This is a genomic window from Pseudomonas sp. NPDC089395 (genome assembly GCF_044749525.1).
In the GTDB taxonomy this organism is placed as follows: Bacteria; Pseudomonadota; Gammaproteobacteria; order Pseudomonadales; family Pseudomonadaceae; genus Aquipseudomonas.
Genome location: NZ_JBIVID010000002.1, coordinates 110,736 through 339,102, shown reverse-complemented (window position 1 = coordinate 339,102; position 228,367 = coordinate 110,736). Strand labels below are relative to the sequence as shown.

The window sequence follows — 228,367 nt, the reverse complement described above, 5'->3', positions numbered from 1 at the left end:
GTTGCGCTTGCCCTTACACAATCGCAGTTGGTTGAGCGCTTTCTATCTGGCGGGGCCGGTCATGTTGCTCTGCATCGGTGGTGTAGCGCTGGTGTTGCATTACGGCCTGAGCGTGGGGTGGGGAGTATCTGTTCTGATTGGAGCTATCCTCGCACCCACAGACCCTGTGCTGGCAACCCTGGTGCAGGTGGTTGATGCCCAAGACGATGATCCCGTCCGTTTCAGCCTGTCCGGTGAGGCAGGGCTCAACGATGGAGTGGCTTTTCCCTTCGTCATCCTCGGCCTGTTCCTGCAACAGGATACCGGCCAAGCCTGGTTCTCAGACTGGTTGCTCAAGGACATGCTGTGGGCAGTCACTGCAGGTCTGCTGCTGGGTTACTGGATGGGGCGCGGCTTGGGCAAGTTCACGCTTTTCTTGCGGTTGCGCAACGATGACAGCACCGTGTCGCCCAACGACTATCTCGCCCTTGCCCTGATCGCGCTTGCTTATGTGAGCGCCGAGGCTATTCAGGCTTATGGGTTTCTCGCAGTGTTCGCTGCGGGCCTCGGTTTGCGCCAGGCGGAGGTTCAGACTTCAAATAGTCCCGAGGATCCAGCTGCAGAACATCTGGTACAGCCTGTGGTAGGACACCAGCATGTCGCGCCGGAGCTGGCTGTCAAAGGTGATGTGGAAGGGCTCGATGATTCGCAGGTGGCAGCGGGGATCATGTTGGGGGACATGTTGGCATTCGGCAGCTTGATCGAACGGGCACTGGAAGTGTTTCTCGTCACCATGCTCGGGGTAGTGCTTATTGAACATTGGGACTGGCGGGCAGTGCCGGTTGCGGGCGCTTTGTTCTTTGTCATTCGGCCCGTAAGCATTCTGCTTTTCCCGGCTCGGGAAATGCTGGATATCCGACAGCGCGGGCTTTTGGGTTGGTTTGGCATCCGAGGTATCGGCAGCTTCTACTACCTGTTCTATGCCCTCAATCATGGGCTGCTTCCCACCTTGGCCGCACAGAGCATCAGCCTGGTTTTGTCGGTGGTGGCGTTGAGCATTCTGCTACATGGATTGAGCGTTCAACCGCTGCTTGCCAAATACGAGGCATGGAAGGAGTAAGCAGTGTTCTTTGAATCAAGCTTCTACTTGCGGCGGGAGCGTTACTAATTTGTTGATCAGCAAGGCGAGATCAGAAATCTCCCAGGGTTTGGGGAGAAATGCTGTCCGAGCAGGCAGCAAACCGGTGTCGATTACGGCGTCGCCCGAAGTCAGAATCACTGGCAGGGTAGGCCACCGACGCCAAATTTCATGTGCCAGGCCCAAACCGTCCATGCTTCCAGGCATATGGACATCGGTCATCACCAAGCTAGGGACTTCTTTAGTGCAAAGGTAATGCAACGCCTCGTCAGCATTTGCGCAGCACGTCATAGCAACGGCGTAGAGTGACGAGAGGCTCTCGGCAGTTAGGTCTCTTAGGAGATCGTCGTCTTCCACAATGAGGATGGTTTTCGGCATCTAGGGTTTGCTCGCGGGTCATATGCATTAGGGCTCTGGGCCTCTACGCCGTTGCTCCGGGGCGATGAGTGGTGCGCTAGGCGCCGTCATGGATTAGCGGCTATGGTAGGAAAGCGGTAAGCGAACCGCCTTTGTACGCCCTAAAAGGATTCTGGGCGTTTCCCGTTAACCCGGAAGGGAAGAGTATGCAGCAACTACCAGTGGACGAAACAATCCGAGCGGCCTTGAAGAAAACTCATGCGCGCTTGCACCGCCAACATGAGCTCGTGGTCGAGTTTGGCGTAGAGTCCCTGAAGGCTGCGGACTTGGATCTGTTGCTGACCCGTGCATGTGAAGTAGTCGCTGAAGGGATGAGCACTCGTTTTTCCAAGGTGCTCCAGCCAGCAGAGGACGGGGAAGGGTTTGTTCTGACCCACGGCGTTGGCTGGGATGCTTCTGACATCGGGCAGGCAACCGTGGGCGGCGATGTGGCTAGTCCCGCTGGCTATGCATTGGCCACCTACAGGCCTGTACTCTCTAATCATTTGGGTATGGAAAACCGCTTCCGTACGCCGGAGCTGCTGAAAAAATATGGAATCGAACGGGCCATCAATGTCCCGATCCGGGGTGTGCTGAGTCCGTTTGGTGTACTGGAAGCCGACAGCAGCAACGGGGACGATTTTGTAGAGAGCGATCTGGTATTTCTGGAAGGCATCTCGAACGTCATTTCCATGGCTGTCGAAAGAATATCTTCAGGCGTGGATGTTCCAGTTCCCGACCCTTATTCCGAGACGATTCTGAACGCAAGCCCTGATTGGGTGGACATCCTGGCCCCGAGCGGTGAGATCGAGTTCATGAATGAAGCCGGGCTGACATTCCTGAATACCCAACTGACCAGTGTTAAAGGTCAGCGATGGTATGACTTGTGGCCTGAGGAGTCGCGATCCCTTGTTTGGGAGGCGGTAGCTAAAGTTAGCGCTGGCGAAACCATGAGGTTCGAATCGTACTGCCCAATCGCTCCCGATGAACCCAAATGGTGGGACGTGACTGTCGCACCGATCATGGGCTCAGATGGCCAGGTGGAACGGATCATAGCTGTATCGCGGGATATCACTGAGCGGCACCAGTACGAAGCTCAACTGCTTTCCCTCATCGATGCACAGAACACAAAGCAAAGCCGGAGCGACTTATATCTCGAAGAAATCCACCATCGCGTCAAAAATAGCCTTCACCTGGTAAATACACTGCTGTTACTTCAGGCCAATCTCACGCCAGATACGGCAGTGAAGTTACAGCTTGAAACTGCCGCAGGACGCGTTGTGACCATTGCCAGTGTTCACGAGCGGCTTTATCAGGCCGCCGAAGACCAAGAGGTTTGCGCTCGCGCTTACCTGAATGCTCTGTTGGGTGATCTGGGCAAGGCCTTGGCCGACCGACAAATTCAATTGGAGGCTGACGACTTCGTCCTGCCACCAGAAAGAATGGCGCCTTTGGGGTTAGTGATCTCCGAGTTAATCACCAACTCCCTTAAGTACGGTAAAGGCTCCATCGACGTGATCGTCAAGCATGTCGGCGATCATGCTCAGCTTACCGTCAGGGATGAGGGAGACGGCTTTCCTGATCATTATCCTAAGCCGACAGGAACTGGGCTTGGCATGCGATTGGTTAAAAGCTATTCCGGTTACGGCAGCGCGGCAGTAGTGGTTGATCGCCAAGATAGTAAAAGCTGCATCCATGTCCGATTTAAGCTCTAGACGCGAGAGGGGCGTGTCTACGCGCCGATGGCACTTTGCCAAATGCGTATGGTCTCGTATCAAGTCGAATTGATCTCGAGTATCAACATTGAGGAGTTGGGATGCGAACCTTGGGGTGGCTTATGACTGCTTTGGGCTGTGCTGGGCTTTTCGGAGCGTTAGCCCTGATAGTCGTTATGGCTTTAGGACTACATGATCGCTTAGGGATAAGCCTCATCCTAACGATTTTTTCATTTACGCTAATGTTTATCGGTTGGAGGCTGCGAGCGAGAGGCAAACCTTTGTTGCCCATTTTGCTGTCTCCCTGAGACAGCTCGACTCGCCCGGAATCATAGGCTCAGCGAAGTCTTTGGCTCGCCCGACCAGCGCTCAAACCTGTTCTTATTGAGAATGGGCGAGTCGTTGTTCCGGTAAAGCAGGTGGAACCCTCATTTTGGCAATGCTACTAATTCGGGAAACTATCTGTTGGCGGCAATAAATCCCTCCCGCCTGAGCAGTTCTATGTTCGTAGGTTTTATCAAAATGCGGGAGATCTCATGGGGCGCGAACCAGCGACACTCGACTATTTCGTGCGAAGGCCGGGGTATCGTAGGATCAGCTAAGGCCATCCGATACAGCCAATGCTCTTCAGATAGCAGAACGTGATGCCCCAGGAACTGAGGGTCAGTGAGTTCCAGACTGGTTTCTTCCTGTAGCTCACGACGTGCCGCGTCAAGTTGAGTTTCGCCTGGATCAATTTTGCCGCCAGGGAGAGACCACTCTGGGGCCTCCTTTCGCACAAGCAATACCTTGCCAGCCTGCAGGCAGATGACGGTGGAATGAAGCTCTCTCGATGGATTCATCACGTGTCCTCCCTTTGACGGAAGGCTCTCATGATCTGATGAAGTTCAATTGAGGCGTCGAAAGGCGTTCGACCTACGCGAGCAGGGTATTACACGATTCGGCGCCGATAACTGAACGTTGCCATCGTTATGCTGGTCATCTAACCGACACAAGGACGATCTAATCTCGGAAAGGAATCTGCCGGATCTAGGCCAGCCAATTACAAAAGGGCAGCGCATGAAGGCAATGGACACTGCTACAGCCAAACGCAAAGGCATCAAATTGCGTGCAACGGTGATCTACCGCAAAGACGGTGAGGTATTGTTTGTTCGCAAACGCAACGCCAAGTGGAACTTGCCAGGGGGACGCGTTGAGCGTGACGAGACGCCGCTCGAAGCGGCAATGCGCGAGATGGTCGAGGAAACTGGCCTCGCGTTCGATGAGCTTCGCTACCTGACGATGTACCGGGAAGACAAGGTCATCCACTACCTGTTCGAAGCTCGCAAGGCCTACGACAAGCCGCGCCCCCGAAACGAGATCGAGTCTTGCCGTTGGATCAAGGCCCGAGATGTTTCAAAGCGCCGGGTGCGGCGTCCGATCAAAACTATCCTCAAGCGCTGCGCGTGATCAGAGCAAGGTCTGCTTACCCTCGGCCAGAGAGTCGACTGGGCTGGAGTCTCCTCGTGTCACGAAATATCATTCAGCTTTTTCGTCATGGGTATCTACGTCTGGCTTCTGCATTTGCAGCGAAGCTTTGCTGCGGTTGGTGTCTTCATCGACATGCTTAGGCTCATCAAAACAACCCTGCAGGAGCAGAAGGCTGATACTCAGCAGAAGAGGGCGACCGAATGTCATGGGTGTTTCCTCCTGTCGGTCAGGCAAGGGTGCCCGATACAAGCAGAGGCAACTGACCTTAGCGCGAAGTTCATCCGAGTTCGCTTATTGGTGGCCGTGCCCAACTGGAACCTTCCCTCAAGACGCTTTCTCGAAGGGTTTAAGACCGATTCGATATCTTCCGGCTGACCTAAACCAGAGTGCTAGGTGCGACAGGAGAAACGCAATGATGTACCTCGGCTGCGCTGGCTGGAGCGTGCCACGCCCCTACGTCCAAGACTTTCCGCACCTCGGCAGCCAGTTGCAGCGTTATGCCGTCCGCTTTGGCGCGGTAGAAATCAACAGTTCATTCTATCGACCACATCGGCCTCAGACATATGCTCGCTGGGCTGCTTCGGTGCCCGAGGGGTTCAGATTTGCGGTCAAACTGCCGCAGGCCATCACACACGAATGTCGTTTGAGCGGATGTGAAGCACTGTTGGATGCGTTCCTTGAACAATGCGGCCAGCTACAAGCTCGCCTCGGTTGCCTGCTGGTGCAGTTGCCCCCATCGCTGGAATACGACGAAAAAGTCGCCCAGCATTTTTTTGTATCCCTGCGTATACGCTATCCAGGGCCTGTGGCAATTGAGCCCAGGCATTCATCTTGGCGGGCAGCACATTCCATGCTTTTGGAATTTCAAATAGCCCAGGTAGCCGCTAGCCCGTCACGTTTCGAAGTCGATGCGCTGCCGGGTGGCTGGCCAGGGCTGGTTTATTGGCGGTTGCATGGCGTGCCCCGCATTTATTACAGCGCCTATTCCGAAGAGTATCTTCAACGTCTGGCAGCACAGCTCGAGGTCAGCATCACCAAAAACGTGCCCGTCTGGTGCATATTCGACAACACCGCGTCAGGCGCTGCGCTCGAGAACGCCTTAGCTATGCAGAGCTACCTCATGCAGCGAACTCAATTTGCTCCGCATCACATTGAGGTAGGCCCTATGAGTGACTAAGACGATAAGGTGCGCCTGTTCAAAACTTAGATCTGATGGCTATAGAAGAGTGCATAGGACTCAATGCCCTCGTTTGGCTGTTTGATACCAGCGTTGGAATAGTGGATTGCCCGAATTTCCACACGCTGTCCCTCGCCGATCTTCAGGCCAACTCCAATGCGATCCTCGAAGTTGAACGATGAAAGCCGCTTAGAATAGCTGGTAGTGGAGTGCGCGGATTTACAACTGCATCTCGGCGAGCGCTCGACGTAAAGGCGCGTCTGAGACCTGAATCGGCCCATGAAAAGGAACATTCATATCAAGAACTAGGTAAACTGAGGCGGCAATGAGAAACGACGACGCCATAAACATAGTGATGACCATCGGGTTCTTAGGGGCCCGGTACCCCAGGCTGGCAAATATGAGTGTCATCCAAGCCACCAGCATTCCTATGAGAGGGCCTGGAATGGAGCCTTCAGACTGTTCCACGATCTTCCAGCGCTGTTCAATAATCCCATGATACTGTTGACGTATATCAACCATCATGGATTCGTGGAAGCGGTCAATAGGCGTAATCATATTCAGCGCCGTACCCACAGAGTCCAGGTATTTGGCAGCGGTGCTTTTTTGATGAAGCAGCGCTTGATCCCCACGATAGGGATTGGCAATGGCTTCTTCAACATATACTTGCAAACGCATACGAGACTCTTTGGCGGCCTGTCCGTATGTGCTAAGTGAGCGGTCTAGAATTATCAGGCTCGTTGCATAGGTGTGCACGTTTGCATCTATCGCTTCGAATGTGTTCTTGGCTGAATTAATCATCAGGCCGAACACAAGTGACGTCATTACCACAAAAATATTCGCTACAAGACGAACCACTGTATTTGTATCTTCATCTCGATGGCGGGCGGCCAGCTTGGGGTAGAGGTGCATCATCACTAAGGATGCTGAAAGCAAACATATGAAGATGGCAATGGCTACCCAAATAGAACCCATGCAAACTACCTTTCTTAGGTGAACGGTTAACGACTGTAATGAAGCTCACTGTGTCATGGGTAAGCTTAGCTAATATCTGCCTTCGGCGATCTCGGATGACCTGACAGACAATTCTTCCGTGCCGTCAAACGCTGACGCAGCCCTTAGGTAGGCCAGGTTTTTATTGAGGCTGAACACCACCGGTTCGGGGGAAGCTTACGCAAAATGATGTGCCACTTTCTTTTGTAGAGTCGACGGCCACATCGCCGCCATGAGCCTTAGCAATTTCTCGTACTATGAAGAGCCCGAGACCTACGCTTCTCAGATCGGTGTCCAACTCGCTCACTCTCGTCATCGGCTCGAAGAGGTTACCCAGCGAAGATTCGGGTATGGCTGTACCTTCGTTATGAACCGATAGGATGGCCATCTCTCCCTGGAGGGCAGATGTGACCGTTATGGGCTGTCCAAGATCCCCATAGGCCACACTGTTAGCCACCAGATTTCCAATGATCTGATGGATTCTGTCAGCGTCAACCTCTGCCATACCTGCGCCTACCTGGGTATGGATCATTCTTGCTTGCGGGAAGGCAATACGTAGCTCGCTTACGCTTCTCTCAATGACCAGGTGCAGGTCAGCCGTACTTCGTGAGATGCCGATTCCACGGCCTACCCTGGCCAAGGCAAAGTCCAAAAGATCTGCGATCATCCGCTGAGCACGCTCGGAGGACTGATTGATGTGGTGAAGTAGTTCTCTGTCTCTTGGTGTGCATTCGCCTCGTGCCAGCAGGTCTCCAGCCATCTTGATCGCGGTTAGAGGATTCTTGAGGTCGTGGCTTGCGATAGCTACCATTTGCTCAGCAAATAAAGCGCGCTGTTGGGATTTTTCATACGCAAGATCTAGCTCCAAATTTGCCTGCTGTAGCGCTGCTTCCGCGTTGGTTTTCTCCCATAACAGCTGTTCGGCACGCTGGCGTGCCTCCACAATCTCGCGCTCATACCTGTCCCGATCAGTAGTCCCGAACAACGCCATTTCGTAGTAAACGCCATCGGCATGAACACGCCTTACGCCATTGAGTAGCATCGTGACTGTCTGCCCACTGGCGTTTTTGAGGTCAAGTTTCACCTCCGCGACGGAGCCCTGCATGCGCATGAGGGGCGCCCAATGGGTCTGATGAAAGATCCTTCCGCCCATTGTCAGGAGATCCTGAAATCGACGCTGGGCAAGATCCCCCTGGCTGATGCCCATCCAGATGCTGAAAATCCGATTGCTGCGCAGGATCGTGCCGTCTTCGTCGGTGACAACAAGCCCACAGGGGGCACCATCGAAAAGATCTTCGAACACTGGCAGTAAAGGCTGATCAACCGACATTTTCGCCTACCCAAGGCTGAAGGAAATCGTCCATTGCTTTGGCACACGCTTGTGGAGCGCTCATGTGCGGGCAATGTCCCACATTATCAACGAGATGAAGAACACTGTAGGGCAAGGTTGCATGCATGTACCGGCCCACTTCCATCGGAGCAATCAGGTCATTGGTGGATTGCAGGATGAGCGTCGGGGTATCCAGGCCGGCGATGTCTTCGCGATTATCGGATAAGAAGGTCACGCGTGCGAATTGCTTCGCGATCTCCGGATCTGTGCGGCAGAAACTATTGGTAAGTTCATCGCCCAGTGCTGGCTGCCCTGGCGAACCCATGATTGCAGGGGCCATCGCGCTCGACCATCCCAGATAGTTGCTGTCCAAGGTGTGGAGGAGCGACTGAATGTCTTCGAGCTTGAACCCACCCACATAGCCATCAGAATCGATATAGCATGGAGAGGGCCCAACCATGATATGAGCGGCTATGCGATTTGGGAAAAGACGGTCGGCCAGTGCTCCGATCATCGCACTCACCGAATGGCCGACAACGATCACGGGGCCGTGCCCAAAGTGATCGATGACTTCATTCAGGTCTCGAGCATAACCGGTCAGTGAGCTGTACTTTCCGCTTTCATACGCATCCAGATCCGATCTGCCTGCGCCGACCAAGTCATACAACACCACGCGAAAGCGGTTGGTGAAGTGTTTGAACAGGTAATGCCACATGGTCTGATCGCAGCCGAAGCCATGAGAGAAGACCAGAGTCGAAGTGCCTTCGCCATGGACTCTGACGTTGTTCCGGCGCTGAATGTCCATGCATCACCTCTCCGTTCAGCCAAGCGGGTTTGGCTGTAGGAATGGATAGTGCCGCTGAGGCAATCGAAGGGCAAGATTTGCATTCCGATGCTGGCATTCTGCCCGGAGAGAAAGGCGCTGTAGGTGATAGCCGCTCGCCTATCCCGTTTCACCATAACTCACATTTCGTCATATTGATGAGCCATTATCCGCTCGGCGGGGCTGTTGTTTCCGCTTCGCTGCGCTATGGTAGAGGCACCCCACATATAAGACTAAAGTCGTAGGAGGGCGGCATGCGGATTCGCGGTGATGTGTTTTGGAAATGGGCTGATCCATCGCTCCACCATAGAACTCATGATGAAACTTTGGACGACGGCACAAGCATGGACATCCAGGTGCGGCTGTCGCGGACGGGCCATACGCAGTTGTTCATTGGCGTCTATGCCGGCTCAGGACTGACTCTTCACGAAGAGGCTTACGACTCTCGCCCGGGAGAGTCGATGACACGCGCGTTGGCATGGGGGGTAGGTCGCGCAAGATGCTTGGCGACCGAGCAGTGTCCTGCCGAGAAGCATGTAGCGTAGAGGCCTTGGCAACGGATTGGGGGTCTCTGGCAGAAGTCAGCGACCTCCACTGTGATGAATCCACGCTGCATACGCCGACTTCAACGCTTGGGGAAGGTCAGGCAGCTTACGCTTCAATTCTGCCTGTCCGTCAGGGCCTGGTGCCCACTCCGTTAGCCACGCGATCAGCAATGGCCGAGTAACAGGGCAGATAGCTACCTGGCGTTCGAGCTCGTCGGCGATCTGACCCAGCCACTCTAACTCTGCGTCTAGCTGAATGATCGGATCAATCATGGGATTCCCTCCGTCGACCTAGACAGTGCCTGCTTTGCTGCTTTTAGAGCCTATTTTAGCGAGTGCCCGACCTCTGCGAGCGCCCCACGCCATTGCTCGAGTTACTGTCTCACCTGGCCGCTTTGCATAGGCTTCCTCAACACGTGCTAGGCCGGATTGCTCGTAGATGCCGATAAACAATTGAGTATCGCCAGTGCGAGATAACCGAACCTGGATGCCTGGCCAAGCTGCGTCAGTTAGGGACTCCAGATGCGAATGGTGTTGAAATGCAGGATCTGCCCAAGCTTAAAATACTGCTCCTGAATGTCGCATCCTTGGCCCCTCGTCACATCTCCATACGGCAAGTCTAGCTCGTCCCTTCTGCTCCGGAGCTTTCAAACGTTTCGGGACATTCCAAAGCAGGTAGTGATTCGAACCGTCAAAATGCTGGTCGGAACTGTACTTCAATCCGTCAGGTCATCCATCGTATGGAAGGTCACATCAGCGTTCAGGATGTCGCGCGCTATCGAGGTGCGATTTGCATGAGCGTATCCAAGCATCGTCCAGTCAGAGCCAAAGCCACTATTATCTGTACCCACAACGACAAAGTTCTGCTTGTGCGCAGAAAGGGCGCCAAGTGGAAGTTTCCGAGTGGGGCACTCGCTGCAGGTGAGGAGCCAATCGTTGCAGCTGCGCGCGAGCTTTGGAGTGAGCTATCGCTGCATTGCTCCGGTCTGCACGGTACTGGCACCGTCCAGGTGGGGAAAATCCTCCACCACCTCTTTTCCACTGAGATACCTGATGGCTGCAGGGTTGTCTTAGGGAAGCGGATCGAGGCCTGCAGGTGGGTAGCATGGGCTCAGCTGAACCCAACCATTCTTCAGCCCACAGCAGCTGCGCTGCTTTCGAGGGATCTCTCGTCGCTTGCCCCATTCGATCAGCAAATCGTCGAGTAGCAGGCATGACCAGGTATTAACCCAGCGGCCCAATCCTCATAGGAACAGATTGTTGTCCTGATGGTCAGGTTTAGTAGTCCCGTAAACCTTGAGGTGAGCATGGCCACTTACAACATTCAATATCGCTTGGCTGAAGAGCCGAAAAGTTACCGACTGGAGCTGGAGCAGGACAAGCTCAGACGTCATGAGGCTGCAATGCACCTAATCGTGTTGCACTTCGGGGATAGTGAAAACAGCCTTGTACTGCCTGCAGCTGATTCATCGCCGGACGACATCCTAGCTCAAGCCGAGTTGCTTGGATTGTCTCAGATAGAGGTTTCCGCCGCGTAATGCTGATTGCTCACTTCAGTCGGGCTGGGTGCCGATGCAATTCCTGCACGAACTCTTCGACTGAACCCGGATCGCTAGAGGCAGGTCGCATGTTCACATTCACAGCAAAAAGGATGTTAGCGATGAAAGCAATGACTCGACTGTTCACCGGCCTTGCATTGGTTGGTGCTATGGGAGCTTCTTCCGCTTGGGCAGATACGCCTGGTGCTGACTGGAAGGTAAACAAGGATCAGGCTGAGGCCACCTTGAAAGGCGCAGGTTACACCCAGATCACCAAGATCGAAGCCGACGATGGTCATTGGGAAGGTGAGGGCATCAAGGCTGATGGCAAGCGGTATGAATTCCAAGTTGATCCGCACGACGGGAAGATCATCAAAGACGAACTGGATAACTGATTAGGGCTGGTGTTGCTCTCTGAGCGGCCCGTGCCTGATGCACGGGCTTTTTTCGGCTACCAGTCCACCTTCCGTCGAATCCCCGGCCATCTCGTCATTGCTTATCCAGATTGACCGGACGCTTGCAAAGCGCTTAACTGTACAAATATACAGTGCAGGCGTTTTAGGCATGGTCACCATACTCGGCCCACTCGAACCAACCGGAGCGAAGCTCCCACTCTTTTCCTTCCATGTCCCGGCAGGTTTTCCTTCGCCTGCAGCCGACCACCTCGAAAAGCGCATTTCCCTTGATGAGCTACTCGACGTCCGCGCTCCGCACATTTACCTGGTGCGTGTAGAGGGCGACTCGATGATCGGTGCCGGCATCTACCCTGGCGACCTCGTGATCGTGGATCGCTCCATCGAGGCTGAGCCAGGCCACATTGTCATCGCGGCGGTCAACTGCGAACCACTCTGCAAGCGCCTGGCTCGTGATGGCAGCCAAGTGGTGCTCAAATCGGAGAACCCACGATATCCATCAAGGTACCTGCTCGAAGGGGAAGAACTCCAAGTGTGGGGTGTCGTGACTTTCAGTGTGCGCAGTCATGATAAAGCCTGAGCGGGTATTCGCCCTCATCGACTGCAACAGTTTCTACGCCAGCTGCGAGCGGGTATTCCGCCTCGACATTCGCAACAAACCCGTCGTCGTGTTGAGCAACAACGATGGCTGTGTGATCGCTCGCTCGGCTGATGCCAAGCCTTTCGTGAAGATGGGTGAGCCGTACTTCCAGATCAAAGACAAACTTCGCAAGCACGGCATAGTGGCTTGCTCGTCGAACTACGAGCTCTATGGTGACATGTCCGAGCGAGTCATGACGGTCATTGAATCAATGGTACCGGTTGCAGAGGTATACAGCATTGACGAAGCCTTCGCTGAGCTCACTGGCATGCCGGGTGACCTGGAGCGATTAGGCCGGAAAATTCGCGCGGAGGTTTATCGGAAAACCGGCATCCCAGTCGGCGTCGGCATCGCGTCAACGAAGACCCTCGCCAAGCTAGCCAATCATGCTGCCAAAAAATGGCAGAGCCATACCGGTGGCGTCGTAGACCTGCGCGATGAGGTGAAGCGCAACTGGGTGCTCAAGAAATGCGATGCGGGGGATGTTTGGGGCATTGGTCGTCGCCTCTCCGCCCACCTAGCGGCTATCGATATTCGTACCGCATGGGAGCTGGCACACGCCGATGCTTGGTCGCTCCGAAAGCAGTTCAGCGTTGTGCTGGAAAAAACCGTGCGCGAGCTTGGCGGCACCACCTGCCTGGAGCTGGATGACCCTGATCCACCTAAGAAGGAAATTTGCTGCAGCCGCATGTTCGGTACCCGGCTCACTGAGCTGGCCCCAATCAAGGAGGCGGTGGCCACCTACACGTCCAGGGCTGCTGAGAAACTTCGAGCCCAGCAGTCACTCTGCAAACGTCTACGCGTGAGCATCCGCACCGGGATGTTCAATCCGGATGAGGCCAAGTACGCCAATGGTGTCTTGGTCGAACTTCCGTACCCGACTGACGACTCCCGTTTGCTAACAAAAGCTGCGCAGGAGGGGGTGGAGCGGGTTTATCGGGAGGGCTTCCGCTATAGCAAGGCTGAAGTACTGCTGCTCGACCTCAGCCAGCCGAACGAAATCACTGGCGACCTGTTCGCAGCTGCTCAGCCAGTGGCGAGCGAGAAGTTGATGGGTGTGCTCGATGCGGTTAATGGCAGGTGGGGTAGGGGGACGATGCGTCTGGCCAGTGTGCCTGTTGATCCAACCTGGGGAATGCGGCGGGAGATGATGAGCCAGAGCTTCACGACGCGGGTCGACGAGCTTTGGACTGTCTACTGCAAATAGGGGGGCATGGGTGCGCTCTTCATACGTGCTGAAGAGAGTTTGCGGGCAAAAGAAAGCCCGCTGGGGGCGGGCAAAGGAGCTTCTATCACACGTAGGGATAGCTAACGCTCCCATACTGCATGTGAAAAAGCCGTGAACACTATCGAGGCGAAGGGCTAGCAACCACCGTTTGGTTCGTAAAACGAGATCTGATCAAGGTGCTCATGCCTGACCACCCCCTGTATCCGGAGGCCGTGGAAGCCCTGACGCTGTACCATCAGGCCCAGGCTCAAGGGGTGGTTGGAGCTGAGCTGGAGCGCCTCAGGCTGTTGGCTGAGCATCGCTTTCAGACCGTTACCGACTATCAGATCCGAGCCCTCGGCCCCACATAGAAAGGCCATTAGCAACCGGCCTTCCGAGATCGGTCACCAACATGCAAGGTGCAAAAGTTGCGCTCTGCTACCTAAAAACTCATCACTGACACCAGCTGTTTAACCATTAGTCGAACAAGATGACTCGTGGTACTCGGGCAGCCCCAGAAAAAGTGCCGGCTCGGGCCTTTGATCACAAGATGGTTCGGCAACGCCCTGCATTTCTGAATCAGGAAACGCTTGATAGCGTTGCTCGCGAGCATCACCTTCATCTGCAGAAACTGAGTGAAGAGATTCAGCTGGAGGGCACTTTTGATTACCCAGAGCGTGCCACAGATGATCATCTGTCCACGGCTAATCATCCCTTGGCAGTGCTTGCCACGTGTTTTTCTAGAGCATTTGCAGCTCGATCACCGGTCTGAGTGTCCACACGGTGACTCAAGGTTTGACAGAGATGGCGTAGCTGCGGAGTCGTGACTCCTGTATTTGTGCTGATTCGCATGTGTGCCTGAAGCTGTGGCTCTACCCCCGCAAGCGCGGAAAGCATTCCCACTGTGGCCAGCTCACGCGTCTTCCAATCCAAGGTATCTCGTTCGAATATGTCACCAAACAGGTGAGTGCGGAGGTATTGGTTAGCTATCGGGGCAAAATCGAACAGGGGCCCCTCAACCGGTGAACCCGACAACTTTGTCTGGTTAACGGTACCTGCGGCCAGCAGGGCGTCACCTTGAGGTATTGGACGGCTAGGTTCGCGACCTGGATCGTCAAAGATGCCGCGCTGTTTGCGTGATTCCAGCACCTGCATCAGCTCCGTCAGCGCGTTCAGAGATCGGGGGAAGCCGGCATAGGCGTAGAGTTGTACAAGCACCTCACGCAGTTCGCTGACCGTTAGTTTCAAATCCAAGGCCTGATCCAGAGCAGTGTTCAAGCGGGGCAAGTCACCAATGGCAGCAAGCGCGGCTACGACGACAACCGCTTGTTGTTGCTCGCTCAGCGACTTGGAATTTGATTGGGATGAAATGGGGTGGCTCATGACATTGCCCGTTCCGAAGGGATCAGACGAGGCCATCTCCGTAGCGCCTAGTCCAATCATGATTGTGGTTGCTATCCCGGCATTGATCCACTTACTTAGCACGCGGCCCGCTGTATTGTTCATCGGTCACTTTCTCCAACCAGTGGACATTTTTGCCTTCAGCTGTCGCTGTAACAGCAAGGTGCGTCATGCTCGTTGTGGGGGCAGCTCCATGCCAATGCTTAATGCCTGGAGGGCACCACACGACATCCCCAGGACGAACCTCCTGGATAAGGCCGCCCCATTGTTGAGTCAGGCCTACCCCCGAAGTGACCACCAGCTGCTGGCCAGCAGGATGGGTATGCCATGCAGAACGTGCCCCCGGCTCGAATGTCACGAAGCTTCCCGAGGCGCTAATCCCCGAGTCCGCAGGCCACACCGGATCAATCCGCACGTCACCGGTGAAGAATTGAGAGGGGCCAACCATAGAGGCCTGTTTACCCGCTCTGGTTATTTCCTGTTGGCGGGGTGAGGCATTTTCAGCTGCTTCGCTCGATGCGAGTTGCAAAGCAGAGAGGCATATCGCAGCTGTAATGGGGTGAGCATTCATGTTGAAAACCCTCATGGTCAGAGATCTTGGGTAGCACGTGACCTCAGCTCAGCCTTTTTCCAGCGGGCCACTCAGGTAGACAACGTCAGTCACTGGCTCCAGCCAATCGACGGCCTTGCCATCCATATACTCATTGATCGCGACATGCTGCATAGCCGTAGTATCGGTCGCGCCATGCCAGTGCCGGCGTCCGCAGTTGCACCAGATCAGATCACCTGCGCGGATCTCGGTCTTCGGGCCATCTTCACATTGCGTCCAGCCGACCCCATCGGTCACTAGCAAGGCTTGGCCCAGAGGATGAGTGTGCCAGTGGGTACGAGCACCTGGCTCGAAGTTGACCACCGCAACGCCAACTCTAGCGGGGGCAGGGGCTGTGAAAGCGCGGTCGATGCGTACTCGCCCCGTGAACCATTCAGCAGGCCCCGGGATCGCATTGGCCGAGCCGGCACGGTGGATTTGCATGGCCACGCTGGAAAGGTTGTTGTCCGCCATGGTGTTTCAGCCTCTCAAAAATGTAATTGAGACAACTGTAGCGACCGCGCTTTAATTCGAGTATTAGCAAAATCAAGAATTCGGTTTGAAGCTGGGCTTAACAATGAAAGCAGACAATCTGAGTGATCTGGTGGTCTTTGTGGCTGTCGCCAGGGAAAGTAATTTCACCCGGGCAGCGGCACGATTGGGTGTGTCACCTTCAGCCGTCAGCCAGACAGTAAGGGGCCTTGAGGAGCGTCTCGGTGTTCGGCTCCTCACCCGCACCACCAGGAGCGTCACGCGGACGGAGGCAGGGGAAAAACTGCTTCATGATATCGCGCCGCTATTGGATCAAATCGATGGTCACCTTGGTGCCCTGACCGAATTTGGGCAACACCCCTCAGGGACGGTGCGGATCACAGCCGATGAATTCGCCGCCCGCCATGTTCTATGGCCGAAATTGAAGCCGGTGATCGAGTCCTACCCAGATGTCACGATTGAATTGATGACCGATTACGGCCTGACTGACATCGTTGCCGAGCGTTTCGATGCGGGTGTACGTTTGGGAGGCATCATCGATGCAGACATGGTGGCTGTGCCCATTGGGCCGCCCATGCGGATGGTTACCGTAGCCTCACCCGCCTACGTGATGCGGTATGGAGTGCCCCGCCAACCCGAGGAGTTGATGGCCCACAGGTGCATCAATCTGCGCTTGCCTACGCACGGCGGCCTTTATCCTTGGGAGTTCACCCATGATGGCAGCGAGTTCCGCGTCCGGGTGCAAGGGCCGCTGATCATGAATAGTTCGTTGCAGATACTGGATGCCTGTCTGGCAGGAGTGGGTTTGGCCCAGGTGACCGATCTACACGCTCAGGAGCATATCGACAGCGGTGCCCTTGAAGAGGTATTGGCGGAGTGGTCAGAACCCTTCCCTGGTTATCATCTTTACTACCCCACGCGCCGACAGCAAACCGCTGCTTTCAGGGTTGTTCTTGAAGCACTCCGAAGCGAATAGGCGCTTGAGGGATGTCGGATTTCCCGCCGGCTTTCAGTGCTGGGAAAATTCGACTCGGATATCGTCACTGCCAAGCATCTGCATCAGGCCGTCGAGGTTTTCAATGTTTCCGATACGGGTGTATGAGTAGGGTGTATTGAATGTCTTGTAGAAGACCACCAAGGTCTTCGATCCATACAGCATGACGTCCCCAGCCTTGATTGTTCCTGGAGCGCTCGCATCCTTGGGCAGTGGCGCCGCGAGATCGACATACTTTTCGTTACTGTTGAGGTCGGCCACTTCGAGCGTCAGCGGTGTCAACGAGGAGAAGACACGAGCGGCCTCAGTGTCAGCCAGCCTGATTTTGTATTGCCGCTCGCCTACTGACATCTGCATGTAGGGTATCTCCTGTTGTGGTTTCGCTTCGCCAGACTTCGCCGTTTGAGGGTCAGATGCGCTGGCAGAAATTGTGTGAGCTAAACCAAGTGCCATTAGCCCACTCACCCAAGCAAGGTGCTGCAGACCAGACCATCGATAAGGCGCGGCCTTTTCGGTTACTAGAAGTAAAGGCTTGTGGAGTGTGCTCCTTCTCATTGCATCTCCTTGCATCCTGGGTCGGGCGACTTCTTAAAGGCTGAAGATCAGGGTACGTTGAGCGTGGAGACAGATGGTCTTTCCGCACCTAAACGCAGCTCCGCAATATCGCGTTTTGGAGGTGTGCCGAACTGGCGCCCGTACTCACGGCTAAACTGCGATGGACTTTCGTAGCCGACCTTGAATGCGGCGGTCGCTGCATCGAGGTGTTCGTTGAGCATCAAGCGTTTTGCCTCGTTCAACCTCAACCATTTCTGGTACTGCAATGGACTCATTGCGGTGAGCTGGCGGAAATGCTGATGGAATGTCGAGAGGCCCATCTGTACCTGAGAAGCCAACTCGTCCACCCGCAGCGGCGCCGCATAGTTCACCTTCATCCAGTCGATGGCTTTGGCGATTCGATGCCCTTTGCTACCCACGGAAGCGATGTAACGGAGGAGAGGAGCCTGATCGCTCAGCAGGAGCCGATAGTGAATCTCTCGCTGAATCAGCGGCCACAGCACGGGTATTGCGTCGGGCTCTTCTAGGAGCTCAACGAGACGGGTAAAGCTTTCCAGTAGCTTCGGACTCAGCTGACCCACACCAGCGCTGGTGTGAACGGACTTACCGCTCCCCACAAGGCGCCCATCTTGTGCGATCAATTCTGCCAGCGTGCGCAGATCGAGCTTAAACACCATGCCGAGACAGGGCGCTGAATCGCTGGCCATGGTTACCGCTGAGTTGGCTGGAATGTTCAGTGAGGTGACCAAAAATCGAGTCGTGTCGTAGGGGAACACGTCGCTGCCAATAACCATTTCCTTGGCACCCTGAACCACCAAAACGATGCTTGGCTCAACGATGCAGGTAACTGGTGGTGCCGGGGCGTTACGTCGATAGACGCTGAGGTCTGCAATGCTCGTCGCAAAATCTCCAGCAGCAGGCGCGTGGGCGCCGATGACCTTGCACAGCTTGGCCATTGGGTTCGCGAGTGAGCGCGGTTGTGTATTGGGGAGCATAGGGAACTTCCGATCATCTCGTAGCAAAACACTACTCGTGCGCTGCTTCCGCTGTCCATGCCTGCTCCGGTCGGTCTGGAGATTTAGGCAAGAAAACTACCCGTTTGCTCTACTGATGTACCGGTTTACGCGGGGAAGATAGATAGCAGTAGAGGTACCAGGGATGCGTTAAGCGGCGGTACCTCGGATCACGTCCGTTTCGAGCAGACAAGGAAATGTGCATGAAGTCTTTGATCGTAGCGTTTGCCTTAATGGCCAGTTCTTTCACTGCGGGAGCCGCCGATATGTCCCATGGGGCCAACAATTTCTACAAGAGTGAGCAGGTATCACGTGAGCGTGTTTCCTTCAAAAACCAGTTCCAGCTGAACACGGTCGGAAACCTGTTTGTTCCCAAAAACCTGAACCGCAATACGCGTTATCCAGCCATTATCGTTGGCCACCCAATGGGGGCGGTCAAGGAGCAAAGCTCGAATCTTTATGCCCAGAAGCTGGCAGAGCAGGGCTTCGTGACCCTGGCCATCGACCTGTCGTTCTGGGGTGAAAGTGACGGGCGTCCGCGCAATCTGGTGTCGCCGGACATCTATGCCGAAGACTTCAGTGCGGCGGTCGACTATCTCGGTGCTCAAGGTTTCGTTGATCGGAACCGTATTGGCGTGCTGGGTATCTGTGGCAGCGGCAGCTTTGCCATCAGTGCGGCGAAAATTGATCCACGCATGAAAGCGATTGCCACGGTCAGCATGTACGACATGGGTGCCGCCAACCGCAATGGACTCAAGCATGGCGTCTCGGTCGAACAGCGCAAAAAGGCTATCGCCGAAGCAGTAGCCCAGCGTGATGTCGAGTTTGCCGGAGGCGAAATGAAGTACACCAGTGGCACGGTGGATCAGCTAACTGAGAGTTCTAATGCCATCGAGCGGGAGTTTTACGACTTTTACCGCACTCCTCGTGGCGAGTTCACTCCCAAAGGGCTGTCGCCGCTTCTGACGACGCACCCGACGCTGACCAGTAACGTCAGGTTCATGAACTTCTATCCGTTCAATGACATCGAGACGATCTCGCCTCGTCCCATGTTGTTCATCGCAGGAGAGGATGCTCATTCCCGGGAGTTCAGCGAAGAGGCGTATCGCCTTGCCGGCGAACCCAAGGAACTCGTGATTGTCCCGGGCGCTGGCCATGTGGATCTGTACGACCGCGTAGAGATGATCCCCTTCAGCAAGCTGACGACTTTCTTCCGCGACAACCTCAAGTAAATGGCTGTTGTTTCCAGGCCCAGCACCACGCAGGGCCTGGGCATCCGTGTTTTTTGAAATTGCTACAACGAGAATTGCCATGAGCAGCCCAGCAATACCCCTTCAACACTCAAACCGTCAGGTCTGGAGCGCTGTCCTGGCGATGTCGCTCTGTGCTTTTGCCTTGGTGGCTTCTGAGTTCCTGCCTGTGAGTTTGCTCACGCCGATTGCATCCGATTTGTCACTGACTGAAGGGCAGGCCGGGCAGGCCATTTCTATCTCGGGCTTCTTTGCTGTGATCACCAGCCTGTTACTGGCCACCGTAACCCAGGGGATCGACCGCAAGCCTGTCCTGCTGGCTACGACAGCGCTTATGCTAGTTTCCGGGGGCATGGTGGCCTTTGCCCCGAACTACCTGACGTTGATGGTTGGGCGAGCCGTACTGGGAGTTGCCATTGGCGGCTATTGGTCGATGTCTACCGCAGTGATGATGCGTATCGCGCCCGATGCACTCGTTCCGAAGGCTATTGCTGTGATGCAGGGCGGTACCGCGTTGGCTACAGCAATCGCAGCGCCGGTTGGGAGCTACCTGGGCGGCATCATTGGCTGGAGAGGGGCATTCTTTTGCGTGGTGCCTTTGGCTGCACTGGCGATGATCTGGCAAGCCTTCACGTTGCCGGCAATGCCTAGTGAGCGGACTCAGGTATCGGCCACCGGCTCGCTGCGCTTGCTTGGGGACAGCAAGGTTGCCCTCGGCATGGCTGCAGTAGCGTTCCTTTTCATGGGGCAGTTCACACTCTTTACGTATCTGCGGCCTTTCCTGGAGACAGTCACGCATGTCGATGTGCCCACGCTCTCGCTCCTGCTCTTGATCATCGGGGCCGCAGGATTGGTAGGCACCATGGTAGCTGGCTCTCTTGTTAGTCAAAGTCTGAACAAGGTTTTGGTAGGAATACCGTTGATCATGACTGCCATCGCATTTGCCGTAATCGTGGTTGGTAGCTGGCTTGTTCCTGTGGCCGCAGTGCTGGGGCTGTGGGGGCTGGTCGCGACCTGTGCACCGGTGGGATGGTTCACCTGGTTGGCCAAGGCACTGCCACACGATGCAGAGGCTGGTGGTGGGTTGATGGTCGCAGTAATTCAGTTGGCTATCACTGCTGGTGCAACTGCAGGCGGGATGCTGTACGACGGGATGGGTTATCAGGCTACCTTCATCGCCAGTGGCATATTCTTGCTCACTGCAACCGTACTGAGCATTCTCACAAGCCGACGATAGCCGGTGGAAGCCATCAGCAGCCGGTTTCGTTATGGCACTGAGGTCGCCTACGGTACCAATAGCGGTCTGGTAATCGTTCCTCAGCCGTCCACCACATTAGGTGCTTCGGTCAGGTACTACTTCTAATCACAATCGGGCGCAGAAAAAAGCCGGCGATAGCGCCGGCTTCTTGGTTTTTGCCTCACTAAACCCTTCATATCTACTTCTGGGTGAACGCCGCGAACCTCTTGTTGAAGCCAGCTACACGGCCTTCGGATTTGGCTTTACGTTCCTGGCCGGTGTAGACCGGGTGAGATGCGCTGGACACATCCAGGGTAACGTATGGGTAGGTCTTGCCATCGCTGTGAGTGAAGGTCTTGTCTGTATCAATCGTCGATCCGATCAGCCAAAACGCGTTTGCCGAGACGTCATGAAATAGGACGGGACGATAATCTGGATGGATGCCGGGTTTCACGTGGAGCTCCGAATGAGATGATATAAAGTAACAATATAAATGATATCGAATCTCATTTTAAGGCTGTGCAAAGGATTCCATTGCGAGCTTCAAACATCGAGCTATAGACTCAGGGCTTCGGATGCTCTGCCTAGCGCATCTCTTGCCTATGCTTAGTATCCGCACTTCGATGGCGATACCCATGAGATTGGCCGAATTCATTCTTCAAAACATGGAACCTATCCTCCAGGCATGGGAGGACTTTGCGCGCACCGTAGATACGCCTCTGCCCGATCTCGACGATGAGGGCCTGCGAAATCACGCCGAGACCATCCTGCGTACCGTGGCTCTGGATAGGGCGTCACCCCAGACTGCCATCCAGCAGTTCGATAAGTCTCGTGGCATGCTGCCCGCTAGCCCTGTCGAAACTGCCGCCCAAGTCCATGCCGTAAGCCGGCTTGATGCTGGTTTCACGCTCGATCAGGTTGTTGCTGAGTATCCATCGTCGATCTAGTGCGTCGCAGGTGCGACGTTGATGCATTATTTTGAGTAGCAAAGGGCGGACGGTCGGGTGCATGTCGAACATGTCGTCCCCGAGGAAGGCTGACACCAAGGTACTCCCGCGGTCAGGGCTGGCAAGAACGTCAGCCTCTGCCGCATGCACCAGCCGTTGCTCGAGCTCATGATGCCCGGCGATATGATCAAAATGCGTATGGCTGGCAACGGCAAGCAATGCATGTGGGCATCATCGGAGCTCACTGGATAGCCAGTTAGTGAAGGCGAGGGCTGCACTTGAAAGCGGCCGATCACGGTGCTTGACGAGATAGAAGGTTGCCTGCGAAGGGATCGTCTGCTCTAGGGGACACAGCAAAAATTCCCGTAACCGCGACCCCTGAAGCAATTCTTCGTTTAGCAAGCAAATGCCTGCGTTTTCAACCGCCATACTTGCTGCAATGGCATAACTATCGACACTAAACCGCTGCAGGTGCTCAGGTTCGCCTTGAGGATAACGATCTAGCCAATCGTTCCAGCCGTTGGGCGTCCCGAGAACATCGATCAAAGGGAGGCTCAGGACACCACCCGCATCACGTAGACGATTCGACATCGACGAGGAACAGTAGGGACGTAGCTCTTGAGAAATGAGCTGCGTGGACTCCATGCCGGCCCAATTTCCTGCACCGTAACGGATCTCGATCTCGCCACCGCCTGGCGGCGCATCAGCCTCCCAGTTCACCCCATACATGCGGATAGAGACTTGTGGGTAAAGGGTTGCGAATCGCTCCATGCGAGGTGCCAGCCATAACTGCGCGAAGGAGTTGTTTACGCTGAGCTCAAGTACCCCTTGGGCAACTGAGCTGAAGATGCTGCTCATGCCTTGCTCCATGTGCTTCAGGCCTTCCTGCACCACACCGAGGTAGGCCCGCCCCGCGACAGTCAACTGAATCGACCGCGTCTGCCTTTGGAACAGATTTTTACCGAGCTTGTGCTCCAGCAATTTGATCTGCTGGCTCACCGCCGATTGGCTCATATTCAGCTCGACCGCGGCATGGGAGAAGCTCAGGTGCCTGCCGACGACTTCGAAGGTGCGCAGCCAGTTGAGTTGCAGATTCGCGAGGGCCATGGTTCACGCATAAGTTGTTCTTATTGAATTGCCGCTTTTACATCGTTTGTGCGTGGTATTCAAGCTTATTAGCATCCATCCCCAGCAGCCAGCAGGAAGGGGCCAAGCCTAGAGAAATTGCCAGCTGCCGTGAGTCTTTTGGGCAGGATTAGCTCAGCACAGGGGATAGACCATGAAGTCGGAAACCAAAGTACTCGTCATCGGTGGTGGGATCACGGGGGTCAGCACGCTGTATCACCTGGCCAAGGCTGGCTGGACAGACGTGATGCTGGTCGAGAAGCTGGAGCTCACCTCGGGCTCGACCTGGCATGCGGCAGGTAACCTGCCTTCGTTCAGCACCAGCCTGAACATCATGAAGCTTCAAAAGCACAGTATTGAGCTCTATCAGCAGTTGGCGGAGCAAACCGGGGAGTCCGTGGGGCACCATCAGACGGGCTCAGTTCGTCTGGCGCACACCCAGGAACGCCTGGATGAGTTCAAGCGTGTCGCTGGCCTGGCGAAAATCGCCGGTATGGTGGGTGTTGAAGTCGTAGATAACGCCAGGCTGCGTGAACTTCATCCCTATCTTGATACCACTGGCCTGCTGGGCGGTTTGTGGGACCCTTATGATGGGCATATCGACCCCACCAGCGTCACCAATGCCATGGCGAAGCTAGCGCGAGGCTACGGGGCCACTATTGTTCGCTACAACCCGGTCACCGCCATCCAACAGTTGCCTGATGCCCGCTGGCAAGTCTCAACAGAGCAAGGTGTGATCACTGCCGACATCATCGTCAACGCAGCGGGCTTCCGTGCCAATGAAGTGGCAGCGATGATCGGCCACCAGTTCCCGATGTGCTCCCTCGAGCACCAGTACCTGGTGACCGATGCCATACCGGAACTAGAAAAGCGCCCAGGCCTGCTACCGCTGTTACGGGATCCGGATATCTCCTATTACCTGCGTCAGGAAGGCAAAGGTCTGATCCTCGGGCCCTACGAGCGAAATCCGGTTGCCTGGGCGGTCGATGGCGTCCCGGCACAGTTCGGCCAGGAGTTGTTGCAACCGGAACTCGGTCGGTTGGAGGACATCATCGGTGAGGCCATCGAACAGATAGGGCTGATCGGGCAGGGCGGTATCAAGACAGTCGTGAACGGGCCGATTGTCTACACCCCGGATGGCTTGCCGCTCTTGGGACCGGTACACGGCTATGACAACTACTTTGCCTGTGCAGGCTTTAGCTTCGGCATAACCCAGGGCGGAGGGGCGGGTCGCTACCTTGCCCAATGGATCATGCACGGGCAGCCCGAAGTGGACCTATGGGAGTTGGACTCCCGGCGTTTCGGTAGCTACGCCAATCTCTCGTACACCGTGAGCAAAGCGCTTGAGGTGTATGCCAATGAATACCAGCTGGGCCAGCCGAACGAATATGCGATGCGCCCGGCGTGCCGGGAGCAGAAAACCAGCCCGGTATACTCGTTGCTCAAAGTGAAGGGGGCGGTTCATGGCGCCTTCTACGGTTGGGAGCGCCCCAGCTGGTTTGCCGTGGGTGGACAGCCGACTCAGGAAGCGCACAGCTTCAGCCGAGGTAATTGGGATGCCGCGGTGCGTGCCGAATGCGAGGCAGTCGCCCAGCGCGCCGGTGTGCTGGATCTGACACCGTTCACCAAATTTGAAATTTCAGGTGAAGGTGTCAGGGCGTATCTTGACCGCATCAGCCCGAACCGACTCCCGGCCAAACCAGGCGATGTCGCACTTGCGCATGTGTTGACCGACGAGGGCAGTGTTGCTTGGGAGTTCTCTGTCACGCTGCTGCAAGACGGCCGCTTCTACCTGATGTGCCCAGCCGCAGCGGAATTGCTGATCGATGACTGGCTCCGAGTCCGCGCCAAAGGACGTAAAGATGTCCAAATTCGTAATGTCACCCGCGAGATGGGCGCGCTGATCCTGGCCGGACCGCGATCTCGCGAGGTTCTTGCGCAACTGACAGATACCGATCTGAGCAACAAAGCGTTTCCATGGTTTACCGGACAGGAAATAGAGGTCAGCGGTGTGCCGGTGCGTGCGTTACGCATGAACTTTGTCGGCGAATTGGGTTGGGAACTGCATCACCCGATCGATCGGCAGATCGAGCTGTACCTGGCACTGATGGAGGCTGGCAAGTCAGTGGGTATAGCTGACTTCGGCATGCGTGCAATGGACTCGATGCGGCTGGAAAAGGGCTACCAGATCTGGGGCCGGGAGTTGACCACTGAATACAGCGCGCTGGCTTCAGGGATGGGGTATTTCATTAAGTCCGAAAAAGGCGACTTCGAGGGGCACGCCGCGGTAATTGCCGAAAAGAATGCTCCGAGCAGCCATCGACTCGTGCTGATGGAAGTTGAGGCGGGGCGTGCAGATGCGCTGGGCAGTGAGCCGATTTTCCAGGGCGACGAAATGGTGGGGCTGACTACGTCGGGTGCCTACGGCTACCGCGTGGAAAAAAGCCTGGCGCTTGGCTTTATCAGACGTGATCTGGTTGACCCAGGAACACAGCTCAGCATCGAAATACTCGGTGAACGCTGCCCGGCAATTGTGACCCGCAACTGTGTCTATGACCCTACGGGTGCTCGCTTGAAGCACTGATTCAAACTCTATGCATGAGGAGGAAGTTGGACGATGACCGCAATTGAGGAAGCCGTGCCTTCGGCCGCTGAAGGTGCAGCGCTGATTGATGGCAAAGCCTTCGCCGAGGCACTACGTGGGCAAGTGGCTCAGGGCGCTGAGCAATTTGCCCGGTCGACCGGGCAGCCGCCCGGCTTGGCAGTAGTGCTAGTAGGTGATGATCCTGCCAGCCAAGTGTATGTGCGCACCAAGATGAAGACGGCGGCAGATACCGGCATTCGTTCGTTCCCACACCTCTTGCCGGGTTCGACGAGCCAGTCGGCTTTGCTCGAGCTGATTCGCCAGCTTAATGAAGATCCACAGGTGCACGGCATCTTGGTTCAATTGCCATTGCCTGCGCATTTGGACGAAGCGCAGGTCATAGCCGCGATCAGTCCCGCCAAGGATGTAGATGGCTTTCACCCGATCAATGTCGGACGTTTGAGCCAGGGCACCGCCACACTCATACCCTGTACGCCTCTGGGGTGTTTGTTGTTACTCAAAGATCGCTTGGGCGATCTGAGTGGCCTGAAAGCAGTGGTCGTCGGACGCTCGAACATTGTCGGTAAACCGATGGCCAGCCTGCTGCTCCAGGCCAACTGTACGGTGACCATCCTGCATTCACGCTCCCGCAATCTGGAGGACGAGTGTCGACAAGCTGACATTCTGGTCCTGGCAGTCGGTGCTCCGCGCAAATTCGGCGCGGGTTATATCAAGCCGGGAGCCACTGTGATCGACGTCGGGATCAACCGGATAGTCAGTGAGGATGGCAAATCCCTGTTGGTGGGGGACGCTGATACGGACGCAGTAAGTGCGATCGCCGGTGCCATCACGCCCGTCCCAGGAGGTGTTGGACCAATGACAGTGGCTTGCCTGCTGAAGAATACCCTCACTGCTGCGTCTGCTGCTGAAGGTCTTGCCTTCGGCTAAAACCCACAGCTCTGCGGTTTTCCTTAACAGCCGTTGCGCCTGTGTCGCACCGGCTGTCTTTTTGAGGAGCGGAGGGAACGCTATAGCCAACGTATTAGTAGGGCTTATTAATGATCGTGTTTTTCATCGTTTGTCAGGTGTAAGCAAAATTCCTACGATCAAGCCATCAACTGAGCGCAACAACAAAAACAAGCTCTCGGAGGTCGCTCGTGGCATCTACTCTGTTGGCCCCACGTGTAATACACGTTGATCGGAATGGCGCTCTTCAAGCGTCGTCTGGTAGCGCGACTCCAACCCAGCTCTTTCAACTGCTTCGTCTTCGCGAGATGTGTTCGCGGAACACGCTTAGCGGTCATTCCTCTGCCCAGGGGCTCTCAAAGGCCCGCAATCAAGACATGTTTTTGGTCGCGCTTCGACGCCTGTTCGGCCGTTACCGAATCAGCACGCGTTCGTGGCATCACCGAAAGTTTGTGTTGCGCGGGCTATAGCGATCACCCCGAAAGATCCAAAGGGTCACCAGTAACTACAGCGTTTAAATCCTGGCTGTTACAAGGCAGCCGTCCCGTTTGCATGCGTGGAGGTGGAGATGAAGGTTTTAGTGGCGGTCAAGCGAGTGGTCGATGCCAACGTCAAGGTGCGCGTCAAAACCGATGGTTCTGGCGTGGAATTGAGCAATCTGAAAATGGCGATCAACCCGTTCTGCGAGATCGCAGTGGAAGCTGCTGTACAGACGAAAGAAGCTGGCCACGCCAGCGAAGTAGTAGCCGTATCTGTAGGTAGTGATGCCTGCCAGGAACAGCTGAGAACGGCGCTGGCCATGGGGGCCGATCGGGCGGTCTTGGTTCAGGCACCGGATGGTCTGGAGCCGCTGGCCGTTGCCAAGGCCTTGAAGGCCATTGCGCGCCAAGAAGGCGCAGACCTGGTGGTGCTCGGCAAACAGTCCATCGATGGCGACAACAACCAGACTGGCCAAATGCTCGCGGCCTTGCTGGGAAGTGCCCAAGGTACCTTCGCGTCGAAACTGGAGTTTGCCGGAGAGGGTGTGAAGGTCACTCGTGAAGTGGATGGTGGCCTGGAAACCTTGCACCTCACGCTGCCCGCAGTCATCACCGCCGACCTGCGCCTCAACGAGCCCAGGTATGCCTCGCTGCCAAACATCATGAAAGCCAAGAAAAAACCTCTCGACCTGGTGGCCATCGACACGCTGGGCGTGGATGTATCGCCGCGCCTGAAGGTATTGAAGGTCACCGCCCCGGCAGAGCGCGATGCAGGTAAGCGCGTCGGGTCTGTGAGTGAGCTGGTGCAGATGCTTAAAACCGAAGCGGGGGTGATCTGATGGCCGTATTGATTATTGCCGAACATGACAAAGCCAGCCTGAAGCCGGCAACACTTTCTACCCTGAATGCTGCGTTGCAGCTTGGCCTGCCGATCGAGGTGCTGGTTGCCGGTCACGCTTGTGGCGCGGTCGCTGAGCAAGCGAAACAATTGGATGGCGTCACGAAAGTACTGAACGCCGATACTCCGGCTTATGCGGCGCAACTGGTGGAAAACGTTGCTGCGCTGGTAGTCGACCTGGTACAGGCGAAGCAGTACAGCCATGTACTGGCATCGGCCAGCGCGGCGGGGAAGAACCTCTTGCCCCGAGTTGCCGCCTTGCTGGACGTTGCGCAGATCTCCGACGTGGTGGAGGTGGTTTCGCCCGACACATTCGTTCGCCCCATCTATGCCGGCAATGCTTTGGTGACCGTGCAAAGCCAGGACTCGGTGAAGGTGGTAAGCGTGCGCAGCAGCGCCTTCGCAACTGCAACTGCAAGCGGAGGCAGCGCAACCTTGGAATCGATCAGCAATGCGACTGATCTAGGCCTGTCGCGCTTCGTCAACGCCGAGCTGCGTAGTACTGAAGGCGTCGATCTCAGCACTGCCAAAATCGTCATTTCTGGCGGTCGTGGTATGGGCAATGGTGCGAACTTCCAACTACTCGACAAGGTGGCCGACAAGCTCGGTGCTGCTGTCGGCGCCTCAAGGGCGGCGGTGGATGCCGGCTTCGTCTCGAACGATATGCAGGTGGGGCAGACCGGCAAGATCGTCGCGCCAGAACTCTACATCGCAGTCGGCATCTCCGGTGCCATTCAGCACCTGGCCGGCATGAAAGACTCGAAGATCATCGTCGCCATCAACCAAGACGAAGAAGCCCCGATTTTCCGTGTGGCCGACTATGGCCTCGTTGCCGACCTGTTCGAAGCGATGCCGGCTCTTGAAGCCGAGCTGTCCTGATTGCCGGAGCACTTAATCTTGAAACGTACTTTTTGCCTCGCTTTCGATTGCCCGGACAAAGTCGGGATTGTCACCCGGGTTTCCGGAGCCTTTAGTACCCACGGCGGCTGGATTGAGGAGGCCTCCCATCACTCGGACGAAGAAAGCCAACGCTTCTTCAGCCGCATTGTAGTGCGCGCCGACTCGCTGCCGTTCGACTACGACGTACTGCAACGCAAGCTAACGCCATTGGCCGAAGAGCTGCAAATGAACTGGCGTCTGGTAGATAGCCAGCATAAAAAGCGCGTCGTACTCATGTGCAGCAAGGGCTCGCACTGCATGACTGACCTGCTGGACCGCTGGAAGAGCGGTGACATCAGCTGCGACATTGCCTGCGTAATCTCCAATCATGAAGACCTGCGCGGACTGGTGGAGTGGTACGGCATTCCTTTCCATGTGGTGCACATCGACAAGGACGACAAGGCCAAAGGCTTCGCCCAGACCGAAGCGTTGATCGATGAGTACCGCGCCGATTGCATCGTGCTTGCCCGCTACATGCAGATCCTGCCGCAAAACCTGTGCGAGAAGTACCGGCACAAGGTGATCAACATCCACCACAGTTTCCTGCCGTCGTTCATTGGTGCCAAACCATATCACCAGGCCTCGCGCCGTGGCGTGAAGCTGATCGGCGCCACTTGCCACTACGTCACTGAAGACCTCGACGAAGGCCCGATCATCGACCAGGACGTGGTGCGCGTCAGTCACCAACAGAACGTTGATGACCTGGTACGCCTGGGCAAGGACGTAGAGAAGACCGTGCTTGCCCGCGGCCTGCGCAATCACCTGGAAGACCGTGTGCTGGTCTACGGCAACAAGACTGTCGTCTTTTAAACCCGCGAGTCACGGTGGGCGTGCCCGCCGCATTTTGGAGCTGGATCATGAGCAATTCCGTACCGGGCTCAGCCCGTGTAGTGATCGTGGGCGGTGGCGTCATCGGCTGCAGCGTCGCCTATCACCTGACCAAGCTGGGCATCAAGGATGTCGTCCTGCTGGAGCGCAAGACGCTGACCTGTGGCACCACCTGGCATGCGGCAGGCCTGGTGCCGACGCTGCGCGCCACCTACAACATGAGCATGCTGGCCAAGTACAGTGCCGGCCTGTACGAATCGCTGGAAGCCGAAACGGGGCAGGCGACGGGCTTCTTGCGTAACGGCTCGCTGAGCATTGCGACCCATGCCGAGCGCTTCACCGAACTCAAACGCGGCGCTTCGATGGCAAAGCTCTGCGGTTTCCCCTGCGAAGTGGTCAACCCCGAGCAAGCACTGGAGCTGTGGCCGCTACTGAACATCGACGATGTGGTCGGTGGTGTGTATTTGCCGCTGGACGGCATCGTCAATCCGGTGGATGTCACCCAGGCATTAGCCAAGGGCGCACGCATGGGCGGCGCGAAGATCATCGAAAACACTCGCGTGCTGGACATCAAGATCAAGGATGGCAAGGCCGCTGGCGTGGTCACCGAGTTCGGCGACATCGATGCCGAATTCGTCGTCAACTGCGCGGGCATGTGGGCGCGTAACTTCGGCAAGAAGGCTGGTGTAAACGTACCGCTGCACGCTGCCGAGCACTATTACGTGGTGACCGAGCCCATGCCCGAGCTCACCCGCGTGCTGCCTACGCTGCGCGATCTCGATCACTGCAACTACTTCAAGACAGACGCCGGTAAGCTGTTGATCGGCACCTTTGAGCCGAATGCCAAGCCCTGGGGCCACGAAGGGATTCCAGACAGCTTCAGCTTCGATGAACTGCCGCCGGACATGGAGCACTTGGAGCCTTACCTCGAACACGCCATTCGCCGAGTGCCGGCCCTGGAGCGCACCGGGTTGCAGGTATTCTTCAACGGCCCCGAGAGCTTCACCCCGGATGACCGCTACCACCTGGGCGAAGCCCCGGAACTGCGTAACTATTTTGTAGCTGCCGGGTTCAACTCGGTGGGTATTCAATCGGCGGGGGGCGCCGGCAAGGTACTGGCCGAGTGGATCGCCAAGGGCCATGCGCCGATGGATCTGTGGGACGTGGATATCCGTCGCAACATGCCATTCCAGGGTAACTCCAAGTACCTGTACGACCGCACTACAGAAGGCCTCGGCCTGCTCTATGCAATGCACTGGCCGTTCCGCCAGTTCGAGACCGCGCGCAACGTGCGCAAGAGTATCCTGCATGACCGACTGGTGAAGGCCAACGCCTGCTATGGCGAGGTGTCTGGCTGGGAGCGCGCCAACTTCTTCGCTCCGCAAGGGCAGAAGCCCGAGTACCAATACAGCTGGGGTAAACAGAACTGGTTCGCCTGGTCAGCAGCCGAACACAAGGCGGTACGTGAAAACGTAGGGCTGTTCGATCAAAGCTCGTTCGCCAAGATCATGGTGCAGGGCCGCGATGCCATGGCGGTGCTGAACCGCATTTGTAGCAACAACATCGACGTAGCAACAGGCCGTATTGTCTACACCCAATGGCTGAACGAGCGTGGCGGCATCGAAGCAGATCTAACCGTGACGCGGCTGGCTGACGATGCGTTCTTGGTGGTTACCGGCCCGACCACGCAGACCCGCGACCTGAACTGGCTGCGCCGTAACACCCCTACGGATGCTGCGGTGGTGATTACCGACGTGACCTCGTCCATGGCCGTGATCAGCGTCATGGGACCGCGGTCGCGGGAGCTGCTGCAGACGCTCACTGCAGACGACCTGTCCAACGAGGCTTTCCCGTTCGCGACCTCACGTGAGATCGAACTTGGTTACGCCATGGTTCGCGCTTCTCGGATTACTTATGTGGGAGAACTGGGCTGGGAGTTGTACATCCCGACCGAGTTCGCCCCCGATGTATTCGACCGCATCGTCGAGGCCGGCAAGCCTTTCGACCTCAAGCTTTGCGGCTACCACGCGCTGAACTCGCTGCGTATCGAGAAGGGCTACCGCCACTTCGGCCACGACGTGATGGAAGAGGACACGCCCTTGGAAGCCGGCCTGGCGTTCGCCTCGGACTTCAACAAGCCCGGCGGCTTCATCGGTAAAGAAGCGTTGCAGGAGCAGAAGAGCAGGGGTGTGACCCGGCGCATGGTGCTGTTCCGCTTCCTCGACCCCGAGGGCACCAGCTACCACGAGGAGCCGATCTACCGAAATGGCCAGATCGTCGGGCGCACCACCTCAGGCATGTATGGCCACCACATCGGCGGCAACGTGGCGATGGGGTATGTGCGTAACGACGCCGGCATCTCGCCGGAGTGGATCAAGGAAGGTGAGTACGAGATCGAAGTCGCCTGCAAGCGCTACAAGGTCGAGGCAAGCCTGCGTGCGTTCTACGACCCGGATATGCAACGCATCAAGTGCTGAAGCGCCATCCGCCGGTTCCATCACAGGTACTGGCGGGTTTCTCAGTCGCGGTAGAGAGGGTCGAACATGAACAACGCTGTTTTGCCACTCGTAATTGCTCTGTTCTCGACACCGGTCATGGCCAACAGCCTGACCGTGGTTTCTTATGGTGGGAGTCTGGCGGCTGCGCAAATCGAGGCTGCCCATAAGCCCTACAGCCAGGCCACTGGTACTCGCATCATTTCAGAGGACTATTCTGGCGGGATCGCTCAGATCAAGACCCAGGTCGATAGCCAGAAGGTCACCTGGGATGTGGTCGATGCAGAACTGCCCAATGTCCAGCGGGCCTGCAATGCCGGTTTGTTGGAACGCCTGAACCCTGCCGACCTGGCACCCGCTCCAGATGGCACCCCGGCGGCTAAGGACTTCATCCCCGGTGCACTCAGTGAATGCGGGGTGGCCAACTACGTCTGGTCCACGGTAGTGGCCTTCAACAGCAAAGCCTATTCAGGCGAGCAGCCACAGACATTGAACGATCTCTTCGACGTGCAACGCTTTCCCGGCAAGCGTGCCCTGCGCAAGGCCCCTCAGGTCAACCTCGAGTGGGCATTGATGGCGGATGGTGTACCACGTGACCAGGTGTATTCGGTGTTGGAAACTGAGGAAGGGGTAGAGCGGGCATTTGCCAAGCTCGACGCCATCAAGAAAGACATCGTCTGGTGGGAGGCCGGGGCCCAGCCGCCGCAGTTGCTGGCTGACGGCCAGGTGACCATGGCCTCAGCCTACAACGGCCGCATTGCCGTGGCACAACAGAAGGAAAAACAACCGTTCAAGATCATCTGGGATGGCCAGGTATACGACATGGATGCCTGGGTTCTGCCCAAAGGCAATCCGCGTAAAGAACAGGCCATGGCGTTTCTCAAGTTCGCTACGCAAAGCGCCGTGCTGGCCGACCAGAGTAACTACATCGCCTATGGACCGACTCGGCTTTCCGCGCAGGCGCTGGTCGACCCAAGGGTCAAAGCTGACCTGCCCACCAGCCCGGAAAACTTCGTGACAGCACTGCAACTGGATTCGGCTTGGTGGAGCGATCACGCCGATGACCTGAACGAGCGATTCAACGCGTGGCTAGCCCGCTAGCGGGCAGTGGCGAGCGCCGGAGGCGTAGTTGGCGACCTCGACGTGAATGGGGCATGGAGCCGACTAGAACAATAAAAACCAGCGGTGCCAGCCAGCAGCTGGCCAACCGATCTTCTTTGCCTGCACCCACGCAACCCGAACAAAAAAGGGGTAACCATGCAAACAGAAGCGTTTGTCAGTTTTCGCAATGTCCAAAAGAGCTACGACGGCGAGCACCTCGTAGTAAAGAACTTCAACCTGGAAATTCAGCACGGCGAATTCGTCACGATGCTCGGCCCGTCCGGCTCAGGTAAGACCACCTGCCTGATGATGCTGGCCGGTTTCGAGACCGTGACCCACGGCGAAATCTGCATCGACCGCAAGTCGGTCAATGACATCGCGCCGCAGAAGCGGGGCATCGGCATGGTGTTTCAGAACTATGCCTTGTTCCCGCACATGACCATCGAGGAAAACCTCGCGTTTCCGCTCAAGGTGCGCAATCTCTCGCGCACGGAAATCCAGGAACGGGTCCGCAAGGCCTTGGACATGGTTGCACTGGGCAAGTTAGGCAGCCGGATGCCGGCGCAACTGTCGGGTGGCCAGAAACAACGCGTCGCCCTGGCGCGAGCGCTGATCTTTGAACCGCGCCTGGTGTTGATGGATGAGCCGCTCGGCGCCTTGGATAAGCAACTGCGCGAACAGATGCAGTACGAGATCAAGCGGCTCTCCAAGCAACTGGGCATCACGGTGGTCTACGTCACGCATGATCAGAGCGAGGCGCTGACCATGTCCGACCGCATTGCGGTGTTCAACGATGGGGTCGTGCAGCAGCTCGCCAACCCGGCCGATCTTTATGAAAAACCAGAAACCGCCTTTGTCGCGAGCTTCATTGGGGAGAACAACCGCTTGCATGGCGAAGTCGTCGAGCGCGACGGCCGCTTCTGCCGGGTTCGGGTCGGCGATCACACCCTGAAAGCGCTCTCGGTCAATGTGCCAGCCAGCGGCGAGAAGACCACGCTCTCAATTCGGCCTGAGCGCGTGGCCATAGACCCCGCACCAGGCCTGTACGAGAACCGGTTGCCGGCCTGTATTCAGGAAATCATCTACCACGGTGATCACCTGCGGGCACGGTTGCGCCTGGCCGGGCATGACGAGTTCATCGTCAAGCTCGCCAATGCTGCCGGCCACGTACGCCCACAACCAGGTACCTGCATCGATGTTGGCTGGTCGGCCGAAGATTGCCGGGCGCTTGACGCCTGACTTCGTCCTACCTGAGATCCGGAGTTCGTCATGAATGTTCTACCTTCTGTGAACACGCCGTACGAAAGTGCAGGGGACGCCGCACAAGCGGGCAACCTCAAGGCGCGCCTGGCCCGCGCGGAACGTATCAACAAAACGCGCTCGCTGCTGCTGGTGCTGCCGCTGCTGGCATTTATCGCCGTATTTTTCCTGCTGCCGATCGGCGATATGTTGGTGCGAAGCGTGCAGAACGCCACGCTTTCGCAGTCGATGCCGGAAACGTCGCGCGCCCTGTCTGCCTGGAACGGCGCCGCTTTACCCGATGAGCAGGCCTACACCGCGCTAGGATCGGAGCTGTTGGCATTGCAACAATCCCGTGAACTGGAACGGGTTTCTTCCGACCTGAACCGGGTCAAGAGTGGCATGAAGAGCCTGTTGGCGCGGACCGCACGGGAACTGGCCAAGGCACCTCAGCCCGTTATTGGCTATCGCGACCTGATGATCAAGGCGGACAAACGCTGGGGTGAGTCAGGAACCTGGAACCAGCTCAAGGTATTGGCACCGGCCTATTCGGGGGTGCACTACATGGCGGCCCTCGATCTGCAATACGACGACCAGGGTAACGTGGCCCGCCAACCCGAGAGCCGGCGCATCTACGTGGATGTGTTGCTCAAAACCTTGGGCGTAGCCTTGGGTATCACACTGGCGTGCATCGTACTGGGCTACCCGTTGGCCTACATGCTGGCTACCTTGCCGCCAAAACTTAGCAACGTGCTTATGATTCTGGTGCTGCTGCCGTTCTGGACTTCATTGCTGGTTCGCACCAGCGCCTGGATAGTGATCCTGCAATCCAATGGTGTGCTCAACAGTGCTTTGTTGAACCTTGGCGTCATCTCGCAGCCCCTGGACCTGATCTACAACATGTTCGGCACGGTTACGGCAATGACCCACATCTTGCTGCCGTTCATGGTGCTGCCGATGTACAGCGTGATGCGCAGTATCGATAACACCTATATCCGCGCTGCGCACTCCATGGGCGCAAGTTCGCTGCGAACGTTCCTGCAAGTGTACTTCCCGCTTTCGCTGCCCGGGCTCAGTGCTGGCGGCATCCTGGTGTTCATCCTTGCCATCGGTTACTACATCACGCCCGCGCTGGTGGGCGGTCGTACCGGCCAGATGATCAGCAACTTCATCGCCTACCACATGCAGTCCTCCCTCAACTGGGGGCTCGCGGCCGCCATCGGCAGTATCCTGCTGCTGATCGTCCTGTTCCTCTACTGGCTGTACGACCGCATCGTCGGCATCAGCAACATGAAACTGGGGTGATCGATCATGAGCCTTCCAAGCTATACCGGCCCGGTCGGGCGCGTGTGGTTCTACAGTGTCCGCGGCTTTGCCCTGTTGGTGCTGCTGTTTCTGGTATTGCCGATCATCGTGATCACGCCACTGTCGTTCAACGTGGAACCGTACTTCAGCTTCACCAGCGGCATGCTGCATCTGGACCCTGAAGCCTTCTCGCTACGCTGGTACCGTGAGTTGCTGGAGGATCCGCTGTGGATCCTGTCGTTCAAGAACAGCTTGCTGATTGCCACATGCTCGACGGTTATCGCGACGGCGTTGGGGACTGTCGCGGCACTTGGGCTCAGTCGCTCGAACCTGCCGTTCAAACGGCTGCTGATGGGAACATTGATCTCACCGATGATCGTGCCCGTGATCATTTCGTCGGCGGGCATGTACTTCTTCTACAGCACGCTCGGCATCGCCCAGAGTCACCTCGGCATCATCCTGGCCCATGCGGTATTGGGCACGCCGTTTGTGATCATCACCGTCACGGCCACTCTGGTGGGCTACGACCATTCGCTAACCCGGGCAGCGGCCAGCCTGGGCGCATCATCGACCTACACCTTCTTTCGGGTGACGTTCCCGATCATTCGCCCGGGCATCATCTCAGGTGCGTTGTTCGCGCTGGTGACGTCGTTCGATGAGGCGGTAGTCGTGCTGTTCCTGGGGGGGGTGGAGCAGCGCACGATTCCACGTCAGATGTGGTCGGGCATGCGCGAGCAGATCAGTCCGACCATTCTCGCTGCCGCCACATTGTTGATCCTGGGCTCTGTCTTGTTGCTCGTCGCCATCGAGTTCCTGCGCAGGCGATCACTGCGCATGCGCGGGATTCGTGAATAACCGGTTTTTCTGCCAATAACCTTCAACACAAAAAGGTAAGACCGTATGAAAAGCATTCTCTTCGTAGTTTCGGCGCTGGCTTCCTGCATCGCGATGGCTAATGACAGCCTGACGGTGGTGTCCTATGGCGGCAGCTTGGCCACGGCGCAGATCGAGGCTGTGCACAAGCCTTTCGCTAAAGAGACGGGGATCAAAGTGATCTCGGAGGACTACTCCGGGGGTATCGCGCAGGTGAAGGCCCAAGTAGATACCAATAAAATTACCTGGGATGTCGTCGACATGGAGTTGCCCAATGCTGTGAGGGCGTGTAATGCCGGGCTGCTTGAGCGCATCGACCCCGATAAGGACCTGGCACCAGGCTCCAACGGTAAACCTGCCAGCCAGGACTTCATTCCCGGCGCGCTGTCTGACTGCGCTGTGGCCAGCATCGTCTGGACGACAGCCGTCGCTTTCAATACCCACGCCTTCAAGGGCGAGCAGCCGACCACGCTCAAGGATTTCTTCGACACCAAGACGTTCCCAGGTAAGCGCTCGCTGCGCAAGGCGCCCCAAGTGAACCTCGAATGGGCCTTGCTGGCAGACGGAGTGCCGCGCGATGAAGTTTACGCAACCCTGGAAACCGAAGAGGGACTGGAGCGAGCCTTCGCCAAGCTGGACACCATCAAGAGCCAGGTCATCTGGTGGGAGGCGGGTGCACAGCCGCCGCAGCTGCTCGCAGACGGTCAGGTAGTCATGGCCTCAGCCTACAACGGCCGGATCTACGACGCACAGGTGAAAGAGAAGCAGCCGTTCAAGATCATCTGGGATGGCCAGATGTATGACATGGACGTGTGGACGATTCCGAAAGGTACACCGAAGAAGCAGGAAGCCCTCAAGTATCTTCGCTTCGCGACCCAGAGTGCGGTCCTTGCTGACCAGAGCAAGTACATCGCCTATGGCCCGACCCGTGAGTCTTCCCAGCCATTGGTTGTTGCAGATGTGAAACCGCATTTGCCAACGACACCGGAAAACTTCGCGTCGGCACTGCAAGTGGACTCCACCTGGTGGGCCGATCATGCGGATGAGCTGAACGAGCGTTTCAATGCATGGCTTTCGAAGTAAGGCGCTGCTTTAGCGAGTTTTAAGCTCTGACGGGGCGGGGGTGATGCAGAACCCGCGCCCCGTCTGGATGTCGCCTGCATGTCGGGTCGGTCCTTGAGCTGATGGATCTGTTGTTCATGATTTAATGAGTGAGGTTGATCGTGGAAAGTGTGGTTGCAAGACGATGCATGACATTCGAACGGATCAGGGAGGTGGCCAGTGAATTGATGTGCGAGTTGGGCTATCGGGGCATGAGTATGCGGGCGCTTGCTGCGGCAGTCGGTGTGCAAGCCGGATCGCTATATAACTTCGTCGAGAGTAAGCAACTGCTGTTGTTCGAGCTGATCAACCAGCATGAGCACGACCTGCTGAAAGTACTGCGTGACAGAGCTCTGGGGCAAACCGACAGCGCCGTTCAAATGCATTCACTGCTTTGGGAAAAGCTGGCCGAATACAGCGCGCAGGGTGGGAGAGCAGCTCGGGTCGCGAAAGCTGAAATTCACCACCTCGATATCGAGCAGGCCGAAGCCATTGCCGAGATTCGTCAGTTGCAACGTCAAGAGCTGTTGCGCCTGATTGTTAAAACAGCAGGTGATGACATTGGCTTGAGTCCGGAAGGGCTGGAAAACCTGTGTGATGAGCTGCATGCACTACTGATCTGTCATCTCAATCTTGAGGCGGAGCCGCACGTGGATCCCACTCAAGTGATCAGGCGACAGTTACGAATTTTATCCACTCGGTTACTGCTTAATCGGGACTGACTGAATCGAGGGTGAGCGTCCGGCGCGAAAACTGACTTCGCTGGGCGCTTCCAACAAGCGCGTCTAACGGCAGCGCGTAACTCACGTAGATGCATTACCTTCTACCGTACCTAGCGTTGCTCAGATCACTGAAGCTGGCGCTGACCAAATCGTTGCTGTGGATTTCGCGATTAGCAACTGGGGGAGGGTGGAACGTAGGGTTTTAGCCTTCATCCTCGTTAGCGGAGCTGGCCCATGCAGCTCGCATCCACTTAGGCATTTTGCAGGCCATTAGCTTCTTGTGTTCCTCAGGGCTAAGCGAGTGGGCGATCTTCCTTATCGTTTGCTCAGTCAGCCCTGTTTTCCCAAGATGCCGATGAAACAGCCCGTCATCAGCAGAAATGCCACGCCTTCACGATCACTGACAGTGGCGTCGATTTTGTGTCGTTGGTAGATGCGTTGGATATCCTTCGGCTGTGCGTAGGCAGGTGCCACAGCATCATGCTTCAGGACGCGATCTGCGGTTAGCTCGCTATCTGGGATACCGAAAAGCGGGTGTTGCTCACCACAGTAAAGGCCGGACTCCTCCTCATACATGGGGAAATGATCCAAGCCCGGTGCCGGTCGTAAGCGTGGAACCATGCCAATATGGAACTGGCCGTTGAGCACGCCCTTTTCGATTTCATTGGGTGGGAGCATGCGAATATTGATAGTCACCTCAGGGGCTTGCTGCTTCAGCCGCTGTAGTGAATGGACAATGCGCATGCGGCGCATGGTTATCAGATTGTCAGTGATGCCAATGGATAATTCGCCCTTGAGTGAGGAGTGAATGGCATTCACCTGTCTGCGAAAGCTATCCAGTGATCCGAGCAGACCGAGGGTGTGCTCGTGCACTTGATGCCCGGCATCCGTAAGGGAAAAGCCGGTGCGCCCTCTGTGGCACAAGCGAAAGCCCATACGTTTTTCGAGATCGGCCATGCTTGCACTGATGGCCGAGCGGGTAACGTTCAGTTCCACCTCTGCCGCGGTGAATCCACCCGACTCGACTACTGTTTTGAAGACTCTCAACAGGCGCCGGTCGAAGTCGCTGACCTGACTGGAAAAATGCATTTTTTTAGTCGCCATGGACTATCCCATTGGGAGAAGGATTCGGGGCATTGTCCAGAGATCATTTGAGAACAGACGTGAATTTCTGTGAGGCGCCTGAGTTGTCCATCCGTCAGAGAAGTCCGGGGAGCGCCAGGCGTGGAGTGTCCTGGCCCTTGGCGTCTCTACGTCTCCGCATTGCTTCATAACAATCTATAACATTGCGGGCAAGCATGGCAAAGCAGAGCTAAGGTGCCTCTAACTAGCCGCATTCGATATCATACATTTGTACAAATTAATGCTAGCAAACCTGAACATTTAACGATTTCCAGTACCGCAAAGGCGTTTTAGTCTCCTGTTCAAGCGTTGAACAATAATAAAAGGAGACACCCCATGCCCATTCAGTCAGAGCATGATCCGCGCCTAAAACGAGCGCTGAAAACACGCCATATCAGCATGCTTGCCCTTGGCGGCGTGATTGGCGCAGGTCTGTTCGTCGGTTCCAGCGCAGTCATTGCCTCAACCGGCCCGGGTGCGTTCCTCACCTATGCCATCACCGGCATCATCGTCGCCCTGGTCATGCGTATGCTCGGTGAGATGGCCGCGGCACATCCCACCAAAGGTTCTTTTGTTGACTACGCCCGAATGGCGTTTGGCCGGCCGGCGGGGTACATGACCGGCTGGCTGTACTGGTATTTCTGGGTCATTGTCGTCGGCTTTGAAGCCGTGGTTGGCGGTCAGATCATCAATGGCTGGTTCCCGGATATTCCGGTCTGGGTCATTGCTCTTGGGCTCATGATCAGCATGACCTTGCTGAACATGATGTCGGTGCACTCCTTTGGCGAGGCCGAGTACTGGTTCGCCGGGGTTAAAGTGGCCGCTATCGTTGTGTTCCTGCTCGTGGCGGGCGCGTACGTGTTCCATCTGTGGCCGAACTCGACTGCCACGTTTGACAACCTGACCCAGCACGGCGGCTTCTTGCCCCACGGTGTTGGTGCACTGTTCACGGGTGTCGTCGTGGTCATTTTCTCGATGACAGGTGTCGAGGTCGCGACACTCGCCGCGGCAGAATCGGAAGACCCTACCCGCAACATCCGCAAGGCCGTGAACACCGTCATGCTCCGCATCCTGGTGTTCTTTGTGCTGGCCACGTTCTTCATCGTTGTCGCCCAGCCGTGGACCAGCCTGACCCCAGGCAAATCGCCTTTCGTGACCACACTGGAGCACATTGGCATTCCCGGTGCTGGCGAGATGCTTACTGCGGTCATTCTGGTTGCCGTGCTGTCGGTGCTCAACGCCGGCCTCTATACCTCTTCGCGCTTGCTGTTCGTCCTGGCGTCCAATGACGAGGCGCCTCGTTGGATTGCTGGCGTGAACAAAAAAGGCGTGCCGGTTCGTGGCGTGCTTGCCTCCACCTTGGTGGGCTATGGCTGCGTGGTTATTGCAGCGCTGTGGCCGGATACGGTGTTCCAGTTCCTGATCAATTCCTCGGGCACGGTGTTCTTGTTTGTCTACCTGATGATTTGCCTCTCGCAACTCAAGCTGCGCCGCAAGTGGGTAGAAGAGGGCAGCCTGAAGTTCGCCATGTGGGCTCACCCATGGCTGCCGCTGCTGGTCACCGCTTCGATCATCGCCGTCCTGGTCAGCATGGCATTCGACCCCTCCATGCAGATGAGCCTGCTGCAGTGCGTGATAGCCATCTTCGCTATTGCTGCTTCGTATCTGGCACTGAGCCTTTCTCGCAAGCGTCAGCGAGGTGTCAAAGGCCAGTCCGTCACCATTGCTTAGTCAATAACGCCGTATCAGTACACCCCGGACCCGGGGCCCTCAATGGGAAGCCAACAGCATGTCAGCGAAATACGAATTGTCCCAGTTGCCCAACAAACCGCTGTGGTTCGCGCCAAGCCCGTCGCGTGAGCGACTGGATGGTGCGGTCCAGGCCGATGTCGTCATCGTCGGAGCGGGTTACACAGGGCTGTGGACGGCCTACTACCTGCTCAAGAGTGATCCTTCTCTGCGCGTAGTTCTGCTGGAGAAAAACGAAGTCGGTTTTGGTGCCTCTGGGCGCAACGGCGGTTGGGCATCGGCAATTTTCCCGATCTCGCTGCACCGCGTAGAGCAGCTGTATTCGCACAATTCGGCTCTGCATCTGCAGGCTGCAATGAACGAAACAGTCGATGAGATTGGCCGGGTACTGGCTCTGGAAGGGGTAGACGCTGACTATGCCAAGCAAGGCTTCCTGTCGCTGGCACGCAGCAAACCACAGATGGAGCGGGCCCGGGCAGCGGTCGAATCCTCGGCACACTTTGGGCTCCCCGATCAGTGGCGCGTACTTGAGGCTGCTGAAGCCCAAACATGCATAGGCGCTCAAGAAACGCTGGGTGGCCTTTATACCGAACACTGTGCGCTGATTCATCCGGGCAAACTGGTGCGCGGGCTCGCTACGTTGGTAGAACGCCTGGGAGCGAAAATTTATGAGCAGTCGGCAGTCACTCAGATGGCGCCGGGGGTGGTGCACACCGCCCATGGTTCGGTGCGCGCTGAAATGACTGTGCGTGCCACTGAGGCATTCACTTCCCAACAGCCCGGACACTCGCGTTTTGTCATTCCGCTGTACTCGTTGGTCCTGGCCACCGAGCCACTGCCTGGCGATTTGCTGGCCAAGCTCAAACTCGATCACCGCATGGCCTTCAACGACATGCGCCACCTGCGCGTTTACGGTCAGGTGACGGCGGAAGGCCGGTTGGTCTTCGGTGGCCGTGGGGCGCCCTACAACTGGGGCTCGCGCATGTCTGCCGAGGACGATTTGGTGGACAACATCCACGGCAAGATCTACGACACCCTGCTCGAGTTCTTCCCGGCGCTGCGAGATGCACGCATCACTCACCGTTGGGGCGGCGCGCTAGGCGTCTCGCGCGACTGGTGCCCAACGGTGAGCATCGATCGCAATAAGCGCATGGCCTGGGCGGGTAACTATGTCGGTGACGGCGTAGCCACCAGCAACCTGGCCGGGCGTCTGCTGCGCAACTTCATTCTGGAGCGCGACGAGGAAATCAACACGTTGCCTCTGGTCAACCACCGCTCGCCATCCTGGGAGCGCGAACCCTTGCGTTGGTTCGGTATCAACAGCGGCCTCGCCGCGGCCTCGCTGAGTGATATCGAAGAACGCTTCACCCACAAACCTTCGCGTACCGCGATGCTGCTGGAAAAGCTCACCGGCGCCCATTGATAAGGAGAAAACCCTATGCCTTCGTTCACCATCATCAAGCACGCCGACATCAAGGCCCTGCCTCTTAACCCCGCCGGCCAGCGTGCAGGGGCTGACAAGGGTGACCCACAGATCGCCATCCAGACCCTTGCTCCAGAAGCAGTCGGTAATCTCGGTGTGTGGGAATGCCAACCCGGTGGCTGGCCAGTAATCGAGCGACCTGACACTGAGTTCACCTACATCATTTCCGGTAAAGCCCTGCTCACCGACAGCAGCACTGAAGAAGTCGTAGAAGTGAACGGCGGCGACCTGATCATCCTGCCGCCGGGGTGGACCGGCCGTTGGGATGTGCTCGAGACCGTACGCAAGGTCTACGCAATCTACTGAAACATGAGTACGGCGAGCAAAAAATGCTCGCCACCGTAGTTACCCTTTGATGTGAGAAAGACAATGACCCAAACCATCATGAACTGGATCTCCGGCGCTCAAGCCGAGGCCACCAGCGGCCAGCAACTGCCGGTCTACAACCCAGCCACCGGCGTGGTCACTGGTCAGGTGCAACTGTCGGCGCAGAAAGACGTGGATGCTGCCGTGGCATCGGCCAAGGCTGCCTTCCCGGCCTGGAGCAATCTGTCGCCGCTTCGCCGCTCGCGGGTGCTGAACAAGTTCCTGGCGCTGCTGAATGAGCACAAAGACGACCTGGCGCGCATGATCACCGCTGAACACGGCAAGGTCTTCACCGACGCCCAGGGCGAAGTAATGCGTGGCATTGAGATCGTCGAATTCGCCTGCGGCGCGCCGCAGTTGCTGAAAACCGATTTCACCGATCAAGTCAGCACCAACATCGACAACTGGACCCTGCGTCAGCCGCTGGGTGTGGTCACCGGCATCACCCCTTTCAACTTCCCGGTGATGGTGCCAATGTGGATGTTCCCGGTTGCTCTGGCCACCGGCAACACGTTCGTGCTCAAGCCAAGCCCGTTGGACCCGAGCCCGAGCCTGTTCATCGCCGAGCTGCTCAAGCAGGCCGGCCTGCCAGATGGCGTGTTCAACGTGGTTCAGGGTGACAAGGACGCGGTGAACGCACTGATCGAGCACCCAGATGTTCAGGCCGTGTCGTTCGTAGGTTCGACTCCGATCGCCAACCACATCTATGAAACCGGCGCTCGCCATGGCAAGCGCGTCCAGGCACTGGGCGGCGCGAAAAACCACCTGGTCGTGATGCCCGATGCAGATATCGACCAGGTGGTCGATGCCTTGATCGGTGCGGCCTATGGTTCGGCCGGTGAGCGTTGCATGGCCATTAGCGTGGCGGTGTTCGTCGGTGACGATACCGCTGAAAAAGTCATGCCCAAGCTGATCGAGCGCACCCGCGAGCTCAAAGTGCTCAATGGTACCAACCTCGAAGCCGAAATGGGCCCGATCGTTACCCGTGCTGCGCTGGACCGCATCACCGGTTACATCGAGCAAGGTGTAAAAGAGGGGGCGACCATGCTGGTCGATGGTCGTGGCTTCAATGGCCAGACCGCAGGCGACGGCTGTGGCGATGGTTTCTGGCTGGGCGGCACGCTGTTCGACAACGTCACTCCAGACATGCGGATCTATAAGGAAGAGATTTTCGGCCCGGTGCTGGCGTGCATGCGCGTAAAAGACTTCGCCGAAGCGCTCGACCTGATCAACGCGCACGAGTTCGGCAACGGCGTGAGCTTGTACACCCGCGACGGCCACATCGCCCGCGAGTTCGGCCGCCGTATCCAGGTGGGTATGGTCGGTATCAACGTACCGATTCCGGTGCCGATGGCCTGGCATGGCTTTGGCGGCTGGAAGAAGAGCTTGTTCGGTGACATGCACGCTTACGGCGAGGAAGGGGTGCGCTTCTACACCAAGCAGAAGAGCATCATGCAACGTTGGCCGCAAGCCATCGCCAAAGGCGCAGAGTTCGCGATGCCGACCAGCCATTAAGGCTATCGGCTAGCTGACGGAAAAGGCCCCGCCCACGCAGCGGGGCCTTTTACATTCCGCTGATTTCAATCGATCAGCTTTGTGTTCTTGCCCGCCTGAATGGCAATCCAGAAACGTGCGATGCCGCTGGTAGTGGTTGGCTTCAGCCCTGTAAGTTGTTCAACCAGCTTCAAACGATAGACAAGCGTTTGGCGGTGAACATTCAGGTCGAAGGCGGTTGCTTTCCAATTGCCGTCGTTTTGCAGAAAGGTAATCAATGTGGTCAGCAGTGCCGCACCCTGGGTACGATCGTGCTCAATCAATGGACCCAGATACCGACCTACCAGTGCACGTGCTTCAGGCATCGACTTGGGTGCCATGATCAACCCGGTTTCCGCCTCGCCATAAGCCAGGATTGCTTTGTCTATTTCCTGGGCTTGGATAAGCGCGAGCCGGGATTGTCGGAAGCCTTCTTGTAGGCCCGTTGCTGCTGAGATTGGCCCGCTAACGCCGATGACAGTGCCGGCACCAAGGTTGGTGCGCAATGCCTCAAAGATTGATGGCTGATTTCGACTGAGCGCCATCAACAGTCCGCTTTCGACAAACAGCAATGGTGTTAGCGCGTACAGAGAAGGGCAGTGATGAATATCGTCGATTGACCATGGACCGGCTGGCCCTGGCAGTATCGCCAAACTGACCAATGTGCCTGTGAGCCCATGACGCTCCAGCATCGGCAACGCTACAGAGAACTCGGTTGTACCGTCGAGCAAGCTGCGCAGCAGCGACTCACCTACTTCGCGTTGCTGGTCGCGTTGGATCATCAGACGCTCCAGTTCAACACCCAGCAAGCCAGCCAATGACCGCACCAATATGGAGTCATCGGCAGTACGCCTGGCGCTACTCGAGATAATGAGATTGGCACGGGCGCGACCACCAATCGGTATCCGTTCGATGTGATCGACATCTTCTGACGATACGCCCTGGGCTTCGACAATCTTGAGCCCGCTGACGGCGTCTTCTATGGTCAGACTCATACCCAATGCAGTGGCGAGGATCGATAGCCTTCCAGCCATTTCTGGTTGCTTGCGCAGTGCCTCTGCGTAAGTCTGAAACAGCCGTTCGCTGGCATTGAACCGCTCCCGCTGTGCCTGCAGAACACTTTCAATCACTTGGTGTGAAAGCTTGACGAACTCCAGTTGGAAACTCGCGCGGAGCACTGGAAAATGCAGCCTGTCGGCAGCTTCCAGCAGTGCTAGCGTCAAGTCCGGGGCATCTTGCCTGGGAGCGATGACCAAGGCGCTAGGGTTGCTCTGTACGAGTTGCTCCAACCATTCAACCTGCTCCTGCGAAGTCTGTGGAAGGCCCACGCCGGTGGTCATTACCAGATCACCCGGTGACACCCAGCGCCAAGGGTCGGGCAGGTCAACCGTATGTGCCCAGGTGATGGTCCGTCCAATACCCGCCATGCCGGCGGCAACCTGCAGTTTCAGTGGATCAATAGCAATCAGATTTTGCACCGTCAGCATTAGAAGCTCTCGTGTCACGCGGATAAAACAACGCACTCTGCACAAACAGGCGAGTATTGCCAGAATAAGCGGGATGATCTACAGGCAGCGGAGCCGAGCTCTGACTTCACAGTCAGAGCCTTGGCCATTACCGCAGTGTGCGACACGGAGGAGGGAGAGTAAATGCAATAGTCAATGCGTTGACTTAAGCTGGCGCTTGCCTATTTTTCGACTGGCCTGGCACTGGTTAGCCCGCAGTACGACCGCCATCGACAGTCAGTGCGGTACCGGTAATAAAGGAAGCGTTACTGGAGGCCAGATAAATGACCGCCTGCGCTACGTCATCCACCGTACCCAGGCGTCCGATTGGGTGGAGATTGGTCATGTACGCGATCGCCTGCTCCAACGTCATGCCCGTCTTCATCAGTTCTTCATAGGTCTGCTGGGAAAGCTCGGTTCTCACCGACCCCGGCAAGACAGCATTAACCCGTATGCTGTACTTTCGCGATGCCCAGTCCAGTGCTGCGGACTTTGTCATGGAGACCACTGCGGAACGGCTCGCTGCATAGGACAGTGCAAATGCAGCGCCGTGAAGTGCACCGATGGACGCGACATTCACTACAGCTGCTTGCGGAGTCTCGGGCGTGCGGGCCCTAAGCAGATCCACCATGTTCTTCAATGCTAGATAGGTGCCATCTGCGCTAATACTCATGACCTGCTTGTATTGCTCAAAGCTAACGTCTTCAATGCCACCGGTTCTCATGATGCCGGCGTTGTTAACCAGAATATCGAGTCGCCCGTGGTCCTCCTAGAGCCCGTTGATTGGTTGTGCGAGGTGTTCGGAGTCAGTCGCTCAAGTTACTACGCACATCGCCATAGAAGGCGAACTCCAGACGTTGAGCGACTGAGGTTGCGCAGTCGAGTGAATGAACTGTTCACGCAGGGACGAAGTGCGCCCGGCAGCCGCAGTATCAAGATGATGATGCGAGATGAGGGTGAGAAAATCGGGAGATTCAAGGTGCGCAGTCTGATGCGTGAGCTGGCGTTGGTCAGCAAGCAGCCAGGGTCGCATGCGTACAAGAAAGCCACGGTGGAGCGGCCAGACATTCCGAATATTTTGAACCGGGCGTTTGATGTCGAAGCGCCAAATCAGGTCTGGTGTGGCGACATCACTTACGTTTGGGCGCAGGGCAAATGGCACTACCTGGCAATTGTCTTGGATCTCTATGCACGCAGAGTGGTGGGCTGGGCCTTATCAGAAAAGCCGGACGCAGACCTCGTGGTCAGAGCGCTGGACGTGGCTTACGAACAACGCGGTAAGCCTCAAGGGCTACTGTTCCATTCCGACCAGGGGTCGCAGTATGGCAGCCGTCAATTCCGCCAGAGACTGTGGCGCTATCGCATGCGCCAGAGCATGAGCCGCCGAGGCAACTGCTGGGATAACGCGCCGATGGAGCGAGTCTTTCGCAGCTTGAAGTCAGAGTGGATACCGACCACGGGCTACCTGACCGGGCAGCAAGCCCAACGAGACATTAGCCAGTACCTGATGAGCCACTACAACTGGATCCGCCCCCATCAATTCAACGATGGACTGGCCCCGGCGAAAGCTGAAGAAAAACTCAAAACTGTGTCCGGAATGAGTTGACCACTACACAGCGAGGACGAAACCCTTGTGCAACTGATCCAGCCTCGCTCGAAGTACCAACCAAAAAAGGCTGCCAGCGCCAACGATCAAAAGCAAACCAGCTACATTGGGCTGGAGCAACGCAATCGAGACGGGGATAGTAGCTAGGGAGGTGAGAATTGCAATAATCACGGGCACTGAGCGGAAGAAGCGTAGGGCCTGTGAACCAGATGTGTTCGACATTAGATCGTCCTTGAGGGTTGGGTTGAGTATGGTAACAACGTGCGGAGGCCATGCGAACGTTGTGTCAGTTGATTGTTACCGCAGCAAGCGAGGTGCCCCTGGAGCGGGAGCGGTCGCTCAGCGACGTAGCATTGACTACGTCGCTGAGCATCGAGTTAGAAGTTATCGCGTTTATAGTGAATCGAGCGGAAGAGCAGTTGGCCTTCACCGTCGAAGAACGGTTCTGTCAGGGGATTCGATTCCCAACCGTCTGAAGATTCGCATGCCGATACATCAGGCGGCACAACAGGCGCTTCCTTCAGTTGCTCTGGTAGCCCGTGGACGCGCAGAATCTGCCCTTCACAGATAGCCTTCTTCAAGACCTTCAGCGATTGGCGTTGCACCAGCTTCAGCAAGGCCGGTTTGAGCTCGAGGTAAAGCGCGGGTCCGTGCTCATCGGTGTGCGTCACACGTCGGCCAATCAAATGGGCGCTTTGGAAGACGGTCTCTTCGATAAAAACCAGTGACAGGCTCAGGTCTGCGCGGACGGACTGCGTCGGCAGATCGATACGCATGCCATAGCTATCACCCAGTTCAGTGCGCTCGTAATGAATGAACTGGCCCTTGGACACACGTTCCAGCACTTCCACGGCTAGGTCCGGGTTATCGGTCTGCAAGGTGCAGAGGATTTCGTCTGGTTCGGGCTTGATCTCCACCCGCAACTCGCACTCCAGGCTGAAGTGGTTGGCGGGGGAGATGAACAGCAGGTCATCCCAGCCACTCGCGGGTGCGTTAATCCAGCCGGCGGCGGCTGCGCCTCCCAGCAGTCCATCACATAGCGTTTGGTGATAGTCGGTGTACTCCCATTCGTGTCGGTCAACAGATTTGGGAGCCGTCAGCTTTTCGACCTGCACCAGTTGACCATCGAGCAAGACCACCTGGAAGCAACTACTGTCCTCGTCTGCAAACTGGACATACTGACGGCGCAAGGGGGAGGTGATAACCGGTTCTGAGCACGGTACCCCAAACACTAGATAAGCGTGACCCTGGTACAGGAACGGAATGAACTCGTCGCCTTCGTCGTTATAGTGGCGCTCCTGCGACCACTCCTTCAGGCACTGAGCAAGCCAGCGCCGATGCTGCGACATGCGAGGGTTCTCAACGATGTGCGGTTCGACGAACTCCGGCAGATCCTCCCACTCATCGCCTCGCTGGTACTCGAGCAGGTAGTCGCGGCTGGCTTGATACCAAGGTGCGACCTCCCACATGACTTTAAGGTCATCACCAACTGGCTCAGCCGTGCGTGCCTCGACGGTGATTTCAGCATCAAAGGTAAACAGCCGTGGCCAGAAAATGCGGGTGCCTATCAACTGCAGTTCCACGCCGTTGATACTGACCCGGCTCTGGATTACCGCCAGCGGATCCGGACTGAGGTCGGTGGGCTGCCACGCAGCCGGCGTGATTGGCTGCAGCACATCGGCCAGTGTTACCGGGTTGCCCGGGACCGCGAAGACTTGTCGCAGTGCTTCGCAGAGCTCAGGCAGGTTGCGGTTAGTGAGGATCAGTTGACTGACCGAGGCGGCCAACCGGCGCAGATGCTTTGCCAGGTACGCGGCAGCAAGTGGCGATTGGGGCAGCTCGGCCAGCTGCAGGGCGTGCTGCAGTGGACGTTCTTCATTCAGGCGGGTGCATAGATCCGACCAATCGGTACAGCCATACGGCCCTCGCGCTAATACGTACTTGGCGGTGGTCAGGTCGATACTGAACAGGTCGCGCAGGCGCTTGGCCTGGACTTTGATTGATTCGTGGGGTGCGATGGGAACCATGAGTTTTCTCCGTTGCTCCAGTAGGAGCGACATCGGAGACGCCCACCCGCCATCCCCGATGCCCGGAAAGGCTCAGGTCAGAAGTTTACAGTGATGAGCATGGTTCGATCCGGTTAGCTGCGGCCAGCGAGGCCTCTAAAGGGGTGGGCAGCACGTCGACCATGTAGCGACGTCCGGCAACGCTAGCGCAAAGCGCACCAAGCTTCAAGCTACGCGGTTTGGCATTCACCGCTAGTTGAGCGCGGCAGGTCCCTGCGCAGGCCGCTGAGGCCGCCCCGTAAACGGTACCTTTCTCGACCAGAAGGGTACAAATTCCCTGCCGCAGCGAGAGGCTTAGCAGACATTCCTTAGGTGAAGCAGGGGAAGGGGGCGGTGCAGTACTGTAAACTTTGCCGATAGACAAAAATGGTATTGGAAATTGTATATGCAGGCGATAGAGCTACTGGGCGCTTGTCCTTCAGTCCGTCTCCGCTGCTGGAGCGCTCAGTTTCGTTGTTTTGTCGCGCGCCAGGATCAGGTGCGAAATCAGGCTGCTTACGTCCTGGGTAACGCCCGGCTAGCCTCGGCATGGCTGACTCGCCCGGCGCTTGGACTAGATCGACGCTGCCCCTGCAGCCTTTTGGTGGATCCCGACAGCTATCGCCAAGTTGGCCAGTACCTCACAAGGATCGAGTACGGTGTTTATTGAGCGGCCCCAGCTTAGTCGTCACGACTCTTGAACCTTTCCTCCTGACCTAAGCCTCCTATGCAGACATTACCGACGGTTTGCAGCAGAGTAGTGCCTCGTTGGGTGTCACGTGAGTGACCTTTCACCTCCAATTTCCCTATCTTTTCAGCCAACCCCCGTAGAAATTGTATGCTGTCTCTATGATGGCATGCTGGGCAGTCCAGCTGACCGCGAAAAGGATTTGGGGGGGGCGATGAGCGATTATCAGGGCATGCGTTGGTTCAAAACGGACTTTCAGGTTCAGACGCCGGAGGATAATCGCCATTGGGCTGACGACGATCTGCGTTTGCACGAACGGCGGCCACTGGTAGACGGGAAGGCTTGTGAGCTGGGTATTCAGGAGAAAGCGCGGCGCTTTCTGCGACGCTGTCATGAGCTCGAGCTCCAGATGGTCGGCATCACCGATCACAATTTCTCGGAAAAATCCGAACCCCGGGACTGGTTCCTCACCCATCTAGTCGAACAAAACAGAGCGGTGGCCAAGGACCTAGAGCGTGAACCGCTGGCTCTTTTTCCAGGTTTCGAAGTGGACATCGGCTACCACGTGCTCTGCTTGTTCCAGCCGGCCAAGAGACAGCGGGACATTCAGCGTCTCAACATGATCCTCAGCAAACTGGGGTTGGCCGAACATGAGCGCTTTCGGGCTGGGGTGCCCCTGCAGCTGCGTCGTGACGGGCGTACCCTGAGCCTGAAAGAGCTGATCGAAGTGGTCGAGCAGCATGATGGGCTTGTCATCGCGGCCCATGCCGATCAGGCCGATGGCATGTTGACCTCGCCCAATAACATTGCCGACTACCAAATTCCCCAGCTGCTTGCGGTGGAGGTCGCCACTTACCCGATGCCGGCCAATATTCGGTCCATTTTGCAGGGACGTGATCGGAATTGGTCCAGGCGTGGGCGTCAGCCCGCTTACGTCCAATCCTCTGATGCCAAGTCGTTGAAAGTGGGCGACGACGGACAGCCACTGGCGAACTCATTGGGTTATCGGTCAACCTGGGTAAAAGCCTCCAAGCCTTCGATCGCGGCGCTTCGTCAGGCCTTCCTGGACGGTGCGTCTCGGCTACGAATTCAAGATGCTCGCCCCTCGGATGAGCAGACGCATCCCCGTATCGTTTTTCTCAAGTGCCGCGGGTTGACGTTCCTCGCCGACCAGACGGTGTATTTCTCACCCAATCTGAACACGATCATTGGCGGCCGGGGCACGGGTAAATCGACCCTGATGGAGTTGCTGCGTTTCGCCTTCGCCAGGGATACCGGTGGCCAGTTCTCTGCGTTCATTCAGGCGAAGTTCGACCGCTTGCGTCAGACCTTTACTGGTGACGCCGAGATCCAGCTCGGTTGGGAGTCGGTGCCCGGTCAAGTGGATGTCATTTCGCTGCGGCCGGACGGCCCTCACCAAATTGTGCAGGGTGAAGTCTTGGATACTGCTGCTTATCTCAAGCAGATCCCCATCCAGTTCTACAGCCAGCAACAACTCAGCGATCTCACCAGTGTCGGGGGCGAGAGCAGCTTGCTGAGCATGCTAGATGAGGCCTGCAGTGCAGAGCTGCAGGCACTCAAAGCCCGTGAAAATACGCTGCGTGCTGAAATCATGCAGGTCTTTGCCGCTTCCGATCAATTGGCCGAATTGCGCAATGCCGAGAAGGACGTGGCACAACAACTGACTGAGCTCAATCGTCAGTGGCAAGCCCGTAAAGAAATTCAGGCAGAAGCGCTGCAGTTCCAGCGAGCCGAGGCCAGTCGTCAGTACTTCGAAAAAGCCAAGGCTCAATCCGTCAGCGACGCTCAGGCAATCACTGCACTCGCCGAAGCGCTTGCCCAGCCGGGGGTGCTGAACAATGGCAAGATCGAAACCTGGCCCATGGCGGGCTGGTTTAATGCCTACACCGAAGGTGCGTCGGCGCTGCGTCTGAAATACTCAGAACAACTGGTCGCGCTGGCGACGTCCATGCAACGGGAAGAGGCTGAGTTAGAGCAGCGTATGCAGGGTTGGCAGGCGGTGTCGGCTGAGCTGACGACCATTAAAGATGGATTTATGCAGGCTTGCCAGGACAGGGGACTGCTGCCTCAGGACGTCGCGCGGCTCCAGGAAATCGACAAGACGCGGCAGATCAAACAGGCAAACCTGGAACAGCTGCGCAAACAGATCGAGGGCCTCGAGCCTGCGGTGGAAAAGCTCTCCGCCCTAGTAGAAGAGCTGCACGCATTATGGGCAGAACAATTGTCTATTCGTAGTCGAACCGCCGGGGAAATTTCCGAGAAAGCCAATCGTTCGATCAACATCCTCGTGCAGCCCATGGGTGATGAAGCTCACTTTCAACAGGTTTGGGAGGGGCTGGCCCCGGACGGGCGCGCCCGCATCGGCAGGGCATGGACACTGATTGGCGAGGTATTGTTTGCAGACTTTCAGAACCATGTGGCCGCCAATCAACCAGCGACTTACTCGCCTTGGCTGCACATCAGAACCGTCCTGACCGAGCAAATCCCTGTGCCTCAACAACTGGAGGGGCTCACTGGCGATGTTCGTAAGCATCTCGCTGAACAGAAGGATAAATGGCGCGCTGCACGATTGACTCGCATCGAGGACCAGGTTGATCTTGAACTGTACCGCGCCGATGGGACCCTGGTCGGAAGCATTCAAAGTCGGGCGCTTTCAGAGGGGCAGCGGAACACGGCGGTGCTGAAGCTGTTACTGGCGCAGGGCGACGGCCCTATCGTCATCGACCAACCAGAAGACGAGCTGGATTCGAACTTTATCTACCATGAGCTCGTGCCCTTGCTGCGTAAGGTCAAGAATCGCCGGCAACTGATTTTGGCGACCCATAATGCCAATCTTCCCGTCAATGCTGACACTGACCTGGTCTTTGCACTGGATGTTAAAAACGGGCGTGGCGAGCGGTTAGCCGTAGGCGGGCTCGATCAGTCGGATACCGCCAATGCAGTGTTAAACATCATGGAAGGCTCAGCGGAGGCCTTCAAACGGCGCTTCGAAAAATACCATTTCTAAATTCATGTGATGAGGTGCACTGAGGCGGCGTGAATCAGCGTGCGGGGGACTCATGCAGGACCCGCACCCCTCATTGCCAATTTTAAGGAGTACCGACGCCTCATTGCGCGGGATTCGTACCTCAGCGTGTTAAGCATTACGTACAACGTATTTTTTATTACGATTTGCCTCGATAGGGTCGGATAACGTTCAGTTATCAGACCTAAAGGGAAAATGGCACCTCGTAGCGGTAGGCGAGCAGAAAAAGACACTGCCACATGCGTGATCAACCCTGAATTTCAGCAGGATAGAATCAGGCTTGGGCTCCAGGTGAGGCGTTGGCAAGACATGAGCGAATGCGCAAATTTGATGGTTCACGAGATTATCGAACGGACGCTTTGGTACGAAACCCAAAACGACCGGGCCTCGCTTTCTCAAGGCGAGCTGCATGAACGGACCGAACCTCTACTCATTCTCGGGGAAGCGGGAATGGGAAAGTCACATCTGCTCGAATGGCTTGCAGCCGCTCCCGGCTATGCACGTTGCACTGCTCGCCAACTGATCAATCGTCATGACCCGAGGACGCTACTCGGCGACGCCAAGACTTTGGTGATTGATGCACTTGATGAAGTAAACGCCCAAAAAGAAGGTGATGCGGTGGACTTAGTGCTACGCCAGCTCGGAAGACTTGGCTGCCCGCACTTCATTCTGTCATGTCGTGTCGCGGACTGGCGTAGCGCCACTGGCATAGAGGCTATTCGTGAGCAGTATCCACTGGAGCCGCTTGAGCTGCATTTACAGCCCTTTGATGATGATGACGTAACAACCTTTCTATGCGCCTCCCTTGGGGCCGAGATTGCTAGGACGGTGGTCGAGCATTTCAACGCGCGCGGGCTCAACGGACTACTTGGCAATCCGCAGACCCTCGAACTCATATCCAGTGTCGCCGGATCGGGAAATCTGCCGGAGACACGTAGTGAGCTCTTCAGCCGAGCAGTAGAAGTTTTGTGGGTCGAACACCGGGATGCAAAGGCCTACATCCAGCTCGCACGAGAAACAGCTCTTGACGCCGCAGGCGCTGCTTTTGCTGGTTTGATCCTTACCGGCAGCGAAGCAATCGCTCGAACATCTGCAGCGAACTCCGCTGAAGGCGAGGTGCCGCTCGCCGAAATTTCTCACCTTCCTGACGGAAAATTCATAGGGGAAATGCTTGGCACACGGTTATTCAAAGCCGATGGTGCCAATCGCTTCGGCTATGTGCATCGTCGTGTCGGCGAATATCTGGGAGCTCGATGGCTTGTAAAACAGGCTGACACTCCGCAAAAACGCAGGCGCCTGCTTTCAATGTTTCACAGCCATGGACTCGTGCCGGCAAGTCTCCGTGGTATTCATGCGTGGCTTGCTCATGAGCCTGCGCTTGCTCAAGTGGTAATTTCCACTGATCCAATGGGCGTGATCGAATATGGTGATGCAGACGATCTCACCGTCGAGCAGGCTCGCTCGCTACTTGCCGCACTAGAGGTACTGGCTACCGACAATCCCCGTTTTCGGGCTTGGCAACCCTATTCGTTACGTGGCATCGCACAACCCGAGCTCATCGGAGACATACGGCGACTGCTTACAGCGCCGGACACGCCATTTGGTCTATGCCTCCTTCTGCTCGAAGCAGTAAAAGGTCAAAAGATTGCTTCACAGTTAACAGTTTATTTGCGAAGGATAATTCTCGACCCACAGATGATTTTCGCGATCCGGAGAGCCGCAGGTGATGCTCTTTCCGAAATAGATGGTGAGGATGATTGGTCGACTATCCTGCACGCGCTACACGGCTATGAAGATGAACTTTCGACTCGACTAGCCATCGAGCTGATTGATGAGATTGGCTACGAGCGAGTAGACGACAGACTTATCGTCGACCTGGTGGTCGCTCATGCCCTAAATGACAGCGGTACGATTGGAGTACTGTTAGGCCTAAAAATGCGGCTTCCTGACTCTAGGATTGAAGGGATACTTGACCGCTTAGCCGTAGCAGCCGAAACACTTGGCAAGCGGTACGACCGTCCCGGAAATGACGCCTTAACTGATTTCGCATATCACCTGACCGCACGTCGCGTAGAAACCGGTGGCGTCACCGCCGAAAAGCTCTGGTCTTGGCTAGAACCATTTGATGCTAGCACCGGATATCACCGCGAATCTCGCCAGCAGCTCGAGATCCTCATACGCCGCGAAGATCGTTTACGCCAGGCCGTACAGCGATATGTACTACTCGAACGACCCAGTCATCACAATCTTTGGCAATTAGCCTGGCGGTTGAGAGAGCGGTCATCCGCTTTTGCGCCGACCGCCGCTGATGTGATTGCGTTACTCGAGACGCTTGATCACTCGGATCACAGCGATGAACGTTGGCGCCATTTGGTTCAGCTCACTCCGCATGACGAACAAAACGGCTCTGAGGTTCGTGCAGTCGCAAGACGCTTCGCTGCGCACTCCACTGAGTTAATGGAGTGGGTCGAAAATCTTGTTGCGCCGGTTTTGTCAGAGTGGCAGATCAAGCAAGATGAAAGGGAGCGCGCTCGCCGAGCAAAGCAAACAGCTGCACACGCACGACAGCGAAACGATTATGCGCTTCATCTCGATGAAATGCGCTCAGGCGATTACGGCACTGTCATCGCCCCTGCTAAAGCCTATCTCAAGCTGTTTAATGACATTGGAGACGATGTGCCAGCTCACAAGCGCGTCGCTCAATGGCTTGGAGACGATATCGGGGAGGTGGCGCATGTAGGGTTCGAAGCCTTCATGGTACTCGAACCAGCCAATCCCACGGCGCACGACATTGCGGAAAGCCTTGCAAAAGGTCGGTACTATGAAGCTGCCTACATTATCGTCGCCGCACTCGCCGAACGTTTTCGGAACGGTATAGGGTTCGACGACCTTTCTGATGAGCGTCTTATGGCAGGACTGTTCGAACTGCGTCGCTCCCACATCGACGATCAAGCTGGGATTGTTGGCTTAAGGGATGCGATAGAGACCGCTGTCCAGGTTCGCGGCATTTGGGGCAATGCAATGCGGCTTTACCATGAGCCTCAACTTCAAGCTAGATGTACATCAGTAGATGGCCTCTATTCACTTGTGCGAGACGAGCGCCATGCTGAGCTTGCAGCCGAGCTTGCTACGGAATGGTTAGAACGCTTTCCAGATATGCCGATCGGACCAGAAGCAGAATTGATCGATCGGCTTGTTCGCTCAGGACGATTCGAGTCATTACGCCGTGCAGCGGCAGGTCACTTAGGTCTGACCGACCCTGAGAGAAGGCGAAACTGGGATGCGATTGGCCTTATTGTTGATTATGAGCCGACTGTAGCCCGGCTCAATGCTTCTTCGATTGAGCCCGAGCTGCTCTGGCATTTGCGGAGTCGCACAGCTGGCCACTTCGGCGAAGCTGTCATTGATCTTAGTCCTATACAGCTTGAATGGATCATCGCTACGTTACGCCCTCGCTGGCCGAAGGTAGACCGTCCAATGGGGACCACCTCTGGCGATACAAATCCTTGGGACGCGAGCAACTATTTGACCCAGCTCATCCACCGCCTAGGGAATGACACCTGCGAAGATGCGGTCGCTGCGTTGGCGCGCTTGAAGAGTGCTCCAACAGACGGTTACACGGAGACGGTGAAGATTGTTATAGCTGAGCAATCACGCATTCGCGTCGAAGCGGTTTATGTTCCTCCTACGCTCGAGGCGATAAATGCGATTGCGCGCAATCTTCTCCCTGTGTCCGCAGCCGATCTGCAGGCGTTGGTGCTCGAAGAGCTCTCGACCGCCCAGGCGAAGGTCAAGAGTGACGACGCAGAATCGTGGCGCGGTTTCTATGACGACGATGGTGTCGCTTTTGCAGAGGAGCGCTGTCGTGATCATTTGCTGGGGCTACTTCGCCAGGGATCGAAAGTGATCACTTTTGATCCAGAGGCACACGTTGCTGCGGACAAAGAAGTCGATATCGCGTGTTCAGCGGGTAAACTTCGAGTTCCTATCGAAGTGAAGGGGCAGTGGCACTCAGAACTCTGGCGGGGTGCCGACAAGCAGTTAGAGGCGCTCTACACGCGAGATTGGCGTGCAGAAGACCACGGCATCTATCTCGTCCTCTGGTTTGGCGATCAACAACCACCGAATAAGCGCCTTAGAAATCCAGGGAAAGGCATGCCGATACCTCAAACGGCTCATGAGCTTCGGGAGTTGCTTGTTACCGAAAGTAAGTCAGCACGAGAAGGACGTGTCATTGTGTTCGTGCTTGATCTAGTGAGGCATTAGCCAAAACAGAATGCTTTTCGACGCCGTAGCCTTTGTCGACAAGCAGCCATTTGCAGCGCTTGCGTGGATGACCTCGTAGGCTTGATGGAATGCTGAGGTCCAGCAGTGGCCGGGCGTAGCTGATGTCACTGGCTTGTCAGCGTCCGGCGAACTCACCTTCCGGGAGATGGTGTCCGCGTGTTTTCTAGCGGACGCGTTCATCCTTATCGCCAAGATTTTCAGACGCCAACGAAGCTCTTGTGCGCCTTCACCTAGGATTGCGACGGGATAGAAATAGTGCATGACGGGCGCCGTGAACCGCGTCTTTGGCGCCGGTTCGTGTGGCTCAGTCGAGCTGAGCTCACACCTTCATGAGCCATCGGCGGTCACCTCAAGCGCCGACTCCTAACTTCAGGGAATTCATTCGTGGGTTGCCGGGCTACGCATGTTCAGCAGCAAGTGGTACACCGTGATGGACGCACCACCTCTGGTGCGATACTCGCGGGTCACCCACAGGTTACTATTCGGTTGTGGCACCACGCTGGGCGTGGAATCAACACCGTGCTGGAAGCCAAAATACGCCAAGCTGCCTATCAACTCGGCATAACTATGAGTCAGTGCAGCAAAGTCGCTGACGTCGCAATAGGCTAAGATGAACACCGGGCTTAGGCATTCCTGATCATAACGGGCAACTTTGTTCAGGTGATCACGGATGACCGTCAAATCTAGGCTAAACAGGCGAAATGCCTCCACGATGGCCAATCGACGGTTTTTGGCATCGGTAATCACCCCATCCGCTTCGCCAGGAGACATTCCTGACGCTGACTCCCCCGCGCGCTTTTGATCTCTTATGCCTACGCGTGCTTCCGCCATGCGCTTGTCAAACAGCGAGGTGAACCAATCGTTGATCAGGTCTTCATGGGTGATTCGACGATTAGCCAGTCTGGAGGAGGGCGGCGCCTGCCACTGCAGATTTTTTTTGCGAAGCAGCAGTTCGCCGGCAACTTCAAACACACATTGTGCTAGAAACGTCTCGGTGCTGAGCCCGTTGCCTACCACTTCAACGTACTGATGGAAATCCAACGCCAGCAGTTGTTGGTAATCTGCCACGAGCTGAGCCACGGACCTGCGTGAGTCGTGGGTCATCAATTGTACCATTTGACTCAGCGTAATCTGGGGTGGCGCTGCATTGGCCAACTCATCCATGAGCTGGGTGAAGCTACCCGATTGAAGCGCCAGCGGGTTGAGTTCGCGGAAGCGGGTCGCCAGGTGCTGTGCGACCAATACCTCGCCACGCTGAATGAGTGCTCGGCAATAGGGTCGAAGGATTTCCAATTGTGTCTGTTGGTGTCCTGAGAGCTGAGTCCAGAACGCATCAAGTTTAGGTGTATCGCCAAGCAGCGCGTAGGCTTCCAGTACGGCCGTTGCCCAGGCAGCACTCATGTCCGGTGGAGTCAGATGCGCAATGCTGGCAAGACAGCTGTGCAGGGTCTGAGTCAGTATTACGCGATCGCTATCTTGACGGTAGATGTCGATCCGGCTTTGCAGCAGGAGCAAACCGTGTGAGGGGTCTTGGGTTCTGCTGAAAAGTTCAGCCATGCTTCGCGCGCACCGGCCAACATCACTGTCGCGATACGCAGCCGCGATGATGTATTGACGGAAGTTTTGGCAGTCCTGGTGCAGTTTTCGCTCCGTTTCAGCCTCAGATACAGCTCTTAGATCGTGCGGAATCTCCAGCGCCGTAGCCTTCTCAGCATAGGCATCAGGCGCATGACGCCATCGCTCCATGAGAGTAAGTAACTGCCATTTGAATTGGTAATTGGCCCAAGCCTTTCGGCTTTGAACGATCAACGGGTTGCGCGTCTGGACAAATCGTTCGGCGCCGATGAAATCCATCGCCGCCTGAATCAAGGTGCCGCCCAGTGCGAGTTCGCCCGAGTTCACCGCTGAGATAAAAGATTCCTCCAGTGCCGTCAGCCCCATCTCTTCGGTTCGCGTGCCGTGTCGTTGTGCGATGGCCTGTTTCAACTGTTGTTGACGATGGAGCAGGGCGCAGTTTTCCATCAAGGTGAACAGCAAATCCAAGGGGACATGAGGTAAACAGCGTTCCTGGAAGTCCGCAAAAAGACTATCGGGAAAATGCCCGACATAGCGGCTAAACTGATGCCATACGCGGTCTCGTTCACTCTGCAGTCCGGGGTGAAACAGCCAGAGTGTTTCTTCGCCTTGACCAAAGCCGAGTTCAATAACGATGCTGGCCACGCGATGCATGACCCGTTGATGGTCTTGCTCGTTGAGTTGGGGTGGCTGCATGCTCATTAGTACCTGCAAGTACTGGCGTATCGCCCGGCTTACAGCAAAGCTATTGGCATTGGCAGAGCTCAGGTGCGCTAGCCAGGAGTGGTGGTCATGAGACAGGCTGAGCCAGCGCGTCAGCCCCCCGTGTTCCGCGGTGCTAACCCAAGGCAGGACCGCATAGCACTCCTCGGGTTCCAGTGTGCGGCTGGCTGTAGCTATGCTGTTTGAAAATTCGTTGGCATACGCTTCCAGTATCGCCGACAGTAACGCCGACCTCGACGTGAGGGCGGCACTCAGAGTAATCTGCTCCAAACGTTCCAGCAGCCAGAAGGCGATTAGGTACTTTTGCGGTTCAGCGGTTCTGTGGGAAGTACAAGTTGCACTGGTGAGCAGTGAGCCGGTGAACGCGTGGCTGAGTTGCACAACCTGGCGTTCACTCAAGCCTTGAAGAAATGTGATCAGGAGTCGATATTCTGGCCGACGGGCAAAGGCGCTGATGGACCAATTGCATCTGCAGGCGAGATATTCAACCATCATGCACAGACGTTCGCCGGCTTCGAGCTCCTGTGCGATGGTGCGGCAGTACTCGCCACAGAGGATTTGGTGGTAGCCGCTGTCAAGGCTGTGCGCAACAGCACCCTCCATTGCCTGTCGTTCGTAGTGCGAATGATTGACCAGGAAATACAGTGCCGCATCGCACGTCTCCGGCTTGGACAAAAGCAGCAACAGATAGGTCTTGCTCCTGCTGAACTGCGGTAAGGCCATCAATGCTAGATATTTGAGAATTGGACGTGAGTGCGCCAGCTCCAGCAAACGCTCCGCGAAGCCAGTGGAGATCAAGGCCGCTCCCTCCACCCGGACCGTTTCATCAATGACCGTCAGCAGCAGGCCGAGGTGAAAAAGCGGCATCCCGTATCTGACGTGGCGGAGACGCTCACACGCTACTACGAATTGCAGCGGTGAAGCATCGCAGGCCAACGCGGTTGGGTACTCTGCGGCTAGTGAGCTAAAGGTGGTGGCTACTTGAGGGACCTCGCGGCGCGAGGTAGTGCGCACGCCTTCGGCGTCAATATGGATATCAACACGCTCCTGGACCGGTCTAAGCAGCTGAGAGAGGCGATCTGCATTACACGCTTGACGTTGCAAGGTGGCCAGCGGTTTTGCCAGTGCGCGATCGGTAGCCAGGTGCGCGGTCAGTTGCTCGATGAAGACCTGCCGTTCATCAACCGGCAGGTAGGCAAAGTCGATCGATTGAACCCAATCCCGGCCAACGCACTGGCATTCCAGCCAGAGTTTGAACGCTTGTGGCGGGTCCAACCGACTACGTAGCGTCAACCATAGCTGAGTAATTGCCTCCACTGGTAATCGACTGTCGCGGCTAGGCCACCTACAGCCATCCGCATGATGTTCGAGGCTTTCGAGCCATGCGGTGGCAGTTCGTTCTCCAAACGTAGGCACTAGCAATTGCAGGGCTTGATCGAATGGCAGGCTGTATTGCGGTGGCGCAAATCCGGCATTGCCAGCGCGGATGTCACGTAACACTCGGAGCGCTTCGAGCATGGGTTGCAGTGAGAGGTCGAGCGCCTGTGCATCGTTGATCGAGTCGCTATGGACGGTACACCAATCACCGTAGAAAGCGATCACCCCCAACTCTTCCAGCTGATCAACCGAAACGTCCACGCGGACCCAGCGGCAGGTTCCATCTTGCAGGGGCCAGGCTTGCTCCCCTGTAAAGAGCGCTTTTACGCCGTCGCGACCGAGATTCGGGGTCGTGAGCTTGGCATGAGCGAGGAAACAGCCGAGCATTTGCGCATTAGCGTGCTCACTGTAGTCACGCGCAACCGCGCTCTGATGGGTTGCAGCGACTTTCGCCGTAAGAGTGGTGAGCAACCGCCAATTGTCCGAGTAGTTTTGCATCTTCGCTATGGTAGCTCGCAGCAATGAAGTGAATGACACGTCCGCGACGGAGGGGACTGAGTGCGCCGCGAAGAGCTGGAGGATGTCGACTAGCCAGCCGCCACTGCGTATTGCTGCAGAACGCGCGAGACGTGAAGGTCGGCCAACCGGTAAATTTCCACCAGTTCAAGGTTGTAGGCCTGGCTCACGTCTTCGAACGATGGCGACGTGTTGGCATCAACCGTCGAGCGGCGCAGGCGACTTTTGACCCGGTCATAAATTTTGCTCAACACGCGATCAGCGTCGATGTAGTTCATCAAACCCGTCAGCTTCTGGGGATCGGAGAACGCTCCCGCCACCTCGATCATCGAGCGGTATTTAGACATGTCCACAGTGAAAGCAGGTTCGGTATAGAAATACCGGATGCATACCTCCCGAACGCGTTCATGCTGCGCGTAGGACTGATCTTGAGCGAACATACGTTCATGCTCAGCCTCATTCTGCATCGCAAGCACCCGCTCTACTTGCATTTCCACCTTGGAGGCCAACGCTAAAAGCTCCAGGTCATCGTGCTCGAACGCAACATGTTTGATGAACGACGCTACGCCCAGCAACTTGTAATCGAGGAATAAGTCGTCATCGTCCAGGTCTGATTCAGGGTCGGATTGACGTTCGAACTGACGGGTCCATGCTTGCATCTGGGTCATGATGGTGGTGCGCATCTGGTTGTCCTTAACAGTAAGTCGATTGGCTGGCGGACCTGCAGAAGGCGGGAGCTTGATACCGAGCGCGCCGCATGCAGCTATCTATGATAGCTTTTGGCCATGCATGATCGGAAGACTCAAGTCCGCATGCTCCGCTGTTCCGACCGTTGCGGAGGCTTCGAAGCGAGCAGGGTGATGCCGGGAGGGCGCGGGGAAAGAGGGCACGTGGTACCGCCGGCATCCGTGCGCCTTCCGGCCACCTAGCTGATCAATTGCTGAAGACGGAGCAGAAAACCCGAGGTGATTGCCGCCAGAGTGGCGCACCAAATCGAAGATTGGCAGGGTTATCCAGGGGATCGCGCTACTGGCATTTGCCGACAGTGCCGCGCATGAGCTAAGGAATCTGCTGATCGCTGTCCAGCAGGGTGCGCCTGTGGCCACCCGCACTAGGCGTCAACGAGAGGCAGCTCTTCCTCAATTATCTCGATGTGCTTATTACCCATCGACTTACCGGGTATACCGGCAAGGATGGCAATTACCGGCTGCGGTTAGTAGAAATTGAAAGCCTCCGAGCGTGTCACGCTTTAACGGCTTAGCTTTGAACTAGCTACTCGATAACCGAAATGCTCGTGGGGGACAAACTACCAGAGAGAGGGGAACAGAAAATCTATCGAGCGCCGCGAAAGCTTCAGGGATACCGACTGACGGCGGTCCAAAGTGATCAGCCCCTCTAAACACATCTGACTTAGTAGGCTGTGCGTGGTAGTCTCATCGAGACCCTGGCGCGCACGGATATCGTTGCGTTGCAGGTCACCCAAGTAGAGAAGCGTTTTGTAGATATCACGGCACTTAATCTGCAGTTCAGGCAGTTGCTCGCCTTTACTGCCTGACAGTGCGCGGCGGCTCCGCATCTCAAAATAGCCGTCGATCCGATCATTTAGCCTTTCCGGTTCCAGCAGCTTACTGAAGTACTGCAACTGTTCCAGTGCTGTCTCAGTGAAGAATCTAGTCCAGCGCAACAAACCGCTATCCGATAGTTCGCCACGGCCGTCTAATCCGCCTTGGCGCGGAGCATCCGCAGCGCACAGCATCTCGTAATAGGCGGCGATATTGCAAGCGAACCCACGGCTCATGGACCACAAGCCAGACCCACTCAAGCCAGCAGCCTTGAGGTACTGATCTGTGAATAGGCGGCCCGTACGTCCATTGCCGTCCATGAATGGGTGGATCCACATCAGGCGGTGATGCGAGGCAGCAGCGGCTAAGAGCCGCGATTGCCCATGGATCCAGTCTAGACGGTACACGCGCTCAAAGTCGTTGAGGTGCAACAGCATCTGTTGCGAAGTAGGGGGGATGTGTCGGCCAACGCGGACCTCACATTTACGAAATTCACCAGGGACCATGCGCGCTGAAATCGCTGGCTCGAATGATTGCATTTCCAGCATCCGTTCAGGCACTCCGACATAGAGTTCGCGATGTAGGCGTGCGATTGTGACCTTCGCACACACGGTGACTTTGTTGATTGGCTCATTGACGAGCCGGCGCTGGGCGTCAATGTGGCGTTTAACCTCTTGCAGGCCTTGGTCGCCTTCGATCTCATAAGGACTCTCCTCGGCCCTCAGAATGTCGATCGGTGCGCTTGAATTCCCCTCGATCTTGTTGCTGTAGTACGAATTTACAAGCTGTACCAGATTCATCATAGGCACGCGTAATGGGGCTGGAATCCCTGTGTGGAGGGCCTCGTCGAGCCTCATGATCTGGATGATTTGTTCCAGCAGCTCCTCCGTGGCCTTGTCTTGGGTGATGTACGGGGTGAATGCCATTGCCACCTAGTCCTTTGCACTGCTAGTTATAACGGCTTAGAACGTTTCAAAGCTTTCTCCTTGCTGGGTAGTGGATGGTCATTTCAACGCCAGAGCAATCAGCTGTGGCAGTATTTTCTCAGCAGGGCCTATCAGCATGATCTCGCTCGGCCCATTCATGGATACATCTACGTTATTGACGTGTATGACCACTGCACCAGACGCTAACGCGATATCAGGTAAGTCAGCAGCAGGCCTGACCACACCGGAAGTCCCGAATGAAAGCAAGATGTCACACTGTCGTGCTGCTTGGCTGGCGGCTTTCCATACACCTGGCGGGAGGTCCTCACCAAACCACACTATAGCTGGACGCAAGCGGCCGTTGCACCGGCGGCAGCGGGGCGGTTCTATCAATGCGCCTTCCGCTGGGATGATCGGAAACACCAGCGGTTCCACGAAAAATCGATGACAGGCGAAACACTTGGGGCGCATCAGGCTGCCATGGAGATGAAGGACGTCCTGATCACCTGCCCGCTCGTGCAAATCATCAATATTCTGAGTGACCACGGTGACACTCCGGCCGCTGCCAGATAACCGATGGATCGCCTGATGTGCCGCATTGGGCTTGGCTTGCATTACCTGCTGGCGCCGCCATAGGTACCAGCCCCAAACCAGCGCCGGATTTTCGCGGAATGCCTGCGCCGTTTCTAAACGCTGCGGGTCTTGGCGCTCCCACAACCCGGTCAGTTCGTCGCGGAAAGTCGGGATTCCGCTGCCGGCGGAAACGCCAGCGCCGGTAAACACCATGATATGTTGCGCGGACCGCAGTGCCTCAGCGGCTTTTGCTAGGTTGTCCATGGGTATTCATCAGCCTAACGAGGGGCAGGGAGATCTGTCAGGATAACGGCCGCCAGCGGCATCGGAATTGACGTTATTAACTGCACAGCCATTACGAGCGCCTCGTGCCGAAATAGCCAGGCTCACAGTCGCAGAACCCAAACCGCATTCCCGTCGGGTTTTAATGGGCAATGACGGTGTGCGCTTCTGCATCAAAAGTGTGCGTACAACTGCGGTTCGTCAGCAGGTTTAGGTGGAAGGGCCACGCTGGTGGTTCGCGCTTCCAGGCTTCGCGCCGAGTACAACGCATGTGATCGTTTCCGCAGGCGTAAATCGAGATCTCCTAATTTGTAGGTGGCCACCGCGGTCTCGTAAATCACCGCGCTTTGCGAGCACTCAAGCCCACGGTGAATCACTATCTTACGAAGCTCTTCCAGGCTCCAGTGCGGACGTCCGCTGATGGATGGAGGGCATAGCATTTGTACCTGTGCGATCTCAACGCCCTTGGCCTGGGTGAGGAAAACGTTGAGTTCGTAGGCATCTTCCACAACAGCTGCTCGCTCGCTCTCACCGTTGAAAAGCGACCGCAAGGTTACCCAAAAGCACATCCCCTCAATTTCACAATAAGAACCTGTACGGACAGTACGGGTGTGAGATTCGGACAAATAGATCAAAACGGGCTCCACTGAGCGCTGCATACCCCTTGGCGAACGGTCACCAGGGCTGGAAACCTCAAATTATCCCACAATGAACACTATAGATTGTAGCCCTATCGTGTTCGATAGCGCTTCATCATTCCTTTTCAGAGGAATGATGATGGAAATCCGTGAATCCCTGGGTGAGGCACTGCGGCGCATGCGCATTCTTCACGACCTGACCCAGGAAGATTTCGCCGTGGTCAGTAGCCGAACCTACGTGAGCTCCCTCGAACGCGGACTCAAGTCGCCGACTATTCAAAAAATTGAAGAGCTGGCCGGCCGCATGGGTATCCACCCACTCAGCCTCATCGTATCTGCATACCTTATCCAGAACCCGGATATGGGCTTCGACGGGCTGATCAAACAGGTGAAAAAAGAGGCGCTCAAGCCTTGACCCTCGATCCAGCGCCGAAAATGAGCGCTATAGTGTTCATGCCGCCGTGAATCGACTACCATCGCTGCTAACTGGAACCCGCTTCGGGGAGCAGCGTAGTCATGCGTAGATCATTCCATTGCTAAGGTGGCCCCTTCTACATCCAAATGCCTATGGCCACCGCCGCTGCTCCCCATTTTCAATTGGCCTGTACGGGAAACCGTATCGAGAATCGTGGAGCATTCCTAACTAACACTGCCGAAGACTGCAGGCAGCGAGCCTGGATGGAGGAGGGCGTAGTTAAATAATGCGGTTTTGTCTCTCGGGTATAGCGAGCGAGGCGCGAGGATGGGCCTAGCCACGAGCAGCGCTAGCCATGCGAGGCCCCATCTATCTCCTCCTGTGCGGCTTGAACAACCGCGTCGGGGTCGGAGGATATGATGTCTTTCGGCAGCTTACCCGCCAAATACGAATTCGATGATTCGAACCACAAAGCCATGCCCCAGCCATTCATCCTGGTGGCCAGCACAGCGATGACGCGCTGCATTCCCGGGGACCCTATGGCCAGGCTGAGTGATTCGACGGCGTAACGCGGGAAGTACTCCACACCCTCGTAGTGAACAGAGAACATCGCACCGTCTGTGTACCGGCCAGGAGCGCCGTCGCTGCGTCCCTCAGCCACCGCCGGCAACAGTGCATTCAGCTCTGACCAGGTGAGCCAATCTCCACTGGCTATGACCCTGGCCTGTGCCTTGGACTGAAAAATGGCCTCTCGGCGGGAAAGGTTCCTCGCCTTTGGAATTGCCCGCATTCTGCAAGACGCTCCTTAAGCATTAAGGGGAGAGGGCACAACAAGCCAGTGCCGAGCTGCCCGCCAAGAGATAGATCAACATTAATTCAGATTTTTCAATGCTGGTCCTGGTCGACCGTTTGCCCAAGGTAAATGCCACTCGCGGAAGCCCGCTCATTAGGGCGAGGCCACTGGCTGGTCGATGTCGATAATCGACTCATCAACGGCGGCCCGTGTCCTGGAAGTAATCGTCCTGGGCAACCAGGCCCAAATCATCAGTCACAGCAGACGGCTCATCACTGAACAGCTGTTGAACGCGTCGCTCTTGCTTTATGTACGCCAAAGTCTGAAAAAAGCAGTGCTCACAGAGGTGAACCTCGAATCGCTGACCGTCGTGCTCGCTGCCATACCCCCAGTGGGCTTGTAGGGTTCCATACTGATAACCGCCCGCGGCCCTGCGCGTAGAACAACCGCAGACGTCACAAGTCACGTCAGTGACGGCCTCAACCTCGACCAGCCCGGTAATTTTCACTGTGAACTCCTAGAAAAATGGCTTCCATCCATGTGGGACGGCAAGCTGGCAATCGACGAGTGGGCAATCCAAGCTTAACCGCGGTCGCGCATGCCGATGCGCTTCACCGAATGCGCGCGTTCTTGGTCATGCGCGTGATAGTAGGTGTTCTGGGTCGTGCTGAGGTTGCTGTGACGCAGGTCTTCCTGCAGGTCCTTAGGATTGCGCAGCGGAGCGTCAAACGTGGCGGAGGTGTGACGCAGCCAGTGCGCAGAGGCACAGCGCAGGCTTTCCATCTCATGATGAGCGCGACCTTCGCTGCGCATCTTGTCCACGGCTTTATCAAAAACAGCTTGGAGGAGGGCGCGGATCTGTCGGTCAGACAAGCCTGCTCGACCCTTGAGTGTTTTGATCAGCGGCGTACTTTCTCCTGGATGAGGTAATTCGGGGAGCCCCAGGAATCGCCGATAGCGTTTTAAATATCGCTCTACGTAGATATCCCGCACGGCAATCTTGGCCGCCTTGTTGCCTTTACCCACCGCGAAGTACCACCAGTTGCCTTCATCATCTAAGCGAAAGTCACCCATGGTGGGTTTCCAATTCTTTCGGCCGGCGAGATCTGAAACACGCAGGTACATGGCGAACAAGGTGGCAACAATAAACAAGGTTCGTTCATGCCGCTCCGGCTCAGCGTTTGCCATTTCCTCAACGGTATCCAGGACAAAGTCCCATTGCAGGGGCGTAAGTGCCCGCGAAGAAGCAACTTCAGTTTCTTGCGTAGAAAATCGGTTGCCTTTCTTGAGGAGGCGAAACGGATTCGTTTGGGCGAAACCGTCTTCGATTAGAAATTCATAGAACCGGCTGCAGACGGTAAACACTTGGTTTAACGTGCCATTCGCCGCTTGATAGTGCTGGGCGCTGGGCGATTCTGTGGCCGCCGCCTTGCGAGACTTAATGTTAAAAGGATGCCATTTCGGATTAGGTATCCAGCCATCACGAGCATCCATCGCTGCTGGGTTATTCAGGAAGCGGCTGCGGGTCACCGGACCCACCCAGTCAGCCGGCGGGTTTCGACAGAAATCCAGATAATCTTGCGCATCCTGGCGCTTGAGCTGGTTCAGCGGTTTCCCTTGGACCAGCAGCGCCCACAGCAACAAGCGCTCCGTATGACTGCGGTACGAGTTGAACGTCTGCGCGTTGTCGGAAAACGCGCGCAGGAATGCACGCACCGCAGCGTAGCCACGATCAGGATCCAAAGCCGCTTGACACTCATCCAAAAAGGAAGCGACGCAGGCGAGCGAGGAACCCTGCAAACTGAAGTCTTGCTCGATGAAGTTATCGTAGGTTTCGAACAAGGGTTGGGGTGCGCGCGCCATGGAATACCAGCCAGAGTTTTGAAGACAATAGACTTCCAGTTATGACAGTAATCGGAAGTTTCAACCTTTTTCGAAGAAAAAGCGTCGATTCACTGATGGTAACGACAAGCCTAGCTAGGCGCAACATGAGAGTGCTGTGACTGGATCAATGACAGATGTCTTGCCGCGCTCCTTCAGGTTTAGGCAAATACGCTCATCAAACGCTCTTAAATTTGGAGACTTTCCTATACTCCCTAACTGATATAAACCTGCACAAACATCCTTAAAGCCATATTTTTAACGCAGCAGCGGTGCTGCTGGAAAGTAGCCTTATTACTTCCAAGGCGTGGGAAAGTCGCCTTATTGATTCCAAAACCTGGGGAAGTCGCCTCAATCTGTTGCACGAGTGCGGGAAAGTCGCCTCAATCTTGCAATCTGAAGGGAGGATTTTTCGTCGATTCACGACGTTTACTCCGAAGAGTGGGAAAAACTCCTCATTAATTGCTAACGCTAAAGGGTTTAGGAATCGTGTCTGACTCAAAAAATAGGGCACTTTGACTTCAGATGATGAGGCTGAGCTGCACAGATGTCGCTTTAATTCGCAGGGCATTGCCTTGATTGTCAATTTTATTTAATCAGATCAATGGGTTAAGCATGACTACTGGTGAGTCGCCTCATTTAGCGACAGCCTCATAAGAGTTTGGGTTCAGAAGCGGTGCTAAGCGGCTGAGAGCGAAAGGGTTCGGTGAATGCTGACAACGATGCCGGTGATTGCTGAAAAGGTCTACTGACGTGTCGCCGTCCAATTACGAGATTTAACATAATATGCATTATGCGCATCTGTGTATTTTGGTGGTGGCCCGTGGGTGGCCAGATTTGAAGCCAGGCCCTAGTCCTCGGAAGTAATTCTTAGGTCGTTTTCGGAACTAATCCCTGAACAGTACACGGAAGCCTTTCTGACCCCAATCGCGGAAGTAAATCGGCCTAAGCCCATTTTCAACCACATTCTGATCCCATTTGCTGATCAGATTGGGTGCGCACCTGGTAGACCGGTTTCTAAGTTCTGTCCAGTGATGCCATGGGTGCAATCTTGCTTCTCGGCTACATCTTCCTCGCATCTAGAAGGTTTTGTACGTTTCCACTGCGCACATGCAACCTCAATCGTGCTTAGCAGAGCCTCAGCCGCACCAGTCGACTTGCGTTGGTAAACCACGATCAATTATCGATGAAATCACAGCACCGTTGAGAGCTGCACTTTTTCTGACCAATGGCCGAGATCTTTGATAAGAAGCAATTTTTACCTTAATGCCTCAAGAAGAAATTTAGGCGCTACGGCACCTGTGTATGACAGGCAGCTAGCAACGAGGCCTGTGGCTCACTATGCAAATGCAGGTAATCAACGCCAGTTGACGCTGAGGCGTCCACGCCAGATTGCTGATAGGATGTCTAGCCACTTCAACCGCCAGGCTGCTAGTTAGCCCACGCTGTGAACCATCGAGAACAGAGGCCGGAGCTCTAAAGCTTAGGAATACTTCCTAGATTCGTTGCATTCATAAGCAATAAACGCCAGACTCCCCTTCTTTTTTATGCGTGCTCGATTCCAACTCAACTAAATGAATATTTAGTCGAGTTATTTCAACATTCTTGATGCTCGGCGCCCTTCGGATGTTTACCCTTCCGCTGAAAATGATCAGGATCTAGCAAAGCTATGACCTGTTGAGGTGAGACAGAATGCTGTTTCGCTAGGCTATCTAACTCAGCCAAGAAGCGCACCATGCTTGCTACCCTGGGTACCTCTAGTTCTGCGCATGCCTCTGCGTATTTTTGACCGATGACACTGTTAATTTCGAAGAGGCGCGCGACACTCTCGACATCGAAAAAGCCCTCTTTGACAAGCCCATCCAGTGCTCTGTTGCGCTTACTCGACATCGACATTGACCCAGCCTCTCACCCGAAAAGGTTTTTCAGAACTGTGTGATGCTTGGACGTCTTTGAGCCCCAGGATGTACCGAAGCTTCAACACGGTCTCAAGGCTCACGGATTTTTGATCCACATCACCTCTGACAAGCAAGAGCGCTATCACCTCATCTGCGCTGAGCCGGTATTTCCTCATCAGCTTGCTGAGCTTCTGTGAGAAATCGGCATCTGGCGTCTCCTCCCCTTCCTGAAGGACGCTAATCTCCTGCTCCAGCTCACATATGCGCTGTTGAGCGAGGCGTATGGCCTCGTGGCGGTTTGGGGCGTTCATAAGGGGCTTGGCTCCACGGTCTCCTTCTCGAATTGTAGCGTACAGAGCGGGCAACCCGTGCCGCCTGTCTGATCTGGCGCCGTCACGATAGGTAAGATTAATCATGTGGGTAGGCAAGGAAATCACCTGGCATTGAGTCGGCTGTCATCATCTCAGAATCGGTAACAGTCCGCATAAAATCGTTTATTGACGGGCATCGAGCCGCCGTTCCGGCGGGAAGGTGACATTTTAGGCTTATTGATGAGCTGCATCCTAATCGATAAGAATCGAGTTTCTGGCATCACTAGCTATTTGTTGACAGAAAATATCCCTAGGATTTTTTTTTTGCGGCACACGCGTCAATTAATAGCGTTTGTTGATACGAAGTCATCCTCAGCAAGAGCGCGGCGCCCTAGATTGATGCATCCATAGCACTGGCCTTCGCCATGCTTATCCTGACGCTGGCAATTTATGTTTAATCTCTTCTTCGAGATTACGGCGTTTGCCCGCGTCTGCGTGGCTCGCACAGGCCGGTGGCCTATTGGTGAGGTGGTGAAAGCACAAGAGGCAGGCTCACAGTCTGTGTGTGGAAGCGAAATCACTTAAGGCCGAGGTTTTGATCGCAACCAGGATGGGCGCCCGGCTTGGTGCTCCAGACCTATGCGACCACTTCTTCTCAGTGCCCTTCGCTATGAGCCGGTCTCTTCGAGCCCGAATTTCCGATAGATTCGAGATCTCGGCGCCCTTCCCTCATGACCGGCTAAGCTGCTGACTTGCAACATGGCTCCCACACAGGTAGCTGCGTATGACCGCGTTGCACTTAGAACGCTGTACAGGTGTAACCCGCCTACACCGGCCGACGTGGCGTGTGCTTGCAGCTTATTTGGAAAAGCTGCACAAATTGCTCTTCCGTCACCGTTTCAATATCGGAAAGAGAACTCACTCTAAGTAGGCTCGGCGGGTTCTTCGCTGTGGGCATATAAATACTGCGCATGATGGCTTCTGCTCGTCCCCTCCACTGAATGCGATTATTGCGGTCAATGATTTCAATCCCAGCTAACTGGGCCGTTTCTTTCACCCTCGCAGAAGCATAGGAGTGATCGATCTCGAGCTTGGTAATGCGGTAAACTTTGCTTCCATTTCCTTCTTCATTATCACCAGGCGCAGTCGAATTAATTGCGTTGGTCAAATCGTTGACCCCTAGCAGAGCTAGATCATCGGTCAATGAAACAGCGCTTCCCAAGACAGTATCGGAGTAGGTATCGAGGACGATAGCGACCCAAGGTCGAACAAGTGAAGCGTCATCCCTTTGAACCGACAGATCCACTCGCATGAACCCAATCGTCGCGGTGGTATCCACTACTGGCTTAACCCCCTTCAAGATCAAGCCAGAGCGGCCCGCTTTCGCATATAGCAGTACTACATCGATTTTCAGAGGCTCCGCTACAGGAGCGATGCTCTGCAATGAGACATGGGCATGCACGTGCCATAAATGACGCGATTCCCAGACAGGCTGCTGAACTGAGAAACGTAGGCCAGTACTCGGCTTAACGCTCGAGCTCCAATCTGCCCCAAGGTGCAATCCCTGCGTCGAGAGGTTTGTCAAAGCTGCGACTGCTGCCGCCGTTCCATGACGCTCAAGGTAAGCGTCCGTGTTTGGGAGAACCCGAACTGCCAGGCATTCCTCCAGCGCCGCGATGCACCTGGGTACCACCTCACCCGGAAGCTCGGAGACGTCAGCAGCACGGCATACGCCTAACTCTTGATGGAGAATGACGAACTCTGCATCGGACAGATGATGCTCGAGCTCTTGATCATCCTCTTCCTGTTTCAGTGCACTGTAGGTGTGGTAGCCAAGGAGCGCAGCCAGGACTTCCTGAATTTTCGCATGCCCCAGTTCAATGCCTGCAGCAAGGAGTGCCGCTTTAGCATGACGAGCAGCGTGGGTGAGAATGTTGGCCATCTCATGATCCTCAAGCCCTGTTTTGCTGCTGGTCGTTTTATCTGTCGCAAGACAGGTGAGTCATAAGATGCTGGGAGGATGTGTTTGGCGGATAACCTCTTCAAGTCGACCAGAGCTTAGGCGAGGCAGCCTCTTGTTAATGTAGTCCAAGATCTCAGCTCGGCAAGAGGAGTTCCAATATGGTTGCACTGTATGCTACGAGCACTCCTAGCACAGCTTCGCACCGGAGGCGCAAGCCGCGCCAAGAAACGGGCTGATCCCCTGATTCGACTGCGAATCCCATTCCGACAATAGCGGCATGATGGTAAATTGCCATCTACGTGGAAGCTGGTAGCTCAAGGAGTTCGATGTGAGAAATGATCTGGTGGTGGCCTGCTTGGTACTCTCTCTTACCGGATGTGGGGATGGGGGCGAAGCCTATAAAAAGCAGGCGGAGAGTCTTCGTGGAGACGTCAAATCTCTTCAGACACAGATCGCAGCTGCGAACAGTAGGATCAGCCAGCTTGAACAGGAAAATAAGGTTCTCAAAGAGACACCGCCAGTGTCCTTGGCGCAGGTGAGAAAAGCGGTCGATACCGGGAACGAAACAGCAGCAAAAGCCGCTTTGGAAGCGTTAACCTCCCGCTACCCAGGCTCACCCGAAGCCGCGACCGGGAGTGTCCTCTTGCAAAAGATGGTCAAGGATCGTGAAGCTAAGGAACAGGAAGATCGCCGCCTGGCAGCTCTTGGAATGAAAGCGATCCCAGTCAAAAGCTCGTTTACTGCGGACGACAGCGCTGTCTCCCTTCAGTCTGCTCAAGTATCCAGGAGTGATTTGCCACGTGGGCCTCAAGCTCAGGCTGGGGCATCAAAACGCTCATGGAGTACGTGGGGTGGAGCGACATGAAATCAGCCATTCGCAATGTGGAGACGGCAAAGACAGGTTCGGGTTAATCCACAGATTCATCGCCAGAGTTTCGCGCGTATTTCTCGCGGGTCAGCGGGTGGAAACGCAACACCTCAAGCGAAAACAAGCAATCAATGCGCTTGGCCACAGCCTGGTAGGGCGGAGACTTAATGCCCGCCTCCCGGCACTTAGCCCTTACGTTTTCCCACACGGCCCGCTTACTGATGCTTTGGTCGAGACAGCCCGAGCGGAAAGCCCATTCTACGATCATCTCAGCCTCCGGATGAAGCATTGATGGCTCATGGGCGACGTCTATGATTCCGCGCAGTGAGCCGGCATCAATGGACTGCAGGTCGAATGAAATTTTGTGCGGCCAAGGACTAGCAGATGTGGACTGGCAAGCATCCGCTGGCTCGCACAATGCCATAGGCGCAAGTTCGACCTTCGCCGGATTGCGAAACAAAGGCATGCTTAACTTGGAGCCTGTCTTGATGAGCCTTAGCTTGGGTCGGTTATCATTGGACATGCATAGCCTCTGCTATTATTTTTTGCTAGTAGTTTGAGGTTTAGCACGCAAATCTAGCTAGTCAATCTTTGACTGAATCGTCCGTGATTTCCTACCCACCTCCAAGCCACATTCGTAAGGCTCGTTATACAAACTCATTAAGAAAACCTCGCAACGATTCAGCCGGCCTCTTCGAGCCCGAAGTGTCGATGACTATACCAACCCTCGCCTCAGATGAGAGGGAAGCCGTGATTAAAGGTCTACCGCCAATCTCACCAAGACACGTTATTCATGAAAGAGCTATGGACATCCGCTGAAGTCCTTGAGCGCTTAAGCCACAACCAGGACGCACTGCGTGCCGCGGTCGAAGAGCTAGCGAGATTGGTTGGTGATCGTGGTGCGAGCGCAGTGGTCGGGCCGATTAGGGGGCGAATAATTATTTGAAATTATGGTTAAGCAATAATTATCTCCTAGCAATAATCTCTCTGGACAGCAGATTCCGTTTCGCTGTCGGGGGAGATCGTCACTAAGGAATTGCGTCCACGGCTGCGCAGACGCAATCTTCTCCGCTGACGGGCGCCTTGAACTCGATGAAGAAAGGTAGATGGCGCTTCGTCAGGTGCCATCTTAGTGTCTGTGTGCCATGACGCCATAAATCAACTCCGAGCATATGATCGCTATGGCTCGGACAGTGAGCGGTACCATTCAGCGTAGGGCGTGTTGATCGCCTTGTGGCGGTTGTAGTCCGGGCTACCGTCATCCCACCACACCGGGCCCCTCTCCCCTAGTGCCACTTTCGCCAAGTCCACCGCTGCTCGAGCGGCATGTAGCTTGTCGCCATCACCCAGTGCTTTGGCTTCCTTCACGGCTCGCCGGGCTTCCATCAAGTCGTGCACCAGGTGCTGACGCTCCTCATCAGGCAACGCGGGGTTGCTGCAGCGCCAGAGCTGACCATTGACTACGAGGTAGCGACCGTCCGGCGTTGTTGGATGCATAGGGGCAGATCTCGTGTGTGGTTACATGACCGACATTCAAAACGCTTCGAAGACTGCAGCTAGATGGCGAGTACATTTGTACTCCTCACGGCCATGCACCGCCCGGGCAGCCGCTCGATGGGGGATCTGAGGCTTCTCGTGTTAACCTGATCTGTTCTGCAGTTCAGAGCAAGCACGCGAACCTGCGTGCTTCATCAACGCTGACCTTTTATGAGCAGAAGCCGACGCAAAAACACCATACAGAAAACTACAACGACACGCCATTAGGCACGCTGACTGCTCGGGAAGTCTGCCAGGTGCTGCGAGAGGTCGTGCTTGGACGCCGGACAATGGCCAAGGTCGGTAACGAGTCCTGGGAACAGCTATACGCCTGCCATTTCGAGGTCGATGTAGAGGGATGGCGAATCACGATCTACAACGACTGTGATGAGCTGGACTACTGCGAGAGATGTGTGAGTCCCGATGGGCAGCGCTGGGAATTCGACCCAGGTGATCGAACAGATCCGGTTGCTTTGCTGTCGACTTGGGAGCATCAGACATTGGAGCGGATGTTGAAAGACCTGTAGAGCGATGAGGGCGTGCCCTGCCAGGGCCGGCTGTCGTGAATCAAGCCGTCGTCGACGACGTCTCGACCCTTCGGGCTTCCATCCGTCACGCCGGCGCGCTCCGCTTGCGCCCACAGCTTATTGATATCGGTCAGAGGATGACCTGGCCGTTTACAGCCATGACCGACCTGAACGCAACGCCGTAAGCCTCAAACCCCAGATTCGGCCAATCCAACCTGTAATCCAGACAGTCGTGATGATGGCCATGAACGACCATTTTAACCCCCATGGCGTGGGCAAGCTCATTGATCTCCGAGTGTCCGTATGGATGACAGCTAGGGGCCTCATGACAGACCAAGATATCCGCCTTCTCCATTGCGAGCGAGAAGTAATCATCCGGGTAAATTGCTGACAGCGCGTGCTGCCTTTTCGTCGCGAGTATGTCTGCCTGCTGTGGCCTGAGCGCTAGGTGCTGAAGGAAGTCCCCGTAATTTTGGATGCCGGTATCGGGGCTACCTGGTAACCAAATTTGCGACTCGAAGGTGCCACCCAGGCCTGCTATACGATGGCCAGCAATCTCCACTACCCGGCGATGCAGGCTGCGATCAGAGAGGCCGCAGCCATGGAGGTTATGCCAGTAGGCCGGACGATCCGTGTCATGGTTGCCGTGAATGAACCAGATTTCTGTCAGCTCCAAGATCGGGCGCAGGATCATGTCCAAGGGCAAACTGCATTCGAGGTCACCCAGGAATACCACTGCCTCAGGACGATCACGCTTCACCAACCTGATGACATGATCAAAGCGTCCGTGTACGTCACCCAGAAACCAAATCACTCGCTTCCCCCACGCATTCCTACATCACCATGGTGTCATCGACTTGATAATTTCGGTGATTTGCCTCCAGTAGTGAAGCAGCAAATACCCGCTGATGATGACGGCCTGTGGAAACGCAATGTAAGCCACAATGGGGCTCACAAACCTGTCATCGATGCCGAGCACGAGCAGCACTCCGAGGCACAGGATCACACACGGTATAAGGATGAGCGCGAGTACAGTCAAAGCCACGCTCACCACGAAGATCAAATCCATGAACGTCCTGAACACAGGTGTTGCTCCTTAAAATGCTTCATGTGCCGGCGACAAAGACGATCCGAACGTCAGCTCGGAGGATTCTACTACGACAGGTAGCCGCGAGGGCGTGGGCGTGTCCTTTCGGAGCCGGCTGTCGTGAACCGAGCGATCGTCGTACGCGACGTCTCGTCGCTTCGGGCGTCCATCCGTCACGCCGGCGCGCTCCGCTTGTTGTCTCTCATCTGGTGATATCTACGAGACTGATCGAGACCGCCTAGACGGCTTGCCCTTCCCATCCGTGCCGCTCGGCTAAGCTGAATATCTTCAGCGATGGCGGATGGAAAATCGCTCTGCAGGCGTACATTGCCGAACTGAGCCGTTCGGTGGTGCGGCGATCCCGCCGACTACTGCTTGTAAAGGACAGATCTCACTTCGAGGGTGCAAAGGATATGCGCAAAAATGGTCAGTCATGGTTTCTGATGCTGCTGGTTCTCTTCGTGGTGGGCTGGGCTGTTGGCAAGAAGGACACGCCCAAAACTGAGCCGTCAGTCAGCCAGGCACCGGTAAGCACTTTGGCATCAACCTCATCACCAGCACCACAACCGACACAAGCGTCAGCACCTGAGCATTTCGTCAACGCGGATAAGCTGAATCTGCGCGCTCAACCAGGAGGTAAAGTGATATCCAGCCTGAAGCGTGGGGAAAAGGTGCAGGTCTATGAGCAGAAAGAGGAATGGGCGCGCATCAGTCTCGATGGCCAACCGCAACGATGGATTTCTTCCAGAAACCTCTGCAGCGGTTCCAACTGCTTTGCCACCCCGCGGCCTAAAAGTGACCGCCCGGCTCCCCAACCAGCGCGCATCAACACGCCCGAAATTGGCTCATCGTGTCCCTGCTCCTCTGGTCGAATCTGTATAGGCCCAAGAGGGGGTCGCTACTGCATCACCTCTGGAGGGAACAAGCGGTACGGCGTGTAGCAGGAGCTTCTAGTGCTCAGCTCTGCTGGCCCACCGAGCGCGTGCAGTTGGTAGTCGGTGACTGCTTGAAACTGGTGCTCCGCCATGAGACGAAGGCGCTCAAGCTCAGTCCCCGTAACACCGTCGGCTTGAGCCTGGTGGTAGCGTTTCAAAGCATCCACTGCATCGGTGTACATCGGATGGTCGGGTAGCAAAACCTTACTGAGATCCTTCTTCCTCGTGATCACTCCGGTGAACTGTGTTCAGCACTGATAGCGCCGGGTCGTATTTTGGCAGCGCTACTATCAGCGCACCAACGTTCAAAATACGCTCCTTGAGTGGAGGAAGCGTAGGCACCATTGTGGCGTCCCAGATCTAGGTCTACGCGTCGTTTGTCCTAGTTACCAATCATGGTAGGCTCTGAAACCATAGATAGCCTGCTATCGAAAGCGCCTTCCAGGTGGCCGCCTCTTCATTGAACGGAGCAAAAGGAAATGCACATTTACGCCCGAGCCGATGAGCAAGCGTCATGACTCTAAAGACCTCCTTCGCCAGCGTACTCCGCGCGCTCCGCAACAAGCGCAACATCAGTCAGCGTGACTTCGCCGACACAACAAGCCGTACGTACCTTTCGAAACTCGAGCTAGGCAAATCCAGCATCACCCTGGATAAGCTCGGACAGATCAGTAACCGGCTAGAACTCAGCCCGTTGACGCTCCTTACCCTGACACTCAGTGAAGACACAGGTCGAACGCCAGTAGACCTGATGTCAAAGCTAACGGAAGAGCTTTCAGAGCTGCAGCGCGATGGTGGGCTTCCAGGCCTTCGTATCAAAGTGGAAGGACTCGACGCTGCTCGCCGCCCTCGCATGAACGCTCCTAAGACGACTCACTTAGGCATGAGGGAGTCTAGGCAGGCGGAACTAGCATTCGCGGACTAAAAGATCGGCCTCGCTCAACCCCTTGCATACCGTCACGCTTGCTCAGTGGGGAGCCGGGGAACCAACTGGATGTCGTCACGGATTTGGCGAATTGTCACACTTTTCGCCTCAATCAATGAACTGACTCACCCAGTGTGCCGGCGCTGTGCAATTGGTAGTCGATAACTGTCTGGTAGAGATGATGAGCCTCCAGTCGGAGGCGTTCGATTTCTTCTGCTGGCAGCCCATGAGCGAGAGCGTCGTTCTGAGCTCGGATAGCGTCAAGCGCTTGCCTGAGCAGCGGCTCGCCGGCTTCAGCCATTCCCAGCAGCGTTCTCTTCACTTGTTCACCCTCAACGGTGTGGCATCCTGCATCTGAGGGCTTAGTGTACTCTCGCATCCGCCAGATCGACCACGGAGATACGGATGGCAATCACAACAGTGATCTTCGACGCATTCGGCACAACCCTGCGAATCGGTACGCACACAAATCCATTTCGCCAGTTGCTGCGTGAAGGTGCCAAGCATGGCCGTCGCCCCTGCTCAGTGGATTTCCACAGACTGATGACCCTCAACGCCCGGATTCGAGATGCTGCTGACCTGCTCGGCATCCAGGTTGCACCGTCCCGCATGGCTGCAATTGAGTCAGCTCTTGAGCGCGAGATCGACTCGATTGAGGTCTTCCAGGATGCACATGATGCGATCGCCCTGCTGCATGAGCACGGCATCGCTACTGCCATATGCAGCAATCTTGCTGCACCCTACGGGCCGGCGGTGAAGCGGCTACTGCCAGATCTCAACGCCTACGCGTTCAGCTACGAGCTCGGGGTCATCAAGCCTGACCCAACAATCTACCGCTCCGTGTGCCACGATCTCGGGGTAGTTCCTGGCCACTTGTTCGAAGATGCGGCTCAGGTAGCAATGATCGGAGATTCACCAAGGTGCGATCGCGATGGGCCTCGAGCTATTGGCATCAAAGGCTTCTATCTAAATCGATCCGGAACTGAAGCAATCCGAGACCTAATGCAATTCGCGAAACTGGTTGTCGAGCAATCCTAGCAACGGCCAGCGCGCTTGGTAGGTTCGAACGACATTAGATTTGAAAGCCGCCACGCTAAAGCTTTGGATTGATGAACAACTCTTCAGTATCGGACTCAGACAGCCGCGGCTGGGGAATCAAAAATAATATAGGCATGAACACGATGCCTACAGTCGAGGGCGTCTAGCACCCACATGCGCCCCAGGCTCTGATAGGCGCCAGCACTATCCTTGCAAACACATTGGGAAACCAAGTTTGAGTAATCAGAGGTCATCATGCGATCTCGGTGCAAAACGGCTACGCACCGCACGCGCTGACCGTTAAAATACGCCCGAACCTCAGGATTGCGAACCAGGTATGGCCAAGGCTCCAAGGAAAAAGCCCGCAAGGGTAGCTCCAGCCCCTAATGATGCGGCTGCTAAAGGCGGCCGAAAAAATGTTGCGAGTCCGGTATCCACCGGCGATCGTGGCGGGTCATTCGAGCGCCGTGTCCAAGCAGTCCGCCTGCTTGCTCTGTGTCTTGGTTCGCAATGCCCAGGTGCACGGGATGGCTATGTCATCACCCGGCTACTTTTCCAAGGGCGACTTTTCGATCATGACACAGATGATCTGATCATCGATTTGTTGCATCCCCTCACTGGCCAGACCGCAAAACAGCGTCTGCAAATGAAGCGTTCGCTGAAACCCACCGACAACAAGATCTTCAACGAGGCGGTTGGACTCGCCTGGACAGACTTCAGAAAGCCAGGGTTTCAGCGCAACCTAGATGAGCTGCTCATCGTGTATCACGCTTCAAGCAGCTCCTCAATGCAAGGTGCTGTAGAGGTTGTGCGCTACGCGATGGTGTCTGCCTCAGCTGATGACTGGTATGTGCGTGTCCATGCTCAGAGATTTAGTAACGAAAGCAACCGTAAAGCGTACGCTGCGATCAAGCGGGCAGTGGAGCTCCAGACTGGCTCTGAGATGGACAAGGCCGACCTATACCCATTCGTTCTTCATCTCAAGTTCATGCCGCATGACTTGGACTCCGACAGCTCAATAGAAGTCGATAACCAAAAGCAGCTCATTAGCCAGCGGATTTTCTCGCGCCAGAGCAGTGATGTGTGGGCCTCGCTTCAGGCTGCATGCGCAGAACTCAATAGCTCTGCAGGCGAAATCTCGGAGGCAACAGCACAGCGTCATCTGGGCGCCCTGGCCCTGGAGTTCCAACACACTCGTTCAATTTGGAAGGGTTTCCACGCAGAGAATGGCCTGAGGCTCACTGGTGGCGGCGGCAAGCTGGCAGCTGCCCTCACCTTGACTCCAGATACTGATGGCCACCTAGGTGAACTGCGTTCCGTTTCTGCAACTGCTCAAGGCTTGATCATGTCAGACGATCTGCCTTCGGCCCTTGCATCATCAGCGGACACATTCATATCGCGACAATTGGATCGGATTACTGAAGGGCAGAGAGAGCACCTATACCAAGACAGCTTGAAGCAATTAGAGCTTTTAGAGAGCGACCTGAAGGACTTCGACGATCACCAGAAGGCCAGATGGTATTTACTGCGTGGACTCTCCCTCTGGCACCTAGGCACTGACGAAGCCGCAGCGACGGATTTCGATACCGCCGCTAGCCTTTGTGACTCAGATGATCGAATAGCCGCTGCTATGGTTCGCGCACGAATGTTGCGAGAGGAGTACCAAGCAGCGGTAGATATCGGTCGCGTATTGCTAGATCGGTTCCCTGAGTCCTTTCATATCTGGGCTGTGACGACCAACGCTCGGCTACTTGCCGGAGAGCGGTTGACGAGCGAGGACGAAATTCCAAGCATCTTTGCTGACAAGGCATCGGCATGGCAGCTTCTGGCATCGTCTCTCAGTGGTATGGATGACGATGAAGGCGCCGTTCGCTTCATTCGTATAGCGATGGAAAAGCAGGACTGCACGTTTTTCATCTTTGAGTCCTACCTGCGCTTCGCCATCCGCCTCGCAACGCAAGATGAGGCGCGAGTGAACCTGAGGTCGTTATCTGCTCATCAGGTAGCAGTCTTGTCGGACGCTATGGCTTGCTTTGATGATCGAGACAATACGATCTGGGCTTCGCAAAGCGCTAAGACAGTGAGCGAGGTTATCGCTAATCTAGCCTACGCGATGGTGTTACTGCAGCGTCCCGCGGAAGCGCTCGAGCTTGTTCAGCAAGCCAAAACAAAGGGCGCCAGCATAACGACCGCTGTGACTCGGGTTGAAGTCGAGGCTATGTGCGACCTCCAACGCTGGAGGGAGGTAACCGATCAATTCTCTGCTGTGATCGATACTTTGCCTGATGAGTCCCTGCTCCGCTTTGGTCATGCCTGCATGGCCCAGTCCCGTCATGAACTTCTACAGGTAGCGCGTAATGAGGCGGCAAGGCGGACTCCGTCTGACATTGTGACTCGTGTATCGGCCATGCTTCGGCGGCTCAGTTGGGAGATGCTGTTGCAGTCAGCAGATACGGCAACCGTCCGCAAGGAGCTTGCCGAGCGTGATTTCTCTCCGGCCAGTACCTCCGTCATTGACCTGTGCTTCGCCAGTCGAGCATACGAAGACGATGACGCACTTCGGAATCAGTATGTAGATCGAATCGCAGAGCTAGCGCCAGCGTGCACAGAGCCTCAAGAGCTAGCAATGGCAGCTCGAGCAATGCTTCGTGCTCACCGATATGAAGATGCAATTTTTCTGTTCGAAAAGCTGCTCCCAGCCGAGTCATTTACGCCGCTGCACGTTGATTTGCTGCACTGCTACATCCTGGTGGGTCGCCATGCGCAGGCGAGAAATCTACTCGACTCTATGCCAACTGCCTGGCGGCAGTCGCCTGAAGCCCGGGAACAGGCTTTGTTTCTGTTCAACAGTGCCGGTGACTGGGCTCGCATGCGCGAGATTGCGGAGTTAACAGTTTCTGAGCACCGCCAAGATGTTAACCCCTGGCTCACGTTGATCCGGGTTGCCGCATGCGAAGGGGTTGTCGACCTGAACGCACTCATTTCAGAGATTCCGTCGGAACTTGCAGGTTCACCGACAGACCTGCTGTTGTTGGCCAACATCGAGATGCGCCATGGCCAAGCAGAAAAAGGACTCGCTCGTATTGCCCACACCATGCGAAATAACCTTGAAGACGTTGAGTTGGCAGCGACCCACGTCAAGGTGATGCTGACGCTGACTGAAGAAGCGGACTCGATCATGGGCATGGTTAAGCAGACGCTAGCTGTAGTTGAGCCCGGAGCATCTGTAGAGCTGGCTGACGAGCATGGGGAAATCCGGCATGTCAGTATCGATGGTAGAGACACGCACTATCCATCCGTAGGTGAGTTTATCGCACCGGATTCGGAGTTTGCGTTAGGCCTGATCGGCCTAGGCGTATCGGAGAAGGTGACGTTCAGTTACCTAATGGGCACGCAGGTTTTAGAGGTGAGGCGCATCATGACGATTCACCAGCGGCTAATGGAGCTTTCTCATAATCGGGTTCGGGACTCCGTCGTTCCGAGCAAGACCTTGGTTTCGATGAGAATCCCGACCGATGCCAATGGTGAGATGGATTTCAATGTCTTCCTACAGCATCTCGATCAGCATCAATCCCAAGGTGAGAGCATACTCAAGCTCTATGAGCAAAATCCGCTTACCCTAGGTCTGGTTGCGAATCGCTTGGGGCGAGACATCATTGATCTCGTGCGGGGTTGGCCTCTGGATGGCCCGTCCTTGCAAGTCTCTACTGTCGTGGGGACAGGTCACGACGTCCTGCCCTGCTCTCTCAATGGCTCCACCTGGGTAGTTGATCTGTCGATGCTGACCCAGCTGGCGATGCTGGGGCTTTTGGATGTGCTCGGTCACCTGGCGACAGTCTATGTCAGCACCGCAACTAGACGATCGCTCGACATGAAGATCGAAATGTCGTCGGCCTTCCGCAAGCGCGGCACGATGTTCACCCATGAGGGGCAGCTGGGATTCCATGAGGAAACCGAAGATGATCACGCTCGCGAGCAAGCTTTCCTAAGCAGTATCGATATTGCGATTTCCAGTTTTTGCACCGTGGTGCCTTGCTATGGCCCACTCCATCCGACGCCTGAGCTAGATCGGCTACGGGACGTACTTGATGTGGAGGAGCATGCGTCCCTGATGTTGTGCAAAGAGTACGACGCTGGTCTGCTCTCTCTGGATGCGCGGATGCTTCAACTGGCCTTGGCACTTGGTGTGCACTCGGCATCGACTCAAATGCTGCTCAAAGGGATGCAGGATATTGGTGTGCTTAGGCGCGTTGAATACTCCTGCGCACTGATCAAGCTGATTGCAGCAGGCCGCAGCTTCGTCTCAGTAGACATTCCGAGTCTGATCGCGATGATGGATCAAGGTCTAGCCTTCGCGAATATGGGCATCAGAAGCTTGCGGCTTTACCTCGCGGCACCTGCTGTAGATTTTGACTCTGCAGCATTCATGGTAATCGGATTTATCAGCCAGTTGTTCGTAACCGGCAGGTGTAATTTTCCAATGATGCTTGAGCTGATTTCGCATCTTCTGGAGCCTCTATTCCGGCATCCACATTGCCCCACAGAATTTCTAGAACGTAGCCTGAAAGGGTTCGCCTATCTCGAGGATTATGGGTTTACACCCACCTACTTCGCGCTCATCAGGCGTATGCTGATTAGTACCAAGCAGGCCGCTCAGCGACCGGAACAACCTAGGAAACTGAACGCTCAGATTGTTTTCCTGCGCATCGCTCCTCTTTACACCTTGGATGACCACAGCGCGCTTCTGGCTCAAGTGTTACCCCCTGACGACCCACAGAGTGAAACGGAGGCTTCTGAGCGGGCACCTGACGAGTTAGAACTGCAGGCTAAGAATGCCATCCGGGAGCAGGCCTCGGTTGATACGCTCGGGCAAGCGGAAGCGCGGGTCAGGACTGGCGATACAGAGGTATGAAAAATCTCATTTATTGAAGCACGATGCCTGGGATGAGCTCTTTATCGCTTGAGAAAAGGTGCTCGGTAAGCTGGTCAAAGAGGAGCTAGCGAAATACCTATGACGATTCACGGCATTATTTTCGACTGCGACGGCACCCTGGTAGACAGCGAACGCCTTGCAGCGCAGCTGTTGAGTGAGTTGCTGGGAGAGCAGGATGTTGCGATGTCACCTGCTGAGGTACTCATCCGATTTCGGGGTGCCCAATTCCAGTTCTTCGTAGATGGTCTGCGTGACCTCTACCCTACGCTTTCTTCCGAGGCTCTCACGGTTGGATTTCGCACGCGGAGCATCCCTCTCTTTGAAAGGAGCTTGGAGCCCATGCCGGGCGCAATCGAGTTTGTAAAGGCGCTCAAAATTCCTGCATGTGTGGCTTCCAATGGGCCTCGCATCAAGATCGAAACCTGCCTCAAAGCTGTTGGCCTTTATCCTGCCTTCGAGAAGGCCATCATCAGCGCATATGAGGTGCAAGCCTGGAAGCCTGACCCTAAAATCATGCTTCATGCGGCGGAGCGTTTGGCTCTTCCAGCCGAAAAGTGCCTGGTTGTAGAGGACAGCCTATCTGGTGTTAAGGCAGGACTGCTCGCGGGCTGCCATGTAGCGGGCTATGGAGATACTGACTTTTCCAGGTTTGTCGGTGATGCGAATTTCCACCTTTGCCCCGACTACCGTGCGCTGACTCAGTTGTTAGGCTGAGTGATTGCATAGAAAGCGGCTGGAATTTCACAGTCAGGCGGATACGACCCGCCGTGCATCCCTTCGCACGGCTTGAGGCGGTACACCAAATCCGCGGATAAACACTTCTCGCAGGTGCCGGCGATCTCTGAAGCCTGTCTCCCGGGCTACTACATCCAGGCTGTGCCGACTCTGCTCAATCATCAATCTGGCAGCTTCGAGGCGCAGGCTTTCCACGGCCTTCGCCGGTGATTGCCCCGTCTCGGCGGTGAATACGCGCGTGAATTGCCTGGGGCTCAGATGAACGACCTCAGCAAGTTCGTCCACGCTGATTGGACGGGTAAGGTGCTTACGGGCGTAATCCAGAGCCATCTGAATACGGTCAGACTTTGGTGAAAGCGACAGCAGCTCGGAGTGCTGTGATTGACCACCGGAGCGGCGCTGATGCATGACCAGCTTACGCGCCACCGACCGAGCCATCTCGGTGCCCAGATCCTTCTCGACCATGGCCAGCGCCATGTCCAGAGCGGCAGTCATACCTGCAGACGTCCATATTGGCCCATCCACGATGAAGATACGGTCTTCCTCGACTTCAATCCTCGGGTGCATCTCACGAAGCTTATTCGCATAGGCCCAATGCGTCGTTGCCCTCCGGTTATCGAGTACGCCTGCCTGCGCCAGCACGAAGCAGCCCGTGCATAGGCCTGCCGTGCGTCTCGCTCCATCCACAAAGCCACGCACGCTCGCCAACACGTCTTCACTTGGCGGTGTCAGAGGGGTCAATGTCCCCGTAATCATCCAAGTGTCGGCCAGGCCTGGAGCCCCCAGGGGAAGCGTATCCATATACATCCCGAGAGACGACCGCACGGTACCGCCCTCAATGGAAAAGTTCTGGATCTTGTAAGCCGTTTCACCGGCAACGATATTCGCGAACTCGAATACAGCTTGTGTCGCCAGTGACATGACCTGGAAACCTTCAGTGATGAGGTAGCCGACCCGGTGCATGGTTTGAAGCTCCAGTATGCGATGTCCTAAAAAAGTAGCATAAGCGTCGTTTAAGACAAGAGAACGTTCCCACATCATGACTCCACACCTAACCGCTGGAGCATGACCATGACGCAGGAATTCAAAGGCACCGCGCTCATCACGGGCGCTTCCACCGGGATCGGTTCGATCTATGCAGAGCAGCTTGCACGTCGCGGCTACGACCTGGTGCTGGTTGCACGCAACCGTGAGCGACTCAACGCCTTAGCCGGTCGGCTCACTACCGAGACCCAGCAGGCTGTGGAGGTATTCGCAGCAGACTTGGCTGATGCCGAGGGCCTGCGCCAGATGGAGCGTAAGCTGCAGGAAGACGCCAGCATCTCAATGCTGGTCAACAACGCAGGTGTTGGTACACATACCAGCTTGCTGGATAGCGATGTGGAGCGCATGGCTGAGATGATCAATCTCAACGTCACCGCCCTCACCCGCCTTACCTACGCTGCCATCCCAGGGTTCGTTGCTCGCCAGCATGGCGCGGTCATCAACATTTCGTCCGTCGTGAGCCTCGCGCCAGAGATGCTCAATGGCGTTTACGGCGCCAGCAAGGCGTATGTCACCGCCTTTACCCACTCTCTGCATAAAGAACTTGCGGACAAGGGCATCAAAATCCAGGCGGTACTGCCGGGCGCCACTGCAACCGACCTCTGGAAGATTGGCGGCTTACCCCTCGAGCACCTTGACCCCGGCATCGTGATGTCGGCCCAGGATCTGGTGACTGGCGCCTTGCAGGACTTCGACCGGGACGTATTGATCTCCCTACCGTCGTTACATGACCTGCAAGCTTTTCAGCGTTACGAAGCCAGCCGACAAGCCCTGTTCGGCCAGCTTTCCACGAGCCAACTCGCCCCGCGTTACAGCGCCAACTGACTACCCTCGAAGGACACCAATCATGAAACTGACCGCCAACACCATCTTTATCACGGGTGGTACCTCAGGCATTGGCCGTGCCCTTGCCGAAGCCTTTCATCAGCGTGGCAATAAGGTGATCGTAGCAGGCCGCCGGCAGGCACTGCTGGACGAGATCGCTCATGCGAACCCTGGCATCGACACGGTAAGACTGGATATCAACGATCCTCAGCAAATTGCACGGGTGGCCCAGGAGGTTATCCAGCGCCACCCCTCGCTGAATGTGATCATCAACAACGCCGGCATCATGCCGTTCGACAATCCAGCATCCGGTGATTATGACGATGCCCAGGCGATAAGCCTGCTGGAGACTAACCTACTCGGCCCAGTACGAGTCAGTGCTGCCTTCGTTGAGCATCTCAAGCGCCAGCCGGACGCCTACATCATCAATAACAGCTCGGTACTGGCCTATCTACCACTGGCAGCCACCGCACTTTATTCGGCGACCAAGGCAGCTATTCACTCCTACTCCCTGTCGCAGCGCTTCACCCTACGTGACACGAGCGTCAAAGTACTGGAAATCGCACCGCCATGGGTCGATACCGATTTGATCCACAAAAGCGGTGACGACCGTGCAATGCCGTTGGATGACTTCATCCAAGAAACGCTGGCCAAGCTCGAAACTGCTACGACCGAAGTCTTGGTAGACCGCGTGCTGCCGCTGCGTGCGAATCAAGGGGCTAACGAGCATGAGCTGATCAACCAGTTCAATCAGTCCGTGGTCGAGAACCCGATCCCGGTTGCTTGACCTGACACCGGTACAAATTTTTTTGAAGGAGTCCAGTCATGACGCGTATCAATGCTTTGCCTTTGGAACAGGCGCCCGCGGCAGCCCAGGCGGCCCTGCGAGGTGTAGAGAAAGGTTTGGGCTTTATCCCGAGTGCGTTCGCCACCCTCGCCCACTCGCCTGCAGCATTGGGCGGATACCTCGCGTTGTCCCAAGCGCTGAACAAGAACAGCCTCAGCCCCGCCGAGCGTGAAGTGGCGGCGCTGGCTGCATCTGAAGTAAATGGATGTGACTACTGCATCGCTGCGCACAGCTTTTTTGGGGGCAAAGTAGGGCTGGATGCCGATGCGCTGCTGGCGGCACGGGCAGGCACGCTCGATGGCGTTGCTGCATTCGCCAGGGCGGTGACAATTAGTCGAGGACAGGTCAGCGATGCCCAGCTAGCAGCTGCACGGGAAGCAGGGCTGGATGACGCGAAAATCGTCGATGTGATTGCTCAGGTTTCCCTGCTGACGCTAACCAACTACCTCAACAACGTGGCGATGACGGATATCGACTTCCCACCTGCCGGTAAGTGATGGACTGTGGGGCGCTTGGTCTAGTCATCAGCGCCTCTCGCTATTTTCATTGCAAGCGAGAAAGTCTTACTGCTTTTAGGCTGTTTTTAGAGTCAATCGAAGCGAATAGCCTATCCCCACTTTTGAATCTCATAGAGGTAGCGCCATGAAGGCTGTCGTTTACGCACAACCCGGATTACCTATTCAGGACGCTCAGTCTCTATATGACGCGGAGCTCCCCGAGCCAAAAATCGGCGCTCGTGACCTGCTTGTCGAAGTCCGGGCAATTGCCGTCAACCCGGTCGATACCAAAGTTCGGGCTAGCCGTGGTGGTGAGCACCCACAAGTTCTCGGCTGGGATGCTGTCGGTGTCGTCCGTGAAACTGGCCCAGAGGTAACCCTGTTCAGGCCAGGGGATGAAGTGTTCTACGCCGGTGCCATTGATCGACCAGGCAGCTATAGCGAGCTCCACGTGGTGGATGAGCGAATCGTCGGCCACAAGCCTAAGAGCGTGGACAACGCCAGTGCCTCCGCCCTGCCCCTCACGTCCATCACTGCCTGGGAGTTGCTGTTCGACCGTTTAGCCATAGAAGAAGATGGCGGCAAAGGTCAGAGCCTGCTGGTGGTCGGGGCTGCGGGCGGAGTGGGCTCGATCCTGGTACAGCTGGCAAGGAAGCTGACGCAGCTTACAGTCATAGGCACGGCCTCAAGGCCTGAGACTCAAGCTTGGGTGAAAGAGCTGGGAGCTCATCATGTAATCGATCACTCTGAGTCGATTCCGCTTCAGCTGCAAGAGCTCAAGTTGAACCCGATTGATTACGTGGTCAGCCTGACCCACACCGACACCTACCTTCCTCAATTGGTGGAGGTGCTTCGCCCGCAAGGTAAGCTCGCACTGATCGATGATCCGGCGCAACTGGATGTCATGCCGCTCAAGCGCAAATCGCTGTCACTGCACTGGGAGCTAATGTTCACCCGCTCGTTGTACAAAACCGAGGACATGATCAAGCAGCACCAGCTCCTCGAACGTGTTTCGCAGCTGGTCGATGAGGGGATTGTGAAAACAACTGTTGGGGAGCACTTCGGGAGCATTTGTGCCGGCAATCTCAAGCGTGCCCACGCCTTGATCGAAAGCGGCAAGGCCCGAGGCAAGATTGTCCTGGAAGGTTTCTGATCACGGCTCAAACAAAAGCCCGCGCGATAGCGCGGGCTTTTCCCCATGAGGGATGATCAGTTATCCAATTCGTCTTTGATGATCTTGCCATCGTGTGGGTCGACTTGGAATTCATACAGCTTGCCGTCAGATTTCATGCCTTCCCCTTCCCAATGTCCGTCATCGGCCTCGATCTTGGTGATTTGGGTGTATCCGGCGCCCTTCAAAGTGGCTTCAGCCTGATCTTTGGTAACCTTCCAATCAGCGCCAGGCTGGTCAGCCAATGCTGCAGAGCTTGCCAGTGCGCCAACCATGGCGAGGCCAGTGAACACTCGAGTCATCGCTTTCATCGCTAACGTCCTTTTCCGTGACAGTTAACGGTCTGACCAGCACCCTGATCTCACCGTTCAGTTTGTGTCGTGGCCAACACTGTGTCCGCATATACCCGTTCCCAGTTCGCAGGAGGTAGCGAGGGATGATATTGATTGCTGGGCCACCGACAGGAACCAGTTATCTCGTTAGAATTACCTAGCCGAGACCGGGCTCTTCGCCAAATCCACTTTGCCTCCTCAGACTGGATCAGAGAATGCTATGACTGATGAAAAGAACGATGATCGCCCTGTTCACCAAGCAGCCTGCCACTGCGGGGCGGTGCGCTTCACCTTGCGATTGACCGATGGCTTGCGTACCGCGCGTAGGTGCAATTGCTCGCTCTGCCGCATGCGTGGTGCCGTGGCGGTATCGGCCAACCTGAGTGACATCACTGTCACTCAGGGGGAAGAGGCGCTCACCCTCTATCAGTTCAACACACGCGAAGCTAAACACTACTTCTGCTCCAAATGTGGCATCTACACCTTTCACCAGCGCCGCTCTAAGCCAGACCAGTACGGAGTCAACGTGGCCTGCGTCGAAGGCATGAGCCCCTTTGACTTCCCCGAGCTGCCTGTTTATGAAGGCCGGACTCACCCTAAAGACCGCGTAGGCGGAGGCTTAGAGGTTGCGGGATGGCTGCGATACGACAGCTCGGATGATACGGCTGACCTCGAGTAAGTAGATGACCCCGCACACTGTAGTGACGGTCTTCGGCTTGGAATGTCCTGAAATGATTAGCTCCCGTGCCGCAAGCGAAACGGTCTAGGCTGTCCTGATGGAGATGTAATAAGGAGGCAAGGATGCGACATCGCGGAACAGTTTTTTGGGCTTGGGCAGACCCCACCTTGAAGCACCATTCTCACCAAGAGCAACTGGCAGATGGAGCACGGCTTGATGTCCAGGTCAGACTTTCCCGCACCGGCGATACGCAGCTTTTCATAGGGATTTACGAACGGTCAGGCCTGGCCCGAATTGAGGAGGCTTATGCCAAGCGGCCCGGTGAGACGACTACCCGGGCAATGGCGTGGGGAGTCGGCAGAGGACGCGCACTTGCTGAAATGGGAGCGGGAGAAGCGGAGAAGCAAGTGCTTGTCCGCACTTGAAGAGGCTGAACACCATGGCAAATCAAATTGCCGAGCTGGACGCGTACCTCGAACTACTCGACCACATAGCCGACGAGCTTGAAAAGCAGGTTGGGACTTGCCCCACTACTCGATCCATGATGATCGCGTGGCTGACGGAGTGGATTCGAAGCCCCGATGCTCTGGGCGAAATCAGGCGTGAACTGCCTCGCCTGCCCCAGATATTGAAATCGGCATACCGCGAGTGGGCTCACCTAGGTGTCGGCCAGTAGTCTGCCGCCACCATACTGCTGGCGTAGGCCCTCTTACGCTACTCGCCGCTCGACAGGCATTTGATTGGTGGCAAGGCACCTTGCGCGCCCTACCCCCCAAGCCAATGCCCTGGTCATCGACTCGCCAGGCCGCGAGTCAAATGCCTCTTCATAAAGTGCCATCCCCGTCCCGGCATATACACCGATGAACAATTGGGTAGCGCCGGTGCGCGACAGTCGCACCTGGATGTCCATGGTCGTGCCGTCGTCCAGTGTCTCGTCGTGAGACCTGTGGTGGAGCGTTGGATCTGCCCATTTCCAAAACACATCACCGCGAATCCGCATGCCGACCTCCTACGACTTTAGTCTTATTTGTGGGGTGCTCTCACCTTAGCGCAGTGAAGCGGTAACGCAATCACTGGCGGGCGGATTATGGCTATTGATTATGACGAGATGTGTGCCTTGTGAGGCCGAGAACATCCGGCCTGCGACTGAACTTACGCAGGCTGAAATGGCCATTCCTTCATATGGGAGGAAAAATGATGAGCCAGATCCGAGAACGGCATTCCCCCGTCATTTGTCTGCAGGATGGAAAGGTCTTGATGGTGCGCAAGGAAGCGCCCAAGTGGTCGTTACCTGGCGGGAAAATAGACCCTGGCGAAGATCACCTCGAGGCAGCCCAACGAGAGCTTAGGGAGGAGACCACCCTGCCCTTCACGAACGCTGAATTCGTCCAGCACTACGTTTTCGAGACGGAAGAGCACTACCTGTATCAGATGCCAGTTCCAGATTCAGTGGTGCCGCACGCAGCCAGTGAAATTGTGGAATGTCGATGGTTCAGCCCACAGGAAATACTCAAGGTCGACGTCAAGCTCACCAATATCGCGTTGCTAAAGAATGTCGGACTGATCTCGGACGATTGATCGCATGGCTGGGGAGCAGGCTCGTCTTCGGCGCGAAACGCGGTTTGGTTGCCGATCCCCATGAGACAGGATCGAGCTTGTTAAAAAAGTAATGCTGGAGGGCAGTCGGTGGAGATGTGGATCAATCTTTTGGAGTGGCCAGCCATGGCTGTGACGGTAGTGGCTGCCCTGGTGTATAGGCTCTCGCCGGCCCGGAGCCCGAAAGAAGGAAGCTTGGCTTCTGCTGCTATATAGCCAGTAACCTGTTGTGGTCAGCGTGGGGGTGGCACGCAGGGGCCTGGGGCCTGATCGTACTGCAGGTAATCCTCTGTCTCATGAACCTGAGGGGCTGCAAAAAAGAACACAGCGCTTGAGGTCAACTCCTGACCCCGTGGTCGTTTAGAGCCGACCTAGCAGGAACTGGCTTTCAGAGCTTCGGTAGCCGCTGGGGGAACAAGAAAGCGGCCTCCCGCATAAAAATCTCTACAGTCTTTGGGCCTATGCCTTCGAACCCCAGAAGCCACTGCTCGACTGCGGAGGCGTCCACAATACCCGCCCTCAAGATCGTAAGTTGTCGAGGCAGCTCTTCGGAGAGCCTCATCCCAAGAACGTGCAGGCGCCTGGCGGTAGATTCGTCGTACCGCGCATAGCCCGCCTGACCCAGATACCTGACCAGGTCATGATGGGAGCAGCTAGCCAGCTTTTCTGGCGTATCCAGGCCGTACCGATCAACCAGGTTCCGATACGCCTCCACTGCGACTGAGGATCGAATCCTCTTCCCGATCAAAAAGCTCGCGAGCAACCACTTGTACAACCCGTGACCGCTCTCATCCCCGACCTCAATTCCAAGGTCAACAGCGGTGATAGGTGTCACCCTTTGGAACGCCTTGGGGCAGCAGAACGCGGGTAGGTACGTTCTTCTTCAATGGTGCCATCGGCCTTGTGAATCTTCACAGATGCGGTTTTGCCATCAAATAAGTCGGCCAGCGAGCTCACCAATTCATGCTTCGTCGCGTCCAGTTTCGAGGCGCTCTCCGCGCCGGCTTTTTTGAGTTTCCAGCCATCAGCGGTTTGGCTCAGGTGGTAGCTATCCATTGCCTTTCTCCTCTTGCCTAAATGGCTTCACCGTCGTCCTCGATGTCTTCCTCGGCCTCCGCTGAGTCCGTGGCATCGGCGTCATTCAAAGGCGGCGAGGTAGGTTTTTCAGGGTCGTTGATGTAGGGCACGCCGCTAGGGCCCTGCTCTTCAAGTCCTTCGGATTTTGGCTGCATGATGGATCCTCCTAACGACATGTAGGTTAGAGTTCATCTCGGTGACCATGTTACCTTTTGGAGTGCTCGTTACGCTGAAACAGAATCTGGTGCGGCAAGACTTGCCTTCGAGACGCTCCTTTGCCACCCGGAGTCATTTTGACCATGAACTGTATCAATCAGCCTCACCCAAGCGCCTGCGGAGCAACTCATTGACGCTCATCGTCAATGCCTCAAGTGCGAAAGGTTTAGTCAGGACTGCCGTGTTGGGCTCCAGCTGGGCGTTATCCAAAACATTCGGCTGCGCGTACCCAGTCATGAACAAGACCGGAAGACCAGGCCTGGTGCCCCGGCCGGCATCGGCCATTTGCCTCCCGTCGATCCCTCCTGGAAGACCGATATCTGTCACAAGTAGATCAATGGGAGTATCCGACCGGAGTAATTGAAGGCCAGCAAGGCTATCGGCTGCCTCAATGACGATGTACCCGCAATTACCTAGCGCCTCGCTCACGAACATACGGACTGTAGGTTCGTCATCGACGACCAGCACGGTCTCGCCTGACGAGATCACTGCCAATTCAGGGAGTGGCTCGGCTCGAGCTCCAGCTTCGACCTCATTCGACTGGGTGGGCAGTTGAAGGAACACCCGGGCGCCACACCCCTCTTCTGACTCGATCCTAACCTGGCCTCCCGATTGTTTGGCGAAGCCATAGATCATGGAAAGACCGAGCCCAGTGCCCGCTCCGACAGGTTTTGTCGTGAAGAAAGGTTCAAATGCTCGTGCAAGCGTCTCAGTGCTCATGCCGACTCCGTCATCGGCGACACAGATTGTGAAGTACGTTCCAGGCGCCAGCTCAGGATCCAGTTCCGAGCCCTGCTCCAGAATTTGGTTGTACGTCTTAATGGAGATCGACCCCTCGCGTTCCAATGCGTCGCGAGCGTTGATACAAAGGTTGAGCAGTGAATTCTCCACCTGGGCTGGGTCAACCAGGCAGGTACTCAATGTCGCATTCAGCTCTACTCTGAGCTGGATTGTCGGCCCTACTGTTCGACTAATCAGCTCCTCCATATCGCTGATGAGATTGTTCACATTGGTATGAACAGGCATCAGCGTTTGGCGACGAGAGAAGGCCAAGAGTCGGTGAGTGAGGGATGCCGCTCGTTGGGCGGCCCCGTGAGCTACCGTCAGGTAGCGTTCTACGTCAGCAATGCGCCCCTGCTTCATACGAAGCTTGATCAAATCCAAGCTTCCTGTGATCCCAGCCAGCAGGTTGTTGAAGTCGTGGGCGATGCCTCCAGTCAGTTGCCCAACCGCCTCCATCTTCTGCGATTGGCGGAGCGCTGCTTGCACAGCTTCCCGTTCGGCAACGGCTTCCTCAATTCGTGCTTCCAACGTACGATTGAGCTCCAAAAGCTCTGACTCAGCATTTTTTCGCGCGGTCACATCAATAGACGAGCCGATCAACCCCATTACTTGGCCGGAGTCGTCGCAAAGAGGCGCTTTGAGCGAAAGCCAGTAAGTGGCGCTGCCATCCGGCATGTCGACGCGTTCTTCAATCTGAACAGCCTTTCCGCTCTGCATGATGCGCTGATCGGTTTCCATGATCTGACGGGCCTGGGCCTTGTCTTCCAGAACTTCCAGGTCGGTCTTGCCAAGGTAAAACTCAGGTGGCTTACCAATTAGCTGCGTGGCTCCATGGTTCGCGACCAGCAGTCTTCCTTCCAGGTCTTTGGCATAGACAACGCCAGGTACTGCCGCGGCAAAAGTGCGGAGTAAGGCTGACATTCTGTCACGCTCGGCCTCGGCAGTGCGCCGTGACTCGATGTCCATGAGCACTCCAGGAAAGCGCACAGCAAGGCCTTCCGAATTGAGCTCGGCACGGCCATTGGCCTCGACCCACCTGTAGTCGCCGTTGTGTTGCCGCACCCGGTACTCACACCGATAAGCGCCACCACGACGCATGGCCTCCTGGATGTCAGCAGAGACTCGATCACGGTCATCAGGGTGTATGGAGGAGAACGCTTCTTCGATAGGAATGCCAGTCATGCATTTATCCGCCGGCAAACCGAAAGATCTCGAGAATCGCTCATCAGCGGTCACACGGTTATCTGGAATATCCCACACCCACGTGCCGATGATAGCGCCAGCGTCGAGCGCCAATTGCAGTCGCTCAGAAGCGGTCGTCGGAAACACCTGCTCCTGATTGGGTGATGCCAGAGCATCAAAGGTGCCTGGGTTGCCAGGGCCTTCGCGATCCATAAATTGCCTCTTGCATCCGGCTGATTGAGCGCTGCGGCGAAACTGCGAGGGGAACAAATTCCACGTCGCCAGCTTAGGTGTCAGCTTGCTTAGTGACCGCTTATGCAGTCTGGGGAACTGCTCAGATCCTTGAGCAGACTGTTGAGGATGTCTTGCTCGCGCGGCCCAGAGTGCGAATCAAGAAAAACCAGATCCTGGCAACTCCCGTGATCACTGGAAACCCCAAATACGAACTCACAGCCTGTGCTTACAGCAAGCTCCTGCGCAAAGCGTATCAGGCGGTTAGCCTGCCCGATGCCATAGCCTTCCAAGGGTAGGTTCAGCCCTATGTCCCAACCGGGCAGATCACTCTCCGATTGGCCCTCGTCACGTCCGTGTTTTTGGTTGACAAGGAACGCGCCCTGTTCAGACCACTCGCTGGCGAGACCAAGGAACGCAGTTACGAGCTCGGCCTCCACGGCATCGTTATCGCTGCCATCTACGTACAGGTAAAACATTTGGTGAGTCATCCGAGTGCAATCAGTACATCGATGATAGCGCCAGCAGTTTCACATGGTAAGCAAAGCCTCTTCGCCAGCGCAGATCGGAAACTGAACCGATGGTGCTGCAGGCAGGGATGCAAGGGAATGACTGCATCATTGCAGAGGGCGCCGGCTTCTTCCTCGACACGCGTCTCTCCGGGGTTGGTACATCCGGTTGCCTGGCCCGGTTCATCTATGGAAGAAAATCGTAGTTGATCATCCCTTCGGAGCAGCGCAGATAAAGTCGTTTGCTTGAAAATACGGCAGGAGTACATTTGTACTCTTTTGCTACATCTCGACTTCGGGCTTACCGGCTTTTGCCTGATCATTGGTTTCAATTGCGGCGCGGAGTGCTTCTAGCTCTGCGTCAGACTGTGCGAGTTGGGCCTTCAGTTCCTCTGCCCTTTGCTGTGCTGCTGTCCCAGCCTGCTGGGCCTCAGTAGCCTCTTTGCTCTTGGTCTCGAGCTGTTGTGCGAGCAACTCTTTGGCACCTTCTGCTCGCGCAGTCGCCGCGTTGGCAATGCCCAGGTCACCCCTCAGATGCTCAATCGCATCACGGTGTTGGTTGGTCTCCTTGGCGTGCTGGCGGTTCTCAGCGATTAAGCGCTCGTTGTCCCGGATCATTCGGGTGGCCTCCTCCTGCTTAACCATCAGCGTCTGCTGGAGCAGGGTCAACTCTTGCTGCATCTGGTAGATCTGAGTCTCGTGACGGTTTAGATCCTGGTCGCGCTGTTCTTTCACTGCTATCCGGTAGTGCTCGAGTGCTTCTCTGGCATGCGTGTGCTTCTCCTCCAGAGATTCGATCTGAGCGTCCTTCTCTTGCACGCGAATCTCAAGGTCGCTGCAGTTCTGACTGATCCGAGCGTTTCGAGTGATCTCAGTTTGAAGGCTGGACTGAACGATTTTGAATTCTTCGTTCTGAGCCTGCAGGGCTGACTGCAGCTTGGCGATCTCCAACTGCGATTGCTCAAGCTTGTTTTGAAGTGTACTGCTCTCAGCTTTCATCGCTTTGCGATCAAGCTCAAATGCGGCTCGTTCATGCGCCAACGCTTCGTTCCCCTCCTCCATCAAGCGTTCAAGCATCTTGCCCACCATCTCCGTGAGCTCATCACTTAGTCGTGAAGGCGAAGCCGATGGTCGGGGGTCGTACGACTCAATTTCCTTCAAATAGCGCTGAATTGTTGTCTTTGAGCCGGTATTTCCGAGCTCGATGCGTATAGCGTCAATGCTAGGGTTTTGCCCTCTGGACAGCAGTGCATCTCGCGCCTTGCGCACCAATGCCAGGTTAATGCCGCCTCTAGCCATGTCAGCTCCTACGATTTCGTACTGTTTTACGTTTCATGTAATTACGTGCCACATTATCACAATTTATAGGTATGAACCCCTTCATTCTTCGCAAGACATAATTGAGGATTATCGCTTGTCAAGGCCATGGTCGTGGGTAAAATGAGCCGAAAGCCGATACAAACGGCAAAACAGAGCCACCGAGTGCTGGAATTGGAGGATTACGTGGTTGAGCGGGCCAGCAAGGCAGATAAGTACTTGGAGGCGAGCGTTCGAGAGAACACCTCGAAGAGCTATGCAGCTGCTCTCTCCCACTTTGAGGTGACATGGGGCGGCTATCTGCCCACCACCACCGAGTCAGTTGTGAGGTACATCGCTGAATACGCTGACCAGCTGGCGCTCAGTACCCTTAAGCAGCGTCTGGCTGCTCTCGCCAGCTGGCATCAGAGCAACGGGTTCCCAGATCCGACCAAGGCACCGAAGGTCAGGCAGTTGCTCAAAGGCATCAGGGCGCTTCACCCCGTTCAGCAAAAGCAAGCCGCCCCGCTAGCGTTGCTACATCTTGAGAAGGCAGTCGCGCATCTTGAGGATGAGGCTGCTCAGGCAAGAGCCACCGGCAACATGGCCGCTCTCCTCAGGGCGAGCCGCGACACAGCCCTGCTTACCGTCGGGTTCTGGAGAGGTTTCCGCGGGGATGAACTTGCCAGGCTAACGATCGAAAACACGCATGTTGAGCGCTACGTCGGGATTAGATTTTACCTGGGGTCTAGCAAGGGAGATCGGCAGAACATCGGGCGCGAGTACAAAACCCCATCGCTGAGCAAGCTTTGCCCGGTCGAGGCTTATCTGAACTGGATCGAGGCTGCTGGCCTTACCCGCGGAAGTGTGTTCAGAGGTATTGATCGCTGGGGCAACATCAGCGAGAGACCGCTTGCAGCCCATAGCCTGATACCTCTGCTTCGCGACACACTTGAGCGCTGTGGCCTACCCTCCCAGATCTACAGTGCTCACTCGATCCGACGCGGGTTTGCTACGTGGGCAGCAAGCTCAGGATGGGACATCAAGACGCTCATGGAGTACGTGGGATGGAGCGACATGAAATCAGCACTTCGCTATGTGGAGCCGGCTCAGCAGTTTGGTGGACTCATCAGGAAGCTGGAGGGATGAGCAGTAAAGCTCGCCATACCGTGAAGTGCTGCCCATACCTTGACCGTTCCAGCGCTGCTCCGCTTCTCATAAATCCCATGCTGTACGGATGAGGTTGGACTTCCATCAGGCCTGTTTCGCTTGCCGCTGACGCTGCCGAAACCGCTTGATGAAATCAGCATCCACCAGCTCGTCCACAGCCAAATCAAGTCCACAGTTCACAAGCGACGCCAGGCTGCTGTCAGAGAGCGCGAAGCTGTTAGGTATAAACCCACACTCCCGCACCCGGTTGTCATCGATACGAGCCAGAAAAGCTCTCACAAAATCTGAGCGGCCCGACTTCCTGCTCGCTGTGGCGGCTTCGGTAGCCGGATCGTTGGCAGTCACCTCTGCCACATCTGCATCGCTACCAATAGCACTGATCACATCGCACAAAGGTGGCCAGTATTTGAAATCGTACTGGTAATGAATGCGCTCCAGGTCTTCCTTCACATAGCTCTCGTAGAGGTAATTGTGCACCGACGCTTCGTGCACGATATCCAAGATATGGTGATGAGTGTTGGAGCCGAAGCCTGAGTAGTTATGAAGCTCATCACGCCGCTCCAGCAGCGTAGCCAGTTGATCGGCGAGCTCACTGATCCGCGCATTGACTCCTATCAGTTCTTCACGCGCCTGCCGGGCTGCACGATTCTTCGCAGGATTCCAGCCGTCAGCGGCATGGACGAAAGCATCCCAGAAGACATAAAGCGCTCGTGGCTTTGTGGCCAGCGAGGTAAACACCTCTTCATACACCTCAACCAGCTCGATACGACGCTTGAGCATGCTATGGATGATGGTCTGGACATTAGGCCAAATGCTTTTGGCCTGGAGGTCTTCCATCATCCCGCGAAGAAGGGTTTCGCAGTGTTCGACAGCCTCAGTGGATGTGTAGGACATTCGGGTTCACCTGTTTGTAGAAAGTGCACCTAGGCTATCGATTCCAGCGAAAGCGCTCGGTACCTATTGGAAATTCTTTCAATCACCAATAGGTACGTGCCCAGTGAATACCAGTTCGACTGGTTATTTTGAGATATCTTTAGTCCATGAGCCGCCAGTGTCGGTAGCGCTCCAGCGTGATGAGGCGCTCCGCTCCAGGCTGTGGCGTAAGGCATCAGGGCCCAAAAGAAGCAAGGTCTTGTGTTGATTCTCAGCGCTGGGTTTCTGACCTTGCGTCCAATATGACCAGCAATTGAAGTAAGGCTTTTCTCTATCCTCGACGATATCAGGTCGCAAGCGCACGATATCCGAAGGGGTGGGATGGGCCCTTTCCGTGGCTCGGGTGGGAATGGCATCGTTCAGTTGGGCCAGAAACTCCTTGGGAATCAGACGCTGGCCGCTACCACCGTCCTCCTTGAGAACCTCTAAGAGATCGCCGTACATATCACCTAGATAATCTCGAATCCGATAGCCTGCAAGGACATCGAAACGGAAGAAGCCCCGGGCCTTCCCTCTGGCGGTAAGCGTAAGCACGAAGGGCGTGTCCCGCGTCGAGAACAGGCAATCGAAACTCGCTGCTCCTGTTTTCACCAGAAACTGCTGCATATCACTGCCGATCGAGATCATGCTGCGGTGAAGCAGTTTAAGTGATGTCATTTCCATGTGATGAGCTCCTTGATCAAGAGCCCATGATGATGGAGAGGCGTGACGAGATGGACAAGTAGTTGCAGGCATTCTCGCTCGACATGTCCTCACCTCTGGATGACGGTTGCCGGTCAGAAATCGGTCTCCAAGATGAAGGACGGCTTCCCTTCCGGCAAAGGCTCATCATCCACCTGGTATCTGACCTCACGAATCGCGTGATACACCAAAGTGTTGCGGACATATTCGATGCCGGGCTCCTCTACTCCTTTGATGCCGTAGCTCTCCTGTAATCGTCCCCAGGAAGCCGTAGGGGCGCAGGCTACATGCGAGAACAGGACGATGTTACTTCCCGCACTCTGTTGCACCGACTTGAAGATCACTCCATCAATTCTTGGCTTGCAGCAGGTTGCCAAGTATTCAGCTATCACCTGGGTGACAAGATAATCACGTTCAGCGCCAGGCAGCACCGGCACAGTGATCTCATTGTGCAGATACTTAAGGAACTCCCGGCGTCCGGTCTTGGCGTGATGCTTCGGATCAAAGAAGCTCGGGACTGGGCCAAGATCTGCCTTCTCGAAGCGTCCGAAATCCAGCACCCTCACCATCCTCTTCAGCCTGAATTCACCGCTGACAACAGTTCCGCCAACAGGGGGGCGCAATTCAGCGATGCACGTTTTACGTTCAAATGCCCCGTAGAATGCCGGAACGCCAGCTGGGTTCATCCTCCCGTCTCCGGCTCTCTCTTTCGGAGGAACCCCTAGATTTCGCGCAGGATTGGCTGTGATCCCACCAACCTCCTCAGACGTCATACAGGTGCGAGCACGGTAGATGGTTGGTGACTCTTGAGGTGTAAGCAACCGCACCACAGCATGTTCGTCGGAAGAGGCTGAGTACTTGTCCAGACCTTTGAAAATCCAATCTAAGAACGTCTTGGCGCGATCGTTGAAGAATCGTTGCCCATGCTTCATCCCCTCCTGGAACTCGAACCACTGGAGTCCGATGTCATCCAGTCTATAAGCTCGCTTGGAGTAGTTGGTGTCCATATGGTAGCCGTCTAGACCATTACATACGGCTTCCACGATCGGCTCAACATTGTCGCAGCCAAAGATCGCGCTAACCCAAGTGTCAAGGCTGTCACCCTCCTGACTATCGCCCCAATCAGCCCATCTACGATGATACTCGCCCTCTATGACGTAGCTATCAAGGATGCCCTCGACGAGGGAAACGACGGTGGACAACGGTATGCATTTTCGAGTGCCGCTGCAGAGGTGGCAGACGGCGGGCTTCCCGGTACGCTTGATCTTGCCGGCTAGATAGGCATCCTGAACACACTTGTAGCAGACCTGTTCCCCATAAGTATTCGACGCCACGCGGTTCCTCTCTTGTCCATATGCCCCGTCGCGACAACGGGATGCCAGCCTCTTCAGATGCTGGCCATGATCGCCGAAAAAGCGCTCGGTACCAAACCTGGGGAAGCTGATGCCGCAGCTTTTGGGCATGGTGCCGAGGGGGGCTTGAGGTGGACAACCGTGCGCGGAGACGCCACGTCTTCCCATCGTCCCCCTAAGCCCCCTTTGGGGATAGGCGATGTAGCGGCATCCCATGTACCCTGCAAGCCGGGAAAGATCACAAGATTGCTCATTTTGTAGACAGAGAAATATGGAAAGGACATGGGCAATCATGAATCAGGTGAATGTGAATGGTCGAGGCGAGCATGAGTCATGAGTGAACTACCTAAAGAAGCAGCTCCGCATGACCTGCCCTTGTGCCCGAATCGCCTGATTGTCGCTGTTGATGCAGTACGGGGTTCGGGCTTTGCCCTAGAGTTGCTGCGCGAGCACCTGCGCCTCCGTGCATCAGCTAAGCTGATCTTCTCCGAGCACGCCGACTGCTATTTTCTGCAGCTAGACGACATCGATCGCTATCAAAACTCGAGAGTTGGAATGCTCGATGCGATGTCGACAATGCCTTTTCGCTCGAGCGAAATTCTCAGGAAAGAGATATCCACATGGGCACCTTCGGATATCGCCAGGGTTGTAGAGACTGAAGGACTGAGGGCGCTGACTGAGCTCGGCTTAGTCTCTCCAGCAGCCTAAGTGCCGCTCTCGGAAAAGGCGCAGCCTCTGAGAATGATTAGCCCTGATGCAGACCCCATCGGTTCATCGCGCACCTAGTGGGGATTGTCAGCGTAAGGCGTATTGGTTGGCTGTGGCGGTTGTAGCCCGGGTAACCATCGCTCCACCATACCGGGCGCCTCTCCACTAAAGCCACTTCAACTGCACCTACTTGCAATCGAGCAGCTTGAAGCTGCTTGCATCATCCGAGGCCTTCGCGCTCTTCACGGCTCGCCGTGCCTCTTTGAGGTGATGTACCAGGCGCTGCCCACCGTGTAGCGGCAGATTGAGAGCAAAAGGTTTCAAAGGTTGAGCGATGACAGTGGTTGCATTGGTAGATCACGGTGTACCGTCCCTGTGTCGTTACGCTTCACACGCCTTTGGTCACGAACTAGCTTTGCGCAGCCATGCGCTCTGATTGCTGGATCACCGGCTTGGGCAATGCCATGCGCAAGCTTTCGCGATACTGCTCCGCCGGCGCCTCATGCATGACCTCGACGACAGCATCGTAATTTTCTCGAATGACCTTCTCGATCTCAGCAATCTCGGCTCGGAAGAACTCTTTCCGCCCATTGACCTTGTTGAGCCGACCAGCTGCAAAATGCTCGTGGAGCTTCGCTTCCAATGCAGGAGCGTTGTTCGAGAACACCATCGCATGCACGTCGAACCAGAACGGTACCGAGGCGTCGCCGAGCTCATCAACTCGATCCATAGGCTCAAGGCGGCGAGTCATGCCAATCTTGTAGATGCCCTCTCCGAAAGCCCCCAGGTTAGAGATCACGTAGACGTACCCGGCTTTGGCATTCTGCTCACGGTAATCAATGAGCTTCTCTTCGCTCTCAAGCTCGGCGCGACCTGCCTCAACCTCGGCCAGTTTCACCAGCAGCGCTGAACGCTCCTCATCAGATTGCACTTGCTCAAGGCGGGCCTGGAGATCACGCATAGCGGTGGTGAAGTGCTTCCGCTCCTTCGCGATTTTCTCCCGGGCCGCGCGAATTTCCTGCTCGAGCTTCTGCTGCTCTCGAAGCTCTTCACGGGCGCGTTTGGCCTCTTCCTTTTCCTCTTGCTTCTTGATCTGGAACTCATGGGCAAGGTGCAGCTCATCGAGCTTAAGGTCGAGATAGATCCCAGAAATCTCCACGCTCATGATCTTGCCTAGTCGATTACATGCCTCATACGACTTGAGGATTCGCTTCTCGCCGAGCTCAACGTTGTCGAATTTCACATTGGCCACGCAGGCATCAGCTTCGTTGTTGAACGAGCGAATCACCAGCTTGATCATGTCGTTGACCAGCTTTCGACCTTGGGCTTGGCTGTTGTTCACCGTCCAGTTCATGTTGCCGGTGGCCGCCTGCCCATTCTTGATCAGGACTTTCTGACGATCACGGACGTGATCCAGTCGCTCCTTGTACTCCTGGCTGGAAGTCAGCTTGAACTTGGGCTCATACAGGGCAAAGCTTTCCAAGAGCAACGTTTCTTCCCAGACGAGTATCTGCCCCTGCAGGTCAGTGGAGCGCTGTGCGAGTGCAGCCAACTCCCTCTCTGAGCGTCGGGTCTCTTCGCGTACACCTGCCAGCTTCGCCTGCTCTTGCTCAATCAGCTTCTGGATATTCACTACGTCCATGGCGCCGATTTTCGTAACGAGCTCTTGCAGCTGCGAATGCTGTACCTGGAGCTCGGCAAGCTGTGCCTCGAGAACTTCCGCACGCTGTCGGTGAGCTGGGCCTTTCAGATAGTCGCTAAATGACATGGGTTCCTTCCTCGTTTTGAGTCGAATGCATAGACCAGAGAAGCACGAGGTAGGTATCGGAACGCCCTACGATGATTTGCCGTGCAAAGCCCACACGGCACTAGCTCAATGCACCTCTTCCCTGCTGAGAATGAGCGTAACCGGAGTGGAATCATAAAGCCATCATGAAGACAGCTAGGGTGCCGAGGGTTATGAGTGACCAGTGGTGCTCATATCAAGCTGCTGCCTTGCCTCACTCAACTCCACCTCCGCTTGCAGTAGCTCATTCTTGATGCCCGTCCACATCAGAACCAAGGTGGCAATTTTTTCGCGGGAGGCACTTAACTCCTCGCCCATCACAAGCAGCTCACTCTCAAGCAGAAGGCACTGCTGCTCGAGCAGCTCCTCTCGCGAGAAAAACGCGAAGCAGTCGTCCTGGGTCTCGTGTGGATTCTTCATGGCGCTCGTCACCGCGTGGAGTACAAATGTTCTCCTTCTGAGTTTAGCGAGATACACTGTATGCATCAACAGTACTTCGACGGAGGGGAATGCTCGTCACGCCTCCTTCCTGTCCTGAACAGAGGGACATTCAGACTGAGCCAGGCCGTGACCTCACGTGGAGCAACTGAGGACGAGAACATATGGAGGAATTGCACATGTCACTGAAGTCATCATTCGCCATCGTCCTTCGGACGCTTCGCACCAGGCGAAAAATCTCGCAGCGCGACTTCGGAGATACTAGCCGGACTTTCCTTTCCAAATTGGAAGGCGCCCGATCAAGCCTAACGCTGGACAAGCTCGAGCAGGTGAGCCACCGGCTTGAACTGAGTTCATTGACGTTGCTGACTCTTACCCTGAGCCAGGAGTCTGGTAAATCTGCAGCGGAACTCATCGGCGACCTCCGCTCAGAAATTGAGAGATTGGAACGCGATGGAGATATGCCGGGCTTGGAACAGGCTGCCCGTGAATCGCGCATACCGCTGGCTTCGTAGGCACGGCTAACACAGATGTGCTCACCAGAATCCTGAATCACAGGAAGCATTTTGTGCGTGTCGCCCAGGGAGTGGCATGACCTCAATAGAGCCAGGGCCCGGGTTTCGCTAGCGATGAGATCGTCGAGTCAGCTCAAAAAAATTTGGGGTAGCTCAAATTTTGAGTACAAAAGAGAAGCTAGCCGTCCTAACGGCCGAAGGAAGCGACACTTACTAATATGCCCCGAACCGTTGAATCAGATGACAAAAAGCAGGGCAAGCTCCCTGCTGAATATGTAGCTAGAAAAATCTAGGCTGCAACAGGAATCGCAACGACAGAAATGGCAGGAGCAGCGTCTGCTAGGGCATGGGAATTCTAGGAGAGTGGCGCTTTTCTTTGATTACAAAATATATACTCCGTCGCGCAAAAAAAATTTCAAGGGGGGTGGTTGAAATTTTTTTCATTCGAAGCTTTCGACGGACGTTGAGCTAACGAGTTGGCAAAGGTAGCTGCCCTCCTCGTCCTCGCCTCAATCTGTTGAGCCGGAGACTCAGGGATCAACGAAACCGTGAGATTCGATGATCCTCTGATTTGAAGGCCATCAAGCAGTGGGCTAGGCGCGCTTGGGCCAAACCACCTCCAGCTTGCTACGCGAGATGCGCCAGCGGCCGTCGATACGCTGATACTGATCCGTATACAGGCCAAGCAGGAATAGTGGGTTAGGATCAGGCTTGGACGCAGTTTCGAAATCGATGAGATAGCAGCGCCCTTCTGCGGTATCTGGCCCCGTCAGGATAATCGAGTGGTTGACGATGGCATGCATGAACGGATAGCGGCCTGTTTGGTCTCTATCAAATTTCTTGAACGCGTTCTCCAGGCCGACTCGTATTGACTCAATCCCTTCCATTTTTCCAACGGTCACCTCCACCACCGCATCAGCCGCGAAAACCTGGTCGAGCGCTTGGATGTTATTGCTGTCCAGGTGGTGAGCGTACAAGGTACGGAGATTACGGATCTCTTCACGATCAACGACGTCTTGAATGCTACTGCTCATTGGTATTCCTCTGTAACACTGAGCCAATACGGGCGCGAGACACGACAGATGTCGTCATTTCGTCGGATCGAAGCTAATGCCACGCATCCCTCACCCTAGAGCTGCTTACTTTAGTGAGGAAAAATCAAATGATAACCGGCATTGGATTCCAGTCACTTAGGAACCACAGGCTGAAATCGAGGCGGTTCGCGACTGGAAGGCTAAGCGCCCTGGCAATGGTCGCATGACGTAACAGCTTCGGCCGTCACCCGAAAAGAAGTCATTACACACTGGGCACATGTACCTGCGGCACCTCGTTGGGCACCATCCACGATTTTGCGATACGTCGTCTCGTTGGGTCAGCGCCAGTGCTGTACCAAACGCCTGGCAGTGACTGATCTAAAAGAGTCACTCACTGCCTGGCGAACGACGAAACGCCTAATCAATCGTTAAAAATTGCCCCAGTATCCAGGATCCGTAGTGAATCGCCGCCAACCCCAGAATCTGGGTCTTGATTTGGCCCAATTGCTGCCACGTAAACGCTTCTACGGCAAGACCAGAGATGATCACGATAGCTACAAAAGCCGGCCAGGCCTTGAGAAAAAGCCGTAGTAGCCCACCATTTGTGATTGACGCCCTGATGCGCGGGAAGGCCCGGCGGTAGTCTGTCCCCACATAGGCGAGGTAAAGACCAGCACATACTCCGGTACCCAAAAGCACCGAGGTGCTTACGTTGACTGTCGCCAGCAGCCAGCACAGCGCCAATAGATTGCTACCCACCCAACTCAGCTGCTTGATGTATTTCTCGGCAGTTTTCATTTCAGGGATGGGAAATCGGGGATCGTATAATGAGCCGAACATGCGTATTCCTTACGTTCAGGCGAGCCCTATGCTCGCACTCTACCGATCGTAACGGCATAAGGCTCGCTCGCCTAACCGAAACATGACCTCTAAATTCGAGTGTGACATCGCTGAGCTATGGCCACAGTGCCGCTCTTCTACAATATTCGTCGCGCAGACGGGGTTTTCAATTTCCCCCCCTGAAACATGGAATGCGACGTTCCGTAACCACAGCGCAGGGACGGCTGCCCACCTCAAGCTCATGCCATTGGTAACTGATTAGCCGATTTTGTGGGCCTTAGGTTTGAGGGGTTGTGACGGAGGAAGCCCATGTGCTGACGCGCCACACGGCCGCTTTCAATCAAGCACCTCTGCCGTGATGACATCTCTCCAACGTCCGACACTAATCGTGTCTACTTCCCATACACCTCAGCAAGCAATGACATCCCTTGAAATTGATAAGACATGATATCATTAGGCCGCCATCGATCTACATAATGGGCGTGCAAGAAACATGGACAAGCAATCTGGGAAGGAAACCCAACATGTCAACGACCTTAATATTCTAATTACCAAGGTAGTTCCGCAGGCGCCTTCCGTGTCAAGACCTTTAGAAACGGAAGCCGCAAAGGACGCCCCTCTCTTTCGTGGTTTTCATCCAATCGCATCGAGTACAATAATATGTTACGGATCCAACGGCCAGCAAAGGTGCCGAATTTTCTCAATACCTCGACTGTAATGGAAGAGCGAAGACGAATTTTAGATTTTCTTCGAAGAGATGAAGGTGACCGCAGGCAGCGTCGTGATGGGGTCAATGAGGATATGTTTTTTGACAGAGACTTTGTTAGAGCCCTAGCTCACACGTTCAAGGATAAGTGTGCATTCTGCGAGGTTGAGTTAATTGAGTCCGGACGCACCTTGCATATGCGCCCGCTACGCTATGTCGAAGGATTCAGCAAAGAATACCGGGAGTATTATCTCTGGTTGGCGTTTGAGTGGAGAAATTTGTTTTACTCCTGCGATGAATGCGCCCTCAGGAAAGGTAATAAGTTCCCAATTGAAGGCAGTCCTGCAAATTTTTTGTCAAGCTATCAAGATACTGTAAAGCATGAGCGTGCGCTGCTCATAGATCCTACAACTGACGACCCAGAAAAACATCTATTTTTTAGGCTCAACGGAGATGTTCACCCGCTGACTCACAAAGGCTACGAGACCATACAGACGTTTGGGCTCGATCGTTCTCAATTGGTCTACGCTAGGCTTAAAACAGTTCAAGATTTTTTTAGAGCGCTACAATACAGGGCTGACATGGACTTTCAGTCCATGCTTCATGCATATGCTCCACATTCAGGCTTCCTGCGAAGTATCCTTCGCAGATTAGTTGGGGCATGGAGACCGTTAGGGCGCTCATCTCTTGGCCGCGGTGACGCATTCATCCGACGTTTTGTAGAAGCATACGAAGCGGCTAGTAATGATGAGCATAGAAGATTAAAAGCGTCGATTGAAGAAATCGAGCGTGAAGAAAATCTACCTGAATTCTATTGGGAGGGTTCTCTTCCTTCAATTGACCATATACCTGGACGAGAATGGCATTACACCGCTGGAGAAATTTCAAATATAACCATCTCCAATTTCAAAGCCATTGAAAATCTATCGTTTACTCTGCCTAAGCGCAGGTCTCATAGATCTGGTACTCCGGCGCTCATGATCTTGGGGGAGAATTCAACTGGAAAGTCCAGCATTCTTACGGCAATTGCATTGGCGGCAATTGGAGCGAATGAAGCCAAAAAACTAAAAAAACATCTACCTGCACTGGTGCACAGTACGGCACTGAGCCGTTTCGATCAGTTAGATGATCGAGAAGTTTCAGCGGATATAAGTTTTCATCTGAGTGATCGCAGTGCTGCTTTTGTCTACAATCGTTCGCTAGAAGCTCCAGAAGGCTCGCCATATCCTGCTCTTAAAGTGCTTGCCTATGGGCCTCGCCGTTTTTTTGATACGGACAAGCGAAATCGGGGGTACGGGGCGGCTGCTCGTGTTGTAACTCTGTTCAACCCATTAGCAACAATTCCGTATCCGGGTGATTGGTTGCGAGCCCAAACAGGCTATAGATTTGACAGCATTGCGTCAGCCTTGAGAGTTGTCCTTGCGCTAGGTGACGATGACGAGCTGATTGTAGAACCAGATTATCTCGCAGTCAGAGCTAACGGGCGAGTGACCCCAATTGACGCGCTCAGTGAAGGTTATCGATCTGTGTTTGTCATGACGGTCGATATTATCCGCGAACTGATTGATGACTTTGAGAACCTAGAGGAGGCGCAAGCCTTAGTCCTCATTGATGAGTTGGAAACTCATCTGCATCCTCGATGGAAAATGCAGGTTATGACCTCACTCAGGAACGTATTTCCTAAAGTACAGTTTATTGTCACCACTCACGACCCGCTCTGTTTACGTGGGATGGACGACGGTGAAGTGATGGTGCTTCAAAGAGATCGAGCGGGACGCATCCACTCTCTAGCTGGTCTGCCAAGTGTTCAAGGTATGACTGCAGAGCAATTGCTAACCTCGGACTATTTTGGGCTGGCAAGCACAACTGACCCTTCAACCGAAATCCGCTTGGCCAACTTAGCGGGCGATGTAGCTAGAACAACTGGGCGAGGAGACTCGACATTCGCTCCTGCATTGGCTACGACCGAGCTTGTGAGCCGCTTGGCTATCGGTGACTCGCCAACAGAACAAATTGTTCAAGAGGCCTTGACTCAATATCTCGAGCACCGAGAATCTCAACGGGGAATGCTAAGACCGCAATTGCGCGCTGAAGCGGTAGAGGCTGTCTTAAAAGCCCTGAGTGAGGGTGATAACTGACTATGAGGTACGTGGATCGCAGTTCGGTCGCCGCACCGCCTTCATTGACAACACCCAGTGCATCTGTCAGAGACGAGAAGCTGGGCGCTGCGGCGTACTATCGAACTTTCAACGCAGCTGCGGAGCCTCGTCCAGCCGCGTATACATTTAACCACTACAAAGGATTTGATGTCACCGCCGCCCTTCGCATTCTATTTCACGACAAATGCGCATACTGTGAAGACGAGGTTGGAGATGATATGGATGTTGAGCATTTCAGACCTAAGGGCGGTGTCACAGGTGACCCTGGGCATCCTGGTTATTGGTGGTTAGCCCACACCTGGGAAAATTTGCTCCCTTCTTGCACTCCTTGCAACCAAAGTAGACGCCAGCATTTAGTCACAGAGTTTATGACTGAGGAGCAATTTTTAGCCCTACGATCCACGCAGGCCAAATTGTCATATGGAAAGGCGAACCAATTTCCGATCGACGGTGTTCGGGCTACGTATGGTTTCCCCCTAACGACCGAACGGCCGCATTTGATTGATCCAACCGCCGAAGATCCAGAACCTTTTTTTAAATGGTCTGATGTAGGGTCATACAGCGTCGTTCTAGCTAATACCGATGATCCTTGGGTTTGTACTCGAGCTCTTGCTAGCATCAGTGTGTTTGCGTTGAACCGTCTGAAACTGGTTCAAAGTCGCACAAGGATCCTCAACGAATTAAGGTACCAAGCCAGCAGAACGATAGAAGAGCTTGAAGAGGACATGGCGTTAGGTGGATCACCGAAATCTTTGGAGCGAGCGCTCAAACGAGTTCGTGAAATGCGCAGGATGCAAGCGCCTAACATGCCCTACTCAAGCATGGTTAAGGCGTACGTAGACTCATTTGAGGTACACCTGAAATCATTGTTGGTGCCGGAGGCAGTTTGATTGTCTTCACACCAGGAATCAAAGCCTCGCCCCTCTCGCTTCAGAGCTCATATGCATCGGGCTCTGACTCGAGAGGATAGATCAGTCGACCAACGTGGAGTCGGTCGACTGCCTATTTCATGATTAAGGGTCAGCGAGCTGCACGAGATCCCATAAGGCGATCATTTTGATTGTCCACAGGCTCATTCCCCTTAGCGGTAGCGGCTATCAAATGGGGAGCGGTTTCTCGTGCTGCCGCTACCGCCACGAAGGTCATAACGCCTCCCAGGATTACATAGACCGCCAGAGGCCACGATGCTCCTGCCCATGCGACTAAGGCTGCAGCCAGGAATGGAACAGGCCCGCTATGGATCATGCTGCCGCTGTGGTAACCGAGGGCGGAACCCGAGTATCGAAGATGTGTGTCGAATTGCTCAGTTACGAAGCTGGCGAGTGGGCCGTATGTGGCAGCGTGCAGCAGCGGCAGGCAGAGCATCAGCGCAAAATAGACGTTAAGCGTCTCTGCAGAATCCACGAGCCAGAAGATCGGGTAGGCCAATAAAATCATCATCGCGCAGCCCGTCATCAAAATTGGGCGACGACCGTAGCGATCCGCCAAGATAGCGAAGACCGGAATGGTGAAAATCTGAACAAAAGATGCCAGGCACACTGCGCCCAGAACCGTCGAGCGGGAAAGCCCAACGGTGGTCGACCCGTACTTCAGGATGAACACCGTCGCGATGTAGAAAATGATGTTCGGCGCCGCCATTGAAAACATCGTGATGAGTACAGACCGCCAGGCTTTCGACAACACCTGGGCCACCGGGAAGCGCACCTCCCGACCTTCCCGCTTCACAGCGGCGAACTCGGGGGTTTCGGAGATCTTCAGCCGGATGTAAAGGCCAAGTGCTACGAGCAGTGCACTTGCGATGAATGGGATGCGCCAGCCCCAGCTCATCATCTCAGCTTCGGGAAGGAGCTGCACGAAGTAGAATGATGCGGTGGCTAGCACCAGGCCTGCCGGGATACCACATTGAGGCCAGCTGCCGTAAAACGCGCGCTGGCGTGGCGGCGAATGTTCAACAGCCATAAGAACCGCCCCGCTCCACTCTCCACCAATCGCAACACCTTGAACCAGTCGAGCCAGCAATAGCAGTACGGGCGCCCAGAGGCCAACTTGTTCATAGGTTGGCATCAATCCCACGGACAGGGTGGAGAGTCCCATCATGAGCAAGCTCAGTACAAGCATCGTCTTACGTCCTAAGCGGTCGCCGAAATGACCGAAGATTATCCCGCCCACTGGTCGAGCTATAAAGGCAGCACCGAAAGCGCCGAACGCTGCCAGCGTGCCCAGCAAAGGATCGAGAGTCGGGAAAAATACCTTGTTGAAGATCAGCGCCGCGGCGGTACCGAACAGGAAGAAGTCGAAGTATTCAATCAGCGTCCCGATGAAGCTGGCGGTTGCCACTTTCACGATTGGGGAGCGGTGCGGTTTGTCACTTGGGCGACTCATGGGCGCATCTCCAGTGGAGGTTTTTTATTGTGTTTGTGAACCGTCCTGGCCTTCCAGCAGTGCTGGATCAGGCCCAAGGAGTTTTGCAAGAGGCGTACCATCCTTGTGGCGCTGTGTAACTCCATGTTTACCAACGATTTTTCAAAGGATCAGCCAACTCGGCTGTTAATTTTGTATTTTCGGAAGACACTTCAATCCATGAGCACAGACACAAAAAAGGCGGCCTCGTGGCCGCCATCTTGAGAGGGTACGAAACTAAAGGGCGACGCCCTGACCGCCGTCAAGGTAGATGGTCTCACCGGTGAAGTAGTCCATCTGTTCCCGGAAGAGCATTGTGATGAGAGCCGCTACGTCTTTGGCTTTTCCAGGCCCACCGACGGGAATGCGAGAAGCTAGGAAATTCTTCACCTTTTCCGACTGAAGAAATTCCTTATTCAGGTCGGTCTCTATGTAACCCGGCGCCACCGTTATCACACGTATTCCCTTAGCCGCCCACTCGACCGCAAGGCAGCGTCCCATAGCTGCGATCGCTGCCTTTGATGCAGAGTAAGCCGCATTGCGACGAACACCCATCTTGTCAAAGAAGGAACCCACGTTAATGATGAGGCCGCCGTGACCCTCTAGGTACGGGTAGGCCTGCTGGCAGGCGGAGAACGTTCCGATCACGTTGGTCTGTACGACTTCGCTAAACTCGCTCAGTGCCTGTCGCGCAGATGGTGCTTCGAGCTGGATACCAGCGTTGTTAATCAGCCCGTGGATCGACCCTACCTTGGCGCTGAAGCTTTCCAGGGCTGCCGCAATTGAGGATGGATCTGTCACGTCACCTTTCAAGAAGACCAAACGATCTCTTAAATCGTTGGGAATCGCGACGGACTCCGGGCCCATACCTTTACGTGAAAAACACCCTACCGTGTTGCCAGAACTAGCGAGTTCCAGAGCCAGCACAGCCCCGATTCCGCGGCTCGCTCCCGTCAGGAAAATATTCTTCCCATTCATCTCAGAAATCCTTGAATTGTGGTGGGCGTTTTTCTACGAATGCAGCCATTCCTTCGTTGGCATCCGAGGTTTGGAATGTCAGCGTGGCGAGGTCTGCCTCGACTCGCAGTCCGTCCTGAAGCGTGGAACTCAGGGCGCGTTGGACTGCCTCCCGCGCGAATGATGTTGCCGCTTTGCTGTAACCACTGAACAGGTCAGCAAATGCCGTTGCTGCCTGCACAACGTCCTCCTCAACAACTCGATTCACGAGACCAATCGCTAGTGCCTCGCTCGCCTCCACGGTTCGTCCGGTAATGATGAGCTCCATCGCTCTAGCCTCACCTACAAGCCTGGGGAGACGCTGTGTCCCGCCGTACCCAGGGATGAGACCCAGTTTTACTTCTGGTAAGCCCAGTCGAGCTTTGATTGACGCAATCCTGAACGTGCAGGCTAGGGCCAGCTCAAGCCCGCCTCCGAATGTGTAGCCATTAATCGCGGCAATCGAAGGCACGGGAAATTTATCCAGGCGTGCGAAGACGCTTTGTCCCAACTCGAGACCTTTACGTTGGTCTCCAAGCGTACGGCCTTGAAGCTCTTTGATGTCCGCGCCGGCGCAAAATGCTTTGTCACCAGCGCCCGTAATGATCAGGGCTCGAATGTCCCACGTGGCGGCCTCATCCAATGCCTCGCCGATTTGGGCAAGGATTGAAAAGCTAAGGGCATTTAATGCTTCAGGACGGTCTAGAGTCAGGCGGGCGTACAGTCCTTCTCGAGTGAGTGCTAGAGTCATCGATGTCTCTCGTACTGATTTTGTTGAAGCCCCCTCCAGTGGAAGGCCTATGCGTATTGCTCTAGCCTGTTGAAGGTCAGACAGGCTCGTATGTCATCGCAAGCGTCGTGCCATCCTCTCATGAACCCGTCCTGCCTCGTCTGCACCGTCCCCGTTCCAAGTTTCACGTCTGCTTCGTGTCCGCGCTGACTACACGTAGCACTAACCTGCTGTAGCCTCAGGGGACAATGGAGCGACTTCCCTTGGCCTTGATATGCCCAGCATCGACAGATTTCGTAGCCCCAGCCAGCTTGGCACATGACTTGCGGTTGCAGGCTAAACGGGTCTGGGGGAAAACCATGATTGATACTTCCGTTACGCACCATCAGGGTGACCGAGCTCGGCGAATAATGACGGTGGCGGCTCAGCTGTTTCACGCACAGGGATATGAAGCGGTGTCGTTGAGGCAGATCGCGCAACTTTCCGGAATCAGCTCGGGATCCCTGTACTACCACATTGAGAGCAAGCAGTCCCTCTTGGCTGATATCACAGATGAGGCGCTGTCACGCCTAGTCCATGCGAGTTCAACCGCAGACATGACCCAGCGGACTCCAGACCAACGACTTGCCGTTCTGGTGCGTATTTTCATGTCGCACGTGCAGCAAGATCGCCTTGCTCTAGGCCTCGCCTTCCGTGAAGTGGGTCGCCTGACAGATCTTCAACGTGCAGAGATCGAGCAACTACACCAGCGATACCGAGTGCTGCTTGGCTTAGCCATCAGCGCGCGGTGCGGGATGGAGGTAAACCATCCCAGGCTCAACCAGATCACCGGCAGTATCCTTGCTGTTCTTAAGAGTCATCTTTACGACGAGGCGTGGCTGGTGGAAGAAGAGGCAGGAGCATTGCTCTGTGGAGTTGTCGATGCTCTCGTGCAAGGCCTTGATTGCCGCACTCCTTGCATGGTTGGTGGGCAGCAGATGGCTCGTATCGACTGAACAAGGAGCATAACAATTGAAGCCAACCATGAGCCCGTGGCTCTAGGATCATGTCAAAGTGCTTCATCGTGCCCAAGTAGCAGTTAGGCTATTGAAGGGCTCACTTCTACAGCGGGACGGGCATGCTGAGATTCCCAATCGCCTTCCTGTCACTTCAAAATGGAGTCAGTCCTGAGAAGCCGAGCAGCGGCATCCCTGCCGCAGCCGTTAGAAGATAGATATCGGGTAGTCTACAATCACGCGAACTTCGTTGTTGTCGGCATATCGATAGCCGGTCGAACCTCGATGAGTAGCCTGTCTGACCCGAATGGACAAATCTTTGGCTGGGCCAGATTGCACGACGTACCGAGCCTCAATATCACGTTCCCAATGGCGTACGTCATCCCCTTCAGGATACACGTACCGACGGGTATAGAACGTGTTGTCACTCCCATGATTGCTGACATCATCCCCTCTCGCATAGCGCGTCATGAATGAAAGCCCTGGAACTCCAAAAGCTGCCATATCTATGTCATAGCGAAGCTGGAAAGATCGCTCGTTCGGCTCAGTAAAGGTCGAGAACTGGATCGCATTTGCGAGTGAAACTACACCAGGTGCCGTACCAAAACCAAGCCAATCCATAGGCTCATCGCTGTCAACTTTCTGATATGCCAACGTGAACGTGTGTGCTTTGTACTTATAGGCCATCGACAGGGAATAGGTAGTGTTATCAATTACGCTTGCGAGCTTTTTACCTGTATCAACTGTGCGGTATACGTTTGCATCAAAAGTAATGGACTGGCCGGCATCAATGGCATGGGTGTAATTACCGTTGGCATAGTACTGCTTCCATGTGTCCTTTGCCTCAGACGCGTAGATGGATGCCTTCAATGCATTTCCAAAACTGTATTTTGCGCCAACATAGCTAACGGACTTGATCGCAATTGGTAAGCCGTAGTCAGTCGTGAAATCGTCGTCATTATTCGACGAGTCCACGCCACCTTGGCCATTGAAATGCGCGGCATCGAGATGCAATTTATCGATGTCCCATCCGAGCATACCACCAGTTGCAGAGCTCGGGAAAAGCCTCACTGTGTTCACCGACAATACGGGTACGCTTGGGAATAGGTTGCCATATTGCAACAGCCCGCCGCCGTACCGCAATTTTACAGCGCCGCCTGACTTGCTAAAGTGATCTCGTGGCTCACCATCACTATCAAGTTGTGTCAGGCGAACACCCGCTCTGCCGCCACCACTGTCGAGTTTTATGCCCAAGAAGCTATACGCATCGAAACCTAAGCCTACAGTGCCAGGCGTAAACCCAGACGAAAAATTGGCCATGAAGCCTTGCGCCCATTCTTCAGCGTAGCCGTTGCGATCCCCTACGCTCTTGGAGGCATTAGTTCCTCCGCCATTGCTCATTCCGTGACGAAAGTCTCGATTGAAGTAAAAGTTACGAGACGTGATGGTTAGCTTGCTATCATCAATAAATGATGGTGAATGGCTTTCGTCAGCTTGGGCCTCACAAAAAAGGACAGAAAGCAATGCAACGCAAGTTACTTTTTTGGTGGTCATCTTTTTCTTCCAGCTATTGTTTTTGTAGTAAGGAGAGCAAGGTGTTGAGCGGGAATTAAGTATCAGGAAATAGAACTAACCTTGTATTGGCTGCTGCAACAAGTAACGACAACCAGCATTGAAATCTCAATGTTCGATCGTGATCAGCAATTGCATGTTGTTGATATGCTATGCGAAAGAAACCGACAGGTAGCTCTATCGAGATCATTTCCCAGACTAATTTTCCGTGTGCCGCGCAATAGGGTCGCTAGCTATTTCCATACTGCAGCATGCCCGCAGCGCTGGTAGCAACCGCGGGGCTTCCGAGCGCCGACTCAAGCCGTCACTGATGATGTGCCATCTAGTTCTTTGAGGTCTTAGGCACTTGATAGCCTAAAGCTTCCTCAGAATTATCTGATGGCACTGCATTGGGGTGTGCAATATTTATAGCGAAAATACCCGAAAGAACTGCGGGAATTGCCGCAAGGAACATGATGCCGACGAAGGGAATGTGGATGGCTATCAGCGTCGCTCCGACGAGGGGGCCTGCGATAGCGCCCAACCGACCCACGCCCAGCGCCCAACCCACTCCGGTAGCACGAATGTGTGGAGGATAGAAGTTACTGATAACACCATTCAGTGTGAGCGATCCGCCGATCAGGCAGAACCCGGCCACCATTACGGCAAGAACAGTGAAAGTAGCGTTCCCATGCTCCAGGCCTACGGAAGCCGTAGCTATACCGCAAACCACCATGACTTTACCCACTAACCAGACTTTACTCTTAACCTTATCTGCTAGGTACGAAAGCGTGACAGCTCCGAGAGTCCCTGATGCCAGGAAGGCAGAGGTGGTAAGGCTTGCGGCGCTGGATGAGAACCCTGTATCTCTCAGGAGAGTCGGCAACCAACTGACGGTAAAGTAGAGAACAGTGAAGCTAGCAATGCAGGAACCCCAGATGAAAATAGTGGGCTTCAGGTAGCCATAACGGAAAAGATCAACAATCGTGACTTTCTGTGGCTTGCCGTCCTCCGAGATAGGAGCTGGCGGAGTCCATTGGGGCAGATATTTATGCAGCATGGCGGCCAGTGCAGCGCTCATGTGTTTAGCGCGGAACAGCCTGGACAAGGATTCAGGCAGCCACAGATAAAGCAGAGGCATCAAAAGCAAGGGAGCGACACCACCAACGATGAAGATGCTGTGCCAGCCGTAGACTTGCATGATGCTTGCAGCGATAAAGCCCCCCACAGCCCCGCCAAATGCGAAACCTGCGGCAGCCATTGTCACGAAGAACGTTTTCATTCTGGGAGGCGAATAGTCCGCCATCAAGGCCATAGCGCTTGGCATAGCACCACCCATTCCTATCCCGCAAAGAAAACGGATGGCCGCAAGAGTGTAGATGTCGTTAGCCCATGCGGACAGAAGCGTTAGCCCAGAGAACAGGAGTACGCAGCTGAGCAGTGTTTTCCTGATGCCGAAGCGATCTGCTAAAGGGGTTAGCAATAGCGAGCCGACGGTAAGTCCAAGTAGGTTGCAAGTAAATACAACACCGAATGCAGCTTTTGGTGTTTCCCACTCTTGCGCGAGGGTCGGGACAACAAATCCCAAAAGCTGAGCGTCGTATCCATCACAGATAAGCAATAGAACCAAAAGCACGAGGGTTTGAATCTGATATCGCGTAAGCGGTCGTTGATCTAAAGCAGCACGAAAGGCTTCAATTTGGTTATTCATCATGGCATTCCGATTATTTTTGTGAGGCCACGTAAGAATTAGTCGTTATTTTCACGACAGTTGGGTATTAGCCTGCATCGTAGGCAGCACAAGCTGAAATGCAGGGTGCTCGGTCGGCTGCTGCTCAATCCATAGATTTCCTCGAGAACGCACTACTCAGACCGAGACTGGGTCGCAGAGCTGTGTACATCAGCAGGCATTGAAAACCATGAGCCAAATCGGGCTCCTTGCCTAAGACCCATCTATTGCCGAACCGCTCCGAATCCGCAGGCGTTCCACACCTGGATTCATGAGTGGTGAAATTCCTCCTTATACCTTGGATACAAGCTCGAGGATCTTCTCGCTACGCCGATAGGATGCTCATCGCGTTGGGTGGCAATTAGATACTAATGAGCGCGATTAATTAAATATATAGGGTCTCTATCGCAAGTAAGTTGACTGGCAGTCGTCAATCCGCGCGTTGCGCTGCACCCTTCAGAAATACGCTATGCCGACGTGATGTGCCCTTCGCTAGGGCGCATGACGGCGATCGTGGCCCATCCAATCTTCACGCGCGCTTTGCCTCACTTGTCGCTCCCCAACAGATCGCTGCTGGCTTCAGATGACCGTCTTTCACCTGCTCAGTGAGCTCTCTTTTAAGAATCTTGCCGCTAGCCGTCATAGGAAAAGCCTCCAAGCAGAGGAAATACTCGGGCATGTCATAGCGCGATAGGCCGACCTCGTTCAAATGGAGAAGGATCTCATCGCTGCTCGGGGTAGCGCCTGGTACAGGGATGATGGCCAGGCACACCTTTTCTCCTAGTCGCTGATCTGCGACGGGAAATGCTGCCACTTTTGCAATGCCAGGATGACGTAGGGCTAGGTTCTCGATTTCCGCCGGATAGATGTTATGCCCGCCTCGGATGATGAGGTCTTTCGAGCGACCAACAATCTCGAGGTTACCTTCGGCATCGATCCTTCCCAGGTCTCCGCTCATGAACCAGCCCTCACGGTTGAATGACGCTTGAGTGGAGGCATGATTACCAAAATAACCGAGCATCAGCGTCGCGCCACGACCACCGATTTCACCAACCTCCCCTTGAGCGGCCTCAGTATCGCGATCTTCGGCCTTCCAAATTTTGACCTCATAGGCGGGGTTTTTTCGGCCCACCGGCTTGCCTACTGTGCGGGTAAGCGTCTCGATACTGTCGCTTGGAATCGTGGAGTTGTGAGAGCCGTTCTCACTCATCCCGTAGATGTTCTGAGGCACGATCCCCAGTGCTACCAGGCGCCTTGCTACCTCTTCAGGAATGGCGGCGCCCGCCATGTAGAACATTTTGACGCGCCCTAACCTTTCCAAACCACGCTGACGAAGCTCCTGAAGGAGATCGATCGCATGGGTGGGTACACCCATAATGTAATCGGCACTGGTTTCCAAAATCCGGTCGATGGGCGAAGCACCTTTAGGCTGATCGTTGACGACCATTTCGCACCCAGTCACAAAACACTGCTCGAATCCTACCGTGGCGATGTGGTGACTCAAGGGGCCAAGGCAATAGATGACATTCTCGCGTGTCATGCACCAATCGGCGACGAGTGCTCGGCCATTAGCCAGCAACGTGTTATCGCTATGCATCAAAGCTTTAGGATGGCCGGTCGTGCCGGAAGTAAGCGCAATGTAGACAATCTTGTCTGGATTCTCGTCTGCGGGTGGCAGCGATTTGACTACCTTGGCCCTTGGAAACACCTCGGCACCTTCAGGCAGCTGGAACTGGGAGATGTCAGGAGGGGCCACTGCATACGCACGACAGAAGCCATTCAGATCCTGAAGCCGAGCAAAAATATCCTTGGTGCCGGCATCAGCTCCATATCCTGGCTGACCAACGAAAGCACACGCCCCACAGCGCTCTAGCAGCGTGTAAATTTCGTCAACGGTGTGATTTTGATGAAGTGACTGCATGGACACGTAACCGTTACGCGAGCAGGCTAGTAGTAACACCACGCACTCAACACGGCTTGGCATCCACCCTGCAACGCGGTCACCACTTCGTAAACCAGCTTCATGGAGCCCCGCTGCTACGCTATCAGCCCAATCAACCAGCTGCTCCCAGGTCAGACGATGCTGACGATCTCGGAATGCAAACCGTGCTGGGTGTGAGGCAGCGTGACGACGCGCCAACGTGTACAACGTGGCGTCTTGCCATAAGCCGCGGGCATAGAAATCTTTAGCAATTGCCGGGTCGTGTAGGGTCATCAAAGTCGAGCGCATACTGCCTCCAATCTTATTTTTTTATCATGAGGTCTGTACTGGACAGGTTCTGAGATTTCAGTGGAATCCGCGCCCACCAGTAGCCAGGCGACCCATAAGGGCTGAGGGACGATAACGATCCTCCTGATAGTGCTGCTGGAGGTTGCTGAGCACCTGATGGAGAAAGCTCACACCCAACCGATCAGCCCATTCCAACGGGCCTAGTGGATAGTTCACGCCGTAACGCATGGCAGCGTCGATGTCTTCGGCACTCGCTACTGATTGCATCGCGGCATCTGCTGCTTCGTTTGCCAACATCGCAACCGTGCGAAGCACGACTAATCCTGGGCTGTCATCGACCACGCTGACACGCCAGCCCAACGCCTGCAGCAAACCCGTCGCGATTTTCAAAGCCTCGTCGGATGTTTGGTCTGCTTTGGCAATAGCCAATCGCCCAGGCTGTTGGTAATTCAAAGCAAGATCGAACAGCACCAGGTCGGGATAGCTGTCCTGACTACTCCGAACAGTCGCAGAGCGACCGTCACTCATGGCGAGCGTGCAGCCTTCCATTCGTAAAACCCCGCTGCCCGGGCGGCGCTGCACAGCTATCCCCTCGGCCGCGGTTTCCATCAAGGCATGCGCCGGGCCAAGATCCCCTTCGATTATCACGATTGATGGAGAAGCTTGATGACCTTGCTCTGCTGCGGCGGGCGGCTCTGATGCTGGGCCATACTGGTAAAAGCCTCGTCCAGCTTTTCGGCCCAGGTGGCCAGCGAGCACCAATTCTTGCTGTGTCAATGAGGGCTTGAACCGTGGGTCTTGGAAGTAAGCATTGAACACCGAGCAAGTCACAGCGTAATTCACGTCATGACCGATCAGATCCATCAGCTCAAAAGGCCCCATTGGGAAGCCTCCGCCCTCGCGAATCAATGCATCAAGGGTAGGTGCGGTGGCAACTCCCTCCTCGAGCAAGCGCAACCCCTCAGCATAGAAAGGGCGTGCGACACGATTAACGATGAACCCCGGGGTAGAACGGGTGTACACGGGTTTCTTGCCCCACGCGCTAGCGGTTTGATAAAGCGTTTGAGCTACCTGCTCGGCAGTTGCCAAACCAGATACGATTTCCACCAGCGCCATCAGCGGCGCCGGATTGAAGAAATGCAGCCCCGCCAGACGCTCTGGACGAGACAAATGAGCGGCGATGGCTGTGACAGACACAGAAGAAGTATTTGTAGCCAATATGGCGGTTGGCGCTACTACCTCTTCGAGTTGGGCAAAAAGCTGTTGTTTAGCCTTGAGATCTTCAACGATCGCTTCAACCACCAGCCCTGCTTCAGCGATATCTGTCAGTGAGCTCGCCACACGCAATGAGTCACCAGCTGCGATGGCTCGCTCAGGACTCATGCGCCCTTTTTCAACCAGCCTGGAGAACACGGCCCTTATCTGGTCGCGACTCTTGGCGGCTGCTCCCTCTCGGGCATCAAATAGCCAGACAATATGCCCCGCCATTGCTGCAACCTGGGCGATGCCGCTGCCCATTGCACCTACTCCGATTACCGCAACGGGAACCGATTGAGACAATGCGTTCATATCACGCTCCTCGTTCCATAGAGACTACCGCCTTACCATGAACCTGCCCGGCCTTGACCATAGCGAGGGCTTCACTGGCTGACTCAAAGTTGAACAAACGCATGATGCGAGGCTTCACCGCCCCCTCTCGCCAGAGCTGAAACAGCGCCGCCTGAGCCGCCTCCACTTTTTCCGGCGTCCGATTGCGGTAGTCGCTCCATTGCAGTCCGCAGACGCCGATATTCTTCAGAAGCAGGTAATTCACTTTAAGCGTAGGAATTTCTCCAGCCGCAAAGCCAATAACGACGATGCGCCCACACCACGCTGTTGCACGTAGGGCGCCAGCAAAGAATTGGCCGCCCAGTGGGTCAATGACGACATCAGCGCCTTGGCCATCTGTTACCGAGTAAACCTGCTCGCGAATCCGCTCTCTGAGATCTCCTCCGGACAGGTCGATGATGTGATCTGCCCCCGACTCTAAAGCGACCCGTGCTTCCACATCGCTACGCACACCTGCAAGCACAGTAGCGCCAAGGCCTTTTGCGATCTGAACTGAGGCAAGGCCGATTCCGCCCGCAGCACCGCCCACCAGGACGACATCGCCAGCGTTAACTCGCCCACGCTCAACCAGTGCAAAGTGGGCTGTCTGGTAGACCAATCCCATTGCTGCAGCTTCCGCATACTCTAGGCCATCCGGCATATGGAAGCTCTGAGCCGGAGTAGTAATCGCTTGCTCGGCCAGTGCTCCCCATTCGATCTGGGACATGATCCGGTCACCTATCGCATACCCTTCGACACCGGCACCGACTGCACTGACAACCCCAGCAAAATCTTTCCCAGGCGTAAAAGGGCGAGGCGGCAACAGCTGGTATTCGCCGGATATCACCAGCACATCTGGGAAATTGATCCCAGCGGCTTTCACATCCACAACTATCTCGCCTGCGCCTGGCTGCAGCGGAGGAAGCTCATCTATTTGGAGAGTGTGAGGCTCGCCATGTTCGTGCACTCGATAACTACGCATGGGATCATCTCCAATCAGATCAGCAATAGGGGATCTTGGGTTTCGTTGAGCCGAGGAGCGTTGGCGCAGACCTGGGCCGAGCGAAACAGCGGTGCAACGGGGCTTGGCAACGCAGGCACTTTGCGTCCGCCGGCGTCGACCTGACGGTCGAACAAGCGACGGGCTGCAACTTGCGCATCACGCACACCTTCTTCCAACGTTGCGACAATCGAGCAGCAGACATCTTGGCCCTCGAAGACTGCTCGCCAATGCAGAGAGGTATGGCGCTCCACCCTCTCACCGATTGCTGCCTTGACTTCCTCGGCGGGCGCTTGCTCCGAGCGCATTGCTTGAGGTAGGTCAATCAGGTCGCAGAAGAGCTCCCAAAATTTGGGCTCCAATGGCGCAGCCGCCAAGAAACGACCATCCGCAGTGGGGTAGATTTGATACCGAGGTGACCCGCCAGTTACTACTTCGTCGCTCATTCCAGGCCAGCGGTCTGATGCAAAGCCATTTCCAAGCCCCCAATACATAAACGTGTAGAGGTTGTCTGCCATTGCTACGTCAAGGTAGCAACCAAGGCCCGTGCGGTCTCGCTGAGTCAAAGCGAACATGATGTTCATGACCGCGGGATAGGCGCCCCCACCGATGTCAGCCGCCAAGACTTGGGGTAGAACTGGCTTGCCACCAGCCCCTGTCAGACCCAGGAGTCCGGTCTCCGCCATGTAGTTGAGGTCATGTCCTGCACTCTTGGCTTTGGGGCCCGTTTGGCCCCAGCCGGTGATTGAGCAATACACCAATTTTGGATTGATACGCCGTACCGACTCATAGCCCAGTCCGAGCCTCTCCATGACGCCTGGACGGAATTGTTCGATGAGGACATCCGCGCGCTCAATCAGCGGTTTGAGCCTTTGCACAGCGTCAGGTGCTTTCAAGTCGATAGCGATCGACTGTTTCCCACGGTTGAGCAGCGCAAAGTTCACGCTGTCTTCGCCGAGCTTTGGCTCATAGGAACGCATCTCGTCGCCACGTTCCGGCTTCTCAAGTTTGACAACTCGTGCGCCGGCATCCGCCAAGATCAGGCTAGCCATTGGCCCCGGCAGCAATGTGCTGAAATCCAGAACCAAAAGGCCTTCCAAAGGTTGCATAGGGTTCACCTCTTATTGGAGTTTTCGGTGAAGCAGCCAGGATTATTTTTTAGATCTCGCCAACGCCACCTGAGCTCGGCGTGCTGGCGCATAAGCCGGGTCGCCCAACGCTCGGTACAACGACTCGGTGGTGACGCAATGCTCCGCGAGGCCGGTTCGCTCCAGCAGCTCGATCGGGCCCTCTGGGTACCCCAACCCCAGACGAAGAGTGAGGTCGAGATCGTTCGCCGTCGCTAACCCCGCATCCAGCTTGGCTAGAGCAGCGTTGTAGTAAGGTCGAACCAACCGGTTGACGATGCGACCAGGGAAGTCCGCGCAGACGGCTGTCTTGAGACCATGCGACTGGAACAGATTTTCAGCCAGCGCAACCGCCTCAGCCGCGCTGTTGGGTTGGCGCACAATTTCAACTAATGGGGTGGGATCTGCGTGCCCCAAGCGGAACCTCGCGAAGCCCAAGACATTGCTTCCTTCGGTGCCGCGCTGCTCACCTGTGTGCACACCTAAGCACTCGTCCTCGAGTTCAATGAGGATCAGCTTGAATCGCTGGATATCGGTGAGCTCGGCGAATGCGCGGCCCGAATCTTTGCCGATGATCATGAGCAAGTTGGAGTTAGGATCATGCGCTTCGATCAACGAATGCGAAGTCGGAAATGAGCGGCTGGCGCCAGCAGTCAGAATCATGCAGTTCATCGATCAGCTCCCGTAAATTTTGTTGGAGTCATACTCAAGGAAGCCGCGTTGGGTTTTACGCCCTAAGCGCTTGGCTGCCACCATCCTACGGAGCAAGGGTGGACAGGCCGCCCGAGGTTCATGGGTCACGCCATGTAACGCCTCACAGAGCAGTACCTGGGTATTAAGCCCTACCAGATCCAGCAGCTCCATCGGCCCCATCGCATATCCCAAGGCACCTTTGATGGCCTTGTCGATTTCTGCCGGTTCTGCCACACCCTGCTCTACCAGACGGATCGCGTCGTTGTTGAATGGCACCAGGAAGCAATTAAGGATGAAGCCTGGTTGATCTAGCGTTTTAACCGGCTGTTGTCCTAACCCTTCACAGATCGACCAAGCGCGATCAAAGGTCTCATCGGTGGTCTCCAGCCCAGGGGACATTTCGACCAACTTCATTAGCTGCGCTGGGAGGCAGAAATGCATGCCCACAAAGCGATCTGGGCGTCCGCTGACCGCTGCAATTTCGGTGATCGACAAAGTCGAGGTGTTGGACGCGAACAGAGTTGATGGGGAGCAATGTTCGTTCAACCGTTGGAACAGGGCGCCCTTCACCTTCAGGTCTTCAAAAACGGCCTCTATGACAAGATCACAGTCACTAACCTCGGCGGGATCAGTTGCCAAGCTAACTCGCCCCATGATCTCTTCGACCTGCTCAGGGGCTAGCTTGCCGCGCGCTACCGACTTCTCGAAGAAGTTCGCCATTTGCTGGCGTGCCGCTTCAAGGCGATCCCGCGCGACGTCAAAAAGCACAGTGTTGGCACCCCCGCGAGCGGCAACGATTGCTATGCCGGTACCCATGGTTCCACAGCCTGCCACGCAGATGGATAACTTGGACATTGGTCTTTTCCTTTGCTGTGAGCAGTTAACGTTCGACGAAACTGCGGCCGATGATTTGCCGGTGAATCTGGTTGGTGCCTTCCCAGATCTGCTCGATCTTCGCATCCCTGAATAGGCGTTCGACTCGGTACTCTTTGCAGTAGCCGTAGCCACCGTGCAACTGAATAGCCTCGGTAGCCATCCGCATGGCCAGGTCAGAAGCCCTGAGCTTCAAAATGGAAGCCTCAACACCGATGTCCGTTTCACCACTGTCGACCAGGCGAGCCACATTGAGCAGCCACCCTTCGCAGAGCGCCAGCTCGGAGGCCAGATCCGCAAGTAGGAACTGGATTCCCTGAAACTCAATGATGCGCCGAGAAGATTGGCGCCGACCGTTGATATACGCGACCGCGTCGTTGAAGGCGGCTCGGGCTATGCCCAACGAATGAGCGCCGATGCTCGGACGAGACTTATTTAAGGAGCCAATGAGCATTCGCAAGCCCTCACCAGGGCCGCGTATCAGATTCCGACGAGGTATGCGGCATTGGTCGAAATTCAACGTGGCGGTGCTGGAGGCACGATGACCAAGCTTGTCCTCCAGTCGAGCTACGCTCAGGCCTGGAGTGCCTTTTTCTATGACAACACATGAAATCGCCTCCTTGGCGTCCTCCACTCCGGCCCATTTCCCGAACACCAAGTACAAATCCGCGACATCGCCGTTGGTAATGAACGTCTTGCTGCCGCTGACGACAATATGGTCACCGTCCTCCCGGAAACTGGTTCTCATCCCGGTCGCATCCGACCCAGCATCGGGTTCGGTGATGACCAGTGCACCGAGACCGCCATTGGCAATTACGGGCAGTAGCCGTTCTTTTTGCTCATCGGTTCCGAACTCGATGATGGGCTTAATCGCGTGATAATTGGTTGCCCAGATGATGCCTGTGCTGGCGCATGCCGAGCTGATTTCGCGAACGCATGCCAGGTAAACCAGATACGACAGGCCTGCTCCCCCGTATTGCTCGGGAATGAACATCGCATTCAGACCCAGACGGTTGATTGCTTCAACGTTTGCCCAAGGGAATTCCTTGGTCTCATCATAATGAGCGGCACGGGGAGCAATTTCATTCTTGGCCAGCGCTCTGACAGACTCCAGGAGCATGGCCTCTTCAGGGTTGAGACCCAATTGACTATCAAGCCGCTCGATCACATTCATGGGTGTCTCCGGTGGTGCTTGAAATGGGATCAATGACCGAATTTATTGGCATCAGGCTTGCGGCGCTCTGCGAAAGCATCCTTAAGCTCGTGCGCTTCTTGGGAATCCAGGTAGGGTCGAAGAAGCAGGTCATGCGAAACGCGCGCGAGTCCAGCTACGCCGTTGTGACGTGCGGTAAACGCCGCCTTCAAGGAAGCCAACGCGAACGCACCCCGTTCAGCTACAGCCAATGCCATTTCACGAGTCGCGGACTCCAGTTCGTCGTCCGGAACCACCTTGTTGATAAGCCCATATTCCAAAGCTTGCTGAGCGCTGAGCTTGTCGTTCAGGAACCACATTTCTTTCGCCCGACGCTTGCCTACAAGATCTTCCAGGTACCATGTGCCGTAACCAGCGTCGAAGCTCCCCACCATAGGGCCCACCTGACGGAACACCGCGCTTTCTTTGGCGATCGACAGATCACACACGACTTGCAGCACATTGCCCCCACCCACGGCGTACCCATTGATACTTGCAATCACGGGTTTCTGAAGACGCTCGATGGCGTCATACATTTCGAGCGTTGGCAGCACGCCTGCGTACAGCAAAGAATCCTCCATTCCATCCTTGCGTCCCCCTGTGCAGAAGAAGCGATCTCCGGCACCGGTGATCACCAGCACACGGGTGCGGGTCTCGGTACGAATAGACTCGATGCAGTCGCGAATCTCGAGGCACATGGTCTTGGTAAACATGTTGCCGTCTTCAGGACGGTTCAGCGTCAAGGTGCCAACCGGGCCGTCTTCTTTGTACAAGATGGTTTCGTAATGCATGGCAGTTATCCTTAGGTGAATTGGCAGTCAGATGACTTCTTCATTTCGCAGCAGCTCAATCTGCTCGGATGTATAACCCAGCAGATCGCCCAGAACTTGTTGAGTATGCTCGCCCAGTCGAGGTGGGGCACTACGGTAGCCCGCAGCTTTCCCATCGAGGTGAATCCCCAGGCTAACCTGGGGCAATGCCTCTCCGTTTCGAGGAATTTGGAAAAACAGGCCACGGTCGTGGAAGTGCGCATCCTCCGTGACCTCGTCGACCCGGTAAATGGGGCCGGCGGGCACGCCGGCTGCCGCAAACAGCTCCAGCCACTCAGCTCGGGGCTTGTGCAGCAGGATGTCTTGAATCCCCGCGACAATTTCCTCTCTTCGCACTCGTCGCTGGGCATTGCTGGCGAGAGACGGATCAACTCCGATTTCTGGTCGTTCAACCAGATTCCAGAAGCGCTGCCAGATCCGGTCGGTTCCCAAGCTGAGTGTGAGCGGCTCGTCGGCTGTCTCGAATGTCTGATACACAGCGATGACACTGTCGCGGCCGCCGGTTCTGCGTGACACTTCGCCAGACCCAAGGTAAGGGATGATTCGCGGCGAAGTGAAACGCACCATACTTTCAGTCAAAGCGATATCGACTGTGGCACCCTGCCCTGTTTGCTGCCGGCGGTAGAGGGCCGCTAAAACCGCCATGGCAGTATCGCTTCCTGCAAGCATGTCAGCTGCGGGAGCGCCAACCTTTTGAGGAGAGGCTTCTGAGGGGCCGGTCAGATCCATGATCCCGCTGTAGCCTTCAGCGATGAGGTCGTAGCAAGGTTTGCTTGCATTGCGGCCGGTCAGCCCGAACCCAGTGATGCTGGCGACAATCAGCCCCTCCCGACCCGCTCGCAGTTGCTCCGGCGACATCCCAAGCTTTGCCTGTACGTCTCGTGTCTGATTGGTCACCACCACATCAGCCTTATCCAGCAGAGCGTCGAGTACGGTGCGGCCGCAGGGCTTGCTGAAGTCGAGTCGAATGCTTTGTTTGTTCCTGTTTACGCTGAGGAACCAAAGCGATTCGCCATCCAGGAAGGGTGGCCCCCAGAAGCGAGCATCATCACCGGTGGGCCGCTCGACTTTGATGACATCAGCCCCGAAATCCGACAACAGCATTGTTGCATAAGGCCCGGCGATCGACGTGGTCAGGTCTACCACGCACACCCCTTTGAGAATCGAGAAGGTGGTTTCCGAGTGACCTGTAGGAAGGCTGGTGGCTAACATTGGTTTCACCTTTTGCTTTTTGTAGTCTGGAGTGCAACCGGTGTGCCACTTGTCGAGGACTGCTGAAACATCAATGATTTACGGATGCTGCGCGATTATTTTTGATTGACAGATGCAGCAGAACTGACCGAGTTTGTATTTACGGAATACACCCAAGCTGAAGGCAGTGTCTCTCGGGGACACAGTGCTGACCTACAAGAATATGAGGTGCGAGTGATGCAACCCGGCTTTGAAGTGATCGCGTTTGATAGCGAATTTGCCGTGCTTTTTTGTACCGCTGGGATAGCAAACCCCTCCCATCAAACCGAGCTCGCTCAGCTCGTGAGGAACACACCGGGTCACAAGCAGATGGTGTCATTGGGTGCGGAAGATAGCCGTATCGGGCTCGTCCTCAGGCGCGCAGATCAGACTGTGGTGATCATTCACGAGCAGAACGCTGATCATGCATTGCTCGACTTCATCAGTACGGTCGATATCGCATTCGACATCCTCAAACACTTCATCACCAACCCCTATGAAGGGATTACGGTTGTCGATAAGGACGCGATATTGAGGTACATCAGTCCTGTCCATGAGCGGTTCTTTGGCTTTATACCAGGCGGTGCAGTCGGCCAGCCGGTACAGGAAGTCATCGAGAACACGCGCTTGCAGGAGGTCGTGCGTACCGGAAAAGCGGAGATTGGCCAGGTTCAGCAAATGCGAAACACATCTCGTGTCGTGAACCGCATCCCGATAACCCGGGGGGATGAGGTGGTCGGGGCGATTGGTCGGGTGATGTTCCGCGCCCCTGAAGAAGTCCATGAGTTGAGCCGGCAGATTTCATCCCTTCGGGCAGAGGTCAACTACTACGAGACGGAACTCACCCGATTACGGCACCGTACCTACGGCTTAGAGGAAATTGTCGGTGAGAGTGATGCCATCCAGCGGCTGAAAGCCCAGATTCGCAAGGTCGCTCCCCTCGATGTTCCTGTCTTCATCGCAGGAGAAAGCGGTACTGGCAAGGAGCTCGTAGCACACGCAATTCACAACTTGAGCCGGCGAAGCGAAAAACCGATGGTGGTTGTGAACTGTGGCGCACTGCCTGACACGCTGGTCGAGAGCGAGTTATTTGGCTACGACCAGGGAGCATTCACCGGAGCAAAGCGTGAGGGACGCTTAGGTAAGTTCGAGCTGGCTGACCGTAGCAGCTTGTTCCTGGACGAAATCGGCGATCTGCCGCTGGAGGCACAGGTGAAGCTGTTGCGTGTGCTTGAGGGCAGCAGCTTTGAGCGGGTTGGCAGCAATAAAGCACGAACCGTAGACTTCCGATTGATCAGTGCCACCAACAGGGATCTAAAAGGTGCCATCGAAAGCCAAGACTATCGGGCAGATCTCTTTTACCGAATCAATGGGGTGACCCTCACTATCCCACCTCTGCGCGAACGTCGTGAAGACATTCCATTAATCACCCGTCATTTCATCACGCATATCTCGCAACGAGTAGGTTCCAGTGTACGGAGCATCAGTCCTGAGGCTTTGGCTTTACTGCAGCGTCATTCGTGGCCCGGGAATGTTCGACAGCTGTACCATGAGATTCAGCAGGCTATCATCTTCGCCAGCCACCACGAGCTAGAGCCACGGGACTTCAGCCACCTGGCATTGCCTGACGAAAATCATGACCATAGAGCTCCGCTCGAACCCGCGCCTGTGACGATGAAGGACACAATGGACAACGTCGAGCTGAACCTGATTCGCGACGCTCTGAAAAAGTATGATGGCAATAAAAAGCGGGTCGCTGAGGAGCTTGGGATCTCCAGGTCATACCTGTACAAGCGATTGGCGGATCTGGATCACGAATGAGCCCAAGGTCGGAGCACTAGGGTCAGCTCACGGCCGCGCTACGATCAGCCCGGCCGGCTTGTGCTCTCCCTCAATCCGGTCGGAAAACCTTGGCATCACGCTGGGCTAATGCAAGCAGCTCATCCACGATCATCCTGACCTTAGGTTGAATGTACCGGGTACGTGGCCACATGACGTGGATAGGCATTTCAGCGCCAGAATATTCCTCGAGGACAGGAACAAGCGTGCCTTGCTCTATGTAGTCCTGGACTAGCCAGGTCGGCAACTGGGCTAGCCCTCCTCCCGCTAGCGCCATCTGAAGCAACATTTCACCGTCGCCCATTTCGTGCTTGACCCGAATCTCCTGCTCAATAGCGACCCCATCGCTATCCAGAAGCATCCAAGTCTTTCGGATGCCGTTCTTCCAACCCACGATGCAGTCATGGGCCAGGAGATCCTCCCGCTTGTGAGGAGTACCACGGAGCGTCAAATACTCTGGTGTGGCACAGATGAGTAAGCTTTGTGAACCGAGCTTTCTTGCAACGATTTCACTGTCGTCCTTGAGCGTCCCTATCCTCACGACAAGATCGATTCCCTCATTGATTATGTCGATAATTCGCTCGCTAAAGCTCACAGATAGGTCAAGCTTTTCATGACGAACTGTGAGGTTGATCAGCGTTGGAAGGATGTGGCGACGTCCAAATGCCGCAGGAAGGTCGATACGCAAACGTCCGACGGGCTCCTGATGCCCTGTGGTTAGAAAGTTCTCTGACTCAAGGAGCTCTTCCATAGCACGCAGGCAGCTCGACAGATACGCCTCTCCCTCATTCGTCAGGATCAATCGCCTCGTCGTCCGGTGGAGCAGCTTGACACCAAGACGCGCTTCAAGACGGGTGACGCTTTTGCCGACCGCGGAGCTCGTTACTCCTAGCTCATGAGCCGCAGCGGTGAAGCTCAAGGTTTGGGCCGCCGCGACGAACTCCCTTACCCCGTCGAAGGTGATCATCGACATTTTAGAATTCCAGGCAGCAATGTAGAGAATTTGAACGGGTTAATTCACAAATTCTACAGGAATACACTCAAGCTCTTGATGAAATGGAGAGCAATGATGAACTCAGTCGCAGCACCAGCGGAGTTAGATCTACCAGCTCCACGCCTGGATGGCCACCCAGGTTATCGTCGTCTTTTTGAAGAAAGAAAGCTCACAATCGGCTTGATTATGCCGCTCGAGACCCATCCTGGTAGACCCGCTCCAACGATGGCTGATCACGGCGAAATGGCCCAGCGTGCAGACACTCTAGGATTCGGTGCGCTCTGGCTCAGGGATGTTCCATTCTACGACCCGCACTACGGTGATGTAGCGCAGATTTTCGATCCTGTTCCTTACCTTGGCTACCTTGCAGCAATCACCAAACGAATCGCCTTAGGTACGACCGGCTTCGTGCTGCCCTTCCGAGAGCCGCTGATTTTCTCAAAGCAAATGACCTCTTTGGATCACCTTTCCAACGGTCGCCTGATGATGGGCATATCTTCAGGGGACAGGCCCGCTGAATATCCGTTGTTTGGTATTGATTTTGAAACACGCGGAAGCCGATTCCGAGAAAGCTATGAGGTTTTACGATCACTCACAGAGGAAAGCTTTCCTGCCTTTGAGTCACCTCTATTTGGACGGTCTAACGGAGAATTCGAGCTTGTGCCCAAGCCTGTTATTGGTCGTACACCAGCCTTGGCGGTAGGAAGATCACAGCAATCGCTTGCGTGGATTGCTGAGCATATGGATGGTCTGATTCGCTCTGCCCCGGAACCGTATCAACTGAAAGCCGCAGCGATGGAGTGGCGAAGCGCTCTAGTTGAGTTTGATAGCTCAGTCTTCAAGCCCCTAGGTATAGGCGCATTTGTAGACCTTTTCGAAAATGCCGATGCACCGCTGCGCCGTAGCTTCGGGGGCATTCGGACAGGTAGGAACATGCTAAAAGAGTACTTGCATGAAGCCCAAGAAGCAGGCATTAACCATTTCGCATTGAATCTGAAAGTCAGTCACCGGCCTTATCGTGAAATACTCCAGGAGCTGGCGGAAGAGATCCTCCCTCACTTCCGGTCACATGGATGAGCATGCCGGATTTAATCAGGTGGTGAGTTGAATCACCACCTGATGCCACTTCAATCTCAAGCTTTAGCTGGAGCAGCCCGGTACCGACCACGGCCAGAAGAATATGTTACTTCGACTTCGCTCAAGTTGTGCGACGCCAGCTCATCCCGCACCTGCTCAATGCTCAGGGGGCAAAGAGGGCCAATCAGAACTTCTTTAATAGCACTAATCCCTCTGTATGAAGTCAACAATTTATGATAGTTCGCTTGCTCATTGTAGACATTTTTCCTAACTCCTAGCTCATAATCGTCATCGATACGAGCATCAATTTCAATCATCGCCCTGACCTCCCGCTCGTCTCTGAAAAACTGGTCTTTATAGATAGCCGCATAACGTCGAAGCCCTATATCCAACATTATATCCTTAATCTTAGGGTTGTTATGCTCCAAGGTATCTACTAAGTCCTCCACCTTTCTGATAAACGCCGCTTGGTCATATTCTACTGATCGAAGCGCTACGTGTGACTTTATAGGCTGAAATCCTGCCGCTGTGGAGCGATTGAAAAGATTGTTTCTTGAAATACAAGCTTCATCAAAACCGATGCATAAACCCCTTCCGTCATCAGCATACAGACGCCACTGGCTTCCCAGGTCACCCTCCTGCGAGAAGCATCCAACTAATATCTGACAGCTGGTGCAGGAGATCTGCTCCGAGGCTGAGTCTCGGAGAAGTTTTTTCTTAATCCCTCGCGCCGACAAAACCTCCGAAATCAAGTCGAAACCCGTTACGTACTCGGTCTCATCATTAAGCTTAGTGATATCGGTGAGCCAGACCTCCTGAGTGGAGATAATGCTTGAAAAAACATTAGCGGTGCAGTAGTGATAAATCATTTTTCATCCATTACAAACGACTTACAGGTTATTTGATAGCATGCGGCCACGGCTTGCTGTCCTTGTTCAAGACAGGTGAGGCCCTGTTGCGTATGCCCCACTTATCAATCTCGACAGTCATGGATTGACACTGCTACTGCGCTACGTTCGGCCCGCTGCAGTGCTCGAATCCCACCCTCCTCCCAAGGCTTTATACAACTGAACCTGGGCCGTAAGCTGAGCCAGGTGATCAGTGAGCAGCTTCTGTCGGGCTGAAAGCAGCTGCCGTTGAGCGTCAAGCAAGGTGAGGTAGTTATCAACGCCTTCATCGTACCGTTGTTGAGCCATCTGAGTGTACTCTTCGGTCGCTTGCACCAGATCGTGTTGGCTACTGAGCTCTTCGTCCCACGTACCCAGAGCTGCCAATCCATCAGCCACCTCTCGGAAAGCCGTCTGGATTGACTGCTCGTAGTTCACCACTTCGATTTCCTTTGCAATCTTGGCGTAGTCCAAACTCGCTTCGAGTCGCCCACCTGTGAAGATCGGGATGTGAATCTGTGGGACAAAGCTCCAGCTCTCCGAACCGTTATCAAAAAGTCCACTGAGACGACTGCTGGCCGTACCTGCTCCGCCTGTCAGAGTGATGCTTGGGAAGAAGGCTGCTCGGGCGGCACCGATGTTGGCATTAGCTGCCAAGAGTCGGTGCTCCGCAGCTAGGATGTCAGGCCGCTGTCGAAGCAATGCGCTTGGCAAACCCTCAGGTATCTGAACGAGAATCTGGGTGTCCAGATCAGCGGAAGTTTGCTCTGCCGGTACCGTCGAGCCGAGCAAAAGCTGTAGCGCGTTCTTATCTTGGGCAACCTGTCGTACATAGGACTGCACCTGCCCTCTCGCGCTATCTACCAACGTTCTCGCTTGACGAACATCAAGATCAGACGCAGTTCCTGCTTGGCTGCCTGCAGTAGTCAATTCCAGGCTGTGCTGGTAGTTCTTCAGCGTTGAGCGAGTGATATCAAGCAACTGGCGATCTGTCTGCCAGGTAAGGTATGCCACTGCTACGTCAGCCACCAATCCAATATGCACGCTACGCCGGGCCTCCTCTGTCGCCAGGTAGTTTTCGAGCGCATTGCGATCCAGGCTACGAACACGCCCCCAGAGATCCATCTCATAGCTAGCTAATCCGACCTGCAGACTGTTGCTGCCTGCCGTAAGCTGTTTTCCGGTTTCAGACAGATACCCAGGAGTACGAGAGCGTCCGGTCGCCCCCTCAATTCCGATTTCAGGTGATAGAGCTGCACCTTGAATTCTGTATTTGGCGCGATAGGCAGCCACATTCAATGTGGCTTTTCGCAGATCCCGATTGTTGGTAAGCGCCAGATCAATCAATTGTCGAAGGTATGGATCCTGGAAAAACATTTTCCACTGAATGTGTGAGGCGTCTCCTAACGCATGCTGAGAATACGCAAGACCCGTTGGGTAGCGCTCCGGGGTAGTCGTATCAGGCCGACGATATTCAGGAATCATGCTGCAGCCGGCCAAGGTCAAGGTGAGCGCCGCAATCAAAGTCATTCGGTTCATTGCTGGACTCCGATATCGGCCAGGCTGCGCTCTCCGCATGCTTTCCTGGAAGAAATGAGTTTCATCACCACGACGTAGAACAGTGGCACGAAGAAGATGGCGAGGAATGTTGCGGCCAGCGTGCCGCCCACGACTGCTGTACCGATGGAGTGTTGGCTACCGCTGCCCGGGCCGTGAGCGCGAGCCAGTGGCAAGGTACCCATGACGAAGGCAATCGATGTCATGATGATCGGACGCAGGCGCAGGCGAGCTGCCTCAGTAGCAGCCTGAACCAAGGTACGACCCTGCTTTTCATATAGCTCTTTAGCGAACTCAACGATGAGGATGGCGTTCTTGGCCGCCAAGCCCATGGTGGTGAGCATCCCTACCTGGAAGAAAACATCATTCGACAATCCTCGCCCTAACGTCGCAGCCACCGCACCCAGTACGCCCAGCGGTACTACCATCATCACTGAAACAGGAACCGTCCAGCTCTCATACATCGCTGCCAAGCAGAGGAATACGATGAGCAGAGAAAGCACGTAGAGCATCGTGGATTGTGAACCGGCAGCGCGCTCTTCATAGGACAGACCAGTCCATGCCACATCGAAGCCACTGGGTAACTGAGACGCTATCCGCTCGATTGCGGCCATGGCATCACCGGTACTGTAGCCTTCAGCAGGTGTTCCGAGGAGCTCTACCGATGGAACGCCGGCGTACCGTTCTAGCTTTGGAGAGCCATACACCCATGTACCACTGGCGAACGCCGAAAATGGCACCATCTGTCCTAGCGCATTTCGGACGTACCACTTATCAAAGTCTTCAGGAGAGATGCGAGCATCCATTTCACCTTGCACGTAAACCCGTTTCACCCTGCCCTTGTCGATAAAGTCATTCACATAGCTCGAGCCCCAAGCCACCGACATGGTGTCGTTGATCGACTCAATCGTGACCTGCAACGCCCTCGCCTTTTCGTCATCAATCGTGACTTGATACTGGGCTTCATCATTCAACCCGTTCGGGCGGATGATGGAGAGCGCTGGTTCTTTGGCCACGAGCTTCATTAGCTGATCGCGCGCGGCCATAAGGGCGCTATGCCCTCGGGCGCCATTGTCCTGCAGGTAAAGATCAAACCCGGTCGCGTTCCCCATCTCCATGATGGCAGGGGGCACGATCGAAACAATGCTGGCTTCTGATATCGTTCGTGCAAACTGCGTCACGCGTTGTCCGATAGCGAATGCAGAATTCTCCTTCGCCCCTCTTTCCTCAAATGGCTTGAGGCGCACCCAGACAACGGCAGAGTTTTGCCCACGACCTGCAAAGTTGTAACCGCTGATCGTGAATGCCGAGAGCACACCAGCTTGCTCCTTCTCAAGCAGATAATGCCGCACCTTCTTCAGTACCGACTCGGTGCGTTCAGCGCTGCTGTTGGGCGGTGTCTGGATCTGCACGACCAAGAGTCCCTGATCTTCGTCCGGCAAAAAAGCAGATGGCAGATTCCGGAACATCAGAGCGACGCCGACAAGCAACATGGCATACACAACAAAAGTCCGTTTGCGGTTGCTCAAAATCCGGGTAATCGAGCGTTCGTAACGGGTGGTGTTCCGCTCGAACATGCGATTGAACCAAGCGAAAAAGCCCGTTGCTTTCTTGGCCTCATGAGGCTTGAGTATCGTCGCGCACAGTGCCGGTGTGAAAATCAGGGCGATGAGGACTGACAATCCCATCGCCGTGATGATGGTGATGGCGAATTGACGGTAGATGATGCCGGCGGAGCCGCCGAAAAAGGCCATGGGCATAAACACTGCAGTGATGACCAATGCGATGCCAATCAAGGCTCCGGATATCTGCTGCATGGACTTGTAGGTAGCTTCTTTCGGGGACAGATGCTCCTCCTGCATCAACCGCTCAACGTTCTCAACCACGACGATGGCGTCGTCGACGAGCAAGCCAATTGCTAGCACCATTGCGAACATCGTCATCACGTTGATGGTGAAGCCGCAGGCGTAGAGGACACCAAAGGTACCAAGCAGAACGACAGGGACTGCCAGAGTGGGGATCAATGTCGCTCTCACGTTCTGCAAGAACAGGAACATGACCAGGAATACCAGAACGATGGCTTCGAATAGCGTATGAACCACCGACTCAATCGACGCCTTCACTGATGGACTGGTGTCATAGGGATAAACCACTTCCACACCTGGCGGTAAATTTGCCTTCAGCTTATCGACTGTCTGTTTCACCCGCTCCACTGTCTGAAGCATGTTAGCCCCGCTCGCGAGGCGCAATGCGATACCCGCAGCAGGTTTGCCGTTGTAGTTGACGTCGTAGGAGTAGGTCTCGCTTCCCAATACGACCTCGCCCAAGTCCTTTAGGCGAATCTGCGAACCATCTGGCCGAACCTTTACCAAAATCTCCTTGAATTCATCCGCGCTGCGCAGGCGTGTTTTTCCGATGACATTGGCGCTCAGCTCAACACCTTGGCGAGTAGGAAGGCCCCCAATTGAGCCGGAGGAGATCTGAACGTTCTGAGATGCGATCGCCGCGCTTACGTCACTAGGCATCAGCTGATAGCTATTTAGTTTTGCCGGATCCAGCCAGATACGCATTGCATTTTGAAAGCCGAATACGAAGAAGTCGCCCACTCCTTGGGTTCGAGACAGCGGATCCTTGAAGCTCGATACGATGATGTTACCTAGATCGCCATAGCTCAGCTTTCCGTCGGTGGAGTAGATACTCACCAAGAGCATGAAATTCGCTTGGAATTTGACTACGCGAATGCCTTGGCGCTGAACCTCCTCCGGGAGGTTCGGCGTTGCAAGCTGGAGCTTATTTTGCACCTGTACCTGGGCGATATCTGGATTGACGCCTTGGTCGAAAGTGACAGTGATCTCGACGCTGCCATCACTGTTTGCGTTAGAGCTGATGTATCGCAGTCCATCGAGGCCATTGAGTTGCTGCTCAATGACTTGGATCACCGTGTCCTGAACGGTTTGAGCGGAAGCACCTGGATAAGTAACGGAAATCTGGACTGCAGGTGCGGCGATGTTGGGATATTGGTTAACGGGAAGGCTGTGAATCGCCAGCACTCCAGCGAGCATGATTGCCAGCGCGATGACCCAGGCAAAGATGGGCCGGTCTATGAAAAATCGTGACATCGTTGCCCCCTTAATTCGCGCTCAGAGCTGTTTTCAGCTGAACGTTGTTTGCAGGATGGGCGTCGACGATGGAGTCAGACTGGACGAACTGAAGTCCTTCGGTAATGACCTTATCGCCAGGCTCAAGACCGGCGTCGACCAACCATGCATTGCCTACAGTTCGAACCGTCGTGAGGTCTCGCAGCTGAACGTGGTTGTCATCACCAATGACCCACGCGGTTGCAATGCCGCGGCTGTCATGGATGATTGCTTGCTCGGGCACCAAGATGGCGTTCTGCCTGACTCCTTCTTTCACCCCGGCGTGAACGAACATGCCTGGCAAAAGCGCACGGTCAGGGTTCGGAAACACTGCCCTAAGCGTGACTGAACCGGTTCCCTGATCAACGCTGACTTCCGAAAATTTAAGCGTGCCCGGGATTGGGTAAATGCTTCCATCATCGAGTCTCAGGGTGACTTCAGCCCGATCGTCACCGGCAGACTTGAGATCACCTGATTTGAGTGCTCGCTTGAGTGCCAGGATACGTGTGATGGACTGAGTGACGTCGACATAGATCGGATCAAGCTGATTCACCTCGGCCAACGCGGAGGTTTGGCCGTCTGTGACAAGTGACCCCTCTGTCATCGACGAACGACCAATCCGGCCTGAAATAGGCGCAAGTACCTTGGTGTACTGCACCTTGATCTGTGCAACCTTTGCATCAGCTTGTGCCTGCTGCCAAGCAGCCACAGCGTCGTCGTATTGCTGCTGACTTACCGCTCGAGTTTTGAGCAAGCGTTCGTATCGCTCCGCGAGGTTTCGTGCAGACTTGAGATTGGCTTCGGCTCGGATCTGTTGAGCAAGGTAGGTACGCGGATCAATTTGATACAACGGCTGCCCCTGTTTGACCTCGCTGCCTTCTGTAAACAGTCGCTGTTGGAGAATGCCTGAAACCTGTGGCCGCACCTCCGCCATACGGTACGCGGAGGTACGACCAGGCAGGTCTGTAGTGAGCGTGATCGGCGCTTCGGTTACCTCGTAGTAACCGACTTTGAGTGCGTGAGCAGCCTCCGAATGGGTATCTGCCGGTTTGCATCCCGCCAGCAACAGCGCGCCGACAGGAAGCGCGCAGATAAGCCCAATCAAAATGGGTTTCTTCATTTGATCTCCAATGATTCATCAGCCCACAGCAATACAGCCGCATCCTTTTCAGGGCGCGACTGAGCCTGACGCTGTAGCGCTAGACAGAATGTTTAAGGTGGTTTTATTAGAGGTGTGGCTAGAAGACTCGATTGAGCAGTAGCTCGAGGCAGGGCCTTGGAAAGCCCCAGCTGTCGGCTTGCCTCAAATGCACCCGCGCCTGCGGGTTAAACGGGTCGGGTTGGAAGCTCTAGCTCGCTGACTTGGCGCTGATTCTACGGGCACTAGCTAAAACGATTAATCGCAAGAAATTCCATTCATTTCATCCTTGAATTCCAAAATATAGGGAAATAGCCCTGCTTCTGAACGAAATCGATGCCGTAGCTGCCTTTTCAGCTCAACCTGTAGGTAGGTGGGCTCGAAAGCTTGCAAAAGCTGAGGGCACACGCAACCATTGATAGCTATATGACAGCATCTCTAGACGGCAATTTTGCTGTCTGCGGCTGTTCCATTTACGCGCACAAGACTTTGCCGGGAGTGGCTCCATTTCCAAGTCATCTGGGCAAATTCTGCCGCTGCTTTTCTCTGGATGGATGTTACCGAATGGATTTACTGCTGCTCCCTCAGAGCTCGAAAACAGAGCTTGCGGACATCTACCGCCGCGCCTTCCGCAACTCAACCCATCTGTACATAGTCAGCGCCTACCTCACCCACTGGGACATCGAGGAAGATTTAGGCAAGCAGTGCGAGACCTTTACTTTTATCGTCGGCAAAGACTTTGGAATCACTCGGATAGCGGCTTGCAAGCAGGTGCTCAAGTGGCTTCCTGAGAAATGGCACGAGGAGTTCCTCGTTGCAGAAGGTATCGTGGGCTTTCACCCGAAGGCGGTTTTTTGGCGGGAGGTGAATGGATCATGCCACGCACTCGTAGGCTCATCCAATCTCTCCAAAGCAGCGTTTTCATCCAATCACGAGGCCAATGGGTACTCGCGTATTTCGAAGACAACGTTCCGAGCGGCCGAGAAGTGGATTGAGAATCTCGCGAACAATTGCGCGACACTCGATTCGAACTGGCTTGCGGGCTACCAGGAGGCAAAGCAGCCGAGTAAACCTAAGCGACAGGGGCGGCAGGATGGGGATGACGAAGGGGCGGTTTTCGAGCTAGAGCTACCCAATCCGAAATCCCTTTCAAGGCTCGATCAGGTGCTAGCTCGACGTCGAGGGCAAATGCGTCAGTTCGCTAGGTTCCGCTCGGAGCTGGAGACTGCTTTCCGGGCAGCAGCGGATAAAAAAACCTGGAGGGCCGGCGACGATGCGAGATTCTACGACCAGCTCAACAGTCTCTGGTGCCATGGCCATCGCAATCGCTTCCAGGGTGCGGGCTGGGAGCGTCAGGGACGGAGCAGTAATTTCCAGGAACTGGCTATCAGCGTAGTACGCGTGCTCAATGCCAAAGAGATATCGCGGGATAGGGTTGTCAGGCTTGAGATTGATCGTCTTGCCAGCGCTGGGGTCAACACACGTGGAGCTCTATTCTCTGAGATGCTCTGCCAATTTTTCCCCAAACGATACTTTGTACTAAATTCCCCGATCCGCGATTGGCTGCTAGGAACAGGCGCTGACAGGGTGAGAGGTGCAAGCCAGGGAGCCAACTACATCCGATCGGCGCGATTGCTCCGCATCGCGCTGAGTCGGGCCAAAACCTATCCCGCTAAAAATCTGGCTGAACTCGATGCCGTTATCTGGAGGGAGCGCAACCCTTACGCCGCAGTGTGAATAGGACATGTAGAAAATGCTTCCGCGAGCGGTAGACCCTTCAGACACACGAATCCATAGCATGGCGCTGATGCGGATTCAGAGTGACGATGCGTCTATCCGCCCAGCCACTGCTTCGGGACGGAGATAGAACCACTGGAGTATGCGCGCCTATCGCGTAGCCATTGATTTGATCCTGATCCATCCATAACACAGTGCTGCTCCCATCCCCGCGCCCGCGATGACTAGGCACATCGGCCGCGGCGAGCCGTCAGCCAAGGCACCGACCAGCGCACTGAACGCTGCTCCCATTGCGAACTGCATCGACACCGCCAACCCGGCGGCGGCTCCTGCATTGGCTGGGAATAACTTCAAAAGACTGGCAACGCAATTCGCCCCCATAAGACCGGTGACACTGACGTACAGCACGACCAGTAGGACAATGCCCTCCAAGCTCCGAACTCCTGCGCTCCCCAAAAAGCCCAATCCCAATGCCGCCACCGTGATGATTGCCGCGCCGACACCGAGCATTGCCAAAGGGCCATACCGGCCGACCAGTCGGGCGTTCAGCAAGGTAACCACAATTACTCCCGCGATGTTGAGGGCAAATAGCAATCCGTAGTCGCGAGGCGAAACGTCGAAGTAGACGATGTAGACATAGGGCGAAGCGGTAATGAACGCAAACATTCCACCGAACGACAAACCCATGCACAGGATTAACGCCAAGGCTCGAGAGTTGCGTGCAATCTGCCAATAAGCAGCCACCGCCGCTCGGAACGTTCCCGCTCGTCTTTCGACAGGATGTGTTTCGGGAATGAACAGCAGGCTTGCGCTTAGGCAAATAGCGGCGAAACAGAAAAGCCCCGCAAAAATTGCTCGCCAGCCGTCTAGCAACATCAGGAAGCTCCCAGCGAGTGGAGCGACGAGAGTGGCGAGCATGGTCACCAGATGCATCAGCGAAAGGATCCTGGCCGACTCGTTGAGCGGAAAGATGTCACGCACGATAGTTCGCGCCAGTACCGAGGCGGCAGCTCCGCCCACTCCCTGAAGGAAACGCCAGGCGATCAGTTGCTCCACGCTTCCCGCCGCCATGCAGCCGATAGTTGCGGCTAAGTACAGCACCATCCCCCATAAAAGGACTGGCCGGCGTCCATAACGGTCGGCACAAGGGCCATGGAAGAGCATTCCGATACACAGCCCGGCGAGGAAAACGCCGATCGTCATCTGCACGCGACCCGTGTCGGCAGTTAGGTCTTGAGCGAGGCTGGGTAGGCTTGGCAGATAGGTATCGATGGACAACGGGGCAAACGCCACTAACGCAGCCAGTAACACGATCAGACGACTAGGATGGGTCAAGCGAACGCTCCGCAGGTCAAATTCGATAATATCTTAACATTCTAGGTGCTCCAGCCCGAATTTGTTAATATATTAATTAGAAATCCACGTGGAATTTTTGACCTTGTTCCTTACCGTGATCGACCAAACCCCTGTGCACGAGCACTACACCTCAGGTACCGCACCTGCGGCCTCTCTGGAGCTGGCCCAGGCCTGTGATCGTTTGGGCTTCCACCGATACTGGTTGGCCGAGCATCACAACAGCATCCAGTTCGCTGGAGCCGCTCCAGAAATCCTACTAACCCGTATCGCTAGTGCCACTCAGCGCATGCGCGTGGGCAGCGGCGGCGTAATGCTCAGCCATTACAGTGCCTACAAGGTCGCGGAAACTTTCGCCTTACTCGGCAGCCTGTTCCCCGGGCGCATTGACCTTGGCATCGGTCGTGCTCCAGGCGGCAGCCACCTGAGCAGTATCGCGCTGGCGGCGCCAGGCGAACTCCTCGGGCACGATCACTTCCCGCAGCAGGCGGCCGAACTTTGCGCGTTCCTGCGTGGCAAGTTCCCCGCTGATCACCCATATGCTTCCCTAACTTGCCAACCGGAGGCAGGGACGCTGCCTTCGCTGTGGATGCTCGGCTCTGGTGGTGGCAGCTCAAATCTTGCAGGTCAGCTGGGTATGGGTCTGGCCCTGGCGCAATTCATTGCACCCAACACCTGCTCTCCAGGCATCTTCGAGCATCACGTTCGGGCATGGCGCCAGGCCGGCAATGACGAAACGCCGCCGCGCCTGTTGGCTTTAGCAGTTGTTTGCGCAGATTCGGACGAAGAGGCGCGCTTTCTCGCTGGCACGGCGGTGTATCGCAAGATGAGTGCAAGGCACGGCGCGCGTGAGCCATTGCTTAGCCCGGAACAGGTACAGCAGCGATATTCGCGCATGAGTTTGGAGGTGCGCTGCGAGTATGCGCAGACACTCGACGCAATGGTCGTCGGGTCAGCGCACACCTGCCGCAGCAGAATCGAAGCTTTCGCTCGGGATTATGACTGCAAGGAGATCGGAATCGTTACGGTTACCCACCGCTTCGAAGACCGTAAGCGCAGCTATGAGTTGATCGCGTGCCGTTAAGGGGCGATGCGCTTGAGGTCGTTCAATAGCCCTAACAATTGCTGCAGCTTGTCTTCTCCAAGCTGCGCCTGGATCTTGCGGTAGTTGGCCTCCATACCTTCACGCATCGCACTGAAGCATGCCTGGCCACTGTCAGTCAGGGTCACGAGTACTCGCCGCTGATCCTCAGCGGCCTTGCGCCGGCTGACCATCCCATCACGCTCCAAGCGCCCAAGAACTCCCGTCATACTCGGTTTTAGGATGCATGCTAAATGCGCGAGCTGATGGCTTTCCAATTCGCCTTCCTGATGCAAGATGCGAATCACCCGCCATTGTTGCTCAGTCAGGTCGTGATCGTTAAGAAGAGGCCTGAAAAATGCCATGGCTGCCTCTCTCGCTTGGAGCAGGCTTAACGTCAACGAGGGTTGTGTCTTGATCATCGTTGGGCTCTGTGCTGATAGAGACTGCTATGGAGATAGGCGCCGCGCGGCACGATAGCAACCTACCTCCACCCTGTGGAAAGTGCAATCTGATCTACGGAAAACCCATTCAAGCCTTGTCGGCAAGCTGCGAGCATCAGTGACAAACAACTACAACGCCCCGCAGGTGTGCCCACGTGGTCAATTCACTGCAACTCCGATTGCCGCTGCCGGTACTCACCAGGCGAGATCTGGGCATAGCGATTGAAAAAACGGCTGAAGTAGGCGGGATCCTTGAAGCCAAGCTGGTAGCAGATTTCATTCACCGAGCTTGCGGAAAACAACAGCAATCGTCGAGCCTCCTGCATCAGTCGCTCCAGCACCAAGCGCTTGGATGGCAGGTCAGCGATCCGTCGACAAACATCATTGAGACGCGCCTCAGTGACCCCGATCTGCTGGGCGTAGCGCGCCAGGGGCCAATGCTCCAAGTAATGCACTTCGATCAGTGCGTTGAAACGGTGAAAAATCTTCAGGTCTTCATGACGGGCTGTCGTGGACTCCTGCGAGTTAGGGCACAACCGCAGCAGGCTGATCATAACCAGCCGGGTCAGCGACTGGAGCGCTGCATCTCGGCCGGGATGAGAGCTTGCGAACTCATCACTAAGCGCCTCCAGCCAGCGCTCCAGGCGTCTGGCCTCAGCTTGATCGGATGCCGGTACCTTCGCCAGTGCCACGCAGGCAGGTCGCGCCTGAACGCCGGCAGGCAGAAGGCTGGCATCGGCCTCGATCAACTGCCAAACCAGTTGCTGACGCACCGTCAACACATGCCCGTCGCTATCCGATTCGGTGACGAAAGAATGCGGCACAGTCGGCGGTGTGAGGAAAAACATCGGCCCCGACTCGATGAACTGCTGGTCATCCAGATACACCCGTACCGTGCCCGATTTCACGTAATGCACTTGGAAGAACCGGTCATGCCGGTGGACGGGCATGTTGCGGCCAAAAAAACCCGCCAGGTTACCGAGCCGGTCGTAGTGCACCTCGCTGTCACTGTATCGCTGGTCGTAAACCTGACCGATGTTGATGTTCGGGATGGGGTGCCGATCGCTCATCACTGCTTACTCGCTAGCCGTTTGACCGAGTTAACCATGACCCATAGTGCACCCGCTGGGAAGCGGACACTACAGGATGGAACCTTGACGTTCGTTAACATCTTAATTATAACGTTAACACATTAACAATCTAGCTGGGGAGGATCTGCTCCCCATCACTGCCAGGAGAGAAGCATGAGCCATGCGTTGCATGACGTTGCGAACGGCACCGTGTTCGGCGTAGCGCTGAACTACAACGGTCTGCTGCAGCAGCGTCTGGCTGAGTTCGAACAGCCCCCTTACAAACAGGCCCCGGTCAAGCCGGTGCTGTTCATCAAGACGCCGAACACCCGTAACGCCCATGGTGCCAACGTGATTCACCCCGCCGGCGAGCGTCTGCAACCGGGCCCGGCGCTGGGCGTGGTGATTGGCAAAGACGCCAGCCGGGTTAGCGCCGCCGACGCCTTGGGCCATGTGGCCGGCTACACCATCGTCAATGAATACAGCCTGCCGGAAGACAGCTACTACCGCCCTGCGGTCAAGGCCAAGTGCCGCGATGGCTTCTGCGCGATCGGCCCAGATCTGGTGCCGGTGGCGCAAGTCGCCGATCCGCATCAGCTGACCTTGAAGCTCTACGTGAACGGCGCTGTGGTGCAGGAAAACACCACCGCTAACCTGGTGCGCAGCATCCCGCAACTGATCGCCGAACTGAGCGAGTTCATGACCCTGCATGCAGGCGATGTGCTGATCACCGGCACCCCGGAGGGGCGCGTGGACGTGCTCCCGGGAGACCACGTGGAAGTCGAGATCACAGGCCTGGGTCGCCTGGCCAACACCATCGTTGCCGAGTCGGGGGAGCCTGCATGAAACACGCGCGTATCCGTTATGAGGGCAGCGTCCACGCTGTCACCGTCGAAGCCGACAACGCCGTGCGCCTGGCCGATGGCCGGGTGCTCGACGAAAGCCAGGTCGAATGGCTGCCACCGGCCGACGGCAGCATGTTCGCCCTGGGCCTGAACTACGCCGACCATGCCCGCGAACTGGCGTTCGCCCCGCCCACCGAGCCGCTGGCCTTCATCAAGTCGCCGGGCACCTACACCGGCCACAACCAGGTGACCTGGCGCCCGGACAATGTCGAGTACATGCACTACGAGTGCGAGCTGGTCGCGGTCATCGGCAAAGCGGCGAAAAACGTCAGGCGCGAGGATGCCCTGGACTACGTGGCCGGCTACACCTTGTGCAACGACTACGCCATCCGCGACTACCTCGAGAACTACTACCGCCCCAACCTGCGGGTGAAAAACCGCGACGCCACCACCCCGGTCGGCCCGTGGATCGTCGATGCCGCCGATGTACCCGACGTCAGCAACCTGAAGCTGCGCACCTGGATCAACGGTGAGCTGAAACAGGAAGGCACCACCGCCGACATGATCTTCGACATCCCCCACCTGATCGAATACTTCTCCAGCTTCATGACCCTGCAGCCGGGCGACATGATCGCCACCGGCACGCCGGAAGGCCTGGCCGACGTGGTGCCGGGCGACGAAGTGGTGGTGGAAGTGGAAGGCGTCGGCCGCCTGGTCAACCGCATCGTCAGCGAAGCTGACTTCTTCAAGAACAACAAGGCATGAGCAGCATGATCAAGCACTGGATCAATGGCCGTGAGGTCGAAAGCAAAGACACCTTCGTCAACTACAACCCGGCTACCGGCGACGCCATCTGCGAAGTCGCCAGCGGCGGCGCCGAGGAAGTCGCCCAGGCCGTGGCCGCGGCGAAAGAAGCCTTCCCGAAATGGGCCAATACCCCGGCCAAAGAGCGCGCACGACTGATGCGCAAGCTGGGTGAGCTGATCGACCAGAACGTGCCGAAACTGGCCGAGCTGGAAACCCTCGACACCGGCCTGCCGATCCACCAGACCAGGAACGTGCTGATCCCGCGCGCCTCGCACAACTTCGACTTCTTCGCCGAAGTGTGCACGCGCATGGACGGCCACACCTACCCGGTCGACGACCAGATGCTCAACTACACGATGTACCAGCCGGTCGGCGTGTGTGGCCTGGTGTCGCCGTGGAACGTGCCGTTCATGACCGCCACCTGGAAGACCGCGCCGTGCCTGGCGCTGGGCAACACTGCGGTACTGAAGATGAGCGAGCTGTCACCGCTGACCGCCAACGAGCTGGGCCGCCTGGCCGTCGAGGCGGGCATCCCCAATGGCGTGCTCAACGTGATCCAGGGCTACGGCGCCACGGCTGGCGACGCCCTGGTGCGCCATCCGGATGTACGCGCGATCTCCTTCACCGGCGGCACTGCCACCGGCCGCAAGATCATGCAGACCGCTGGCTTGAAAAAGTATTCGATGGAGCTGGGGGGCAAATCCCCGGTGCTGATCTTCGAGGACGCCGACCTCGAGCGCGCCCTGGACGCTGCACTGTTCACCATCTTCTCGCTGAACGGCGAACGCTGCACCGCCGGCAGCCGCATCTTCATCCAGGAAAGCGTGTACCCGCAGTTCGTTGCCGAGTTCGCTGCACGCGCCAAGCGCCTGATCGTCGGTGATCCGACCGACCCGAAAACCCAGGTCGGCTCGATGATTACCCAGCAGCACTACGACAAGGTCACTGGCTACATCCGCATCGGTATCGAAGAAGGCGCTCGCCTGGTCGCCGGTGGCCTGGAGCGCCCGGCTAACCTGCCTGCGCACCTGGCCAAAGGTCAGTTCATCCAGCCCACCGTGTTCGCCGACGTGAACAACAAGATGCGCATCGCCCAGGAAGAGATCTTCGGCCCGGTAGTCTGCCTGATCCCGTTCAAGGACGAAGCCGAGGCGCTGCAACTGGCCAACGACACCGAGTACGGCCTGGCCTCGTACATCTGGACTCAGGACATCGGCAAGGCTCACCGCCTGGCCCGTGGTATCGAAGCAGGCATGGTGTTCATCAACAGCCAGAACGTGCGCGACCTGCGTCAGCCGTTCGGTGGTGTGAAAGGCTCCGGTACCGGCCGCGAGGGTGGGCAGTACAGCTTCGAAGTGTTTGCCGAAATCAAGAACGTCTGCATTTCCATGGGTAGCCACCACATCCCGCGCTGGGGCGTGTGACCGTTTTCCCTGAGTACCGGGCGGGCTTCTGTTCTGACGACTGCGACCTCGCTTGGTGCTCTGGGATCTATAAGAATAAGGAGTCTGATCATGGGTAAAGTGGCGCTCGCAGCCAAAATCACTCACGTGCCCAGCATGTATTTGTCCGAACTGCCTGGGCCCCGCCAAGGCTTTCGCCAGGCCGCTATCGATGGACATCACGAAATCAGTCGCCGTTGCCGTGAGCTGGGCGTCGATACGATCGTTGTGTTCGATACCCATTGGCTGGTCAATGCCAATTATCACATTCTCTGCGGAGAGCGATTTGAAGGGGTCTATACCTCCAACGAGCTGCCGCATTTTATCAGCAACATGCCCTACGCATTCCCTGGTAACAAAGAGCTTGGGCTGATCCTCTCCGATGCCTGCAATGCTTTTGGTGTTGAAACCATGGCCCACCATGCCACCACGCTGGGCCCTGAGTACGGCACCCTGGTACCAATGCGCTACATGAACCAAGACCAGCACTTCAAGGTGATCTCGGTCTCGGCTCTGTGCACGTCGCATTATCTGGCTGACAGCGCCCGCCTTGGTTGGGCCATGCGCAAAGCCGTGGAAGACCACTACGACGGCACCGTTGCGTTCCTTGCCAGTGGCTCGCTGTCGCACCGTTTCGCCCAGAACGGCCAGGCCCCGGACTTCGCCACCAAGGTGTGGAGCCCGTTCCTGGAAACCCTCGATCACCGGGTGGTGAAAATGTGGGAAAGCGCCGAATGGGCAGACTTCTGCGCAATGCTCCCCGAGTACGCCTCCAAAGGTCATGGCGAAGGTTTCATGCATGACACGGCGATGCTGCTCGGAACCCTCGGCTGGTCGAACTATGACGGCGAGGCTGAGGTAGTGACCCCGTACTTCGGCTCTTCGGGAACTGGCCAGATCAATGCCATCTTCCCGGTCACCCCCCAGGACGGTTCGGCGATTCCGCAACCGCAGGCGGCTAATCCGGCCAACGTTGCTTCCACCAGTCGCCTGTAACCCACCCGTTCGCAACTGGCCGTCCCCGCGATGGCCAGGTGCTTCTCGCTGAGGATGCCTTCATGCCACACCTGGTTCTGCTCTACACCCCTGACCTGGAAGCCGATGCCGATATACCCGGGCTGTGCCGCGCCCTGGCCGACTGCATGCTCGAACAGCACGACGAAACCGGCAAGGCCGTGTTCCCCACCGGCGGCACCCGCGTGCTGGCCTACCCCGCCACCCATTGCGCGGTGGCTGACGGCAAGGGCGAGTACGGCTTCCTGTACGCCAACCTGCGCATGGGCAGCGGCCGCAGCCGCGAGGTGCACAAGGCGGTCGGCGACAACCTGCAACAGGTACTCAAACAACGCCTGGACGGGCTGCTGCAACAACGCCCGGTCGGCATCACCCTGCAGATCGATGAAAGTGCCCAGCAGGTCTACGACGCCAAACAAAGCACCTTGCACCCGCTGTTCAACCGCCCGGCCTGAACCCAGGCCGCCCGTTGCCTCATCACACAACAAGTACAAAAACCATGAGCACACTCGAACATGCCTCGCCGGCGCCAACCCAGGCTGAACTGGCCGACGCCACCCACCGCACGATTACCTGGCGGCTGATGCCTCTGCTGCTGGTCTGCTACCTGTTCGCCCACCTCGACCGCATCAATATCGGCTTCGCCAAGATGCAGATGAGCCAAGACCTGCAGCTGTCCGATACGGTCTACGGCCTTGGCGCCGGCCTGTTCTTCATTGCCTATGCGCTGTTCGGCGTGCCCAGCAACCTGATGCTGGAACGCGTCGGCCCGCGTCGTTGGATCGCCACGCTGATGGTGGTGTGGGGATTGCTGTCCACCAGCATGCTGATGATTGAAAGCAGCAGTACCTTCTACCTGCTGCGCTTTGCCTTGGGCGCGGCCGAGGCCGGCTTCTTCCCGGGCATCCTGGTCTACCTCAATCGCTGGTACCCCGCCGGGCGCCGGGCCCAGGTCACCGCCCTGTTCGCCATCGCCGTGCCGCTGGCCGGCGTGGTGGGTGGGCCACTGTCCGGGGCGATCCTCGCCTTCATGCACGACAGCGCCGGGCTGCGAGGCTGGCAGTGGATGTTCCTGCTCGAAGGTGCGCCGGTGGTGGTGCTGGGCCTGGTGGTGCTTGCGGCACTGCCGGAACGCTTCGAGCAGGTGCACTGGCTCGACGACCGGCAGAAGGCGGCGCTGCGAGCCCAGTTCGGCTGTGAAGAGCAGCGCAAGACGGTCACCTCCCTGGGCGGCATCCTCATCAGCCCGTCCATCTGGCTGCTGGTGGCTGTGTATTGCGCGGTGATGCTGGCGGTCAACACCCTGGCCTTCTGGATGCCCAGCCTCATTCATGGTGCCGGCATCGGCAGCGACGCCAGCGTCGGCCTGCTCAGCGCCCTTCCCTACCTGGCCGGCTGCGTGTTCATGCTCGCCTGCGGGCGCTCCAGCGACCGCCAGCGCGAACGCCGCTGGCACCTGTGCGTACCGCTACTGATGGCCGCCTCCGGCATCGCCATCACCGGCCTGGCACCGCTGCAACCCTGGCCGGTTTTGGCCGGGCTGATTCTGGCGGGCATGGGCGCCAGCGCTGCGCTGCCGATGTTCTGGCAGTTACCACCGGCTTTTCTCAATGCCCGCACCCAGGCCGCCGGCATCGCCCTGATCAGTTCGCTGGGCAGCATCGCCTCGTTCGCGGCGCCCTACTTCATCGGCTGGGTGCGTGACACCACACAAAGCGCCAGTCTTGCGCTGTACGCCCTGGCCGTCTTCATAACCCTCGGTGGCCTGCTGGTGCTGCGCACCCGGGCCGCCATCGTCAACCCTTGAATCCAGAGATCCCCACCATGCTTGATAACGCATTCATCCAGCAGGCTGCCGAGCGCCTCGACCAGGCCGAACGCTCGCGCGAGCAAGTTCGCCAATTCTCCCTAGAGCAACCAACTATCACCATCGAAGATGCATACGCCATCCAGCGTGCCTGGGTCGCGAAGAAGATCGCGTCTGGTCGCAAGCTGGTCGGCCACAAGATCGGCCTGACCTCGCGCGCCATGCAGGTGTCGTCGAACATCACCGAGCCCGACTACGGCGCGCTGCTCGACGACATGCTGTTCGACGAAGGCAGCGAGATTCCATTCGAGCGCTTCATCGTGCCGCGAGTCGAAGTCGAACTGGCATTCATCCTCGGCAAGCCGCTCAAAGGCCCCAACGTGACCGTGTTCGACGTCCTGGACGCCACCGAATGGGTGATCCCGGCATTGGAAATCATCGATGCCCGCATCCAGCAGGTCGACCCGCAGACCCAGGCCACGCGCAAGGTCTTCGACACCATTTCCGACAACGCCGCCAATGCCGGCGTGGTCATGGGCGGGCGGGCCGTGCGCCCCACCGAGATCGACCTGCGCAAGGTGCCGGCGGTGCTCTACCGCAATGGCGTGATCGAGGAGTCGGGGGTCAGCGCCGCCGTGCTCAACCACCCGGCAAAAGGCGTTGCCTGGCTGGCCAACAAGCTGGCCGCTTACGACATCACCCTGGAGCCTGGCCAGATCATCCTCGGCGGCTCGTTCACCCGCCCGGTGGCTGCGCGCCCCGGCGACACCTTCCACGTCGACTACGACCTTCTCGGCTCGATTGCCTGCCGGTTCATCTGAGGAGCTCGCCATGGACATGCCCATCAACACCTTCAAGCAACGTCTGCGCAGCGGCCAGGCGCAGATCGGCCTGTGGCTAGGCCTCGCCGATGCCTACTGCGCAGAACTTGCCGCCAATGCCGGCTTCGACTGGCTGCTGATCGACGGCGAACACGCGCCCAACGACCTGCGCGGCATGCTCGCGCAGTTGCAGGCGGTAGCGCCGTACCCGAGCCAGCCGGTGATCCGCCCGGTCATCGGCGATACCGCGCTGATCAAGCAGGTGCTGGATATCGGTGCGCAGACACTGCTGGTACCCATGGTCGAGAGCGCCGAACAGGCACGCCAGCTGGTCAAGGCCGTACACTACCCGCCTAAGGGTGTGCGTGGCGTGGGCAGCGCCCTGGCGCGGGCCTCGCGCTGGAATAGCATCCCGGGATACCTCGACCAGGCTGACGCGCAGATGTGCCTGCTGGTGCAGATCGAGAACATGGAAGGCCTGGCCAACCTGGACGAGATCGTCGAGGTCGACGGCGTCGATGGCGTGTTCATCGGCCCTGCCGACCTCAGCGCGGCCATGGGCCACCGCGGCAACCCCGGGCACCCGGACGTGCAAGTGGCGATCGAGGACGCCATCGTGCGCATCGGCAAGGCGGGCAAGGCGGCGGGGATTCTCAGCGCCGACGAGAAGCTGGCGCGGCGCTATATCGAGCTGGGTGCGGCCTTCGTTGCGGTCGGGGTCGATACCACCGTGCTGATGCGTGGATTGCAAACGCTCGCCGGCAAATTCAAGGATACGCTGGTGTTCAGCAGTGCTGGTGGTGGTGTTTACTGACACCACATCGCGCGCACAGACAGAGTGCGATGAACAAGACGAAAACGGCGCCCAATGGGCGCCGTTTTTTTGCAGTGTTCAGAAGAATTACAGCTGAATGATCGCCTTCAGCACAGTCTTGAAGTTCTCGATTTGCTCAGGATTGAATCGGTCGAAAACTTTCTCTTGTTGCTGTTGGGCAATACTCCAGAGAGCTTCGGTCTCATCAATACCCTTGATCGACAAGCGTACCCGGCCTTCATCGTCGGCGATCAAACCCTTACGCTTTAGGTTCGCCACCGCCTCGTCGATTTCACGCGCAGGCATCGCCACCTCGCGTTGCAGGTCATTCAGGCTCAGACCTGCATCGTTCTCCAGAACCATCAACATGCGCGCTTCGCTGGTACGCAATCCGGTGGACAGTTGACGTGGCTGATAGTCGGCCTGGTAAGCGCGCAGTGCCTGTGTCATCAAGTAATACAGGTTATACTGCAAGCGGCCTTGAAAACTGCTGCTCGGTGCAAGCCCTTCGGTACGCTGAGTCATACGAGTGTGTGGGAGTACCATGGAATAGGCACCTTGGTGGTACAGCAGCGGCGAGCGTCCAAAGTCGTCAAAAGCTACTACCTTGCCCACCAAGATCCAGTGATCCCCGCCGTCGAGTTGCTGGTGCTTTTCGCATTGGAAACGCGCTGAGCAATCGACAAGCAGAGGCGCGCCACCGGCCCCCTGCTCGTAATCAACGCCTGCAAAGCGGTCATCCTTGGGGCGTGCGAAGTTATTGGACAGATCGATCTGATCAGCCGCGAGGATGTTCACGGCAAAGTGCGAAGCCTCCTCGAATACCTCATGGCTAGTGGAGCGTTTGTCGATGCTCCAGAGGATCAGCGCCGGCTCTAGTGATACCGAATTGAAGCTGTTCGCAGTAACACCGACCTTCCGGCCGCTAGGCCCAGCAGCGGTAATCACTGTTACGCCAGTCGCGAAATTACCCAGCGCTCGGCGGAAGGCACGGGTGTCGAAATCAGCAGGGTTTACAGTTTCATTAGACATGCAAGACTCCCAGGCAGGCCAGACGGCCTACCCTGTTCATTATTGTGGTTGTGTGGGGATATCAGCCTGAAGCGGCTTAGACCATCGCTGGGTCGGGTTCCAGCCCCATCAGCTCACGCCCCAGAATTTGTGCGCATACGTCGTAGTCGGTATAGGCGTGGGCGCCAGTCAAGTGCGAATCACGGAAGAGTCGTTGCAGCTCGTTCGTTTCGAACCAAGCACCGCCACCGGCAGCTTCCATCAGCCGATCGACCGCTTGGATGCACAGCTTCACTGCATATCCTTGGTTGGTGCGCCAGAATGCAAGCGTGCCGCGCGATGGGTATTCGTGGCGCTCGCTGTGTTCGGCAATCTCATCCCAGCTTTTTTCCAAGAGTGCGCGAGCAGCCGCGACCTGATGGGTGGATTCGGCGAGGCGCATCAGCGCTGGCGTTGCGGCGCCGACCGCGGCCCCCGTATAGGCGCGTACGCGATTACGGGTCTTCTCGCGGAAGACCTCGAGCATGCGCTCGGCGACGCCGAGGCTGACTGTCGAGAATCCACTGGCGAAGTATGGACGGTAAGGGGTGAAGAAGATCTTGCTGTCCGGGTACAGTCCGAAACCTGCCGACTTGCCTTCCATCATATCCTTGGCTTTCTGGATACGGTGCTCAGGCACAAATGCATCCTTAACGATTAGTGTCTTGCTACCGCTGCCGCGCATACCGACCGCGTACCAGTCATCACGAATCTCATAGTCACTGCGCGGCAGTAGCGCGAAACAGTAATCCTGGGAGCCTTCGGCGTTAGGCCTGCGGAATCCAAGAATGGCCCACTCGGCGTGATCACAGCCGGAGCTCCAGCCCATCTCGCCGCTGAAGCTCACACCACCTTCTACTTCTTCGGTACGACCGAAGGGTGCGATGCTGCTGCTGGCGGTGGCATCAGGGTTGCTGCCCCATACCTCTTCCTGCAGCTTTGATGAGAACATCGCCATCTGATGGCTGTGGGTGCACAGCAAGCTCATCGCCCATGCAGTGCTGGCACAGGCACCGGCCAGCAGTGCAATGCACTGAGCAAACTGTGGTAGGGATATCTCCATCCCACCATACTGCTTGGGCAGGAACGCACGGTGCAGGCCAATGCTCTTGAGCAAGGCGATGTTCTCTGCGGGGACGCTGCGATCCTGCTCCGCCCGAAAGGCGTTGGAGGCAATGGACGGCAGAACAGCTTTGAGGTCTTCCAGCAGGGGGTTTGGCTTTTTCATGAACTGTCTCTTTATTATTGGATAGTCAGCGCGCATGCCCAATGCAGAATTGGGCAGCCGAGAAATCTCGATGACAGTTTCAGTATGTGTCGCTGGACGTGGTCGAGAAATGCACGTTCCGAGGGGAAAATTGCACTTTCCATGAGACGCTTGCCTGGAATAACCAAGGCGCGACGCTCTCGAATTTCAGGAATGGTAAAGCGTGATGCAAAGTCATCACATGCTCTTGGTGTAGCGATCGCACAAGCGCCAACTCTTAACGTGGCACGTGCTATGGCCCTTGATTAGGCGACCGACGATGTCAGGCAGGCAGAGTTGTGATAGCCAAGACTTTGCCTCCAAGAACAGCTTTCAGTGTAGACATTGGTAAGCCAGAAATCGCAGGCTGAACCCTGCCAAGTGCATCGGTACCTGGCTAAGCTACGGGCGCTTCACGGCTTTACCTTCTTCATCTCCTCGAGCAACTGCATCAGATGCTGGAGCTTCTGCTCGCCGAATTGACTTAGAATTTTCTCGTAATTTCGACCCATTTCCTCACTCATCGCCAGGAATGCCTGATGCCCCTTTTCGGTCAGGCTTATGAACACGCGACGCTGGTCTTCAGCTGATTTGCGCCGGCCCACGATGCCATCGCGCTCAAGACGCTTGAGTACGCCCGTCATGCTGGGTTTGAGAATGCACGCTGCCTCAGCCAACTGGTGGCTTTCCAGTTCTCCCTGCTGACGCAAGATGCGAATGACGCGCCATTGCTGTTCAGTGAGGTCATGGGCATTGAGCGCGGGGCGGAAGAACGCCATCGTGGCTTCGCGCGCCTGCAGTAAGGTGAGCGTCAGGGAGGGTCTTGGTGTGCTCATGCGTACCTAGGCATAAGTGATGAAATGTGCAAAGCATTATGCCACTGCAGGCTCATTAATACATTAACAATTTTTGGGGTTCAGCTTTCACGATAATGCGGATTGCTTCCACTGGGCCTCATGGCCTTACCGTAGCACGCGAGAAGCCTTAAGCAAGACAGGCAAAGCAATCTCGGCAATACAGAAGATCCAACTAATCGATAGCAAGAACGCAACATTTGACGAAGCATCAAGTAGTGCTAAATGCTCTTTATTACCTACCACTGAGCTCTTTCAGAATATTTATTTTAAAGTTCAGCTTCTTTTACAGAGACCAACCGAAACCTGGTCACACTCCCTAACTTTCGCTTAGATGTTTCAGCCCTGGCAACCACCATCCCCTTAAGCCACGGAAAACCGATCTGACGTGCCCTCTGTGCTCATCCACACTGAAAGACAGCGAGACTCAAAAGCGCAGCCAGTTTAGTTAATCAATTGTAGGACGCATTTAGTAAGTGAGTTGACTGAAAGTCGTCAATGAGTGATCAGAACTCAATTTCATAGGATTGATTGAACGGTCAACCAATTTTGAGCGTTCATGCTAGTTAGTTAGAAATCAACGACCCGGAACACACACACTGAACCCTGAAGCCTAGAGAATACGGGGCATTCAGCATAGGCACCTCACATACCTGCTAGGCTCGGGCGGCATACTTCATATGGGTCACAAGGGTAGGCGGCTGAAGTCAGCGTGATTGACTGGCACTTTTCGCACCCCAAAGTGATTACCTGTGCCACCTCAAATCAAGTCCTAGTGCTGTCGTGAGAAATGTAACTTCTTGCTTCCCCTGCGTTTTTGCACGTACATTTTTTTCGCGCGTCGCGTTAACACCATCTCTCAAGCCAGATGATCCTTCTGCTCAGCAAGGAATTGGCTCTATGAAGGTAATAAAAATGAGCGAAGTATCCCCTGCAACAAAACGAACTTGGCCCGCCTTGTTCGGCTTTATTCTGCTACTGTGCGGTTTAGCTCTGTTAATTGGCGGAGTCCAACTTCTTAAATTAGGCGGCTCTGGGTATTATGCATTCGCCGGAATCGTGTGCCTTGTCAGCGGCTATCTCCATGTGAAAGCAAGGCGCTCCGGATTCTGGGCATTTTGCGTACTGTTTATCGGTACCCTCCTATGGGCCCTTACAGAGGTCGGGCTACAGTTCTGGCCACTTGTGCCACGTCTGTCTGGTGTATTGGTACTGGCAGTTCCAGCACTGCTAATCGCCCCTCATCTCTCCGGCCCAACCTCACCCACCCGCCCTTGGTACAGTGCGGCAGCAGTTATGGCGGTCGCCGTCATTGCAGGGTTCGCTGCGATGTTCGTGCCCCATGGGGTGATCAGCGATCCGCAGGAAGTGACAGTCAATCCATCCGCTGAAACCTCTGCCGCCAGCGACTGGGCCGCCTATGGCCGAACCGCTGCAGGCACACGTTTCGTTCCAGCTGATCAGATCAACAAAACTAACGTAAGCAAGCTAAAGGTTGCCTGGACTTTTAGAACTGGTGAGCTGCCAGTTAACGGCTCTGAGTATCAAAATACTCCTCTACAGGTTGGAGATACTTTATATGTGTGCACTCCGCTCAACCGTGTGATCGCACTGAACGCTGATACGGGGGAGGAGCGCTGGCATTTTGATCCGAAGGTGCAGAGCAACGGTAAATGGCAGCGTTGCCGCGGTGTGAGTTACTTCGACGTCAGCATCTCGCCCGCTGGAGCGAGCGTGAACGCTTCGGTAGATCAATCATCCCAAGCTTGCAGCAAACGGATTATTACCAGCACCGTGGATGCACGGCTGATCGCGCTGGATGCCGCCACTGGCAAACCATGCGAGGAGTTTGGCGATAAAGGCAGCGTCGATTTGAAGCGCGGCTTGGGCCAAATAAAAAATGCTTTCTACGTTCCGACTTCGGCGCCGACCGTGGCAAAAGGGCTGATCCTTGTCGGTGGTTGGGTGTACGACAATCAGGAAGTGAGCGAACCATCGGGCGCCTTCCGTGCCTTCGATGCCCGCACCGGCAAGATCGCCTGGGCATGGGATGTAGGTAATCCGAATCTGCAGATGCCCCCGGCAGAAGATTATCAATACACCCGCGGCACTCCTAACGTCTGGAGCACGCCAGCTTTCGACGAAAAATTGGGCCTGGTTTACCTCCCGACTGGCAACGCGACTCCGGATTACTACGGAGGCAAACGGCGTGATTTCGATGAGGAGAATTCATCCTCTATCGTGGCTCTCGACATTGCCACCGGCAAGATCGCATGGCGTTTCCAGACAGTTCACCATGATCTCTGGGACTATGACGTTCCCGCGCAACCAGCGCTGTACGACATTCCTGCACAGGATGGGAGCAAGACACCGGCCTTGGTGCAAGTAACTAAGCGGGGCCAGATTTTCGTGCTTGACCGTCGCAACGGAAATCCAATCCGAAAGGTTGAAGAGAAGCCTGTACCGCAAGGCGCAGCGCCAGGTGATCACCTGGCGCCTACACAACCGTACTCAGTGGAGATGCCAGTCATCGGCGTCAAGCGTCTCCAAGAGGTAGACATGTGGGGAGCGACGATCTTTGATCAGATGCTGTGCCGGATAACGTTCAAGAGCGTCCGGTACGAGGGTGACTTTACTCCTCCTCGGCCCGAGTCCACAGGGCTGCAGTTCCCCGGCAACTATGGCGGTATGAATTGGGGCAGCGCATCGATCAATGAAGATACCGGCACACTTATCGTCAATGACATTCGTCTTCCGCTGCTTACGACTCTGGTCGAGCCGCGCGCAATCGGCGATGCACAAAGCACCGGCGTTCATGACGGCAAAAACCTCTATTCGCCACAAGCAGGACTTCCGTATGCAGTGGTGACCTCTCCGTTCATGTCCCCACTCGGCATTCCGTGTATCGCTCCGCCGTTCGGGACGGTGTCAGCGGTTGATCTCAATACCGGAAAACTACAATGGCAGCGGCCAGCAGGTACAGTGCGTGATATCCGCATGGCGAACGTTCGCGTCAGCCTCCCAGTACCACTAGGCATGCCTACATTGGGCGGGTCATTCACCACGCGCTCTGGTCTGGTTTTCCATTCCGGCACACAGGACTACTACCTGAGGGCTTATGACCAGACGTCTGGTGATGAGCTCTGGAAAGCAGAACTGCCGGTTGGCTCCCAAGCAACACCGATGAGCTACGTTTCGCCTCAAACCGGTAAGCAGTATGTCGTGGTAGTCGCTGGCGGAACGCGCCAGTCCCCTGACCGCGGTGATTACGTGATTGCCTATTCTTTGCCTGATCAGTAAGCGCTCGGTAGAGGGTGCATTGGTTGACCAATTGCACCCTCCTGCCCCTAGGCATCAGGTTTGCGTGATTGCTGCGAATTCGAGTGGCAGTCAGTCAAGCACGGCCTGGAATTCCGTTTAAAGCAATTCTGTTTTGCAGCTATCTGCCATTGAAGTAGCCCTCGATTCTGTCGGAGGCTCTTCTTCAAGACGGTTGGGATTCCCACCCTACACGTTCCTCACCTTAATGGGGCATTGGCTAACGGCCCCAGTGCCTCCTCCACCTAAAAGAGCAGCTTATGACTAACCTTTTTTGTCCCTTTGATCTATCAGGAATCGAGCTTTCTAACCGGATCGTTATGGCTCCCATGACTCGTGTCAGGGCGCCTGATGACATCGCTAATGCTGGGATTGCCCTGCACTACACTCAGCGTGCAACAGCAGGGCTGATCGTTACGGAGGGCACGCCAATATCGCGTGAGGGTCAGGGGTATATCTTTAACCCTGGTATTTATACACCCGCACAGATCGAAGGATGGAAGCTGACCACTGATTCAGTCCACTCGGTCGGGGGCGAATCTATGCGCAGATCTGGCATGTTGGGCGGCTGTCGCATCCGTCTATCCAAGACAATGGTACATCTCCAGTCAGTGCTACATCCAAACAAGCTAGGGCGTCGCAAGCCTTTGGTTATGACGCACAGGGTAAGCCTGCGAGGTTGCATTCCCCTGCCCCTCGCCGTTTGAGTACTGAGGAGGTAGAGCGAGTTATCCGTGATTTCGCCGATGCCGCAAACAACGCAGTGAAGGCTGGATTCGATGGCGTGGAAATCCATGGCGCGAACGGTTATCTGCATGAGCAGTTTTTAAACCCGCATGTCAACGATCGCAGCGACCGGTACTCTGCAGAAACGCTTGAGAACCGTATCCGCTTCACTTTGGATGTTATCGATGCCTGTATAGAGCGCATTGGTTCTGAGCGAGTAGGCATTCGATTGTCACCATACGGTGAACTTTTCGATATGCCTCTCTATGACGAGATTGATCAGACCTATGAGCAATTAGCGATTGAGGCAGGTGAAAGAAATCTTTCCTATGTTCATATCATGAACCAGAGAGGGGCAGAACGCTTCTACTTTGTCGAGCGCACGAACCAAGACGATGACTTCTTTGTACTCCTAAAAAAGATGAAGGCTCACCTGCCACGCACAGCTTTAATCCTGGCCGGTGGCTTGACCCCAGTTCGGGCAGAGCGCTTGATTACTCAAGGTTATATTGACCTAGCAGCTTTCGGTAAGAACTTCATCAGTAATCCAGACCTGGTTGCTCGGTTTAAGAATGGCTGGCCTTTGGCTCCCGTAAACACTGATCGTATTTACGCTGGTGACTTCACCGGTTATATCGACTACCCGCCCTTTCATGCCAACACCTCTGTAAAATAGTCGTCGCGACCTATCGATCGCACCCTCCGCTGCTTCGCTGGGAGGATGCGGTCGTTTTTCGTGCCGTAACCGACGTCCGAGAGCTAAGTCCCACATAATGATCCAATCAAATAGGCCATTTTCAGTCCATTTGTGTCGAGCTTAAGGAGTCAGTTGAATGGGAGTCGACTACCCGGAATCAATCGATTTAGAACAGCCGCACGATCGAGCAAAATCCTCATAAGCTGCATTGAAGATTCGGACAAAGCCTCAAATTTCGAGTACACAAAGCTGATATCGAACTCAATGGGCTCTACCAACCGAACTACGGCTAAGCCGCTATCTTGTGCCACGAACTCATCGACCAACGCAATACCTAAACCTTGTTTCACCAAGGCAACGCCCTCAACTGCCGTGGTGAAATTGAGAATTGGAGAATAAGCAAGCGCCTGATCCTCAAACGCTTTCGCCAAAATTCCACCAAAGGGTATGTCGCGCCTGAATAACAGCAGTTCAAAGTCGGCCAACTGCTTTAGGGTTGCAACCTCCTGGCTCGCAAGAACATGGTCTGGCGGCACAGCGCACACCATGCTGCCGCGCATAAATGGAAAACAGTTAAGGTGCTCATGCTCCACAGGAAGGGCTGCAACAGCAAGATCTATCTGTTTTCCGAGTAGCTGAGCAGGCATGTCTCTTATGAGTGCAGTTTGCCAGTGGATGTCAAGCCCCGGGACTTCACGCTTCAACTTCGCTAACGCGTAAGGGATAAGCACTGTCGAAAGTGTAGTACTACAGCATATTCGCAACTGCCGAGCCGGCTGCCCTGCCAACGCCATCGCACACTCATTGACCGCTTGGGCGGCGAGGTAAACTCGCTCTACTTCTCGATAAAGAGTGTGAGCTTCTGCAGTAGGTACCAGCCTGTTGTTAACCCTCTCGAATAGCCTGTAGCCCAGACGAGCCTCCACATACTGGATGAGCTTGCTGACCGCCGGTTGGGTGACATACATCATCTTTGCAGCCGCGCTGACCGACCCCGTGAGCATCACGGCTCGGAACATTTCCATGTGGCGCATCTTGAATACCCACTGGGCGGAGTCTGACATGGACATGAACATCATTACCTTGGCTAATGGTTTAGGCGATCTCGTCATGAGCGTCGCCGGCTGAGTCGTCGTAATGTGGTTACGAGCCACAATAACAGTGGGCCTTGCCTTCTTCGAAAGGTCAAGCCGCTGACCGAAGCCTACCGGTTGAATTGTGGCCCTTTTGCTGATGCTTGCTCGTGTGTGGGACGTGGCTCAGAAAGGACTCTGAGCTCGCGTCCTTTTTTGCCACGCCCGCCGAGCCTGCGCGCTACCAACCAATAATGATAAGAGGCACCCCAAATGGCGATCGATACTCCCGTGCTAGATACGCCCGCGACTCAAGCGCGGCGTACGCGGACACGCTTCATGATCCTGGCCTTGATCTCCGGCGGCACAATGATCAATTACCTTGACCGCACGGTCATGGGTATTGCAGCCCCAGCCATCAGCCAAGACCTGGGCCTGTCAGCAGTGATGATGGGCTTAATCTTCTCTGCGTTCTCTTGGACTTACGCTGCTGCTCAAATCCCGGGCGGCATCCTCATTGACCGGCTCGGCACGAAGCTGACCTACTGGCTAGCACTGACACTGTGGTCAGTGTTCACTGCGCTACAGGGCCTAGCACAAGGCTTTGCGTCGCTTCTGGGCCTCCGAATGCTAGTCGGCGCTTCCGAGGCTCCATGCTTTCCGACCAACAGCCGCGTTGTCGCCACATGGTTCCCGCAAAGCGAGCGCGCTCGAGCAACGGGTATTTACACCTTCGCTGAGTATGTAGGTCTCGCCTTCCTCTCCCCTGCGCTGTTCTGGGTTCTGCATGCCTACGGATGGCGAGTGCTGTTACTGAGTGTTGGCGCTGTAGGTGTGCTCTATGGCTTGGTTTGGTGGCGGAAATACCATGAACCACACGAGTCGCGCACCGCAAACAAGGCCGAGCTCGATTACATCCGCGAAGGTGGCGGTGTGGTCGACGGTGGTCAAAAAGCTACTCGCTTTGAATGGCGTCAGATCCCTGCTCTGCTCAAGCATCGCAACATGCTGGGCATTTGCCTTGGTCAATTTGCGTGTAACTCCACGAACGTCTTCTTCCTGACATGGTTCCCGACTTACTTGGTTACAGAGCGCCATATGCCCTGGCTGAAGGTAGGTTGGGTCGCCGTGTTGCCCTTCATTGCTGCATCGCTGGGAACCTTGGTGGGTGGCTGGCTCTCGGACGCGCTGCTGCGCCGCGGTTATTCCTTGAACGTGGCACGCAAGCTGCCAGTCATCGCAGGCCTACTCACTGCATCCGTGATCGTACTCGCAAACTACGTCGATTCTGACGCCTTGGTGATCGCGATCCTGTGTGTCGCTTACTTCGCACAGGGCATGTCTGCACTCGCATGGATGATCGTTTCTGATATCGCCCCCAAAGGCATGCTTGGTCTCTCTGGCGGTGTGTTCAACCTGTTTGCTAACGCAGCCGGCATCGTGACTCCACTGACGATCGGCGTGATCGTTTCCACAACAGGTTCCTTCGTCTGGGCACTTGCGTTCGTGTCGTCTATCACCGTGCTCGGTGCCCTTTGCTACCTCTTCATCGTGCGTGATCTCACCCGTTTGCCTGCCATTGAGCAGCCTGAGCAAGGACTTACCAAATGAAACAGTATCTCGAAGGCCAAACGGCGATTGTGACTGGCGGCATGCGGGGGATAGGACTGGGCATCGCAAAGCGCCTCCACACCTCAGGCGCGAGAGTTGTGATCTGGGATCTGAATGTCGACAACTGGGATGCAGAGGCTAATGGTTTTGAGCCGGCGCTTCGGCAGGCCGTCAATGTCGCCTCCCTCGCATCCGTGGAAGAGGCTTTTGCTGTAGCTGCAGCCGAGTTCGGTCGCATCGACATCCTGGTAAACAACGCCGGAATCAATGGCCCCGTTACACCCTCTTGGGAATATCCGATCGAAGCGTGGGATCAGGTCATCGCCGTAGACCTGAACGGAGTGTTCTATTGCTGCAGAACCGCCATCCCCCACATGCGTGCCAATGGCTATGGACGGATTGTTAACGTTGCATCCATGGCGGGTAAAGACGGGGTGCAATACATCTCCGCCTACTCAGCTGCCAAGGCCGGTGTGATCGCTTTCACTAAGGCTGCTGCTAAAGAGCTCGCCCAAGACGGCGTAATTCTGAACTGCATCGCTCCCGCAATGGCCGAAACCGCGCTCATGAACGAAATGACGCCAGAGCACATCGCCGCCAGCAAAGCGAAGATTCCGATGGGCAGGTTCCTGCAGATTGAAGAGATCGCCAATATGGTCAACTGGATTGCTGGGCCAGAGTGCAGCTTCACCACAGGGTTCGTCTTCGACTTGAGCGGCGGGAGGGCGACATATTGAAACGCTTGAGTGTTGCTCATCTCACGGCCCTCGACTTGGCACCAGTTGCCTTAGCTAAGGAAGCTGCCCAGGCTGGATTCACACATGTCGGACTTCGCCTGCATCCAGCCATGAAGGGCGGTCTGGCTTATCCAGTGCGCTCAGGCACCCCAGCAATGGCCGAACTCCTTAGCGTGCTCAAGAGCGAAGACATTAGGGTCAATGATGTTGAATTCGTTGAACTGACGCCTGAAATCGACGTGAAGAGTGTGGAATGGCTTTTGGAGGCCGCAGCGGAGCTTGGCGCTGATTCCCTGACGGTTTCCGGTGATGATCCAGACTTTCCTCGGCTCAGCACAAACTTCAGCAGTCTTTGCGACCTGGCCGCGCCTTATGGGATCCGCATCAACATTGAATTCATGCGCTGGCGTGATGTGGCCAACCTCAAGCAGGCCGCTGCGCTTGTTGAAGCGGCTGGTAAACAGAACAGCGGAATCCTCTTGGATGCGCTGCATCTGTTCAGGGCGGGGAATACGCTGGCTGATCTTCAGCAGGTTGATCCCGGGTGGTTGGCAGATGTCCAACTATGCGACGCCCCTCTTGCTCCCCCCTCCCCTGAACTCATCATTCAGGAAGCCCGGGAGGGGCGCTTAATGCCTGGGAGCGGATTGCTGCCCCTTGCTGAGCTGATTGAGGTGCTGCCGCGAGATGTTCGTTACGGCGTGGAGGTGCCGGTTAAAGGCCTATCAGCAAGTGAACGCATGAAGCGAGGTGCTGACAGCATCTTCACATCGACGCTTTCCGGGCTGCTCTACCCATCTTAATCAACTCGAGGCCTGAGCAAGCACAGTTAAAACAGACCTCGCGCGACAGCCTCCCGCCGTCGCGCTTATAGCCCAATATTCAAAGCCACCGGATTGGTAGGTGATCGATGGAACCCTCCCATATCGATCCTCTACCGGTGGATGGAACACAGTTTTCTCCTCGTAGGACTCACGCAATATGACTACTCCCCAACCCCCCAACACTAGCCGCTGGCCTATCTGGCTCGCCGTGTTAGGCATGCTGATCTTCGCCCTGCCCTTCATCGGTTTAGGCGCCTACCTGGCAGGCCTTGGAGGATCATGGTACTTCCTGCTCGCTGGCGTAGGTTTCCTAGTATCAGCAGTGCTCACAGCACGTAGACGGCTAGAAGGGTTTTGGTTGTTCGCCCTCGTCATCATCTGTTCGGTTATCTGGGCACTGGTAGATGTTGGCCTGCAGTTCTGGCCATTGATCTCAAGGCTCTTCGCCCTTGGCGTCCTCAGCTTGGTCGTGGCACTGGTTTATCCAACGGCGTTGAGAGCGCACGGTAAAGCGCATATCGCCGGATCCTACAGTGTGGCAGGCGTTTTGTTCTTGGCATTGATCGGTGGATTCTGGGGTATGTTCCAGCCTCATAATCCGGTGAACGGCCAAGGGCCAGGTTTGACAAGCGTTGATCCTGCCCTCGCGCAGAAGAATTGGCAGTCCTATGGTAATGATGCAGGGGGTAGCCGGTTTGCTGCACTGGATCAGATCAACCGCAGCAACGTCAGTAAACTCGTGCCGGCGTGGACGTACCACACCGGTGACGTTGCGCTCAGCGATGGTAACGGAGCTGAAGATCAACTGACGCCATTGCAAATCGGCAACAAAGTCTTCATCTGCACCCCTCACAACAACGTGATTGCACTGGATGCGGACACCGGTAAAGAGCTGTGGAGACACGACACCAACGCTAAAACTAAATTGTGGCAACGGTGCCGCGGCATGGCGTACTTCGATGCCTCTACGCCGCTCATTCAGCCCTCGGACGGAAGCACTCCCGTACCCGCTGTTGCCGTAGCTGCAGGCGCCAATTGCCAGCGTCGCCTATTCACCAACACTATCGACTCTCGACTGATCGCTGTGGATGCCGACACGGGTGCCCTCTGCCAAGGCTTCGGAGTGAACGGTGAGGTAAATCTGAAAGACGGTATGGGCGACATGCCAGATTCCTACTATTCACTGTCATCTCCGCCTCAAGTTGCGGGTACCACGGTGGTAGTAGGCGGGCGAATCGCTGACAACGTACAAACTGACATGCCAGGCGGCGTGATTCGGGGCTTCGATGTTGTCACTGGTGCCATGCGCTGGGCATTTGACCCAGGCAATCCCACTGACCGGGCCGCACCTGATTCTGGAAAGACGTACGTGCGGAGCACCCCAAACAACTGGGCTCCGATGACCTATGACCCATCCTCGAATACCATCTTCCTGCCTATGGGCAGCTCCTCCACCGATATTTACGGTGTCGAGCGTACTGCTCTCAACCACAAGTATGGCGCTTCCGTACTTGCTCTCAACGCCACCACTGGTGAGGAGAAATGGGTCTATCAGACGGTTCACAACGATCTCTGGGACTTTGACCTGCCCATGCAGCCAAGCCTGGTCGATTTCCCTGTTGATGGAAAATCTGTGCCTGCTGTAGTCATTGGTACCAAAGCGGGTCAGATCTTCGTTCTCGACCGAGCTACTGGTAAGCCTCTGACTCATGTGGAGGAGGTACCGGTTAAAGCGGCCGACATTCCTAACGAGCAGTATTCACTTACCCAGCCGAAGTCGTTGGGCATGCCACAAATTGGCGCTCCTACTCTTACTGAATCAGATATGTGGGGCGCGACACCGTTTGACCAAATGCTGTGCCGGATCTCCTTCAAGCAGATGCGATACGAGGGTCTATTCACCGCCCCTGGAACTGATCTGTCGCTGAGTTTCCCAGGCTCCTTGGGCGGAATGAATTGGGGTGGGCTGTCGTTTGATCCCGTTCATGGCTACATCTTCGCCAATGACATGCGGCTCGGCTTGTGGGTGAAGATGACTCCTCAAGAGAAGAATGCGCCCACTGCGTCTGGCGGCGAAGCGCTGAATACCGGGATGGGAGCAGTCCCGCTCAAAGGTACTCCTTACTCAGTCAATAAAAACCGTTTCCTGTCGATCGCTGGCATTCCTTGCCAAGCGCCACCGTTCGGAACACTGACTGCGATTGACATGAAAACCCGTCAAATCGCATGGCAGGTACCAGTCGGTACCGTCCAGGACACTGGGCCACTCGGTGTCAAAATGCACCTGCCGCTTCCGATCGGCATGCCAACCTTGGGAGGTACACTGTCGACCCAAGGTGGCTTGGTATTCATTGCGGGTACGCAAGACTACTACCTTCGCGCTTACAACACCGCCGATGGCAGCGAAATCTGGAAGGCCAGGCTGCCAGTTGGCAGTCAAGGCGGGCCAATGACCTACGTGTCTCCGAAAACAGGGAAACAGTATGTCGTCATCACCGCCGGTGGAGCCAGACAATCGCCTGACCGCGGCGACTACGTGATCGCCTACGCTCTTCCTTAAGTGCGATTCTAAGCGGGAGCGAGGGTCAAACTTCAAACCCGCAAGCAGTGGTATGCGCGGCTGAAACAGAATTTATTTCAGCCGCGTACCTGTGTAAGTCCGCTCGGGATCTCTAGAAAATAGAGATGGGATAGTCGATGATAATCCTTACCTCATCATCATCTACGTAGCGGTATCCAGTCGAGGAGCGATGGGTAGCTTGTCGGACACGGACAGAGAGATCTCTAGCTGCGCCAGTCTGTACGACATACCGCGCCTCTATGTCCCTCTCCCAGTGGCGAACATCAGCGCCCTCGGGATAGACATAGCGTCGAGTATAAAAAGTGTTATGACTATCTCGGTTATCGATCTGATCGCCTCTGACGTAGCGTGTCATAAACGATAGTCCAGGCACCCCGAACGGTGCCATGTCTAAGTCATAACGCAACTGGAAAGATCGCTCATTGGGCTCAGTAAAGGTCGCGAACTGTACCGCGTTGGCTAAAGAAACTGATCCACCCATGGTGGTAAATGCAGCCCAATCCATCGGCTCATCGCTTTCTACTTTTTGAGCAGCGAATGTGAACGTATGCGCCAGATACTTATAGGCAACCGACATCGACCAGGTTGTGTTATTGATCACGCTGGCCAGTTGACGCCCAGTATCCAACGTTCTGTAAATGTTGCCGTCGAATGTGACCGACTGAGATGGATCAATCTGGTAGCGGTAATTGACGTTGCCGTAGTACTGACGCCAAGTGTCTTCGAGTTCGGAGCCGTACACCGAAAGCTTTAGGTTATCAATAACCGAATATTTAGCACCTACATAGCTCACTGAGTCAATAGCAATGGGTAGGCCGTAGTCCGTAGTGATTGGGTCATCGTTATTAGAAGAGGCAACCCCTCCCTGCCCATAGAAGTGACCTGCATCCAAATGCAGCTTTTCCACGTCCCAACCAAACATCCAGCCGGTCGCAGAGCTTGGAAACAGGCGAACGGTGTTGACCGAGAAAACCGGGACTGCTGGAAATAGATTCCCATACTGGAAAAGCGCTCCATCGTAGCGCAATTTTACTGAAGCACCCGCCTTGTTGAAGTTATCTTGCGGCTTACCATCATCCTGTATAGGCATCAGCCGCAAACCCGTGCGCCCTCCGCCGCTATCGAGTTTGATTCCCAAGAAACTGTAAGCATCTACGCCGACACCAATTTCTCCTGGCGTAAACCCAGATGTGAAATTGGCCATGAAGCCTTGCGCCCACTCTTCTGCATACCCATTGCGGTCACCAGCTGGCTTGAATGCGTTTGTGCCGGTACCACTACTTGCACCATTACGATAGTCACGGTTGAAATAAAAATTTCTAGCCGTCACCGTCAGCTTACTATCACCAATGAAATCGGCATTCTGTTCAGCGTTTGCCCTCCCCTCAAAAAAGACAAAGGGGATGATAGCCAAGCACGCAACTCGGTTCGCAGTCATAGGGTGCACCATCTATTATTTTTGTATTTAGATACAACGAAAGAATGTGACTTTCTGGCCCAGTAGCTTCAATCTTTACAGCTTTCTGATCAACCCTTCCTGAGCCACACTGGCAACCATTGCGCCGTGTGCGTTATAAATATTCCCTCTCGACAGGCCTCTTCCTGTATCAGACCAGGGACTGTCCATCACATACAGAAGCCAATCATCAGCCTTGATATCTTGATGAACCCAAAGAGCATGATCGAGGCTGGCGACCTGCATATTCTCCTGAAGATCTGAAACACCATGAGGCAATAGTGATGTGATGAGCAACCCGATGTCAGAGGCGTAAGCCAGGATTGACCTATGCAGCGTTTGATCTTCGGGTAAGTCACCTGCTGCCTTGAACCAAAAGCGCTTCAAGGGCTGTTGCGCTATTGGCTTGCTGGGATCAATCAAGTCGACAGGACGAATTTGGATCGCTTGGGCCGCGGAAAAACGCAGTCTGACTTGCTCTGCCAATGCCTCATTCCCTTCCATTAAATCAATCTCTAGCGGAAGGGTTTCCGGCCCCGGCACACATGGCATCTTCGTCTGATAACTCAAGCCAGGCTCGAAAATGTGGAACGAAGCCGAAGCAGTGAATATCGGCTTTCCATCCTGACTTGCAGTGATCTGGCGTGTACTAAAGCTTCTGCCATCGTGCAGTGAGTCGACTTGATACAGCACTGGTTTGGCGGCCCTTCCTTTTCGGATGAAATATCCATGAATAGAGTGCAGCACTTTCTCGCTTCCGACGGTCATGCTAGATGCAGCAACGGCCTGGCCCAGCGCCTGGCCTCCGAAAAGTTGCGGTAAATACAGTTCCTGACTAGCGCCACGAAAAATGCCTTGCTCAATGCGTTCAAGCGAGAAAATGTTCACCAGTTCAGCGAGCGAGGTGGTCATGGGTGAGCCTATTGCTGATTCACAAATGGATAATCGGTGTAGCCCTTGGCGTCGCCACCGTAGTAGGTCGAGGAGTCAGGTTTCGTGAGCGGTAACCCCAGTCGAAAACGGTTGGGAAGGTCGGGATTCGCGATAAACGGACGTCCGAATGCCACTGCGTCTGCCAGATTCTGGTTAAGCAAGTGCTGAGCGCTCTGAGCATCGTAGTGACCGCAGTAGATCAAGACGCCCGGAAACTCTTGCCTCAGAGCACGGCGAAAGTCCTCAGTGAGTTTGACTTCCCCTCCCCGCCAATCAGGCTCGTTGATATGCACATACGCCACCTCACGGCGAGACAAATGCTGGGCCAGGTACAGTGCCATCTCTTCTGAATCGTCATCTGTGATATCAAAAATGTCAGTCAAAGGAGAAAGGCGGACACCCACCCGGTCGTAACCGATGGCGATACCTACCGCGTCGACAATCTCAAGCACAATCCTTGCTCTGTTTTGGATCGTGCTGCCGTATTGATCCTTTCGCTTATTCGTACCAGTGGCAGTGAACTGATGGAGGAGATATCCGTTCGCGGCATGGATCTCCACCATGTCACATCCCGCACGAGTGGCGCGAACTGCTGCCCTGCGGTAATCATCCACGATGCCGCCAATTTCATCGGTACTCAGTTCTCGCGGCGTACTGGCGGGCGTCGGCCCAGAGGAGCCATCAGCAAACTCCACGAAGGCCTTGGTAGTCTCACCTCGGATTGCAGTCGGCGCCACAGGCTGAGCTCCTCTTGGCTGAACCAGCTCGTGCGATACGCGCCCTACATGCCAGAGTTGCATCGCCAAGCGGCCCCCTGCAGCATGTACTGCGCGGGCAACACCACCCCAGCCCTTTTCCTGATCGTCGGTGTAGATCCCTGCCGTGTACACGTAGCCAACTGCTGTCGGAGAAATGTTCGTGGCTTCTGAGATAACCAGCCCAGCACTCGCGCGCTGACTGTAGTAGAGCTCTTGAAGCGGCCCAGGTACTGTGTCCGGTGTGCGCGCTCGGGTGAGGGGCGCCATGAGAATCCGGTTGGGAAAAACACAAGCGCCGCATTTCAAAGGTGTGAAGATATCCATGCGATTAACCCTCAGATGCCCTTGTAGACGGGAGTTCGCTTTTCAGTAAACGCAGCGATCCCCTCTTTAAAGTCTTCACTGAGGAGAACACGGCGGAATGCAGTGCGCTCGAGCTCAAGTGCAGCATCAAGGCCGCAGTCTGCACCGCGGCGAACCACTTGCAACGAAGACCTGACAGCCAATGGGCCGTTTCGCACAATCAGCTCCGCGATTTCCATTGCACGAGGCAGGAGTTGGTCAGGCTCAACCAGCTCACTAACCAAACCCTCAGCCAACGCTCTATCTGCCGTTATCGGTTCACCGGTCAAAATCATTTGAGTCGCCAATGAAGTAGGCACCGCCCGCGCAAGACGGGTTACGCCCCCCGCCCCAGCGATAACACCCCATTTGGGTTCAGGAAGAGCGAATCGAGCATGAACTACAGAGATTCTGATGTCGCATGCCAAAGCGATCTCAAGGCCACCCGCGTAAGCCAGGCCGTTGATGGCAGCAATGATGGGCTTCGTCGTGGGCGGCTTTCGATTGATACCGCAAAAATCACCATCATCCACTTCGCGCTGGGCACGCTCGCGCAGGTATGGAAGGAACGTACCGATGTCAGCACCTGAGCAGAACGCTTTACCGCCGGCTCCAGTAATGACAACAACGTGCACTTGGTCATCAGCGTTCACCTTCCCCCAGACCTGCTGGAACGCGAGATGCGATTCGAGGTCAATGGCATTCATGGCCTGGGGCCGATTGATCGTAACGAGGCCTACATGGCCGACTTTTTCAAACATGATGGACATGGCGGACTCACTCAATTGGCTGGCTGGAAACGCTGACGCAGGTCGCGCTTAAGAATTTTGCCGTTGTGATTGAACGGCATTTCCTCGTAGGCGATGTACTCAATGCGCTTCGGTACCTGGTAGCTAGCCAGCAGCTCCTTGGCGTGATTCAGCAGAGACTCGGGATCCGGCAGACTGTCGACTTTCAAAACAACGATGGCAGTGACCTCTTCCCCCCATCGTTCGTTACTCAGGCCGACTACGGCGACCTCTCGGACGTCAGGGTGTTTGGCCAGGACGGCTTCCACTTCTTGCGAGTACACATTGAGCCCGCCCGTTTTGATCATGTCCTTGAGGCGGTCATAAAAATAGACGTAGCCGTTGCTATCCATGTGGGCCAAGTCACCGGTGTGCAGCCATCCGTTAGAGTCGAGGACTTCAGCTGTGGCGTCCGGGCGGTTGTGGTACCCCAGCATGACGGTCGGCCCACGCAATACGATCTCGCCGACTTCTCCAGGTACTGCCACTTGGCCATTAGCGTCGTGGATCTCAACTTCCATGTTGATGAACGCCCTGCCAATCGAGTCAGGAGCCTTCTGATAATCCTCCTCCTTGAGCACGGTGGCGATCGGGCCAGCCTCGGTGAGCCCGTACTGATAGAAGATTTCTACCCCAGGAATACATTCCTTCATCGCCTGGCGGTCAGAAGCTGTAAGGATGCCACTCCCCACGTACCAACGCTTGAAGCTCGAAAGGTCAAGGGATTTGGACAGCGGATGAAGGATGAACTCTCGAGTCAACGACGGTGGCATGAATGTGTTAGTAACGCGCTCTTGCGCAATCACCCGTAGCACATCCTCGGTGGAATATTTTTCGAGGATGGTCGCAGTGGCGCCGAGGTAAAGATGGGGTAGCAGCCAGCAGTTCAGTGCGGCGGAATGATGCAAGGGCGTTGCGATGAGCGTGTTGTCGCTCTCAATCATCCGGGTATCGATGATTTCGTCCATGCTGTTCCAATACAGATTTGCATGGCTCAACAACACCCCTTTCGACCGGCCCGTCGTCCCGCCGGTATAAAGGATCACTGCAGGATCGTTCGGATCGATTGCTGGCGAGGTGTGCCATTCGCCTGCAGCATTCTTCACAAACTCCGGCAAGGCCTCCAAAGCAACAACAGGAATTGCGAGGTTACCCAGCAGCTGCGCGAACGAATCCTGATGGTGATGAGACACGAAGAGCAGCTTGGCTTCAGAGTCATCCAGTAGCGCGGCGAGTTGCTCGCCTGTCTCACGATAATTTAAGGGTACGGCAACCGCCCCGGCTTTCACGATGCCGAAGAACGCTTCAATCCAGTTGCGACTGGCTGAAGCAATGAATGCCACCTTGTCGCCGTAGCCAATCCCAGCAGCACCTAAGGCATTTGCGACCTGGTTCGCGCCGCGCTCAAGCTCTGCGTATGTAGAACGTCCATATTTATCAATCAGAGCCACTTTGTCCGGGTATCGACGGGCATTGTGGGTGATGTGACCACCAAGCAGCATACGACTCGACATGAGATCTCCTTTTGTAATTGTTATCACGCTGGCGTCGCCCGCACGCAGGGATGCCTTTCAATCTCTCCACCGCAAGAATACCTAACGCTTGTTCGTTTTCAACCCTGAAAAAGTAAAAACTGTGACGAATTGCAGGGCTGAAGGCCTCTTCCGCACCTCAATGCCAGGTCGCCAAGCCTGATTTTGCTTGAAAAATTCCAAGATACCGCTAAAAATAACGGTCGTTAGTTTCCTAAACAAAAACAACAGAGGTGTGCTAATGATCCCGATGACTTTCGATTTTTCGAACCAGGTAGTTCTGATCACCGGCGCTGGTCGCGGCAATGGCGCTATCATCGCCCAAGGATTTGCCCTCGCGAAGGCTACGGTATTGGTAGTCGATATTGATTTCGAAACGGCAGCCAGTACCGCGGCCGAAATCAAAAAAACGGGCGGGGATGCTTTTGGTCTAGCGCTGGATGTCACGGACGACGCTGCGTGCAGGGGCATGGCAGCAGAAATTGAACAGCGCTATGGCGCCGTCAGCGTCCTCATAAATAACGCAGGCCTCCTTTTTCGTGGGCGGTTTGAAGAGCCAGAAACCTTGAAGCACTGGCAGCGGACGGTTGATGTAAACGTGACCGGAATGATCAACGTCACCCATGCCCTGCTCCCACAACTGAAGCGCTCGAAGGGGTCAATCTTGAACATAGCTTCGATTTGCTCATATTCCCCTGGTTCAGAGCTGTCTACCTACAGCACATCCAAAGGCGCAGTGATGCAGCTGACGAGAGCTATGGCAGCTGAGTTCGCTGAGTTCGATGTGAGGGTAAATGGACTAGCCCCAGGGTCATTTCCGACAGCAATGTCGGCTGCTACGCTGGCCGACCCGGAAAAACTCCAGGCCTATATCAGTCACACACCCATGGGGCGAACCGGCCAAGCTCATGAGCTTGTAGGGCCATCTCTGTTCCTGTCCTCCCCGCTTGCGAGCTATATTACTGGCGCAATACTGCCGGTCGATGGTGGATACCTGACTCGCTAAGCCACCCACCCCTTCAATTTGAGACACGAGACCTAATGCGACCAGTTGGTGCGAAACGAGAAGTAACAGAACAGGCAATCCACACAGCCGGCGTTGATCTGATAAGCACCTACGGCTATGAGGCCATGACCCTGCGCATGCTCGCTGAGAAGGTGGGCATGAAGGCTGGATCGCTTTACAACTACTTCAACACCAAGCAGGAATTCTTGGCAATCGTGCTGAAAGCGGTCATGCGCGATCTGCTCCTAGAGTTTACTGAGCGGGTGGATTTCCAGCCTACAACCCTGGCGCGTTTTGAGGCGATGATTATCGTGCACATCGATTTTCACACTCGTCGCCGCAAAGAGGTTTTCATCGGCAACATGGAGCTTCGCAGCCTTGACCAGGAAAATTATCGGATGGTTGTGAGGCTCCGAGCTGAGTATGAACGTCGCGTCCGTCAACTGATCGAGGAAGGTGTCGCAGAAGGCATCTTCCATGTGACGGACAGCAACCTGACTACTAAGGCGCTGATCTCCATGCTCACCGGAATCTGCTCCTGGTATGACCCAGAGGGTCGGTTAACCATCGAAGATCTTGAGGGGCAGCACATAGAGCTGGCCTTGCGAATGGTGAGTTACAAATCATCGTGAGAAAAAGAACCCCACTAACGTGGGGTTCTCCTTTTCTAGGCCTTGTATTTTGTGAGGCTGCCTCCTCGCATGACCTTACCAGGCAGCTGTCTTCCGAAAACTGACTCGGCCAAATGAGCGACCTCGATCAGCTTTTCCAGATCTACGCCAGTCTCGATGCCCATTTCTTCACACATGAAGACCAAGTCCTCTGTGCAGATATTTCCAGCAGCGCCTTTGTGACCCGCGAACGGGCAGCCACCCAATCCGGCACACGAACTATCGAATTTAGCCACACCAAGCTTGAGCGCGGCATATACGTTGGCAAGCCCTGTGCCGCGGGTGTCGTGCAGGTGCAAGGCGAGAGGCAACTCTGGCCAGCGCTCTCTAACGGCACCAATGGTACGTTCCATGAGCAGAGGATTAGCCCAGCCCACGGTGTCAGCAAGGTACAAGCCTCTAAGCGCGACATCCGCGTCGCGAGCGAGCTCAAGTACCTCGCCGACCATACGCACCACCTGCGGGATAGGCATGTAGCCCTCATAATTGCAACCGAAGGCGGTCATGACGTAGCCCCACTCAACCTGAACATCATGCTCAGCGTAGGACTTCAACCACGCCCGCTGCTCGTCGAGTGTTTGCTCAATATTTTTATTGGTGTTCTTGATCGAGAAGGTTTCAGAAGCGGTCACCCGGATCGAGCCAATCACATCTAAGGGGGACTGATAGGCTCTCTCCAGCCCTTGCTGGTTCAGCCACAAGCCTGTGTAGCGTACGCCTGGTTTTTTTCGAATCGCCTCAGCCAGCTCATCGGCATCTGCCATTCCTGGAACACGCTTCGGGTTCACGAATGACACACAGTCGATCTGCTTCAGCCCCGTATCCGCCAACGCATGAATGAGTTCTGCTTTACGCTCGACCGGGATTGGATTGGGCTCGATTTGGAAACCTTCGCGCGGCCCCTCTTCGTTGATAGCAATTCGTTTAGGCAAGTCGGTCATGTCAATTACTCCAGATTTTGCCCGGCAAATTCGCCTTCAAGGAACTTGTTGGGACGCAGGAAGAACGAGATCACAAGTGCGCCATTCGGCGACCATGCAAGATGTCGATTGCCCCGTGGACGCCAGACGAAGTTTCCCGCGGTGACCTCACCCTCGTCGTCAACGATGCTGCCTTCAAGCACATAGGTTTGCTCGATTTCAACGTGCTCGTGCAGTGGCAGACGTGTCCCGGGAGCCCAGCGGAAAAGAGCCGTAAGCAATCCGGTCTCTTGATCCTGGAGCAGAATCTTCATATCGATCCCGGGCGTAGGCGTCGGTTTCCAGGGCAAGAGCTCCAGGCTCACGTAACGAGAGGCTAGCGCTGGGAGCAAATCCAGCTCGGCAAGGTTAGGTGTTGTAGCCGCCATGACTGTCTCCTTTAGGCTGGCTGCGCAGCTGGAAAAAGCGATTCGCTGTGCGCATCAATGAATCGGGTATGAACCGCGGTGTCCCGATAAGCGGGGTGGCTGAGCACTCTCAACAAGAATTCGCGATTGGTACGCAGACCGGTGATGATTAAGCCGCTCAGCGCTTCTTGTAGCCGCTCCACCGCTTGGGCACGGTCGTCGCCATGAGCAATGATCTTCATGACCATTGGGTCGTAGAACGGAGTGATCCGATCACCGGCAACGAAGCCCGTGTCAATGCGCACGCCGTTAACAGATGGAAGCACCAGAGTTTCAATCAGACCTGGCGCAGGCAGGAATTTCTTCTCAGGCGTCTCAGCGTATATGCGCGCCTCAATCGCATGACCGGTGGCGCGAATTGCGTTTTGAGCGAGCTCCTGCTGCAGGTCTTCACCTAACGCATGTCGGATTTGAGCGGCGACTAGATCAACCCCGGTGATGGCCTCGCTAACGGGATGTTCGACCTGAATGCGAGTATTCATTTCCAGGAAAGCGTATGACTGGGAGTCGTCGTCGTAGAGAAACTCCACAGTACCTGCCCCGTCGTACCGGCAAGCGCTGGCCAATCGCACGGCGGCCTCAGCCATGTGTTCGATCACATTCCGGGGCACGCGTGGTGCCGGCGACTCCTCCAATACTTTCTGATAGCGCCGTTGAATTGAGCAGTCACGCTCAAAAAGATGCACGGCTTTCCCGTTACCAAAGCCGAAGATCTGAACCTCAATGTGCCGGGCACTGAGAATCAGTTTTTCGAGAAACACGGTTCCATCACCAAAAGCACGTTCGGCCATCCTTTGCGTGCTTGCAACGGCATCGATTAGCTCCGCCTCAGAATGAACAGGTTTCAACCCGATGCCACCGCCACCAGCCGAGGCTTTAACCAGCAGCGGGTACCCGACCGCTGCAGCTGCCACTCGCAGGGCTTCAGGGTCATCGGCTGTGACATTTTCCGCCGCTGGTTGAACGGGAACGCCCGCCTCGATCGCAAGATGACGGGATCGTTGCTTGTCGCCCATCGCCTTGATGACTGCTGCTGTAGGGCCGATGAATTTGATTCCGGCTGTATGGCAAGCATCCGAAAAGTCGGTGTTTTCAGACATAAACCCGTAGCCAGGGTGCACCAGCGTCGCGCCGCTTTTCTTCGCTGCCTCTAGCACCTTTCCAGCGTCAAGATAACTCTCCGAAGCTTTGGCCGGGCCCAAATGGAATGCCTCATCCGCCATCTTAACGTGCTGAGCCTGCGCGTCGGCGTCCGAGTAAACCGCCACCGTAGGAATGCCAAGCAGCCGTGCTGAACGAATTACGCGGCAGGCGATCTCGCCTCGGTTCGCGACCAGTAGTTTTTGTTGTGTCACGCCAACCTCCTAGAAACAAACGGTTGTAAGTATTCCATTAACCAGAAAACCCTTCCCCTACTAGCTAGAAAATCGGGCTATCCAGCCAGTTTAGGAAAATTTACGTGAAGGGTTGTGCTGCCAGATGAGCGTAGCTATATTCTAGAAAACTAACAACCGTTAGATAAAACAAGAAAGGAGACCGCAGTGACCTCCACCGACCTTCTCATCAGTCGCCAAGGCGCGCGTGCAACCATAACGATTTCAAACCCCGCCAAACGCAATGCGATCGCCACCGCTACTGCCTCGCAGCTGGTAGATGCACTCAAGCAACTGGATCTGGAGCCCGATGTCCGGGTGATCGTGATCACGGGCCAAGGGGAATGCTTCTCTTCCGGGGGTGACCTGGATGAGTTCCTCGCGACGGTCGACGCGGGCGCCACTCAGCTCTGGGAAACGGGTGATGCATGGCAGGCGCTCTTTGGGTTGATCCCCACGCTCAGCAAGCCAGTTATCGCTCGCGTTGTAGGCCCTGCTATGGCGGGTGCTTGCGGGCTAGTGGCGGCCTGCGACTTTGCCTATGCGAGCCAAGAAGCGACTTTTGGCTCACCGGAAATCAAGATTGGGTTGTTCCCCCTGTTCATCCTCCCTGCTCTGCTTAACCGCATGGGTCAACGCCATGCCCTTGACCTAGTGATGACTGGACGAACCATCGGTTCTGCTGACGCGGTTCGCATGGGCTTGATCAATGCGGCTGTGGAACCTAGTCAGCTCGATGATTTGATCGAGACCCAGGTGGCTGCTTTCGCCCGACTTGAACCTGCCACGGTGAGGCGTGGTAAGCACGCTTTCCACAAAATATCGTCCGTTGGCTTCGAGGAAGGCCTTGAACTCGCGCGTGGATTGCGTCCCGCCTTTATGTGTTCGGAAGAGCTCCGTCGGGGTATCGAAAAATTCTTCACTAAGAAAGGAGCTCAAGCATGAGCGGCATCGAGAACGTAAAAGAACTGCAGCGCCGAGTCGAAATTGCCATGGCTGGCGGCTCCGATAAGGCGAAGGAAAAGCACAAAGCGCAGGGTAAAATGCTGGTGCGTGAACGCTTGGAGTTCATCTTCGACAACGGTGAGTATCTCGAAGACGGATTACTGGTTGGGGCATCTCGAGGGATGCCCGGCGACGCCGTTGTTACCGCAATTGGCAAGATTGATGGGCGGGAAGTTGCAGTCATTGCCAACGACATGACTGTGAAAGCCGGTACCTGGGGCTACCACACCTTCCGCAAGATCGTACGGATGCAAGAGATTGCTGTCGCCAGCAAGATGCCCATTATCTATTTGGTGGACAGCGCCGGCGCCCGAATCGATAGCCAGTTCGACTGCTATCTCGGCCGAATCGCTTGGGGGAATATTTTTTACACCCAAGTGCAGATTTCAGGCGTGGTACCGCAGATTTGTGTCCTGTTTGGCCCTTCGCCTGCAGGCTCCGCTTATGTGCCAGCCCTCTGCGACCTGATCATTATGGTCGATAAGCAAGCCACGGCCTACCTGGGCTCACCGCGCCTTGCAGAAATGGCGATCGGTGAAAAAGTGACTGAAGAGCAGATGGGCGGTGCGCGCATGCACTGCGCCGTTAGCGGCCTGGGGGACTACCTCGCTCAAACCGAAGACGAGGCTCTCAAAGCTGCTGTCGACTACCTGCGATTCTTCCCATCGCACAATAGCGACCTGCCGCCGCTGCGCGAGAGCCAGAAGCCTTCGTCCTCGCGCAAGATCAGCGAAATCGTTCCGCCCGATCAGAACCGCCCCTTCGACGTGAAGGAGCTTATCGAGTCGCTGGTAGACGCGGACAGTCTCTTTGAAGTCAAAGCACTTTTCGCCAAGGAAATGTTCACTGGACTCGCCTACCTCGGCGGGCGCCCGGTAGGGATCGTGGCCAACAATTCGAAGAACAAAGGTGGAGTTTTGTTCAACGACAGCGCAGATAAAGCAACCCGGTTTATCTGGGCCTGCAACGCATTCAATGTCCCCCTTCTGTTCCTGCAGGACATCAGCGGCTACATGATTGGTAGCGCGGTTGAGAAGGCAGGAATCATCCGCCACGGCGCTAAATTGCTCCATGCAGTTTGTGAGGCAAAAGTCCCACGAATCTCGGTGATGATCCGGAAAGGCTATGGCGGCGGCTACCTTGCGATGTCCGGAGGGCCGACTCAGCCTGATGCTCAACTCGCCCTCCCCGGCGCTATGCCGGCACTGATGGGGCCAGAAGCAGCGATCAACGCGATCCACTTCAATGAGATCCAGGCAATGGAAGGCGAAGAGCGTGAACGCTTTATTGCTGAGAAACGCCAGGAGTACGCCAAAGACATCAACGCGTTCGATCCCGCCGACCAGTTCTCTTTCGAAGCGGTGGTGGATCCTGATGCGCTGCGCGAAGACCTCATCAAGCGCTTCACCCTCTACAGCCGTCGGGCAATCCCGCGCATAGACCGTCGCAACGGCATTTACCCAGTTTAACCGTAGCCATACCGGAGATATTCAATGAGTCAGATCAAAGCGCAGATGGCCGGCAACGTCTGGAAAATCAATATTCAGCCAGGCCAGGCCATCGACTTTGGCGATGAGGTCATCATTATGGAATCCATGAAAATGGAGATCCCCGTTGAGGCCGATGAAGCCGGAACAGTCAAGGAGATCCGGGTAGCTGAGGGGGATACGGTAGACGAAGGCGATGTGTTGATCATCCTCGAATGAGCCAAGGAGGCATTTATGAAACTGGCAAGCTTTATCCATAACGGCCGCGCCTCCTATGGTGTAGTCGAGCACGAGCACATCACGGATGCAGGGCAGTCGCTCGCGGTCAAATACCCTGATCTCAAATCTGTACTCGCATGTCCTGAGGGGCTGGATCTTATCGGGAGTCTCAATGATGCTCCGCGGATCCCTGTGGACGCAGTTCAGTGGCTTCCCCCCGTACCAAACCCAGACAAAGTTCTGTGCGTTGGTTTGAACTACAGCAAGCACATTGAGGAGACCGGGCGAGAGGTTCCGAAGCACCCCACTCTCTTCACACGCTTCTCAAGCGCACAGGTTGGACATGATCAGCCGCTGATACTGCCGGCCGCGTCCAAGGCTTTCGACTTTGAGGGTGAATTGGCTGTTGTAATCGCCAAGGGTGGTCGTCATATCAAGGCCGAGGATGCCTTGGAGCACGTCGCTGGCTACAGCGTTTTCAATGACGGCTCGATCCGAGACTGGCAACGGCACACCCTGCAGTTCACCGCCGGAAAGAATTTCGTAGCCTCCGGCAGCTTCGGGCCATGGATAGTAACCAGAGATGAGGTCGCCGATCTGAACAAGCTGGTGCTCACGACCCGGCTCAACGGAGAAGTGGTGCAACATTCCGGAATCGACGATCTGCTGTTCAAGGTGCCTGACCTCATCGCCTACATCTCAACATTCACAGAGCTCCTGCCGGGGGATGTCATCGCTACAGGTACTCCAGGTGGTGTCGGCGCGTTTCGGGAACCACCGCTGTGGATGAAAGCTGGCGACGTGGTTGAGGTCGAAGTCAGCAGTATAGGCACTCTTCGAAATCGCGTAATCGACGAGCAGTAAGTCACCAATTCAGCGCGGGGCCGTTCGGCCCCCGTTTGCAGTCCACGACAAAAACAATACAGGACACTGAAATGGAACCCACCACTGACAGCGGTCAGTGGGTGCATGCTGACGCCTGCACTCTCTCATCGCAGAAGGCACTGTTCAGAAAAATCACCTGGCGCGTAATGCCACTCGTGTTCATCGCCTACGTATTCGCGTTCCTCGACAGGGTGAACATCGGCTACGCCAAACTGCAAATGGCTCCTGAGCTCGGTCTTTCTGAGAGCCAATATGGTCTCGCGGCTGGGATTTTTTTCATTGGCTACGCGCTTTTTGAGATCCCCAGCAACATCCTGCTCGACAAGATCGGGGCGCGAAGGACGATGACACGGATCATGATTCTGTGGGGGGTGACCTCCGCCATGACCATGTTCGTCACCACGTCTCAGCAGCTTTACATCTTGCGCTTTTTCCTTGGTGTATTTGAAGCAGGTTTCTTCCCAGGTGTGATCCTCTATCTCAGCTATTGGTACCCAAGCTACATGCGTGGCCGTGCGACAGCCACGATCATGATTGCAACCCTGGTCGCCCCCATACTCGGCGGGCCGATATCAGCGTTGATCATGCAACACTTCCACGGCGTTGGCGGCTGGTCGGGTTGGCAATGGCTGTTTCTCCTGGAGGCTTTGCCGATTATCGTGATCGGGGTCGTCTGCTTCTTTGTGCTCTGCGACAGACCTTCGGAGGCGCGCTGGCTGTCAGCGGATGAGCAAGTGCTACATCGACAGGTGATGCAAAAAGATCAGAAAGGCGCTGACGATCAGCAAGGGTCTCACCAGCACAAGGACGCACTGCTCGCTGCCTTTCTGGATCCGAAGGTTTACGTGCTCGCATTCCTATATTTCAGCAGCGCGCTCGGCACCTACACCTTCAATTTCTGGTTGCCGACAACCATTCAAAAAATGGGTGTGACTGATCTCACGCATATCGCGCTTTACGCGATGTTCCCCTTCACATGTGCTGCCTTAGGGATGCTGTTGATCGGGCGGAGCTCGGATCTGCGACGAGAAAGACGCTGGCATTACACCGCAAGCATACTGTTTGGTGCATTGATGCTCTCGCTGTCGACGCTATCAAATGACTCTCTGTTGCTCTCGCTACTGATCCTGGGAGCCGCCGCGTTTGGGTTCAGTGGAGCGATCATCGTTTGCTGGGCAATCCCCTCGACGTATCTGAAAGGCAAGGCAGCCCCAGCGGGGATCGCATTGGTGAGCAGCCTCGGTGTTACCTGTGGTTTCGTCGGGCCTGCGCTGATCGGGTTCGTTAGAGACATTACAGGGAAAGACCATGCAGGACTCTATGTCATCAGCTTCATCATGGTGCTCGCGGCGTTTGCGATGATTTTCCTAACGCCTAAGCGAGCGCTTCACGTGGGCAGCTCCGAAGCATAATCTTGGCAAACCTAAGAAAGCGGCACGCTAAGCGTGCCGTTTTGCATTCAAGATCGCGGTGGGAATAGGTTCAATGACGAGATCCAGATGACGATGCTTTGTATCTGCTGCTTAGCTCCGCAAGCTCCTGAGCAGTCATCACTCCTGCGCCGTTTCCACCCCCAGCCACCCAGTCAAAGATCACATGTATGACTTCATCGGTATCAGGGATTTCAACAGACAGGTTTCGACAAAACGCAGACCTGATGCGCTGACCCTTCTTGACCTGGCGTACCACTATTTCCAGGCGATGATCATCTGGAATATTGAGCTGCTGATACTCGGGTGGAAGGGTTTCAAACTCTCCTGGGTAGATCTGCCGCATCCTGTGGGTGCGATTCTTGTTCCGATCAAACCAGGCGGCGTCGTCCGATTTCCAAGGTGTTTCCGTCAGAGAAATACCGGTGGGCTTAGAAGTGAGACCGCCCTTTGCCATCATTTCTTGGGTCAACCGATCAATTGAGTTGACGCCTGAGCGCATGCGCTCAGCCGCCGCAATGACGTCAGTGGCGGGGCCCTGCCCTTGCGGCATCTGTCTGAGGACACTGCGGATAGCGTCGGTATTTTGATTCACATACACCCCAGACCCCATCAGGGTGTGCAGTAAGTGACGGCAGCACTCGGAGGTCAAAGTCGTCGTGCCGTCAGCGGTGAATCCCCCGAAAGTCTGACAGTTATGCTCCAGAGGCTTTCGACAGATCCCACATCTATCACCGTCCTTCCTCAAAATCTTTTTAAATTCTTTGTCGTAGCGACGTCGTGACGATCGGCTCATTCGCGGTACTCAAAAGGTTTGGGTAAAGGCCCATAGCAAGGCTTCCCATCCACTCTAGACCACCTCTTTTTCCCGCGCCCGATCCACCCCAGACCAGTAAACCCCTCCCGCAATTCCAGCCAGGCGTGGAGCAGATTTCCAGGATTACGGTCGATAGGCCGGGTAATCGACGTAGCCTTTCGCATCACCACCGTAGAACGTTTCTCTGTCAGCTGGAGTCAATGGCCATCCATGTTCGAGTCGAGCGACCAGATCGGGATTGCTGATGAACGTGTGTCCAAAGGCAGCCAAGTCGATTTGCCCCTCTGATACCAGTTCTTCCGCCAGCGACCGGTTCAGACCGCCAGCTAAGATCAGTGCGGTGTCCTGCAGCTCAGCTTTAATCTGTTTTAACAGGGCAAAGAATCCGCCAACTGCCTCTCCTTGGACACCTCGATCAATGCGTTCAAAGCTGTCCTGGTTCATGACATGTACGTAAGCGAGCTCGCGTCTTGCGATCTCTCGAGCTAGCGCGACGTAGGTTGCATCGATCTCGTCATACAGGGGCATGTCGAACAGCTGCCCGTACGGCGAGATTCTGATACCCACCCGGTTGGCGCCGATCCGGGCTATCACTGCATCGATCACCTCAAGCGTGAAGCGCAACCTGTTGTCCATCTGATCAGCTGAGTATTTATCGGTGCGATCGTTCACCTTTGGGTTCAGGAACTGCTCATGCAGGTAGCCATTGGCACCGTGAATCTCCACTCCATCAAAACCGGCTTCCATAGCGTTTGCCGCCGCTTGCGCGAAATCAAGAACGGTTCGCTCCACCTCTGCAGTTGTTAAAGGACGCGGTGCTGGAGGAGTTACCTGATCTGGCTCACCTCGTTCGTTGTACCCGTACGCCGTCGCCCCCTTCGCTTGCAATGAGCTAGGACTCACCGGTAGTCCGCCGCCGTCTTGGATGGAAGGGTGAGAGATACGTCCTACGTGCCACAGCTGGGCGAATATGCGTCCACCCACGGAATGCACCGAATCCGTAACCAATTTCCAGCCGGCGATCTGCTCTGCGGTATGGATGGCGGGATTGAAGAGGTAACCGCGCCCTTCATTGGAAATCGACGTGCCCTCACTGATGATTAAGCCTGCAGTCGCTCGCTGCGTGTAGTACAGAGCCGTCAACTCATCGGCCACATCATTGATAGCTCGGGAGCGTGTCATCGGAGCCATGACAACGCGGTTACGTAGCCTAAGCCCTGCAAGGTCGAACGGTTTGAAGAGGTCTTTCATGAGTAGGGACTCCAAGAAGCTGGTGCATAACGCACGTGGATATCCAATGGTAGGTACCCTGCATTGCTGCAACAACAGCTATAATTGGCAAAATTAAATTGCGATTACTGCAATCACCAAGCTTCTCATCGAACAAGATAGGCAGCCATGCAGATCAAAGCTCTACGCTACTTCCTGATGGTGGCCACGACCGGCAGCTTTCTAGCGACAGCCCGGCACTATGAAGTGCCCGCTTCGTCGGTCTCGAGATTCATTGCAGCTTTGGAGAAGGAGCTAGGTCGTCAGCTTTTTTACCGCAGCACCCGGGCCGTGAAACTGACCGAGGAGGGAGAAAGGTTCTACCTACAAGTACAAGAAGCCATAGGCCTGCTGGACGCTGCTGCGGAGGAAATGGTTCAGGGAGATACGGGAATCAAGGGGCTGGTCAGGATCAATGCGCCCGTAGCGCTAGGACGACTGCATGTCGCTCCGCTGCTCGCCAGCATGCAAGCTAAGTATCCCGATCTGACAGTAGAGCTGACGCTCACGGACGCTATTATCGACCCCGTTCAGGAAGGTGCAGACGTTACCGTACGGGTGGGCAAGGTCGTCGACTCAGGGCTGATAGGCCGGGTCGTCAGCGGTCAGCGGTATGTCCTGGCTGCAAGTCCAGACTATTTGGCTGTCCACGACATCCCACGCACGCCTGAAGATCTGCTTCAACACAGTTGCCTCCTCTACAAAGGCGATCAGGGTGCGCAGCGCTGGTTCTTCAAGCGCCCAGGAGATCAAAAATTCAACTCCCTCACGGTGAGCGGCCCTCTCAGAAGCAACAATGCAGAGGTGTTAGTAGCAGCAGCCATCGCGGGCCAAGGTATCGTCCTTTTCCCCAGCTGGCTATTCAACCTAGGGAGCTTCAAAGACGGACACCTCGTCAGGTTGCTCAGCGATTGGGACGTTTCCGCATCAGCCGAGGAAATGCAGGTTCAGCTCCTTTCGCCAGAAAACAAGCTTCGGTCACGCAAAGTACGGGAAGTCTCCGCATTTCTCATTGAGCAGATCGGCTCCCCGCCCTATTGGGATCGCTTTTGATGACCTTTAGCCTCGAACCTCCCAAGGCTGTTCCGGGACGAACCGCTCCGCCAACAGATCAACCACATGCCGAACCTTTGGAGAGAGCAACTGATTTCGCTGCCAAACAGCGTGAATTGGGAAGCCGACCGTCTTCACTTCGGGCAACACGACCGCTAATCGTCCGGCAGCCAGATGCTCATTAACCAGCCAGTCTGCAATCAAAGCGATGCCGAACCCTGCAAGAGTGGCCACCAGAATCGCACCGCTGTCGTTCAGGCCGACACGGCCGCGGATGGCCATGGAGTGGCTGTGCCCATTCTCGTCCAGGAAATACCATGACCTGGCCTGGCCACCACTACCGAATGTGATGCAGGCGTGAGAGTGAAGATCCTCCAACGATGATGGATACCCATTCTCCTCTAGGTATTCGGGTGCGGCACATAGCACCGCGCGCTGAACGCCCAGCGGCTTCGCTATCAATGTAGCGCTGTCATGCAACGGCCCGATGCGGATCGCTAGGTCGACACCCTCCTCCACGAGATCTACAAGCCTGTCCGTGAGGTTGATGTCCAGCTCGAGCGCAGGATGCTGTTTGGCGATTTCCAGCAACTCGGGCAGCACCCACCGCTTGCCTAACACCATAGGAAGTGTGATGCGAAGACGCCCACTCAGCTCCTGCTGCTGAGCGAGCAACTGTGTCTGGGCCTGCTTGAGCTCATTGAGCGATCGACGACAGCCTTCACTAAAGCGTGTGCCTTCGTCTGTCAGCGTGAGGCTGCGCGTGGTGCGATGAAAGAGCCGCGTTCCAAGCGTGGTCTCCAGCCGCGAGATGCTTTTAGCAACCCCCGACTTGCTCATATCCAGGCGTTCGGCTGCATCTGTAAAGCTCCCGGCATCGACTACTTCGAGAAAAATTGAGATGCCACGGAAAGGATCTGCTGTGTTCATTTACCTAAACATCCGATTGACGACCAATAGTCAACTCTATTGCGATCACAGCATGGTATATCTCAAGCAAATTCGTCAATAGCATATGCACAACAAGGTTCCCTGCGTCAGGGGGCCGTCGTAACACGAGATACGAAGCAACATGAACGCTGTAACCCCCTCAAAGCTGCCCCTGAACGTCGAGCTGTTCTTGCTCGCGGTCTGCTCAGGCCTCGGTGTGGCGAACGTTTACTATCTCCAACCCAGTCTTCAATTGGTGAAGTCCGATCTGGGCGCCACCGTTGAGCAAATCGGCTGGGTTCCCACCCTCACCCAGATCAGCTATGCACTGGGCATGCTTCTTTTGGCTCCCCTCGGAGATGTGATCTCGAGGCGCAAGCTGATCATCATCAAATCCCTGATCCTGGTTCTGGCCCTCATTGCTACCGCCACCGCACCAAGCCTGAATATCCTGCTTGTGTCTTGTATGGTCGTGGGCCTGCTTGGCAGCGTAGGCCAAGATTTCATTCCCGTTGCGGCTCATGTCGCACCAGAGAAGTCGCGTGGCCATGCTGTGGGGATGGTCACCACCGGGCTGCTTACTGGCATCCTTCTCTCTCGCACCCTTGGTGGGTTTGTTGCGGACAGCTTTGGCTGGCGAGAGATGCAATTCTTAGCTGCCGGGCTGATGTTGGTGGTTATCCTGATCACATTCCTGACGCTGGCTCCTACCCCTGCTCCTCTGCGCACGCCTTACACAAAATTGCTCGCGAGTCTGTGGACGCTTTGGGTAGAACACCGGGCTTTGAAATTGGCGATGATTGTCCAAGGTCTGCTGGCTGCTACCTTGGGTGCTTTCTGGTCTTGCCTTGCCCTGGTGCTTGCTGCGGAACCATTCCACTTGGGGGCTGGTGTAGCAGGTTCGTTCGGTATTGCCGGCGCAGCCGGTGCTCTAGCAGCGCCCCTGTTCGGTCGCTTGGCAGATCGACGTGGGCCTCTAATCGCAATCAGAGCAGGGTGCGCTCTGGTGATCGTCTCCTTCGTAGCCATGGCAGCTCTTCCGCCCAGCCTTGCGCTGCTAGCTGTGGGTGCCGTGCTCTTCGACCTGGGTGTACAAGCTGGATTGGTGTCACATCAGAGCATCATCAACAGCCTTGACCCTCAAGCACGAAGCCGCTTGAACGGACTTATGATGGCTGGAGCCATGGCCGGTATGGCCGTAGGCGCGGCAATCGGCACGTTCGCATTCACGAATTTCGGCGCCCGAGGCATGTTCATCTTTGCTGCAGTCTCAGGAATTGCCGCCCTGGCCGTCACCTATCTTCACCATGTACCGAAACGGGAACAGCGTTATGCCTAACACCACACACGATCGCCTGCTACGCACTCCATACATCGAGCCCAAGTTGGCCGAGCGGGCACCGTTGACTGTATTGTTCTCACTCCTTTCCCGGTCAGATAACACGCCGCTGAATGAGCGCAGCCGTGCGCAGGGCTTCGGCCTTGATAATGATGGCAACGTCATCGAGGATCCTGCGGCCGATCCTTCTAAAAACGCGCTTGAGGGCGATCCGAATCTCAGCTTCGAGCATTGGGGTGAATACTGGCGCAAGGTTCACGGCCCACGATTCGTGCACGTTGAAGAATCGGATGACAAGTCTCTTGAGCGTCTGCTGCGGTACGACCAGCTTCACCGATTCGCTCCGGGCCCCACCAGCTTCAATGCGCCCCCCTATCAGTTCCCAGTTGATGAACACGGAAAGCTGTGGCCTACGATCGTTGGGCACGTGCCGCCGTATCACCGCCCATCATGGGACGGAGTGGCGTACCTACACTTCGCCCGACTGGAAGATATGGCAGTTGTGTTCGGAAATGAGCGGGTGCGAAACAAGATCGCTCCTGAAGACCACGCGATGTTCCGAAACATTGCGCCAATCCCCGCGAAGCAGTACATCGTCTTGCCAAGCACCTCGGACAACGAGCCTATCACCTTGGTCAAGCTACACGTCCGGAAGGTCGGAACCACCCGCGCTCAATTTCAACACTGGTGGTTGCATGAACATGCTCCGACCTTCATGCAGCATACCGGTGGCCTGGTGCGACGCTATGTTCAGTTACACAGCATTGGCCCAACAGAACCCGGTGAGGCTTTCTACCACCCTGAAGCGAGCAAATTCGACGGGGTCAGTTTGCTCAGCTTCGCAAGCCTAAACGACCTGGAGGATTTCCTCCGTAGCGAAGACTATCAAGCGATTGCTAAAGACGAGGGTTTGATGATCGACACCAGTGCTGGTGAATGGTGGACGTCAGTCAGCATGACAATTGTCAATCGGCTCATCTTCGAGAAAACAACCGCGATTGAAGAGCAACCTACTCCCTTCAGCGTGTTCGATTCGCTGTGATTCCCATACGGTGAAGGTGCCGCCTTCACTTATCGAGTTCATGCTCTCGACCTGAGCCACTTACCACGCATTTGTGGCATCAGATCGAGAGCGTGGCATTTAGATCCAAGACAACCGTTAATGCACTCACCCAGCCTGCACACGAGCTCTACACCCGCTTCCGCTCCGTCATGAGCGCATCTACTCCTCACGATACCCGAGCTCTGCACTCAATTGCCTGGCAGCCTGATCCAGTAATTGGGCTTGAGAGCTGTTCAGCTCAGCAGCAAAGCTTGATACCGACCCGACTATTGTAAGCACACCCTTGATGTTCCCGAACGCGTCGAAGACTGGTGCCGATAGAGCATTGATTCCAGGCATAAACAGCCCGCGGATCGAGCACATACGCTTGTCGCGCACGCCGGCGAGTTGCGCCTCGATATCTTCCCTGCGCAATGCGTCTGACGATTTGTGCTGGGCGGTGTCTTTGTCGAGCCAATGCTGGAAATCAAGGTGGTGCAGATAGGCGCCAAAAACGAGTCCCGTCGAAGACCGAAAGATCGGTAAGACCGATCCAATCTGCGTGACGACAGTCACAGACCTGGGGGCTGGCTCGACCTGGATGACCGTTGCTCCCTCGCTGCCCCAAACTGCTAAGAAGCATGTCTCTTCAATGGCATCGCGCAATTCCACGAGGGCTCTGCCGCCACTTCGGTAGATATCTACACTGCTGAGCGCCGCTAACCCTACATACAGAGCCTCACGGCCAAGCCTGTAATGGCTGCTTTGCTCATCTTGCTCGGCGAACCCGCTTGTAATCAGCGCTTGTAGATACCGGTGTATTTTGGCCGCCGGCATGTCGATGAATTTGGCCAACGCACTGAGAGAGGTGGACGGTGAGAGCTGGGCAAGCGCGCGCAGAATCTCAGTCCCAACCTCCGCAGATCTCACCGTCTGTTTATTTGCGGCAGCTGGAGCTGGCACATTTTCCATAGCCCGGACTCTTATCGTGTAAACCGGCTTTATAGCGCGTTGGTCGAACGAGCTGCAAATTATCATTTGCGTAATTTGATTACGCATAACAAAATTCCTATGGCCGCCTGGCTATCCCGCTGGCGAAGCACTGCCCCACTCGCTGGCGCTTCTGAACCACTCCTCAAGGTAGAAGCTGAATGATTTATGCGAAGCCCCACTCGCCCTCCGCTAGCATGAACCTAGCACCGGTAATCGCGAGAGTATTTCTTTGCGCTCTGTTTTTGATATTCGCTGTAATCAAGGTGATGCACCTGGATCAGACAATCGCATCGATGGCCAAAGTAGGAGCCCCCTTCCCCACGCTGTTCGCTGTCGTAGCCATTGCGATCGAGGGGCCCCTCGCCCTCCTGTTACTGCTGGGGGTGTGCTTCCGACCTCTAGCGCTATTTTTCGCCGCCTATACCCTCGTAACGGGCTTCATCGGTCATGCGTATTGGTCGGTACCTCCGGAGCAATACATGGCCATGTTTACTCATTTCTATAAGAACGTAGCCATCGCAGGTGGTTTCTTGGCTCTATACGCTGTCGGCCCTGGGCAGCTAGGGGTATTCCGACTGTCAAAATGACTTAGCTATCGGTATCAGACCCCATCCTGTACAGGGTCTGATACTGGCTAGAGATAAAGAGAGTCATCTACAAAATCTCTCAGGTCTCGAACCAGGATGCTACATGGCCGAACGAGATAGCGGGGGTGACGAAATGCACGCGCGCCGTGGTTCAGACCTTTGCCTGACAATATGGAGCGTGACCTTGGCAAGCATCAGAGTTCAGTGTCTGCGGGGAAATGGAGCTTGCTTCTTGATCAAACGTCAGACGGAAGCTATTTCTCGCAACGGAACTTGGGCTCAGTTAGGTCGATTGGCTCGGGCAAAAGGTGTGAGGTGAACCCAGACGGGTGTGTGAAAGTCATCCGTAGGATTTTTCGCTGCCTGTGAAGCCGATGCTCATCAAATTGTTCACGGTGGATTTGGATGGGATGGGAGATAATTTACATCCAAAAAAACAGAGCGGCCTAGGCCGCTCTGTGGGGACAAAACACGATGTTCATAGCCGTCAAAACTTCAAGCTGTCCCTAAACAAAGGAGTTGGAAACTAGGCGTGAGCCTTAGCCCTGCAGCAGAGCCCACACTTCGCGATCGCGTTCAGCAGTCCACACGCGTGGCCACTCAACGCCTTCGTACTCGTCCCAGACCCGCTGAACGTCGAACGGCAGGCAGTGTTCGAAGATCGGCCATTGGCCATATTGCGGCTCAAGGGCCTTGTGAGTTGCTTCGAACGCATCTTTGACAGTGCCACCGTTGCGGTGAGCGTTGCCAACATGCTCCAGCATCCCGTTGATGAACGAGCGGGTTTGTTCAATGGCGGCATCCGAAGCTTCGAGGCCTTTGGCAACTGCGCCTCGACCACCGACAACGTTCTCGGCGCGGAAGGCTTTGACGCCATCCAGGGTCTTACCCGCCCAGTCGAAGTGGAAGGCATCACCGGTGTAAAGTGCAGCTTCTGCTTCAACCAGGTCGCCGGCGAAGAGAGTCTTGCTCTTGCTGTGCCAAGCGACCAGGTCACCCGCAGTATGGCCACGACCCAGGAATTTAACTTCCAGAGTACCGCGATCCCCGCCCAGCTCGATGGTGTAATCGTCGCTGACAATGTTGGGGATAGTCAGTCCTGGGATTTCTTCTGGGTTCTTGAACAGGCGCGGCATACGACCGAACTCGCTATCCCAGTCCTCCTGACCGCGCTCCTCGATCAATTTCGCGGTGGCAGTGCTGGCCAAAATGTTCTCAGCCTCGAAAGCACTGGCGCCCAGCACGCGCACGGCGTGGTAGTGGCTCAGGATCAGGTACTTCACAGGCTTGTCGGTGTGTTCGCGGAGCTGCTTGAGCCAAGTGTAAGCCGAAGCCGGAGTAGCGCGTGCGTCGAAGCAAACCAGGAAATCTTCACCTTCGATGGCGCCAACGTTTGGATCACCTTCGGCGGTCAAGGCATATACACCGTCAGCAATCACTTCCAGCGTTTCAATTTTGTCGACGGTGTCAGTCGAAGAGGCAAAGGCTTTGGCCATGGATATTCTCCTTAGAATTAGATGTAGAACATATCGGCCGCTTCAATGTCATTTGATGCTCGGCGCCTTATTCAGGCCAACTAAGCGCCCAGCTGACGATAGGTTTGAGCGACTGTCCTGAGTTCATCCTAATCCGCTACACAGAGTTTATATATACAGCAGCCTTCGCAAGAGTGTTGACTCAGAGTCGCCTATGATTCGCCAAACGGCTGAAAAAAGCTTTCAGCCGCTGGCTCCTTTGAATGGTTGTCTTCAATGCCTACCTCCGCCTCCTTGGAGGTGTTCAGGTTGGAAACTCCTCAGATCGTTAGGAAGCTTGGCAAACAATCATACAATAGACACTGTAGACGTACGGTGGGCATTCTGCAGCGAAACCTCTTGATCTTTTTAAACGAAAAAAACCCCGCCGCATCAGAGACGCGACAGGGCGAGGTTAATCTAGCAGTTGTCTACAACTTTCCGCAGACCTGATTATTTGGAAGCTAAAGATGTCGGGCGGAGGCTATCAACCTCTTGTATCTTTTTTTCGCAAGCTGTGTCCGGATGAGAGATGTTCACGATAAGGCACGCCGCTACTATTGCCGGAATCGCGGCGATGAGCATCACGGTACTGAGCGGTAGTTGCATTGAGATGAGCATGGCACCGATCAATGGCCCAGAGATCGAACCTAAACGGCCGATACCTAATCCCCAACCTACACCGGTCGCACGGATGTGAGGGGGGTAAAAATTGCTGATCAGTGCGTTCAACGTCAACTGACCACCGATCAGGCAGAAGCCAGCGATCATCACGGCTAAGACAGTCAGCGTAGGTATCCCATGGTTGTAGCCGATCGCAGCGGTTGCAATACCGCAGACCGCCATGATTTTACCGAGTAGCCAGACTTTTTTCTTGACCTTATCCGCCAGGTACGAGAACGCGATAGCGCCGACCGTTCCTGATGCAAGGAAGGAGGATGTTGCAAGGCTCGCCGCGCTAGTAGAGAAACCGCCCTCCGATAGCAACGTAGGCAACCAACTGATAGTGAAATAGAGCAGGATGAAGGTAGATACACACGTGCACCAGATGAAGATGGTTGGCTTCAAATAACCGTAGCGGAACAGATCCGCGATAGTCACCTTCTGTGCTTTGCCGTGCTCAAGAACAGGCGCCGGTGGAGTCCACTGAGGTACCAGAGTGGCAAGCATCCTCTTAAGCGATTGGCCAAGATGCTTGGCACTAAACAGCCGCGCCAAGGACTCTGGCAACCATAGGTAAAGGAATGGCAGCAGAACCAATGGCGCTACCCCGCCGACGATGAATACACTTTGCCAGCCGTGATGCTCCATCATACTCGCGGCGACAAAGCCACCAGCGGCTCCACCGAACGAAAAGCCACACGCCGCCAAAGTCACAAAGAATGTCTTCATGCGAGGCGGTGCGTAGTCAGCCATCAGCGCCATCGCACTCGGCATAGCGCCACCCATGCCGACTCCACACAGGAAGCGAATCACCGCTAGGGTTTCGATGTTGTGTGCCCAAGCGGACAGGAGCGTAAGCCCAGCAAACAACAACACGCAGGACAGTAAGGTTTTTCTGATCCCGAATCGATCTGCGAGTGGTGTAAGGAACAGTGAACCCAGGGTAAGGCCAATCAGATTGCATGTGAACACAATGCCGAACGCCGCTTTCGGGGTAGCCCATTCCTGCGCCAAGTTAGGGACTACGAAGCCCAGAAGCTGGGCATCGTAACCATCACAGACGAGCAGGAGGATCAGTAAAACAAGTGTACGGAACTGGTACCGAGAAAACGGTCGTTGATCCAATGCCGCACGGAAGGCTTCAATCTGGTTATTCATCATGGCAATCCGATTATTCTTGTGAGGCCACGTAAGAATTGCTCTTTTTACGTCGGAGGCGGTGTGTCGACCTGGTTCGCAGGATGTGCACGCTGGAACCCTGGATGATCCGCGGCCAGTGCTTCAACCCTCGAAATTCGGGGGAATTCAGTCAGATCCAAGCCGAATCGACGGGCCGCGTAAATTTGCGGTAAAAGGTACACGTCAGCGAGACCAGGCTTTTCACCGAGTGCCCAACCGTTTTCGCCAATCAGGGCCTCCACTGCCTGGAAGCCGCTATAGATCCAGTCCTGAATCCACTGATTGACGAAGGCCTCATCGTGTCCAGCCGCTCGTAGCTTGTTCAGCACAGACACGTTGTGTAGAGGATGGATATCGCAACCAATGATGCCTGCAATCGAGCGCGCCAACGCTCGATCTGCTGGGCTACCAGTTAGCAACGGCTTGTCAGCGTATGCCTCTTCCAGGTATTCGATAATCGCCGGTGATTGAATAACCCGAACCGACTCATCTACCAAGGCAGGCACGCGGCCTTGGGGGTTGATCTCCAGATAGCTAGCGGAGTGGTGTTCTCCGCCGTCCTTGATCAGATTGATGGGGCAAACGTCATACGACAGCCCCTTCAGTTCCAGAGCAATCCTTACCCGGTACGAAGACGTCGACCGGTAATAGGAGTAAAGGATCATCAACGGATCTCCCGGGCAGGGAGAACCACCGCACGGCACTCACCGAAGCCGATCGACCCAATGCCATCTTGAGCGCAGCGAGCTCTCAGAATGATCTCGTCACCGTCCTCGAGGAACGTCCGGCTTTCACCGTTTGGAAGCGTTATAGGGTGCTTGCCGCCTTGCGTCATCTCTAGCAGAGAGCCCATCGACTCGGTGGTGGGCCCAGACAGCGTGCCGGTACCGAACAGGTCACCCGGGTTAAGCTGGCAACCATTCACAGTGTGATGAGTCACCATCTGCGCGAACGTCCAATACATGTTAAGCGTAGTGCTTGCGCTGAGCGGGTATGGTGCGGCACCCTCCTCTCGCATGCTTGCGGTTAGGAGCAGAACTTCGAGACGAATATCAAAAGCACCCGTGCTCTGATCTTCCTCATCCAGCAGATAAGGAAGCGGAGCTGGGTCACCGGACGGCCGAGCAGGCTGGGCCGTGCGGAAAGGTTCAAGTGCTTCGGCAGTCACGACCCATGGTGAAATGGTCGACGCGAAACTCTTGGAAAGGAATGGGCCCAGCGGCTGATATTCCCAGGCCTGAATATCGCGGGCCGACCAGTCATTCAACAGGCAGAATCCAGCAATATGTTCGCGTGCATCGCGGATGTCGATCGGCTCGCCCAGACCGTTAGGACGGCCAATCCAAAGACCCAGTTCGAGCTCATAATCCAGGCGGCGGGAAGGTGCATGGATTGGAACATCACTATCAGGAAGCTTGATTTGCCCTGAAGGACGTACAAAAGGCTGGCCGGACGGAACGATGGTTGATGCACGGCCGTGGTAGCCGATTGGCACATATTTGTAGTTGGGCAGCAGCGGATTGTCCGGGCGGAAGAGTTTGCCCACGTTTTCGGCGTGATGGATGCCAACGTAAAAGTCTGTGTAGTCCTGGATGCGAGCAGGCACATGCAGATTGCAGCGAGAAGCCTCGATCAGCAATCGATCACCGAATTGGCGCTGAATTTCGACCTCAGCCCCGTTCTCGCCGAGCAGCTCAATCAAACGCTCACGCAAGGCCTTGCGGTCTTGGCGTGGCAGGGCGAAGAAACTGTTGAGTGATCCGCCTACCGCAGCCTCCGCCGCTGCCTCAGCTGCGCCGGTCAGCAGGCCAGCTTCGAGGGCGACTTTAAGGTCATAGATGAAGTCACCGATAGCAACGCCAGTGCGGCGCTCGCCGCCTTGAACGCTGAAAACACCGAATGGCAGGTTGGCCAGCGAAAAATCAGGATGGCCATTGGCCGAAGTTACCCAGCTGTTCATCACTACTCTCTCAATTAGGAATTTGTGCTTTCAAATTTTCCAGCGATGCCTTCCCAGCATGCGTCGTAATTGCCCTGCAACGCGGGGCTAGCCAGCGCAAATTTCGTAGGGCGGAGTACCTGGTGTGTCTCAAACATGAAGGCCATGGTGCCATCAAGCTTCTGAGGTTCCAGGTTGGCTGCCATGGCGCGTTCGGAGGTTTGGGCGTCTGGGCCGTGAGCGCTCATGCAGCTATGCAGGGAGGAGCCACCGGGGGTAAAGCCATCAGCCTTGGCGTCGTATTCACCCTCGATCAACCCCATGTACTCGTTCATCAGGTTGCGGTGGAACCATGGCGGACGGAAGGTGTTTTCCGCGACCAACCAGCGAGGAGGGAAAATCACGAAATCAAGGTTCGCGAGTCCAGGAACGCTCGTGGGGGAAGTCAACACAGTGAAAATGGATGGATCTGGATGGTCGAAGCTTATGGAACCGATGGTGTTGAAGTGTCGCAGGTCGTATTTGTACGGAGCGTTGTTGCCATGCCAAGCGACCACGTCGAACGGCGAGTGATCCAGTTCAGCTTCCCAGAAGCTCCCTTGGAATTTTTGCACCAATCGAGTTGGCGATTGCTCGGACTCAAACCAAGCATTTGGAGTGAGGAAGTCGCGAGGATTGGCCAGGCCGTTGCTTCCGATTGGCCCCAGGTCGGGTAGTCGCAACGGAGCACCATGGTTCTCGGCAATATAACCGCGGGCCGATGCGCCGAGCAGCTCCACCTTGAATTTCATGCCACGAGGGATGACAGCAATCTCCAGCGGCTGCAGCTCAATACGTCCCAGCTCAGTCACGAGCAAAAGCTTACCCAACTGAGGCACGATCAAGAGCTCGCCGTCGGCGCTGTAAAACGCTCGCTCCATCGAACGATTTGCTACGTAATGGAAGATTGTGATTCCACTGGGATGATCCAGGCTGGAGTTCGCAACCATTGCGCGGAGGCCGTCCACGAAGTCAGTAGGCTCTGCCGGCACTTCAAGCGCATCCCAACGCATACGGTTGGGGTTGGCTGGTGCCAAATTACCCTCTGGGATAGGTGAAGGAATCGCTTTGAAAGTCGGGTGGGATGCAGATGGACGGATTCGATACATCCAAGTACGACGGCTTTCATGGCGAGGCATCGTAAAGGCAGTGCCAGAGAACAGCTCCGCATAGAGACCATGAGCTACCCGCTGGGGGGAGTTCTGGCCAATCGGCAGCGTGCCCGCGATTGCTTCACTGGAAAATTGGTTGCCGAATCCTGACTGATACCCGATGCCGCTGTCGTTGGTGCTCATCGTTCCTCCTGCGTCGCTGTGTGCGTTTTATTTTTCGTAACTCGATTACGCAAATCGTAAATCCGTAATGAGGTGCGGTCAAGCGTCGCAGGTGAGATCGCGTCTGACAGTCCAACGCAGTCGGATCTTTCTCAACATTTGAGGGACTCAGGATGAGGGCTGGCAGACACTTCAGACCCCCGCCTTGGGCGGGAGAGAGCTCTGTACTACCCCCAAGGCTGTCAGCGATGGTCATATGGGTATGCGCTCGGGAGGCGTATGGGACGACCAGGAAGCTGAGTGCGATTCGCCAGCATCATCGGCTGGCGATCGCTGATTGCGCATGTAGATGATCAGCATTGCGCTGACCTATCGTCCCACTGAGTGCAATCGCCAGCTGGGTGTCAATGACTCAAAGTGAGGTGCGGAGGGGGAATCCAAACGGCTCAAAACACGTTGATAGGCATCTCAACAATGAATCGATATTCATCTACGTCAAGGTATCGGTAACCCGTGGTGGCGCGATGAGTCGCTTGCCGTAACCGCAGCGATAGGTCTTTTGCGGGCCCGCTTTGAATGACATATTTGATCTCGATATCGCGCTCCCAGTGTTTGTTGTCCTTGTCATCATCGTAGATGTGCCTGGCCGTGTACCGGGTGTTGGAACTCCCATCGTTGTCCATTCCATCTCCACGGACATAGCGCGTCATGAACGCCAACCCAGGTACCCCGTAAGCCGCCAGATTAAGGTCGTAGCGGATCTGCCAAGATTTTTCGTTGGCTTCAGTGAAAGTCGCGTACTGAACCGCGTTACCCATGAGAACGTTTCCTCCCATCGTTCCAAAGCCCACCCAATCAAGTGGCTCGTCGCCATACAAGGCTTGATAACCTACGCTAAAGGTGTGACCCGATTGGCTATAACCTGACATCAGCGACCAAGCGAAATTATTAATTTCCCCACCATTTTCCGCACCGTAGCTGGTAGTTCTATATGAGTTAAAGTTGAAAGACACAGACCGATCAGGAGAAAGGACGATCCTATATTTTCCACCGAAATAATATTGACGCCATACATCTCGAAGTTCTGAGCCGTAAATGCTGGCAGAAAACTCACCCTCTTTGTAGTTTAACCCCAGATAGTCAATTCGCTTGGAGTGAATTCCTACCGCATAGTCCGTAGTCAGGTCATCATCACTATTAGTGGAATCCACGCCACTAATGGATGTAAAGCGACCAGCGTCAATATTTAGATTGTCTATTTCATTAATATTCAACGACCACCCAGTTGCAATCGCCGGAAGTAGTCTGACAGTGCTCACCGCGAAAACTGGCGTGGCCGGCATCTGTGAGCCGTAGCGAAGCACGCTTTTAGATGCGCGGACTTTTAGTGACCCTCCGATTTCAGCGTAGCTGTCACTAGGATGCCCCTCGCTGTTGACGTTGAGAAGATTCAAGCCCGCTCGCCCTCCTCCGCTGTCTAGTTTGAAGGCCGCAAGTAAATGACCATCAGCTCCGACCCCCACCAAGCCAGGAGTGAAACCCGATACAAAATTTGTTATGAAGCCCTGCGCCCATTCTTCACGATAACCATTACGTTCATCGGCCGGCTTGAATGCATTTCGACCCAAATTGTTAGATAAGCCGTTACGAAGATCTCGATTGAAGTAGAAATTTCTTGCCAGTACATCCAGATGGCTATCACCGATCAGCCCGTTACTTTCAGCAGCTGTCGCGAGTACCGTATGTGCCATTGCAATTGCAATGGCCATCAGTGGCACAAGGCCGTTGTTAATTTTTGCCATGATTAATCTTCTTGTTTTTATAATACACACGACGAACGCCATCACCACCGAGCGAGGTGGCTGACATGAGTGTTCTCAGTTCGGATTAGGTGCGACGTATGTTGCTCGACTTGGGATGATGAAAATCATGGCAAGCGCTGAAAGCAGCATCATACCGCTAATGCTGACTAGCCCTGCACTACTACTACCGGTCAAGTCACGTGCGACACCAATTAGCCATGGGGCAACAAAGCCGCTGAGCGTTGCCAGTGAACTGACCAGCGCGATGCCTGCCGCAGCCGCTCTTCCTTTTAGGTACGTCGCAGGCAGCGCCCATGCAACAGTGACACCGCCGCTGAAGCCAAAACCTGCCAAGCCCAGGAGCAGTAGTGAAACGACGAGGGAGTGCTGCCAAATACTGGCTGCTGCCAACATCACTGCCGCAAAAATCATACTCAAAGCATAGTGCCAGCGACGCTCCCGCCTCAGATCAGAACTCCGCCCTATCACCAGCATCCCTAGAGCCGCCATCGAGAAAGGAACTACGGCATAAAGCGCGATGGTTGAAACATCTTTTATGCCCATCTGCTGGATCATGGTAGGAAGCCAAAAGTTAAATGCATATGAGCCGCAATATGCACTAAACGCCAGGAATGCCAAAAGATAGACTCGAGGATCTGTCAGCGCCGAGAAAATCGCTTCCTTACCATGACCACCGGCACTCACATTAGCGGCGCTATCACGAACCATAATTTCTTGATGAATGGCTTTTTCTTCTGCAGTCAGCCAAGTGGCGTGGGACGGTTTATCACTGAGATAGAAGAAGCAGCATATCCCAATGAAAATGATGGGTAGTGCTTCAAGCAAAAACATCCACTGCCAACCTGCCCAGCCGTAAATACCTTCCATGTTTTGCATGATGAGACCAGAAATCGGCCCGCCGACGATTGGTGCTGCCAGTGTCGCTAAAAGTAAGAGGGATGTTACCCGTCCACGCATGTAGCTGGGGAACCAATAGCTGAGATAGAGAATTACACCTGGAAAGAACCCTGCCTCAAATACACCCAAGAAGAATCTGAGAATGTAGAGGTGCAGTGAGGTTGATACAAACATAGTCAACGCTGAGGTGATACCCCACAGCACCATGATGCGGGTCAGCGTGGCTCTCGCGCCGGTTTTCTCCATCAGCAGATTGCTTGGAATCTCAAAGAAAGCGTATCCCAGAAAGAATATGCCCGCAGCCAGTCCATACTGGGAATCAGTAAAACCCAGTAGCGGCTGCATCTGAAGCTTGGCATAACCAATGTTTACTCGATCTAGGAAAGAAAAAAAGTAGGCAAGGAATAAGAATGGCAGCAACCGCCGTAAAACCTTACGAAAAAGCAGCGCCTCACCGGATGCCGACACTCCCTGACCCACAGGCGTGCCTATAGATTGCGTATTCATCATCGTGACTCTCTTATTTTTATCTCAACGACCTTTGAAGGCGTCTCGGGGCATCCTGCCGGAGTCGTGCCTCCGCTGTGCCGAATCCGGCGTAAGCCGGAACCGCGGGGCTGAATTTGCCAATAGCAAATCATATTGTCAATTGCAAATTCCATAAGTCCGACCCCCATTCAGGCGCGCCCCCGCGGCCTTAATCGGCTTGGTTCACTTCGTTTGATGGCCCTTCAGAACGGCTCAAAGACGCTCCCCAAAGCGCTTGAGATAGACAGGCTGACAGTCCAGTGGGGTGACCTACGTCTTACAAGGCGAAGGGAGGCCGATCGACTAAATTGGCCTAAGACGGCGTGTTTTTCCGTCGTTTTGGACAAGCGCAGACCAAAACAACGCTGTAAAAGCGTTGCACTTTTCATGGCATTTGCTGTGGATTCAGACCCGTAGCGCTTAAGAATATTGTTACTTCGCTGCTAGCAAACGTCACTCAGCCCCACTTCTGGGCTGAGCATGCTTAGCGCCGGGCTACCTGGAAAGGGGCAAAGGTTTGGATGTCCAGGTACGGTTACAGAGGCCGAAGCTCAAGGGGTCGAATAATGACCCAATTGCCTGGAAAGCTTCTGAGTACTTCTCTGAAGCGTAAGCGAAGTTTCGCCATCCACCGAAAGGTTCATGGCATTCGTGTCGTCAAATACAGTAAGGGTAAATACGATTTCTCCGTTGAGCCCGAACACAGGTGCGCTCAGCGAGCTCAACCCTGGCATCGGGCGATCTCGTTGGACATCCACGCCGCGTTCGCGAATCAAGGAGAGTTGCTCAAGGTAGCTAGGGAGATCGAGGCGCGCAGTACTAGAGCCCGCATCACGGATCTCTTCAAGCAACAGGTTTTTCTGCAAGGCCGATTGGGGCAGCCAGGCCGAGAATGTACGACCGATCGAAGAATTTGTCAGCGACATCACCGAGCCAAGTCGGATCTCAGAGTAAAGACTGAAGCGAGCCTCCTCCATTCGTACCACAGTAGGGCCAAGAGATCCCCAAACGCTGAGTACAACTGCGTGGCCCGTGGCTGCAGCGAGCTCTTTGACGACCGGCTCCGCCTCATGGGTGGGACTGAGGAAGTGCAACCCCAGCACTCCTAGATCTCGTGCGACCAATCCAGGCTCGTAGAGACCTGTCTCTTCATCTTTGAAAACCAGGCCGGAGCGTACCAAGCTGACCAAATAGGGAAACGCACGCGCAGAACTCATGCCTACAGCTGAGGCAAACTCCTTCAAAGATACAGGTTTTTGAAGAAGCGTTAGCGCCTCTAACAGCTCAGCCGCCACCTCAACAGATTGGATGCCGCGAGGGCTTTTCTCGTCATGCTCGCTCATGGCTTGCCTTCCGCATATCCATTAATGAGACGCTCAGATGCCGCGCGCATCTCATTGGTTACCTCAGCAATCCGTGCCAAATCGAAGCTGGCGGCTGCGGAAAATGCTGTCATTGTGAGCAAGAGACACCCTGCATCGTTAAAGACGGGAATGGATATGGTAGATACCGAAGGGGTTGGGTAGCCTTGTGCGACAGATCTTCCGGCACTCCGAATTTCATCCAAGACTTCTTTGAATTCTTCGGACTGGAATGTCTCGAGGCTGTCTCTGGTGAAGGTCTGATTTTCGATTACAGACGCCGACAGTTCCTGAGGCTGGTAGGCAGCGAACAGTCGGCCTGTTGCAGTCCTGGTTAAAGAAAGAACCGTACCAAGACGAAAGCCGATACTCAGCACCGTACCGTGTTCCGCATAGTGCACTACGATCGGGCCGTGTCGACTCCAGACAGCCACAAATACGTTGACTTCCAGGCGGCGTCCAATCTCATTGACGATTGGAATCGCTTCGCTGACTTTCGGAAGCCGATAAAGAGCCGAAACGCCGAGCCGGAACGAAAGCTGCCCCGGCTCAAACGCTTGGGTGTAGTCATTGCGCTTGAGAAGACCTACACGCGTCAAGCTAACGAGGTAGGTATAGACCTGTGACGGAGGGGTTTCGACAAGGTCTGCGATTTCCTTGAGGCTGAGAGGACGGGACTGCTCCACAATCGTGCGCAGGATCAGCCCCGCCATCTCAACGCTTTGCACTCCCCGCTGAGACGACTTCATCGAATGTCTCCATCAGCAAGCAGTGTCCCTTCCTGAATACCTGCTCTGTTCTGCATGCGATAACTGGTCAATGCGTTAAAAGCGGCACTGTATCGCCTCCAACCGTCTACCGCAATCAACAGACACAGTTACATTGTGCCGTTCCTAAAGGCTTCTCTGCAGGTGAAATGCCGGGATCAATGGACGAGGTAGCCCCCATCTACAGGCAGAACGACACCTGTAACGTAGCTAGCCGCGGCGGAAGCAAGAAACGTAATAGGCCCAACGAGCTCATCGGGATCAGCTGCACGTCTCATCGGAACATGCTGCAAGAAGGTGCTGAGGGCGTTTTCGTTTCCGCGTGTACTTGCAGACATGGCGGTAGCGAACATGCCAGGCGCAACCGCATTTACTCGGATTTCAAATTCCGCCAGTTCCGCTGCCAGGGTTCGGGTCATCTGAGCCACTGCGCCCTTTGAAATCGCATAGGTAGGCGACGTAGTGGCTGCGACGAAGGACTGAATCGACGCGACATTGATCACGTTGCCTTTGGTTCTCTTCAGGGAAGGAAGAAAGGCCTTTGTGACATTGAAAGGCCCCGTCACGTTCACCGCCAGCGTGTCAGCTAAAGCCTGCGAAACAGCTGGTGATTCAAATACTACTCGCTTCAAAATCCCAGCGTTATTGATCAGCACATCGATGTCACCGATCTCACCCACAATCACCGCGGCCAGACGCTCACAAGCCTCCTGATCACTAACGTCCAGCCCAAAGCCCCACGCCTGATTGCCTACGCCGCAGATCGCTTCGGCTGTTTTCGTAGCACCTTCGCCATCAATGTCGACAATGACGACTTTGGCGCCTTGCTCGGCGAGACCGTGCGCGACAGCCTTGCCATTTCCTTGAGCCGCACCAGTAATCAAGACCAGCTTTCCGGCAACAGACAGGCGAGTTTCACTCAGTTTTTTCATGGTAAACCTTTGTTGTTATTTGATCGTTCATTGCGGGTGACGTACGACTCGATTCAATGTCGCCCTTATCAACCGGTTTTTCTCACCAAGCTGGCGTCATCCACTCGTGCAGCATTGCTTAAGTGAATCCCTACGGCGTAACCAAAGGTCAGCGCAGGGCCCAAGGTGATACCCGCTCCCGGATAGTTGCCTCCCATGATGCTTGCAGAGTCATTACCCACAGCGAATAGCCCTTGGATCGGCCGGTCATCCGCTCCGAGTACCTGGCAGTTGCGATCCACTGCGATGCCGGCGTAGGTACCAATGTCTCCTGGGACGATCTTCACTGCATAGAAAGGCCCGCGCTCGATAGGTGCGACGCAAGGGTTTGGCGCACGGTAGGCATCTCCTTGATAGCGGTTGTACGCTTTTGAGCCTTTGCCGAACTCAAGGTCATGGCCCGCTGACGCGGAGACATTGAATTGGGTGACGGTTTCTACCAGCTGCTGCTCGTTAATCCCTGCTGCTTTCGCCAACGCACCCAATGTTTTGCCCTTGATCAGGTAGCCAGTTTTCAGGTGCCTGCCTATTGGCAGTGGGAATGGGGCTACACACCCCAATCCATAACGTCGAAGCGTGTAGTGGTCACAAATGAGCCAGGAGCATACTTCGGGCTCTTGGCTGCAGGCTTTGATCATGGCTTGGACATAGTCGTGATACGAGTCGGCTTCATTGGTGAATCGTTTGCCGCTCCGAGTAACCGCGATCACACCTGGCTTTGCACGATCAATGAAGTGCGGCATGACACCCTGAGTTCCATCCTTACGCGTGGTCAGAGACACTGGTGTCCATGCCGCAGGATTAGGGAGATTCGTGTTGAGCTTGCCTCCCATTTTTTCGACCATTTTCAGGCTATCGCCGGTGTTGGTTTTAGGAGTAGGCGTCCAATGTTCGTTGCCGGTTTTAGTGTGCGAGTAGAGAGCTTTGCGGCGCTCAATGTCATGAGGGAACCCCCCGGCAGCCAATACGACCCCCCTCGCCGCCCGAACGACTACCTCTTCACCATTTCTCCGCACGCGAGCCCCTACAACCGCGCCGCCTTCGATAATCAGCTCAGTAACTGGGGATTGCAGCCAGATTGGTATTTCCATATCAAACGCTGACTTGGCCAGCCGACCAATCAGAGCATTCCCGTTAGTGAGCGTCATCCCACGGCCATATTTAATGGTCTGCCAAATGTGCTTGGAGAGTCGCTTCGTAGCGTAAATCGCTGACTCCAGCGACCTGGTTGCACGCATGAAGTGCTTAATGTCCGGGCCTGAGCCGATCATCATCCCTAAAACCGTCTGTTCAGGAAGCGGTGGCTCAAGTTGCTCCATGCGCTTACCAAGCTCCCGAGCATCGAACGGTCTTGCAACCATCGAACGGCCGCCCTGCATGGCGCCAGGCGCTTCAGCATGGTAGTCCGGGAACACCAGTGGCATATCGAATCTGACGGCAGTGTGTTTGAGGAAGAAATCTACTGCCGGGCTTCCATGCCGCAGGAAAGCGTCCACGCGTTCTTCGTTGTAGGCATTCCCTCCTTCATGCTTCAGGTACGTCTTCACCGCGTCGTGAGAGTCGCTATGCCCCCATGCTTGAGCAAGCGAGGTGCACGGAATCCATAACCATCCACCAGACCGAGCAGAAGTACCGCCAAAGGTCGAACCCTTCTCGACCATCACTACGTTCAAACCATGATGCTTAGCCGTAATGGCGGCAGACATGCCCGAAGCTCCTGATCCAACCACCAGGACATCGCATTCATAAATTTCTTGTTTTTTCATGCTGGTTCTCCAAACCGTGGACTACCGGTAACGACGCCCGACAGGGGCGCCACCTAGCAGGTGAGCAAAAATTAGCATTCAGTTATCCTATGTGTAAACGGTTTGTCATATGGTAATTTTGCTTGCCGATTGCCCTACGGGCAGGTCAGCCAGGTGAGGAACAGCTCTAGAACGGTTGTTTCGGGCAAGCAAGCTACCCGCCGACGAGACCCATCGCGGGTTCTTAACTCATAAAAATTTGGACGTGACGCATCTTCTTCCAATGCTGAAAGGAGGCTTCGCCAGCTGCACGGAGGACATCCTGGTACTGCGAGAGGGCAAATTGAGTTATCAAAATCCTGCCGCGGTTAGATTCTCTTCAGGTGTTCTGGAAGACGGGCGATCCGAGACAAGCGCGTGCGGAATTTCTGTATTGGCGGCAGGGTGCCAGCAGGCAATTGAGCAATCCTGGCGTGACTTTCCTTTCTGATCTATGAGTAGGAGCTGCGCCGGCAAACCGAAGGAGGAAAGGTATGGAGCTTGTTACTGTCGCATGCATTGCGTTGAACCGGATTGGCTCTGCAAATGCCGCAGGATTCGGCTACGCAAGACACCGCAGGCAGCAGTTTTTCACCGAAGTGGCTGACGGCGATGTGGACACGCTCCGCCAGAAGGTCATTGAAGTCGCTGAGGCTAACGGGGAACAGGAGGGGACACTTCACAACCTTGAACACGCTCAAAACCTGGGGTTCCCGCCAGGCCAAATAGTGTTCGACGTTCAAGGATTAACGACTCAATACAGTGAGCCCTACGCTGCATGTGTGGTCTTCCCCGCACTGAAAGCGGCTGGGAGGTTTTTCAAGCTCGAGGAGGTAGCGGAACGCGGGATGGCACTGTACGTTTCACCCAGCTAGGCGCTTTGAGCTCAACTGCGCCTGGCATACCAGTGCCAGGCGCAAAAGCAGCTTAAGACGAAAGCTTACGCTTGAACTTGAACATCACGTCATCTAGCCATCGTCCATAAGCCGCAGAGGTCGCCGGGATGAGTAGCCGGCGCTCCTGCAGCTCTTGCTCTGAGCGTTGCGACATAGTGAAACTCCCTGTCGCAACGGCAGGCGGTTCTGCAAAAACCTTGTATGACACGCCGTGGAGAGACAACTGAAACCACCCTCCTCGGCCTTGGCAAAGGATGTCATATGCAGCTTCCGCCAAGCGCCTCACTTGGGTCGGCGATACGTAATACCCGTCGAAGTGGTTGGACGGACGCGTTGGGTTTGCGAGAGTCATCGACAACCAAGACAGACCACTGTCGTGATGCCGCCAGACCAGGCCGGGAGCATCAATTCCTGTGAGTTCGTCCCTGTCGAAATCCTCATAGCCGGCTTTGACGTGCATAGTCCAGCATGGCAAAACTTCAAGAAATAGGATTCGTGTTCAGAGTGGATGGAGCGCAAGCTACCCGGGTTAGCCGGCTGAGGCAGGAAAGCCAGCTCGAGTCGGGTTTCGTGATCTCTGCCGCCCCACCGGCTATTAGAGTTTCGAATCTCCAGCCGCTGCGCGAATTCTGCCTCACTAACGGCACTACGGCTCGTATTTAGCTGACTCAGAGCCCGGATGACACCATCAGACAGCTCGTGCTCATTGGCAAATGTGGCGCGGAAGAGCCCGTCCACGTAATCAGATACTTCCCATCGAAATTCTTGCTGCGGCCCTTCCACCGCGACGTCATGCAGGAATGCCAGGATAGGTTTGCCAGTGGCTCGAGCGCGTCGGAACTCCTGCTGCGTCACCGACTCCCCAGATTCAGTTTTGAACCCGAAGTCAGCACCCAGGACAAGCACCACCACATCCGCCTGCTCTACTTCAGTCATGCAGGCTTCCTGAGAGGAATACGGCCGAGCACCAAATTCCTCACACATCACTGGCACATGCCCGAGCAGTAAGACAGCCTTCTTGGCTGCCGCACGATAGCTCTCAAAATTACGCACGACAGAGCTGATGAACACGTTCATAAAACCCCCAATCACCCCAAGATTCGGCAAGCCCATATGCGCTTGAGCAGACGTAGCGCGCCCCAATTTGGCACGACAACTGAACACACTGACCCGTAACGTCAGAGGTTGACATTCTCAAAATTATGCACAAAAATATCGGTTGACACTACAGATTATTTGCACGCTTTTTCGGAGAAATGCATGCCTGAACATCAGCATCCAAGTGAGCTTGAGCCGAAGCTCAGCCGCGCCCATCTTGATGTCGTCTGCAACAACCTTTTGGATGCTGCTTACAAAGCGCTTGAGGCCACATCCACTGAAGATGACACCAACTGGACGAAAGGGATTTTTCCTTACGGTCGCATCCATGGTCGGTTTAGGCGCCTACATCGCCAGGGTGACCTCCCTTGGTTCAAGCTCGTCAACAACACGTTGGATTACACGATCAGCATTGATGGGGTTTTGATGCAGGTGGTTACGGATGACCCGGACACACGCAAGAAGGGTTATCGCGTGGAGAAAAACGTCGTTGAGCTTTACCACGACAGTTTGCTGGGGCCGGCCACTGACGGGAACGTTACCTGGCGGTTGTATGTCGACAGCGATAGAAATCCAGACGGCCCAACGCTGACCGTCTCTGTCTTGGGCTTCGACACCAACCGCAATGTCATCAGCAAGTGGACGCACAATTACGAACCTCTGCTTTCTGTCCGCACCACTGAGCTCTCCCCTGTTGTTGAAATTGATGATTCTCTGCCAGTTCGTCGCGACAAGGACGCTGGGCAGAAAGAAACGAAAGACGCTGAATTGAAAGATGAATGACACAACAGGCCTCCTGCCTCTGGGTGACGAGTTTTCACCCGACAAGCTACGCCTCGCGAGGTGCGCCTCGGGGCGCTCCCTTGCCGAAATCGGCGAGCTCCTTGGCGTGACTAGGCAATACGCGCATAAGCTTGAGATCAACTCAATTCCTAACCCGGGACAGTTGAAGCAGCTCTGCGAAATCCTGAACGTCAAGGAAAGATTCTTTTATGTCCCCCGTAGGAGTGGTGTTGAGCTTGAGCAATGTCACTTCCGCAGTGTGCGCACCTCAACCCAGACGTTGAAGAAAACGATTGCCGCCCAGGTTGAGATGTTTGAGCTGCTCGTTGATGAGTTGGACAAGGAGGTAGCGTTCCCCGCGGTTGATTTTCATGTGATCGAGGAGCCGGTTACCGGTGCCGGGAAAATTGAACAGGTTGCTGAGCGTTTTAGAAGAGAGCAAGGCATTGGCCTAGGCCCGCTCTCGAGCGTTACCAAGCTGGCGGAAAAAATAGGTGTGCTCGTCGTTAACCTGGCTGACGCAGACGATCGCATTGACGCATTCTCGTTATTCAACAAACGTCCACTGATCGTCCGCAACACCTCAAAAGTGAATCCAGGACGGCAGCGGTTCGATCTGGCTCACGAGCTCGGTCATCTGGTTATGCACCAAGGTATAGAAACCGGTTGCCGCGAAACAGAAGAGCAAGCCAACCAATTTGCGAGTGCCCTGCTTATGCCGAGGGCGAGCTTCGCCGCGGAGTTTCCGGCAATGCGGGGCAAGTACCTGAACTGGCCAGCATTGAAAGAGCTGAAGCTTCGCTGGAAGGTCAGCTTCAAGGCGCTGATTTATCGCGCTCGGGCGCTGGATCTCCTTACCGCCGATCAAGCCAAGAGCGGATTTACCTACCTCGCACGGAAAGGGTTCACCAAGCATGAAGAGTTCGATGAGCTCATTCCGATGGAATCTCCCCTGCTTGTTCAGCGAGCAATCGATCTCCTGGATTTCTCAACCTGGAGCCGAGTTCTTGCAGGAGCTGGGCTGACCAGTCAGATGGTCGAGACCCAATTCATGCTTAAGGTACCAAAGTCCCCGTTAAGGCTGATAAAAACTGGCGAGTCACAGGGGTAACTCGGAACCATCTCCACCAAAGCGCAAATTTACTTGGTCATCTGGCGGCGAGCCTAGAATTGACCTCTTACCGGTACAGCCCCATGAACGACCAGCAATCTACGCCTCACAATGCATACTTTAATGACTCTGAGGCGTCAGTCGCCTATCAGAGTGATCTGCAACAGCTTTTGGAAAAACTGACGCCGTTCCTTTCTACCAAAGAACTCAGGAACCTTCGTGATTCCAAGTTGAGACCAAACCCACAGTCATTCTCAGAGAAGCATTACTTGCAGACGGCGTGTGAGCTTACAATTTGTGGGCACTTTGCTGCTGCATACCCCGCCACCTTCAAATATGAGCCAAAGCTAAATCCCCCAAAGGATGTGGACTGCTCCTTCTCGGTAGATGGTGTAACTTACAATATCGAGGTCAAATGCGCGGACTACACCAAGACCGAAGAAATTGATAGCCAGGATGCGTTCAAGCTTAATTTCTTGGGGCGCCATCCAGATTTCCTTACGCTCCCAGAGGAGCTTACCCAGTTTTTCAATCCTGAATCGTCAAAACCACTCGTGGTTCAGCCGAACCTGGACAACAAGCTCAAGGATTTCTTGGAAAGCGCCCACCAGAAATTCAGCCCGAGCCCAAGCGAAAGCGAGCTCAATATCCTCGCTGTTTGCTGTGACACGCCCCAAGACATGCAAAAGTGGCTGCACTACCTCATCGGCCACAACGGCCTGTTTAGCGATGCACCCTTCGCAAATCCAGAAGGTTATTCACGCGTTGACGCCGTCTATTTTACAAACCTCTACCATCGCCACAAAAACTACACCGCCAAGCGCAAGCTTTCTCGCCACTGGAGCCTAGAAGATAGTTTTGGATTCATCATCAGTAATCGATATAGGCTGCTTGACAAAAAAGATCTCATTGAAAACGTGCTCTCTCTAATCCCAAACTACTCGAGAGAGCTTGAGGCATATGAAATGGATGGGACATTTGAGACGGAAGAAGATCTGCCGCCAATTGTGAAGCAGGGCCTTTTCATTCAAAGTTTTGTGGCGAAACACCTCCTATCTCAAGGTAATATGACATTCGATCTGTCATAAAAATTGAAATGAACACTGTTTAGGGATATGTCGCATGGGCTGTAGACATTGTGACTATCCCTGCACCACCTACGCGAGAATCATGATCTATGAGCACTTCGTCACCTTGGAACCCGTATGCGTCGGAGTGCCCATCACGCTTTATACTCCAGCGTGTTGCGGACAAGTGGGCCATGTTGATTTTAGGTCTTTTGCACGACAGAACTTGGCGGTTCAACGAATTGCTCCGGCAAATTGAAGGTGTCTCTCAAAAAGTTTTGTCACAAACTCTTAAGCGACTTGAACGAGACGGGTTAATTCGTAGAATACCCATCGATACCGTTCCTATTTCTGTTGAGTATTCTCTCACCCACCTGGGTGCGACTCTGGCTGATGCAGTTGCGGTGACGATTTCATGGGCAGAGAAAAATGCAGAGGCAGTGCTTCAGGCTCAGAGCAATTATGATCTCAACCTTGGTGGAAACGTAGAGCCACTACATCGGTAGATAATTTTCAACCAAATACAATCATTATGAAGATTTGTTCATAATGAGTAGGTTTCCCTGAGGTAACTATCTTCACACCTACGCGCTCAGGCCCTATAGTCATCCGCGAATCCTAATGAGCTGGTTACCAATCCCGCTCAATAATCCTCAACTCGTTAAGGAAATCGCTATGACTACAGTTGCAGTTGTCTACTTCAGCGGATATGGCCACACGGCCAAGCAAGCAGAAGCCGTTCATGCAGGGGCCGCTTCCCTTGCGAGTGCTAAGCTCTTCGCAATCGATCCAGAGGGCAACCTGCCTGAGGCAGCTTGGGAGGAAATCAACGAAGCGGACGCGATTATCTACGGCAGCCCGACCTACATGGGCGGGCCAGCATGGCAGTTTAAGAAGTTCGCCGATGCTTCCTCCAAGCCTTGGTTCGGCCAAGCATGGAAGAATAAGGTTGCAGCTGGCTTCACGAACTCCGCGTCTGTGAATGGCGATAAATTCTCGACTATCGAGTACTTCTGGACGCTTTCCCAGCAGCATGGACAAATCTGGGTAGGTACTGGGCTAATGCCTGCGAACACCAAGGCTCATGGCCCTTCAGACATCAACTGGACTGCTGGTTTTGCGGGCGCCCTGGCGGTCTCCCCATCTGATGCGTCTCCTGATGAAGCCCCACGTTCCGGCGATTTGGAGACAGCGAAGCTGCTAGGTAAGCGCGTAGCTGAGATCGCTGCGAAGCTGTCCTGATCATCATCGGCTTGGTTTGTGCTTTATGGCGGGCCAAGCCGGCTTATTTCGGCTAGCGTTGACGAGTGCCCGCATCTCAGCGGAAGGGTTGACGAAAAAGCATGGGGTCTCATGATGCGTAAGAGAATTTTTGCCGTAATCCCACTCACCCTCGCCTGCTATTTTCTGGCTGGTGCAGCTGCTCAGGCCTCCCCCTCCGACGATGCAGAGCAAAATCGTCGGCTTGTTGTAGATTTTTACAATGACTTCTTTAACAAACACCAGGTAGCAGAAGCGTCCAAAGTAGTAGATTCGTCATACAAGCAGCACAACCCTCAGGTGCCTGACGGCAAGGCCCCCTTCGTGAGCTTCTTTACAGACTATTTCAAGAAAAATCCAGGCGCGACTTCGCAGATCGTACGTTCAGCAGTCGATGGTGACCTAGTCTGGTTGCACAATCACTCAAAAAGCGGGCCCTCTGACAGAGGTCGTGCGATCGTGAATATTTTCCGCGTCAGAGACGGGAAAATTGTCGAGCACTGGGACGTTATCCAGGCGGTACCAGAGCAGGCAGCAAACGGGAATTCCATGTTCTGATTTGGGATTCATGTCAGCGCTTGATAGCCAGGTAAGAAAGGGGCTACAGAACGCCGGCGTTCGAGGGTTCGGTAGCCCTCGCTACCTGCTCCCCAGCGACACCCTCAAAGCCGCCGGCCAAAAGCTCTGCAGTCTGCCCTTCGCGCTAGGCCAATGTTGGGAGAAAAACAAGGAACTCTTGACTGGCGCCGTTTTAAGGAGCGATTACCCTGCCCTTCAAGCCGAGCCAGGACGAGTTTTCGATATCCTGCTCTTCATGGAGCAAGATCCGAGCAGGAAGCTCATCTCACTCTGAAGCGGGTGTTCCTTCACGCCGGAGCGCGCAGGATTTGTGAGGAAGGCAGATCTCGCCGCTTATCTCTTCTGCGTTGTAGCGAAGACATGGACTTTGACTGCACAGTTCTCATGGCCTAGTAGTCGATAGCGTCCGCGGGATGGACACCTCAACTCACGCACCGAAAAAGCCTCCCGAAGGAGGCTCTTGGTATCAGGCTTCTTACTGAAGCCAGCTTTCCACAGTGTCCGAGCCGTACTGGCTTTTCCAAGCTTTCAACACTGAGTGGTTCCCGCCCTTGGTTTGAACGAGCTCGCCGTTATGCGGGTTTTTGTAGGTTTTCGTCTCCCGCGGTTTGCGGGTACCGGTGGTGCTTGCAGCAGCGTTCACCTGACGCAGGCCAGCCTGCGGATCCAGGATGTTGATGACCTCTCTCAAACTGTAGCCATACTCTCCGAGAAGGCCGCGCAGTTTGGTTTCAAACTCCATTTCTTGCTTAAGCCCATTGTCATCTTTCATGGCTTCCAGTTCAGCAAGCTGAGCTGCGAGCTGCTGTTCAAGACGACGGTATTCGGCGAGGCGAGACATGTGTGAATCCTTTGATGTACAGGTACGACAAGACTACATGTGGGACGAGAAAAATGCGAATTTCGACAGCACGCCGAGGTTGCGTAGCGGTATCTGCAACCTAATCCCGAACCGAGGCTTGACCGATAGCGAAATAGACAAGTGAATGTCACCCAATGGTCGTGGACAGAGCCAGCTGACGAGATCGTGATCTCAGGTTACAGTTGTGTGTAGGCAGTGAGTAGCACTGTGCCGAGAGCTCCTGTGGCTCTAAGGTGCATTAGAATCCACAGGAGCAGTAACAAGCGGACTTATTTGTTGCCACGGTACCATGCTGCGGTTTGATCCAACGCACGAGCGAAACGACTGATCAGCTGATCGATCTCGGTTTCTGAAATGATCAGCGGCGGACAAAATGCGATGGAATCGCCGATAGCTCTCAACACGAGTCCATTTTCCTGCGCTCGAGCTACAAGATAACGACCAAGGGTTCCAGGCTCACCGAACGGAGCCTTTGTGTCTTTGTCAGCAACCAGTTCGACCGCCCCGATGAGTCCTACACCACGCACGTTCCCTACGAGTTCATGACTCTCAAAACCACGCAAGGCTTTTTGTAGCAGTTGACCCATCTTATCAGCACGCTCAACCAGACCCTCCTCCTCTATGACGGCGATATTCTCCAGCGCAACGGCCGCAGCAACGGGGTGACCGCCACCGGTAAATCCATGCGCGAACGTGCCGATGACACTACTTTGATCAGCAATGCCTTCGTACACACGTTGGTTAATTAAAACGGCGGAAAGAGGTTGATAAGAAGATGTGATCTGCTTAGAGAGAACCAGGATATCTGGCTTGATGCCATACGTCTCGCAGCCGAACATAGAACCCGTACGACCGAAACCGGTGATTACCTCATCTGCGACGATAAGAATGTCATACTTGCGGCATATGCTTTGGATCTTTTGCCAATAGGTTGCAGGTGGAATATGCACACCACCTGCTGCCATGACAGGCTCACCAAAAAATGCTGCAATTGTTTCAGGCCCCTCTCTCAGGATTACTTGCTCAAGCTCATCCGCTAGCCGATCAGCATAGGACTCCTCTGATTCACCGACTCTCATGTCCCGATATAGAAGAGGGCCATTGACATGAATAAAGCCCGGTAGCGGCAAGTCAAATGCTTTGTGAGTTGTAGGCAGTCCAGTGAGGCTCGCGGCAGCAACCGTAATTCCGTGGTACCCGTTTTTTCGTGAAATAATTTTCTTTTTTTGCGCTTGGCCCTTTGAGTTATTGAAATACCAAACAAGCTTTACCGCAGTGTCGTTGGCTTCGGAGCCAGAATTGGCAAGAAAAACCTTGCTCATTGGTATTGGAGCAATCTGCAGCAATTTCTCAGAAAGCTGAATGCAAGGATATAGCGTTTTGTTGATGAACTGATGGTAGTACGGAAGTTTATCTAGCTGTTTCGTTGCAGCCTCAACCAGTCGCTTATTGTTAAATCCAACAGCGACACTCCACAAACCTGACATTCCTTCTATGTAACGTTTGCCATCAGAATCAATCACGTAAATTCCATCTCCGCGCTCAATCATCAGAGCACCTTGTTCGGCATGAACTCGAGCGTCCGTGAATGGATGAAGCTGAGTCTGCATGTCTATCAAGTGCAGATCTGACATCTGATCCAAAGACGAGTTAACCCCTACTTTACTCGCAAGCATATTAGTCACCTGACTGATGGGAAAATTATGGCTGAGTGATATCACTGGCACCAACCATGCTACTCATGCAGCATATCAGTGATGCCGTGTTAATTATTTATAACTATTTGATGAAAAATTAAATATCCATTTTGCGAACACTGTGGCGGCCAACCCAGTGTTACAGTGTGATTCTGCGCCACAGCTTAATCGTCGCAACGGGCACGATGTAATGTCTGTCGAGGAGTCTCATAAAAGATTGAGCGATATTCGACGGAGAATCGGCCTAAATGGGTAAAAGCATAGGCTAAGGCGCATTGAGTAATCCCGGTTGGACGATGACATATCAGATCGCTGTGTACGGCATTTAGCCTCGCGATCCTAAGCCACTTCAAAGGAGTTACACCAAGCACTTCGCGAAAGGCGTACTGAAGGATACGAAGGCTCACTCGGGCACCTTGGCACATGGTTTGAAGGGTGGCTGTGCTTAAACCCTCCTCTTCTGCTGCATCACAAGCATCATTGACTATGCCGAAGCGATCAGTTCGCCAAGTCCGCGCGCTCTCGTTCTGGGAGCTTTCACATAGAGGCGACGCTAGCGAATCGAGCAACCGTGCTGACGATTCCGAGCAGAAATCGTCCGATAGCTCGAACTGCGATTGATCGAGCATATCCAGGGCCATTGCTTGAAATCCCTCCGGCAGACTGAGCGTCCGAATTTTTGAGACAACCACACCTAGGCCAAGCCTATCTAGGTGCTCCGCCAGCGTATCAGCAGCAACGACGAGTACCAAAACATCAGAAAACTCCGAAGACATCACCCGATACCGGCCAGACGAGTTCATCAGGCCAGAGCCGTCTTTGAGATCTCTCCGCCAATCCAGATGATGTAAGCCGTGTGGATTGATCGGGTGCGAGACTGCATAACTCCTAGCCGGAAGGCTGCCGGCTTGTTGAACCGCAGTGTTCATGCGCTCCCGTGCAAGCGTCAAACCGTCCAACCTGAGCTCAGTCACCGAACCTTCAAACCGCCCAGGAGAAAGCTGGGTGTACTTCTGATCCCAATTCCCAAGCAACCTAGCCTGATGAACCACGTCGTAGGATCGGTACTCGACTAATGATGGCATGCTGAGCACCTCTTACTGTTTTGAGCAACCACTCATCCAATTACCCCAGAATCGTGTGCCTCGGCAAGCCCCACGGAGAACCGTGGGTATCTGGCAATTCAAAACTGATACGGCCGACGAGCAGCGTCCATATCGGCCCATTCGTTGATGCCTGGCGGCTAGCAGGTGATTCCGCACGCTACCGTAGCAGCGCCTTCGCTTGAGTTTCACTTGCACCGGTAGCGGTGTTCTTTGGGCTGCGTGTCTGTCGGATTATTCCGACCGCCATGATGCACAGCGTCAAGCCGCCTGTTGAGAAAATAACTGATTGGTAATCTGGGCTTAGCATCATCATCACCAAGCAAATACTGATGAAGCTGATCACCGCCCAAGTGAGCCACGGATACATCCACATTTTCATGGGTATCAGGGTGCCCTGCTCCTGCAATTTACGTCGCATCCGTAATTGCGAAAATGCGATCACCAAATACACCAGTAAGGCGGTCGAGCCGGTAACGTTCATCAGCGTGTCTAGAACGTCCTTGGGGCGCAACGCCTCGCTAAAATTCATCAGAGCCAACACAACCGGCACTGCACATGACGCCAAGATTGCCCATATTGGTGCGCCGTTCGCGTGACGAGTGCGCTTGAGTACCGAGGGAGCATCACCTCGGACAGCCAGTGAAAACAACATCCGAGAGGCTGTGTAATGAGCCGACACAAGACAGCTACTTACGGAAGTCAACACCACAAAATTCATTAGGTATTCGGCACCCGGTACCCCCAGCAGCTCAAGCGTACGACGATATGCACCGTAGCCTGACTCGCCCAGGAACGGATCATTCCAAGGCACCAAGCATACGATCAGAAAAATGGAGCCTACGTAGAACAATCCTACTCGCCAGATGACCGATTTGGTGGTTTTGGCGATTTGTTCTTGAGGATTTTTAGACTCAGAGGCCGCAATGGTCGCGATCTCAGCGCCTAAAAATGCAAACATTACCCCAAGCATTGCACCAACAACTGCTCCAACACCGTTCGGCACGAATCCATGTGCGGTCAAATTGGCAACTCCGATTACCTCACCACCCCGCCAGACGTGCATAGCCGCCAGGGTGCAGATAGCAAGAAAACTGCAAATTGCCACCACCTTTATGAGAGCGAACCAAAACTCCATCTCGCCAAAATGCCGGACATTGAAGAAGTTCACACTCATTAGAAGGAGAGTAATTCCCAGCACAAATGCGTTCATGCTAATCGCTGGAAACCAGCCGTGGAGGATTTTGCCGGCAACATAAGCTTCCCATGCCATTATGCACACCCAACTAAGCCAGTAGAGCCATCCAATCGTGAACCCTGCCCAACTTCCGATAGCTCTATCGGCATATGTTGAAAACGAACCAGTGTCGGGTGAGGTTGTAGCCATCTCGCCTAGCATCCTCATAATCAGCATCATGAGAATGCCCCCGGCAAGGTAAGCTAGAACGGCAGCTGGCCCGGCATTATGGATTACGCTTCCAGAGCTAACGAACAATGAACCACCAATTACCCCTGCGATTGACATCATCGTCAGGTGGCGCGGCTTGAACCCTATTCCAAGTTGGCGACCAGCTTTTGCAGTCCCCTGGCTACTCGATTGTAGATCTGCTTCTGACCAGCTCATATTTTCCACCATATAGAAAATTATCGGATACAGGAGCTAGTCGTCCTTGATGAGCACCCGAAATAGTCAAAATCAGCACCAAACATCTTTAAAGACTGAATGGGGCGATGGCAGATTCATAAGCTTAACTGGCAGCAGAAATTATTGTTTTAATGTGCTTATTCTTATTCGCTTGCGGTGACGCGCTCAACAGCGTCTGCAGCTCGTACATGATGGTCGCTGGGCGCTCAGAAAAACTATCCAGATTGCGAATGCAGGCAGCCCTGGAGGCGTGTTCGGGATGACCGAGACGAGGGCTAAAAGTGGGAGGAAACTTGGACGGACAAGGGCGCATTGCTCAATCAACAATCTGCTCGCTGCCCAGCTTCACCGAGCGGCGCCTATCGCGGTAGCAAGCCAGGACGCTCCGGAATTACGAGTAACACATGATCAATGAAACCGGGGGTGGAGTACCCAACAGCTTGGTGCTCTCTTCTACCACCCAGGCACCCACCGGCCACACGACCTGAAGCACTAACAGAATTGTGAAGGTCAGGAAGGCACGAAGCAGGTACTCATGAGTCATCTTGATGCCGGTTACCTTCTCGTTGACCAGTGCGTAGTTGTGCAGGACGGCGCGAGCGAGCTGCTTGGCTAACCCCGCTCTGGGCGAGCTTTCTTTCCAAGTGGAGGCTAACTCTCCTGGGCCCAGCTGGGCGAACCCTGCAACTTTCAGCGTTCTGAACGCCCAGGCCCCCGCACTCAGCAAGAAGGCGACTGCAAACGCGAACAGCATAAGCCCCATGCAGCCTAGCCATTTGCTCGACTTGTCACTCCACAGCGTCGGCAGCAGCGAGACCAACACGGGTATCAGCGCCGTGATGGCCGCGAGGTAAATTCCTGCCTTAGCGTCAGCACCCTTGCGGCGGTCAACCTCTGCATCGAAGAGTCGCCTAGATTCCTCCAGCACCACTTCGCTATCGGTCGTCCAATCTCCATCGCGCACTGATGCAGCAATCTGCTGCTTCCACTCTGCATCTGCGGCCTGTTCAATAGGGGACAGAGGGATGACTGTCGGCCACAGCCAGCGGAGCCGTTCTTTAAGTTTGAGCAATGCTGTTCACCGTCAGCTCGTCTACGATCGCTGAAGCAATTGGGTAGCCAGTTAGATTCTCGATCCAGGCCCACTGCCCGTTCGGGTTGATCTCCAAGAACCACAATTTCCCCGCTCGATCACAAATCAAATCGATGGCCCCGTATCGGAGGCCGAGGCGCTTAACAAGCTTCACGCATTGACGCTGAACACGAGTCTCAAGAACGATCTTTTCGTGGCGAAGGTCAGGCCGACTACCCTTGCGCCAGTCAGTTTCTGTTTCCTCGTTATCTTGCGACCAGATCGCCGTTGCGAAAACCCGCTCTCCCACGACAGTCACTCGGATATCGTATTGCTTGAGGATTTCTGATTGCACAATGAATGGAGTCAGCCTGATTGAGTCCGCCTGATCATCCTCAATCTCAGCGAGTCGGGATGTGAAGATGACGCGCTCCGTCTCGCCTTCAAGCACCGCTTGGCGCAGGGGCTTGCCAACGGCATTGCCGAGCACAGAAATGGCCCTAGCACATGAGATGTCGTTCGTGATGAATGCTTGTGGTACGTGGAAGCCCATCTCCTGCGCGAGGAGGAGCTGCATCGGCTTGTCTTCAGCCATGAAGATCTTCGTAGGTGAATTCAGCCACAGCCCCTCCAAGCGGGAGTAGAGGCTTTTGAGAAAGCTGCTCCACTCTGCTTCGGCGTAGGCCCGCTCGCCAGGATCTGTGACCGTGTCGGATACAACCGGAGCTCCAGGCCTACGGAAATAGGCCCCAGTTATCTGCGACCCACGAACAACCACCCCATCCAGTGAAATAGACCAAGCGTCCCGAGGAAATCCCGCCATCGAGCACAACGCTTGGGGCAATTGCTCGGTATTGAGGCGGACAAAAGGCTGATCGCGCCGGCGAAGTTCAGCAACCACGTAGTCCATCGTGATATCCCGGCGATTTGTCACCAACAGCAGCATGATGCGCTTCCAGGTCAGTCTGAGTAGTAACGGGTGTCTAAGCCGAACGTAGGATCACCATTGTCATCGCGCTCCAGCTCGACGTTGGTCTTCGTGATCAGCTCGAGGATGTGGTTGGCATTGCACCGATCATCTCTCTCAGTGATCGCATCAGTTTTAGTCACGAGCTGCAGCAGATGGTTACTCGAATCGAATTGGTGCAGGTGGTTGGAGTCATCCGATTGACCTCGATAAGGACTGGGATCGTCATCATCGCTTTCGACCTTCTGATAGGTTTTGGTCAGTAACTCAATCTGCCAGCACGCCTCATCATCTTGCTCGGCGTTGACCTTCGTCTTGGTCATCAGCTCGTTCAGGGCACCGTTGGCGATGATCGGGACTTCACCTTCCGGAGCCTGAACCGCCCACATTTGGAGTTCAGAGGAATAGAAACCAGGTATGGTGTCCTCCCCTGTTCTTGGCGTCGCAAATCGAGATAGGAATGGCGAATTCTGTAGAGCTCCCAAGCTGGCGTCTCCTTTGCCGGGCAAGTCGCGATAGACGAGAATCAGCCGACAATACCATTTGGCCAGCATAGGGGTAAATGGAAGGTAAGGACTCGCACACGAGCATGTAGCTTCGACTTAGCGCGCATCGTGCTCAAGAAATCCTCAAGCTTTCACCTGACATGATTCACAACGCAGCTGCCGGGCTAGACCGATGGCGATTGTCCGCAACACGCAAGGAGCCCTTGATCATTGAGCTCGAGGTGTAATTGCTTGAGCATCGCCGGCACCTATACAGTTTTTTGGAGATTGTGCCGCAGTTAATTGACAGTGATACGATTTGGCCTTGCTCAAACGCTACAAGGAAGCAATTCAATGGCCTTACTGGACGAGATTTGGCATGAGATCCTCACCAAAGAAGATGCTGAGGAATCCATGTTTGTTTGTGTGGCCTGCATTGGTGACACTTGGCTCAAGAAACAGGCCTCCAAACGTTCGGAGGAACAGTCCTGCACCTGCTGCGGCTCCTCAGTGCTCAAGGCGCTCACCTCTAAGAAAATCGCAGACACGATCAAAAAGCACCTTTCCGAACATTTTGCCATCGACCATGGACTTCACCCAGGTTACGAGATGGGGCTCAGTCGCATAATTGGTATTGCCATCCGGTGCGAATCGGAAGCCGTATGTAATGCGGTGGCCGAACGGCTCATTGATCCTGATGCTGATGAGGAAGATTTTTACTTCAACGGACAGGAGTATTGCCGGGTATCAAGCCCGTTTGAGTCTGAGGAGCACGAGCGATGGTGGGTCGAAGGTGATTGGACGCGTATAGCTGCTGAACTGGTGCATGGTCGCAGGTTTTTTAATACCAATGCCAGCATGTTTTTCGAGTCCCTGATTTTTGAAGCGATGCGAGCAAGTAGCCGCGAAAACCCTGATGTTGCTGCTGTCGTCAAGGTTGCCCCAGAAGCCACTCGCTTTTATCGAGCTCGAATTGCCTCCACGCATGGTCAGCTCCTTGCATTTCAAAATGATCCTGCTAAGGAGCTAGGAGCGCCCCCAAAGGATCGCGCTGCCAATAACCGGATGAGCCCTTCAGGCGTACCACTGCTTTATGTCGCGGCCGACGCACAGACGGGGATTGCGGAGGTACGGCCCTCGATTGGGGATAAAGTGGTGGTGGCAGAATTCGTCTCCACCCGACCGCTGGAGTTCTTTGATTTCACCGCGCTCACAGCGCTTGAGCACCAATCAATGAGCTGGTTTCAGCCTGGTTATCAGAAGCGAACTGATCGTCGGCTATTGCTTGAGTATCTTCACGACTTAATCGCCCGGCCTGTGCGCGCTAATGACACGGATTATGTTGTGACGCAAGCGCTTGCTGAATTTATTCGGTACTATGACAAACAGAGGTTTGATGGCATCTCGTTTCGCTCAGTTCAGCGAGAGGGTGGTGTTAACTATGTGTTTTTTGACCGAAGTCCTCTTGACGCACTGCAGACACCTGATTGGGTACCTCAGTTTGATCTCGTCCCCTCAAAAAAGGGTGTGTCGGTATTTGAGATCTCCCGTGTCGAGTATCACACGACCGAGCTCAGCAGTTGAGCTTCTCCTCACACGCTATTCCAGGCTCAAAGCAAGGCGACAGAAAGTGAGCAAAATCGACACCATGGGTGCTCAAGGCCTCTTTCTGAATTTCACATCCGCCCATGCCACATCATCCTTATCTAGATCTAGCCGAACTGAACGGTTCAAGCTTGGGTTCGGGATCCCAGCCACGAGGAGCCAGCCCCTGCCGGGGCAGTAACGGCGATTGAGTGTACGCATCATAACCTTGACCTTTGACAGATAGGTCACACTCCCCCGTGCAAGGCTGGGATCATTTCAAGGATCACTTCGTGGCCCAGTTCAGGTACGCCGCTGACGAGCTGAAACCTCTGCACTAGCCAGCCAGAAGCTCTGGCCGGCTAGACCTGCATACGCTCTCACCACCTTCCCTGCCCGACCTTCATGAATCTTCCTCCAGCCCCGGTCGACTGGCCAATCCAGAAAGCCTGTCTGAGAGCTCTCCGTGGTTGGGCCGACTTGCCAGCCTTGAAGAGAACGAGCAACACGCTGCCCATTGATAGCTCAAAACGGCTACGCTGCATCCAAAGAAATAGGTCGCTGGCATAGAACGTCCAATTAAACGATCAGGGTCTGGCCATTCCTGTAAAGCTGGTTCGCTGCCACCGCATTTAGCATGAAGGAATTATCATGGAAGAGCATTTCATGTACGCACGTTTCTGGCGCTGCGCCCTGCAGGTTAATCCCTTCTCGTACCATGCCGCCTATCGGGGCGCCGATCTGGCCATAGACGAAGCCGCCTACAACCAAGCATTGCTTGAGCAGTGCCAGGAAACTGGTGTGAACGTGATTGGCGTGGCAGACCATGGAAGCGTGGCAGCGGTCGATGCATTGCGTCAGGCACTGACGCCCCATGGAATCGTGGTGTTTCCGGGCTTTGAAATCGCGGCCAGCGACAAGACCCATTTCGTCTGTTTGTTTGACGAAAACACATCAGTGCAGTCGCTAGAGCGCTACCTGGGCAACCTAGATCTTCTTGATCCTGAAGAACGAATTTTGCCCTCTCGTTTAGGCTCCATTCAGCTAATCAACAAGATCGAGGAGCTTGGGGGCTTCATCTATGCTGCGCACTGCACGCAAGACAGCGGCTTGCTGAAACATCGGCTGCAACACGTCTGGAAGCATCCTGCTCTCAGAGCGGCTCAAATCCCGCATTCGGTGGAAGCTCTTGAAGGTGAAGATGGCGATTTCTATCGTCGCGTACTTCTCGGTAGGGACGCAGCCTACCGACGGGAAAGACCAATGGCGCTCATCAATGCCAAAGACGTCGCGAAGCCTGAAGACCTCGGTAAAGCCAATGCAACCTGCTTAATCAAGATGACCCGCCCTACCTTCTCAGCTTTCAAGGTGGCCTTCCTGGATCCGGAGTCACGCATAAGGCTGAATTCGACTCAGGTAAAAAGCCCGATTGGTCGCCTGCTCAGCTTAACTGTGACGGGTGGGTATCTTGATGGGGTGAAGATCAACTTCTCAGACCACTTAAACACGGTCATCGGCGGTCGAGGTACGGGAAAATCAACACTGCTGGAGTGTGTGCGCTATGTCCTTGACTGTGCCCCGAAGGGTATTCAAGCCCGGAAGCTGCACACAGAAATCATCAAGGAGAATCTCAGCCGTGAAGGAGGACGAATCGAGCTGAGCTTGGTTTCCTCCTCGCAAAACGGTCGGGGCTATACCGTGAGCCGTCGCTACGGTGAGCCTCCCGTGGTTCGTGACGAACATGGCGACGTGTCCACCATGTCACCTGCTGACCTGATGCCAGCCATCGACATCTTTGGGCAAAACGAGATTTATGAGCTTGCCCAAGATCCATCCAGCCGCATTCAGTTGCTCGAACGGTTCCTACCCCAGGAGGGCGAATACAGACACAAGCTGTCTAATGTGCAGGGCCGACTAAAAGCCAACCAACAGAAGGTCTCAAAGGCACTAGCGGACATCGACGATCTCTCTTCTCAGGTTGATCGCCTGCCCAACCTAGAAGAGCAGCTACGGGGCTTCGAGGATCTCGGCGTCAAAGACAAACTGGCCAAAACCTCTCTGCTCGCCCGAGAGCGAGAGATGGCCAAAAGCGCCAAGCAGGCATTGAAACAGGTCGAGACTGCGATTCCCACCTTCGTTAGTCACTTCCCGGAGCTTTCGTTTATCAATGATGAGGCCCTCAAAGGCGTACCGGACATTGATGTGCTACTGACCATGCGAGCGTCACTGGAGAAGCTCACTGAGGACTGTGCGGTGCATCTGAAGGCCATGCAGAGCCTTGTAGACGAAGCAGTCCAGTCATTCGATGCTGCGCATCGCAACTGGGAACAGTTAGTCAAAGGGCATGACACCGAGCTTGAAAAAGAGCTTCGCGCCCTGCCTGACATGGCCGGCAAAAGCGGTCAGGAAATCGGTGCGGCGTATCAGCGTCTGCAGCAAGACATTGAAGGCATTAAACCCTTGAAGACGAAGCTGCCTACACATCAGGGGCAGCTGGATGATCTTCGGCAGGAGCGCCGCAACCTTCTAGCAGAGTTGTCCGACCTCAGAGCAGAGCACATTGGCGCGCTGATCGGAGCTGCTAAACAAATGAGCCGGCGGCTCAAAAAGAAGCTGAAGATAGAAATCGTCCCGGATGCTGATCGGACGCCAATTCGTGACTTTCTACTTGCCTGCAAACTTGAAAACGTCGGCGAAAGGCGGCTGGCCTGGATCGAAGAAGCAACAGGCCTATCTCCTTCCGCACTCGTGAAATCCATCGCTGCAGGGCCTGGCGTTGTTTGCCTCGAATGGGGAGCCACGCCCCTGGTTGCTGAGGCGCTTACCAAACTGCAGCCCTCACAGATCATGGAGATGGAAGCGCTGGATCTGGAGCACCGTGTAGATATTTCCCTCAACGTCGCTCACGACGATGTAGAACCGGTATTTAAACCCCTGACCAAGCTCTCGACTGGTCAGCAGTGCACGGCCATTCTTCACATGCTCCTCCTAGATAACCCTGACCCATTATTGATGGATCAACCGGAGGACAACCTGGACAACGCCTTCATTGCGGACAGGATCGTGGCGGAATTACGCGACGCTAAGACATCCAGACAGTTCTTGTTCGCCACTCACAACGCCAACATTCCAGTCTTTGGTGACGCGGAATGGATTGGCGTCTTTACGGCAGAAGAGAATCGCGGCTCCTTGACCATGGAGGCTCAGGGTTCCATTGATGTACCCGTCATCCGTGACCAGGTAGCGAAAATACTAGAGGGTGGTCGGGCGGCGTTCATTCAGCGCAAGGAGAAATATGAGTTTTAGGGGTTGCGAACAGGGGCATCGGTGCGCTCAGGGACTTGCAGCTTCATACATTTCGCCACTGCCCTAGGTAGCATCGGCCGTGAGTGTTCATTTTCTTGCTGCGTGGAGACCGGGACTGGCGTCCTGACCATCTCATATCCTAATGACTCGGAACGTCTGGTCACATGAACGCTTATCGATCCGCGACACCGTCGGAGTCAGGCATCTGCCCAACCCTTCCATATGCCTGGTTGCGCATTATCGAGTCGCCTTCGTCCTCGAACATCACGCTCCCCCATCGAACGCGCTTCATATGTGCTAGCTGAGCGAAGAAGCAGTTTTCGCAAAGGTGCACTTTATAGTTTTCCCCGCAGTGCGCTGAGCCCTTGCCCCATGACGCATGCATCGTTCCAAACTGCAGATCGCCGGCTGGAACGCGTGTTGATTCTCCACACATGTCACAGAAAACGTCTGTGACCTTACCTGGGTCGGTCTCGCCTGTGATCCTCACCTGCTTTTCCTCACGCCGCTGTCATGTACTGAATCACTCGAACGTGAGCTCATCTGCCATCTTCAGTGTTGGGCCTTCGAACCCCCTCTCGCACCATCTGCCGCCCAGTCGCAGACAACGTATGTGCTGTTGCGGGTGCGCGCGACTACGTATCCCTGGAGATCTTCGCAACTCACGATGTTGGAGGTGCGAATCGGATCGCCATCATCAAAACGCCGCTGGCGGTCACCGAAGACGACCCCTCTCAGGAAAAGCTCATGCGGCCCGTACTCAACCGAAGATAGGTACGCCGTGACCTCTAAATCGAATTCGAACTGCATCGCCTTGGCTACCGTACTGGGCATGGCTGATGGCGAGACATCGACAATCTTGGACGTGGAAAGCGGCGCTCGCCGTTTAACCATGTTTTACCTCCTATGCTGTGACGCCCGCGGAAGCTTACACACGAGGTGCCAACCTATGGGCTGACCAGCAACAAGCGATTAGATGTGCGCATGCTAGCCTTGCAGCAAGTTAAATTTGAGGAACGCTGCAATTGAGCAATCCACCTGTTGCTGGCTACTACGAAATTCTTCTCACTGCTCCCGACTTCTCCGACGACCCGATTGGTGCTCGCCAGAGTCAGCGCTGGCAACTGATCGTTGATGACATTCGCTGCAGCGCATCTGAAGGTGAACTGCGCGAAGCCCGGGGCAAAGCCGAAGGCTACATTCGTGGTCTGGTTGATGCCGGTCATCTCTCCAACAACCGCATTCGTGATTACAAAATCCTGAGTAGTATCCACCGACGCCGAACCCTGCTGTTGGAAGCTTGATCGCAGCATCGTTCATCCAGCGCACGGAAGCGTCTGGTTATGGTGTTGGAATCATTTCCCCTATGAGCGCTCGTAAGCTCGCCCTTCCCAATCCCCGCTTGAAGGACGTCAGCACAAACTCTCCCTCAGTCGTCGTGATCACCCAGTAACGCCCTACCTTCTTCAGATGCTCGATGCTAGACGTCTGCAGGATGTGCCCATCCGCCCGTTGGTCAAACTGCCCCGGATCGGTGTGGCAAAAAACGATGCCTACAGCGCGCTCGGACGCGATGAAAACATCGCTCAGGTAGCCTGTAAAGGGTGACGGGTACCTGAGAGACATCGCCCGTAAGATCCTCTTGAGCTGAAAATCCGAGAGCTCTTTGACGTGGTATTCAATGACGACTTCATCTGACATTCGTTGTTCCTGCTCCTACTTCTAATCCTGGTGCTCTACCGAGAGGACTGTCCCACGGCAGATTAAATCTCGATGGTGAAATCCGGCGAGAAACCGGTGCGCTCGCCCGGATACCCTCTTGGGTTCGATACGAGTCGGCAGCCGGAAATGACCGTGTCGACCGCGTGATGCGTGTGACCAAAAAACCAGACATCAGCCTGAGCGACCAGGTCATGCCACTCGTTGAAATACGCAGCACCAAGATGGCCCACGTGTCCATCACCAGCCACTTCCTGTATCGGGCAGTGGTGAGTGATCACAACCGTCTTTCCCTCAAAGTCCTTAGCGAGCTCGGTGGCAAGAAAATCGCGAGCGGTAATGTTGCGAGCGATGAGATCTACAGGTCGAAGCTTCCTAAAACCCTCCCCGCTCCGGATAACCTTAAAGTCATTCATGCACTCCCAACAATCGTATATCGCCGCTTTGTAGTCGCCGGTTGAGGTGAAGTCTGTCCAGGCGGTGGTAACCAGAAAGCGGGTATCTCTAATGACCAGAGATTCATTTTCGAGGACATGCACATGCTCCTCCGCAGCCTCCTTCATCTTTATGAGCGTACGATCCAGGTGTCCGCCTTTGTAGTATTCGTGGTTCCCGGGGACGTAGATGACCGGGCAAGCGAAGGTCTGGTTCGCCCAGGTCACGCCCTGACCGCGCACTGAAATGTCTCCAGCGAGCACCACCAAATCGGCGTCGACCTGGGGCGGCTCGAAACCCCGAAATTCCAAATGCAAATCTGAATACACCAAAACCTTCATCAGCTCTCTCACGCTCCGAGCG

Annotated in this window: 201 protein-coding genes and 6 pseudogenes (1 of these 207 running past the window's edge); 95 read left to right on the top strand and 112 right to left on the bottom strand. The window is 55.2% G+C overall.

The window, feature by feature from the left end; genetic code table 11:
- On the top strand, positions 1-1,099 hold the 3' portion of the coding sequence (locus ACIPZG_RS06545; RefSeq protein ID WP_400711306.1) for a cation:proton antiporter. Its footprint begins 236 nt before the window's first position; the window shows 1,099 of its 1,335 coding nt (coding positions 237-1,335); the start codon falls outside the window, past its left edge; it ends in the stop codon at positions 1,097-1,099.
- 15 nt (positions 1,100-1,114) lie between these two features.
- On the opposite strand, the gene ACIPZG_RS06540 is transcribed toward ACIPZG_RS06545, so the two are convergent.
- Positions 1,115-1,495 carry a response regulator gene (locus ACIPZG_RS06540; RefSeq protein ID WP_400711303.1) on the bottom strand — a complete coding sequence of 127 codons (381 nt, stop codon included), beginning with the start codon at positions 1,493-1,495 and terminating at the stop codon, positions 1,115-1,117.
- Positions 1,496-1,680: 185 nt separating this feature from the next.
- Here ACIPZG_RS06540 and ACIPZG_RS06535 point away from each other — a divergent pair, with 185 nt between their 5' ends.
- Positions 1,681-3,228, top strand: a complete 1,548-nt coding sequence (locus tag ACIPZG_RS06535; RefSeq protein WP_400711300.1) for a histidine kinase dimerization/phosphoacceptor domain -containing protein — start codon at positions 1,681-1,683, stop codon at positions 3,226-3,228.
- A gap of 458 nt (positions 3,229-3,686) precedes the next feature.
- Here the strand turns inward: ACIPZG_RS06535 and ACIPZG_RS06530 are convergent, their stop codons facing one another.
- Positions 3,687-4,070 carry an NUDIX domain-containing protein gene (locus tag ACIPZG_RS06530; protein WP_400711298.1) on the bottom strand — a complete coding sequence of 128 codons (384 nt, stop codon included), beginning with the start codon at positions 4,068-4,070 and terminating at the stop codon, positions 3,687-3,689.
- A 217-nt stretch (positions 4,071-4,287) separates the two neighbouring features.
- On the opposite strand from ACIPZG_RS06530, the gene ACIPZG_RS06525 reads away from it, so the two are divergent.
- On the top strand, positions 4,288-4,677 hold the full coding sequence (locus tag ACIPZG_RS06525; RefSeq protein ID WP_400711295.1) for an NUDIX hydrolase: 390 nt from the start codon (positions 4,288-4,290) through the stop codon (positions 4,675-4,677).
- 69 nt (positions 4,678-4,746) lie between these two features.
- Here the strand turns inward: ACIPZG_RS06525 and ACIPZG_RS06520 are convergent, their stop codons facing one another.
- Positions 4,747-4,905, bottom strand: a complete 159-nt coding sequence (locus tag ACIPZG_RS06520) for a hypothetical protein (RefSeq protein ID WP_400711292.1) — start codon at positions 4,903-4,905, stop codon at positions 4,747-4,749.
- A 205-nt stretch (positions 4,906-5,110) separates the two neighbouring features.
- Between ACIPZG_RS06520 and ACIPZG_RS06515 the strand changes: the two genes are divergently transcribed.
- Complete coding sequence (locus tag ACIPZG_RS06515) at positions 5,111-5,875, top strand: DUF72 domain-containing protein (RefSeq protein WP_400711289.1); 765 nt, start codon at positions 5,111-5,113, stop codon at positions 5,873-5,875.
- Positions 5,876-5,901: 26 nt separating this feature from the next.
- Here the strand turns inward: ACIPZG_RS06515 and ACIPZG_RS06510 are convergent, their stop codons facing one another.
- The 4 genes from ACIPZG_RS06510 to ACIPZG_RS06495 all read right to left on the bottom strand — a co-directional run bounded on the left by ACIPZG_RS06510 (position 5,902) and on the right by ACIPZG_RS06495 (position 9,003).
- Positions 5,902-6,156 carry an acyloxyacyl hydrolase gene (locus tag ACIPZG_RS06510; protein ID WP_400711286.1) on the bottom strand — a complete coding sequence of 85 codons (255 nt, stop codon included), beginning with the start codon at positions 6,154-6,156 and terminating at the stop codon, positions 5,902-5,904.
- Positions 6,095-6,850: a hypothetical protein gene (locus ACIPZG_RS06505; protein ID WP_400711283.1), complete on the bottom strand. Its 756-nt coding sequence runs from the start codon at positions 6,848-6,850 to the stop codon at positions 6,095-6,097. The genes ACIPZG_RS06510 and ACIPZG_RS06505 overlap by 62 nt, the downstream gene beginning before the upstream one ends.
- A gap of 160 nt (positions 6,851-7,010) precedes the next feature.
- Positions 7,011-8,198 carry an ATP-binding protein gene (locus ACIPZG_RS06500; RefSeq protein ID WP_400711281.1) on the bottom strand — a complete coding sequence of 396 codons (1,188 nt, stop codon included), beginning with the start codon at positions 8,196-8,198 and terminating at the stop codon, positions 7,011-7,013.
- Positions 8,188-9,003 carry an alpha/beta fold hydrolase gene (locus ACIPZG_RS06495; RefSeq protein ID WP_400711278.1) on the bottom strand — a complete coding sequence of 272 codons (816 nt, stop codon included), beginning with the start codon at positions 9,001-9,003 and terminating at the stop codon, positions 8,188-8,190. The genes ACIPZG_RS06500 and ACIPZG_RS06495 overlap by 11 nt, the downstream gene beginning before the upstream one ends.
- A gap of 272 nt (positions 9,004-9,275) precedes the next feature.
- Between ACIPZG_RS06495 and ACIPZG_RS06490 the strand changes: the two genes are divergently transcribed.
- A complete protein-coding gene (locus tag ACIPZG_RS06490) occupies positions 9,276-9,566 on the top strand; it encodes a hypothetical protein (RefSeq protein ID WP_400711275.1) in 291 nt (96 codons plus the stop codon).
- 36 nt (positions 9,567-9,602) lie between these two features.
- Here the strand turns inward: ACIPZG_RS06490 and ACIPZG_RS06485 are convergent, their stop codons facing one another.
- Complete coding sequence (locus ACIPZG_RS06485) at positions 9,603-9,839, bottom strand: hypothetical protein (RefSeq protein ID WP_400711272.1); 237 nt, start codon at positions 9,837-9,839, stop codon at positions 9,603-9,605.
- 467 nt (positions 9,840-10,306) lie between these two features.
- Here ACIPZG_RS06485 and ACIPZG_RS06480 point away from each other — a divergent pair, with 467 nt between their 5' ends.
- From ACIPZG_RS06480 to ACIPZG_RS06455, 6 genes are all read left to right on the top strand, one after another.
- The gene (locus ACIPZG_RS06480) at positions 10,307-10,774 is read left to right on the top strand and encodes an NUDIX hydrolase (protein WP_400711269.1); all 468 of its coding nucleotides are present in this window, start codon (positions 10,307-10,309) and stop codon (positions 10,772-10,774) included.
- Between the two features lie 99 nt (positions 10,775-10,873).
- Positions 10,874-11,104: a hypothetical protein gene (locus ACIPZG_RS06475; RefSeq protein ID WP_400711266.1), complete on the top strand. Its 231-nt coding sequence runs from the start codon at positions 10,874-10,876 to the stop codon at positions 11,102-11,104.
- Positions 11,105-11,226: 122 nt separating this feature from the next.
- A complete protein-coding gene (locus tag ACIPZG_RS06470; RefSeq protein WP_317658342.1) occupies positions 11,227-11,499 on the top strand; it encodes a PepSY domain-containing protein in 273 nt (90 codons plus the stop codon).
- A gap of 169 nt (positions 11,500-11,668) precedes the next feature.
- The gene (locus tag ACIPZG_RS06465; RefSeq protein ID WP_317658341.1) at positions 11,669-12,097 is read left to right on the top strand and encodes a LexA family transcriptional regulator; all 429 of its coding nucleotides are present in this window, start codon (positions 11,669-11,671) and stop codon (positions 12,095-12,097) included.
- Positions 12,084-13,364: a translesion error-prone DNA polymerase V subunit UmuC gene (gene umuC / locus ACIPZG_RS06460; protein ID WP_400711262.1), complete on the top strand. Its 1,281-nt coding sequence runs from the start codon at positions 12,084-12,086 to the stop codon at positions 13,362-13,364. Before ACIPZG_RS06465 ends, umuC begins: the two co-directional genes overlap by 14 nt.
- A 203-nt stretch (positions 13,365-13,567) precedes the next feature.
- A complete protein-coding gene (locus tag ACIPZG_RS06455; protein WP_400711259.1) occupies positions 13,568-13,735 on the top strand; it encodes a hypothetical protein in 168 nt (55 codons plus the stop codon).
- Positions 13,736-14,072: 337 nt separating this feature from the next.
- Here the strand turns inward: ACIPZG_RS06455 and ACIPZG_RS06450 are convergent, their stop codons facing one another.
- From ACIPZG_RS06450 to ACIPZG_RS06440, 3 genes are all read right to left on the bottom strand, one after another.
- Positions 14,073-14,870: a carboxymuconolactone decarboxylase family protein gene (locus ACIPZG_RS06450; RefSeq protein ID WP_176511275.1), complete on the bottom strand. Its 798-nt coding sequence runs from the start codon at positions 14,868-14,870 to the stop codon at positions 14,073-14,075.
- A complete protein-coding gene (locus ACIPZG_RS06445; protein WP_236193401.1) occupies positions 14,839-15,213 on the bottom strand; it encodes a cupin domain-containing protein in 375 nt (124 codons plus the stop codon). The genes ACIPZG_RS06450 and ACIPZG_RS06445 overlap by 32 nt, the downstream gene beginning before the upstream one ends.
- 171 nt (positions 15,214-15,384) lie before the next feature.
- A complete protein-coding gene (locus ACIPZG_RS06440) occupies positions 15,385-15,828 on the bottom strand; it encodes a cupin domain-containing protein (RefSeq protein WP_176511273.1) in 444 nt (147 codons plus the stop codon).
- 103 nt (positions 15,829-15,931) lie between these two features.
- Here ACIPZG_RS06440 and ACIPZG_RS06435 point away from each other — a divergent pair, with 103 nt between their 5' ends.
- Positions 15,932-16,822, top strand: coding sequence for a LysR family transcriptional regulator (locus tag ACIPZG_RS06435; protein ID WP_400712198.1), 891 nt, complete (start codon positions 15,932-15,934; stop codon positions 16,820-16,822).
- Between the two features lie 33 nt (positions 16,823-16,855).
- On the opposite strand, the gene ACIPZG_RS06430 is transcribed toward ACIPZG_RS06435, so the two are convergent.
- Together ACIPZG_RS06430 and ACIPZG_RS06425 are read right to left on the bottom strand one after the other, a co-directional pair.
- Complete coding sequence (locus ACIPZG_RS06430) at positions 16,856-17,197, bottom strand: cyclophilin-like fold protein (protein ID WP_400711255.1); 342 nt, start codon at positions 17,195-17,197, stop codon at positions 16,856-16,858.
- Between the two features lie 245 nt (positions 17,198-17,442).
- The gene (locus ACIPZG_RS06425) at positions 17,443-18,390 is read right to left on the bottom strand and encodes an AraC family transcriptional regulator N-terminal domain-containing protein (RefSeq protein ID WP_400711252.1); all 948 of its coding nucleotides are present in this window, start codon (positions 18,388-18,390) and stop codon (positions 17,443-17,445) included.
- Positions 18,391-18,611: 221 nt separating this feature from the next.
- Between ACIPZG_RS06425 and ACIPZG_RS06420 the strand changes: the two genes are divergently transcribed.
- Both ACIPZG_RS06420 and ACIPZG_RS06415 read left to right on the top strand, forming a co-directional pair.
- Positions 18,612-19,640 (top strand): alpha/beta hydrolase, encoded by a 1,029-nt coding sequence (locus tag ACIPZG_RS06420; protein ID WP_400711249.1) that lies wholly within the window; start codon positions 18,612-18,614, stop codon positions 19,638-19,640.
- Positions 19,641-19,719: 79 nt separating this feature from the next.
- Positions 19,720-20,895: an MFS transporter gene (locus ACIPZG_RS06415; RefSeq protein WP_400711246.1), complete on the top strand. Its 1,176-nt coding sequence runs from the start codon at positions 19,720-19,722 to the stop codon at positions 20,893-20,895.
- Between the two features lie 199 nt (positions 20,896-21,094).
- Here the strand turns inward: ACIPZG_RS06415 and ACIPZG_RS06410 are convergent, their stop codons facing one another.
- From ACIPZG_RS06410 to ACIPZG_RS06400, 3 genes and pseudogenes are all read right to left on the bottom strand, one after another.
- Positions 21,095-21,349 (bottom strand): type B 50S ribosomal protein L31, encoded by a 255-nt coding sequence (locus tag ACIPZG_RS06410; protein ID WP_400711243.1) that lies wholly within the window; start codon positions 21,347-21,349, stop codon positions 21,095-21,097.
- Positions 21,350-21,896: 547 nt separating this feature from the next.
- Positions 21,897-22,061: pseudogene (locus ACIPZG_RS06405) on the bottom strand (MBL fold metallo-hydrolase); the annotation flags it as partial.
- 12 nt (positions 22,062-22,073) lie between these two features.
- Positions 22,074-22,949 (bottom strand): LysR family transcriptional regulator, encoded by an 876-nt coding sequence (locus ACIPZG_RS06400; protein WP_400711240.1) that lies wholly within the window; start codon positions 22,947-22,949, stop codon positions 22,074-22,076.
- A 172-nt stretch (positions 22,950-23,121) separates the two neighbouring features.
- On the opposite strand from ACIPZG_RS06400, the gene ACIPZG_RS06395 reads away from it, so the two are divergent.
- From ACIPZG_RS06395 to ACIPZG_RS06340, 12 genes are all read left to right on the top strand, one after another.
- A complete protein-coding gene (locus tag ACIPZG_RS06395) occupies positions 23,122-25,551 on the top strand; it encodes an FAD-dependent oxidoreductase (protein ID WP_400711237.1) in 2,430 nt (809 codons plus the stop codon).
- 33 nt (positions 25,552-25,584) lie between these two features.
- Positions 25,585-26,499, top strand: a complete 915-nt coding sequence (folD, locus tag ACIPZG_RS06390; RefSeq protein WP_400711234.1) for a bifunctional methylenetetrahydrofolate dehydrogenase/methenyltetrahydrofolate cyclohydrolase FolD — start codon at positions 25,585-25,587, stop codon at positions 26,497-26,499.
- 586 nt (positions 26,500-27,085) lie between these two features.
- Positions 27,086-27,835, top strand: coding sequence for an electron transfer flavoprotein subunit beta/FixA family protein (locus ACIPZG_RS06385; RefSeq protein WP_286113707.1), 750 nt, complete (start codon positions 27,086-27,088; stop codon positions 27,833-27,835).
- Positions 27,835-28,773, top strand: a complete 939-nt coding sequence (locus ACIPZG_RS06380) for an electron transfer flavoprotein subunit alpha/FixB family protein (RefSeq protein WP_400711231.1) — start codon at positions 27,835-27,837, stop codon at positions 28,771-28,773. The genes ACIPZG_RS06385 and ACIPZG_RS06380 overlap by 1 nt, the downstream gene beginning before the upstream one ends.
- Positions 28,774-28,791: 18 nt before the next feature.
- The gene (gene purU, locus ACIPZG_RS06375) at positions 28,792-29,643 is read left to right on the top strand and encodes a formyltetrahydrofolate deformylase (protein WP_286113709.1); all 852 of its coding nucleotides are present in this window, start codon (positions 28,792-28,794) and stop codon (positions 29,641-29,643) included.
- A 47-nt stretch (positions 29,644-29,690) separates the two neighbouring features.
- On the top strand, positions 29,691-32,138 hold the full coding sequence (locus ACIPZG_RS06370; protein ID WP_400711228.1) for an FAD-dependent oxidoreductase: 2,448 nt from the start codon (positions 29,691-29,693) through the stop codon (positions 32,136-32,138).
- Between the two features lie 66 nt (positions 32,139-32,204).
- Positions 32,205-33,257 (top strand): ABC transporter substrate-binding protein, encoded by a 1,053-nt coding sequence (locus ACIPZG_RS06365; RefSeq protein WP_400711225.1) that lies wholly within the window; start codon positions 32,205-32,207, stop codon positions 33,255-33,257.
- Positions 33,258-33,413: 156 nt separating this feature from the next.
- Positions 33,414-34,496 carry an ABC transporter ATP-binding protein gene (locus ACIPZG_RS06360; protein ID WP_400711222.1) on the top strand — a complete coding sequence of 361 codons (1,083 nt, stop codon included), beginning with the start codon at positions 33,414-33,416 and terminating at the stop codon, positions 34,494-34,496.
- Positions 34,497-34,526: 30 nt separating this feature from the next.
- Positions 34,527-35,801 (top strand): ABC transporter permease, encoded by a 1,275-nt coding sequence (locus ACIPZG_RS06355; protein WP_400711219.1) that lies wholly within the window; start codon positions 34,527-34,529, stop codon positions 35,799-35,801.
- 6 nt (positions 35,802-35,807) lie between these two features.
- Complete coding sequence (locus ACIPZG_RS06350) at positions 35,808-36,656, top strand: ABC transporter permease (RefSeq protein WP_400711216.1); 849 nt, start codon at positions 35,808-35,810, stop codon at positions 36,654-36,656.
- Positions 36,657-36,701: 45 nt separating this feature from the next.
- On the top strand, positions 36,702-37,757 hold the full coding sequence (locus ACIPZG_RS06345) for an ABC transporter substrate-binding protein (RefSeq protein WP_400711213.1): 1,056 nt from the start codon (positions 36,702-36,704) through the stop codon (positions 37,755-37,757).
- Positions 37,758-37,924: 167 nt separating this feature from the next.
- Positions 37,925-38,497 carry a TetR/AcrR family transcriptional regulator gene (locus ACIPZG_RS06340; protein WP_400711210.1) on the top strand — a complete coding sequence of 191 codons (573 nt, stop codon included), beginning with the start codon at positions 37,925-37,927 and terminating at the stop codon, positions 38,495-38,497.
- Between the two features lie 330 nt (positions 38,498-38,827).
- On the opposite strand, the gene ACIPZG_RS06335 is transcribed toward ACIPZG_RS06340, so the two are convergent.
- A complete protein-coding gene (locus tag ACIPZG_RS06335) occupies positions 38,828-39,601 on the bottom strand; it encodes a LysR family transcriptional regulator (protein ID WP_400711207.1) in 774 nt (257 codons plus the stop codon).
- A 354-nt stretch (positions 39,602-39,955) separates the two neighbouring features.
- On the opposite strand from ACIPZG_RS06335, the gene ACIPZG_RS06330 reads away from it, so the two are divergent.
- The 4 genes from ACIPZG_RS06330 to ACIPZG_RS06315 all read left to right on the top strand — a co-directional run bounded on the left by ACIPZG_RS06330 (position 39,956) and on the right by ACIPZG_RS06315 (position 44,732).
- Positions 39,956-41,350: an amino acid permease gene (locus ACIPZG_RS06330; protein ID WP_400711204.1), complete on the top strand. Its 1,395-nt coding sequence runs from the start codon at positions 39,956-39,958 to the stop codon at positions 41,348-41,350.
- 58 nt (positions 41,351-41,408) lie between these two features.
- Complete coding sequence (locus ACIPZG_RS06325) at positions 41,409-42,791, top strand: NAD(P)/FAD-dependent oxidoreductase (RefSeq protein WP_400711201.1); 1,383 nt, start codon at positions 41,409-41,411, stop codon at positions 42,789-42,791.
- Positions 42,792-42,806: 15 nt separating this feature from the next.
- Positions 42,807-43,157 (top strand): cupin domain-containing protein, encoded by a 351-nt coding sequence (locus tag ACIPZG_RS06320; RefSeq protein WP_012314472.1) that lies wholly within the window; start codon positions 42,807-42,809, stop codon positions 43,155-43,157.
- A gap of 63 nt (positions 43,158-43,220) precedes the next feature.
- Positions 43,221-44,732, top strand: coding sequence for a CoA-acylating methylmalonate-semialdehyde dehydrogenase (locus tag ACIPZG_RS06315; RefSeq protein WP_400711198.1), 1,512 nt, complete (start codon positions 43,221-43,223; stop codon positions 44,730-44,732).
- A 65-nt stretch (positions 44,733-44,797) separates the two neighbouring features.
- Here the strand turns inward: ACIPZG_RS06315 and ACIPZG_RS06310 are convergent, their stop codons facing one another.
- Both ACIPZG_RS06310 and ACIPZG_RS06305 read right to left on the bottom strand, forming a co-directional pair.
- Positions 44,798-46,237 carry a PucR family transcriptional regulator gene (locus ACIPZG_RS06310; protein WP_400711195.1) on the bottom strand — a complete coding sequence of 480 codons (1,440 nt, stop codon included), beginning with the start codon at positions 46,235-46,237 and terminating at the stop codon, positions 44,798-44,800.
- 226 nt (positions 46,238-46,463) lie between these two features.
- Positions 46,464-47,012, bottom strand: a pseudogene (locus ACIPZG_RS06305) (SDR family NAD(P)-dependent oxidoreductase); the annotation flags it as partial.
- 18 nt (positions 47,013-47,030) lie between these two features.
- On the opposite strand from ACIPZG_RS06305, the pseudogene ACIPZG_RS06300 reads away from it, so the two are divergent.
- Positions 47,031-47,861: pseudogene (locus tag ACIPZG_RS06300) on the top strand (IS3 family transposase); the annotation flags it as partial.
- Positions 47,862-48,238: 377 nt separating this feature from the next.
- Here the strand turns inward: ACIPZG_RS06300 and ACIPZG_RS06295 are convergent.
- Entirely contained in the window at positions 48,239-49,888 is a 1,650-nt protein-coding gene (locus ACIPZG_RS06295; RefSeq protein ID WP_400711192.1) for a hypothetical protein, read from the bottom strand.
- A 424-nt stretch (positions 49,889-50,312) separates the two neighbouring features.
- Between ACIPZG_RS06295 and ACIPZG_RS06290 the strand changes: the two genes are divergently transcribed.
- The 3 genes from ACIPZG_RS06290 to ACIPZG_RS06280 all read left to right on the top strand — a co-directional run bounded on the left by ACIPZG_RS06290 (position 50,313) and on the right by ACIPZG_RS06280 (position 57,906).
- Positions 50,313-50,576 (top strand): antitoxin Xre/MbcA/ParS toxin-binding domain-containing protein, encoded by a 264-nt coding sequence (locus tag ACIPZG_RS06290; protein ID WP_400711189.1) that lies wholly within the window; start codon positions 50,313-50,315, stop codon positions 50,574-50,576.
- Between the two features lie 232 nt (positions 50,577-50,808).
- Entirely contained in the window at positions 50,809-53,622 is a 2,814-nt protein-coding gene (locus ACIPZG_RS06285; protein ID WP_400711186.1) for a TrlF family AAA-like ATPase, read from the top strand.
- Between the two features lie 327 nt (positions 53,623-53,949).
- Entirely contained in the window at positions 53,950-57,906 is a 3,957-nt protein-coding gene (locus tag ACIPZG_RS06280) for an NACHT domain-containing protein (RefSeq protein ID WP_400711183.1), read from the top strand.
- 16 nt (positions 57,907-57,922) lie between these two features.
- Here ACIPZG_RS06280 and ACIPZG_RS06275 read toward each other — a convergent pair.
- The 6 genes and pseudogenes from ACIPZG_RS06275 to ACIPZG_RS06250 form a co-directional block, all read right to left on the bottom strand.
- A pseudogene (locus ACIPZG_RS06275) lies at positions 57,923-58,039 on the bottom strand (IS5/IS1182 family transposase); the annotation flags it as partial.
- 266 nt (positions 58,040-58,305) lie between these two features.
- On the bottom strand, positions 58,306-62,100 hold the full coding sequence (locus ACIPZG_RS06270) for a hypothetical protein (RefSeq protein WP_400711180.1): 3,795 nt from the start codon (positions 62,098-62,100) through the stop codon (positions 58,306-58,308).
- 89 nt (positions 62,101-62,189) lie between these two features.
- Entirely contained in the window at positions 62,190-62,801 is a 612-nt protein-coding gene (locus tag ACIPZG_RS06265) for a hypothetical protein (RefSeq protein WP_400711177.1), read from the bottom strand.
- A gap of 623 nt (positions 62,802-63,424) precedes the next feature.
- The gene (locus tag ACIPZG_RS06260; RefSeq protein ID WP_400711174.1) at positions 63,425-64,606 is read right to left on the bottom strand and encodes a Fic family protein; all 1,182 of its coding nucleotides are present in this window, start codon (positions 64,604-64,606) and stop codon (positions 63,425-63,427) included.
- 78 nt (positions 64,607-64,684) lie between these two features.
- Complete coding sequence (locus ACIPZG_RS06255; protein ID WP_400711171.1) at positions 64,685-65,443, bottom strand: SIR2 family NAD-dependent protein deacylase; 759 nt, start codon at positions 65,441-65,443, stop codon at positions 64,685-64,687.
- 191 nt (positions 65,444-65,634) lie between these two features.
- Complete coding sequence (locus ACIPZG_RS06250; protein WP_400711168.1) at positions 65,635-66,096, bottom strand: hypothetical protein; 462 nt, start codon at positions 66,094-66,096, stop codon at positions 65,635-65,637.
- Positions 66,097-66,238: 142 nt separating this feature from the next.
- Here ACIPZG_RS06250 and ACIPZG_RS06245 point away from each other — a divergent pair, with 142 nt between their 5' ends.
- Positions 66,239-66,514 carry a helix-turn-helix domain-containing protein gene (locus ACIPZG_RS06245; RefSeq protein ID WP_254465760.1) on the top strand — a complete coding sequence of 92 codons (276 nt, stop codon included), beginning with the start codon at positions 66,239-66,241 and terminating at the stop codon, positions 66,512-66,514.
- Positions 66,515-66,863: 349 nt separating this feature from the next.
- On the opposite strand, the gene ACIPZG_RS06240 is transcribed toward ACIPZG_RS06245, so the two are convergent.
- From ACIPZG_RS06240 to ACIPZG_RS06225, 4 genes are all read right to left on the bottom strand, one after another.
- Positions 66,864-67,304 (bottom strand): hypothetical protein, encoded by a 441-nt coding sequence (locus tag ACIPZG_RS06240; protein ID WP_400711165.1) that lies wholly within the window; start codon positions 67,302-67,304, stop codon positions 66,864-66,866.
- 585 nt (positions 67,305-67,889) lie between these two features.
- Entirely contained in the window at positions 67,890-69,170 is a 1,281-nt protein-coding gene (locus tag ACIPZG_RS06235; RefSeq protein WP_400711162.1) for a tyrosine-type recombinase/integrase, read from the bottom strand.
- A 1,897-nt stretch (positions 69,171-71,067) separates the two neighbouring features.
- Positions 71,068-71,397 (bottom strand): hypothetical protein, encoded by a 330-nt coding sequence (locus ACIPZG_RS06230; RefSeq protein WP_400639466.1) that lies wholly within the window; start codon positions 71,395-71,397, stop codon positions 71,068-71,070.
- 826 nt (positions 71,398-72,223) lie between these two features.
- Positions 72,224-73,339, bottom strand: a complete 1,116-nt coding sequence (locus tag ACIPZG_RS06225; protein ID WP_400639467.1) for a hypothetical protein — start codon at positions 73,337-73,339, stop codon at positions 72,224-72,226.
- Positions 73,340-73,688: 349 nt separating this feature from the next.
- On the opposite strand from ACIPZG_RS06225, the gene ACIPZG_RS06220 reads away from it, so the two are divergent.
- The gene (locus ACIPZG_RS06220) at positions 73,689-74,225 is read left to right on the top strand and encodes a hypothetical protein (RefSeq protein WP_400639468.1); all 537 of its coding nucleotides are present in this window, start codon (positions 73,689-73,691) and stop codon (positions 74,223-74,225) included.
- A 43-nt stretch (positions 74,226-74,268) separates the two neighbouring features.
- Here the strand turns inward: ACIPZG_RS06220 and ACIPZG_RS06215 are convergent, their stop codons facing one another.
- Together ACIPZG_RS06215 and ACIPZG_RS06210 are read right to left on the bottom strand one after the other, a co-directional pair.
- Positions 74,269-74,751: a hypothetical protein gene (locus ACIPZG_RS06215; protein WP_400639469.1), complete on the bottom strand. Its 483-nt coding sequence runs from the start codon at positions 74,749-74,751 to the stop codon at positions 74,269-74,271.
- Positions 74,752-75,407: 656 nt separating this feature from the next.
- The gene (locus ACIPZG_RS06210) at positions 75,408-75,725 is read right to left on the bottom strand and encodes a hypothetical protein (RefSeq protein ID WP_400639470.1); all 318 of its coding nucleotides are present in this window, start codon (positions 75,723-75,725) and stop codon (positions 75,408-75,410) included.
- A 329-nt stretch (positions 75,726-76,054) separates the two neighbouring features.
- Here ACIPZG_RS06210 and ACIPZG_RS06205 point away from each other — a divergent pair, with 329 nt between their 5' ends.
- Positions 76,055-76,291 (top strand): hypothetical protein, encoded by a 237-nt coding sequence (locus ACIPZG_RS06205; RefSeq protein WP_400639471.1) that lies wholly within the window; start codon positions 76,055-76,057, stop codon positions 76,289-76,291.
- A gap of 130 nt (positions 76,292-76,421) precedes the next feature.
- Here the strand turns inward: ACIPZG_RS06205 and ACIPZG_RS06200 are convergent, their stop codons facing one another.
- The gene (locus tag ACIPZG_RS06200; RefSeq protein ID WP_400639472.1) at positions 76,422-77,105 is read right to left on the bottom strand and encodes a metallophosphoesterase; all 684 of its coding nucleotides are present in this window, start codon (positions 77,103-77,105) and stop codon (positions 76,422-76,424) included.
- A gap of 24 nt (positions 77,106-77,129) precedes the next feature.
- Complete coding sequence (locus tag ACIPZG_RS06195; protein WP_400639473.1) at positions 77,130-77,360, bottom strand: hypothetical protein; 231 nt, start codon at positions 77,358-77,360, stop codon at positions 77,130-77,132.
- A gap of 431 nt (positions 77,361-77,791) precedes the next feature.
- Between ACIPZG_RS06195 and ACIPZG_RS06190 the strand changes: the two genes are divergently transcribed.
- Positions 77,792-78,319 (top strand): SH3 domain-containing protein, encoded by a 528-nt coding sequence (locus ACIPZG_RS06190; RefSeq protein WP_400711159.1) that lies wholly within the window; start codon positions 77,792-77,794, stop codon positions 78,317-78,319.
- Here the strand turns inward: ACIPZG_RS06190 and ACIPZG_RS06185 are convergent.
- Complete coding sequence (locus ACIPZG_RS06185; RefSeq protein ID WP_400639475.1) at positions 78,277-78,495, bottom strand: hypothetical protein; 219 nt, start codon at positions 78,493-78,495, stop codon at positions 78,277-78,279. The two genes, ACIPZG_RS06190 and ACIPZG_RS06185, sit on opposite strands and share 43 nt — an antisense overlap.
- 332 nt (positions 78,496-78,827) lie before the next feature.
- Between ACIPZG_RS06185 and ACIPZG_RS06180 the strand changes: the two genes are divergently transcribed.
- Positions 78,828-79,238 carry a helix-turn-helix domain-containing protein gene (locus tag ACIPZG_RS06180; RefSeq protein ID WP_400639476.1) on the top strand — a complete coding sequence of 137 codons (411 nt, stop codon included), beginning with the start codon at positions 78,828-78,830 and terminating at the stop codon, positions 79,236-79,238.
- A gap of 112 nt (positions 79,239-79,350) precedes the next feature.
- Here ACIPZG_RS06180 and ACIPZG_RS06175 read toward each other — a convergent pair whose 3' ends face one another.
- Positions 79,351-79,539 carry a hypothetical protein gene (locus ACIPZG_RS06175; protein ID WP_400639763.1) on the bottom strand — a complete coding sequence of 63 codons (189 nt, stop codon included), beginning with the start codon at positions 79,537-79,539 and terminating at the stop codon, positions 79,351-79,353.
- A 104-nt stretch (positions 79,540-79,643) separates the two neighbouring features.
- Here ACIPZG_RS06175 and ACIPZG_RS06170 point away from each other — a divergent pair, with 104 nt between their 5' ends.
- The 3 genes from ACIPZG_RS06170 to ACIPZG_RS06160 all read left to right on the top strand — a co-directional run bounded on the left by ACIPZG_RS06170 (position 79,644) and on the right by ACIPZG_RS06160 (position 85,923).
- Complete coding sequence (locus ACIPZG_RS06170; protein ID WP_400639478.1) at positions 79,644-80,276, top strand: HAD family hydrolase; 633 nt, start codon at positions 79,644-79,646, stop codon at positions 80,274-80,276.
- A 646-nt stretch (positions 80,277-80,922) separates the two neighbouring features.
- Positions 80,923-85,188: a hypothetical protein gene (locus tag ACIPZG_RS06165; RefSeq protein ID WP_400639479.1), complete on the top strand. Its 4,266-nt coding sequence runs from the start codon at positions 80,923-80,925 to the stop codon at positions 85,186-85,188.
- Between the two features lie 99 nt (positions 85,189-85,287).
- Positions 85,288-85,923: an HAD-IA family hydrolase gene (locus ACIPZG_RS06160; protein ID WP_336089556.1), complete on the top strand. Its 636-nt coding sequence runs from the start codon at positions 85,288-85,290 to the stop codon at positions 85,921-85,923.
- Between the two features lie 33 nt (positions 85,924-85,956).
- Here the strand turns inward: ACIPZG_RS06160 and ACIPZG_RS06155 are convergent, their stop codons facing one another.
- Positions 85,957-86,907: a GlxA family transcriptional regulator gene (locus ACIPZG_RS06155; protein WP_336089582.1), complete on the bottom strand. Its 951-nt coding sequence runs from the start codon at positions 86,905-86,907 to the stop codon at positions 85,957-85,959.
- A 108-nt stretch (positions 86,908-87,015) separates the two neighbouring features.
- Between ACIPZG_RS06155 and ACIPZG_RS06150 the strand changes: the two genes are divergently transcribed.
- The 4 genes from ACIPZG_RS06150 to ACIPZG_RS06135 all read left to right on the top strand — a co-directional run bounded on the left by ACIPZG_RS06150 (position 87,016) and on the right by ACIPZG_RS06135 (position 90,310).
- Positions 87,016-87,813 (top strand): SDR family oxidoreductase, encoded by a 798-nt coding sequence (locus tag ACIPZG_RS06150; RefSeq protein WP_336089555.1) that lies wholly within the window; start codon positions 87,016-87,018, stop codon positions 87,811-87,813.
- A gap of 22 nt (positions 87,814-87,835) precedes the next feature.
- Positions 87,836-88,600 (top strand): SDR family NAD(P)-dependent oxidoreductase, encoded by a 765-nt coding sequence (locus ACIPZG_RS06145; RefSeq protein ID WP_336089554.1) that lies wholly within the window; start codon positions 87,836-87,838, stop codon positions 88,598-88,600.
- Between the two features lie 38 nt (positions 88,601-88,638).
- Positions 88,639-89,157, top strand: coding sequence for a carboxymuconolactone decarboxylase family protein (locus tag ACIPZG_RS06140; protein WP_336089553.1), 519 nt, complete (start codon positions 88,639-88,641; stop codon positions 89,155-89,157).
- A gap of 145 nt (positions 89,158-89,302) precedes the next feature.
- On the top strand, positions 89,303-90,310 hold the full coding sequence (locus ACIPZG_RS06135) for a zinc-binding alcohol dehydrogenase family protein (protein WP_336089552.1): 1,008 nt from the start codon (positions 89,303-89,305) through the stop codon (positions 90,308-90,310).
- A 56-nt stretch (positions 90,311-90,366) separates the two neighbouring features.
- On the opposite strand, the gene ACIPZG_RS06130 is transcribed toward ACIPZG_RS06135, so the two are convergent.
- Positions 90,367-90,639, bottom strand: coding sequence for a PepSY domain-containing protein (locus tag ACIPZG_RS06130; protein WP_336089551.1), 273 nt, complete (start codon positions 90,637-90,639; stop codon positions 90,367-90,369).
- Between the two features lie 241 nt (positions 90,640-90,880).
- Here ACIPZG_RS06130 and ACIPZG_RS06125 point away from each other — a divergent pair, with 241 nt between their 5' ends.
- Both ACIPZG_RS06125 and ACIPZG_RS06120 read left to right on the top strand, forming a co-directional pair.
- Entirely contained in the window at positions 90,881-91,339 is a 459-nt protein-coding gene (locus tag ACIPZG_RS06125; RefSeq protein ID WP_336089550.1) for a GFA family protein, read from the top strand.
- A 122-nt stretch (positions 91,340-91,461) separates the two neighbouring features.
- Positions 91,462-91,764 (top strand): hypothetical protein, encoded by a 303-nt coding sequence (locus tag ACIPZG_RS06120; RefSeq protein ID WP_400639480.1) that lies wholly within the window; start codon positions 91,462-91,464, stop codon positions 91,762-91,764.
- 284 nt (positions 91,765-92,048) lie between these two features.
- Here the strand turns inward: ACIPZG_RS06120 and ACIPZG_RS06115 are convergent, their stop codons facing one another.
- Positions 92,049-92,339 (bottom strand): hypothetical protein, encoded by a 291-nt coding sequence (locus ACIPZG_RS06115; RefSeq protein WP_400639481.1) that lies wholly within the window; start codon positions 92,337-92,339, stop codon positions 92,049-92,051.
- Positions 92,340-92,536: 197 nt separating this feature from the next.
- Here ACIPZG_RS06115 and ACIPZG_RS06110 point away from each other — a divergent pair, with 197 nt between their 5' ends.
- Both ACIPZG_RS06110 and ACIPZG_RS06105 read left to right on the top strand, forming a co-directional pair.
- Positions 92,537-92,917 (top strand): NUDIX domain-containing protein, encoded by a 381-nt coding sequence (locus ACIPZG_RS06110; protein WP_400639482.1) that lies wholly within the window; start codon positions 92,537-92,539, stop codon positions 92,915-92,917.
- 114 nt (positions 92,918-93,031) lie between these two features.
- A pseudogene (locus ACIPZG_RS06105) lies at positions 93,032-93,270 on the top strand (hypothetical protein).
- Positions 93,271-93,323: 53 nt separating this feature from the next.
- On the opposite strand, the gene ACIPZG_RS06100 reads toward ACIPZG_RS06105, so the two are convergent.
- The 6 genes from ACIPZG_RS06100 to ACIPZG_RS06075 form a co-directional block, all read right to left on the bottom strand.
- Complete coding sequence (locus ACIPZG_RS06100) at positions 93,324-93,770, bottom strand: DNA methylase (RefSeq protein ID WP_400639483.1); 447 nt, start codon at positions 93,768-93,770, stop codon at positions 93,324-93,326.
- On the bottom strand, positions 93,767-93,991 hold the full coding sequence (locus ACIPZG_RS06095) for a DUF2188 domain-containing protein (protein ID WP_336089545.1): 225 nt from the start codon (positions 93,989-93,991) through the stop codon (positions 93,767-93,769). The genes ACIPZG_RS06100 and ACIPZG_RS06095 overlap by 4 nt, the downstream gene beginning before the upstream one ends.
- Before the next feature lie 17 nt (positions 93,992-94,008).
- Entirely contained in the window at positions 94,009-94,167 is a 159-nt protein-coding gene (locus tag ACIPZG_RS06090; RefSeq protein ID WP_336089544.1) for a hypothetical protein, read from the bottom strand.
- A gap of 154 nt (positions 94,168-94,321) precedes the next feature.
- Complete coding sequence (locus tag ACIPZG_RS06085; RefSeq protein WP_400639484.1) at positions 94,322-96,406, bottom strand: PAS domain-containing protein; 2,085 nt, start codon at positions 96,404-96,406, stop codon at positions 94,322-94,324.
- An 89-nt stretch (positions 96,407-96,495) separates the two neighbouring features.
- Positions 96,496-96,903, bottom strand: coding sequence for a hypothetical protein (locus tag ACIPZG_RS06080; protein ID WP_336089542.1), 408 nt, complete (start codon positions 96,901-96,903; stop codon positions 96,496-96,498).
- A gap of 312 nt (positions 96,904-97,215) precedes the next feature.
- Positions 97,216-98,232: a DNA-binding protein gene (locus ACIPZG_RS06075; RefSeq protein WP_400639485.1), complete on the bottom strand. Its 1,017-nt coding sequence runs from the start codon at positions 98,230-98,232 to the stop codon at positions 97,216-97,218.
- Between the two features lie 183 nt (positions 98,233-98,415).
- On the opposite strand from ACIPZG_RS06075, the gene ACIPZG_RS06070 reads away from it, so the two are divergent.
- Positions 98,416-99,378 carry a tyrosine-type recombinase/integrase gene (locus tag ACIPZG_RS06070; protein ID WP_336089540.1) on the top strand — a complete coding sequence of 321 codons (963 nt, stop codon included), beginning with the start codon at positions 98,416-98,418 and terminating at the stop codon, positions 99,376-99,378.
- Between the two features lie 105 nt (positions 99,379-99,483).
- On the opposite strand, the gene ACIPZG_RS06065 is transcribed toward ACIPZG_RS06070, so the two are convergent.
- The 3 genes from ACIPZG_RS06065 to ACIPZG_RS06055 all read right to left on the bottom strand — a co-directional run bounded on the left by ACIPZG_RS06065 (position 99,484) and on the right by ACIPZG_RS06055 (position 102,347).
- A complete protein-coding gene (locus ACIPZG_RS06065; RefSeq protein WP_336089539.1) occupies positions 99,484-100,293 on the bottom strand; it encodes a hypothetical protein in 810 nt (269 codons plus the stop codon).
- 123 nt (positions 100,294-100,416) lie between these two features.
- A complete protein-coding gene (locus tag ACIPZG_RS06060) occupies positions 100,417-100,995 on the bottom strand; it encodes a DUF6037 family protein (protein ID WP_336089538.1) in 579 nt (192 codons plus the stop codon).
- 113 nt (positions 100,996-101,108) lie between these two features.
- Positions 101,109-102,347 carry an RES family NAD+ phosphorylase gene (locus ACIPZG_RS06055; protein WP_400639486.1) on the bottom strand — a complete coding sequence of 413 codons (1,239 nt, stop codon included), beginning with the start codon at positions 102,345-102,347 and terminating at the stop codon, positions 101,109-101,111.
- A gap of 351 nt (positions 102,348-102,698) precedes the next feature.
- Here ACIPZG_RS06055 and ACIPZG_RS06050 point away from each other — a divergent pair, with 351 nt between their 5' ends.
- Positions 102,699-103,073, top strand: coding sequence for a hypothetical protein (locus ACIPZG_RS06050; RefSeq protein ID WP_336089536.1), 375 nt, complete (start codon positions 102,699-102,701; stop codon positions 103,071-103,073).
- 409 nt (positions 103,074-103,482) lie between these two features.
- Here the strand turns inward: ACIPZG_RS06050 and ACIPZG_RS06045 are convergent, their stop codons facing one another.
- Both ACIPZG_RS06045 and ACIPZG_RS06040 read right to left on the bottom strand, forming a co-directional pair.
- Positions 103,483-104,841: a DUF4041 domain-containing protein gene (locus ACIPZG_RS06045; protein ID WP_336085063.1), complete on the bottom strand. Its 1,359-nt coding sequence runs from the start codon at positions 104,839-104,841 to the stop codon at positions 103,483-103,485.
- Between the two features lie 189 nt (positions 104,842-105,030).
- Entirely contained in the window at positions 105,031-105,279 is a 249-nt protein-coding gene (locus ACIPZG_RS06040) for a hypothetical protein (RefSeq protein ID WP_336085061.1), read from the bottom strand.
- Positions 105,280-105,476: 197 nt separating this feature from the next.
- On the opposite strand from ACIPZG_RS06040, the gene ACIPZG_RS06035 reads away from it, so the two are divergent.
- Positions 105,477-105,812, top strand: a complete 336-nt coding sequence (locus ACIPZG_RS06035) for an XRE family transcriptional regulator (protein WP_336085059.1) — start codon at positions 105,477-105,479, stop codon at positions 105,810-105,812.
- 593 nt (positions 105,813-106,405) lie between these two features.
- Here ACIPZG_RS06035 and ACIPZG_RS06030 read toward each other — a convergent pair.
- A complete protein-coding gene (locus ACIPZG_RS06030; RefSeq protein ID WP_400639487.1) occupies positions 106,406-106,846 on the bottom strand; it encodes a nuclear transport factor 2 family protein in 441 nt (146 codons plus the stop codon).
- Positions 106,847-107,263: 417 nt separating this feature from the next.
- Positions 107,264-107,686 carry a hypothetical protein gene (locus tag ACIPZG_RS06025; RefSeq protein ID WP_400639488.1) on the bottom strand — a complete coding sequence of 141 codons (423 nt, stop codon included), beginning with the start codon at positions 107,684-107,686 and terminating at the stop codon, positions 107,264-107,266.
- Between the two features lie 660 nt (positions 107,687-108,346).
- Here ACIPZG_RS06025 and ACIPZG_RS06020 point away from each other — a divergent pair.
- Positions 108,347-110,530, top strand: coding sequence for an AAA family ATPase (locus ACIPZG_RS06020; RefSeq protein WP_400639489.1), 2,184 nt, complete (start codon positions 108,347-108,349; stop codon positions 110,528-110,530).
- An 11-nt stretch (positions 110,531-110,541) separates the two neighbouring features.
- Entirely contained in the window at positions 110,542-111,441 is a 900-nt protein-coding gene (locus tag ACIPZG_RS06015) for a hypothetical protein (RefSeq protein WP_400639490.1), read from the top strand.
- Between the two features lie 130 nt (positions 111,442-111,571).
- On the opposite strand, the gene ACIPZG_RS06010 is transcribed toward ACIPZG_RS06015, so the two are convergent.
- From ACIPZG_RS06010 to ACIPZG_RS06000, 3 genes are all read right to left on the bottom strand, one after another.
- Complete coding sequence (locus ACIPZG_RS06010; protein ID WP_400639491.1) at positions 111,572-112,933, bottom strand: MFS transporter; 1,362 nt, start codon at positions 112,931-112,933, stop codon at positions 111,572-111,574.
- Between the two features lie 255 nt (positions 112,934-113,188).
- Positions 113,189-113,929, bottom strand: a complete 741-nt coding sequence (locus ACIPZG_RS06005) for an SDR family oxidoreductase (RefSeq protein WP_336085048.1) — start codon at positions 113,927-113,929, stop codon at positions 113,189-113,191.
- 1 nt (position 113,930) lies between these two features.
- On the bottom strand, positions 113,931-114,698 hold the full coding sequence (locus ACIPZG_RS06000) for an enoyl-CoA hydratase/isomerase family protein (RefSeq protein ID WP_400639493.1): 768 nt from the start codon (positions 114,696-114,698) through the stop codon (positions 113,931-113,933).
- 338 nt (positions 114,699-115,036) lie between these two features.
- On the opposite strand from ACIPZG_RS06000, the gene ACIPZG_RS05995 reads away from it, so the two are divergent.
- Entirely contained in the window at positions 115,037-115,672 is a 636-nt protein-coding gene (locus tag ACIPZG_RS05995) for a TetR/AcrR family transcriptional regulator (RefSeq protein ID WP_400639494.1), read from the top strand.
- A gap of 207 nt (positions 115,673-115,879) precedes the next feature.
- On the opposite strand, the gene ACIPZG_RS05990 is transcribed toward ACIPZG_RS05995, so the two are convergent.
- From ACIPZG_RS05990 to ACIPZG_RS05940, 11 genes are all read right to left on the bottom strand, one after another.
- Positions 115,880-117,226: an OprD family porin gene (locus tag ACIPZG_RS05990; protein WP_336085043.1), complete on the bottom strand. Its 1,347-nt coding sequence runs from the start codon at positions 117,224-117,226 to the stop codon at positions 115,880-115,882.
- A 340-nt stretch (positions 117,227-117,566) separates the two neighbouring features.
- Complete coding sequence (locus ACIPZG_RS05985; RefSeq protein ID WP_336085040.1) at positions 117,567-118,934, bottom strand: aromatic acid/H+ symport family MFS transporter; 1,368 nt, start codon at positions 118,932-118,934, stop codon at positions 117,567-117,569.
- A 547-nt stretch (positions 118,935-119,481) separates the two neighbouring features.
- On the bottom strand, positions 119,482-121,182 hold the full coding sequence (locus ACIPZG_RS05980) for a class I adenylate-forming enzyme family protein (RefSeq protein WP_400639496.1): 1,701 nt from the start codon (positions 121,180-121,182) through the stop codon (positions 119,482-119,484).
- 57 nt (positions 121,183-121,239) lie between these two features.
- On the bottom strand, positions 121,240-122,751 hold the full coding sequence (gene paaH / locus ACIPZG_RS05975) for a 3-hydroxyacyl-CoA dehydrogenase PaaH (protein WP_400639497.1): 1,512 nt from the start codon (positions 122,749-122,751) through the stop codon (positions 121,240-121,242).
- Position 122,752: 1 nt separating this feature from the next.
- The gene (locus ACIPZG_RS05970) at positions 122,753-123,751 is read right to left on the bottom strand and encodes an NADPH:quinone oxidoreductase family protein (protein ID WP_400639498.1); all 999 of its coding nucleotides are present in this window, start codon (positions 123,749-123,751) and stop codon (positions 122,753-122,755) included.
- Between the two features lie 14 nt (positions 123,752-123,765).
- Entirely contained in the window at positions 123,766-124,878 is a 1,113-nt protein-coding gene (locus tag ACIPZG_RS05965; protein ID WP_400639499.1) for a CaiB/BaiF CoA transferase family protein, read from the bottom strand.
- Positions 124,879-124,920: 42 nt separating this feature from the next.
- Entirely contained in the window at positions 124,921-125,568 is a 648-nt protein-coding gene (locus ACIPZG_RS05960) for a 3-hydroxyacyl-CoA dehydrogenase family protein (protein WP_400639500.1), read from the bottom strand.
- 3 nt (positions 125,569-125,571) lie between these two features.
- A complete protein-coding gene (locus ACIPZG_RS05955) occupies positions 125,572-126,444 on the bottom strand; it encodes a 3-hydroxyacyl-CoA dehydrogenase family protein (RefSeq protein ID WP_400639501.1) in 873 nt (290 codons plus the stop codon).
- 25 nt (positions 126,445-126,469) lie between these two features.
- Complete coding sequence (locus ACIPZG_RS05950; RefSeq protein WP_400639502.1) at positions 126,470-127,636, bottom strand: acyl-CoA dehydrogenase family protein; 1,167 nt, start codon at positions 127,634-127,636, stop codon at positions 126,470-126,472.
- A 29-nt stretch (positions 127,637-127,665) separates the two neighbouring features.
- On the bottom strand, positions 127,666-128,445 hold the full coding sequence (locus tag ACIPZG_RS05945; protein WP_336085023.1) for an enoyl-CoA hydratase-related protein: 780 nt from the start codon (positions 128,443-128,445) through the stop codon (positions 127,666-127,668).
- Positions 128,446-128,472: 27 nt separating this feature from the next.
- Entirely contained in the window at positions 128,473-129,696 is a 1,224-nt protein-coding gene (locus tag ACIPZG_RS05940) for a CoA transferase (RefSeq protein WP_336085022.1), read from the bottom strand.
- 105 nt (positions 129,697-129,801) lie between these two features.
- Here ACIPZG_RS05940 and ACIPZG_RS05935 point away from each other — a divergent pair, with 105 nt between their 5' ends.
- Positions 129,802-131,535, top strand: a complete 1,734-nt coding sequence (locus ACIPZG_RS05935; protein ID WP_400639503.1) for a sigma-54 interaction domain-containing protein — start codon at positions 129,802-129,804, stop codon at positions 131,533-131,535.
- Between the two features lie 70 nt (positions 131,536-131,605).
- Here the strand turns inward: ACIPZG_RS05935 and ACIPZG_RS05930 are convergent, their stop codons facing one another.
- Complete coding sequence (locus ACIPZG_RS05930) at positions 131,606-132,526, bottom strand: LysR family transcriptional regulator (RefSeq protein WP_400639504.1); 921 nt, start codon at positions 132,524-132,526, stop codon at positions 131,606-131,608.
- 96 nt (positions 132,527-132,622) lie between these two features.
- Between ACIPZG_RS05930 and ACIPZG_RS05925 the strand changes: the two genes are divergently transcribed.
- Positions 132,623-133,624 carry an LLM class oxidoreductase gene (locus ACIPZG_RS05925; RefSeq protein WP_336085015.1) on the top strand — a complete coding sequence of 334 codons (1,002 nt, stop codon included), beginning with the start codon at positions 132,623-132,625 and terminating at the stop codon, positions 133,622-133,624.
- Between the two features lie 56 nt (positions 133,625-133,680).
- Here ACIPZG_RS05925 and ACIPZG_RS05920 read toward each other — a convergent pair whose 3' ends face one another.
- From ACIPZG_RS05920 to ACIPZG_RS05905, 4 genes are all read right to left on the bottom strand, one after another.
- Entirely contained in the window at positions 133,681-134,493 is an 813-nt protein-coding gene (locus ACIPZG_RS05920; RefSeq protein WP_336085013.1) for a DUF2971 domain-containing protein, read from the bottom strand.
- Between the two features lie 141 nt (positions 134,494-134,634).
- Positions 134,635-136,050: an efflux transporter outer membrane subunit gene (locus ACIPZG_RS05915; protein WP_336085011.1), complete on the bottom strand. Its 1,416-nt coding sequence runs from the start codon at positions 136,048-136,050 to the stop codon at positions 134,635-134,637.
- Complete coding sequence (locus tag ACIPZG_RS05910) at positions 136,047-139,187, bottom strand: efflux RND transporter permease subunit (protein ID WP_336085009.1); 3,141 nt, start codon at positions 139,185-139,187, stop codon at positions 136,047-136,049. The genes ACIPZG_RS05915 and ACIPZG_RS05910 overlap by 4 nt, the downstream gene beginning before the upstream one ends.
- A gap of 10 nt (positions 139,188-139,197) precedes the next feature.
- The gene (locus tag ACIPZG_RS05905) at positions 139,198-140,325 is read right to left on the bottom strand and encodes an efflux RND transporter periplasmic adaptor subunit (protein WP_336085007.1); all 1,128 of its coding nucleotides are present in this window, start codon (positions 140,323-140,325) and stop codon (positions 139,198-139,200) included.
- Between the two features lie 582 nt (positions 140,326-140,907).
- Here ACIPZG_RS05905 and ACIPZG_RS05900 point away from each other — a divergent pair.
- Positions 140,908-142,080, top strand: coding sequence for a phospholipase D family protein (locus ACIPZG_RS05900; protein ID WP_336085005.1), 1,173 nt, complete (start codon positions 140,908-140,910; stop codon positions 142,078-142,080).
- A gap of 150 nt (positions 142,081-142,230) precedes the next feature.
- On the opposite strand, the gene ACIPZG_RS05895 is transcribed toward ACIPZG_RS05900, so the two are convergent.
- On the bottom strand, positions 142,231-143,415 hold the full coding sequence (locus tag ACIPZG_RS05895; protein WP_400639506.1) for a Bcr/CflA family multidrug efflux MFS transporter: 1,185 nt from the start codon (positions 143,413-143,415) through the stop codon (positions 142,231-142,233).
- An 88-nt stretch (positions 143,416-143,503) separates the two neighbouring features.
- Here ACIPZG_RS05895 and ACIPZG_RS05890 point away from each other — a divergent pair, with 88 nt between their 5' ends.
- Positions 143,504-144,517 (top strand): MsnO8 family LLM class oxidoreductase, encoded by a 1,014-nt coding sequence (locus ACIPZG_RS05890; RefSeq protein WP_336085001.1) that lies wholly within the window; start codon positions 143,504-143,506, stop codon positions 144,515-144,517.
- Here the strand turns inward: ACIPZG_RS05890 and hpaR (ACIPZG_RS05885) are convergent.
- The gene (gene hpaR, locus ACIPZG_RS05885; RefSeq protein ID WP_336084999.1) at positions 144,514-144,936 is read right to left on the bottom strand and encodes a homoprotocatechuate degradation operon regulator HpaR; all 423 of its coding nucleotides are present in this window, start codon (positions 144,934-144,936) and stop codon (positions 144,514-144,516) included. The two genes, ACIPZG_RS05890 and hpaR (ACIPZG_RS05885), sit on opposite strands and share 4 nt — an antisense overlap.
- A gap of 185 nt (positions 144,937-145,121) precedes the next feature.
- Positions 145,122-146,027 carry a 4-hydroxyphenylacetate catabolism regulatory protein HpaA gene (gene hpaA, locus ACIPZG_RS05880; protein WP_336084997.1) on the bottom strand — a complete coding sequence of 302 codons (906 nt, stop codon included), beginning with the start codon at positions 146,025-146,027 and terminating at the stop codon, positions 145,122-145,124.
- A gap of 174 nt (positions 146,028-146,201) precedes the next feature.
- On the opposite strand from hpaA, the gene ACIPZG_RS05875 reads away from it, so the two are divergent.
- The 8 genes from ACIPZG_RS05875 (at position 146,202) to hpaI (ending at position 153,577) form a co-directional block, all read left to right on the top strand.
- The gene (locus ACIPZG_RS05875; protein WP_336084995.1) at positions 146,202-146,873 is read left to right on the top strand and encodes a fumarylacetoacetate hydrolase family protein; all 672 of its coding nucleotides are present in this window, start codon (positions 146,202-146,204) and stop codon (positions 146,871-146,873) included.
- Positions 146,870-147,637, top strand: coding sequence for a fumarylacetoacetate hydrolase family protein (locus tag ACIPZG_RS05870; RefSeq protein WP_336084993.1), 768 nt, complete (start codon positions 146,870-146,872; stop codon positions 147,635-147,637). The genes ACIPZG_RS05875 and ACIPZG_RS05870 overlap by 4 nt, the downstream gene beginning before the upstream one ends.
- Positions 147,638-147,642: 5 nt before the next feature.
- Positions 147,643-149,103, top strand: a complete 1,461-nt coding sequence (hpaE, locus tag ACIPZG_RS05865; protein ID WP_336085082.1) for a 5-carboxymethyl-2-hydroxymuconate semialdehyde dehydrogenase — start codon at positions 147,643-147,645, stop codon at positions 149,101-149,103.
- Positions 149,104-149,193: 90 nt separating this feature from the next.
- Complete coding sequence (hpaD, locus tag ACIPZG_RS05860; RefSeq protein WP_336084991.1) at positions 149,194-150,117, top strand: 3,4-dihydroxyphenylacetate 2,3-dioxygenase; 924 nt, start codon at positions 149,194-149,196, stop codon at positions 150,115-150,117.
- Between the two features lie 62 nt (positions 150,118-150,179).
- The gene (locus ACIPZG_RS05855) at positions 150,180-150,590 is read left to right on the top strand and encodes a 5-carboxymethyl-2-hydroxymuconate isomerase (protein ID WP_336084989.1); all 411 of its coding nucleotides are present in this window, start codon (positions 150,180-150,182) and stop codon (positions 150,588-150,590) included.
- Positions 150,591-150,634: 44 nt separating this feature from the next.
- On the top strand, positions 150,635-151,942 hold the full coding sequence (locus ACIPZG_RS05850; RefSeq protein WP_336084987.1) for an MFS transporter: 1,308 nt from the start codon (positions 150,635-150,637) through the stop codon (positions 151,940-151,942).
- 17 nt (positions 151,943-151,959) lie between these two features.
- Positions 151,960-152,763, top strand: coding sequence for a 2-oxo-hept-4-ene-1,7-dioate hydratase (gene hpaH / locus ACIPZG_RS05845; protein ID WP_336084985.1), 804 nt, complete (start codon positions 151,960-151,962; stop codon positions 152,761-152,763).
- A gap of 10 nt (positions 152,764-152,773) precedes the next feature.
- Positions 152,774-153,577: a 4-hydroxy-2-oxoheptanedioate aldolase gene (gene hpaI, locus ACIPZG_RS05840; protein ID WP_336084983.1), complete on the top strand. Its 804-nt coding sequence runs from the start codon at positions 152,774-152,776 to the stop codon at positions 153,575-153,577.
- A gap of 87 nt (positions 153,578-153,664) precedes the next feature.
- Here hpaI and ACIPZG_RS05835 read toward each other — a convergent pair whose 3' ends face one another.
- From ACIPZG_RS05835 to hpaR (ACIPZG_RS05825), 3 genes are all read right to left on the bottom strand, one after another.
- Positions 153,665-154,609 (bottom strand): p-hydroxyphenylacetate 3-hydroxylase reductase component, encoded by a 945-nt coding sequence (locus tag ACIPZG_RS05835; RefSeq protein WP_336084982.1) that lies wholly within the window; start codon positions 154,607-154,609, stop codon positions 153,665-153,667.
- A gap of 76 nt (positions 154,610-154,685) precedes the next feature.
- On the bottom strand, positions 154,686-155,855 hold the full coding sequence (locus ACIPZG_RS05830; RefSeq protein WP_400639509.1) for a p-hydroxyphenylacetate 3-hydroxylase oxygenase component: 1,170 nt from the start codon (positions 155,853-155,855) through the stop codon (positions 154,686-154,688).
- A 431-nt stretch (positions 155,856-156,286) separates the two neighbouring features.
- Complete coding sequence (hpaR, locus tag ACIPZG_RS05825) at positions 156,287-156,709, bottom strand: homoprotocatechuate degradation operon regulator HpaR (RefSeq protein ID WP_336084980.1); 423 nt, start codon at positions 156,707-156,709, stop codon at positions 156,287-156,289.
- 933 nt (positions 156,710-157,642) lie between these two features.
- Here hpaR (ACIPZG_RS05825) and ACIPZG_RS05820 point away from each other — a divergent pair.
- Both ACIPZG_RS05820 and ACIPZG_RS05815 read left to right on the top strand, forming a co-directional pair.
- A complete protein-coding gene (locus ACIPZG_RS05820) occupies positions 157,643-160,027 on the top strand; it encodes a membrane-bound PQQ-dependent dehydrogenase, glucose/quinate/shikimate family (RefSeq protein WP_336084978.1) in 2,385 nt (794 codons plus the stop codon).
- A 278-nt stretch (positions 160,028-160,305) separates the two neighbouring features.
- Positions 160,306-161,447: pseudogene (locus tag ACIPZG_RS05815) on the top strand (alkene reductase).
- Positions 161,448-161,596: 149 nt separating this feature from the next.
- Here ACIPZG_RS05815 and ACIPZG_RS05810 read toward each other — a convergent pair.
- Complete coding sequence (locus ACIPZG_RS05810; RefSeq protein ID WP_336084974.1) at positions 161,597-162,538, bottom strand: LysR family transcriptional regulator; 942 nt, start codon at positions 162,536-162,538, stop codon at positions 161,597-161,599.
- A 276-nt stretch (positions 162,539-162,814) separates the two neighbouring features.
- On the opposite strand from ACIPZG_RS05810, the gene ACIPZG_RS05805 reads away from it, so the two are divergent.
- The 4 genes from ACIPZG_RS05805 to ACIPZG_RS05790 all read left to right on the top strand — a co-directional run bounded on the left by ACIPZG_RS05805 (position 162,815) and on the right by ACIPZG_RS05790 (position 168,273).
- Positions 162,815-164,152, top strand: coding sequence for an MFS transporter (locus tag ACIPZG_RS05805; RefSeq protein WP_400639510.1), 1,338 nt, complete (start codon positions 162,815-162,817; stop codon positions 164,150-164,152).
- The gene (locus ACIPZG_RS05800; protein ID WP_336084970.1) at positions 164,149-164,889 is read left to right on the top strand and encodes an SDR family NAD(P)-dependent oxidoreductase; all 741 of its coding nucleotides are present in this window, start codon (positions 164,149-164,151) and stop codon (positions 164,887-164,889) included. Before ACIPZG_RS05805 ends, ACIPZG_RS05800 begins: the two co-directional genes overlap by 4 nt.
- The gene (locus tag ACIPZG_RS05795) at positions 164,886-165,692 is read left to right on the top strand and encodes a sugar phosphate isomerase/epimerase family protein (protein WP_400639511.1); all 807 of its coding nucleotides are present in this window, start codon (positions 164,886-164,888) and stop codon (positions 165,690-165,692) included. The genes ACIPZG_RS05800 and ACIPZG_RS05795 overlap by 4 nt, the downstream gene beginning before the upstream one ends.
- A 178-nt stretch (positions 165,693-165,870) precedes the next feature.
- The gene (locus tag ACIPZG_RS05790) at positions 165,871-168,273 is read left to right on the top strand and encodes a glucose/quinate/shikimate family membrane-bound PQQ-dependent dehydrogenase (RefSeq protein WP_400639512.1); all 2,403 of its coding nucleotides are present in this window, start codon (positions 165,871-165,873) and stop codon (positions 168,271-168,273) included.
- Positions 168,274-168,385: 112 nt separating this feature from the next.
- On the opposite strand, the gene ACIPZG_RS05785 is transcribed toward ACIPZG_RS05790, so the two are convergent.
- From ACIPZG_RS05785 to ACIPZG_RS05765, 5 genes are all read right to left on the bottom strand, one after another.
- Positions 168,386-169,708 carry an OprD family porin gene (locus ACIPZG_RS05785; RefSeq protein WP_400639513.1) on the bottom strand — a complete coding sequence of 441 codons (1,323 nt, stop codon included), beginning with the start codon at positions 169,706-169,708 and terminating at the stop codon, positions 168,386-168,388.
- Between the two features lie 99 nt (positions 169,709-169,807).
- Positions 169,808-170,662: an acyl-CoA thioesterase II gene (locus ACIPZG_RS05780; protein ID WP_336084963.1), complete on the bottom strand. Its 855-nt coding sequence runs from the start codon at positions 170,660-170,662 to the stop codon at positions 169,808-169,810.
- Positions 170,663-170,670: 8 nt separating this feature from the next.
- The gene (locus ACIPZG_RS05775; RefSeq protein WP_336084962.1) at positions 170,671-171,765 is read right to left on the bottom strand and encodes an alkene reductase; all 1,095 of its coding nucleotides are present in this window, start codon (positions 171,763-171,765) and stop codon (positions 170,671-170,673) included.
- Positions 171,766-171,776: 11 nt separating this feature from the next.
- Complete coding sequence (locus ACIPZG_RS05770) at positions 171,777-172,553, bottom strand: enoyl-CoA hydratase-related protein (RefSeq protein ID WP_336084960.1); 777 nt, start codon at positions 172,551-172,553, stop codon at positions 171,777-171,779.
- 11 nt (positions 172,554-172,564) lie between these two features.
- A complete protein-coding gene (locus ACIPZG_RS05765; RefSeq protein WP_336084957.1) occupies positions 172,565-174,085 on the bottom strand; it encodes an AMP-binding protein in 1,521 nt (506 codons plus the stop codon).
- A 259-nt stretch (positions 174,086-174,344) separates the two neighbouring features.
- Between ACIPZG_RS05765 and ACIPZG_RS05760 the strand changes: the two genes are divergently transcribed.
- On the top strand, positions 174,345-175,109 hold the full coding sequence (locus tag ACIPZG_RS05760) for an SDR family NAD(P)-dependent oxidoreductase (protein WP_400639514.1): 765 nt from the start codon (positions 174,345-174,347) through the stop codon (positions 175,107-175,109).
- A 35-nt stretch (positions 175,110-175,144) separates the two neighbouring features.
- A complete protein-coding gene (locus ACIPZG_RS05755; protein ID WP_336084953.1) occupies positions 175,145-175,741 on the top strand; it encodes a TetR/AcrR family transcriptional regulator in 597 nt (198 codons plus the stop codon).
- 35 nt (positions 175,742-175,776) lie between these two features.
- Here the strand turns inward: ACIPZG_RS05755 and ACIPZG_RS05750 are convergent, their stop codons facing one another.
- The 3 genes from ACIPZG_RS05750 to ACIPZG_RS05740 are packed head-to-tail and all read right to left on the bottom strand — an operon-like array spanning position 175,777 to position 178,522.
- Entirely contained in the window at positions 175,777-176,721 is a 945-nt protein-coding gene (locus tag ACIPZG_RS05750; RefSeq protein ID WP_336084951.1) for a hydroxymethylglutaryl-CoA lyase, read from the bottom strand.
- A 5-nt stretch (positions 176,722-176,726) separates the two neighbouring features.
- On the bottom strand, positions 176,727-177,128 hold the full coding sequence (locus ACIPZG_RS05745) for a cupin domain-containing protein (RefSeq protein ID WP_336084949.1): 402 nt from the start codon (positions 177,126-177,128) through the stop codon (positions 176,727-176,729).
- A gap of 11 nt (positions 177,129-177,139) precedes the next feature.
- Complete coding sequence (locus tag ACIPZG_RS05740; protein WP_336084947.1) at positions 177,140-178,522, bottom strand: biotin carboxylase N-terminal domain-containing protein; 1,383 nt, start codon at positions 178,520-178,522, stop codon at positions 177,140-177,142.
- A 186-nt stretch (positions 178,523-178,708) separates the two neighbouring features.
- On the opposite strand from ACIPZG_RS05740, the gene ACIPZG_RS05735 reads away from it, so the two are divergent.
- From ACIPZG_RS05735 to ACIPZG_RS05715, 5 genes are all read left to right on the top strand, one after another.
- Positions 178,709-179,485, top strand: a complete 777-nt coding sequence (locus tag ACIPZG_RS05735) for an enoyl-CoA hydratase/isomerase family protein (protein ID WP_400639515.1) — start codon at positions 178,709-178,711, stop codon at positions 179,483-179,485.
- Complete coding sequence (locus ACIPZG_RS05730) at positions 179,482-181,014, top strand: acyl-CoA carboxylase subunit beta (RefSeq protein ID WP_336084943.1); 1,533 nt, start codon at positions 179,482-179,484, stop codon at positions 181,012-181,014. Before ACIPZG_RS05735 ends, ACIPZG_RS05730 begins: the two co-directional genes overlap by 4 nt.
- A 24-nt stretch (positions 181,015-181,038) precedes the next feature.
- Positions 181,039-181,251, top strand: a complete 213-nt coding sequence (locus ACIPZG_RS05725; protein WP_336084941.1) for an acetyl-CoA carboxylase biotin carboxyl carrier protein subunit — start codon at positions 181,039-181,041, stop codon at positions 181,249-181,251.
- A gap of 15 nt (positions 181,252-181,266) precedes the next feature.
- Positions 181,267-182,115, top strand: a complete 849-nt coding sequence (locus ACIPZG_RS05720) for a fumarylacetoacetate hydrolase family protein (protein WP_336084939.1) — start codon at positions 181,267-181,269, stop codon at positions 182,113-182,115.
- 71 nt (positions 182,116-182,186) lie between these two features.
- A complete protein-coding gene (locus ACIPZG_RS05715; RefSeq protein WP_336084937.1) occupies positions 182,187-183,548 on the top strand; it encodes an MFS transporter in 1,362 nt (453 codons plus the stop codon).
- 70 nt (positions 183,549-183,618) lie between these two features.
- Here ACIPZG_RS05715 and ACIPZG_RS05710 read toward each other — a convergent pair whose 3' ends face one another.
- Together ACIPZG_RS05710 and ACIPZG_RS05705 are read right to left on the bottom strand one after the other, a co-directional pair.
- Positions 183,619-184,362 carry a hypothetical protein gene (locus tag ACIPZG_RS05710; RefSeq protein WP_336084935.1) on the bottom strand — a complete coding sequence of 248 codons (744 nt, stop codon included), beginning with the start codon at positions 184,360-184,362 and terminating at the stop codon, positions 183,619-183,621.
- 144 nt (positions 184,363-184,506) lie between these two features.
- Positions 184,507-185,634: an alkene reductase gene (locus tag ACIPZG_RS05705; protein WP_400639518.1), complete on the bottom strand. Its 1,128-nt coding sequence runs from the start codon at positions 185,632-185,634 to the stop codon at positions 184,507-184,509.
- A gap of 147 nt (positions 185,635-185,781) precedes the next feature.
- On the opposite strand from ACIPZG_RS05705, the gene ACIPZG_RS05700 reads away from it, so the two are divergent.
- The gene (locus tag ACIPZG_RS05700) at positions 185,782-186,705 is read left to right on the top strand and encodes a LysR family transcriptional regulator (RefSeq protein ID WP_336084931.1); all 924 of its coding nucleotides are present in this window, start codon (positions 185,782-185,784) and stop codon (positions 186,703-186,705) included.
- 6 nt (positions 186,706-186,711) lie between these two features.
- Here ACIPZG_RS05700 and ACIPZG_RS05695 read toward each other — a convergent pair whose 3' ends face one another.
- A complete protein-coding gene (locus ACIPZG_RS05695) occupies positions 186,712-187,635 on the bottom strand; it encodes a LysR family transcriptional regulator (protein WP_336084929.1) in 924 nt (307 codons plus the stop codon).
- Positions 187,636-187,777: 142 nt separating this feature from the next.
- Here ACIPZG_RS05695 and ACIPZG_RS05690 point away from each other — a divergent pair, with 142 nt between their 5' ends.
- Both ACIPZG_RS05690 and ACIPZG_RS05685 read left to right on the top strand, forming a co-directional pair.
- Positions 187,778-188,974, top strand: coding sequence for an MFS transporter (locus ACIPZG_RS05690; RefSeq protein ID WP_400639519.1), 1,197 nt, complete (start codon positions 187,778-187,780; stop codon positions 188,972-188,974).
- On the top strand, positions 188,967-190,016 hold the full coding sequence (locus tag ACIPZG_RS05685) for an EthD domain-containing protein (RefSeq protein WP_336084925.1): 1,050 nt from the start codon (positions 188,967-188,969) through the stop codon (positions 190,014-190,016). Before ACIPZG_RS05690 ends, ACIPZG_RS05685 begins: the two co-directional genes overlap by 8 nt.
- Before the next feature lie 180 nt (positions 190,017-190,196).
- Here ACIPZG_RS05685 and ACIPZG_RS05680 read toward each other — a convergent pair whose 3' ends face one another.
- Positions 190,197-190,988, bottom strand: a complete 792-nt coding sequence (locus ACIPZG_RS05680) for an IclR family transcriptional regulator (protein ID WP_336085080.1) — start codon at positions 190,986-190,988, stop codon at positions 190,197-190,199.
- A gap of 179 nt (positions 190,989-191,167) precedes the next feature.
- Between ACIPZG_RS05680 and ACIPZG_RS05675 the strand changes: the two genes are divergently transcribed.
- The gene (locus ACIPZG_RS05675; RefSeq protein WP_400711155.1) at positions 191,168-191,596 is read left to right on the top strand and encodes a DoxX family protein; all 429 of its coding nucleotides are present in this window, start codon (positions 191,168-191,170) and stop codon (positions 191,594-191,596) included.
- Positions 191,597-192,135: 539 nt separating this feature from the next.
- Here ACIPZG_RS05675 and ACIPZG_RS05670 read toward each other — a convergent pair.
- The 11 genes from ACIPZG_RS05670 to ACIPZG_RS05620 all read right to left on the bottom strand — a co-directional run bounded on the left by ACIPZG_RS05670 (position 192,136) and on the right by ACIPZG_RS05620 (position 206,317).
- A complete protein-coding gene (locus ACIPZG_RS05670; protein ID WP_336084923.1) occupies positions 192,136-193,092 on the bottom strand; it encodes an MBL fold metallo-hydrolase in 957 nt (318 codons plus the stop codon).
- 471 nt (positions 193,093-193,563) lie between these two features.
- Positions 193,564-194,931, bottom strand: a complete 1,368-nt coding sequence (locus ACIPZG_RS05665; RefSeq protein ID WP_400639520.1) for an MFS transporter — start codon at positions 194,929-194,931, stop codon at positions 193,564-193,566.
- Between the two features lie 47 nt (positions 194,932-194,978).
- A complete protein-coding gene (gene maiA / locus ACIPZG_RS05660; RefSeq protein ID WP_336084919.1) occupies positions 194,979-195,617 on the bottom strand; it encodes a maleylacetoacetate isomerase in 639 nt (212 codons plus the stop codon).
- Complete coding sequence (fahA, locus tag ACIPZG_RS05655) at positions 195,617-196,912, bottom strand: fumarylacetoacetase (protein ID WP_336084917.1); 1,296 nt, start codon at positions 196,910-196,912, stop codon at positions 195,617-195,619. The genes maiA and fahA overlap by 1 nt, the downstream gene beginning before the upstream one ends.
- A gap of 14 nt (positions 196,913-196,926) precedes the next feature.
- Positions 196,927-198,225 carry a homogentisate 1,2-dioxygenase gene (gene hmgA / locus ACIPZG_RS05650; RefSeq protein ID WP_336084915.1) on the bottom strand — a complete coding sequence of 433 codons (1,299 nt, stop codon included), beginning with the start codon at positions 198,223-198,225 and terminating at the stop codon, positions 196,927-196,929.
- 425 nt (positions 198,226-198,650) lie between these two features.
- On the bottom strand, positions 198,651-200,006 hold the full coding sequence (locus tag ACIPZG_RS05645; protein WP_400639521.1) for an OprD family porin: 1,356 nt from the start codon (positions 200,004-200,006) through the stop codon (positions 198,651-198,653).
- A gap of 75 nt (positions 200,007-200,081) precedes the next feature.
- Positions 200,082-201,434 carry an MFS transporter gene (locus ACIPZG_RS05640; RefSeq protein WP_400639522.1) on the bottom strand — a complete coding sequence of 451 codons (1,353 nt, stop codon included), beginning with the start codon at positions 201,432-201,434 and terminating at the stop codon, positions 200,082-200,084.
- 569 nt (positions 201,435-202,003) lie between these two features.
- Positions 202,004-202,795, bottom strand: coding sequence for an IclR family transcriptional regulator (locus ACIPZG_RS05635; RefSeq protein ID WP_336084909.1), 792 nt, complete (start codon positions 202,793-202,795; stop codon positions 202,004-202,006).
- Positions 202,792-203,562, bottom strand: coding sequence for an IclR family transcriptional regulator (locus tag ACIPZG_RS05630; protein WP_336084907.1), 771 nt, complete (start codon positions 203,560-203,562; stop codon positions 202,792-202,794). The genes ACIPZG_RS05635 and ACIPZG_RS05630 overlap by 4 nt, the downstream gene beginning before the upstream one ends.
- Positions 203,563-203,738: 176 nt before the next feature.
- A complete protein-coding gene (locus tag ACIPZG_RS05625; protein WP_336084905.1) occupies positions 203,739-204,512 on the bottom strand; it encodes an SDR family oxidoreductase in 774 nt (257 codons plus the stop codon).
- Positions 204,513-204,580: 68 nt separating this feature from the next.
- On the bottom strand, positions 204,581-206,317 hold the full coding sequence (locus tag ACIPZG_RS05620; RefSeq protein ID WP_400639524.1) for an FAD-dependent oxidoreductase: 1,737 nt from the start codon (positions 206,315-206,317) through the stop codon (positions 204,581-204,583).
- A gap of 512 nt (positions 206,318-206,829) precedes the next feature.
- Here ACIPZG_RS05620 and ACIPZG_RS05615 point away from each other — a divergent pair.
- Entirely contained in the window at positions 206,830-207,210 is a 381-nt protein-coding gene (locus ACIPZG_RS05615; protein WP_400639525.1) for a hypothetical protein, read from the top strand.
- Positions 207,211-207,579: 369 nt separating this feature from the next.
- On the opposite strand, the gene ACIPZG_RS05610 is transcribed toward ACIPZG_RS05615, so the two are convergent.
- On the bottom strand, positions 207,580-208,308 hold the full coding sequence (locus tag ACIPZG_RS05610) for a DUF4062 domain-containing protein (protein WP_400639526.1): 729 nt from the start codon (positions 208,306-208,308) through the stop codon (positions 207,580-207,582).
- A gap of 183 nt (positions 208,309-208,491) precedes the next feature.
- Between ACIPZG_RS05610 and ACIPZG_RS05605 the strand changes: the two genes are divergently transcribed.
- The 6 genes from ACIPZG_RS05605 to ACIPZG_RS05580 all read left to right on the top strand — a co-directional run bounded on the left by ACIPZG_RS05605 (position 208,492) and on the right by ACIPZG_RS05580 (position 213,108).
- Complete coding sequence (locus tag ACIPZG_RS05605; RefSeq protein ID WP_400639527.1) at positions 208,492-209,112, top strand: hypothetical protein; 621 nt, start codon at positions 208,492-208,494, stop codon at positions 209,110-209,112.
- Positions 209,105-210,223, top strand: a complete 1,119-nt coding sequence (locus ACIPZG_RS05600; protein ID WP_400639528.1) for an XRE family transcriptional regulator — start codon at positions 209,105-209,107, stop codon at positions 210,221-210,223. Before ACIPZG_RS05605 ends, ACIPZG_RS05600 begins: the two co-directional genes overlap by 8 nt.
- Positions 210,224-210,306: 83 nt before the next feature.
- Entirely contained in the window at positions 210,307-211,311 is a 1,005-nt protein-coding gene (locus ACIPZG_RS05595) for a hypothetical protein (RefSeq protein ID WP_400639529.1), read from the top strand.
- 89 nt (positions 211,312-211,400) lie between these two features.
- Positions 211,401-211,796: a winged helix-turn-helix transcriptional regulator gene (locus ACIPZG_RS05590; RefSeq protein ID WP_400639530.1), complete on the top strand. Its 396-nt coding sequence runs from the start codon at positions 211,401-211,403 to the stop codon at positions 211,794-211,796.
- Between the two features lie 169 nt (positions 211,797-211,965).
- Positions 211,966-212,532: a flavodoxin family protein gene (locus ACIPZG_RS05585; RefSeq protein ID WP_400639531.1), complete on the top strand. Its 567-nt coding sequence runs from the start codon at positions 211,966-211,968 to the stop codon at positions 212,530-212,532.
- Between the two features lie 114 nt (positions 212,533-212,646).
- On the top strand, positions 212,647-213,108 hold the full coding sequence (locus ACIPZG_RS05580; protein ID WP_400639532.1) for an ester cyclase: 462 nt from the start codon (positions 212,647-212,649) through the stop codon (positions 213,106-213,108).
- 496 nt (positions 213,109-213,604) lie between these two features.
- Here ACIPZG_RS05580 and ACIPZG_RS05575 read toward each other — a convergent pair whose 3' ends face one another.
- From ACIPZG_RS05575 to ACIPZG_RS05545, 7 genes are all read right to left on the bottom strand, one after another.
- Entirely contained in the window at positions 213,605-213,970 is a 366-nt protein-coding gene (locus ACIPZG_RS05575; protein ID WP_400639534.1) for a histone-like nucleoid-structuring protein, MvaT/MvaU family, read from the bottom strand.
- Positions 213,971-214,260: 290 nt separating this feature from the next.
- Positions 214,261-215,667: an aspartate aminotransferase family protein gene (locus ACIPZG_RS05570; RefSeq protein ID WP_400639535.1), complete on the bottom strand. Its 1,407-nt coding sequence runs from the start codon at positions 215,665-215,667 to the stop codon at positions 214,261-214,263.
- 185 nt (positions 215,668-215,852) lie between these two features.
- A complete protein-coding gene (locus tag ACIPZG_RS05565) occupies positions 215,853-216,773 on the bottom strand; it encodes a helix-turn-helix domain-containing protein (protein ID WP_400639536.1) in 921 nt (306 codons plus the stop codon).
- 178 nt (positions 216,774-216,951) lie between these two features.
- Positions 216,952-218,415 carry an amino acid permease gene (locus tag ACIPZG_RS05560; protein ID WP_400639537.1) on the bottom strand — a complete coding sequence of 488 codons (1,464 nt, stop codon included), beginning with the start codon at positions 218,413-218,415 and terminating at the stop codon, positions 216,952-216,954.
- Positions 218,416-218,827: 412 nt separating this feature from the next.
- Positions 218,828-219,508, bottom strand: coding sequence for a hypothetical protein (locus ACIPZG_RS05555; RefSeq protein WP_400639538.1), 681 nt, complete (start codon positions 219,506-219,508; stop codon positions 218,828-218,830).
- The gene (locus ACIPZG_RS05550; RefSeq protein WP_400639539.1) at positions 219,495-220,454 is read right to left on the bottom strand and encodes a hypothetical protein; all 960 of its coding nucleotides are present in this window, start codon (positions 220,452-220,454) and stop codon (positions 219,495-219,497) included. Before ACIPZG_RS05550 ends, ACIPZG_RS05555 begins: the two co-directional genes overlap by 14 nt.
- A gap of 14 nt (positions 220,455-220,468) precedes the next feature.
- Positions 220,469-220,960, bottom strand: a complete 492-nt coding sequence (locus ACIPZG_RS05545; RefSeq protein ID WP_400639541.1) for a hypothetical protein — start codon at positions 220,958-220,960, stop codon at positions 220,469-220,471.
- Positions 220,961-221,314: 354 nt separating this feature from the next.
- Between ACIPZG_RS05545 and ACIPZG_RS05540 the strand changes: the two genes are divergently transcribed.
- Positions 221,315-222,544, top strand: a complete 1,230-nt coding sequence (locus tag ACIPZG_RS05540; RefSeq protein ID WP_400639543.1) for an RES family NAD+ phosphorylase — start codon at positions 221,315-221,317, stop codon at positions 222,542-222,544.
- A 651-nt stretch (positions 222,545-223,195) separates the two neighbouring features.
- Positions 223,196-225,850: a TrlF family AAA-like ATPase gene (locus tag ACIPZG_RS05535; protein ID WP_400639544.1), complete on the top strand. Its 2,655-nt coding sequence runs from the start codon at positions 223,196-223,198 to the stop codon at positions 225,848-225,850.
- 552 nt (positions 225,851-226,402) lie between these two features.
- On the opposite strand, the gene ACIPZG_RS05530 is transcribed toward ACIPZG_RS05535, so the two are convergent.
- Positions 226,403-226,744 carry a hypothetical protein gene (locus tag ACIPZG_RS05530; protein WP_336084875.1) on the bottom strand — a complete coding sequence of 114 codons (342 nt, stop codon included), beginning with the start codon at positions 226,742-226,744 and terminating at the stop codon, positions 226,403-226,405.
- A gap of 131 nt (positions 226,745-226,875) precedes the next feature.
- Here ACIPZG_RS05530 and ACIPZG_RS05525 point away from each other — a divergent pair, with 131 nt between their 5' ends.
- Positions 226,876-227,154, top strand: coding sequence for a hypothetical protein (locus tag ACIPZG_RS05525; RefSeq protein WP_336084873.1), 279 nt, complete (start codon positions 226,876-226,878; stop codon positions 227,152-227,154).
- Between the two features lie 37 nt (positions 227,155-227,191).
- Here the strand turns inward: ACIPZG_RS05525 and ACIPZG_RS05520 are convergent, their stop codons facing one another.
- Positions 227,192-227,551, bottom strand: coding sequence for a hypothetical protein (locus tag ACIPZG_RS05520; protein WP_336084871.1), 360 nt, complete (start codon positions 227,549-227,551; stop codon positions 227,192-227,194).
- Positions 227,552-227,613: 62 nt separating this feature from the next.
- On the bottom strand, positions 227,614-228,345 hold the full coding sequence (locus tag ACIPZG_RS05515) for a metallophosphoesterase (protein WP_336084869.1): 732 nt from the start codon (positions 228,343-228,345) through the stop codon (positions 227,614-227,616).
- Between the last annotated feature and the right edge of the window lie 22 nt (positions 228,346-228,367).

Excerpts from the sequence above, each read along its gene's own strand:
- folD (WP_400711234.1), top strand. The coding sequence starts at position 25,585 with ATGACCGCAATTGAGGAAGCCGTGCCTTCGGCCGCTGAAGGTGCAGCG.
- ACIPZG_RS06130 (WP_336089551.1), bottom strand. The coding sequence starts at position 90,639 with ATGAAAGCGATGACTCGAGTGTTCACTGGCCTCGCCATGGTTGGCGCA.
- ACIPZG_RS06120 (WP_400639480.1), top strand. The coding sequence starts at position 91,462 with ATGCGACATCGCGGAACAGTTTTTTGGGCTTGGGCAGACCCCACCTTG.
- ACIPZG_RS05700 (WP_336084931.1), top strand. The coding sequence starts at position 185,782 with ATGCAGATCAAAGCTCTACGCTACTTCCTGATGGTGGCCACGACCGGC.
- ACIPZG_RS06485 (WP_400711272.1), bottom strand. The coding sequence starts at position 9,839 with ATGATTGATCCGATCATTCAGCTAGACGCAGAGTTAGAGTGGCTGGGT.
- ACIPZG_RS05705 (WP_400639518.1), bottom strand. The coding sequence starts at position 185,634 with ATGAAAGACCTCTTCAAACCGTTCGACCTTGCAGGGCTTAGGCTACGT.
- ACIPZG_RS06230 (WP_400639466.1), bottom strand. The coding sequence starts at position 71,397 with ATGAACGCCCCAAACCGCCACGAGGCCATACGCCTCGCTCAACAGCGC.
- ACIPZG_RS06480 (WP_400711269.1), top strand. The coding sequence starts at position 10,307 with ATGGAAGGTCACATCAGCGTTCAGGATGTCGCGCGCTATCGAGGTGCG.
- ACIPZG_RS06080 (WP_336089542.1), bottom strand. The coding sequence starts at position 96,903 with ATGTTTTACCTGTACGTAGATGGCAGCGATAACGATGCCGTGGAGGCC.
- hpaH (WP_336084985.1), top strand. The coding sequence starts at position 151,960 with ATGCTTGATAACGCATTCATCCAGCAGGCTGCCGAGCGCCTCGACCAG.
- ACIPZG_RS06110 (WP_400639482.1), top strand. The coding sequence starts at position 92,537 with ATGAGCCAGATCCGAGAACGGCATTCCCCCGTCATTTGTCTGCAGGAT.
- ACIPZG_RS05930 (WP_400639504.1), bottom strand. The coding sequence starts at position 132,526 with ATGTCGATGATCACCTTCGACGGGGTAAGGGAGTTCGTCGCGGCGGCC.
- ACIPZG_RS06030 (WP_400639487.1), bottom strand. The coding sequence starts at position 106,846 with ATGAGCAGTAGCATTCAAGACGTCGTTGATCGTGAAGAGATCCGTAAT.
- ACIPZG_RS05965 (WP_400639499.1), bottom strand. The coding sequence starts at position 124,878 with ATGCAACCTTTGGAAGGCCTTTTGGTTCTGGATTTCAGCACATTGCTG.
- ACIPZG_RS06210 (WP_400639470.1), bottom strand. The coding sequence starts at position 75,725 with ATGCATCCAACAACGCCGGACGGTCGCTACCTCGTAGTCAATGGTCAG.
- ACIPZG_RS06045 (WP_336085063.1), bottom strand. The coding sequence starts at position 104,841 with ATGTCATTTAGCGACTATCTGAAAGGCCCAGCTCACCGACAGCGTGCG.
- ACIPZG_RS06350 (WP_400711216.1), top strand. The coding sequence starts at position 35,808 with ATGAGCCTTCCAAGCTATACCGGCCCGGTCGGGCGCGTGTGGTTCTAC.
- ACIPZG_RS05820 (WP_336084978.1), top strand. The coding sequence starts at position 157,643 with ATGAGCGAAGTATCCCCTGCAACAAAACGAACTTGGCCCGCCTTGTTC.
- ACIPZG_RS06125 (WP_336089550.1), top strand. The coding sequence starts at position 90,881 with ATGACTGATGAAAAGAACGATGATCGCCCTGTTCACCAAGCAGCCTGC.
- ACIPZG_RS06395 (WP_400711237.1), top strand. The coding sequence starts at position 23,122 with ATGAAGTCGGAAACCAAAGTACTCGTCATCGGTGGTGGGATCACGGGG.
- ACIPZG_RS05800 (WP_336084970.1), top strand. The coding sequence starts at position 164,149 with ATGAAACAGTATCTCGAAGGCCAAACGGCGATTGTGACTGGCGGCATG.
- ACIPZG_RS05790 (WP_400639512.1), top strand. The coding sequence starts at position 165,871 with ATGACTACTCCCCAACCCCCCAACACTAGCCGCTGGCCTATCTGGCTC.
- ACIPZG_RS05950 (WP_400639502.1), bottom strand. The coding sequence starts at position 127,636 with ATGAATGTGATCGAGCGGCTTGATAGTCAATTGGGTCTCAACCCTGAA.
- ACIPZG_RS06425 (WP_400711252.1), bottom strand. The coding sequence starts at position 18,390 with ATGCTCCCCAATACACAACCGCGCTCACTCGCGAACCCAATGGCCAAG.
- ACIPZG_RS06270 (WP_400711180.1), bottom strand. The coding sequence starts at position 62,100 with ATGCAAAACTACTCGGACAATTGGCGGTTGCTCACCACTCTTACGGCG.
- ACIPZG_RS06025 (WP_400639488.1), bottom strand. The coding sequence starts at position 107,686 with ATGTTCGGCTCATTATACGATCCCCGATTTCCCATCCCTGAAATGAAA.
- ACIPZG_RS05630 (WP_336084907.1), bottom strand. The coding sequence starts at position 203,562 with ATGAAGTCGTCTCAGCGGGGAGTGCAAAGCGTTGAGATGGCGGGGCTG.
- ACIPZG_RS06445 (WP_236193401.1), bottom strand. The coding sequence starts at position 15,213 with ATGGTTGGCCCCTCTCAATTCTTCACCGGTGACGTGCGGATTGATCCG.
- ACIPZG_RS05945 (WP_336085023.1), bottom strand. The coding sequence starts at position 128,445 with ATGCATTACGAAACCATCTTGTACAAAGAAGACGGCCCGGTTGGCACC.
- ACIPZG_RS05970 (WP_400639498.1), bottom strand. The coding sequence starts at position 123,751 with ATGCGTAGTTATCGAGTGCACGAACATGGCGAGCCTCACACTCTCCAA.
- ACIPZG_RS06365 (WP_400711225.1), top strand. The coding sequence starts at position 32,205 with ATGAACAACGCTGTTTTGCCACTCGTAATTGCTCTGTTCTCGACACCG.
- ACIPZG_RS06185 (WP_400639475.1), bottom strand. The coding sequence starts at position 78,495 with ATGTACACCGATGCAGTGGATGCTTTGAAACGCTACCACCAGGCTCAA.
- ACIPZG_RS06205 (WP_400639471.1), top strand. The coding sequence starts at position 76,055 with ATGGCCAAGGTCGGTAACGAGTCCTGGGAACAGCTATACGCCTGCCAT.
- ACIPZG_RS05670 (WP_336084923.1), bottom strand. The coding sequence starts at position 193,092 with ATGGCCAAAGCCTTTGCCTCTTCGACTGACACCGTCGACAAAATTGAA.
- ACIPZG_RS06290 (WP_400711189.1), top strand. The coding sequence starts at position 50,313 with ATGCAGGCGATAGAGCTACTGGGCGCTTGTCCTTCAGTCCGTCTCCGC.
- ACIPZG_RS06170 (WP_400639478.1), top strand. The coding sequence starts at position 79,644 with ATGGCAATCACAACAGTGATCTTCGACGCATTCGGCACAACCCTGCGA.
- ACIPZG_RS06135 (WP_336089552.1), top strand. The coding sequence starts at position 89,303 with ATGAAGGCTGTCGTTTACGCACAACCCGGATTACCTATTCAGGACGCT.
- ACIPZG_RS06165 (WP_400639479.1), top strand. The coding sequence starts at position 80,923 with ATGAAGCGTTCGCTGAAACCCACCGACAACAAGATCTTCAACGAGGCG.
- ACIPZG_RS05715 (WP_336084937.1), top strand. The coding sequence starts at position 182,187 with ATGGAACCCACCACTGACAGCGGTCAGTGGGTGCATGCTGACGCCTGC.
- umuC (WP_400711262.1), top strand. The coding sequence starts at position 12,084 with ATGATAAAGCCTGAGCGGGTATTCGCCCTCATCGACTGCAACAGTTTC.
- ACIPZG_RS05540 (WP_400639543.1), top strand. The coding sequence starts at position 221,315 with ATGGCCTTACTGGACGAGATTTGGCATGAGATCCTCACCAAAGAAGAT.
- ACIPZG_RS05900 (WP_336085005.1), top strand. The coding sequence starts at position 140,908 with ATGGATTTACTGCTGCTCCCTCAGAGCTCGAAAACAGAGCTTGCGGAC.
- ACIPZG_RS05750 (WP_336084951.1), bottom strand. The coding sequence starts at position 176,721 with ATGACCGACTTGCCTAAACGAATTGCTATCAACGAAGAGGGGCCGCGC.
- ACIPZG_RS06225 (WP_400639467.1), bottom strand. The coding sequence starts at position 73,339 with ATGGCCAACATTCTCACCCACGCTGCTCGTCATGCTAAAGCGGCACTC.
- ACIPZG_RS05955 (WP_400639501.1), bottom strand. The coding sequence starts at position 126,444 with ATGTCCAAGTTATCCATCTGCGTGGCAGGCTGTGGAACCATGGGTACC.
- ACIPZG_RS05910 (WP_336085009.1), bottom strand. The coding sequence starts at position 139,187 with ATGTCACGATTTTTCATAGACCGGCCCATCTTTGCCTGGGTCATCGCG.
- ACIPZG_RS05610 (WP_400639526.1), bottom strand. The coding sequence starts at position 208,308 with ATGAACGTGTTCATCAGCTCTGTCGTGCGTAATTTTGAGAGCTATCGT.
- ACIPZG_RS05590 (WP_400639530.1), top strand. The coding sequence starts at position 211,401 with ATGAGCACTTCGTCACCTTGGAACCCGTATGCGTCGGAGTGCCCATCA.
- ACIPZG_RS05645 (WP_400639521.1), bottom strand. The coding sequence starts at position 200,006 with ATGGCAAAAATTAACAACGGCCTTGTGCCACTGATGGCCATTGCAATT.
- ACIPZG_RS05765 (WP_336084957.1), bottom strand. The coding sequence starts at position 174,085 with ATGTCGAGTCGTATGCTGCTTGGTGGTCACATCACCCACAATGCCCGT.
- ACIPZG_RS05515 (WP_336084869.1), bottom strand. The coding sequence starts at position 228,345 with ATGAAGGTTTTGGTGTATTCAGATTTGCATTTGGAATTTCGGGGTTTC.
- maiA (WP_336084919.1), bottom strand. The coding sequence starts at position 195,617 with ATGATCCTTTACTCCTATTACCGGTCGACGTCTTCGTACCGGGTAAGG.
- ACIPZG_RS05990 (WP_336085043.1), bottom strand. The coding sequence starts at position 117,226 with ATGACCACCAAAAAAGTAACTTGCGTTGCATTGCTTTCTGTCCTTTTT.
- ACIPZG_RS06255 (WP_400711171.1), bottom strand. The coding sequence starts at position 65,443 with ATGGACAACCTAGCAAAAGCCGCTGAGGCACTGCGGTCCGCGCAACAT.
- ACIPZG_RS06360 (WP_400711222.1), top strand. The coding sequence starts at position 33,414 with ATGCAAACAGAAGCGTTTGTCAGTTTTCGCAATGTCCAAAAGAGCTAC.
- ACIPZG_RS05685 (WP_336084925.1), top strand. The coding sequence starts at position 188,967 with ATGCCTAACACCACACACGATCGCCTGCTACGCACTCCATACATCGAG.
- ACIPZG_RS05915 (WP_336085011.1), bottom strand. The coding sequence starts at position 136,050 with ATGAACCGAATGACTTTGATTGCGGCGCTCACCTTGACCTTGGCCGGC.
- ACIPZG_RS06215 (WP_400639469.1), bottom strand. The coding sequence starts at position 74,751 with ATGTCCAATGATAACCGACCCAAGCTAAGGCTCATCAAGACAGGCTCC.
- ACIPZG_RS05600 (WP_400639528.1), top strand. The coding sequence starts at position 209,105 with ATGAATGACACAACAGGCCTCCTGCCTCTGGGTGACGAGTTTTCACCC.
- ACIPZG_RS05520 (WP_336084871.1), bottom strand. The coding sequence starts at position 227,551 with ATGTCAGATGAAGTCGTCATTGAATACCACGTCAAAGAGCTCTCGGAT.
- ACIPZG_RS05960 (WP_400639500.1), bottom strand. The coding sequence starts at position 125,568 with ATGAACTGCATGATTCTGACTGCTGGCGCCAGCCGCTCATTTCCGACT.
- ACIPZG_RS06160 (WP_336089556.1), top strand. The coding sequence starts at position 85,288 with ATGACGATTCACGGCATTATTTTCGACTGCGACGGCACCCTGGTAGAC.
- ACIPZG_RS06060 (WP_336089538.1), bottom strand. The coding sequence starts at position 100,995 with ATGGAAATGACATCACTTAAACTGCTTCACCGCAGCATGATCTCGATC.
- fahA (WP_336084917.1), bottom strand. The coding sequence starts at position 196,912 with ATGAACAGCTGGGTAACTTCGGCCAATGGCCATCCTGATTTTTCGCTG.
- ACIPZG_RS05625 (WP_336084905.1), bottom strand. The coding sequence starts at position 204,512 with ATGAAAAAACTGAGTGAAACTCGCCTGTCTGTTGCCGGAAAGCTGGTC.
- ACIPZG_RS05920 (WP_336085013.1), bottom strand. The coding sequence starts at position 134,493 with ATGATTTATCACTACTGCACCGCTAATGTTTTTTCAAGCATTATCTCC.
- ACIPZG_RS05875 (WP_336084995.1), top strand. The coding sequence starts at position 146,202 with ATGAGCCATGCGTTGCATGACGTTGCGAACGGCACCGTGTTCGGCGTA.
- ACIPZG_RS06475 (WP_400711266.1), top strand. The coding sequence starts at position 10,874 with ATGGCCACTTACAACATTCAATATCGCTTGGCTGAAGAGCCGAAAAGT.
- ACIPZG_RS05575 (WP_400639534.1), bottom strand. The coding sequence starts at position 213,970 with ATGTCTCGCCTCGCCGAATACCGTCGTCTTGAACAGCAGCTCGCAGCT.
- ACIPZG_RS05730 (WP_336084943.1), top strand. The coding sequence starts at position 179,482 with ATGAGCGGCATCGAGAACGTAAAAGAACTGCAGCGCCGAGTCGAAATT.
- ACIPZG_RS05720 (WP_336084939.1), top strand. The coding sequence starts at position 181,267 with ATGAAACTGGCAAGCTTTATCCATAACGGCCGCGCCTCCTATGGTGTA.
- ACIPZG_RS06455 (WP_400711259.1), top strand. The coding sequence starts at position 13,568 with ATGCCTGACCACCCCCTGTATCCGGAGGCCGTGGAAGCCCTGACGCTG.
- ACIPZG_RS05995 (WP_400639494.1), top strand. The coding sequence starts at position 115,037 with ATGATTGATACTTCCGTTACGCACCATCAGGGTGACCGAGCTCGGCGA.
- ACIPZG_RS06355 (WP_400711219.1), top strand. The coding sequence starts at position 34,527 with ATGAATGTTCTACCTTCTGTGAACACGCCGTACGAAAGTGCAGGGGAC.
- ACIPZG_RS05835 (WP_336084982.1), bottom strand. The coding sequence starts at position 154,609 with ATGTCTAATGAAACTGTAAACCCTGCTGATTTCGACACCCGTGCCTTC.
- ACIPZG_RS05620 (WP_400639524.1), bottom strand. The coding sequence starts at position 206,317 with ATGAAAAAACAAGAAATTTATGAATGCGATGTCCTGGTGGTTGGATCA.
- ACIPZG_RS06430 (WP_400711255.1), bottom strand. The coding sequence starts at position 17,197 with ATGCAGATGTCAGTAGGCGAGCGGCAATACAAAATCAGGCTGGCTGAC.
- ACIPZG_RS05725 (WP_336084941.1), top strand. The coding sequence starts at position 181,039 with ATGAGTCAGATCAAAGCGCAGATGGCCGGCAACGTCTGGAAAATCAAT.
- ACIPZG_RS05605 (WP_400639527.1), top strand. The coding sequence starts at position 208,492 with ATGCCTGAACATCAGCATCCAAGTGAGCTTGAGCCGAAGCTCAGCCGC.
- ACIPZG_RS06525 (WP_400711295.1), top strand. The coding sequence starts at position 4,288 with ATGAAGGCAATGGACACTGCTACAGCCAAACGCAAAGGCATCAAATTG.
- hmgA (WP_336084915.1), bottom strand. The coding sequence starts at position 198,225 with ATGAGCACCAACGACAGCGGCATCGGGTATCAGTCAGGATTCGGCAAC.
- ACIPZG_RS06465 (WP_317658341.1), top strand. The coding sequence starts at position 11,669 with ATGGTCACCATACTCGGCCCACTCGAACCAACCGGAGCGAAGCTCCCA.
- ACIPZG_RS06490 (WP_400711275.1), top strand. The coding sequence starts at position 9,276 with ATGCGGATTCGCGGTGATGTGTTTTGGAAATGGGCTGATCCATCGCTC.
- hpaD (WP_336084991.1), top strand. The coding sequence starts at position 149,194 with ATGGGTAAAGTGGCGCTCGCAGCCAAAATCACTCACGTGCCCAGCATG.
- paaH (WP_400639497.1), bottom strand. The coding sequence starts at position 122,751 with ATGAACGCATTGTCTCAATCGGTTCCCGTTGCGGTAATCGGAGTAGGT.
- ACIPZG_RS05530 (WP_336084875.1), bottom strand. The coding sequence starts at position 226,744 with ATGGTTAAACGGCGAGCGCCGCTTTCCACGTCCAAGATTGTCGATGTC.
- ACIPZG_RS05810 (WP_336084974.1), bottom strand. The coding sequence starts at position 162,538 with ATGTCCATGTCAGACTCCGCCCAGTGGGTATTCAAGATGCGCCACATG.
- ACIPZG_RS05770 (WP_336084960.1), bottom strand. The coding sequence starts at position 172,553 with ATGTCCATCATGTTTGAAAAAGTCGGCCATGTAGGCCTCGTTACGATC.
- ACIPZG_RS06260 (WP_400711174.1), bottom strand. The coding sequence starts at position 64,606 with ATGGCATTCACCCCGTACATCACCCAAGACAAGGCCACGGAGGAGCTG.
- ACIPZG_RS06075 (WP_400639485.1), bottom strand. The coding sequence starts at position 98,232 with ATGGCTAGAGGCGGCATTAACCTGGCATTGGTGCGCAAGGCGCGAGAT.
- ACIPZG_RS05855 (WP_336084989.1), top strand. The coding sequence starts at position 150,180 with ATGCCACACCTGGTTCTGCTCTACACCCCTGACCTGGAAGCCGATGCC.
- ACIPZG_RS05690 (WP_400639519.1), top strand. The coding sequence starts at position 187,778 with ATGAACGCTGTAACCCCCTCAAAGCTGCCCCTGAACGTCGAGCTGTTC.
- ACIPZG_RS05560 (WP_400639537.1), bottom strand. The coding sequence starts at position 218,415 with ATGAGCTGGTCAGAAGCAGATCTACAATCGAGTAGCCAGGGGACTGCA.
- ACIPZG_RS06235 (WP_400711162.1), bottom strand. The coding sequence starts at position 69,170 with ATGGCGCGCGCACCCCAACCCTTGTTCGAAACCTACGATAACTTCATC.
- ACIPZG_RS06285 (WP_400711186.1), top strand. The coding sequence starts at position 50,809 with ATGAGCGATTATCAGGGCATGCGTTGGTTCAAAACGGACTTTCAGGTT.
- ACIPZG_RS06010 (WP_400639491.1), bottom strand. The coding sequence starts at position 112,933 with ATGAGTCGCCCAAGTGACAAACCGCACCGCTCCCCAATCGTGAAAGTG.
- ACIPZG_RS06325 (WP_400711201.1), top strand. The coding sequence starts at position 41,409 with ATGTCAGCGAAATACGAATTGTCCCAGTTGCCCAACAAACCGCTGTGG.
- ACIPZG_RS06035 (WP_336085059.1), top strand. The coding sequence starts at position 105,477 with ATGTCACTGAAGTCATCATTCGCCATCGTCCTTCGGACGCTTCGCACC.
- ACIPZG_RS06090 (WP_336089544.1), bottom strand. The coding sequence starts at position 94,167 with ATGCAGCCAAAATCCGAAGGACTTGAAGAGCAGGGCCCTAGCGGCGTG.
- ACIPZG_RS06315 (WP_400711198.1), top strand. The coding sequence starts at position 43,221 with ATGACCCAAACCATCATGAACTGGATCTCCGGCGCTCAAGCCGAGGCC.
- ACIPZG_RS06415 (WP_400711246.1), top strand. The coding sequence starts at position 19,720 with ATGAGCAGCCCAGCAATACCCCTTCAACACTCAAACCGTCAGGTCTGG.
- ACIPZG_RS05805 (WP_400639510.1), top strand. The coding sequence starts at position 162,815 with ATGGCGATCGATACTCCCGTGCTAGATACGCCCGCGACTCAAGCGCGG.
- ACIPZG_RS05925 (WP_336085015.1), top strand. The coding sequence starts at position 132,623 with ATGAACTCAGTCGCAGCACCAGCGGAGTTAGATCTACCAGCTCCACGC.
- ACIPZG_RS06540 (WP_400711303.1), bottom strand. The coding sequence starts at position 1,495 with ATGCCGAAAACCATCCTCATTGTGGAAGACGACGATCTCCTAAGAGAC.
- ACIPZG_RS06240 (WP_400711165.1), bottom strand. The coding sequence starts at position 67,304 with ATGCGGGCAATTCCAAAGGCGAGGAACCTTTCCCGCCGAGAGGCCATT.
- ACIPZG_RS06320 (WP_012314472.1), top strand. The coding sequence starts at position 42,807 with ATGCCTTCGTTCACCATCATCAAGCACGCCGACATCAAGGCCCTGCCT.
- ACIPZG_RS06535 (WP_400711300.1), top strand. The coding sequence starts at position 1,681 with ATGCAGCAACTACCAGTGGACGAAACAATCCGAGCGGCCTTGAAGAAA.
- hpaR (WP_336084999.1), bottom strand. The coding sequence starts at position 144,936 with ATGATCAAGACACAACCCTCGTTGACGTTAAGCCTGCTCCAAGCGAGA.
- ACIPZG_RS05695 (WP_336084929.1), bottom strand. The coding sequence starts at position 187,635 with ATGAACACAGCAGATCCTTTCCGTGGCATCTCAATTTTTCTCGAAGTA.
- hpaR (WP_336084980.1), bottom strand. The coding sequence starts at position 156,709 with ATGAGCACACCAAGACCCTCCCTGACGCTCACCTTACTGCAGGCGCGC.
- hpaI (WP_336084983.1), top strand. The coding sequence starts at position 152,774 with ATGGACATGCCCATCAACACCTTCAAGCAACGTCTGCGCAGCGGCCAG.
- ACIPZG_RS05905 (WP_336085007.1), bottom strand. The coding sequence starts at position 140,325 with ATGAAGAAACCCATTTTGATTGGGCTTATCTGCGCGCTTCCTGTCGGC.
- ACIPZG_RS06190 (WP_400711159.1), top strand. The coding sequence starts at position 77,792 with ATGCGCAAAAATGGTCAGTCATGGTTTCTGATGCTGCTGGTTCTCTTC.
- ACIPZG_RS06435 (WP_400712198.1), top strand. The coding sequence starts at position 15,932 with ATGAAAGCAGACAATCTGAGTGATCTGGTGGTCTTTGTGGCTGTCGCC.
- ACIPZG_RS06345 (WP_400711213.1), top strand. The coding sequence starts at position 36,702 with ATGAAAAGCATTCTCTTCGTAGTTTCGGCGCTGGCTTCCTGCATCGCG.
- ACIPZG_RS06095 (WP_336089545.1), bottom strand. The coding sequence starts at position 93,991 with ATGGATAGCTACCACCTGAGCCAAACCGCTGATGGCTGGAAACTCAAA.
- ACIPZG_RS05850 (WP_336084987.1), top strand. The coding sequence starts at position 150,635 with ATGAGCACACTCGAACATGCCTCGCCGGCGCCAACCCAGGCTGAACTG.
- ACIPZG_RS05615 (WP_400639525.1), top strand. The coding sequence starts at position 206,830 with ATGGAGCTTGTTACTGTCGCATGCATTGCGTTGAACCGGATTGGCTCT.
- hpaA (WP_336084997.1), bottom strand. The coding sequence starts at position 146,027 with ATGAGCGATCGGCACCCCATCCCGAACATCAACATCGGTCAGGTTTAC.
- ACIPZG_RS06155 (WP_336089582.1), bottom strand. The coding sequence starts at position 86,907 with ATGCACCGGGTCGGCTACCTCATCACTGAAGGTTTCCAGGTCATGTCA.
- ACIPZG_RS06505 (WP_400711283.1), bottom strand. The coding sequence starts at position 6,850 with ATGGGTTCTATTTGGGTAGCCATTGCCATCTTCATATGTTTGCTTTCA.
- ACIPZG_RS05675 (WP_400711155.1), top strand. The coding sequence starts at position 191,168 with ATGATTTATGCGAAGCCCCACTCGCCCTCCGCTAGCATGAACCTAGCA.
- ACIPZG_RS05665 (WP_400639520.1), bottom strand. The coding sequence starts at position 194,931 with ATGAATAACCAGATTGAAGCCTTCCGTGCGGCATTGGATCAACGACCG.
- ACIPZG_RS05780 (WP_336084963.1), bottom strand. The coding sequence starts at position 170,662 with ATGACCACCTCGCTCGCTGAACTGGTGAACATTTTCTCGCTTGAACGC.
- ACIPZG_RS06000 (WP_400639493.1), bottom strand. The coding sequence starts at position 114,698 with ATGACTCTAGCACTCACTCGAGAAGGACTGTACGCCCGCCTGACTCTA.
- ACIPZG_RS05535 (WP_400639544.1), top strand. The coding sequence starts at position 223,196 with ATGGAAGAGCATTTCATGTACGCACGTTTCTGGCGCTGCGCCCTGCAG.
- ACIPZG_RS06380 (WP_400711231.1), top strand. The coding sequence starts at position 27,835 with ATGGCCGTATTGATTATTGCCGAACATGACAAAGCCAGCCTGAAGCCG.
- ACIPZG_RS06420 (WP_400711249.1), top strand. The coding sequence starts at position 18,612 with ATGAAGTCTTTGATCGTAGCGTTTGCCTTAATGGCCAGTTCTTTCACT.
- ACIPZG_RS06280 (WP_400711183.1), top strand. The coding sequence starts at position 53,950 with ATGAGCGAATGCGCAAATTTGATGGTTCACGAGATTATCGAACGGACG.
- ACIPZG_RS06370 (WP_400711228.1), top strand. The coding sequence starts at position 29,691 with ATGAGCAATTCCGTACCGGGCTCAGCCCGTGTAGTGATCGTGGGCGGT.
- ACIPZG_RS06005 (WP_336085048.1), bottom strand. The coding sequence starts at position 113,929 with ATGAATGGGAAGAATATTTTCCTGACGGGAGCGAGCCGCGGAATCGGG.
- ACIPZG_RS06515 (WP_400711289.1), top strand. The coding sequence starts at position 5,111 with ATGATGTACCTCGGCTGCGCTGGCTGGAGCGTGCCACGCCCCTACGTC.
- ACIPZG_RS05570 (WP_400639535.1), bottom strand. The coding sequence starts at position 215,667 with ATGCTTGCGAGTAAAGTAGGGGTTAACTCGTCTTTGGATCAGATGTCA.
- ACIPZG_RS05760 (WP_400639514.1), top strand. The coding sequence starts at position 174,345 with ATGATCCCGATGACTTTCGATTTTTCGAACCAGGTAGTTCTGATCACC.
- ACIPZG_RS06180 (WP_400639476.1), top strand. The coding sequence starts at position 78,828 with ATGACTCTAAAGACCTCCTTCGCCAGCGTACTCCGCGCGCTCCGCAAC.
- ACIPZG_RS06450 (WP_176511275.1), bottom strand. The coding sequence starts at position 14,870 with ATGAACAATACAGCGGGCCGCGTGCTAAGTAAGTGGATCAATGCCGGG.
- ACIPZG_RS06510 (WP_400711286.1), bottom strand. The coding sequence starts at position 6,156 with ATGGGCCGATTCAGGTCTCAGACGCGCCTTTACGTCGAGCGCTCGCCG.
- ACIPZG_RS06310 (WP_400711195.1), bottom strand. The coding sequence starts at position 46,237 with ATGCTGACGGTGCAAAATCTGATTGCTATTGATCCACTGAAACTGCAG.
- ACIPZG_RS05745 (WP_336084949.1), bottom strand. The coding sequence starts at position 177,128 with ATGGCGGCTACAACACCTAACCTTGCCGAGCTGGATTTGCTCCCAGCG.
- ACIPZG_RS06330 (WP_400711204.1), top strand. The coding sequence starts at position 39,956 with ATGCCCATTCAGTCAGAGCATGATCCGCGCCTAAAACGAGCGCTGAAA.
- ACIPZG_RS05640 (WP_400639522.1), bottom strand. The coding sequence starts at position 201,434 with ATGATGAATACGCAATCTATAGGCACGCCTGTGGGTCAGGGAGTGTCG.
- ACIPZG_RS06335 (WP_400711207.1), bottom strand. The coding sequence starts at position 39,601 with ATGGCGACTAAAAAAATGCATTTTTCCAGTCAGGTCAGCGACTTCGAC.
- ACIPZG_RS06495 (WP_400711278.1), bottom strand. The coding sequence starts at position 9,003 with ATGGACATTCAGCGCCGGAACAACGTCAGAGTCCATGGCGAAGGCACT.
- ACIPZG_RS05565 (WP_400639536.1), bottom strand. The coding sequence starts at position 216,773 with ATGCCATCATTAGTCGAGTACCGATCCTACGACGTGGTTCATCAGGCT.
- ACIPZG_RS06385 (WP_286113707.1), top strand. The coding sequence starts at position 27,086 with ATGAAGGTTTTAGTGGCGGTCAAGCGAGTGGTCGATGCCAACGTCAAG.
- ACIPZG_RS06400 (WP_400711240.1), bottom strand. The coding sequence starts at position 22,949 with ATGGCCCTCGCGAATCTGCAACTCAACTGGCTGCGCACCTTCGAAGTC.
- ACIPZG_RS05830 (WP_400639509.1), bottom strand. The coding sequence starts at position 155,855 with ATGAAAAAGCCAAACCCCCTGCTGGAAGACCTCAAAGCTGTTCTGCCG.
- ACIPZG_RS06085 (WP_400639484.1), bottom strand. The coding sequence starts at position 96,406 with ATGGATCGCGAAGGCCCTGGCAACCCAGGCACCTTTGATGCTCTGGCA.
- ACIPZG_RS06140 (WP_336089553.1), top strand. The coding sequence starts at position 88,639 with ATGACGCGTATCAATGCTTTGCCTTTGGAACAGGCGCCCGCGGCAGCC.
- ACIPZG_RS06040 (WP_336085061.1), bottom strand. The coding sequence starts at position 105,279 with ATGAAGAATCCACACGAGACCCAGGACGACTGCTTCGCGTTTTTCTCG.
- ACIPZG_RS05985 (WP_336085040.1), bottom strand. The coding sequence starts at position 118,934 with ATGAATAACCAAATTGAAGCCTTTCGTGCTGCTTTAGATCAACGACCG.
- hpaE (WP_336085082.1), top strand. The coding sequence starts at position 147,643 with ATGATCAAGCACTGGATCAATGGCCGTGAGGTCGAAAGCAAAGACACC.
- ACIPZG_RS06470 (WP_317658342.1), top strand. The coding sequence starts at position 11,227 with ATGAAAGCAATGACTCGACTGTTCACCGGCCTTGCATTGGTTGGTGCT.
- ACIPZG_RS06440 (WP_176511273.1), bottom strand. The coding sequence starts at position 15,828 with ATGGCGGACAACAACCTTTCCAGCGTGGCCATGCAAATCCACCGTGCC.
- ACIPZG_RS05635 (WP_336084909.1), bottom strand. The coding sequence starts at position 202,795 with ATGAGCGAGCATGACGAGAAAAGCCCTCGCGGCATCCAATCTGTTGAG.
- ACIPZG_RS05680 (WP_336085080.1), bottom strand. The coding sequence starts at position 190,988 with ATGGAAAATGTGCCAGCTCCAGCTGCCGCAAATAAACAGACGGTGAGA.
- ACIPZG_RS06020 (WP_400639489.1), top strand. The coding sequence starts at position 108,347 with ATGTTACGGATCCAACGGCCAGCAAAGGTGCCGAATTTTCTCAATACC.
- ACIPZG_RS06500 (WP_400711281.1), bottom strand. The coding sequence starts at position 8,198 with ATGTCGGTTGATCAGCCTTTACTGCCAGTGTTCGAAGATCTTTTCGAT.
- ACIPZG_RS05980 (WP_400639496.1), bottom strand. The coding sequence starts at position 121,182 with ATGCGCTCGACTTTGATGACCCTACACGACCCGGCAATTGCTAAAGAT.
- ACIPZG_RS05710 (WP_336084935.1), bottom strand. The coding sequence starts at position 184,362 with ATGAGCCGATCGTCACGACGTCGCTACGACAAAGAATTTAAAAAGATT.
- ACIPZG_RS05775 (WP_336084962.1), bottom strand. The coding sequence starts at position 171,765 with ATGGATATCTTCACACCTTTGAAATGCGGCGCTTGTGTTTTTCCCAAC.
- ACIPZG_RS06050 (WP_336089536.1), top strand. The coding sequence starts at position 102,699 with ATGAGTGAACTACCTAAAGAAGCAGCTCCGCATGACCTGCCCTTGTGC.
- ACIPZG_RS06340 (WP_400711210.1), top strand. The coding sequence starts at position 37,925 with ATGACATTCGAACGGATCAGGGAGGTGGCCAGTGAATTGATGTGCGAG.
- ACIPZG_RS05755 (WP_336084953.1), top strand. The coding sequence starts at position 175,145 with ATGCGACCAGTTGGTGCGAAACGAGAAGTAACAGAACAGGCAATCCAC.
- ACIPZG_RS06265 (WP_400711177.1), bottom strand. The coding sequence starts at position 62,801 with ATGCGCACCACCATCATGACCCAGATGCAAGCATGGACCCGTCAGTTC.
- ACIPZG_RS06520 (WP_400711292.1), bottom strand. The coding sequence starts at position 4,905 with ATGACATTCGGTCGCCCTCTTCTGCTGAGTATCAGCCTTCTGCTCCTG.
- ACIPZG_RS06195 (WP_400639473.1), bottom strand. The coding sequence starts at position 77,360 with ATGGATTTGATCTTCGTGGTGAGCGTGGCTTTGACTGTACTCGCGCTC.
- ACIPZG_RS06245 (WP_254465760.1), top strand. The coding sequence starts at position 66,239 with ATGGAAATCCGTGAATCCCTGGGTGAGGCACTGCGGCGCATGCGCATT.
- ACIPZG_RS06175 (WP_400639763.1), bottom strand. The coding sequence starts at position 79,539 with ATGGCTGAAGCCGGCGAGCCGCTGCTCAGGCAAGCGCTTGACGCTATC.
- ACIPZG_RS06530 (WP_400711298.1), bottom strand. The coding sequence starts at position 4,070 with ATGAATCCATCGAGAGAGCTTCATTCCACCGTCATCTGCCTGCAGGCT.
- ACIPZG_RS06295 (WP_400711192.1), bottom strand. The coding sequence starts at position 49,888 with ATGGTTCCCATCGCACCCCACGAATCAATCAAAGTCCAGGCCAAGCGC.
- ACIPZG_RS05580 (WP_400639532.1), top strand. The coding sequence starts at position 212,647 with ATGCGTAAGAGAATTTTTGCCGTAATCCCACTCACCCTCGCCTGCTAT.
- ACIPZG_RS05585 (WP_400639531.1), top strand. The coding sequence starts at position 211,966 with ATGACTACAGTTGCAGTTGTCTACTTCAGCGGATATGGCCACACGGCC.
- ACIPZG_RS05870 (WP_336084993.1), top strand. The coding sequence starts at position 146,870 with ATGAAACACGCGCGTATCCGTTATGAGGGCAGCGTCCACGCTGTCACC.
- ACIPZG_RS06150 (WP_336089555.1), top strand. The coding sequence starts at position 87,016 with ATGACGCAGGAATTCAAAGGCACCGCGCTCATCACGGGCGCTTCCACC.
- ACIPZG_RS06115 (WP_400639481.1), bottom strand. The coding sequence starts at position 92,339 with ATGCGGATTCGCGGTGATGTGTTTTGGAAATGGGCAGATCCAACGCTC.
- ACIPZG_RS06065 (WP_336089539.1), bottom strand. The coding sequence starts at position 100,293 with ATGTCCTACACATCCACTGAGGCTGTCGAACACTGCGAAACCCTTCTT.
- ACIPZG_RS06145 (WP_336089554.1), top strand. The coding sequence starts at position 87,836 with ATGAAACTGACCGCCAACACCATCTTTATCACGGGTGGTACCTCAGGC.
- ACIPZG_RS05550 (WP_400639539.1), bottom strand. The coding sequence starts at position 220,454 with ATGCTGCTGTTGGTGACAAATCGCCGGGATATCACGATGGACTACGTG.
- ACIPZG_RS05595 (WP_400639529.1), top strand. The coding sequence starts at position 210,307 with ATGAACGACCAGCAATCTACGCCTCACAATGCATACTTTAATGACTCT.
- ACIPZG_RS05940 (WP_336085022.1), bottom strand. The coding sequence starts at position 129,696 with ATGTTAGCCACCAGCCTTCCTACAGGTCACTCGGAAACCACCTTCTCG.